Raw genomic sequence first — 227,713 nt, forward strand, 5'->3', positions numbered from 1 at the left:
TGCCGTCGGCACCGCGGACGGCGACCGGCTCGGTCGCGTCGAGGCCGAGCGCGTGCAGGGTCTTCAGTTTGCCGATGAAGTCGTCGCCCAGGCCGTACTTGAAGGTGACCCGGCGGGCGTCCACCCAGCGCGGGACCAGCAGCACTTCCTCGTGCTCGACGTTGACGCACTCGACCGGGCCGATGCCTTCCGGGAAGTCGAAGACCTCGGGCTCGCTGAACGGCTCCGTGGTGAACCATCCGCGCTCCCGCTCGTAGACCACCGGCGGGTTGAGGCACTCCTCGATGGTCGTCCAGATGTTGAAGGACGGCGCGAAGTCGTATCCCTCGACGGTGAGGTTCGCTCCGTCGCGGATGCCGATCTCCTCGATGTCATCGAAGAGTTCGTCGGCGGCGTACCGGGCGAAGACGTCCGAGAGCCCCGGCTCGACCCCCATGCCGACCAGTGCGATCCGGCCCGTCTTCTCCCACGCGTCGGCGCGGGCGAACTGTTCGTCGCCGAGCTTGACCCCGCACTCCCGGTGGGGCAGGTCGGGGTGCGGCCGGGACAGGGACATCGCCATGTCGAGGTAGTGGCTGCGCGAGGCGAGCGAGGCCTCGAACAGTGGCATCACGAAGCGCGGATCGGTGGCGTTGAGCAGGAGGTCGCACCGCTCGTCGGCGAGGAGCGCGGCGACCGCGGTCTCGTCGGAGGCGTCGACGCGGCGTGCGACGAACCGGCCGGCGGCGTCGTCGAGCGCGGCCACGGCGGCCTCGGCGCGGGCGAGGTCGTAGTCGGCGACCACGAAGTGGTCGAAGAAGTCCCGGCGGGCCGCGATCCGGGTGATCGCGGTGCCGACGCCGCCGGCCCCCACGAGCAGAACACGCATGACGAAACCCTCTCTCGGTGCGGGGAGGCGCAGGTCCGCGCCTCCTGGGAGGGGATGAAAGCCGGGCGGGCGGATTAAGGTCAATGGTGTTGGCATAAGGTGCGGGGCGCCGGAGGACGAACCGGCGCGGCGGATTCCGGTGGGGTCCGGCGGTCGCTCGGACGGAGTGCGGGAGGTACGGGATGGCGAAGCAGGTGGTCCCCGAGGGGGCGCGCAGGAGGCGGCGTCCGACCCGGCAGGGCACCGTCCTGTCCGAGCGGCTGATCGTCGAGACGGCCCTGCGGATGTTGCGCGAGCACGGCAGCGACGGGCTGTCCGCCCGTCGCCTCGGCGCCGCCCTCGGCGCGGATCCGAGCACGCTCTACCGCTATTTCCAGGGCATGGACGGGCTCACGCTCGCCATCGGCGAGGAGCTGATCGGCCGGGCCCTGGACGGATGGGCCGCGACCGGCGAGTGGCGGCGCGATCTGCGGGAGCTCGGCCTGCGGATCCACGGCGCCTATCTCGCGCATCCTCAGGCGGCGTTGTTGACGGCCAGCCGTGTGACGGGCCGGCCGCGCGAGATCGCCGCGGACGAGGCCGTCCTCGGCATCCTGCGCACCGTCGGCTTCCCCGACGCCGACGCGGTGCCGATCTACCACGCCTTCATCGACCAGAGCCTGGCCTTCGCGGCCCTCGACGCCGGTTCCCTGGCCCTGAGCGAGACGTCCCGGGCCTCCGACGAGCGGCAGTGGGAGTCGACGTACGCCCGCCTGCCGGCGGAGACGTACCCGCACATCGCGGCGACCGCGCGGCTGCTCTCCGCCCGGATGACCCACAGCGCGTACCCGGTGGCGCTGGACATGCTGCTGACGAGCGCGGAGGCGCGCCTCGCGGCGCTGCGCGCGGACGGTTCGGCTCCCTAGCCGGGGCGCTACGGGGGCGCGGCGGCCGCCGCCTCGCAGGCGGCGGACCGGGGTGCGCGACACCGCCCGACGTGGGCCGGGTGACATTCGACGATCGGTTTCCGGAGTCGCTGCGTACAATGCCGGACATGGCATGCCGCATCAGTGAGCTGGTCATCGACGCCGCCGACCCCGAGCGCCTCGCCGCCTTCTGGAGCGAGGTCCTCGGCTATGTGGAACTCGGCCGGGAAGACGACGGAAGTATCGAAATCGGGCCGCCCGACGCCGGTTTCGGCGGGCCGCAGCCGACCCTCATCCTCAGTCCCAGCAGCGAGCCCCGGCGCGGGAAGCTCCCGCTGCACCTCGACGTGAACCCCACCGACCGTGACCAGGAGGCCGAGTTGGAGCGCTTGCTCGCCCTCGGCGCCAAGCCGGCCGACGTCGGACAGACGGGCGAGGAGAACTGGCACGTCCTGGCCGACCCGGAGGGCAACGAGTTCTGCCTCCTACACCGCAGGCTGCAGCCTCTCTAGCCCGCTGTACGGCGCGGAGGACGGTTGTCGGCGCACGCCCTGCGGGACGGCCGGCGGTCCGAGGCGGACCGGGACGCGAAGGCGGTCGGGTGCCGACCCGGCCGCGTTCCCCGGGGTTCGGTCAGGGCTGCGAGGGCACTCGGTCTCCGTACCGGCTGGGAGCGCGGCGGGCTCCGGTCCACCGACACGACCGCGACGGCGTGCTCTCATCCCCCCGCGGACCGCGAGGAGTTGCCATGAACGTCACCGCAGACTCGGTCAGCCTGTCCTACAAGGGTCTGGACGGCGTTCCGACCTGGGTGCTCCTGATCGTCGTGGTGCTCGTCCTGGTCTGGATGGCGGTCAGCCGGCGGCGACGGGACAAGTCCTGAGCCGTGTCCGCGGCGCCCGTCACCGGGACATGAGGCGCCGATTCCGCGGAGCGGCGTGACCACCCCACCCCTGACTGTCAACCCACATTGACAGGGCCTCCGATGTCAACGTAGATTGACGTCATGACGGAAGCAACGGACCTGGCCGAACGGGCGGGCGACCGCGACCCCCGGGTGGGGCTGCGGGCGGTCGCCGCACTGCGCAGGCTGCTGGAGCAGCTGGAAGCCGTTCAGGTCAGAAGCGCGCGCAATCAGGGCTGGTCGTGGCAGGAGATCGCCGCCGAGCTGGGCGTGAGCCGCCAGGCCGTACACAAGAAGCACGGGAGGTCGTGATGTTCGAACGGTTCACCGAGGACGCCCGGGCCGTCGTGATCGGCGCCAGGGCCTGCTCCACGCGGGCCGCCGCGTCCGAGGTCACCAACGAGCACCTGCTGCTGGCCCTCCTGGACCTCGAGGGAGCGGCGCGGACCGGCTTCGCCTTCCACGCGCTGGGAGTGCTGGACCGGCGGGCCTCGCTGGAGGCCTCCCTCGACGACGCGCGACGGCACGGGGGCATGACCCAGGCCGACCAGAAGGCGCTCGCGGCGCTGGGGATCGACGTGGCCGGTATCGTCGCCCGGGTCGAGCAGACGCACGGAGCCGGCGCGCTCGTCGGCGGCCGCAAGGAGCGGCGCCGGTGGTCCGGCGGGCCCTCCTTCGCCCGCGAGGCGAAGACGACCTTGGAGAAGTCGCTGCGGATCGCGCTGGGCAGGCGGGACCGGTTCATCGGCGCGGAACACATCCTGCTGGCCCTCACCGCGCAGGACGGCGTCGTCGCCGAGGTCCTGGCGGAGCACGGAGCCACCTACGCGGCCCTGGAGCGGGCCATGTTCGGTCAGCCGGAGGCCGGTTCGGCGGCCTGAGGCTTCCCCGCGGGTCGCGGGTCGCGCCCTCCGGGTGCGGCGGGCGGGCCCGGGCTGGGTGCGGCCGTCCCGGGCGGGTCCCCGAGGCGTCCGCTCCCGCCGGCCGGTGCTCGTCGGGGCGTACGGCCGCAGCCGAAAGGGCGTCAGGTACCGTCCCGGCATGGCTACTTCAAGATCAAGACCGGGCCGGCGCGGTGTCGCGCTGCTGGCCGGGCTCGTGTCCGTCGTCTCGCTCCTCGGGGTCGGCGCCGGGGCGCCGGACGCCGTCGCGAGCGGGACCGAGCTGTCCGGCGCCCAGCGGCTCGGGACCCAGCAGGTCCTCTTCCGGTCGGGCACCGCCGGTTACGGCTGCTTCCGGATCCCCACCCTCGTGCGCACGCGCAAGGACACGCTGCTGGCGTTCGCCGAGGCGCGCACCTCCCCCACCTGCGCCGACCGCGGGCCGATCGACATCGTCGTACGCCGCTCCACCAACGACGGGCGGACCTGGAGCCCGATACGCGTGGTCCTGTCCGGGGACGAGAAGGATCCGTACGCGCCGCACGTCCGGGGCAACGGCTCCCCCGTCGTGGACCACGAGACCGGTCATGTCTTCCTGTTCTCCAACTCCGAGAGCCACATCCCCAAGACGGGCGAGTACCGGCGGTCGTGGGTGCAGCGGAGCACCGACGACGGGCTCTCCTTCGAGACGCCGCAGCCCGCCCCACGCCTCCTCTCCGGCGGCAGGGGCTGGTTCGGCACGGGCCCGTCCGCCGGCATCCAGCTGCGCGGGGGCCCGCACCCCGGCCGCCTGGTCGTCGGGGCGTACGAGACCTCCGCGGACGGGAAGGAGCAGCGGATCGGGCTGCTCTACAGCGACGACGGCGGAGGCTCCTGGCAGGCGAGCGCCACCCAGAACTCCCTCCGCAAGGACGCCGCGGGGAACCCGACCGCCAAGCCGGGTGAGCCGGTGGTGGCGGAGCTGCCCGGGGGCAGGGTCTACGTCAGCGCCCGGACGCCGTACGGCGACGTGCGCCGGATGCACGCCATCACCCCGGCCGGCGGGTCGAGCGTCCCGGCGCTCGACTTCACGGCCGGCTGGCAGGGCGCCGACGTCCAGGTGTCGGTCCTGGCGCCCGCCAAGACGTACGAGCAGGACCCGGGCGACTTCCTGCTGATGTCCGCGCCCTCCGACGCGAACGGCAGGCGGCAGGAGATGCGGCTGCAGTACGCGCGGCTGCGGGATCCCGCGCACCCGGTGCCCAGCTGGCAGAACGTGGCCGGCGGACTCGTCAGCGCGAAGCCGGAGGACCGCGCGAGCTACTCCTCCATGGCGGAGCTGTCCTCGGGCGAGATCGGCCTCGTCTACGAAGGCGGCACCGTCTTCTCCGCGCAGTACATCTACTTCAACCGGTTCGCCCCGGACGACAGGAACGTTCCGGCGGCCGCCCGCCTGAACCTCCCGGCGGAGGTTCGGACGCGGGGCACCGCGCTGCCGCATCCCTCCCCCGCCCCCGGCCGGACCACACCGGACGCGAGCCCGGAGGCGAACGACGGTTACCTGTCCGCGAGTGCGGCCCTCGCCGACGGCGCCTCGTTCGGGACGACGCCCGCCGACACCGTCGACTTCGGGCAGGGCCTCCGCCTCGACGGCGCCACCGGCCACGCCGAGCTGCCGTACAGCCGGTCGCTCACCCCCGGCGCGGGCGACGTCACCTACTCCCTGTTCTTCCGCTACGACGCGACGGCCGCCACCGAGCAGCAGGCGCTGCTGTGGGCGTACGGCGTCGGTGCGAACACGCCACAGGTGTGGGTGCGCGCACAGCCCGGAGAGAACCGGATCATGGCACGGGTCGAGGGCGTCAACGGGCATGTGACGGCCGTCGTCCCGGGACCACACGCCGCGCGCCCCGCGTTCGGTGACGGCGCTTGGCACCATCTGACCCTCACCCGGCGCCTCCCGACGCCGACGCAGCCGAAGGAGACCGTCACGCTCCAGGTCGACGACCGGGTCGTCACAAAGGCGTACGAACCGGCCGTCGGGGGCGCTCCGACGCTGGGCGCGCTCGCCGAGGAACCGCTCGACCACCCGCTGGGCGTCCGGCTCGGCGACAAGCCGCCCGTCGACCCGGTCACCGACCTGAACGACGGTTTCACGGGCACGATCGACGAGTTCCGGATGTACCGGACCGCGCTGGAGCAGCCGGAGCGCGAGGCGCTGCGCGGGCCCGGCGCCGCCGGGGTCGCCGAGGACGCGCTGGGCGCGCACCTCGCCTTCCAGGTCGTCGACACCGCCGATCCGGTGGAGCTGAGCGGCCGCCGCGTCCAGGACGATGTCGCCGGACACTGCGCGGACGCCACCATCCTCGGCACCGCCGACCTGGAGACGGAGGCCCCGGCCAGGAATCCCCGGATCGGCAAGGGCGCGCTCGCCTTCTCCAGCACCCTGCCAGGCATGGAGGTGCCGTACGTCCCGGCCGTCGACAACGGCGCGGGCGACTTCACCTTCACCGTCTGGTTCCGGTACGCCGCCACGCGGTCGACCAAGGACGCGGCGCTGATCTGGGCGTACGGACACACGTCGGGGAAGCCAACCGTGTGGGTGCGGGCCAAGCCGGCCACCGACCGGCTGACGGCGCGGGTCGAGACCCCCCAGGGGTCGGTCGCGCTCGATGTGGTGGACACCCAGGCCGCGGGCGAGAGCGACCGGGCCGCGTTCGGCGACGGCCAGTGGCACCTGCTGACCCTGACCCGTCAGAACGACAGGCTCACACTCGGCGTCGACGGCATCGATCCCGCGGCCCCGCAGGCCCGGCTCACGACGAAGGACGGTCCGGCGGGCGCCTTCACCGCCGGGAACCCCTCGCCCGGCGGCCTGCGGATCGGCTCGAAGCCGGACGGCACCGACGTCCTGACCGGCGCCCTCGACGACTTCCGCTTCTACAAGCGGGCGCAGGGCGCGGCCGAGGTCGAGACCATCCGCAAGACGTCCCCGGGCGGGTGGAGCCCGCCGAACGACCCCTCGGTGTGGTGGTCGATGGAGCCTGGCAACACCGAGAACCACCTCGTCATGCGGGCGGCCGCGGACGCGGCCACTCCGGCCACCCCCGATGCCTCGGACCACTGCGGCCATGCCTATGTGCGAGGCGGGGCGGCCTTCGACGCCACCGGAGGAAAGTTCGGCGGCGGCATCCGCTTCGACGGCGTCGACGACGCCGTCGAGCTGCCGTACGGTGCCGGCAAGGCGCTGGGGGCGCGGGACTTCACCCTCGCGACCTGGGTGCGCTACCGGGCCGAGGAGAACACCACGCCGGTGCTGGCCTGGGCGTACGGGTACGGGACCGCCGAACGCCAGTTGTGGATCCGCGCCGTGCCCCGGGAGAACAAGGTCGTCGCCCATGTCCAGACCGACACGGCGACGACGACGCTCGAGGTGCGGGCCCCCGCGGGAACGGTCTTCGGCGACGACACCTGGCGGCATGTGGTCCTGCGCCGCCTGAACGGCGAGCTGACGCTGTCGGTCGACGGGGTGCGCCCGCCGGGAAAGGCCGTGACCGGGTCGGTGACATACGGGGACGCGTTCGCCGTGCGGGGTCTCCAGTTGGGTGCCCGGCCCGACGGCGGGGCGGTCGACCGGTTCACGGGCTCGATGGACGAGTTCCTGCTGGTGCGGCGCGGCGTGTCGGACGACGAGCTGGACGCGATGCGCGGGGAGGGTCACGTGCCCGCCGCCGGGCCGGCCACGGTGGTCCGCCTCCCGTTCGACCAGGTGACGCCGGGCGGCTCGTACGCCCGGATGTAGCGGGAGACGTCGGCCCGCCCCGTACGCCCGGATGCCGCGGAGGGCACCGGGCGGCCGGGGCGGTGACACCGGGGCGGGAGCCGGCCATGGGGGACCCGGCTCCCGCCCCGGGGGTCAGGCCAGGACGTTCAGGGCGCCGGGGCACACCCGGACCGTCACGGGCAGGGTCGCGTCGACCTCGCCGTCCGCGCCGTACGGCAGGGGCCGGTCCGCCTCGATGCGTATCTCCGCGCCGCGCAGGATCTCGACCTCGGGCCGGTGCACGTGGGCGCCGGTCTTCAGCTCGTTCATGGTGGCGAAGAAGTGCCGCTTCGGGGCGGTCTTGATGATCACGACGTCCAGGACCCCGTCGTCCAGGCGGGCGCCGGGAGCGACCTGGCGGCCGAAGCCGTAGTAGCCGGAGTTGGCGGCCACGACGGTGTAGCCGGAGCGCTCGTGCGTCTCCCCGTCGACGGTGATGCGGTACGCGGCCGGCTTCCAGGCGACGACCGCGCGCAGGCCGCCGGCGTAGTAGGAGGCGGCGCCGCGCAGCAGACGGGAGGCGTTGGCGTGGCGGTTGGCGACGGCGTCGACGCCCGCGTACACGCTGCCGAGTACGTGGGTGCCGTGGTGCACGGCGGACCGTACCTCGATGGTGTCGACGGCCCGTGGGGCGCCGTCGAGCAGGAGGTCCGCGAGTGCGGCGGTGTCGGAGGGCAGTCCGAGGGCGCGGGCGAAGTCGTTGCCGCGGCCCGCGGGGACGAGTCCGAAGAGGGTGTCCGTGCCGGAGAGCGCGCCGCCCACCCGCCCGGCCATGCCGTCGCCTCCGACGGCGAGCACGACGCGGCCCTCGGCTCCGGCGGCGTGGGCGAGTTCCTGGGCGTGGTCGAGGCTGCGGCTGTAGACGGTGTCGAGCCGGGCGCCCCTCTCCCGCAGCAGCCGGGCGAGCGGGAGCAGGCCCGCCGTCCCGCTGGAACCCCCAGCGGTGGGGTTGACGATGGCGGTGAAGTGGCGCATCGATCGGCCTCCGGGCGGCGGTGACGGTGGTCAGCGGATGGGGACGAGGACACCGGGGTTGAGGATGCCGGCGGGGTCCACCTCGGCCTTGACGGCCTGGAGCATACGGATGCCGAGCGGGCCGACCTCCTCGAGGTAGGCCTCGCGGTGGTCGGTGCCGACGCCGTGGTGGTGGCTGATCGTGCCGCCGGCCGCCAGGATGGCGTCGTTGGCGGCCCGCTTCACGGGCTCCCAGTGGGCGATCGGGTCGGCGCCCTGGGCGGAGACGACGGTGAAGTAGAGCGAGGCGCCGTTCTCGTACGTGTGCGAGATGTGGCACATCACCAGCGGCGGGGTGCCGGCCTCGGTGAGGGTGGTGGTGAGCGCGGTGCGGACGGCGGTGTAGAGGCCGGGGAGCGCCGACCAGAACGCGGCGGTCTCCAGCGTCTCGGCGAACGCGCCCGCGTCCAGCAGGGCGTCGCGGAGGTAGGGGGCGTTGTAGCGGCCGTGTTCCCAGCGGTCGCCGGGCTCCTCGCCGGCGTACTCGCCGCCGCAGGCCAGCAGGATGTCGCGGGCGGCGGCGCGGCGGGCCCCGGTGTCCTCGGCGGTGCCTTCGTAGCCGACGATCGCCATGCAGCCGGAGGCGGGCGGGGCGTCGGCGGCGCCGATGGCGTCCGGCTGGGCGAGCCCGATGAAGGTCTCGGTCTCGTCGGAGAGCCGCAGGACCGTGGGGCGCGGGCCGTCCTGGGCGAGGCGGCGCAGGGCGGCGGTGCCGGCGTCGAACGAGGGGAACCGCCAGCCCTCATAGATCCGTTCGGCGGGCAGGGGGCGGATCCGGACGGTCACCGAGGTGATGACGCCGAGGGCGCCCTCGGAGCCGAGGATCAGCTGGCGCAGGTCGGGGCCGGCGGCCGAACGGGGGGCGCGGCCGACCCGGAGGGTGCCCTCGGGGGTGGCGACGGTGAGCGCGAGGACCATCTCGTCGAAGCGGCCGTAGCCGGCCGAGGCCTGGCCGCTGGAGCGCGCGGCGGCGAACCCGCCGACGGTCGCCCACTCGAAGGACTGCGGGAAGTGGCCGAGGGTCCAGCCCCGCGCGTTGAGGAGGGCCTCGACCTGCGGGCCGCGCAGGCCGGGCTCCAGGGTGGCGGTGCGGGACACCTCGTCGAGGTCGAGCAGGCGGTCGAGCAGCCTCAGGTCGAGGGCGACGAAGGGCCGCTCGGTGGTGGGCGCAAGGCCGCCGACGACGGAGGTGCCGCCGCCGAACGGCACGGCGGCGAGGCCGTGCGCGGCGCAGGCGGCCAGGACGGCGAGGACCTGGTCGTGGTCGGCGGGCAGCGCGACGGCGGCCGGCAGGGCGTCGGTCTCGCCGGCGCGGATGCGCAGAAGGTCCGGGGTGGACTTGCCCCGGGTGTGACGGACGCGGCTCTCGGCGTCCTCGCGGAGCCGGTCCTCGGCGCCGAGGGCGGTCACGAGCGCCTTGCGGGCGCTGTCGTCCAGGGCCGGGGCGGCCACGTCGATGTCGGCCAGGGCCGGGGGGCCGCTCTCGGCGGGTGTCACGCCGAGCAGGTCCCGCAGGAGGCCGGTCACCGAGTCGGGCAGGGGGGCCGCCTTGGCCGGGTCGCCCCAGCCGCTCCACAACATGTCCACGTTGAGTCGTTCCTCACGGTGTGTTTCCGGGATGGCGCTGACGCTTCCCCGCTCTGGCATTACACTGTGACAGATGACGCCCATTCGTCACAACCACTCGGACACGGATTCCGTCCTCGACGCCGCCCGCGACTGCGTCCTCGCCGTCGGCGTCCGACGCACGACCCTGACCGACGTCGCCCGCCGTGCGGGCGTGTCACGCATGACGCTGTACCGGCGCTGGCCCGACGTCCGCACCCTGGTCGGCGACCTGATGACCCGTGAGTGGATCGGCGTCGCGGCCGGGGCGATGCCGCCCCCGGACGACGGCCGCCCGGCACGCACCCGGATCGTCGAGGGGCTCACCGCGGGCGCCGCCGCGTTCCGCGCGCACCCGCTCTTCCACAAGATCCTCGACGTCGACCCCGAGCTGCTCCTGCCGTACATCCTCGACCGGCGCGGAGCCACCCAGAACGCCCTGCTGGACCTGCTGCGCACCGCGCTCGCCCAGGGCCACGAGGACGGTTCGGTGCGCCCCGTCGGACCGGACCTCCAGGCCCGGTCCCTCCTCCTCGTCGTCCAGTCGTTCACCCTCTCGCTGCGCACCATGGCCGACGAGGACGACCCCGGGCTGGACGAGAGCGCCTTCCTCGGCGAACTGCGCACCCTTCTGGAGAGGACCCTCACCCCGTGAACGCCACCGCCCCCACCGGCAGCCCCGCCCTGACCGGCTCCTCCCTCACCGCCCTGCGGCGCGACCGCGAGCTGGCCGAACTCGCCGACGGCGCCCGCGTCGACGTCCTGGTCGTCGGCCTCGGCGCCACCGGCGCCGGCGTCGCCCTCGACGCGGCCACCCGCGGCCTGAGCGTCGCGGCCGTCGACGCCCACGACCTGGCCTTCGGCACCTCCCGCTGGAGCTCCAAGCTCATCCACGGCGGCCTGCGCTACCTCGCCTCCGGGCAGCTCGACGTCGCCCACGAGAGCGCCGTCGAGCGCGGCGTCCTCATGGAGCGCACCGCGCCGCACCTGGTCCACGCCCAGCCGTTCGTGCTGCCGCTGACCCCGCTGGTCAGCCGGCGTCAGGCCGCCCTCACCCGGGCCGGTCTCCTCGCCGGGGATCTGCTGCGCGCCTCCGCCCGCACCTCACGCACCACGCTGCCCGCGCCCCGCGCGCTGACCGCCGTCGAGACGCGCCACCTGGCCCCGTCCCTGCGGGCGACCGGGCTGCGCGGCGGACTGCTCTCCTGGGACGGGCAGTTGTCCGACGACGCCCGTCTGGTCACCGCCGTCGCCCGTACCGCCGCCGCGCACGGCGCCCGCGTGCTCACCCACACCCGGGCCCTGAGCCTCACCGGCGACGGCGCGCTCGTCCGGGACGAGACGACCGGCCGGGAGCTGCGCATCCACGCCCGGGCGGTGGTCAACGCCACCGGCGTCTGGGCCGGGGGCCTCGTCGGCGACATCCGCCTGCGCCCCTCCCGCGGCACCCATCTCGTGCTGCGCTCGGCCGACCTCGGCCACCTCACCGCCGGCCTGCACATCCCCATCCCCGGCGAGTCCAACCGCTTCGCCCTCGTCCTCCCCCAGCACGACGGGCGCACCTACGTCGGCCTCACCGACGAGCCCCTCGACGGGGATGTGCCCGACGTTCCGGAAGCCCCCGAGACCGACATCGGCTTCCTCCTCGACGTGCTCGGCACGGCTCTGGAGACCTCGATCGACCGCGGTGACGTCATCGGCGCCTTCGCCGGTCTGCGGCCGCTGCTGGACACCGCGCAGGCCGACGGCCGGACGGCCGACATCTCCCGCAAGCACGCCGTGCTGACCTCGCCCGACGGCGTCACCACCATCGTCGGCGGCAAGCTCACCACCTACCGCCGCATGGCGCAGGACGCCCTCGACCAGGCCGTCGCCACCCACGGGCTGCCCGCCGGCGCATGCCGCACCGCGTCCGTACCGCTGGTCGGCGCCACGCATCCCCGGCGCCTCGCCCACCTCGACGCGCCGCAGCGCCTCGTCCAGCGGTACGGCACCGAGGCCCCGGCCCTGCACGCCCTGATGCGACAGCACCCGCACCTGGCGCAGCCCGTCACCCCCGACCACCCGACGACCGTGGCCGAGCTGCACTGGGCCGTGCACCACGAGGGCGCCCTCACCACCTCCGACCTGCTCGACCGCCGCACCCGCATCAACCTCGGCACCGACCACCGCGACGCCGCGGAACGGGCCGCCGAGGAGGCACTCGCCGCCCACGCGGCCGGAGCGGTCCCGGGAGGGCCCGGGGCGTGAGGCGCGGGCACGGGCGCCGGGTGGCCACCGGCAGCGCGCCGTCACGCGCCTGCCGGCTCAGGCGCGCAGGCCGGTGATCTCGCCGACGTGGCGCAGGCTGGGGGCCTGCAGGACGCCGTGGAGGCTCTGGAAGACCTGACGGGCCGCCACCGCGTTCCAGTCCGGGGGCAGGAGTTCGGTGGGCAGGCCCGGGTCCAGATAGGGCAGCCGGCGCCACTGGGTGAGCAGCGGGGCGTAGTGGCAGAAGGCCTCGGCGGGTTCGGGGGGCGCCCCGGCCGTCGCCAGGAGGGCGGCCAGCGGGGCGTGGGCGTCGGTGAAGGCGGCGTACTGCGTCTGGATCGCCGGGAAGTCCCACCAGGAACTCACCGTCCCCGGCAGGTCGCTGAAGGCCGCGTACTCGGCGTGGAACAGATGGACGTAGTCGCTGAGCCCGAGGCGTACGAGCATGCTCCGGGCGTCGTCGAGCAGCCGGCCCGGCGCCAGCCACACGCCCGGGGCGATGTTGCCGAAGCCGAGCCAGGTCAGCCGGGTGCGCAGCTGGTAGCGGTGGGAGCGTTCCGACTCCGGTACGGAGAACACCGCCATGGCCCAGCCGTCGGCCAGGTCGGCGGGTTCCAGGCCGGCGAAGATGCGGCGGTCTCCTTCGTCGAAGACGGGCAGGACGGCGGGGCTGAGGCGGTAGCCGGGGGCGCCCCGGCGTTCCGGTTCGAGGACTCCGCGCTTCTTGAGCCGGGAGATCGCCGAGCGCACCGCCGGGCCGTCCACGTCCAGCTCCGCCATCAGCGTGATCAGGTCCGCGATGGAGATCCAGCCGCCGAGGCGGCGCAGGAACGCGCCGAAGACCGTGTTGATCAACGAACTGGGCCTGCGGGGGCTGTCCGACATGATCGCCTTCCGTTGTCCGCGGTCGCGATCATATCGAGGGCCCCTCCTGCCCCGGGGAGGGTCAGGAGTACGCCGTCGGGCGGGTCAGGCGAGCGGGACGCGCAGCCGTACGGACTTCCCGAACTCGGCCGTTACGACAGCCAGTTCGCCACCGGCTTCGGCCGCCAGCAGCTGGACGAGGAGCAGGCCCCGCCCACCCTCGGCCTCGGGGTCGGCTTCGACGGCCGGCGTAGGGAGCCGTGGCAGGGCGGCCGTACCGTCGGCGACTTCCAGGCGCAGCCAGCCGGCCCCGCAGAAGACGGCGACGCGCATACGGCCGGCGGCGGAGGCGTGCCGGACGACGTTGCCGACGAGTTCGCTGACGGCCAGCAGGAGCGTGTCCACAAGGTCGGCGGTGATCCGCCAGCTCTCCAGGAGGGTGCGGACGCGGGCACGGACCAGCGGAACCGTCGACGCGGTGGGCTCGACGGCCCAGCGGGCGAAGGCCCGGGAGGGCGCGGAGGGGCGGATGCGCGCAGCGGGGAGGGAGGGGCCGTCGGCGCGAGCGGCGACAGGGGGCGCGGCGGGGGTGGCGGCGGTGAGCATGACGTGCTCCCAGAGGAGGTGGGCGACGGCCCCGCCGCTGGCTCGTGTAACCGCTGTCGGAATTTCGAGAGCCGAGGTGCTTGCTGTGGGCGGAAATCCGTCGCTAGAGTTTTGATAACACGTGTAACACGCTAAGCCTCCCCCGGTGTCGCGCGCAAGCATTTCGGACAAAGCGCTACGAAGCCCGGGGTCGACAGAAGGGCCGCAATGACCCGCTCCCTCCCGGCCGAGCCCGGCCCGGCCGACATGCCGTGGCCGCCTCCGCCGTACCAGCACCCGGTGCCGTCCGTGACGGACGAGCACGGCGTCCGCCGCTTCGACGGGGTCACGTACGCCACCACTCCCGGCTACCGTCCCCGGCTGCTCGACGTGCTCGTCCCGGCGGGCGAGGGCCCGTTCCCGGCCGTCGTGTGGATCCACGGCGGCGGCTGGCTGGACGGCGACCGCCGCTATCCCCCGCCGACGGTGCCCGCCGATCTGCTGCGGGGGTCGGTCCTCTCCGCCGGGCTCGCGCTCGTCTCCGTCGACTACCGGCACAGCCTCGAAGCCCCCTTCCCGGCCCAACTGCACGACGTGAAGGCCGCGATCCGCTACGTTCGCCGCTTCGCCGACGCCTTCGGGATCGATCCGGACCGGATGGCCGTCTGGGGCGAGTCGGCCGGAGGGCACCTGGCGGCGCTGGCCGGGCTCGTCGGCCCCGGGAGCCCGGACGCCGAGGCGCTGGAAGGCGCGCACGGGGTGGGGTCGGGCGACACCGGCGTCCGGGCGGTCGTCGACTGGTACGGGGTCTCCGACCTCGTCGCCCTCGCCGGTCACCCCCTCCCCGGCCTGCCTCCCGGCACCGACTTCCCCGATCCGTACGACGCCCTCCTCGGCGGCACCGAGGCGGAGCGCCCGGCGCTCGCCCGGGCGGCGAGCCCCGTCACGTACGCGGACGGACCGACTCCGCCGCCCTTCCTGCTCGTTCACGGGACCCGGGACGGCCTGGTCCCGTTCAGCCAGAGCGAGGCGCTCGCCAAGGCCCTGACCGCCGCGGGCGGCGAGGCGACCCTGCGTCCCGTCGACGGCGCCGACCACATCTTCCTGGGCTGCCCCGACATCCCGGGGATCGTGGCGGAGAGCGTCGCCTTCCTGGCCCGGCACCTGGGCGCGGGGGCCTGACCCTTCGATTCCCTCCGGGTCCGGACCGACCGGCCCCGGCCGTACGTCACCCACCCCAACGACCGCGGGCCTCAGCCCCGCGGTCGCGAGAGGCACCCATGTCCACGCAACCGGCTCCCCCTCCTCCCCCGACCGCGAGACCCACCGGCACGGCGTCCGCGCGCCGCCCCGGGGTGCTCGCGGCCGGACTCCTCCTGCTCACCCTGGCCACGCTGCCCGCCTTCGCGGTCCGTCCGGACCCGGCCGACCCGCCGTTCCAGGCGCTCGACGACCGGTGGCTGACCTGGATGGGCGGCCCGCACGACGGACCGTACGCCGTCCTGGCCGCGGCCCTGAACTGGTTCGGCGGCCCGCTCGGCATCGTCGTCCCGCTCGGTCTGCTCTTCTTTCTGCTCCTGCGCCGGCGCTGGGTGTCGGCCGGCTTCCTGCTCGGCGTCTATCTCGCCGGCAATCTCCTCGTCGTCCAAGGGCTCAAGCACCTGGTGGACCGGCCCCGCCCGGAGAACCCGCTGGTCCGGGTGGACCACGGCTCCTTCCCTTCCGGTCACGTGGCCGGGGCCGCGCTGCTCGTGGTGCTCGTCGGGGCGCTGCTGGTCCCGGCGGCGCGGCGCCGGACCTGGTGGCTCGGGGGCGCGGTCTTCACGCTGGCGATGATGTGGAGCCGTACGTGGCTGCACGCGCACTGGCTCACCGACACGGCGGCCGGCGCGGCCGCCGGCGCGGGCGCGGGGCTGGTGGCGTGGTGGCTCTGCGCCCCCGCGCTCGCCGCTGAAGCCGCGGGCCGCCGCCGCGGGGCCGAGCCGGCGGCCGCGCCGGCCGTGGACGCTCCCGTCGCCCCGGAGGTACCGGAGACGGCGCCGGCCGTCGCCTGACCCGGCGGAGGCGACGGCGGTGACCCCCGGTCCGTACGGATCACGGGTTGGGCCACCACCGTTCCCGCGCGCGGCGGTTGCCCCGCGCAGGGACGGGCCCGCGTCGGAGCGTTCCGGCGCGCGACCGCTCCGCGCAGGGCCCGCTCCGCGCAGCGGCCGAGCCCCTGCGTCCGTGTGCGGAGGGGCCTGCGCGCCTCAGGAGCTCTGACGCTGGACGAGGACGGCCTCCACCGTCGGGAGCCGTGGGGCCGAGCCCGTCTCGACCAGCTCGTGCAGCGCGTCCGCGATCTGCGCCGGCGAGGCGAAGTCCAGGCGGATCGTGGTGAGCGCGGGCTGCTGGAACGCCGAGAGGACCAGGTCGTCGGAGCCCACGATCGCCACCTCGTCGGGGACCGTGACGCCCTCGGCCTGGAGCGCGTGCAGGAGCAGGGCGGCGTACTCGTCGTTGTAGGCGAAGACGGAGTCCAGGCCCAGGCTCGTCCAGCGCCGGGCCAGCGCGGTCGCCGACTCCCGGGTGTAGGCGAGTTCCAGCGGGGTGACGGTGGCCATGTGCCGGGCGGCGACCGACTCGGCTCCGGCGAGGCGCGGCCGGGCGAAGGCGTCGAGGCCGCGCTCGGGGGGCATGACGACGCCGATCCGGGTCCGGCCGCGCGCGATGAGGTGCTCGGCGGCCGTGGCGCCGATGCGGGCGTGGTCGAGGCCGATGGTGTGGACGCCCGGCATGGGCCGGGACGCGAAGGCGAGCAGCCCGCGCACCCCGGCCCGGCGCAGCAGCTCGGCCGCCTGTGCGGTGAGCCGGTCGCCGTCGAGGGCGACGACCGCGGCGGGACGGAGCTCCGCCCAGGCCCGGGCGGCGTCCAGAGGGTCGGCGAAGCGACCGGCGTGAAGGACGGCGGTGTAGCCGTGCCGGTCGAGTTCGCTCTGCAGCTCGTCGACCCAGTCGCTGACGAGCCGGCCGATCGCGGAGATCGACGAGGGCATCAGGACGAGGTTGCTGCGGCCGGCGCGAAGGGAGCGGGCGGCGGCGTGCGGGACGTAGCCCAGCTGCGCGGCCGCGTCGAGGACGCGGACGCGGGTGCCCTCGCTGACCCGGTGCCCCTGGGTGTTGTTCAGGACGAAGGAGACCGTGGCACGCGACACTCCGGCGAGGCGCGCCACGTCGGCGCTGGTGATCGAGGCGGGGACGGGGGTTTCTTCTGCCATGTCGTCCCTCGACGCTCCTTGTGATGGTCGGTCGTGCCGGCGTGCGGGCCTTCTTTCACCACGAGGTTACACGAGTTAGATCACCGGGCGGCGTGCCCACCCTCCCTCCTGCGGGGGAAGACCGGGCGCCGCGCCCCTCGTTCCGCACCAGCCCGGGTGCCCGTGCGGGACGCCAACGCAGGTCACCGAGCGGGGCTCGGCGTACGGAACACCGCGAGCCCTCCCTCGTCGGCGCCCCGCAGGCGGCCGAGGGGGAGGTCGACGAGGGTGCGGTCCGCGTCCCCGGGGAGAGCCATGGGGCTCCTTCCTGGGCCACGCGCCGGGACGCGCCGACCGGATCGTGCACGATTATCGCGTTTATCGACCGTCAGTGAAGCGCCGCACGGAGGGCGGACTCGTCACAGCCAGAGGCTGCCGTCGGCCGTCCGCTCCGCCTCCGTCCTCAGCAGGGGGGCGAAGGCCCGCCACAGCAGGAGGCAGACTCCGGCGCCGGCCAGCGCGCCGGCCAGGGTGTCGCTGAGCCACTGGGCATGCAGCCAGGTGCGACTCCACGCCATGGCGAGGACGTACGCGGCGCCGAACAGCCACCACCAGCGTCGCGCACGCGGCGGACAGAGCACCACCGCCACCACGATCACCAGGGTGACCGCGCTGAAGACCTGCCCGGAGGGGTACGAGCCGTCGTTGACCAGGACCCAGGGGTGCGGCGGCCGGGGGCGGTCGACGAACTGCTTGAGCGGCAGCACCACGACGACGTTGGCGAGGATGGCGGCCGCGGCGACGTACAGCGCCGAGCGCCAACGGCCGTAGACGCAGAGGCCACCGATCAGCATCAACGGCAGGATCAGGCCGATCGGGCCACCGAGCCGGTCGAGGACGGTGGCGAAGGCGGTCGCCGCGCCGGCGCGCGAATCCCCCGTGAAGACCGCCCAACGCTCGTCGGCGCCCTGGAAGAACGGGCGGTTGGTGGTGCGCAGCAGCAGCCCCGTGAGCAGAGCGGCGGCCAGGAGCGCGCTCCCGGAGGCGAGCGCGCGGCGCGGAGGGGCGGCGGGGACGGGGTGGTGGGGAGGACGAGCGGGGCGCGGAGGCACGAGGGCATCGGGCGCATGAGGCATGACGGGGCCTTTCACGGTCTTCACCCGAGGCGGTGGGGGCACGCAGGGGCGAGCGGGCGCGGGGACGTCGCGCCGGCGCGGGGGAAGCGGCGAAGAGGGTGTGCACGAGGGTGGTGCACGAGGTGTGCACGGCCTCGACGACCTGCGGCCGTACCGGCCGAGGCGCGCACCGGGGCCGCCGGGGCCGCCGGGGCCACGGTGCGGCACGGAGTATGGCGGACGCGTGACCGCCGCCACAAGTGCACGCGGGTTTCCGGACACGTTCGCCCTGCTCAGCCCACCCATTTTCCTGGTTACACGTGATCGACGTGGGGTTCTCTCTCCGGTCACGATCTGCGCACCGACCCCGCGCGAGGCCTGGCGGAGGCCGGAAATGGGTGCTACACAGTCTCCAAGCACTGCGGGTGACACGTGTAACAACATCGTGTGCCGCAGTCGTTCGCGGTGGCTTCCGGTGACACCGCCGCCCCCGCGTCCGCTCGTGCGGCGTCTCCCTCATCCGCGTACCACCACCCGCGTACCGGGACAGTGCTCCACCGCTCCGCACCCGACCCCCGACCCGTCCCGTACCCCGCCACCTCCCCGCCCCGTCCCCCGAGGAGTCGTCATGGCCACGAACGAACTCACCGATCCGATCGACCCACCCGCCCCTGAAGCCGCCCCTGAAGCCGCCGCGAAAGCCGCCCAGGAATCCGCCTCGGAAGCCGCCGCGGAGTCCGTTTCGGCGGGCACCGCCGCCGCGAAGGCCGCCGAGGAGGCGGGAGCACCCCGTCAGCGCGGGCTCATGCTCCTCCTGCTGATCGCCAACTCCGCCATGATGGCCGTGTACATGGGCGTCGGCTCCGTCCTCCTGCCCACCCAGGTCGCCGCGATCGCCCCCGACGACAAGGTCGCCGTCCTCGGCCTGATCGGTGGCATCAGCGCCATCTTCGCAACCGCCTTCAACCCGATCGCCGGCGCCCTCTCCGACCGCAGCGGCCGCCGCAATCCCTGGATCCTGGGCGGGGCCTTCGGCGCGTTGATCGCGCTGGCCTTCCTGGGCAGTGTGACCACCGCCCTGCTCGTCGGCATCGGCTGGTGCCTGGTCCAGGCGACGATGAACACCTATCAGGCGGCGGTCACCGCGATCGTGCCCGACCGCGTCCCCGCCGCCCGCCGCGGCACGGCGTCCGCGCTGGTGGGTCTCGGCATGCCGATCGGCGGCACCGTCGGTGTCCTGCTCGCCTCACAGACCGCGACGCAGGTGCGCACCGGCTATCTCGTCTTCGGCGCCATCGTGGCCCTGGCCGCGGTGCTCCTCTCCGTCTTCTGCCGTGACACCGCGCGGGCGGCAACCGTCACCAAGACGCCGAAGGGCGGCCAGATGGCCGCGTTCCTCTCGGCGTTGGCGAACCACGACTTCCGCTGGGCCTTCATCGGCCGCGCACTGATGGTGCTGGGATACTTCGCCGTCGTCGGCTACCAGCTGTACATCCTGGGCGATCACATCACACTCCCCGGCGGGCTGACCCCGCCCGAGGCGATGGCGATCCTGACGCCGGTGTCGATGGTCGCCGTGGCGCTCTCCACCATCGTGGGCGGCCTGCTGTCCGACCGCTGGAACCGCCGCAAGGTCTTCGTCGGCGTCTCGGCCGCGCTGGCCGGGCTGGTGATGGTCGTGCCCGTGGTCAGTCCGACCTGGACCGGCATGCTCGTGTTCAGCGCGCTCAACGGCCTCGCCTTCGGCTGCTTCATGGCGGTCGACACCGCCCTCGTCACCCTGGTCCTGCCCCGAGCGGAGGACGCGGCCCGGGACATGGGCGTCCTCAACATCGCGAACGCCGGCCCCCAGATCATCGCCCCGTTCGTCGCCTCCGCCGTCGTCACCGCCCTGGGCGGGTACACCCCGTTGTTCCTGGTCGGCGGCGCCCTGTCGCTGATCGGCGCGCTCGCCATCCTCCCGATCCGCAGCGTGCGCTGATCCGCCGAGGCCCGTCGGCCGCCCCTGGCGCCGGCAGGGCCCGGCCCACCCCGCTCCGGCGGGTGCGCGTCGAGGGTCGCGCATCCGCCGGGTTCCCGACCGCACGGCACCCGGCCCTCACGCACCGGGGGGCACCACCGCTCCCCCGCGCGCCTGGCGCTCCACCACCCCTCACCGCACCGCCCTCCGTCCCCCCTCCACCTCCCGAGGAGTCTTCTGTGAGACGTACGCGAGTCCTGCCGCCGGCCATGCTGCTCCTGTGCACCGCCACCCTCACCGGCACGGCGCCGGCCGTCGCCTCACCGCAGGCGGCCCCGGCGCCGACGGCGCCTCTGCGGATCCTGCTCACCAACGACGACGGCTACAACGCCCCGGGCATCCGGAAGGCGTTCGAGCGGCTGACCGCTGCCGGGCACGACGTCACGATCGTCGCGCCGCTGACCAACCAGAGCGGTACCGGTACGAAGATCTCGAGCGCCCCCACGATCACGGTGAAGCACCCGGAGCCGAAGGTCTGGGCCGTCGACGGCACCCCCGGCGACTCGGTCGCCTTCGGTCTCTCCGAGGTGTTCGAGGACCGCGCTCCCGACCTGGTCGTGTCGGGCACGAACTTCGGTCCGAACGTCGCCGGTCTGGCCAACCACTCCGGCACGGTCGGCGGCGCGATCGCGGCGGTGGAGGCCGGCGTGCCCGCCATCGCGCTGAGCACGGGCGGGCTCTCCGTGCCCGATCCCGTCGCCACCGTCAACGCCATGGGCCCGACGGTCGACTTCGCCGTCAAGCTCATCGACCGACTGCGGGCACGGGCGAGGTCCGGGCCGCTGCTGCCCAAGGGCGTCGGCCTGAACGTGAACCACCCCGTGGTCGGCTCCGAGGGCAAGGGCACCGCCGCGGGCGTGACCACCACCTTCCAGGACCCGCAGACGCTCCTCAAGGCGGACTTCACCGATGCCGGGGACGGCACCTGGAAGGTCGGCGTGGCGGTGGACCTGCGTCCGCCGGCGCGGGGCGGGGACGTGGAGGCCGTCGCCAAGGGCCGGATCGCCGTCAGCCCGGTGAACGCCGACTGGAACACCGGCCCGGCCGCTCAGGCCGTCACCGCCGCCCTCCTGGCCGGTCTGCGCCCCTGACCACGGCCCTACCCCCCCAGCTGCGTCAGGAGGACGGATGAAGCGGCCCGGACGACGGCCCTCATCGGCAAGGCCCCTGTTCGGTACGGCCTCGCCCTGTTCGCCCTGCTCGCGTCGACACCCTCGGCCGCGGCCGGCCCGTTCCTTCTGGCGGACCCGACCGACCCGTTCGCCGTTGTAGCCGCGGGCCGTCGCCGGGCTCGGGATTTCGGCACCCGCGCCGTCCTGCATCTCGCCCCCGAGAGGCAGGACGGCGTCCGCCGTTTCCGCACGCGCGGCACGGGCCCTCGCCCGGCTACGCGCGGCCCGCTCGGCCGCCGTGGGCGAACAGGGCACCGAGGACGCGGTGGAACCGCGCGTTCATCGCCTCGGCGGTCTGCTCGGGGTGGTGGCGCCACCAGCGGACGACGGAGCCGACCGTTCCGTACCAGAGGTGGGTGAGGAGGTCGGCGTCGAGCGGTTCGACGGCCGGGGATGCGCCGAGCATGTCGGCCACGCCGGCCGCCCCTATGCGGTTGAGTTCCCGTCGGTGGACGGCGGCCGCCGCGTCCAGGTCGCCGTCGGCCGGCACGGTGGTGTCGTAGACCAACTCCCAGTCGTACAGGCGTGCTTCGAGGGCGCGGAAGATGGCCTCCATGGTGCGGGCGGCCCGCGAGAGGTCCGGTGGCCCGTCCTGCGCGGCCGCGACGGCGGTGACGAGGCGGGAGCCCGCGCGGTCGAGGCAGGCCAGATAGAGGCCGTCCTTGGACCCGAAGTACTCGTAGATCATGGGTTTGCTGATCCCGGCCCGCGCCGCCACGGTCGCGGTGGAGCCGCGGGCGTAGCCGTGGTTCCCGAACTCCTCGGCGGCCGCGTCGAGGATGAGCCGTTCGCGGTCCCTGCGCGGCATGCCCTTGGTGCCCGCGCCGCGCTTCGCGCCGGCGCCCCCCGTCGCGCCTGTGCCGCCCGGCGCTCGTCCGGCGGGCGGGGTGCTCGCGTCGCGCGTGTCCTTCTCCTGCTTGCCCATGCCCTCATCCTATGCAATCTTACCCGGAGGTAATTTACCCTTCGTTCAGATCGGTGGTTTCGGACGATGCAGAGCACGACGCGCTCGTGGTGGGGTTGGGGCAGGGTCGAGGACGCGGTGGTGGGCCGGGAGCGGGAGGCGCTCACCCGCAGGGTCGCCGAGCTGCTGCCGGGCGCGGACCTGACCGTGCACGAGGCGCCGCCGGTCGAGTCGTTCGCCATCGCACCCGGCAAGGTCGTGGCTCCCCCGGCGTTGGCACCGCTCGTCTCCGAGAACGCGCGCGACCGGCTGGCACACAGCCACGGGCAGGCGTTCCGCGACGTGGTCCGGGCGTTGCTGGGCCGGCTGCCGCACGTGCCCGACCTCGTCGTCCGCCCCACCTCCGAGGCCGAGGTCGTCCAGGTGCTCGACTGGTGCGGCGACGCCGGCATCGCCGTGATCCCCTTCGGGGGCGGCACGTCGGTCGTCGGCGGGGTCGAGCCGCGCGTGGGCGGCGACTACGCCGGTACGGTCAGCCTGGACCTCACGTCGATGGACCGGGTCCTGGAGGTGGACCGCACCAGCCGGGCCGCGCTGGTCCAGGCCGGGGTGCTCGGTCCGGCCCTGGAGGACCGGCTGCGGCCGGAGGGCTACACCCTGCGGTTCTTCCCGCAGTCCTTCGAGTTCTCCACGCTCGGCGGCTGGCTGGCCACCCGCGCCGGAGGCCACTTCTCGACGGTGCTCACGCATATCGACGACCTCACCGAGTCGCTCCGGGTCGTCACGCCCGCCGGCGTCGTCGAGTCGCGCCGGCTGCCCGCCTCGGGCGCGGGCCCTTCCCCCGACCGGATGTTCCTCGGCTCCGAAGGGTCCCTCGGGGTCATCACCCAGGCGTGGGTACGGCTCCAGGACCGCCCGCGGTGGCGCGCCGGGGCGTCCGTGGCCTTCGCGGACCCGGCCGACGGCGTGCGGGCGGTCCGCGCGCTGTCCCAGTCGGGGCTCCATCCCTCGAACTGCCGTCTCCTGGACCCGGTGGAGGCGTTCGTCAACGCCGGCTCCCCGACGTCCGTGCTGGTGCTCGGCTTCGAGTCCGCGGATCACCCGGTCACCGCCCGGATGGACCGGGCCGTGGAGCTCTGCCGTGACCACGGCGGCTCCCTGTCCGAACCGCCGCGCCACACCGACGCGGCCGGCGGCTCCGCGCACGGCGGGGCCGCGGACACCTGGCGGGCGTCGTTCCTGCGGATGCCGTACCAGCGCGACGCGCTCGCCGCGCAGAGCATGATCGTGGAGACCTTCGAGACGGCCTGCACCTGGGACCGGTTCGACGGCGTGCGGGCGGCCGTCGAGGAGGCGGCCCACGACGCCATGCGGCAGGTCGGCGCCACGGGCGTGGTCACCTGCCGCTTCACCCACGTCTATCCCGATGGACCCGCGCCGTACTTCGGGATCTATGCCACCGGTGTCTGGGGCAGGACGGTGGAGCAGTGGGACGAGATCAAGGCGGCGGTCTCCGACGCCCTGATCACGTCCGGGGCCACCATCACGCACCACCACGCGGTGGGCCGCGACCACCGACCGTGGTACGACCGGCAGCGCCCGGACCTGTTCGCCGCCGCGCTCCGCGCCGGCAAGGCGACCCTGGACCCGGCGGGCATCCTCAACCCCGGCGCCCTCATCGATCCCCTGCGCCCCGCCTGACCCCCCGTCACCCCGTTTGACCGTGAGGTCCCTCAGGGGGTGTTCCGGCCCGGGGCGGGCGGCGCAGTGCCGGCCGGGGGTTCCGCCGCCGTCGCCGCGACCGTCCGGCGAGGGCGGTGGCGATGGCGGTGGCGGACGAGGACGGTGACGGTGGCCGCGAGGAAGACGAGCTGCGTGGCCGTGCGCGGGCCGAGCTCGTCCCACCAGGGCACGTCGCCGCCGGCGGCGTACACATTGGCGGGGAACATCCCGATCAGCATCGCGGTGAGCACGGCGGCCGACGCCCGGGCGGTCCGGGACCACAACAAGGCCAGGGCGCAGCCGAGTTCGGCGATGCCGGTCAGGGTGACGAGGAGGCCCGGCGCGGGCAGGGCGGGCGGCACCATGGCGATCAGTTCGTCGCGCATGCCGACGAAGTGCGCGCCCGCGGTGAGGGTGAACATGGCGGCCAGCCCGCCCCGCAGGGCGACGACCGGCCCGCGGAGGCGGGCGGCCCATGGGACGTGTGTCGCCCCGGCGAGCAGCAGCAGGCCGGTGACGGCGACGAGTGTGACGAGCGGTTCCATGTCGAGGTCTTCCTGCGATGACGAAGGGGCGGCGGTCGGACCCGCGGCGTGGAGGTGCCGACGGGCTCGCCGAGGTGTCGGGGCTCCGCGACCGGTGGGTACGGGGTGGGCGGGAGGGGCGGGCGAGGGGGGCGGGGCCGTACCAGGGGGATCCCCCTCGCCCGCCGGTCAGACGGAGTCGCCGGCCAGGGCCGCGGCCGACCTCCGCACGGTGTCCGGGTCGATGTGCTGGATCTGCACGACGACCCCGTCCGGGTCGGTCACCCGGATGCTGTGGCCGAAGTCCTCCTCGAAGAGCTCGTAGGGGTAGCCGTCGCGTTCGAGACGCTTCGCCACCTCCTCCAGCGGCTCGTCGGTCGTGAAGCCCAGTTCGGTGGCCCCCGGCCGCCGCCCCTTCGAGACGGCGGCGGCGTGGATCCCGACGGCGCCGCCCCCGGCGGCCAGCCGGACCCAGACGGCGGCTCCGGGCTCCTGCCGGAACGTCAGCCCAAGACCGGCGTAGAAGTCCCGGGACGCTTCGACGTCGGCCACGTATCTGATGGGAAGGACGGTCAACATGATCTGCCTTTCTGCGGTGGTCGCCGCCAGCGTCCTGCCCGGTGCTCCCCCGCGCGCTGTACAGTCCCCGGGATGCACGGGATCGGACATCGGAGGGGGACCTGGTGACGCGATCCGTCACGCTCGACGTGCTGGACCGTCGTCTGATCCACGCTCTGCAGATCGACGGGCGGGCCTCGTTCAGCAGGATCGGCGCCGTCCTGGGGGTCCCGGAGCGGACCGCCGCCCGCCGCTACCACCGGCTGCGGTCGGCCCTGGTGGTGCGGGTGGTCGGGCTGGTCGACAGCGGGCGGATCGGGATGCTCGACTGGTTCGTCCGTATCGACTGCGCGCCGGACGCCGCCGACGCGCTGACCGCGGCCCTCGCGCAGCGGGACGACACGTCGTGGATCGCCCCGCTCGCCGGCGGGACGCGGCTGACGTGCATGGTCCGCACCCCCGGCGCCGGATCGGCGGACGGACGCGGACTCTTCGACGATCTGCTCCGGACGCCGGGGATCCGGGACGTCGAGGCCGGCTGCGTGCTGCGTCCGGTCGCCGGGGTCGGCGGCTGGACGGGCCGTACGAGCGCGCTGGACGCGTCCGAACGGGCAGCCCTCCTCGGCTCGGCCGAAGCACCGGCCCTCGGCGACGGGCCAAGCCCCGGCGGCGGAACAGACTCGCGTGAGCCTTCCGGCGGCAGTGAGGCGACCGGCCCGGGTGAGGCTCCCGGCTCCTGGGGTGAGGCGGAGGCGCGGCTGGCGGGCGAACTGGCGCTGGACGGCCGGGCGGAGGTGGCACGGCTGGCCGCCGTCACCGGATGGTCGGCCTCGACCGTGCGCCGCCGCGTGGCCGGCCTGCGGGCCGCCGGGGTGCTGCACTTCGAAGTGGACGTGAGCCCGTCCCACTTCGGTTTCCCGGTGGAGGCGCTGCTGTGGCTGGAGGTGGCGCCGGCCGCGATGGCCGAGGTGACCGAGGCGCTGTCCCGGCACACCGCGGTCGCCTTCGCCGCCGTCACGACGGGCCGGGCGTCGGTCTTCGCCATGGTCCAGTGCCGTGACACGGCCGCCCTCTACGCCTACCTGGCGGGCGACCTGGCGGCGCTGCCGGGCATCGGCCGGGTGGAGACCGCCCTCGTCCAGCGCCGCGCCAAGCGGGCGGGGCCGCTCCTCCTGCCGGCGGCGGAGCGCCCTCGTCGTTCCGTGTCGCCGGCGCGGCGACCGGCCGCCTCCCCACCCGCCCGCGGGAGGTGACGGCCGCGCCGCGACGGCTCCGCGTGGAGTGTCGCGGCGCGGGTCACACGTCTTGGATGCGTCGGAAGGGCCGGTCGGCCTCCAGCTCGAAGGCGAGCTCAAGGAGCGTCCGCTCCTTGCCGGGGCGGCCGGAGAACAGGACGCCGACGGGCAGCCCGTCTTCCGTGGCGCCCGGGGCGGGCAGGGAGAGCGACGGATTGCCGACGACGTTGTTGACCGGCGTGAACGCCACATAGGCGAGGATCCGCTCGATGAGCGTCGCGTAGGGGACGTCCGGTCCGAGGTGGCCGATCGGCGGCGTGGTGTGGGCGAGCACGGGGGTCAGCACGAGGTCGAGCCCGCGGAACGCCGCCGCGTACGCCTGGCTCGTACGCTTCAGCCTCCGCAGCACGCCGGGGGTGCGCCGCCACTCCCGCACGTACGCCTCGCGCAGTCCCCGGCTGAGGCCGTCCATGCGGCGGCGGTCGAAATCGGCGCCGAGGGTGCGGCCGGTGACGCCGAGGAGGAAGGACAGCATGCCCCAGTAGACGAGGAAGTCCTCGGTGAAGCGGGAGTCCAGGTCCAGCTCGACGGGTTCCACGGTGTGCCCGAGCCGTTCGAGCGTCGTGACGGTCTCCGTGACCGCCGCCCGGGTGGCGGCGTCGGTGGGGACGCCGTTCGGGGAGTCGACGAGGAACCCGATGCGCAGCCGTCGCTGCGAGGGCCCTTCGACCAGGCCCAGGGGCGGCAGCTTCGGATTGCGCCAGTGGGTCTCGGCGGCGGCGAGGAAGGCGGCGGTGTCCCGCACGGAGCGGCTGACGATGCCGTCGGTGACGATGTCGAGCGGAAGCTGCCGGCTCTGCGCGTTCGGCACGACCCGACCCCGGGTCGGCTTGAGGCCGACGAGTCCGCAGCAGGCGGCGGGAATGCGGATCGAGCCGCCGCCGTCGTTGGCGTGCGCGATCGGCACCGCTCCGGCGGCGACGAGCGCGGCGCTGCCGCCCGACGAACCACCGGCCGAATAACCGGTGTTCCACGGGTTGCGGACCGGCTCGGCGCCCTCGTACTCCGTCGTCGGGCTGAACCCGAACTCCGGCAGCCGGGTCTTGCCGAGGACGGTGACGCCGCTGCTCAGGAGCTGCCGGGCGAACGGCGCGTGCCGGCGCGCGGCCTTCGGGGTGAAGGCCGCGCTGCCGTGGCCGGTGGGCAGGCCGAGAAAGTCGGTGTTGTCCTTGACGAAGGTCGGCACGCCGGAGAAGACGCCGCCCGCTCCCTGGGCGGGCGCCGGGGCGTCGACGTGGGTCTGGACGGCGTGGAGGCGCTCCTCCACACTCCGCACCCGCTCGGCGGCGTCCCGGGCCGCCTCGGCGGCGCCGACCTCGCCCCGGCGGATCGCCTCGGCGAGACCGACGGCGTCGTGCTCCCCCAGGGCGTCGTCCCGGAAGGCGTGCACCGTGGTCCGTTCCTCGAAAGTCGTCACCGTCTTCTCAGCCCCAGCCGTGTCGATCGTCTCTCGTCACCATGACTTACCCATAGGTAACACGCGGGGACGCGGCCGTTCAGGTGTACGGGTGAACTGCCGATCGGCGTGCCGGACTACTCCGGCTGTGTGGCGATCTGGATGAGGTTGCCGCAGGTGTCGTCGAAGACGGCGGTGGTGACGGGGCCCATCTCCTGAGGCTCCTGGAGGAAGCGCACGCCGAGGCCGCTCAGGCGCTCGTACTCCGCTGTCACGTCGTCGACGGCGAACTGGGCGAGCGGGATGCCGTCCGCGACGAGCGTGTCGCGGTAGATCTTGGCGACCGGGTGGCCGACGGGCTCCAGCAGGAGCTCGGTGCCGCCGGGGTTCTCGGGCGAGACGACGGTCAGCCACCGGTCCTTCTCGCCGATCGGGACGTCGTACTTCTTCACGAAGCCGAGGATCTCGGTGTAGAAGCGCAGGGCCTTGGCCTGGTCGTCGACGAAGACGCTGGTCATATGGATTCTCATGGGGTGCTCTCTTCCGGTCCGGGTACGTCGGTCTTGAGCCACCGCTCGGTGATCCGGCGCAGCGGGGCCGTGTTGAGGTCGTGGAATTTGTAGCGGCCCTCCCGCCTGGTTTCGACGAGCCCGGCGGCCTCCAGCACGGCGAGGTGCTGGGAGATCGCCTGGCGCGAGAGGCCGAGCCGGTGCTTCATGGTCAGTCGCGAGCAGATCTCGAACAGTGTCTGCCCGGACTTCTCGGTCAGCTCGTCGAGGATGGTGCGACGGGTCGGGTCGGCCAGGGCTTTGAACACGTCGTCGGCCACGACTCCACGATAGGCAAACATTCACTTGCCTATCAAGTCGGGAGCGCGGCGCGTCCCGGCCCGTCGCCCTCCGCCTCCCCGCCGCACCGACCGACGCCACGCCCGGATCGGCGGCGTCAGCGGTCGGCGTCGGCCCGCGCCAGGAAGGCGGTGATCGTCGCCACGAACCGCTCCGGGTCGTCGAGCCACGGGAAGTGACCGGCCTTCGGCTGGACGGCCGGCTCCGCGTACGGGAAGAGGGCGACGAGCTCGGCCAGGGCCCGGGGAGGGGCCGCCGGGTCCGCCTCGCCCGCGAGGACCAGCACCGGCGACGCGAGGCGCCCGAGCGCCGCGCGGGTGGCGTCCGGGTCGAAGGCCCCGTCGGAAGCGAAGACCGCCGCGGCCTCGGCGTTCCGCTGCCCGTCCTCGGCGGCCCGATGGGCGGCCGCCGCCGCGTCCCAGCGTCCGTACCAGAACGGTGCGACCGCCTCCCAGGCGTCGGCGGCCGCCCGACCGGCCACGATCGACTCCAGAGCGGCGAACGCGCGCGGGAACCACGGCTCGCCCTCGCGGAGCCGTGCGGCCCGGAGCCGGTCCTCGCCCGTGATCGTCACCCCGGCGGCCATGACGCTCGGCGTGATCAGCAGGAGCCGGTCGACGCGCTCCGGGTGACGGCTCGCGTAGAGCGCCGCCAGGTTCGCGCCGGCCGAATGCGCGAGGACGTCCATCCGGTCGAGCCCGAGGTGGGCGCGCAGGGCTTCCACGTCGTCGACGAGCCGGTCGCAGCGGTACGTCCCCGGGTCCGCCGGCCGCGCGGAACGCCCGGTGCCCCGCAGGTCCGGCATGATCAGCCGACGGTGGGCGGTCAGGCCGCCAAGGTCGCCGAGATAGACGGAGTCCTGCATCGGCCCGCCGGGCAGGCAGAGCAGGGCGGGGCCCTCGCCGCGCACGTGGCAGGCGAGTTCGGTTCCGTCGTACGCGGTGAAGAGTTCCATGCGGGCCAGCCTGGGCGAGGCCGCGCGACCGGCCTATCGTTGAGCCACAGCTACATGACGGGGTGGGATGGCGGTCGGGATCAGGTTCACGGCGGAGGCGGTCGCGAAGGTGCGGTTCGCCCTCTCGCCGCTGGGCGAGACGGTGCTGGCGCTGCGGATCCTCCTGGGCACGGGCGGCCACGCCGTCCATCGGCCGTGGGCGCGCCGGGCGCGTCCGACGCTCGCGGACGAGCGTGACCTGCCGCTGCTGCGAGCGCTCATCGCCGGGCCGATGCCCTCGTTCCTCTTCCCGGTGCCGGCCGAGCGGCTGCCGTCGGCGGAGGCGGAGCTGGAGCGGCTACGGGCGACGGAAGAGGGCTTCTTTCGGCGGGAGTACGGCGCGGTCCTGGGTCTGTCCGCCGAGGAGACCCCCGAACCGGCGGCGGTGCTGCCCCGGCTGGCGGAGGCGCTGCGCCGCTGCCACGACGCGCTGATCGCGCCCCAGTGGGAGCGGATGCGCGCGGTGCTGGAAGCCGACCTCGGCCGGCGGGCGCTCACGCTCGTGGACGGCGGGGTGCAGGCCCTGTTCGCCGAGCTGCACCCGGACATCGCCTGGGACGGCGACCAGTTGGTGGTGCACGGCCGGCGCACCGGACACCCGGCGCACACGGTGGACACCCGCGGGCACGGCCTGGTCCTGCTGCCCAGCGTCTTCAACTGGCCGCACGTGGGCGTCGACAAGGCACCGGTCGCGGCCGCGTCGATCCGCTACCCGGCGGTCGGCGTCGGACTGCTCTGGGAGGCGCCCCCACCGACCCTGGCGGGCCTCGCCCCGGTCCTCGGCCGTACGCGGACGGCTCTGCTCACCGCCCTGGCCGAACCCCTGACGACGCCCGCCCTGGCCGGCCGCCTCGGCATCACCCCGAGCGCGGTCTCCCAGCACCTCGGCGCGCTCCGCGGGGCGGGCCTGGTGTCGACGCAGCGCAGCGGCCGCACCGCCCTCCACCTGCGCACGGAACGGGCGACCCACCTGCTGGGCGGCGGCCCCTGACGGTGCCGGACCGGCCCTCGGCGGGCGCGCCCCGGTGGCAGGACCCGGTGGCGGGGCCCGGTGGCGGGGCCCGGGGTCCGGGTCCCGCCACGGCGGGCTTCGGTCACCGTCAGACGCGCTGCCACAGGGCGGGGACCACGGGCGGTTCCCACCCGGTCCGGGCCTGGTGGCCCTGGAGGCAGCGGTAGCTCGCGCCGCCGTACGTGACGACGGCCCCCGCCGCGTAGACCTTGCCGGCCGCCCAGGTGCCGCCCGGCTCCGGCTCGCCGGGCCCCGGGCCGGGACCGGGATCGGTACCGGTGGTCTTCAGCGTCAGGCCGTAGTTCTGCAGCAGCGGGTTCAGCGGCTGGAAGAAGGTCGTGCCTCCGCTGGAGCAGTTTCCGGATCCGCCGGAGGTCACCCCCTGCGCCTGGCTGCCCGAGATGTACGCGCCGCCGGAGTCGCCGGGCTCGGCGCAGACGGTCGTGCGGGTCACGCCCGAGATGGTGCCCTCGGGGTAGGTGACGCTGGTGTTGTGCTGTTGGATCGTGCCGCAGTGCCAGCCGGTGGTCGACCCCGAGCGGCACACCGACGCGCCGACGGGCTGCAGGACGGACCCGGTGACCTGGGTGTTCGCCCCGCCGGAGCCCTTGACGTACGGCGTGGCGGTCCAGTTGGCGTTGGTGGCGACCCAGGCCATGTCGTTGCCGGGGAAGACGGAGCCCTGGAAGCTGCCCTGGGCGACCTGGTTGTATCCGCTGGTGCTGGTGCCGGCGCGGCCGCAGTGGCCGGCGGTCGCGAAGCCCTGCGTGGTGCCCCGGGTGACGGCGAAGCCGACGGAGCAGCGGCCTCCACCGCCCATGTAGTACGCGTCGCCGCCTCGGATGTCGTACAGCGGGCGGGGTGCGGCGGAGGCACCGACGACCCGTACGAGGTCCCGGCGCACACCGGTGTCCGCGAGGAGGCGCGCGCCGGCTCCGGGCCGGACCTCTTCCATGACCAGGAGGTTGGCGCGGACGTCGACATAGCGGACCGGGGTCGCGGCGGTCGCCGCGCGGTCCAGGGACGCCCTGGCCCGTTCGAGGTCGGCCAGGCCGCGCGTCACGAGCCGGGCTTCGGCCCCGGCCGCCCGTATCGCGGCCGCGTCCGCCGCCCGGGTGGTGGCCACGGTCAGGCGGCCGGCCTCGGCGCCGTCGACCCACGCCCCGGCGAACGCGGTGCCCAGTGCCTGGCGGAGCCCGGCGGCGGTCGCCCCCGCCTCGGCTTCGTTGGCGAGCCGGGCCCGGGCCTGAGCGGGTGTCAGGCCGAGGTCCCGCTCCAGGGCGCGAAGGAGCTCCGGCCGGGCGGAGCCGGCGCCGAGCGCTTCCGCGGCGGACCGGACGCCGGCTTCTTGTCCCTGGCCCGGGGCGGCGGCCCCGGTGTCGTGCGGTCTCGGCGGCGGCGCGGCCGTGGCGGACCCGGCCTGGAGGCCGGCCAGCATCAAGCCGGCGGCGACCAGGGCGGTACACGCCGTGCGCGCGTGTCGTCGGAGCATGGGGATGTCTCCTCGGTCTCGGTGGGGGTTCTGCCGGAACCGTAGGGAGGACGGGAGGCGCGCGGCAGATGCCGTTCCTCCCCTGGCACCGCGTTATGGCTCCGTCGCTCGCCCCGATCCCGAGTCACGCGGGCGCACGTTCCGCGATCGCATCTTCCGTTGCACCGTAGCCAGCGGAATCGGCATGGCCGGTGTTCCTGTGGCACGCCAGCCCCGACTCAGAAGCAGGAGCGCACCGCAGTCTCCCAGGCGCCGGAGCTCCGGTAGTGGTTCCTGTGCCCCGCGGTGAGCACATGGTGCAGTTCGGCGCGGTGCTGGGTGTTCGTCGGCAGGTCCAATTGGTCAAGGAGAGCCAGCGCGGCGACCGGCTCCAGATCGCCGTAGAGGTCGTGGAAGCTCGTCAGAAGGCCCCTGAAGACGGCATGGTGCAGGGCAGGGATCCGCATGGCGGTGCGGTACGTCGGCTCCTTCACGGCCCAGCGCACCGGGCCTGAGCACTCCAGGACACGACGGGCTCGCCGGATCAGGGGTTCCGACCGGTCGGCCACGACGCGCTCGATGTCTCTGCCGAGTACCTCGGCGAAGGCCGTGTCCGAGGTTGTGTGGTCCTCGAACCAGTCCACCCACAGTGAGTAGGTGACGGTCTCGGCGTCCGACTCCGCCTCCAACCGCTGCCGGTAGCCGTTCCACAGCGCGTCGGCCGGCAGGGGGCCTTCCTCACTGTCGTCCGCGATTCGGATCTCATAGGTGACCCAGTATTCGTCGAGGAGGTCCAGCAGTCCGAAGGCCAGCTGAACCTGGTCGGCAGCCCCCACGTCCTCGGCGAACACATCGGCGGCATAGGAGTGCGCCACCTGGCCGGCCGTGAGCACCACGTCCGGTTTCTCGTCGCTCACCCACCCGTCGCGCACCTGAATGACACCCTGATCGGCCAGCCAGCGCCGCGCCGCCTCCCCAGCTCGCTTCTCCACTCGGGAAGTATGACTAGTCCAAGAGGGAGCTACCTGCGCGGTATTCCGTTCTTCCCTCCGGCCGGGGGACACTGCCGCGCCCACAGCGGTCCGTGTGCGTGGCGACCGGATCAGAGCCCGACCGCGTACTACAGGATTCGGCCGTCGACGGTCCCCACGAGCAAATGGTCTCGGGGCACAACGGCAAGCGACAGGGCAACCGTGGGCACGCCATCAACCTCGATATTCGTGCGCCAGAGCAGCGAGCCGTCGTCGGCGTCCAGCGCCGCGAGGGCACCGGAGCTGTAGGCCACGCAGACCGTTTCGCCGTCGGTATGGATGGCAGGGTGATCGGAGCGGTGTTCCCACTGCCGGGCGCCGCTCAGGAATCGTCGAACGACGTAGACGCCACCGGGTTGCGACTCACGTCCAGGGTGCGCGGTGCCGGCGTACACCAGGGACCGTCCGACCTCGACCGCCGGACCGCCGCAATAGTGTTCCGCTGGCTCCCAGGAGTGGGGAAGGAGCCGGCACCGTGTCCCACCGGCTCCCAAGGCGGTGACCCACGTGTCCTGACGCTCGTCCGGATCAGTGGCGACCAAGGCGTACGGGCGCCGGGGCCCCACCTCCACCAGGGTCCCGTCGAGAGCGGCCAGCACCCGGCCGTCCTCCAGCCCCTTGACATCCCATACCCGTCGACGTGCGTACCAGCGTTGACCAGCCGCCGCGGCAAGATCCGCCAGGAGGCGGCGTGCCTCACGACTGTGGTCCAACCGGACAACCGGCTCTGCAGGTGCGGCCAGTTCCTTGGAGGTGATGGCCCCCTGTCCGACGTCGTACCGGTCGGTGCGCGTGACAACGGCTGCATGCCCTTGCTCGTGCGCGAGCGGGTTGCTCGAGTCGTCGCATGGCGCGAGGAGTAGACGCAGTTCCGTCCGGCTGAGCCATTCGACCGTGAGAACTTCCCGCCCGGACGGCAATGCGGACACGATGGTGCCGGCATCCAGGCGGATGAGCAGCAGTTCACCATCCTAAGAGTGACCACCGTCGTAGCGTCCCGTTCCGACAGCCAGCAGGGGCAATGCGGGGTGAAAGGCGAGAGACCGCACGGGGTACTGAGATCGGACCAGTTGCAGGCATCGCAGGCTGTCCCGCTGGTAGATCCCTATGCGGTACCCAGTCCACGTCCAGTCTGCGGTCGGACTGCCGCTCCAGTGGAGATCCCCAAGGTCCCAACCGGCAGCGACCAACAGTGAGTGATCGTCGGCGATGGCCACTTCCGGGTGCCCCAGCTCGGCGAACGGCCCGTTGCCGAGCACGCCTTGGACGCAGGGTCTAACGGTCATGCAAGATCAGCCCCGAACGGCACCCCAAACACAGCGTGTCCGCCGCCCCCGGCGGCATCCTCACCCGCAGGCGCCGCAGGAGGTCTGTGCGCCAGGCGGCCCCGCCCATCGTAGGGATCCGCGCGCGGCCAGGCGATCCGGAACCCATGGTGGGCTGACTCGCGTACGCGTACGTGCGCACAGGTCAGTCTGCCTCACGGGCACGCAGGGCCGGCAGCGGCCCGGCAGCCTGCGCAGAGCCTCGCGGTCGCCGGCCGCCGTCGCGGCACGGCCTTTATCGCTTTTGCAGAGGGTCAGGCCGCCTTGGGTTAGACCGGCGAGCGTCTCCTGCGCGGTAGTGACCGTCGCGTCCGGATGCGGGGCAGATGACAAAGCCCGCACGTGGTCAGGCGAGAGGTGCAGCTCATAGGGCAGGCAGCAGTCAGAGCAGAGGGTCGCGACTAGCGTCCCGCACGCGCAGATCTGATTCAGTCCCCCATCGGGGGTCGCTCCGCAGCAGGCGGCGGAGGCGTGCCGCGTCGTCAACCCGCGGCAGTCGTCCGGGTTCATGACGATATTGCCTTGTGGCCCCTGCGAGACCAGTGGCTGCCCGTCGCTGTTGTAGCGAGTTCCGTGCCGTGGCATCACCGGGCCGGGTACCTCGGCAACGACGAGAGGCGGGCCGTACGGTTCCGTCTCGATCGCGTAGCAGCCGGACGGCACAGTGGCCGGCGACGGCCCCATTTCCTCCGCCTCCCACCAGGCGTAGTCGGGAGCCTCCGGCATCGCCGGCAGACGCTTCAACGGCCCTGTCAGCACAGCGCCGCAGGCAGCGCACGCGAACACGGTCCTCTCCTGCGGGGCCCTCTCGGCCATGGCGGCGTCACGCACGGCAGCCTGCTCGCTGCCCAGTTGGAGACCCGCTCCATCCTGAAGACGCTGATCATCCACTCGAGGAACCGTACTATGTTCTGTCCGGCCGATCTTGGACTGTGGGAGGATGCCATCCATGACTTGCATCCGAAGGGGCCGTGCCGCGTAGAACACCAGCTTCACTTCGGTCGCGGGAACGCGGCTGGGGAAGACCCTGGGTGCGGTATCGCGATGTCCCAGGTTTGTCGGGAGCGGCGAATGCCGCCGTCCGTGTCCTCGAACGGGAGCGATTGTCTCCGGGCATCGTGGCAGTGGCGCTGAGTGTGTGGTCCGTGCGTGTCCACGGCACCAAGCGCCGGTGGAGGCAATGGGAGGCTGAGTTCACCTGTCCGTGCTGCGGTGCGGGGTGGGCCCGGGACAAGCTGCGAGACGCTCTGTACATGCTTCCGTCAGGGGCCGCCGGCGAACTACGGGTGCAGGTGGAGCGCCTGGACATGGTGCTCCTTGGGCGAACGCATCACGAGTCGATGGCAGACCCGGAGTTGGCGTGGTGGCATCGCAGGTGCTGACCGCACCCACGCCTCCCACTGATTTATCGGCTCTTGTATGACTCGCCGGGGGGGATCTGACAGAGGCGGAGTGGCGACGACTGGAGCCGCTTCTGCGACAGGCAATAACCGATGTGGGCGGTGACATGATCATCGCCAGGTGGTCAACGGCATCCTGCCCCACGTACGGACTGGGGTGCAGTAGCGTGACGTGCCTGAACGCTGTAGGCCGTGGAAGACCGTCTACGAACGGCATCGGCGCTGCGCCGACGGAACCTGGGAACGGTTGCTTCAGCGCATGCAGGCCCAGGCCGATGCCGCCGGTGGGATCGACTGTGACGTCTCGGTTGACTCCACCGCAATCCGCGCCCACTAACATGCGGCCGGAGCCCGGAAGGGGCCACCCCCGCCGCGTCAAAAGAGGCGGCGGCCGTGACACACCAGAGCGAGGAATATGATTCGCGCTCCTGGAGGCGCCGGCAGCCACATCACCTGATCGTCGACCGGCACAGCATCCCGCTCACGGTGTCGCTGACCGGTGAGAACCGGCACGATGACACCCAGCTCATGCGGCTACTGGATGCCATTCCCTGCATCCGCGGCCTGCGCGGCCGTCGCCGCCATCGCCCCCGGCCGCTGTTCGCCGACCGCGGCTACGACTTCGACAAGTACCGCCGACTCCTGCGCAGCCGAGGGATTCCCCGAAGATCGCCCGACGCGGCACCCCGCACGGCTCCGGACTGGGCAAGACCCACTGGGTGGTAGAAGGCGCCTTCGCCTGGCCTTACAGGCCAAGCGCCTCCGCAACCGGTACGAGATATGAGCCGACCTGCACCAGGGCCTCCTCGAACTCGCCTGCAGCATCATCTACTTGAGACGGCTCCGTGCCGCAATCTGAAACGATCGGCTAGTCCGATTGTTTGTCGCGTAAGCCCGATCCTGCCTGTCAGGCAGTTCGATTTGGGCGTTAGCCTCGGCGCATGATTCCTGTGCTGCCTCCGAAGGTGATCACGCGCCATCGCGACGGGGCGATCCATGCGTACTTTACGACGACGTCCGAAACACCGGGCACGCTGGAGCCCGTCACGGTGTTCCACCCCCGGCCCGGCGACGAGGTCGTGGAGTCAGCGGTCTGGCCCAATCTGGAGCGCGTCGTGTACACGACGCTGCATAACGTCGTATGCCTCACACGGGCTGGTGACCTGGTGTGGACATCGACCTTCGAACCGCACTCGGATCAGCCCCACGGCCACCGTCCTGGCTGTGCACTGTCGCTGGACGGCCGAAGTGTGTGGGTCTACCGGCCCGATGCGATGGCAGGACGTGGGGGCGGGGACCGGTGGGTCATGTACGAAGCCGACAGCGGGGCGGTGATTGCTTGCAGCGAGCTGGACACAGCAGGGCACGGTGCCGTCCACCACGTGCACCCGGTGGACGGCAGTATCTACCTCGACATCGGTGAGGGCCAGGACGGCTCCGTCACTCTCAGAGCTACGACCGGTACCGGCGGCGAGCCGGAATTCGTGGCCTACCCGTGGGGTGACCGGTGCCTTGTTGACCTTTCGCCGGATGGGGAGCAGTTCATGACTGTCGACCACGGCCAAGCGGATGTTGCCTTCCACCAACACCCCAGCGGAGACGTGCTCTTCACCGTGCCTGTCGAAGCCTTTGGGTACGACCCGGAGGAGACGTTCGTGGAATGGAGCGGCGGCTACCTGACTCCGGACCTGGCCGTTGTCACCTTGGGCGGTGCGGACCAGAACGAGGAGGAGTGGTTCCGGTACCACCTGATCAACGTGCGCACAGGCACGCTCGAGGGCGAGATCGCCGTCGAGACGACCAACCCGTACGAAGTGGTGCCTCTCGGCAACGGCTCCTGGCTCACCGGGGGCCCCGAGGGCAACCCCGTCCGCTGGTCGCGCGTTCCCTTGGCTCCCGCACCGCCGCAACTAAGAGGTTGAAAGGACGGAGTTGCCACTGATCCAGGCAGCGCTGTCGGGCAGAGCACCGTAGTTGTCCATCGGTGCCCACTACGGCGCTCCTTACCTGTTGACGGGCTGATTCCGGTCCTTCGTACGATCGGGAGACCCAGGGGCCTGGGCGGGGGCTTTAGCGCGCTCATGGCGTAGGTGTGGCTTTAGCTGATCGGCCGCCTAGTGCCCCGCGACGAGACGGCCACTCATTGGGTGGAACGAACCAAGATCGCTTCGTAAGGACACGTCGGCGTGGTCGTCTGCAGGGCCCAGTCAACCGATCGACGAGGGAGGCTCGGGTGCCCGAGCTCTGTGCGGGGACGGGCACCGGCAAGGCCTCGCATCGCACGGTGATCGACACGGACGGGACGAAGGTGCTTACGCGCCGGGTGCCCAACAACGAGCCCGAGCCTCTGGGAGCTGGTCTGCGACGTCCTGCCCCAAGAGTCGGTGGCGAAGGCGAAGAAGTCCCGCGGCGAGAGCTCCAGCGGCGACGCGACGGTGCACGAGATGCCGAAGCCGAGGATGGCCTCCCGCAACGCGAGTCTCCTGAGTCAGGGGCGTGTCCTGACGTCGTCGCCCGGGGTTGATCCCTGTGTGGAGACTGACGAGCCGGTGCCCGGCGACTGCCTCGACGAGCCCCACCAGCCCCGCCTGACGCCTAGGAGGCGCGGGCTGCTGTCGGGTACATGAGCCTGCTGGAAACGCTCGACCCACGCCCCTGGGTCAGGTCGCCGGGCAGCTCCCCTCCGACCTGGCCCGCCAGCTCCCCGCCGGGTAGCCGGCAGGTCGCGGGGAGCGGTCAGCGGGGCGGGCTGAATACCTCGACGGCGCCCGGCCCCTCCGCCTGGGGCGGATTGCAGGATCGTTGCCAGACAGGTGAAACGGTCAGTGCTGCCAGTCGGTTTCGCCGCCTGGGCCTGTCAGCACTGGTTCGAGTCCTGAGCCGGTGAGGCTCCAGGACTCGTAGTCAGGGTCTGGATTGCTGCTGAGTCGAGTGCCGTCGTCAAAGTCGATGGACAGGCCGCCGAGCCTCGCGGAACGGCCAGCGTTTCCACAAGATCGGAATCCGCCTCAGAAGAACCGCTCCACCGCACTGTTCACCCTCGCCGCTGAACTGCCCGCCGCCGTCCTCGCCCGGGTACTCGGCGTCCGCATCCAAGTAGCCGTCAATGGCAGAATGCATCAGCCGGCGACTGGACCTCTTACGCCGCCGATGCGCGTCCCGGAGAACCAATGAAGCTACCCATCACCATCCATCAAGCACGGCTCGGATCCACGGAATTCAAGGTCATCCGACCAGCCCAGCCCCTGGTCCACGCCGTGCTCATCGACCACGATCGGCACCTGGACACCTATCTCGGTCAGGACGCCGCCCAGCGAATGGGTGGGCTATGGAAGCTCGCTGCCTCTTCACCGCGCTCGCTGGTCCATCTGCCGATGCGGGGGAATCGTGGCCCCTCCCGCGAGCTGCCAGAAGACAGCACACGGCAGCTTGATCTCGTGCTGCTGCACCACTCGCTCCAGTTCGCCCCCTCACGCTGGAAGGAAATACGAGGACGGCTCGGCCGCGGGCGTCAGCAGACCGTGACGCTGCCCGGCCCAGGGCACACCGACGAAGCCGTGATTGATCACGAGGCACGGCACTACAAGGAGAACCGGGATCTGTTCCACCAGCATCTCCATGCCGAGACCCTGTTCATGACCGGAAGCGCGAAGGTGTTCAAGGACTCCGCCCGGCACTTCTTCGACGTCGCCCGAAACGGCCCCGGATACGTCCCCGTCCATCCGAGCTACCCGCACTTCTGCACCGAGCTCCACTCCAACGACGGCATTCTCGGCAACGCGCGCGAGATCCACATCGAATACTGCGACCAGTGGGACTCATGACTCTGGCCGACAAGGCCCGACGTAGCATCCAGGACGCCTCTGACCAGGCAGGAACCCGCTGGCACTACGCTTTCTGGATCCAGAACGAGCTGACTGGTCGGCGACCTGACCAGCCACCCCGCCGGGGGGCCACAGCTCGCCAGGAGTGGATCGCCGAACTCGGACTTTGGTACGACGAGCCGACCGACCTCGCCGACTGGGATTCAGTCATCGGGCCCCTCGCCGCGCAGATCGAGGCCCGCTTCCACCAGACCTGCTGCCAGCTCGCCCGAGCCCTCCACACGACCGGCGTCATCGCAAGGTCTATCGGCCGAACCGTGCACGGCGTCGCCCGTGAGCAGGCTGGCGTCGGCGGGAAAAGTCACTTCGCGCCGGTCGCACGGCCCGCGCTGCGGGTCAGTGCCTCGCTATGGGCGTCCCGGGCGTGCTGGAGGACGGTGGGGGCCCGGCCGGCCGCGCGGCCTTCGGGGTGCCAGCCCAGCAGGTGGCGCCAGACGAGCGGGGCCCCGGCCAGCGGGCGGGTCACGAGGCCGGGGGTGGCGGGGAAGGTGGCGCGGCAGAGGCCGACGGCGCGGCCGACTTGCACCAGGTGGACGCAGGACGCGGTGTCCGTCTCGTAGACCCGGGCCGGGGTGAAGCCCGCCCGTACGCACGCGGCGGCGAAGCAGTCCCCGAAGCAGCCGTCACCCGGCACGTCGGTCCACGCCTCCCCGGCCAGTTCGGCCAGCGGGAGTTCGGTCCTGCGGGCCAGCGGGTGGGCGGTGGGAAGCATCACGTACACCGGATCGCGCGCGACCTCCGCCCAGGCCAGCCGGTCCGCGTCGAAGGGGCCGCTCTCGCCGCAGACCCCGAGGAGGGCGAAGTCGAGCCGCCCCACGGCCACTCCCCGCGCGATCTCCCGTTCCGACCAGGACGTGTGCGTGCTGACCGACGCCTCGGGCTCGGTCCGCGCGAGCCGGTCGACCAGCCCGCCGAGCAGCGGTCCGTGCGTGCCGCCGAGGCGGTAGCCGTCCGCCCCGTCCCGGGCGAACCGCACCGCCTCCTCCTGCAGTTCGCAGACGGCGGGGAGCACCACCCGGGCCCGGTCGAGCACCAGGTCGCCGAGGGCGGTGGCCCGCACCCCCTCCCGTCCGCGCTCGAACAGCACCCCGCCGAGCGCCCGCTCGATCCGTTTGAGCTGGGCACTGAGCGCGGGCTGCGCCAGGCCGAGCGCGGTGGCGGCGCGGGTGAGACTGCCGGCCTCCGCGATGGCCCGGATCGTCTTGAGGTGCCGCAGCTCCAAATCCATACGCAGAGCTTGACCCCGCTCCCCCCATAGGTCCAGACCAAATGCGCGGTCGGACGATCGGCGTGCAGAGAGCGCGCCTGCCCGGGCGGTGGGATACCGCCGAGGGCGGGGGCGTCAACGCCAGTTGGGGTGTCCCTCGGCGGTGGTGCCGGCGGTCAGCGAGCGCGGTTCGGTGCCGTCCCGGCGGACGGCCCAGATCCAGGGCTGCTCGTAGGGCCCACGGACGAAGGCGAGCCAGGCGCCGTCCGGGGACCACGTCGGGTCCATCTCGTGGACGCCGGTCGCCACCACGGCGCGGTCGCCCGTGCCGTCGGCGGCGACCACGTGGATGTCGCCCTGCGAGCCCTTGCCGTACCGGCCCGCGGTGTAGGCGAACGAGCGCCCGTCGGGCGACCAGACCGGGTCCAGCGCCTGGTGCGGCAGCCGGGTCACCTGCCGGGGGGCGGTGCCCGGGGCGGCCGGATCCACCACGTGGATCTGCCAGTTGCCCTTGCCGGCCTCCAGACAGACGGCGATCCGCTTGCCGTCCGGCGACCAGGCGGGGTCCTCGACGCGCGCGGTTCCGGTGGTCACCTGCTCGGCGGTCCCGGTGGCGAGGTCGATCGTGAACAGCTGCTGGACGCCGTTCGCCTTCCGGAGCACCGCGAGCCGCGTGCCGTCGGGTGACCAGGAGACCCGGCCGCCGGCGATGGACGCGCGCCGCCGCGGCTCGCTGCCGTCGGCGCGCGCCGTCCAGACGGCCTGGCCTTCCGGGGTGATCCGCGTGTAGGCGATGAAGCGCCGGTCCGGGGACCACTGCGGCAGGACCGAGCAGGTGTCGTCGTCGGCGATCAGACGGACGGGCGCGTCGGCCCCCGGGTCGCGGCGGGCGATGACGCCGTGACACGTGCCCGGCCAGCCCGGGGCGGTGTCCTGGCGGATCAGCATCGGCTGCGTGGGGAAGGGGGCGGGGGTCGCGGAGGGGGACGGTCCGCCGGTTCCGGCGCCCTTGTCGCTCCGCCCCGCCTGGCCGTACCAGGGCTGCCAGACCAGTACCCCGGCCGTGGCCAGCGCCACGACCACGCCGACCACGACCGGACCGACCCGGCGCCGACCCGTCCGCCGCTGTCCGGCGGGTCCGTCGACGGTCCGTACGGGCTCGGCCGGCAGAGCGTCGGTCCGCGGAGCCTCGACCCGCACGGACTCGTTCCCGGCCGGTCCGGGAACGGTCCGTTCGGCGACGCTCGAGGCGGAAGCGGTCGGTACGGTAACTGTCGGTGCGGCAGCGCTCCGGCCGGAAGGGGCCATCGCTTTGGGAGCGGGCGCTCCGTGCCCTGTCGGTACGGGTCCGGCCGCTCCGTTCTCCGTCGGTACGGGCTCGGCCGGCTCGGATTCCTGCCGTACGGGCCCCGGCCGTGCCGTCTCCGGACGCGGCGGCCCGGTCCGTACGGGTGCGGCGGCCGCGAGGGAGGCGCGCGGGTCCTGCGGGGCGACCGGCGTCCGCGCATCCTCCGGGGCGGCGGGCGTCCGCGGGTCGACGGGCGCCGGATCGCGCCGGGGCAGCAGCGCCGTGGCCGCGTCCGGGAGCCAGTCGCCGCCGTCCCGGTGCCGGACCGTCAGACGCCGGAGGCAGTCCGTCGGGGTGGGCCGGGCCGCCGGGTCCTTGGACAGGCAGTCGGCGACCAGCTCCCGCAGCGCGTCGGGCACGGCGGTCAGGTCAGGGTCCTCGTGGACGACCTGGTACAGACGGGCCGCGGACGGCCCGTCGCCGAACGGCGAGCCGCCCGCGGCCTGCGCGAGCACCACACCCAGCGCGAAGACGTCGACGGCCGGGGTGACCGTGCCCCGGGTGAGCTGCTCGGGAGAGAGGAAGCCGGGGGTGCCCACCTGGAACCCGGTGCGCGTCAGCGTCGTCCCGTCGAGGGCACGCGCGATGCCGAAGTCGATGACCCGGGGGCCGTCCTCGGCGACGATGATGTTCGCCGGCTTGAGGTCGCGGTGGATCACACCGGCCCGGTGGATCGCCTCCAGGGCCTCGGCGAGCCCGGCGGCCAGGACGGTGAGGGTGTCCTCCGGCAGGGAGCCGACGCGCGCGAGGACGGCGGCCAGCGTGGGGCCCGGCACGAACGCGGTCACCAGCCAGGCCGGGTCGCCCTCGGGATCGGCGTCCACCACCGAGGCCGTGTGGAAGCCGCCCACCCGGCGCGCGGCCGCCACCTCGTCGGCGAACCGGCGCCGGAAGCCGGGTTCGGTGCTCAGCTCGGGCCGTACGACCTTCACGGCCACCGCGCGCCCCGAGGGGGAACGGCCGAGGTAGACCACGCCCATGCCACCCTGGCCGAGCCGGTGGGTCAGCTGGTATCTGCCGTCGCCGACCGAGGTGGGATCCCCCGGTTCCAGTGGCTTCATGCGTATGTCCCCCGTTCCGCCCCCTTCACGAGGGTCAGGCCATTGACTACCCGTCGCGGCGCACGGCAGTCAAGCCGGGGGCCTTCGGCGGGCTCGTGGCCTGCGGCCGGGCTCCCCGGTCGGCGGGGAGCCCAGCGTACGTCCCGCGGGGTCTACCAGATCGCCTCGACCCACTCCGGGTGGTCGATGAACGGGTTCCGGTTGCCCTGGTACGTGGAGTACACGATGTCGTTGCGGCGCTCCTCGAAGGCGCTCGGCGGATCCTGCTCGTTCCACTGCTTCAGGACGGAGAGGCGGCCGTGGTAAGGCACGCTGCCGTTGGTGGTCGAGTCGTTGGGCTCCAGGTCGGCCCAGGCGTCGTCGCCTTCGTAACGGACGGCCATATAGAGGATCATGCGCGCGACGTCGCCCTTGTCGGCGTCGCGCGGCTCGAAGGAGTTGCTGTCGGTGTAGCTGCCGGAGGCGCCGCTGACCGGGCTGCCGCCCCGGTCGAAGTCCTTGTTGCCGCGGACGCCGTTGACCTGCACGTCAGCCGCCCGAAGGTGGTGCAGGTCGGTGCCGGGGCCGGCCGAGGTGCCGAAGCCGCCGTGCGACTGGGCCCAGACGTGCTCGCGGTTCCAGTCGCCCACGTCGCCGCCGTTGAGGGACTTGCTCCGTGAGGTGCCGCTGTACAGCAGGACGACGTTGGCGCTGTTGCGGGGGTCCTGGTCGGTGACCTTCAGCGCGTTCCAGACGGCGTCGTACGAGATCCTGGTCTGGCTGCTGATGATCGTGTGCAGCGAGCTCTTGAGGCTGGTCCCGGTCTTGCCGATCGCGTTCTTGTAGTACGTGCTGTCGTAGGCGGTGGTCGTGGCGCTCGCGGGGGTCGCGGTGACCGAAGGAAGGGTGAGGCCGACGAGGACAGCGGCTATGCCGGCCGTCCACGCCTTCCATCTGCCAATCTGCGCAACGGACATGGGGGGCCCTTTCCCGGGGACTGCACGCAGCGGAACGCCGTGCCGCGGGGACGGCACGGCGCTCTACGCGTGTTGACGTCGTGTCATCGGGAGAGTGGCACGGGGGCGGGGAATCGGGCGTAACGCGGAGAAGGCTTTTCCATGACGTTCTCGCATATACGGCCGCCGGCCCCGCCCGCCCCATGAGCGGGGCGGGGCGGGGCCGGCGGCTCCCCTTGCCGGGGCGGGTTCAGCGGACGCGCAGGGCCGTGACGGTGAAGCGTTCGACCTCGGCGACGTGGCCGCCCGTCGACGCGACGACGGTGAGCACCGAGTCGCGGGCTCCGGAGAAGGAGACCCGCGCGTTCCACGGCTGGTCGGTGCCGCCGCCGGGGGTGCAGCACGGCGAGGTGCCCAAGGGGGCTTCGGACGAGGGCTGCCGCACCTCGACGCGGATGCTCTCGTCCACGCCCGTGATCGTGCCGCCGACGTTCAGCGGGGAGCGCGCGAGCGCGCCGTACGCGGGCACGGTCAGGGAGAAGGTCGTGTCGTCGGTGCCGACGACCTCCCAGGGGGCGTCGGCACCGGTGCCGAACCGCACGAGGTGGATCACGGCCGCGGTGCCGCCCTCCGGGCCGCTGGGCGCGACGCCGATGTGGGCGTGGCGGCCGCTGACCGTACGCGAGGTGACCTTGTCGATATCCGCGAAGCCGAGGTAGTCCCAGGTGAAGCCCAGGGCGGTCGCCTCCGGGTCGCGGTGCCAGGGCTGGTGGCCGCCCGAGCGGTAGGAGCGTTCCCAGGCACGCGCCTGGGCCGGGGTGGCGAACGGCCACATCGGGTGGAGGCCCCGGGTGCCCGGCGGGGGCGTACCGCGCGGCGCGGGGACGGTGGGGCTCTTCGTGGCCGACGCGTCGGCGGACGAGGGGGCCGAGGGTGTCGCGGAGACGGACGGGGGTGGCGCGCTCTCGGAGTGCGCGCTGGGCGCGGGTGCGGCGGTCGTCGCTCTCGAGGCGCTGGGAGATGTCCCGCCGGAACCACCGCACGCGGTGAGCGACAGGCCCAGGGCGGCCGCCGAGGCGAAGAGTCGGAACGGGAGCGAGATGTTCATGAGTGCCCCAGAAGATGGTGGAACCGACCGTCGACCGGTCTGTCCGGCCATCGTGCCACCAGTCCGGCACCCACCACAGGGGTATGCCCGGATTGTCACTCGCGCTCGGTATCTTCCGCCGGCGCGGTGCGGAACGGGCCGCAAGGGTGAAGACACGCCCCGCACCCGTGTGGCACGCTGGCGGCCGTGATCATCCGAGTGAGCGAGGCGCGCGTCCGGCCCGAGCGTTTCGACGCGTTCCACCGCCTGATCGTCTCCGCGGTCCGCGAGTTCCCCGGCCGCTATGCGGGCCTGGTGGACCACGAGGTCCTGCTCGCGCCGCCCGACTCGCTGCTGTACGTCAGCCGTTGGCGCGGCGAGGAGGACCTGGTCGCCTACGCCGGCGAGGACTGGCGGGACCAGCCCGTGGTGCTGCCCGGGGAAGAGGAGTACCTCCTCGCACCGCTGCGGGTCCGGCACTTCACGCGCGACTCCCTGACCTGACTCCCCCGGACCTGACTCCCCCGGCTCGCGCGCCACATGGGCGGCCGGCCCGCCCGGCGGGCCGGCCTCGGTCTCGGCTGCCCGGCGGGCCGCGCGAGGGCTACGACGGTGTGGTGCCCGCCGCTCGCAGGGCTTCCACCGCCCGGGCGAGCCGGGCCTGCCGGCTCTTGGGCGTGACGGCCGTGAGCAGCGGCAGGATCACCTGGTAGCGGCCGGTCCTGTCGAGCGCCTCGAACGCCCGGCCGGCGTCCGGGTCGGCGGCGAGCGCCGCCGCGAGGTCAGGTGGCACCGTGGCCGCACGCTGCGAGGCGTACGCGGCCTCCCACCGGCCGTCCGCCCGGGCCTTGCGTACTTCCGCGAGGCCCGGTTCGCGCATCCGGCCGGCGGCGGTCAGCGCCTCGACCTTCTCGACGTTCACCTGGGACCAGAGGCTGCGGGGCCGGCGGGGCACGTACTTCTGCAGGTAGTGGCGCGTGTCGAGGGACCGGCGTTGACCGGAGATCCAGCCGTAGCACAGGCCGATGTCGACCAACTCGTCAGCGGTGACCGAGGGGATGCCCGAACTCCTCTTCGCCACCTTGATCCACACGCCCTCGTGGCGGCCGTGGTGCTCGGCGAGCCAGCCTTCGAACGCCGCTCCGTCCGCGCAGGCGATGATCTCCACCCCGTCGATGTGGTCCATCTCCTCAGGCTATCCCCGCGCCCTTCGCCGACTCGCCCGTGACCGGGCCCTCGGCGCGGGCGGTCGCCTCCGCAGCCGGTTTCCTCCGTCGTGTCATGCCGACTCCGACGAGGACCACGGCCATGCCGAGGGCGATGCGGAGGCCGAACGGTTCGTCGAGGACGAGCGCGCCGAGGCCGACGGAGACCACGGGCAGCAGATAGCCGACGGTGGCCGCGTCGGTGGCGCCCTCGTCCGCGATGATCCGGTAGGTGAGGTGGAAGGTGACGCCGGTGGCGAAGACTCCCAGGACCACCACCGCGACGAGGACGGTCAGGTCGATGCGCGGCGGTGTCAGGCCCCCGGCGGGCAGGCTCAGCGTGGTGAGCCCGGACGCGGCGAGGAGCTGGGCCGTAGAGAGGGAGAGGGTCGCGTACCCCCTGCCGACGAGGTGCCGTCCCATGTAGGCGAAGGCGAGGGCGTAACCGGCCGCTGCGGCGACGATGGCGAGGGCGCCCCCACTCACGATCCCGTCCTGCTGCCACGGGGCGAAGATGAGCACCACCCCGCCGAACCCGAGCAACAGCCCGACGAGGCGCACCGGGCGGACGCCGCGCTCCGTGCCGATGGCGATGCCGACGAGGAGGGACCACAGCGGGGTGGTCGCGTTGAGGACCCCCGCCACCCCGGAGTCGACGGTCCGCTGGCCGAGGCTGAACATCGCGAACGGGAAGGCGTTGCACCAGAAGGCGGCCACGAGGACCCTGCCCCAGACGGCGCGCTCCCGGGGGAGCCGCTGCCCGGTCTTCAGGCAGAGCACCAGGAGAGTGCCGGTGCCCAACACGCAGCGGGCGAGGGTGACCTGGACCGGGGAGAGGCCTGTCAGGGCCAGTTCGATCCAGAGGAAGGTGGACCCCCAGAGCAGGGCGAGCACCCCCATCCGGACCGTCGCCCACGTCCTGCCCGCACCGTTCACGTTCGCCTCCCGGGTTGCTGCCACGGGAAGGAACGATGCCGTCGACTACACGTAAGCACAATCAAAAGATTCTGCATCATGGTTAAGCTGGTCTACATGCTCGACGTGAGACGGATGCAGGTGCTGAGGGCGGTCGTCACCAGCGGATCGGTGACCGCGGCCGCGGCCCACCTGGGGTACACGCCCTCGGCGGTGAGCCAGCAGGTGGCGGCGCTGGAGAAGGAGGCCGGCATCGCCCTGCTCGAACGCGTGGGGCGGGGCGTGCGACCGACGGCGGCGGGCCGGCTCCTCGCGCAGCGCACGGCGGTCATCAGCGAGAGCCTCGCCGAGGCGGAGACGGCGCTGGCCGATCTGCGCGCCGGACGCACCGGCAGGCTCTCCGTCCGGTACTTCACCTCGGTCGGCCCCACGCTCGTCGCGTCGGCCCTGGCCAGGCTCCGCCGCGAGCACCCGGACGTACGGATCGACCTCCGGCTGATCGATCCCGAGGACCCGCTGGCGGAGGTGGAGCGGGGCGAGGCGGACCTGGCGATCGTCGTCAGGCCCCGGCACGGGGGCCAGGAGGGCGTCCGGCTGGTCCACCTCCTCGACGACGCCTACCTCGCCGCGCTCCCCGCCGGCCATCCGCTCGCCGCGCAGCGCGTCGTCGACCTCGCCGACCTCGCCGGGGAGCCGTGGATCGGCAGCGAACCGCCGGGGCCCTGTCTCGACGTGATGCTGGAGTCGTGCGCCGCGGCGGGTTTCGCCCCCGACTTCGTCGCGAGCAGCGAGGACTACGCCACCGCCCTCGGCTTCGTCGCCGCCGGCCTGGGCGTCGGGCTCGTCCCCCGCCTGGGGGCAGCCGGCCGCCGGACGGGCGTCGCGCTGCGCCGGGTCCGGCGCCCGGAACCGATCCGCACCATCCACGCGGCCGTCCGCGAGGGGACCTTGTCCCAACCGGCCCTGCGCGGACTGCTCGACGCGCTCGAGGAAGCCGCGCGGGACTCCGCACCGGCCGTGTCCTCCTCCGCGTCCGCTCGCCGTTGAGCGGGCCGGACGCCGTGGGAGCGCCGGGTTCGGGGGGCGCCCGGTCAGCAGTCGAACACCGACCAGCAGATGTCGTTGCGCAGCCTCTGGTCGTCGAGGACGAGTTCCCTGATCGCCTCCGGGAGCCGGTCGCGCTGCCACTGGCACTCGAGGCGTCCCGCGGCCTCGCTCTCGTCCTTCGGTGCCGCCGCCCGGACGGCCTTGATCGCGTAGGCGGCCGCGCCGAGTTCGTGCGCGGCGACGTGTGCGACGGCCCCGGCCTGGCCGGCTGCGTACGCGGCGTGCCGTGCGGCGCCCTGCAGAGGTCGCGCCGCCCCCATCGCATGGCCGCCCGCCGCACGGGCCCGCATCATCGTGACCTCGCCACGCACCCAGGCCCGGGCGTGCTCGATCGCCTCGCGCGGTCGGGGGTCCTCCGGCCGGACCGCTTCGAAGAGTCCCAGGACGTGTTCCGCACATGTGGCCGCCCAGAGAGCCAGGAGATGGTGATCGGCGTCGGTGAGGGTCCCGCCACGGCGGATTGTCACGAAGCGGGGATCCCGCACCTTCGGAAGGATCATGACGTGCCCTCACCTCCGCGCGTTTCGGGTGCGCCACCTTACGGCAGGCCGGGCGGCACCTCCCGGGCGAGGGGGGTGTGGTGAGCGGACCCACGGCCGGGCTGTGGTTGGCGGAGGCGCGCGGGGCGCGCGACGCCGTACCGTGGCTGGAGGGCTTCTGTGACGTGCGGGCCGAGGACGACGCCTGGATCACGTTCTGGGTCCGTGAACCCGCCGCGATCGGCCTCGGCGGGCTCGCACACGCCTCGTCCGCACGGTTCCAGCTCGGCCCGGAGACCCTGGAGGACTACCAGGAGCTGGGCTTTCCCGGCCTCGACCGGCCGCCCGTGGCGGAACTGGCCCTGCTCGCCTCCTCCGGGGCGCGGGAGAACCATCTGCTTCTCGGCCGCCTCGCGCTGTTCCTCGCGGAACGCTTCGACGCACTGATCGACTTCGGCGGCCTGCTGGGGTACGGCCATTCCCTCGACGACCTCCCCGCCGAGGAGGAGACCGTGCGCCTGGCCGAGGCCCGGCGTCTCGTCTCGACACTCCCGGGCCGCGTCCGGGAGGTGCCCTACACCACGTACGACGGCGGCCGCTGGTACACCCACGTGGGCGACCGCGCGTTCCTGTCCGCCTGGCTGGAGCATCCCGACTTTCACCTGCTCACCTAGGGCGTGGCGTCACCGTGACAGCGATAGGGATCGTCCGCGATGAAGCGGAGGTAACCGTCTTCGCCTGCTGAGGGGGCCAGTCGACGTTCGCCCCCATGGCGCCCCTTGGACCGGCCAGCCGCCAACGCGTCCATCCGGCGTGTCACACCTGGCAGGCTGGCTTCATGGACACGGAGGCGCTGAGCACAGATGACTACGAGTCGGTACACCGGGCGATCCGAGGTCTGGCGGCGCGGTACGGGAGCGTGACGCTCAACGCCATGATGGAGGCGTGGGAGGCGTTGGCACTCCCGGCGACCGCGGTTGATCGAAGGCGATCCCCTGCCGGAGCTGCCCAGGTCCTGGGCCCTGTGATACGCCTCAAGCGCCACCGGGCCGTGGGACCGAGATGCTCGGCCGGAGAGAAACCCGTACCGCCGCAGGCAGCCATGCCTTTCGCCTCAGGCGGGTGCAGCAGCTCCGCGGGCGGGGCCCGGACCGGGGTGAGCGATGAGGCCGGCAGCAGGGCCGGCCGGCTCCGGAAAAGCACGGCGGGACCGCCCCTTGTCCGGGGCGGTCCCGCCGCTCACAGGATCCGGTCGTCAGCCGATCTCGGCGCCGAAGGTCGCGAGCGCCTCGGTCACCGGCTGGAAGAACGTCTCTCCACCCGAGGAGCAGTCGCCGCTGCCGCCGGAGGTGAGGCCGATCGCCGTGTCGCCGGCGAAGAGCGAGCCGCCGCTGTCGCCGGGCTCGGCGCAGACCGAGGTCTGGATGAGGCCCTCGACGACGTCGCCGTTGCCGTAGTTCACGGTCGCGTCGAGGCCGGTGACCTCACCGTCGTGGACCTGGGTGGTCGAACCGCTGCGCTGCACCTGCATGCCGACCGTGGCGTCGCCCGCCTTGGTGATGGCCTGGGCGCTGCCGTTGTACAGGTTGACCTCGCTCGGGTGCGCGGTGTCGCCGCTGTACTTCACCAGCGCGAAGTCGTTGCCCGGGAACTGGGAGTCGACCATCGAGCCGATGGCCGCGCCGCCCGCCGAGTCCGACCACTCGCTGCCGGTCTCGCCGCAGTGTCCGGCGGTGATGAAGTGCGGCGCGCCGTCCTTCACCACGTTGAAGCCGAGGGAGCAACGGCCCCCGCCGGAGTGGATCGCGTCGCCGCCGGCGGCGAAGGGCTTGAACTCGCCTGCGGTGCGCTTGAGTTCGGCCTTGCCACCGAGGTTCTTCACGACCTCCTGGAGCTTGGTGAGCTTCGCGCCGGTGACCGTACGGTCGGCGGTGACGACGACCTTGTTGGTGACCGGGTCGGTGGCCCAGGCGGTGCCGGGGATGGCCGCCTTCTCGGTCAGCGCCTTCCGGGCTCCGGTCAGCTCGGCGAGGGTGTTCTCGACGACGCGGGCCTTGCCGCCCGCCTCGCGCACGGTCCGCGCGGCGTCCTCGGACACCACGTTCACCACCAGCGCCTTGGTGGCGGCGTCGTAGTAGGCGCCCGCCTCGTCCGTGCCGAGGTCCGCCTTGAGGGAGAGGGCGAGCGTGCCGGCGGCCGGCGCGCTGAGCGCCTTGACGGTGAACTGCTCCGTGGCGTCGGTGGCGTTCGCACTCTGGAACGAGATGCCCGCGATGACCAGTGCGGCGACCGCACCACCCGCGACGGCGGTCTTGCGCCTGGCTATGCGACGGTGCTTCAAAATGACCTCCTGTGGGGGGCCGTGCCCGGACGATGTGGGGTGTCCGGATACGGAGGATGACCCGTCGAACTATTCCGACGCGTCGCAGTCGCACACAAGACCGTCTCCCGTACGCACACCTGACAACACCCCTGCGTTCACAGGTCCTTCACGGACGCGGGCCGTTCGGGCCCGCGCTCGCCGCTCCGACGGCCGCCCCGCGCGGCGAAGCACCCGTCGATCCGCTGGGCGAGGCCGCCGATCGACAGCGCGAGATTCACTCCGACCCGCCCGAGGCGCCGGCCCGGGTCTCCGCCGCCCCTCGGAGATGCTCCGGCGCGCGGGGCCGGCCCGGTCGTGCCGACCGGAGCACGCCGCCGGTCCGTACGACCGCCCCTTGGCCGCTCTCGCGTGAGGTGCGCCACAGCGGGCCCCCGAGCTCCGAGCCTCCCGGCCCCGCTCCACGGTCGCGCGTGCGCCTCAATTCGGTTTCCGGCCGCCGTTGTCCGCGCGCCGTCCGCCCCTCCGGGCGGGCGCATGATCACGTTTCGTCCGCTCACGCCCCTCTTCCGCGCCCCCGGCCCCCTCTGGTAGACGTGGCGAAACCTGTTCGATTACGCCGAAAGCACCGCCATGAACCAGGGCTCCGATCCCGACCACGTCACCTTCACCATCGACCTCACCGCCGAGGAGGCGCGCCGGCGGGCCGAAGTCGTCGCGGCTCTGGGACCCGACTGGGACCCGGTGGCGGTGCTCCGGGGAGAAGAGGCGGCGCACGCCCTGCTCTACTCGGGTCTGGACGCCGAGCAGCGGCGGATCCACGCCATGCTGGTGGCGGCGGGCGTGCTGCCGGGAGAGGAGCCCGGCCGTGCGGCTGCCCATTGACCCCCACGCCGACCGGGCCCGCCGCGCCTGGGTCGCCTGTCCGGGGTGCGACGACGCCCGTGACTGCGCGACCTGCGCGGACCGCCGCAACTGTGCGGACCACTGGCGCTATCTGATCGCCAACAAGGGGCCGAGGGTCCATCTGCAGTGCCCGAACTGCACCCACACATGGACCCTCGACACCGCTCGCGAGCGCCGCCGCGACCGGGGCCCCCAGGGCTGACGCTCCCGGGGGCCGACGCTCAGCAGATCCGCGGCAGCTGCTCGCCGAGCGGCATGTCGACCACCCGCGTACCACCGAGGCCCGTACGCGCCACCACCATGCCCGGGTGCGCCTCGACGGCCTCCCCGATCACGGCCGCCCCGGCTCCCAGCGGATGGGCCCGCATCGCGGCGAGGACGGCGTCGGCGTGCTCACGCGGGACGAAGGCCACGAGCTTTCCCTCGTTCGCGACGTACATCGGGTCGAGGCCGAGCATCGCGCAGGCGCCGGCCACCGGGGCGGGGACGGGGACGGCCCGCTCCTGGACGACGACACCGGCTCCCGACGCGGCCGCGATCTCGTTGAGCGAGGCGGCGAGCCCCCCGCGCGTGGGGTCGCGGAGCACGTGCAGGTCCGGTGTGACGGCGAGCATCGCCTCCACCAGGCCGCCGAGCGGAGCGCAGTCGCTCTCGATCTCGACGCCGAACTCCAGTCCCTCGCGCACGCTCATGATCGCCACGCCGTGGACGCCGATGGGCCCGCTCACGATGACCACGTCGCCGGGGACGACGCGCTGCGGCCGGAGGTCGACACCGGGCGGGACGAGACCGATGCCGGAGGTGTTGATGTACACGCCGTCGCCGTGGCCGGCCTCCACCACCTTCGTGTCGCCCGTCGCCACCTCCACGCCCGCCGCGCGGGCCGCCGCGCCGAGCGCGTTCGCCACCCGGGTCACGACCTCGGTCTCCACCCCTTCCTCCAGAATGAACCCGCAGGACAGGTAGGCCGCGCGGGCGCCGCTCATGGCGAGGTCGTTGACGGTGCCGTTCACGGCCAGGTCGCCGATGCTGCCCCCGGGGAAGAAGAGGGGGCGGACGACGTAGGAGTCGGTGGAGAAGGCCAGCCGGGCGCCCCCGAGTTCGACGGTCGCCGCGTCGGTGGTGACCGAGAGCGCGGGTCCGCCGAAGGCGGGCGCGAAGATCTGCTCGACGAGTTCGGCGGAGAGGGCGCCGCCTCCGCCGTGACCCATCACCACGCGCGGCTGGTCCCGCAGGGGTGCCGGACAGGTCCAGGCGAGCATGTCGGGTGCCTGCTCCGCAGGCGTGACGCGGGTGAGCTCAGACAACGGAACTCCCCTCCAGGGCGGCGGACGTGGCCGGGGCCCGATCCGCGGACGGGGCCGGGGCCTGCCGCGCGGGGGATTTCTGCGCCGGGGCGCCGAGGTCGAGCCGCCGGTACAGGTAGTACGCGGCGCACGCCCCCTCGCTGGAGACCATGGTGGCGCCCAGCGGGGAGCGGGGCGTGCAGGTCGTGCCGAACGCCTCGCACTCGTGGGGCTTCAGCAGCCCCTGCAGGACCTCGCCGCTGCGGCACTCGGCCGGCTCGCGGGTGTCGATCCCCTCGACGGAGAACCGGTGCTCGGCGTCGTACGCCCGGTACCGCTCCGACAGCCGCCAGCCGCTGTCCGGGATGACGCCGATCCCGCGCCACGCGCGGTCGGTGACCTCGAAGACGTCGTCCAGCATCGCCTGCGCGGCCGGGTTCCCCTCGGGCGGCACCGCGCGCGGATAGGCGTTCTCGACGGTGTGCTCCCCCCGCTCCAGTTGGAGCACGGTCCGTCGCACGCCTTCGAGGATGTCCAGCGGCTCGAAACCGGTGACGACGATGGGCACCCGGTGCCGTGCGGCGAGGTCGGGGTACTCCGCCGTCCCCATCACACTGCACACGTGCCCTGCGGCGAGGAACCCCTGGACGCGGCAGTCCGGGGACCTCATGATCGCCTCGATCGCCGGGGGTACGCGTACGTGGGAGACGAGCAGGCTGAAGTTGCGGATGCCGAGCTTGCGCGCCTGGTGGACCGTCATGGCGTTGGGCGGCGCCGTCGTCTCGAAGCCGATGCCGAAGAAGACCACTTCGCGGTCGGGGTTCTGCTCGGCGATCCGCAGCGCGTCGAGCGGGGAGTAGACGACGCGTACGTCGCCGCCCTGTCCGCGGACCTGGAACAGGTCACGGCCGGTGCCGGGGACCCGCAGCATGTCCCCGAAGGAGCAGAAGATCACCCCGGGCCGGGAGGCGATCTCCAGCGCCTTGTCGATCACTTCCAGCGGCGTCACGCACACCGGGCAGCCCGGCCCGTGGATCAACTCCACCTCTGGCGGCAGCAGTTGGTCGATCCCGTGCCGGATGATGGTGTGGGTCTGACCGCCGCAGACCTCCATCAGCGCCCAGGGCCGGGTCACCGTCGCCCGGATCTCGTCGAGCAGCCGCCGGGCCAGCTCGGGGTCCTGGAACTCGTCGATGTACTTCACCGCCGCACCTCTCCGGCCACGCCCTCGGTCGGCGGCCGCTCGTCTCGCGTCACTTCGGCGGCCGATTCCCACGGGTCGCCGAACTCCTCCTGGAGCATGCCGAGGGTCTCGAACAGCTCCAGCGTCCTTCTGGCCGACTCCTCGTCGAGCCGCTGCAGGGCGAACCCGACGTGGACGATGGCGTACTCGCCGGGCTTCAGGTCCGGCAGGTACTCCAGGCACACCTCCTTGACCACGCCTCCGAAGTCGACCGTGGCCATCCGGGTGCCGTCCCGGTCCTCGACGTCCAGCACTTTTCCGGGTACCGCCAGGCACATGGGTGTCTCCTCACTGTCGCTCTCGTCGTGGCGTGCCGGGGACGGCCGCCCGGTCCGTGACACGGGCGGCCACGACGAGCTGGCCGAGCGCCAGACCGCCGTCGTTCGGCGGGATCCGGCGATGGCGCAGCACGGTGAAGCCGTCCTCGCGCAGACCGTGGGCGCAGGCGGAGGAGAGCACCGCGTTGGCGAAGACTCCCCCGCTCAGCGCGACCGTCTCCACACCGGTCTCGCTGCGGGCGGCGGCGCAGACGGTACGGACCAGTCGGGCCACCGCCCGGTGGAAGCGGGCCGCGACGACGGGTGCGGGGGCGCCGTCGAGCACGTCGTCGACCACCGCCGCCAGCAGGGGCGCGGGGTCGGCCGTGAGCGGATCGCCGGCCCGCCCCGGCTCCAGCCGGAAGGCATAGCGTTCGTCCTCCGCCACCGCCGGCGCCCGCAGCGCCGCCGCCTCCAGCTCGATCGCGGCCTGAGCCTCGTATCCGGCGTGGTGGCGGATGCCGGCGAGGGAGGAGACGGCGTCGAAGAGCCGGCCCATGCTGGACGTGGGCACGCAGTTCAGTCCGCGCTCCAACTGCTGCTGCAGCAAGGGAAGTTCATCGGGCGGGCAGGCGCGGGTGCACGGCAGTCCGGGGTCGGGAGCGATCCCCGCGGCCCGCAGATGGGAGAGCGCCATGCGGTAGGGGCGTCGTACGGCCGCGTCGCCGCCGGGCAGGGGGACGTAGGCGAGGTGCGCGAACCGCGCGAACCCGGCGTAGTCGGCGATGAGGAACTCCCCGCCCCACACGGCGCCGTCGAGACCGTGGCCGGTGCCGTCGAAGGCGACACCGATCACCGGCCGGGCGCCGTCGAGACCGTGCTCGGCCATGGCGGAGGCGATGTGCGCGTGGTGGTGCTGCACCGGGACGACGGGCCGCCCGGCCGCCTGCCGCCGGGCCCAGTCGGTGGAGCGGTAGCCGGGGTGGCGGTCCGCGGCCAGCAGCCCGGGGCGTACGCCCGTGACGGACTCCAGCTGCCGCTCGGCGATCACGAGGGCGAGCTGGGTGGAGAGGTCGTCCATGTCGCCGATGTGGGCGGAGAGCCATGCCCGGTGTCCCTCGCCGAGGCAGAAGGTGTTCTTCAGATCGCCTCCGACGGCGAGGGCGGGGGCGACCTCGACGGGCAGGGTGACGGGCAGCGGGGCGTAGCCGCGCGAGCGGCGCAGGGTCAGCTCCTCGCCGTCGCAGACGCGGACGACGGAGTCGTCGCAGGGGACGTGGATGGGGCGGTCGTGCAGCAGCCAGGCGTCCGCCAGACCGGCGAGCCTGGTCAGCGCCTCCGTGTCGTCCGTGACGATCGGTTCGCCCGAGAGGTTGCCGCTGGTCATGACCAGCAGTCGTGGCCCCTCCCGGTCCGGTGCGCCCAGGCCGAGGAGCAGATGGTGCACGGGGGTGTACGGGAGCATGAAGCCGAGGTCCGGGCTGCCCGGCGCCACCGCCGGGGCCGGGGCGGCCCCGGGGCGCGGTGCGGCATCGTCACGGCGCCGCAGCAGGACGACGGGGCGGGCGCTGCCGGAGAGGAGTTCGCGTTCGAGCGGGCCGAGGTGGACGAGGGGCTCCATGTCGGCGAGGTCGGCCGCCATCATCGCGAACGGCTTGTCGCCGCGCGCCTTGCGGCGGCGCAGTTCGGCCACCGCGTCGGCGTTCGTCGCGTCACAGGCCAGGTGGTAGCCCCCCAGGCCCTTGACGGCGAGGATCGCCCCGGCGGCCAGCATCCGGCGCGCGCCGGCGACGGGGTCGGGGTCGCGGTCGTCCGTGTCGGCCCCGGAAGCACGGCCCGAGTCCGCGTCAGCGTCGGGAGCGCTCTCCTGGTCGGCGTCCCGGCTGTCCGGGTTCCCCGGGAGCAGGCGGAGGCGGGGGCCGCAGTGGGGGCAGGCGACCGGCTGGGCGTGGAAGCGGCGGTCCGTCGGGTCGGCGTACTCCCGGGCGCAGTCCCCGCACATCGGGAAGCCGGCCATCGTGGTGTGGGCCCGGTCGTAGGGCAGGCCGGTGACGATGGTGAACCGTGGCCCGCAGTGGGTGCACGTGATGAACGGGTGCAGGTACCGCCGGTCGGCCGGGTCCGCGAGTTCCGCGAGGCAGTCGGCGCAGGTGGCCGTGTCCGGGGGGACGAGGGTGCGGACGGCGCCGCCCTGGAGGGAGGGCACGATGGTGAAGCCGCGGCCGCCGCTCGCGGCCACGTCGGCCGCCTCGACGGATTCCACCCGGGCCAGGGGCGGCGCGTCGGGAGCGAGGCGGGCGCAGAAGGCAGCCACGTCCGCCGGGGCGCCCTCCACCTCCGCGACGACGCCCTCCGCCGTGTTGGTGACGTGGCCCGACAGGCGCAGCCCGGTGGCGAGGGCGTGGACGTAGGGCCGAAAGCCCACACCCTGGACGACACCGCGGACGACCACGCGGCTGCGCCGCGGGGCCGTCTCGGTGGCGTCGGCGGGCCGCGCGGTGGTCACGCGCCGACCTGGGCCATCACCGGGCTGTGGACGGTGTTCCCCTCGGCGGCGGCCAGGGCCCGGTCGAGCAGGACGCCGGCGCCGCGGCCGTCGCGCACCGAGGTGAGGACGACCTCCACCCCGGGGTTGACCTGCTGGACGTGGGCACGGAAGGCCGGCTCGTCGAAGGCGGCGGCCTCGGCCATGTCGGTCTTCGTGACGATCACCAGCTGCGCGAGGCCGAAGGCCGTGGGGTACTTGAGGGGCTTGTCCTCCCCCTCGGTGACGGAGGCGAGCACGACCCGGAGGGACTCGCCGAGGTCGTAGCCGGCGGGGCAGACGAGGTTGCCGACGTTCTCGACGAAGAGCAGCCGGGTGTGTTCGGGCAGCCAGTCGTGCAGGTGCCGGGCGACCATGTCGGCCTCCAGGTGGCACAGGCCGTCGGTGAGGACCTGCTTGACCGGGACGCCCGCGCGGGCGAGCCGGAGGGCGTCGTTCTCCGTGGCCAGGTCGGCGGTGAGCGCGGCGACGCTGACGTCCCGCTCGCGGGCGAGGCGCAGTTCGCTCTCCAGCAGGGCGGTCTTGCCGCTTCCGGGGCTGGAGAGCAGGTTGACGACGGTGGTGCCGCGGGCGGTGAGTTCGGTACGGAGGATCTGCGCCGCGGCCTCGTTCTTGGCGAGGACGGCACGCTGGAGGTCGACGGCTCGGCACATGCTCAGCTCTCCTCGGGGATGGGGCGGCGATCGTGTGCGCGCGCCGTCGCGGGGTCGGCCCAGCGGACCTCGCGGATGCGGAGTTCGCGGCCGGAGACGAGCTCGTCGGCCGCGGCGCCGCAGCCGGGGCAGAGCAGCGTCGGCGGCATGCCGACCGCCCAGTCCTCGGCGCACGGGGCACAGCGCGCGGTGCCCGGGACGGTACGGGTGATCAGCTCGGCGCCCTCGACGACGGTTCCTGCGCAGGCGAGTTCGAAGCAGAAGGCGAGCGCGTCGCCGACGACGCCGGCCAGCTCGCCCACGTCCAGCCGGATGCTGGTGACACCGGAGGCTCCCCGGGACCGCGCGGCCGTCTCGACCTGGTCGACGACGGCCACCGCGACGGACATCTCGTGCATCGGTCTCCGTCCTGGGCGCGCGGGGGCTCTCGGGCGCCATTAGAGGACGGGCGGGCGGGTGCGGCCGGCCCGGCACGCCGGGCCGGGCGGTGGTGTCGTCCGTTCGGTGGAGCACTCGGGGCGGCCGGCCCGGGCGCCCGGCCCGCGAAGCGGCGTGCGGGCCGGGGTGTCCGTCGCCCGGGTGGTGGGGTCAGCGGGCCGGCGGGTTCTCGTGCGACCCGTGCGGGCCGCGAGGTCCTGCGCGGGACCCCGTTCCGTGTGGCACCCGCCCCGCGTCGGCGTCGCCGCCCCGTCGACGTCACGCTCTCCGTGACGCCGGCCGGTGTCGGCGGCGACGCTCCGTTCGGCTCTTCCGGCCGGACGGCGGGGCGGCCGCCCGGGTGCCCGGCCCGCGAAGCCGCGTGCGGGCCGGGGTGCCCATCGCCCGGGTGGTGGGGTCAGCGGGCCGCGAGCAGGACCGCGTCGCCCCAGGCGCCGTACGGAGTCCCCGACGCCCCGCACGTGCCCTCGACCTTCTCGGCGGTCAGCCGCAAGGTCTCCACTCCGGTCAGGTCGATCTCGATGCTCGCCGTGCCGGCCTTGGTGACCCGGACCGTGGTCCGGGTCTTCCCGTCGGCCACGACCACCATCTCGGCCGTGATGTCGTCCGGCGTGTGCGGCTGGAGCCCGGCCTTCGCGATGAGCGCCGAGAACCGGCCGTTCAACGCGTAGGTCACCCCCGCCGGTTCGCCCTCGCAGCCGACCCAGGCCCCGGTGGACCGGGGAAAGGCGTCGCCCGCCAGGACGGCGTCGATGTGCTGCCCGGAGGAGCCGCCCTCGCGGTCGGTCGGCGTGAGATCGAACAGCGGCATGCTGTTCACCACGGCATCGTGGCGCCACCGCACGGAGAGGTCCACGAGTCCGGCCTCGGGGGTGGCGTCGTTCACGAGGAGGTCGCCGGCCTGCAGGGACCATTCGGCCACGCCGAGGAAGTACAGGTAGCGGAGCGCCTTCACGGCCGCCAGCTGGTCCTGTGGCAGCCGCAGGCTGTCGGCGGACTGGTGGATGGCCCGTGACGGGTCCACGCCCCAGGCCTTGACGCCGGTCTCCAGCGACTGCGCCAGGCACTCGCGCAGACCGGAGAGTTCGGCCACGGTGCCGCTCGCGTCGGCGTTCGCCGTGCGGTCGGCGGCCGCCCACACCGACGAGGACGTCTTGCCGAGGCAGTCCACGTGGGCGAGGCCCAGGCTCTTGCCGCCGCCCAGCGGAATGTCACCGCCCGCGGCGAGGAACACCTCCGTCGTCAGCCACGCGGCGAGGGCGGCGGTGTCGCGCCGGGCCCACCCCTGGATGACACCGGCCTGCCGCGCGGGCCGGTCGAAGACGACGGTCGCCGAGCCGCCGCTGATCAGCGGGACACGGTTGCCGGCGCGGACCGCCCCGAACCGCTGGAAGACGCCGGAGACCCCGTCCGTCCACATCGAGGACCGCATGTCGGCGTACGGACGGTCGAAGACGACCGACACCGGATAGCCGCGGTTGTTGGCGATCTCCAGCACCAGCTGGTCGTCCCGCCCGTAGCCGCAGGCGAAGATCTGCGCGTTGTCGTCGGGCACGGTCGTCACGTCCTTGACCCACCCGGGGACCTTCGGCCGCCCCGAGCAGTCCGGCTTGGCTGCGCGGGTCCCGAACAGCCGTCCCGCCTGGTACTCGGCCCAGGAGGCCGCGCCGGCCACGTCGTCGGCGCGGTCGACGATCCAGGTCTTCCAGGAGAAGCCCTCCAGGGTCGCCGTCAGGACCCGCGCCTGTGCGTCGGCCTCGGTCTCGACCGGGTACCACCGCTTCGTCTCCGGGTCGTACGTGACGACCCGCGCCGTGGCCCCCTCGGGCACCGCCGACGGGTCGTACGGCATCGTCAGCGTCACGTCCCCGGACGGCGGCGCGTCCGCGTGCACGTCCCACACCGGTGCGGAGCGGGCGAGCGCGCCCAACTGCTCCACGGGCGCGCCCGACGCCTCGGCGACGGCCACGCGCATGCCGACGGGCAGCGCTCCGCCGGCCACCCGGACACCGAGCCCGCGCGGGCCCTTCAGCGTCAGCCCGTCCGCCGCGACGGTCCCGGACACGGCGGACGCCGACGCCGAGGCCGTGGCGGACGCGGGCTTGTCGCCCGATGTCCCGTCGCCGTCGGCTCCGTTGCCCGGCGAGCAGGCCGCGAGGGCCATGAGCAGACCGAGGACGAGCAGCCTCCGGGTCGTCGTCGACCCACCCCGTCCGCCCCGCGTCGCGGCGGACCTCTTTTCGTACGAGATTCCCGGCAAAGCCCCTCCTTCTGTCCCGAAGGCACGCACCTTGGCACGGAGCGCCGGAGTGGCGGGCGGTCTTGGCGGAATCGCAACACGGCCGGTTCCGGACGGCGCTCCCCTGTCGCCGCATCGGGTCCGGGCGAGCGGCCTCGGGGTGTCACATCCTGCTGATGCGCAGGTAGCGCCGGACGTCGGGCAGGACTCCCCGGACGACGGCGACGACCGCCAGTGCGGCCGTGCCCACGGCGGCGGCGGTGCCGACGACGTTCTTGTTCGTGTGCTTGTGCCTGTGCTTGGTCACGTTCTCTCCCTGGGGGCTTCAGAGGCTTCGGACAGCGGCTTCCTGGCGGACCAGTTCGGTCACCATGCGCACCGCCTCGGGTACCGCGGCGGCGACGCTCGGGCTGAGCCCGATGCCTTCGTCGAGGCAGGCCGGTTCGCAGCCGACGACGAGGATCCGCCGCGGCGGCGCCGCCCCGGTCCCCGCGCACAGCGTGTCGAGCAGGGCCAGGACGGCGTCGGGTGTCATGCGATGGCCGTCGAGCGGTGCGGGGTGCGGGTCGGCGCCGCGGTCCTCGGGCGCCGAGGCGTCGATCAGGTACAGCGTTCCCGGTTCGCCGCCGCGGGCGGTGACGTCGATGAGGACGAGGGTGTCCCAGCCGTCGAGGAGCTGGTAGGCGAGGTGGACGCCGCGGATGCCGACGTCGGCCACGTCGACGAGAGGGGGGAGTTCCTCGCGACCGAGGCGCCGTACGGTCTCGACGCCGAATCCGTCGTCGCCGAGGAAGATGTTGCCGACCCCGGCCACGAGCGTGCGGGCCGGACCGGGTGTGGCGGCGGCCTCCGGGGCGACTCCGGTCACGGGCGCCGCGGCTCCGGGCGCTGATGCACCGGCCGCGCGCTCGCCGCCCGCACCCGCCTCGGGGCCGGTCACCGGTCCTCCGGGGTGGCGACCTCGTCGGGCTGGAAGTAGAGGAAGCGGCCCTGTTCGCGGCGGATGTCGGCGCCGGGGTCGTCCTCCACGGTCACGGCGATGTGGACCCCGCCGTCGACGTCGTGCAGGACGGCCTCGACGAGGGCGGCGCGGCCGTCGAGGAACAGGTCCTGGGCGTCGCTGCGGTGCAGCCGGGGGCGCAGCAGGACCCGGCTGCCGGCGCGGACGGGGCGGCCGTCGACGAGGACGTGGTCGCGTCCCGGATCGACGCCGGTGTCGCCGCCCGGGTCCCACCAGGGGGTGTCCGGCCGGAGGACGTCCGGGGCAGGCTCCCGCGCCCCGGTGACCTCGCGCAGGCTCCGTACCGCTCCGTGCAGGCGCTCCAGGACCTCGGGCGGCATGGTGTCCGCGAGGTCGATGACGGCGGCGGCGCGGGCGTCGGTGCCCCGGGCCTCGCGCTTCTCCTCGTCCGTGAGGGCCGCGGTGCGCAGGGCGAGGATCTCGTCGATCTCGGTGGCGTCGTAGAGGGCGCCGGGGCTCTCCGGGGCGATGGCCGGGTGGTCGTCGAGGATGATCGGGGAGGAGAGCATCAGGTCGCCGCGGCCCGGCTCGCCGGCCAGGACGGGCCAGGTGTGGAGGTTGCGGCAGGCCGCGACGGCGCCCTTGGCCCACTCCGGCGGATCGGTCATGGACAGGAACGATCCGCCGTCGAGGCGGAGCAGCGTGTGCGTGGCGACCAGGGAGTAGGGCAGCGCCGCGTGCCGGTCAGCGCCCGGTTCGGCGGTCCAGGTGCTGGTGTTCTCCACCGTGACCGTCAGGCGCTGGACGCGGTACGGGCCGTCGAGGTCGGCCGCCGAGATCCGCAGGGTGCCGCTGATCTCCTCACGGCGGCGCAGCATCCGGCCGATGACGCGTCCGTCGGTGTCGGTGACCTCTTCCACCTCTTCGGCGGCCGGGCGGGTGAAGGGCAGGGAGGTGCCGTCGCCCGCGAGTTCACCGACGGGGACGACGAGGGCGACCCGTTCCTCGACGCCTTCGTCCCAGGCGACCAGGACCCGGTCGGTGAGCCGGAGTTCGCCGGTGGGGGCGAAGGTGCCGTCCGGGCGGAGCTCCTCGACGGTGCGTCGTTGCGCGCGCAGGAAGCGGACCTCCACGGCGAGTTCGGCGCCGGTCCTGGGCTCCATCAGGCACTCGGTGTGCTGGAAGTCGTGCTCCTCTGCGGCGGCGCTCCACGTCGGCGGCACCAGGACGCCGAACTGCCAGCGGAGCCGGTTCTTCGCGGCCGACGCGCGGTACGGGTAGAGCACGTACCCCTCGAAGAGGACGGCGTCGGCGACGTGCCGGGCGACGGCGAACCGTGCCTCGGTGCCGGGGTTGAAGGCGACGGTCGTCATGGTGTCCTCTCCCCCGCCTCTTCGAGCAGGGTCTCGACGGTCGCCTGCCAGGACGGCAGGGCCCGCCGTGACCGGTAGGCGAGCAGGGCGTCCATGGTGTCGGCCGGGAGCCGGAGCCAGCCGCAGCCGGGGAAGTGCTGGTCGATCATCTCCCGCCAGGTCTTCACCGGCATCCGGTGGGAGACCTCCTTGTCCCAGGGCACGGGCTCGACCTGGAAGCCGCCGGCGCCGGTGAAGGCGGTGCCGGAGAAGAGCAGGAGGAGGGGGACGTCGCCGTCGGAGAGCGACCGGAGGTAGCGGGACGCGGCGATGTCGGTGTCGTAGGTGCAGGGCACGACGAGGTCGGTCTCGATCTCCCCGGTGAAGCCGGGAACCATCACGGAGACCTGGGCGAACTGGACCGGGTTGAGGCTGCTGCCCCAGCGGGAGCGTTCGCCGAAGAGGTCGCCGAGGGCGGCGGCCTCGGTGTCGTCGTAGCCCCGCCGGGCGGGTTCGATGCGGATCTGGCAGCGCAGGGCGAGGGCGTGGACGCGGGCCCCGCCGGAGGCGGTGATCCGGAGTCGGAAGACGAGCGTGGGGCCGGCCGCGTACGGGTCGGCGCGGACGTCGGTGCAGCCGAAGGAGAACTCGGTCACGGCCGGCCTTCCCGCGGTGCGCGTGCCAGGCCGCGTACGTGGGTGAAGAGGGCGTCGAGGTCGGCCCGCGCCTCCGCCCCGCCGTCGAAGCCCTGCCAGAGCAGTCGCATGCGGCCCACCAGTTCGTAGCAGAGATCGATGGGCACGAGGAAGCACTCGGTGCGGCCGTCGTGGCGGCGCAGCAGCAGGGCCTCCACGTCGGGTTCGAGCAGCGCGGCGAGCCGGGTGGCGTCGAGGACGCGCCGCCAGGACTCTTCCTCCAGTTCGCTCTCGGTGGCTCCGGCGGGGCTCGGGTAGAGCGCCACGGGCCGGTCGAGGGCGGAGTTGCGGAAGAAGAACGCGACCGAGACGGGGATGCGCAGGGACTCCCACGCCCGGTCGTCGATCCGGTGTTCCGGGTCGCTCAGGTGCCGGTCGGGGACCGCCCGGAAGCGTCCCCGGTCGGTGCCCGAGCGGTCCATGAGCTGCGAGCACGGGCCGCACGCGCAGACCATGGCCCGCCGGTCGATGTCGACGAGGTGGCGGTGCCGCTCGCCGGCGAGCGGCACCCCGCACAGTTCGCAGCGTTCCTCGCGGGGCGGGCGCGGGGTGGTGAACCGGCGCAGGCCCGTGGGCCGGGGCTCGCTGATCCGGCCGGTCAAGGCGCCGGTCGCGGAGCCGGTCACGAGGCCGTGGCCGGGGAGCGGCCGTCCGCGCCGGTGAGCGGCGGACGGGTGCCGATCTGGAGCAGCGCCGGTTCGCGCGGGGCGGCGGGCTCCAGCTCTACGCCGGTCACCTCCGGGGCGAAGCAGGCGAGGGCGTCCACGGCCGCCTGGCGGACGGACTCCTGGGTGCCGGAGCACCCGCAGCCGCCGGACGAGGCGGCCGGGCGCAGCCGCAGCACTCCGGTCGCCGCGTCGAAGCCGGTGTTCTCCACGGGCTGCGGCAGTCCGGAGAGGGCCCGGTCGATGCGGTCCTGCACGGACTCGGGGTTCAGGCCGTGCAGGTTGAGCAGGCTCGCGACGAGTTCGTCGGCGACCAGCGTGCGGAGCGGGTCGGCGGGCGGCCGGGCGGCGGGACGGCCCAGGAGGTCGACGACGCGGGCGAGCCCGCTGCCGTAGAACTCCATGAGGACGCGCACGACGTCCTCGGCCGCCGCGCAGGCGTCGGCGTCGCCGGTCCGCGCGAGGCGGTCCAGGACCTCCTCGACCCGTCGGCCCGCCTCTTCGGCGGTGGTCGCGCTCATCCGGCCAGCCCGCTCAGGCCGGTGGGGACGTGCATCTGCTTCACGGTCCTGCCGTTGCCGGTGTACATGTGGACGCCGCACGGCAGGCAGGGGTCGAAGCTGCGCACGGCGCGCATGATGTCGATGCCCTTGAAGTTCTCGGGGGTGTTCTCCTCGAAGATCGGGGTGTTCTGCACGGCGTCCTCGTACGGGCCGGGGGTGCCGAAGGTGTCCCGGGTGGAGGCGTTCCACGGCGTGGGCGGGTACGGGTGGTAGTTGGCGATCTTGCCGTCCCGGATGACCATGTGGTGGGAGAGGACGCCCCGGACGGCCTCGGTGAAGCCGACGCCGATGGACTCGTCGGGGACCTCGAACTTCTCCCACGTCTGGGTGCGTCCGGCGCGGACCTCCTCCAGCCCCTTCTCGGCGCAGTGCAGGGCGACGGCCGCCGCGTACGCCTGGAAGTAGGTCCGGGCGCGGTTGCGCTCCAGGGCGTTGCTCCACTGCGGGATCTTCCACTCGAAGGTGGTCTCCGGCTTGGTCATCGTGCGGGGCAGGTTGATGACGACGCTGTGTCCGGTGGCCTTGACGTAGCCGATGTCGACGAGGCCGGAGAGGGCGGTGGACCAGAGGCGGGCGATGGGGCCGCCGCCGGTGTCCAGGGCCAGGTGGTCCTTGCCGTCGAACCAGCGCGGGGACATCACCCAGCTGTACTTGTCGTCGAAGTTCCGCTTCTGCGGGGCCGGGATGGTGTGCTGGTTCCACGGGTGGCGCGGGTCGACGGGGTTGCCGAGCGGGTCGTGGGTGACGAATTGCTCCTGGCCCTGCCAGTCCTCGTAGTACGAGCTGCCGAGCAGGATGCGGATGCCGAGGTTGATCTCGGTGAGGTCGTTGGTCACGAGCTTGCCGTCGACGACGACGCCGGGAGTGACGAACATCCGCCGGCCCCAATCGGTCATGTTGGCGTAGGTGAAGTCGCAGTGCTCGGGGTCGTTGAGCGCGCCCCAGCAGCCGAGCAGCACCCGGCGGCGGCCGACCTCCTCGTAGCCGGGCAGCGCTTCGTAGAAGAAGTCGAAGAGGTCGTCGTGGAGGGGGACGACCCGCTTCATGAACTCCACGTAGCGCATGAGACGGCTCATGTAGTCGGTGAAGAGCTGCACCGACGCGATGGTGCCGACACCGCCCGGGTAGAGCGTGGAGGGGTGGACGTGCCGTCCCTCCATCAGGCAGAACATCTCGCGGGTGTAGCGGCTGACCTGGAGCGCCTCGCGGTAGAACTCACCCTCGAGGGGGTTGAGGGAGCGCATGATGTCGGCGATGGTGCGGTAGCCGTGGTCGGCGGCGTGCGGGGCCTCGGTGCGCTCGGCGAGCTCCAGGACCCCGGGGTTGGTCTCGCGGACCATCTTCTCGCAGTAGTCGACCCCTACCAGGTTCTCCTGGAAGATGTTGTGGTCGAACATGTACTCCGCCGACTCGCCGAGGTTGATGATCCACTCGGCGAGGTGCGGGGGCTTCACGCCGTACGCCATGTTCTGCGCGTACACGGAGCAGGTGGCGTGGTTGTCACCGCAGATGCCGCAGATGCGGCTGGTGATGAAGTGCGCGTCGCGGGGGTCCTTGCCCCGCATGAAGACGCTGTAGCCGCGGAAGACGGAGGACGTGCTGTAGCACTCCGCGACGCGCTTCTGCTTGAAATCGATCTTGGTGTGGATGCCGAGACTGCCCACGATCCGGGTGATGGGGTCCCACGCCATCTCCACAAGGCCGGAGCCGTCACCCGTCGTCTTCGCCGGAGATGCCATGGTCGTCGTGATGCCCTTCGTGAGCTCTTCGATCGCGCGAACAGCGGTGTGGATGGGGGGTGTGCGGGGTGGTGCGTTGGCGAGCGGGGGCCGCGACGGCTACCAGGGCGGCCGGTAGCCGGTGGTGATGCGCTCGCCGGTGTGCCGCCACTTCGGCTCCTTGTCCACGGTCCTGGCCGTGATGGTCCGCAGGCGGCGGATGACGGAGCCGTACACTCCGCTGGCGGTGCTGGAGACCTTGCCGCCGGGAGGCTCGTCCATGAACGGCATGAACTTGTCCGGGAAGCCGGGCATGGTGCAGGCGATGCAGATGCCGCCGACGTTGGGGCAGCCGCCGATGCCGTTCATCCAGCCGCGCTTGGGGACGTTGCACTTGACGACCGGCCCCCAGCAGCCCAGCTTGACCAGGCACTTGGGCGAGTCGTACGTCGTGGCGAACTGGCCCTGCTCGTAGTAGCCGGCCCGGTCGCAGCCCTCGTGGACGGTCGCCCCGAACAGCCAGGTGGGACGGAGCTTGTCGTCCAGCGGGATCATCGGCGCGGAGCCGACGGCCTGGTAGAGCAGGTAGGTCAGGGTCTCCGCGAAGTTGTCCGGCTGGATGGGACAGCCGGGGACGCACACGATCGGGATGCCGGCGTGCGACTTCCAGTCCCAGCCGAGATAGTCCGGTACGCCCATGGCGCCGGTCGGGTTGCCGGCCATCGCGTGGATGCCGCCGTAGGTGGCGCAGGTGCCGATGGCGACCACCGCGAGCGCCTTGGGCGCCAGTCGGTCGATCCACTCGCTGGTGGTGATGGGCTGACCGGTCTCCGGGTTGTCGCCGAAGCCGCACCAGTACCCCTCCTGCTTGATGGCCTCGTTCGGGATCGACCCCTCGACGACGAGCACGAACGGGTCGATCTCGCCCCGTTCGCCCTTGAAGAACCACTCGATGAAGGTGTCCGCGCCGCCGACCGGGCCGCACTCGAAGTCGATCAGCGGCCAGTGGACCGCGATCCTGGGGAGTCCCGGCAGCCCGGCCAGGGCGATCTCCTCGATGCTGGGCTGCATGGCGGCCGTCAGGGCCACCGAGTCGCCGTCACAGCTCAGACCCGCGTTGATCCAGAGGATGTGGATCGGTTTCTCTTCGCTGCCCGGAGCGGCGCCCTGTTCCTCGACCGGGGCCGGCGTTGCTGCACTCATGAGTCGCCTCCTGAGGAGGGATGGGGCGGGGCCGCCTGTCGCGGGCCCACGTCTTGCTTAACAGTCGGCCGGGAGGCCCGCGCCCGCACCTGGGCCGTCCGGGGACGGCGTGCGCGGAGCCTCCTTCCGGGCGAAGGCCCGGCGCAGTGCGTGGTAGGGCGCGGCGGGATCGTCGAAGATCGCCCGCATGCGGGCGAGTTCCCGCTCGCGGTGGGACGCAAGGGGGGTGTGGGCTTCCCGGCGCTCGTGTTCGGCCTTCTTCGCCGCGACGCGGGCCGGGAGACCGGGACGGGATGCCAGGTGGGCGGCCAACCGGGTGACCTCGGCGGTGAACTCCCCGGGCGGGCAGGCGACGACCCGGTCCACGAGGCCCATGTCGAGCGAGGCCCGCGCGGAGACGGGCCGGGCCTCGTCGGTGAGCCGTGCGGCCAGCGCCGGGCCCACTCTGCGGGGCAAGGTGTACGTCCAGTACTCCGACCCGTACAGGCCCATGCGGCGGTAGTGCGGGTTGAGCACCGTGCCCGAGCGGCACCAGACCTCGTCGGCGGCGAGGGCGAGCATCACCCCGCCGGCCGCGGCGTTGCCGCCGATCGCGCTGACGACCAGCCGGTCGGAGGTGGTGAGGACCGCCTCGACCAGGTCGTTCATGGCGTTGATGTTGGCCCAGGACTCGGCGGCCGGATCGGCGGCGGCCTCGATGACGTGGAGGTGGATGCCGTTGGAGAAGAAGTCGCGCTGCCCGCCGAGGACGAGGACGGAGGTGGGGCGGGTGCGGGCCGTCCGGTAGGCGTCGAGGAGCCGGCGGCACTGGTCGGTGCTCATCGCCCCGCCGGGGAACGCGAAGGACAGGACGCCGACGGGGCCCTCCTCCCGGTACCGGATGTCGGACCAGCTCCGCCCGGCCGGACGGCCGGGCTCGGGGAGCGTCGCGGGCTCCGTGAGGTCGGGGAGCTCGGGCAGCCGGTCCCCGAGGGCCAGGGTGGCGGGGAGCTTGCAGGCGCGCGGCCGGCCGGCGCCGGTGCGGGCCCGGAGCTCGGGGATCCACACCGCGCCGTCGGCCGTGGCCCGGCAGACCGCGCCCGCCCGGGTGGCGAGCAGTTCGCCGGGCCGGCCGCGCAGACGGTCCTCGGCGTGGCCGCCGTGCAGGAACCACTCGGCGCCGAGCAGGACGTCACGGACGCCGGGCTGGGAGTCGGCGGCCCGCAGGATCCGCAGCACGGTCGCGGTGGTGTCCTCCTCCCACACGATCCGGCGCTGTTCCTGGCGGAGCACGGGACGCGCCCGGACCGCGCCGGTCTGCGGACGCGGTACGGCCCCGGCCGCGACCCGGTCGACGGCGAGGAGCACGGCGGAGACGGCGGCGTCGGACAGTTCGTTGCGGTACAGATCGCTCTTGCCCACCTCGGGGACGCGGAAGGCGGCGGATGCCCAGACGTCGCCGGCGTCCATCTCCTCGTCGGCCTGGAGGACGGTGACGCCCCACTCGGCCGCGCCGTCCTGGACCGCCCGGTCCAGGGAGGACGCGCCGCGGTCCCCCACCGGGCCCGGGTGCACGATCAGGCAGCGGTGCGCCGTCCACACGTCCCGGGGCACGACGGCCTTCAGCATCGGGGCGACGACCAGGTCGGGGGCGTGGCGGGCGACGGCGTCGCGCAGGGCGGGGCCGTCCGGCGTGACCTCCACGGGGACGGTGTGCCCGCGGTCGCGCAGCTCGACCAGGACACGCTGGGTGAGGCTGTTGAAGCTGCTGGCGACGAGCAGAACGCGCATGGCGGCCCTTCCGGGTGGGGGCGGCCGTGACGGCCCCGAGGGACGGTGGGGCACCCGACCGCCAGCGATCCTCGGGCACCGGGAGCCTCGGACGAGGGCGACGCAGCCGGGCCTCACCCGTTCGAGGCATCCGTCCGACCGATTGGCGGGGCGCCCCGCCGGACGGGGAGGCCGCCCGCCGCCGGTGTGGGCGGGACGGTACGGGCGGTGCCGGCGAGGGACGGGGGGCCGTCGACGTGCCGTGGGGTACGGCCCGTGGAAAAATCGGATACCTACGGGTATGCGCAGGCGTACCTCCCGCACGGACAGGCAGGTCGGTCGATGGCCGAGAAACCGAAGTCATCCGGGCCCTCGCGCGGCGGATCGAAGCGCGACGGCATGGCCGGCCAGCACGGCTGGTCCCCCGACGTCGACGAGACCCGGCAGCAGGACAACCCGAGCGCCGCGCGTTCCTTCCACCCCGAGAAGCACGCGCCCTCGCGCGGCAAGGGCCGGAAGGCCTCCGAGGAGGAGACCCAGGATGTTCCCGGCGACACCGTCCACAGCGACACCGCGCGCGGCGAGAAGCGGGGCGGCTCGGAGAAGGGCATGCACGACACGGGCCGCAAGGGCCGGTCGCAGCGCCCCTCCGGTACGAAGAAGGACTCCGCGTTCACCGGCGTGGACGCCGACGACGACGACGCCTCCGGCCCCCGCCCCGGCTGAGGCCGTCACCCCCTCCGATGGTCCCGTACGGGCGGTCCGCGGCGGCCGCTCGTACGGGTGGTGCCACCGGCGGGCCGTACGCGCGAGCGACATGATCACCCGTACGTGAATTCCTCCCCTCCGCCTCCCCGCTGACGCCGATCCTGGGGGCACGGCGGCCGACCGGCGCCGCCTTGAGGCATGCGGTGCTGGGGGAACGGGATGACACAGGGAACGGGCCGACGCGCGGGCTTGGACGAGCAGGCCGTGTTGCTTGCGGCCGGACTGGCCGATCTGGCGGTGAGCACGCTCGGCACGGCCCTCGGCACGGTCCGGGGGCTGCTGCGCCGCTCGGACGCCGCGGAGCTTGCCGCGGAGGCCGAACACGATCTCGTAGCACGGGGCCGCCTGGTCCTCGACCGGTACGCGTCCGCGCCCCCGGCCCATCTGGAGGTCCTCGCCCGGCACGCCCTGGCCCGCCGGGCCGCCGCCGCGGCCCCGGCGTGGCAGGCCGCCGACGATGTCTGAGCGGTGGGAGGCGGCCGCCTTCAAGAACCGCGTCGACGACGTGCTGCACGACTTCGTCGCCCGTGAAGCGGAGCAACTGGCCGCCGTCGACGGGGCATTGGACCCGGTGGCCGAGCAGCTGGAGGCCGCGGTCACGGAGGGCAAACGACTGCGGGCCGCCTTCTGTTACTGGGGATGGCGTGCGGCGGGGCAGCCGGACAGCGAGGCGCTGCTGCGGGCGGCCGCCTCGATCGAGCTGGTGCACGCCGCGGCGGTGGTCCACGACGACCTGATCGACGACAGTCCGCTGCGGCACGGCCGGCCCACGGCGCACATCGCCCTGCGCGACGCCGTCCCCCGCAACCCGCGCGCCGGCGCCGCCGCCCGCTCGCTGGCGATGCTGGTCGGGAACCTGCTGATGTCGCTGGCAGGCCAGTTGTTCGCCACCAGCGGTCTGCCCGCCGCGTATCTGGCCCGGGCCCGCCCACTGTGGTCGGTCCTGGCCCGGGAGCTGATCGCCGGCGAGTGCCTGGAGATCCTGCGGACGGGCGCCGACCCGGACACCACGGCATCGCTGAAGGTGATCCGGTACAAGACCGCGAAGTACACCGTCGAGCAGCCCCTGCTGATCGGGGGCGCCCTGGCCGGCGCCGGTGAGCGGCTGCGCGCGGGCTACTCCGCGTTCGGGCTGCCCCTCGGCGAGGCGTTCCAGTTGCGGGACGACCTGCTCGGCCTGTTCGGGGATCCCGACCGCACCGGCAAGGACAACGCCGACGACCTGCGCGGCCACCGGCCCACGGCGCTGCTGGCGGAGACCTGGCGCACCGCCGACGGCGAGGAGCGGGAGCGGTTGCGCGCCCTCCTCGGCCGTCGGGAGCTGGACGCGGACGGTCTGGAGGCGGTCCGCGCGCTGATGCGCCGGCTGAAGGCCCCGGGCCGTATCGAAGTCATGATCGCCGTTCGGGTCGAGGAGGCCCTGAGCGCGTTGCACGCCATGAACGCGCCCGCGCACGCCACGGCCGCCCTCTCCGCGCTGGCGCAGGCGGCGGCGGTCCGGCTGTCCTGAACGGCCCGGCCACCGGCCCGCCCACATGCCTGCTTTGACGGCCTGTCACATCAGAAGGAGCCCTTGCCATGACCCGTACCGAGGCCTCGATGGACGCCCTGCGGCAGGACGGTGACGAACTCGCCGACGCGACCGTCGCCGCCCTCTTCGAGCGCGGGGAGGTCGGCGCGTTCAACACCCTGATGCGCTTCGTCTCCACCGCCGGCGCTCCCCTGCCGGACGGACTGCCCGAGGTCGCCCGGGAGTACCTCCACGCCACCAGCCTCCCGCCGGCCTGGGTCGACTGGGGGGAGATGGAGAGGGCACGGCTGTTCTTCATCGACAACAACGTGCACATCTCCACCGCGTTGTCCTTCGCCTCCATGCCCGCGTGCTACGTCGTCCCGCACGTGGCGAAGCTGCTGTCGACCACGCACGGGCTGCAGTACCCCTCCAAGCGGATGGCGGAGACCGGGCAGTTCACCGTCTATCTGATGCAGCCCGGCGCCTTCGAGGCGGGCAGCCGCTTCATCCCCGCCGCCCAGAAGGTCCGCCTGCTGCACGCGGCCATCCGCCACCACCTCATCCGGGAGAACCGCTGGGACACCGCGCGGCTCGGGACGCCGATCTGTCAGGAGGACATGATCGGCGGGCAGATGTTCTTCTCCCTGCTGGTCCTGGACAGCCTGCACCGCCTGGGCATCCACATGTCGACGGAGGGCGCGGAGGCGTACTACTACGCCTGGCGGGTGGTCGGCGCCATGCTCGGTGTCGACCAGGACGCCGTGCCCACGACCCTGGAGGACGCCCGCTCGTTCCTCGATCGGTACATGGTCCGGCACATGGGGCCGTCCGAGGAGGGGGCGCACCTGACGCGGCAACTCGTCGACCTCTACGAGGAGGTGGTGCCCGGGACCTTCTTCGATCCGATCGTCTCCGCGCTCATCCGCCACCTCGTCGGGGACACGTGTGCCGACTGGCTCGACGTGGCCCGCACACCCTGGGACACGGTCGTCAAGGCGGTGCCCCACCTCCTCGGCGTCCTGGAGACCATCGAGGACCGCTCCCCCCTCGGAGCGTGGGCGCTGGACCGCCTCGGCCATCTCACCACCGTCCTCGAACTGTCGTCCCTCACCCGGGGGCGGGTCATGCACTACGCCATTCCCGAACAGCTCAAGAAGGACTTCGGCGTCTCCGGCGCGGTGCCCCGCACCCACCGGTGGGCTCCGCCCGCCGCCACCGTCCCCCGCTGACGGCGCTCCGGAGCACGGCGGTCCGGAGCACGCTCGGGGACGGCGACCCGGGGCGGCGGTCTCAGGGGCGCCGGGCGGCCCACACCGTGCGCTCGGTGCGCACCCGCAGATCGTCGCGGCGCAGGAGGCTGTGCGGTCCTTCGGTGTCGAGCAGCCGGTCGTAGGCGGCCAGGTCCTCGGCCGTCAGGGCGTCGGCGACGCCCCCGCGCATACGTCGCAGGCCGGCGAGGGCGTAACGGCCGACCGTGTCCGCGGCGGACGGGCCGAGGTCCACGCGGAGGACGCGCTCCTGCTCGACGGTGAAACCGGCCCGGACCAGCGCGGCTCCCCAGTCGGCGCCCCGGTGGGGAAGGCGTTCGGCGTGGTGGCGGTCGAGGGCGGCGTGGCAACGCTCCTCGAGGCCGGGAGCGTCCTCGGGGGCGTTCTCGGGCAGGAAGCGGGGGAAGCCGGCGAGTTCGACGACGGCGAACAGCCCGCCGGGCGCCAGCAGGCCGTGGACCCGGCGCAGGGTGTCGTCGGGTGCGGCCATGTGGTGCAGGGAGGCCGACGCCCAGACGAGTTCCGGTGTGCCGAGGTCGGGCCACACGGCCGCGTCGAGGTCGGCCCGGACGAGGCGCAGCCGCTCGGCCGCCCCGGCGGCGGCCGCCTTCTCGCGCAGGCGGTCCAGGTGGACGGCCGAGGAGTCGACGGCGGTCAGCTCCGCCCCGGGGAAGTGCGCGAGGAGGGCGAGCGCGCCGGCGCCGGTCCCGCTGCCCAGGTCGACGATGTGGCGGGGGCCGGTGTGTACGGGCAGTTCGGCGATGAGGGACGCGGTGTGCGCGGCGAGCACCTCCGCGTCCAGGTCGAGGATCTCCGTCTGATCGTGGTCCTGGCCGCGGTCGGTGTCGGTGTCGGGGTGGTGGTGTGCCGGGCCGTGGCCGGAGCCGTGGGCCGAGGGGGCGGGGTGCGCCGAAGGAGGGGTCATGCCGTCACGCTAGGCGGCCGTCCGCCGGGGAACCCATGGGGTGGCGGAACGCGCAAGACGATGATCCGATTCCTTGCCGGACGCGCAAGCCGTCAGTTCGTCGGACGGTTCGGCTTCCCGTTGCCGTCGCCGCCCTGGTGGCCACGGCGGGCGTCGCGGTCGAAGATGCCGAGGACGTCGCAGGGTCCGCCTTCGGCGCCGATCGCGTGCGGGAGCATCGTGGGGAACTCCGCCGCCTGGTCGGTCTCCACCCTGATGCGCCGGTTGCCCAGGAGCAGGATCGCGGTGCCGGAGAGGACGACCAGCCACTCGCGGCCGGGGTGGGCGCGCATGCGGGACGGGTTGTCGGGCGGCGGGTCGGTCACGCGCTGCCGTACGACGGTCATACCGGGCTCCGCCTTGATGGGCCAGCGCTTCGACCCGCGGGCGGCGTCGATCATCGGGTGGGAGACGACATCGTCGGTGGCCGTCTCGACGAGCTGGTCCAGTGAGGTGTCCAGGGCACGCGCGAGGGTCACGAGCTGGTCCAGGGCCAGTCGGCGCCTCCCGTTCTCGATCCGGCTGAGCGTGGACTGGCTGAGCCTGGCCCGGGACGCCAGCTCCTCCAGGGACCAGCCCTGCGCCATGCGCAGGGCACGGATGCGGGTGCGTACCAGGCTGTCCAGCTCGCCGTCCTCTTGCGTCATGAGCAGCACCGTATGCCGCGCCGGCAAGACGCGCACGCGCGGGGCGTGCCGGGTCGGGCCGTCCGAGCGCCCGGTGGCGGTCCGCCGGGCAGGGGTCCGCTCCGGCGGGCGGTGGGAGGCGTATGGCCCCGCGTATGTGCGAAGGAACGCGGGGCCACGCGCGCGACCGCACCCGGTCCGTTCCGACGGAGGTGCCGGCCACCGTACGGGCCGGTCGGACCGACGGCCCGTCAGCCGACGGCGTACGGGGAACGGCCGGCGGGATACGGGGGCCAGCCGGCGGGGTACGTCGGCCGCGAGGTCCTCCGGCTCACCGCGGCCCGGGCTCCGGCTCGCCCCAGCCGCGGAGTTCGCCGTCGTCGGCGAGCCGGCCCGTCAGCCGGACCGGGCCGTCCGCGGTGGTGGGCACCACCAGCAACGGCCCCCGTCCGGTGGCGGACACGGCGCCCCGGGCGGTGACCGCGGTCAGGCGGCGGCTGCCGGCCGCGAGGTAGTAGCGCGTTCCCGACGGAGCCGTCCAGTACGTGCCGGCGAGCAGGTGCTGGCCGAACCGGCCGCAGGCTGCGGTGTCCGGTGGCGAGGGCGTCGGGCCCGGCACCGGCCGGGTGGTTCCGGTGGGTGCCTCCAGGGCCACCGCCACGCGGGCGCGGCCCGCCCAGTCCTCCGCGCGGGTGCACGTCCACGTGGCCCGGCCGGCGTTCCCCGGGAGGGGCTGTACGGCGAACTCCCAGCGGTTCACGGCGCGTACGCCCGCGCCCCTCAGGCCCGGCAGCGCGCAGGCCGAGCGGGCCCAGGCGGCGAGACCGGCAGCGGAGGTGGCCTCGCGCGGCTGGCGGGCGAGCGTCCCGGAGCCGGGTGGCGGGGTCCAGGTCAGATGGGCGGGGACGAGTTCCCCGAGGTCGGCGAGGAGGAAGGAGTGGTCCTCGACGATCCGCCGGGAGGAGCGCAGGTCCAGCACGGGGACGCGGGCGCAGTCCCCCGGCACGTGGGCGACGGGGTCGGTGACGCCGTCCCCGTCGACGGCCAGCGGCGAGCCCGGGCCGGTGGGCCGGCGGAGGTCCCGTGCGGCGCTGTGGTCGATCCAGGGCGCGAGGAGGTAGCGGGCCTTGCCGGGTGTCCGGCCCACGACGACGGCCGCGCCGGCCGTGACACCGGTGTCGTCGGCGAGGGCCAGGTCGACGAGGGCGGTGCCGCCTCCGGTGAGCGGCTCGGCGTAGCGGACGAGGCGGCGGCCGTCGTGGAGGAGCACGACGGCCGCGTCGTCGACCGTCCCGGCGAAGAGCAACTGGGCGGGGGCCGTGGGCGGGGCGAGGGGGGTTCCGGGCGTGTGGGTGAGTCGCGGGGCGGCCCGGTCGCCGGCGGCGCGCGGGAGCGCGGCCCGGGCCCAGGCGTCGAGGGCGCGGGACAGCAGGGCCGTGTCGCCGGTCCGCGCGCCACGGGCGGGCCAGACGGTGAGGTCGACGCGTGCGGTGTCGGCCCACAGCTGCCCGGGGGCGCGCACGAGGCGGGCGGGGTCGACCGCGAGGGCGAGGGAGGCCGGGGCGGTGCTCTCGCGCGCGGCGTCCTCGGGGCGGGACGTGAGCACGGCGGTCGCGGTGGCGATGAGCAGCAACGCGGCTACGCAGGCGGCGAGTTGTCGCCGGTGCCGGCGGCGCAGCAGGTCGGTGGGGCGGGTCTGGACGGTGCAGGCGTCGAACTCGGCTCCCTGGAGGAGCGACGCGGCGGCGGCGCCCGCCGTGTCGGCGAGGCGTTCGGCGGCCCGGAGGGCGGCGGCCGGGTCGCTCGCCCCCGCGGTGGTCAGCAGTCCGGCGGCGGCCCGGGCGGGGAGCCCTTCCAGGACGCGCAGCCCGAAGGCGGCGCGGATCTCCGGGGAGACGACCGCCAGCTCGCGCTCCAGGGCGAGTTCGCCGTCGTCGCCGGCCGCGGGGAAGAGGCGCAGCCCGAGGACCAGGGGAAGCAGGGGCCGGGAGGGGAGGCGCGAGGGGCGCCCGGCGGCGCGCAACGCGCCGGACACCACCCGCTCGCGCAGCCAGGAGAGCGCCGGATCCTCCTCGCCGCGCTGGGCGGGGAGCGTCGGCCCCTGGCGTGAACGGGCTGCTCCCGAGAGGGACTTCTGCACCAGGGCGTGCGCGGCGCGCACTCGGCGATGCCGGCCGAGTGCGGGCGGGAGGATCAGGTGGGCGAGCCGGACGAGCCGCGGATAGTGCTCGACGAGGGCCGCTTCGGCGACGTTCCTCGGGGGGCGGGTGGGCGCGGAGACCGCGGCGGATATGGCGGTGCGGTGGGAGGTGTCGTACGACTGCATGCCCTGCCCAACGAGGGGGCGGTGCCCCCGGTCACCTCGGACGGGTGACCGGGGGCGCCGCCCGGCACGCGCTCCCGCGCTCCGTGCGCCGGGCTGGGCTGCGGGTGCACGCCGGGCGGAGCGGTTGCGTCGGTCGCGTCTCAGTAGGTGAAGGCCAGGCCGTGGGTGCGGGCGATGTGCCCGGTGACGTGCCCGGCGTGGATCACGACCGGGTTGCCCCAGGTGTGCCTGGCCGTGCGGGGCGCCGACTGGTGGCGCCAGTCGCCTTCGCCGAGTGGGGAGACGTTCGCTATGACGACGTTGCGCGACTACGGGTACGAGCGCTCCCCGGCCCCCACCGTGAACGTCACCTCCGTCCCGGGGATGTCCCGGTACGGGCCCGCCCTCGGAGTCATCCGGTAGCCGAACGGGCCCGTGGGGGCGACCGGCGGCGGCCCCGGACATCCGACGATGTCCGGGGCCGCCTTCCTGCCGGGCCGGCGCGGTCAGCCGACGTTGTTCCCGTCACCTCCTTCCCCGACCTCACCGTGTCCCGCTCCTCCGTCGTCGGCCCCTCCGTCGCCGACGCCTTCGCCCTGACCGGCCCCGCCGTCACCGGCGCCGTCGCCCGCACCGTCCTCGGCACCGCCGTCACCGACCCCACCGTCGGCACCTTCCTCGGCCCCGCCGTCGGCGCCCTCCTCGGCACCGCCTTCACCGGCACCGCCGTCAGCCCCGTCCCCGGCTCCGCCTTCACCGGCACCGCCGTCGCCCGCGCCGATCTGGGCGCCGACGGCGCTCAGGGCAGTGGTCACCGGCTGGAAGAACGTCTCGCCGCCCGAGGTGCAGTTGCCGCTGCCACCGGAGGTGAGGCCGATGGCGTCCCCCTCCCTCGTGAACAGGGCTCCTCCGCTGTCCCCGGGCTCGGCGCAGACGTTGGTCTGGATGAGCCCCGACACCGTCCCCTCCGGGTAGTTGACGGTGGCGTCGAGGCCGGTCACCTGGCCGTCCCGTAGACCGGTCGTGCTGCCCATGCGGAAGACCTGCTGGCCGACCGCCGCCTCCGACGCCCGGGCGATCTCCACGATGTTCTCGCCCACGTCCACGGCGCTCGGGGCGTCGGTGTTCGGGTCGTCGTACGTCACCAGGGCGAAGTCGCCTTCGCCGGGGAAGACGGCTTCCTGCACGGTCCCGATCGGGTCGCCGTTCTGCTGTTCCGACCACTGCTCGACGGCGACGCCGCAGTGACCGGCTGTGAGGAAGCCGGGCCGGCCGTCCTGGGTGGTGACGTTGAAGCCGAGCGAGCAGCGCGAGCCGCCGCCGAAGATGGCGTCGCCGCCCTCGATGAAGGGCTTGAACTCGCCCTTGGACTTCTGGATGCGGGCGACGCCGTCGCCCAGCGCGCGGACCGCTCCCTCGACCTCGTCCCACCGCTCCCCCGTGACCGTGCGGTCGGCGGTGACGATCACCTGGTTCGTGCGCGGGTCGACGGCCCAGGCGGTGCCGGGGACGGTCGCCTTGGCGCGCAGGGAGTCCATCGCGGAGGCGAGGGCCGGGAGGCTGTTCTCGACGCGGCGCGCGACGGCGCCGGCCTTCCGGACCTCGGCGTCGACCTTGTCGCCGTCGCCCACGACATTGACGACGAGCTGCTGCCTGCCCGCGTCGTAGTAGGCGCCGCCGTAGGAGTCGCCGAGTTGCTTGCCCAGCCGCTGCAGGAGTTCCGTGGCCGAAGCGGCGCTCATCTTTCTCGGCGAGCCCGCCTGCTCCCCCGCGCCGTCCTGCGAGGCATTGGCCTGCGGCAGCAGGATCGCCGCGGCGACGATGCCCACCGCCCCGGCGCCCGCGAGTATGGCCTTCCGCTTGGGTATTCGCCTGTGACTCAACTCTTCGCCTCCAGCATGGTTCCGGACTGAGGTCGCCGCGAGGGCGACCGGGGGACGCGTCCGGCCTTTCATACGGGCTGCGGAAGAGATCCGTTCAGCACCTCCGCGAGGAACTGCCGGGAGGGCCTGTCGGCACGGAGCGCCGGGCGGGCTTCCCGGCGTCAGCTGGGGCGGGGGCCCGGGCGCTCCGTCGCACGCGTCCGCGGCGTCGCCGTCCCGTCCGTCCCGTCTGTCACGTCTGTCGCGGGAGTGGTGTGTGTCGTGGATGTGGCGGGCGTGGCGTGCGTCTGCCAGTCGAGGATCTGGACCGCCGCTCCGGCGCCTTCGAGGCCGCGGCAGTGGGCGTGGTGGCGGCGGGCGATGCCGTCGAGGTCGAGGTGGCGGCCGAAGGCGGGGTGGGCGGAGAGGCGGCGGGCGTAGGACCAAAGGTGCGGGTGATCGGCGATGCGGTGGACGGCGGCGGCGTCCAGGTGCCAGCGGTGGACGGTGTCCAGACCGACCAGCGTGACCCACAACTGCACGTCGGCGGCCGTGAGTTCCTCGCCGAGCGCGTAGGGCCGGCAGGCGAGCCGGCGCTCCAGCGCGCCCAGCGTGCGCAGCAGACGGGCGACGGCCCTCCCCCGCGCGTCCGGGTCCGTGCCGGGTTCTCCGGCGCGCTGGGCGGCTGCCTTGACGCCCTGTTCGCAGAGTTGGTCCAGGGCCCGTGTCTCGGCCTCCGCGCCCGGGGGGTAGAGGACGGGGCGGTCGGGTCCGAGGTCGCCGAAGCGCCGGGCCAGATCGCGCAGGATGTCGGGAATGTGGGTGCTGACGATCCGGCCCGTCCAGTCGTCGCCGAGCACCGGGGCCGTGGCCGCGCCGGGGTAGTGGTGGGCGCTCGCCTCGTACAGCGGGCGTAGTGCGGAGTGTTCGCCGTCCGCTCCGTCGGGGACGGCGGGCAGCAGCGTCACGGGCAGTTCGCCGTCGAGCCCCAGCAGGCTGTGGGTGACGGCGATGCGGAGACAGTGGGGGCAGGACAGGGAGAGGTGGAGGCGGTAACGGCGCGGCGCGGCGTAGTGACCGCTGCGGGCGTCGCAGCCGATCCTGCCCCGGAAGGAGGGCGGGGAGGGGAAGGACGGCACGGCTGTCAGGGGCGTGGCGGACATGAGTCTGACTCCCGGGTCCGGTGACTGGTGCTCAGGGATGATCTGGGCGACGGAGGACGGGCGGTGTACGCCCGCGCGGGGAGGACGGGCGGTGTACGCCCGTCCCCGCCGGCTCAGCCCGAAGGGCTCGCCGCGCTGCAGACACGCAGCAGATCGATGTGGCGGCGGGAGGTCAGAAGCGGGGTCGCGGGGGGAGCCGGCGGGAGCGACGGCCGACCCGAGCGGATCGCTCGGTCGGTGGCCGGCTCCGGACGCCCCATCATTTCCTACCTATTCGCCAGGGATACTGCTTCGGAGTGTCGAACGACGGCCCCGGCGCGTCAAGAGGGCCTTCGGACATCCCCTTTGCCGTCTCACATGGTGGAGGGTGCGGCGGACGGACGGCGGGGACGGCAGCGTACGGACGCACGGCCGCCGACCGGGGCGGCGGCGCGCGTTCACCTGCGCTGCCACTCGTCGGCCAGCAGTGCGTAGGACCGCACGCGGTCGGCGTGGCCGTGGGTGATGGTGGTGATCAGCAACTCGTCGGCTCCGGTGGCCTCCTGGAGCCGTTCCAGCTGGTCGGCGACGTGTGCGGGGCTGCCGACGAACTGTGTGTCGACCCGGTCGGCGACGAGCGCCCGGTCCGCCTCGGTCCAGGGGTGGGCGCGGGCCTCCTCGGGTGTCGGGTAGGGGATGGCGCCCTCGGCCGTACGGATGCTGCGGACCCAGGGGGCGTAGCCGGTGGCGAGTTCGCGTGCGGTCGCGTCGTCCTCGGCGACGACGACGTCGGCGGAGACGCTGACGTAGGGCTTGTCGAGGACGTCGGAGGGCTGGAAGGCGGCGCGGTACCCCTCCGCGGCCTCCAGGACCGAGGCAGGGCTGACGTGGTAGTTCGCGGCGAAGCGCAGGCCGTTGCGGCCCGCGGCCTCGGCACTCTGGCCGCCGCTGCTGCCCAGGATCCACACCTGGAGGTCGGCGCCCTCGCCGGGGACGGCGTGCGCCTCGATGCCGTCCGCCGAACGGTAGGTTCCGGCGAGCAGGGCGAGGATGTCGTCGATCTGCTCGCCGTAGTCCTGCGCTTCGGCGTGGGGCTGCTGGAGCAGTCTCCGCTGGAGCGCGACGCGGGGCGACCCGATGAGGTGCTCGAAGGAGAACGGGGGCGGTATCAGCAGCCCGTTCGGCGTGCGGCCGTCGACGACGGGCGTCACGGTCCGGGTCCGGGCCTGCGACGGGGCGGGGTGCGGCGGTGCGGGGGTGGCGGGTGGCGTGCTCGGCCGGCCGGCCGAGCGGCCGAGCCCCAGGTCGAGGCGGCCGGGGTGCAGCGCGTCGATCAGGCCGAACTCCTCGACGGTGGACAGCGCGGTGCGGTGGCCGAGCTGTACCGCGCCGGAGCCGAGGCGGATCGTCGAGGTCGCGGAGGCCGTCAGGGCGAGGACGACGGCGGGCGAGGCGCCCGCGACGCCGGGGTTGAGGTGGTGCTCGGCGAACCAGTAGCGGGCGTAGCCGTACTGCTCGGTCCGCCGGGCCAGGTCGATGGAGTTGCGCAGCGCCTCCGCGGCGGTGGAGCCGGACGAGACGGGCACGAGGTCGAGGACGCCGAGGGGGATGCCGGACATGGGGTGGGGTGCTCCTCAGTGGTCGGTGCGCGCGGACAGGGCCCGGGCCGGGCCATCGGGTACGGGGTCGCCTCGGGGGGTGACGTACGGCACGAGGTTGTGGCCGCCGGCGGCGTCGGCCCGCACGAGGTCGTCGAGGGCCCGGGAGACGGCGGCCGGGGAGCCGACGAGGGACCGGCGGGTCGTGGCCTCGCCCGCCGGGTCGCCGGTCCACCCGGCGAGGCGGAGCGCGGCGGAGGGCGAGGAGGTGGAGGACGGCGGTCCCGGCGGGCGGCGGCTCCTGCGCTCAGCCGGTGGCCGCGAGCAGGGGCGTACGGGGAACGCCGCCGAGCGCGGCGGAGAACCGGTCGACGACCTGCGCCAGCGCTTCGGCCGTGCCCGAGGCGACGAGCAGGGTGCCGTCGTCGCCGACCGCGATGTCCTTGTCGAGCGTGAACCACCCCGGGGTGATGTGGGCGGCCCCCATCGAGGCCAGGACCGGACGCAGGGCGTAATCGATGGCGAGGACGTGGGCCGTGGTGCCGCCGGTGGCGAGGGGCAGGACCGTCTTGCCTTCGAGGGCGTACTGCGGGAGGAGGTCGAGCAGGGATTTCAGCAGGCCGGAGTAGGCGGCTTTGTAGACGGGCGTGCCGATCACGACGCCGTCCGCGCGGGCGAAGAGCGCGGCGGCCTCCGCTATCGCCGGATGGGCGAAGTCGGCTCCCAGCAGGGCCTCGGCGGGGAGGGTGCGCACGTCCAGGGGGATGACGTCGTGGCCTTGGTCCGCGAGCCGGGCATCGAGATGACGCAGGAGGCGGGCGGTGCGGGAGGTGGCGGAGGGGCTTCCTGACACGGAGAGAACGGTGGCCATGAGGAGTCCTTGGGTTGCTGGGCTTGCGGAAGCGAAGGGCGTCGTTGCGGGAGGGGCGGGGCCGGGCGGCGGCCGGTGCGCTCCGGCCACTGCCCGGGAGGGGCTGCGCGCCGGGCGATGTGCTCCGACCGCCGCCCGAGAGGGGCTGCGCGCCGGGCGATGGGGTCCGGCCGCCGCCCGGGAGGGGGCTGCGCGCCGGACGATGGGCTCCGGCCACTGCCCGGGAGGGGCTACTTGCCGTTCTTGGGCAGGCCGGGCGGGTTGATCTCCGACTTCTCCACGGCCTCGGCGGAGAGCCCCCAGCGCTGCAGCACCTTCGCGTACGTGCCGTTGCGGATGACCTCGTCGAGCGCGGCGGCGAGCGGCTTCGCCAGCCCGCTGTCCTTCTTGGTGGTGGCCGCGATCAGGCCCTGGAGGGTGGCGCCCGCGCCGGAGTGGGTGCCGACGATCTCGGTCTTCCCGCCGGCGGCGACGTGGTAGGCGGCGGTCGGGTTGGGGCCGAGGTAGAGGTCGATGCGGCCGGACTGGAGCGCGAGGTAGGTGTCGCTGACGTTCTGGTAGTACGTGATGTCCACCGGCTCGCGGCCGGCCTTCTCGTTCTCCTTGCTCCACTCGACCAGCAGCTTCTCCTGGTTGGTGCCGGTGTCCACGGCGACGGTCCTGCCCGCCACGTCCGCGGGCCCGGTGATCTTCAGGCCGCTGCCCTTCTTCGCCTCGAAGGCCAGGTCGTCCTTGCGGTAGGTGGCGAAGTCGTACTTCTCCTTGCGCTCCTCGGTGACGGTGATGTTGCTGAATCCGACGTCGTACTTGGCGCTGTCGAGGCCGACGAAGACGTTCTCCCAGGAGACGGTGTTGAGGTGCGGCTCGAGGCCGAGGACGTCGGCGACCAGACGGGCGAGGTCGGGCTCGACGCCGATGACGGTCTTGTTGTCGGTGGCGCGGAAGGTCAGGGGCGCCGTCGAACCGGAGGAGCCGGCGATCTCGAGCGTCCCTCTCTCGCGGATCTTCTCGGGGACCTGGGCGGCGATGGACTCGACCTTGCCGGTGGTGATCCGCTTCTGGTCCGGGCTCAGATCGATCTTCGTACGGGCACCCGACGCGGCCGCCACTTCGGTCGTACCGCCGTCCGAGGGGTTGGAGCAGGCGGCGAGGACCAGTCCGGCGGCGAGTCCGAGCGCGGCCGCGGTCGTGCGACGGGTGAGAGTCGTGCGACGGGTGAGAGAGGTGGACACGGTGGGTCTCCTTGCGTGAGCGGGTGGCACGGTGCGACGGGCGTACGGGGCGAGACGCCCGTGAGGGGTCGTCCATGAGGTGCGGGGACGCCGAGGGGCGCGTCAGAGGACCTTGGAGAGGAAGGCGCGGGTGCGGTCGTGACGCGGGGCGTCCAGGACGGCGGCGGGCGGGCCCTGCTCGACGACGACACCCTCGTCCATGAAGACCACGGTGTCGGCGACCTCGCGGGCGAAACCGATCTCATGGGTCACGACGATCATCGTGGTCCCGGAGCGGGCCAAGTCCTTGATCACGTCGAGGACTTCGCCGACCAGCTCCGGGTCGAGCGCCGAGGTCGGCTCGTCGAAGAGCAGCACCTTCGGTTCCACGGCGAGAGCGCGCGCGATCGCCACGCGCTGCTGCTGCCCGCCCGACAATTGCCGGGGGTAGGTGCCCGCCTTGTCGGCGAGGCCGACCCGCTCCAGCAGACGGCCCGCCGCCTCGACCGCCTCCTTGCGCGGGCGGCGCAGGGCGGATACGGGGGCTTCGACGAGGTTCTCCAGCACGGTGAGATGCGGGAAGAGGTTGAAGTTCTGGAAGACGAACCCGATGTGGGTGCGCTGCTTCAGGACCTCCTTCTCCTTCAGTTCGTGCAGCTTGTCGCCGGAGCGGCGGTAGCCGATGAGTTCGCCGTCGACGCTGATCCAGCCGCGGTTCACCTTCTCCAGGTGATTGATGGTGCGCAGCAGGGTGGACTTCCCCGAGCCGGACGGGCCGAGGACGACGGTGACCTCTCCGGCGCGGACCTGCAGGTCCACCCCGCGCAGCACCTCCAAGGGGCCGAAGCTCTTGTGGACTCCGCGGACGTCCACCATCACGTCGCTCATCGGGCTTCTCCGAGGGTCTTGAGGGGGACGACGGGCCGGTCGTGGCGCGCCGCCGCCGCGCGGACGTTCCGTGCGAAGCGCCGGGCGCGCTGGAGCGGGGTGGGCGGCGGGGTGCGGTCGGCGCCCCGGGCGAAGCGGCGCTCGACGTAGTACTGCGCGATGGAGAGGAGCGAGGTCAGGAGGACGTACCAGGCGGTGGCGACCAGGAGCAGCGGGATCACCCTGCCGTTGCGGCCGTAGATCACCTGGACTTGGTAGAACAGCTCCCCGATCGCCATGACGTAGACCACCGACGTGCCCTTGAGGAGGCCGATGATCTCGTTGCCGGCCGTCGGGAGGATGGCCCGCATGGCCTGCGGGAGCACGATCCGGCGGATCTGCCGCAACCGCGGGATGCCGAGGGAGGCGGCGGCCTCCAGCTGTCCGGGGTCGACCGAGATGACGCCGCCGCGCACGATCTCTGCGGCGTATGCGGCCTGGTGCAGCGAGAGGCCGATGAGGGCGGCGCCGATCGTGCCGATCAGGCTGTTGCTGTCGACGGACCAGAACACCGGCCCGAAGGGGATGCCGACGCCGAGCCGTTCGTACAGGGCGCTCAGATTGAACCAGAACACCAGCTGAACGATCATCGGGATGGACCGGAAGATCCAGATGTACGACCAGGCCACCGTCTGGAGCACCGGGCTGTGGGAGAGCCGCATGAAGGCCAGGACGGTGCCGAGGAGGAAGCCGAGGACGGTGGCGTAGGCGGTGAGCTGGAGGGTCGTTCCGACGGCCTGGACGATGGTCTCGGACAGGAAGTACGCGCCGAAGACGGACCACTCCCAGACGGGGTTGGTGGCCAGTCCGTGCGCGAACTGCACGACGAGCACGGTGACGACGGCGGCGACGGCCCAGCGGCCGTAGTGGCGGGCCGGGACGACCCCGAGCCCGTCCGGCAGACCGCGCTCCGCGGGTGCCTTGCGACGCGGGGCGGTGGACGCTCGTTCCGGTACGCGTTCTTCGGGGGCCTTGCGACGCGGGGCGGCGGGCGCCCCTGCCTCGCGTTCGGGTGCGGCCGGGGGGCCGAGGTCCTTCTCGAAGGGCAGGGGGCCGATGGTCTCGGGGTCGGCGTCCGTGTCGAACAGCGGGGTGTAACCGGTGGCCAGGTAGAGGCCGCGCGCCTCGGGCTGGCGGGGGCCGGTGGTGAGATAGATCCGCCGGTAGCCCCGGTCGGCCGCCTCCCGCTCCAGTTCGGCCACGACCCGGCGGGCCAGGCCGCGTCTGCGGTGGGCGGAGTGCGTCCAGATCCGCTTCAGCTCCGCGGTGGTGTCGTCGTACCGGCGGAAGGCGCCGCCCGCGACCGGGGCACCGCCCTCCAGCAGCAGGAGCAGGACGCCGCCATGGGACGGGGCGAACTCCTCGTCGGGATAGCGGGCGAGTTCGGTGTGGGCGTCCTGACCGTAACGGGCCGCGTACTCCTCCCCCAGCTCACGCAGCAGCGGCTGGACGCGCGGGTCGGCGACCGGGACCTGGACGACGGTCAGGCCGGGGGCGTCGGGCACCGAGGTCATCGTCGGACCGCCACGCGCCGCTCGGAGCCGGACTCCGGCACGCCCGCCGCGTCCCGCCCGGCGCCGGGGGCCGTGGCGGAGCCTGCGCCGACGAGTCCGCGGCCGGCCTCCCCGCCGGCCTCAGCCTCCGCCTTCGCCGCACGCTCGGCGTCGCGCTTGGCGACCTCCTCACGGACGATCGGGATGACGTACCGCCCGAAGTCGATGGCGTCGTCGAGCAGGTCGTAACCGCGGGCGGAGAGAATGTCGACGCCCAGGTCGTAGTAGTCGAGCAGGGCCTGGGCGACCGTTTCCGGGGTTCCCACCAGGGCGTTGGAGTTGCCCGCGCCGCCGGTGGCGGCGGCGGTCGGCGTCCACAGGGCCCGGTCGTAGCGCTCACCCGCCTCCGCGATGGCGACCAGCCGCTGCGAACCGGTGTTCTCCGGCGCCCCGGTGCGGTGGTGGCGTACGAGTCCCTGCTCGCGGCGGGCCCGGATGGTGCCGACCGTGCGGTGGGCCTTCTCCCAGGCCAACTCCTCGGTCGGGGCGATGATCGGGCGGAACGCCACCTGGATGCGGGGCGCTTCGGGGCGGCCCGCGGCCTTCGCCGCGGCCTTCACGGTCTCGATCTGCTCGGCGGTCCTCGCCAGTGGTTCGCCCCACAGGCAGTAGATGTCGGCCTCGGCTCCGCCGGCCGCGTACGCCGCCGGAGACGAGCCGCCGAAGGAGACCCGCGGCCGGGGCTGCTGGACGGGGAAGACATCGCTGACGAAATCGTGGAAGCGGTAGTGCTCGCCCTCGTGGTCGAAGGGCTCGTGGGTGGTCCAGATCCTCTTGACGATCCCGATGTACTCGCGGGTGCGGGTGTAGCGCTCGTCCTTGGTGAGCGTGTCGCCCTCGCGGCCCTGCTCGTGGTCGTTGCCGCCGGTGATGAAGTGGACCGTCAGTCTGCCGTCGCTGATCCGGTCGAGGGTGGCGAACGTCTTGGCGGCGAAGGTCGGGTACGAGACGTTGGGCCGGTGGGCGAGCAGGATCTGCAAGGTGTCGAGCCTGCTCGCGATGAAGGCGGCGGCCGGCGCCGGGTCGGGCGAGCCGGAGCCGTACGCGAACAGCACCCGGTCCCAGCCGTGTTCCTCGTGGGCCCGGGCGAGCCGGAGGGTGTACTGCTTGTCGAACGCGTCACCGGAGCGAGCGGTCGTTTCCGACCCGTCATGGGTGGCGGCGATGCCGAGGAACTCCACAGGCATGGGAGATGACCTTTCCTCAAGTCTTCGGGTGCTGAGGGGCGATGGGCCCGGCGGAGCTCGGGCGGGGGCGGGACAGGCGGACGCCGGGGGCCGGCCGAGCGCGGCGGGGCCGGGCACGGCGGCGGTCCGCGGCGCGGCGGGCCGGAGCCTGAGCGCGACACGGGAGGGGGCGGGGACGCCGGGCGGCAGCGGCCCGGGCGGAACGGGGGTACGGCTGCGTGTCCACGCTCGCGGAACCGTTCCGTGCCCGGGTTCAGGGCGTACGGGAGTGGTGCTACGAGGGGAGGGCTCGGCCCATCACGCGGGCGCCGAGGGAGAGGAGCGGCCGGTCAGACGGCCCGCTGCCGAGTCAGGCGCAACACGCCGCGGACCACACCCGACCGAAGTCGATGTGGCCACGGGTGACCAAGCGCTGCTCAGCAATCATGCGAACACTTGAGCATTACTCGCGCTTCTCGTCAACCGTTGCCCGGATGCCGGACCGACGTCGACCCGGCCCTTTCCGCGCCTGATCGCCGACGCGTGGCCAGTGCTGCGCGTGCCACTGGGAAAGGGGCCAACCCCTCTGCACAAAGCGCTTGTTGACCTTCCCAAACCGACGCCTTCGACCTCCCTTGTCTCACTCTTCGAGAAGCAATTGTCCATCATACGAACACCCTCTTGGGGTGAAGGCTTCCTTCTGCCACGATCCCTAGCAACCCGGTAGGAGAACTAGGGATTGGGGGAGGTGGCCATGGCACCGCTCGACCGCGCACATCCGGCGCCGCCTCTTCTGGCCTCGCGTCGTCACATCGACCTCGGCCGCGCGTCCAGCGCCCTCTGTCCGCCTCACTGACGTTCCGGTCCCGCCCCGCCCTTCGGCCGTGCCGACGCGAGGCTCCGCCGGCGCTGCACGTACCGCTTCGGCCGCGCACCTTCCGGTTCCGCGCCGCCTGCTCCTCCCGCGCGTTCCTCCGACGATCCGCGTGCCCGCACCGGTGCCGTCGTCCGTCCGCCCCTTCACCGCTCACCCCCGATCGCCCGCCGATCGCCCATCCGTTGAGAGGACACCTCCGTGTCTGCCGCAAGACCGCTCGCCACCGTGCGTACCCTCACCGCCCTCGCCGCGCTCCCCCTTCTGCTGACCGCGTGCGGCTACGGCTCCGAGGGCGCCGACGACACCACGCAGCCCAAGATCGCGGCGGACGCCAAGAAGCTGTCCGTCGAAGAGGTGCGGATCGGCTACTTCCCCAACCTCACGCACGCCACGGCCCTGGTGGGCATCCAGGAGGGCATTCTCCAGAAGGAGCTGGGCGGTACCGCCATCAAGGCGTCGACGTTCAACGCCGGCCCCTCCGAGATCGAGGCGCTCAACGCCGACTCGATCGACATCGGCTTCATCGGCCCCTCCCCCGCGATCAACGGCTACACCAAGTCCCACGGCAAGAACCTGCGCATCGTCGGCGGCTCGGCCTCCGGCGGCGTGAAGCTCGTCGTCAACCCCGAGAAGATCAAGACCCTGGACGACCTCAAGGGCAAGAGGATCGCCACCCCGCAGCTCGGCAACACACAGGACGTGGCCTTCCTCAACTGGATCTCCGAGAAGGGCTGGAAGGTCGACGCCCAGAGCGGCAAGGGCGACGTCTCCGTGGTCCGCACGGACAACAAGGTCACCCCCAACGCCTACACCTCAGGCTCCATCGACGGCGCCTGGGTGCCCGAGCCGACCGCCTCCAAGCTCGTCACCGAAGGCGCGAAGGTGCTGCTCGACGAGTCGACGCTGTGGCCCGACAAGAAGTTCGTGATCACGAACATCATCGTGTCCCAGAAGTTCCTCACCGAGCACCCGGACGTCGTCGAGGCGGTCCTGCGCGGCTCGGTGAAGACCAACGCGTGGATCAACGCCAACCCGGACAAGGCCAAGGTCTCGGCGAACGCCAAGCTCAAGGACCTCACCGGCAAGCCCCTCGGCGCCGAGGTCATCGACGCCGCCTGGCCCTCGATCCAGTTCATCAACGACCCGCTCGCCGCGACGCTCCAGGCCCAGGCCGACCACGCGGTGAAGGCCGGACTCCTCAAGAAGCCCGACCTGAACGGCATCTACGACCTGAAGCCGCTCAACAAGATCCTGAAGGCCGAGGGCCGGCCCGAGGTCGCCGACGCCGGCCTCGGCGTCAAGTAACCGGACAGGAACAGCAGTTCGAACCGGCGCGCCGCCCGGGCCCCTTCCAAGGGCCCCCGGGCGGCGCGCCCGGCCGCACCCCGGAACGGTCGGTTGCCGGACAATGACGATCAGCCGCCGCCCGTGCGGCTACGGCCTGCCCGCACCTGGCGGAGCCGAGGCCGTCGGTGTCCACTGGGGGAACACATGCGCATAGGGGTCTATCTCGCCCACCCGGGCCCGGGCAGCTTCAACCACGCCCTGTTCGACGCCGTCGTGGAGGAGCTGCGCGGAAGGGGCGCCGAGGTGACGGCGCACGACCTCTACGCCGAAGGGTTCGCACCGCTGATCTCCGCCGATGAGACGGAGACCGTCGAGTCGGCGGAGGGCTCCCATGACGCCCAGGTGGCGCGGCACCAGGCGGAGCTGGCCGCGCTGGACGGCCTGGTGTTCGTGCACCCGAACTGGTGGGGAATGCCGCCCGCCGTTCTCACGGGCTGGGTCCAGCGCGTCCTCGCGCCGGGGGTCGCGTACAAACTGCAGACGGCGGAAGGCGAACCGGCCGGGCTGCTGAAGGCCGGGCGCGCCCTGGTGCTGAACACCTCCGACACCCCCGCCGAGCGGGAGGAGCGCGAGTTCGGCGACCCGCTGCAGAGCATCTGGGCGGCGTGCGTCCTGCCGTACGTGGGCGTAACGGACGTCCGCCGGATCGTCTTCCGGACCGTCACGGGCTCGGCCCCGGAGGAACGCGCGGCCTGGCTGGCCGAAGCCCGCGAACAGGCGGCGGCGCTGCTCGGGTAACCCGCGGGGCGGCCCTCGGCGTTTCGGCCAACTCCCCACCCAGGCACGGTCCCTGTCCGGCAAGGGTCCATGTATCGCGCACCCTCGCCGGCTCGCTTCCCCCGGCGGATCACACCCCGACCGAAACACGTGTGTTCGAACATCGGGGAGCTGTCGTTGACCTCCACACCAGCCTGACGGCTCGCTTCCGGAGGTCCCATGCGCCCCTTGCCCACCCGCCCCGTGCCCGCATCCTCTCCCCCTCCCGCCCTGCCCGGGGCCATCCCGCCCGCCGCCCCTTCCGTGGCTCCCGCCCGGGGCTCCGCTCGTCGGGATGCGCGGGGGACGGCATGAGCGACCCCACTCCGGCGAACGCCCCCGACGACACCGTCCCCGCGCCGCGCACCGCGCCGCTCCCCCTGCCTCCCCCTCCCCGGACCCTGCCGACCGGCTCCGGGCAAGGGGACATCGCCGAGGAGATGGAGGAGGCGTACTGGTCCGTCCACGACGGCGCGGCCGCCGACGCGACGGTTCGCCAGGTCCTCGCCCGGCTGCCACGCATCACCGCGCAGATCGGCCAGCTCGCCTGGCGGGCCGACCGGCGCGCGACGGCGGGGGTCGTCGTGTGCCAGCTGGGTTCGGCGGCGATGAGCGCCTTCGGGCTGATCGCCGGTGTCGCGGTGCTGCGGGAGCTGTTCGCGCAGGGCCCGACTCCCGACCGGGTGCGGGGCGCCGTCCCGCAGATCCTCCTCGTCGTCGGGTTCCTCGCCGCGCGGGCGCTGCTGGAGGCGGCGGTCGCGGTGGCGCAGGCGCGGATCACCCCGAAGATCCGGACCGCGCTGGAGAGCGAGTTCTTCCGGCTGACCGCACACGTACGCCTGGAGGTAGTGGAGGACGCCAACTGGCACGACGAGGTCTACCGCGCCAACGACCGCGGCCTGTTCTACGCCCGGCAGATCGTCGGCCAAGTCGTCTCCCTCGCCTCCGCGGTCCTCAGCCTGGCCGGCACCGCCGGCGTCCTCGGCATCCTGCACCCCGCTCTGCTGCCCCTCCTCCTGCTCTCGGTCCTGCCCGTGGGCCTGGCGGCCGTGCGCAGCGCGCGGTCCCGGTTCCACTCCTTCAAACGGTGGAACGCCCTGCAGCGCCGGGTCCGCGTCTTCTCCTGGCTCCTCCTCGACCAGGACGCGGCCGCCGAACTCCGCTCCGACACGGCGCAGGGCGCGCTCCTCGACGAGCACCGGCGCCTCATCACCCGTATCGCCGAGGAGGACACGCGGCTGGGCGTGCGGGCGGCCCTGCTCAACCTGGGCGGGCGCGGCGTCGGGGGTCTGGGCACCGGGGTCACCTACGCCGCGCTCGCCGCCATGCTGGTCTCGGACTGGCTGCCCCTGGCGGCCGGCGCGGGGGCGGTGCTCGCCATCCAAGCCGGGCAGACCTCGCTGACCCGGCTCGTCGAGTACGCGCACCTCGTGTACGAGCACGCCCTGTGGGTCGACGACCTGCTGGCCGTCCAGGAACGCTGCCGCGGCCTCCAGCTCCGTACCGCCGAAGCCCAGGCGCCGGACCGGGTGCGGACCATCACCCTGGAGGATGTCTCCTTCACCTACGCCGGGAAGGACACCCCCGCGCTGAGCGGGGTGTCCCTCACGCTCCACGCCGGCGAGACCGTCGCCTTCGTCGGCCTCAACGGCTCGGGCAAGAGCACCTGCGCGAAGGTCCTCGCCGGTCTGCACGACGTCCAGCAGGGCCGCATGTGCTGGGACGGCGTGGACGTACGCGACCTGGACGCGCAGTCCCTGCAACGGCGGGTCGCCTGTGTCCTCCAGGACCCCGTCCACTTCCCGTTCAGCGCGCTGGCCAACGTGACCGTGTCGACCGGCAGTCTGACCGAGGCGGACCCGGCGCACGTCCTGGCGGCGGTACGGGCGGCGGGCGCCGATCAGGTCATCAAGGCGCTTCCCGGGCAATGGGAGGCGCTGCTGTCCAAGCGCTTCCGTGGCGGGCAGGAGCTCTCCGGCGGCCAGTGGGCCAAGATCGCCGTCGCCCGCGGACTCTACAAGCGCGCCGCCCTGCTCCTGCTCGACGAGCCGACCGCGAGCATGGACCCGCCCTCCGAGCACGCCGTCTACGAGGCGGTGCTGCGCGGTCGGCTGCGCGAGGACCAGATCACCGTCCTCATCTCGCACCGGCTGGCCAGCGTCGTCGACTGCGACCGCATCCACGTCTTCGACTCCGGCCGGATCGTCGAGTCGGGCACCCACGCCGAACTGATGGCGCTGGGCGGCGACTACGCCGACATGTTCACCCTCCAGGCCGCCGCCTACCAGCCCCGGAACGCGGCGCATGCCGAAGGGGCGGCGCCCTGACCGCCGGAGCGCACGCACAGCCGGCCCTCGGTCCGCGGTCGTCCCCCGGGCCAAGGGCCGGGCGCCCTCGACGGCCGACCGGAGCGGTCGACCGCCGGGCGTCCCTCATCGGTTCAGATAGTCCTGGCGCAGGGCGTTCAGGATGTCGGCGGCCTCGGGCAGCTCCGCCTTGCGGCAGCGCGCCGCCGCCGTCGTGAGACGGGCGATGGCCTCCTTCAAGCGGCCGAGGCCGTTGCCCTCGATCAGCGCGGCGATCCGGACCGCTTCCGCGCGCGGCACCTCGCCCTGCTCCCCGCCCTGCTCGTGGGCGGCGATGGCGGCCTCCGCCTCGGCGAGGGCCTCGGGGAACCGCTCGGCCTCGGCCAGGACACGGGCGCGGCGGTAGTGCACGCTGCCGCTCTCGTACCAGGGGACGAAGCCCTCGGTGTCCTCCGGGACCGCGGCCCGGACGGCGTCGGCCTGCTTCAGGTGGTCCAGGGCCGCGTCGAGGCCGTCCGCTCCCCGGGACAGCATGGTGAGACGTGCGAACTCGCACATCATCTGCGTGATCAGGGGGGCGTTCGGTGCCTCGGCGTGGGACGCGACGGCGCGGTCGTACGCCGTGCCCGCCGCGTCCCAGCGGTCCGCCATGGCCAGTGCGGTGGCCGCCTCGGCCGCGACCAGGGTGTGGATCACCCCGTCGTCCTGCCACCCGGCGACGGTGTCCGCGAGGCGCAGGAACTCCTCGGCTGCCGGAAGGTACTCCTCCAGTTCCCGCAGGCCCCGCGCCAGCGTCAGCCGCGTCTGGGCCAGGAGCCGCTCGTCGAGGCCGGCCGAGGCCTCGTCGGCGAGGACGGACTCCAGTACGGCGACGGCGTCGGCCTGCTGCCCGGTGCGCGCCAGGACGTCGGCGAGCTGGAGCCGCATGTCGGTGGCCTCCTCGTGCGCCCCGGCCTGGTCGAAGCGCGCGGCGGCCTCCGAGAGATGGCGTACGGCGCCGCCCGCGTCCCCGAGGTGCGAGGCGGCGTGGCCGAGCAGCCCGTACGTCGGAGCCAGCGGGAACTCGGTGTCGTCGTAGCGGACGGCGTCGGCGAGGGACCGGTGCAGCAGCTCCGCCGCCTCCGCCGGCTCGTTCCTGGACATCAGGATCTGGGCGAGCAGGGCGCGCGGGCGCGACCCGCGCCAGGGGCGGTCGGAGGCCTCGATGTCCTCGAGCGCCGCCCGCAGCTCGGCCTCGGCGGTCTGGACGTCACCGCGCCGGCCCGCCAGGTCGGCCAGGAACTGCCGGGCGTTGGCGATCTGGTGCGGTACGGACAGGCGCTCCGCCTCGCGGTGGAGCATGCGGGCCTGCTCCTCGAGCCGTTCGACGGCGGCGTCGGCCGGCTCGGGAAGCTGCCGTACGGCTTCCTGGTAGGCGGCGAAGGTGCAGGAGTACAGCACGGCGAGGTACTCCCGTACCCGCTCCGCCGCCCTCTCGGTCGTGGACTCGGCCTCCGACTTCCCCGGGTTCTCGCCGGTGAGGGGTGCCTCGGCCGCAAGGCGTTCCGCCGCGCGCAGCGCCTCATCGATGCCGGCCCGGATCGCGTCCGACGCGCCGCCCTCGGTGGGCCCGTCCGCCTCCGGGGTTCCGTCGGCGTCCCGCGCGCTCTCGTCGGGGGCCGCTTCCCAGGCGAAGGCGCGGGTGCGGGCGGAGAGGGCGTGCCAGGGAAGGCCGGCCTGTTCGAACAGGTCGGCGGCCCGCTTCAGTTCGGCGATGCTCTCCGCGTCGACGTCCTCCAGGGAGAGGAGGTAGGCGCGGTGCTCCGCCAGCTCCGCGTGGAGGACATCCTCGGCGCCGAGCCGGTCGTCGTGCGGCGTGTTGTCGTCTGCGAGCCGGTCGGCGACACGGCTCCAGAGCCGGCTGCTGCCGGGGTGTCCCTGCGCCGACAGGCGGCGTGCCTCCCGCACCAGGGAGACGAAATCCTCCGGTACGTCGGGCCCGGCGGTCGCGGCCGCGGGGCCGGTCCGCTCCCCTACCCCGGCACCGTTCGTGGCGGTGGCGGCGGGAAGCCGGGTGACGGAGGTCCGCAGTCCGAGCGGCAGCGGCTCGTCGAGCAGCGGGAGCCGGTCCAGGCGGGTCCGTCGGTGGTCCCCGACGGCCGTCGTGCCGTTGCGGGCGTCGAACGCGGCGGCGAGCCGGTCCGCTTCGGTCCGCACGTGGGCGAGGAGCGCGCCGGCCGTCCAGTTCCGTCCTGGCGGCCCGGCGACCGCGGTGTCGGTGTGCCCGTCCGCGAGGAGCCGGGCGAGCAGCACCTCGACGCCGGTGAGGAAGCCCAGCCGGGCCAGCGGGGCGCCGGTGGCCTCGAAGAGCGGACGGTTCTCCGCCAGGATCTCCAGTCCGCGGCCCTCGTTGCGGGACAGGGCGCAGAACTCCAGGTGCAGACCGACCTCTTCCTGCATGCCCGTGTTGCCGCGGACCCGGCGGTAACCGGTGAGGTGGTGGGAGCGTGCCTCGTCCCACCGGGCCCGGTCCTCGCGGCCGAGGCGCAGCAGCGGCAGCAGGGCGCGTGCCTGGGTCATCTGCGGTTCCTCGGTGCAGCCCATCGCCCCGTCGAGGACCGGACGCCAGCTGTCGAGCGCGGCGGCGTCGTCGCCCGACACCACCTGGTGCCAGGCGAGGTGCCGGGTCTCGCAGGCCTCGCAGTCGCTCAGTTCGGTGCGGGGCCGGGTGGCCCACAGGTCGTAGGCGTCGGCGGTGCCGACGCCGGTGTGCGCGGCCACGTGGTAGCGCATCGCCGCGACGGGCTGCATGCCGTGCCCGGCCTTCTCGTAGCGGGTGCGCATCTGGTCGATCCAGCCGTGGAGGGTAGCCAGGGGGACCTCGGGCACCTGCAGCAGGGACGTCGTCACCCACTTGAAGCGCCAGAAGACCTGGTGGGCCTCCCACTGGCTGAAGGCCTCGGGGGCGGTGTCCCACAGTTTGAGCAGGCGGGCGAAGGTGACGGGCGACTTGCGGTGCTCGCCGGTGAACTCGTACGCCGACATCAGCTCCAGCAGGGCGGTGACGAGGACGTCGTTCTGGTCGAAGGGCTCGGCGGCCTCGACGAGTTCCTCGGCGGTGATGGTGCGCTGCAGGCCGTGCGGGCGTTCGTTGTTCTCGCGCAGCGCCTCGACGACGGCCTCGGGAGTGTCCAGCATCTACAGTTCCTTCCGGGGTCCGGAGCCGTCGGCGGCCGTGCCGGTGTGGTGCATGGCGTGGGTGAGCAGGCCGATGAAGGCCCGGTTGAGCAGGGCGCTCTCGCCGGCCCGGAGCGGGCGGCGGCTGAGCAGCAGGGCCTGGCCGTAGAGGGCCTCGGCGGTGGTGACGGCGAGGCCGCGTTCGGTAATCGTGATCGCCTGGCGGACCAGCGGGTTGAGATGGTTGAGGACGAGCTGGGCGCGCGGGGTCTCGTGGCGCAGGGAGCCGAGGATGTCGGCCCAGAGGCCGTCGCTGTCGGCGGCCATGCTCGACCTCGTCCGCTCGTGGCGGGCCTCCCGGTTGTCGAGGAGGAGCGCGGGGGCGGTGACGGGCTGGAAGTCGCGCAGGACGACGTCGCAGTCGTGGACGCCGATCGTCTCGCGGGCGACGGCGAGGAAGGCGGCCGCGCGGAGTTCGGCGGTCGGGTCGACGGCGTCGAGGTGGGCGGTGACGGTGGCGGGGTCGAGGTCGGTGACGGTCGTGCCGGGGCGGATCTCGGGGAGCCGCAGGACGAGGTCGCGGTCGTAGGTGTAGCCGCCGTTGACGACGCCCAGTCCGGCGGCCGCGGCGATGGGGGCGACCTGGCGGAACTCCTCGACGCTGCGCGTGACCAGCAGGGTCGGGTGCGTCCGCGCGAACTCCTCCAGGGTGACGTTGCCGTCGGTGGTCTCGAACGGCAGCCACGGCAGGACGATGCGCAGCAGTTCGTCGTCGTAGCGGGCGAGCGCCTTGACGGCGAGGTGGTGCGTGTCGATGAAGCGGTGCAGCAGGGACGGGTCGCTGGCGGCGAGCCCGGTGAGCCAGTCCCGGATCCGCTCGCCGAGGGCGTCCCGTACGGCGGACAGGGTGCCGTCCTCGTACAGCGACTCCCGGGACGCGGTCGGCCGCAGACTGGTGGTGTCGACGACGCAGCGGACGAAGAACGCCCAGTCGGGGAGGAGTTCGGGGGCCTGGTCGGTGAGCAGCATGCCCTTGAGGTGCACCCGGTGCCCGGCGCGCTGGGCGGGGCTCACGGCGGTGGGGAGGACGTAGGCGACGCCGCGCAGGCCGGCCGCCGGGAGGTCCAGCTCGATGGTGTCGAGCGGGGTGAAGTCGAAGAGGCCGCGGCAGTACGCGGTCATCGCCTCGCGGCGGGCCAGCGGTGAGCGGTGGTTCTGCTCCCACGGGGGCGTCTCGTTCACCCGGTGGGTCTCGCCGCGGGGGCCGACGACGGTGACCTCGTGGCGGAGCAGGCCGCCGTAGTGCCGGGCGAGGGAGACGACCCGCTCCGGGCTCGTCCACTCGGCGTTGTCGGCGCGCGGGACGAGGCGGACGGTGGTGCCCGGCTCGGGCATGGCCGAAGCGGGCAGGGTGCGGATCGTGTACCGGCCGTCGGAGTGGCCGCGCCATTCGACGGTGGGCGCCGCCGGGTCGGCGGCGGAGCGGCTGAGGACGGTGATCTCGTCGGCCACGACGAAGCAGGCGAGCAGGCCGATGCCGAACTGGCCGATGAACTCGCCGCGGGCGGACTCGAGTCCGGCGCCGTCCAGGGCGCCTTCGGCGGTCCGCTTGGAGCTGCGGCCGATGGTGGCGAGGAACCGGTGGACGTCGGCCTCGGTCAGCCCGATGCCGGTGTCCGTGACGGTGAGGGTGTCGCCGGTGCGGACGGTGATGGTGGCGGGCGCGCCGGGGGTGGCCGCCTGCCGTGCGGTGATGGCGTCGACGGCGTTCTGCAGCAGCTCGCGGAGGTAGACGCGGGGGCTGGAGTAGAGGTGGTGGGAGAGCAGGTCGACCAGGCCGCGCAAGTCGACCTGGAAGGAGTGCGTGGTCTCGGAGTGAGGCACCTGACGGAGTCTTTCGGTGGGCGCGCGAGCGGTGTGAGGGGCGCGGGCGCGGGGACGGACGGAAGCGGTACGCGGGCGTGCGCGGGCGGTCGGTGGTCCGGACGTACGGGGCCGGACCGACGGGCGGCGGGCTACGGGGCCGGAGGGGGCGAAGGAGCCGGCCGTGACGACGAGGGCGCCGTGGTCACCTCCACGGCCGGCGGCATCGGCCGGTCGGCCGTGCCGGGCCGCGGGCGCACCTGACCGTGGCGGGCGTGGCGCGGCGGTGCGCCGCCGTGGCCGGGAGGCGTCGGAGCGCGAGCGCCCCGGTGGTCGTCGGGGCCTGGCTCAGCGTCCGACCGTCGAACGCTGCCTCCGGTAGGCCGCGGCGGGATCGGCCCCGTTGATGTAGTACCAGGGGAACTCGGAGACGCGGCCCTCGGTCACCTCGAAGCACTCCCGGGCAGCTTCGCGGTCCCCGGCGAGGGAGAAGGCCATGGCGAAGGTGTTGAAGACCTGGTTCCACAGTCCTCGGCGGACGAAGTCCGGATGCCGGATGGAGTGGTCGGCGGCTTCCCGCAGCGACCGTCGCACCTCGGCCCGGCGCATGTAGGCGGCGTCCGGCCCGTCGTCGAGGGAGAGCCACTGTTCGAGGTGGGCGATGGCGACGAGCTGGCCGAGGAGCGTGCCGCCCGGAGCGCCGAAGGCGGACTCCCGTGCGAAGGCGTGCATCTCCTCGTGCGATCCGCCCCACTTGTCACACACCTGCTGGAGCTGCTGCTGGTGGGCTCCCAGGTGGTGCGGGTCGCGCCGCACCGTCGCCTCGAACCGGCGGCGGGCGACGACGGGACCGACTTCCAGTCCGCGGCCGGCGGTCTGCAGGGAGTACCAGGGCGAGGTCCACCGCGGCTCGCGCTCGGCCGCTTCGTACAGCCACTGCTCGGCGAGGCGCAACCGGGTGTGGAACAGGTCGAACTGTGCGCGTGAGACGTCCTTCGCGCGGGCCCCCGTGCGGGCCTCCCACCCCCAGCTGACGTGGCGTACACCCGCCACGAGCCGGGGCAGCGCCGCATCGGGTTCCGCTTCGAGGACCTTCACGATCCAGCGTTCCACCCCGGCGGTGTCGCCGACCGCCCACAGCAGCTCGGTCCGGTCCTCGCTCTCGGGGCGCGCTTCGAGCACGTCCCGGACCGCCGGCCAGTCCCCCGCCTCGGCGGCGGCGCGTACGCGTCGCACGTCGGGATCGCCGGAGTCCCGCTGCACCTGTGCGACGGGCCGTCCCGTCCATCTCCCCAGCGTGAGCCCCCAATCACGGAGCAACGCCATGTCCCCACCCCTTGTCATGTTCGAACGGGGAGGTCGAAGATCACCCCACCCCGTGGGTGTAGTGACTATCATGCGCGACCGACAATCGCACACCCGTATTACTCCGGTGACCGGGGCGTTCGTCGCGTCCGGGGACCTGAGAGGATCGGCGGACCGTGTGACCGACCCAGGGGTGGAAACCATGACCGTTCTCGTGCTGCTCGGCGTCCTGGTGCTCGCCGTGGGCGGATGCGTCTGCGTGGTGTGGGCGGAACGCGGTGGGCCCCGGTGGGTCCGTGCCGTGGCCGCCCTCACGCTCGGCGCGGGGCGACTGCTGCGCCACGCCGACAAGAACCGGCGCCACGGACTCGGCGGCGGACACGGCACCGGCGGTTCGAGCGGCGACTGACGAACCGCCGCACCTCGGGGCGGGTCCGGTCCCGCCCCGGGACGGGCCGGGTACGGGAGGACGGCCGGGGATGACCTCGTTCGGCCGGGGCGGTTCCGGGCCGGGCGTCACGGGGGCGCGGGCGAAGAGCGGCGCAGGTGGTCCAGGCGGCGGATGACGGGGGTGGCGGCCGCGCCGTGGAGGACCACGGAGAGCAGGACGGCGAAGGCGACCACCGCCCAGAGCTGCCGTGCCTCGTCGGTCACGAGGGCCGTGCCGTGGCCGAGCGCGTACGCGAGGTAGAACAGCGAGCCGATGCCGCGGATGCCGAAGAAGGCGGTGACCACCTTCTCCTTGGGTCCCGCGGCGGCCCCGATCAGGCCGAGCAGGCCCGCGGCCGGCCGGACGACGAGGACGAGGAGGACGGCGACGAGGGCCCCCTGCCAGGTGAGGGCCGGCAGGCCCTCGGTGACGAGGAACCCGCCGAGGAGGAAGAGCAGGCAGACGGTCAGCAGGCGTTCGATCTGTTCCGTGAACTCGTGGAGCACCTGGTGGTAGCCGTGGCTGCGCTCGGCCGCGCGGAGGGTGCAGGCGGTCACGAAGACGGCGAGGAAGCCGTAGCCGTGGAGCAGTTCGGCCGCTCCGTACGCCAGGAACGTGGCGCCCAGGGCGACGAACCCCTCCATGTGCTCCGACAGCCGCAACGCGTTCGTCCGCGCGCGGAAGAACATCCGGCCGAGCAGCCGGCCGGCGACGAGGCCCACCGCCACTCCGACCGCGATCTTGAGGAGGACGTCGACGAGCAGCCATCGCCCGATCCACTCCGCCGACCAGTCGCCGCCGGCCGCCGCGGCGAGGGCGAGCGCGGCCAGGACGAAGGGAAAGGCCAGTCCGTCGTTCAGCCCGGCCTCGGCGGTGAGGGAGAACCGGACCTCGTCCTCGTCGTTCTCCGCGTCCGTGGGCTCGCCGACCCTCACCTCCGCCGCCAGGACGGGATCGGTCGGTGCGAGGACCGCGGCGATGAGCAGGGCGAGCGCGGGGGGCCAGTCGAGCAGGAGCGCGGCGAGCAGCGCCGTCCCGGCGATCGTCAGGGGCAGGCTGAGGCCGAGCAGGCGCCATGGACCGGCCCACGCGCGGCGGCCGAAGGGCCGGTTGAGTGCGAGGCCGGCTCCCATCAGCGACACGATCACGCACAGTTCGGTGGCGTGCTCGACCCAGAGCCGGTCCCGTACCGGATCGACCGTCGGCACGGGCAGCGGCAGCGCCGCCACCAACGCGCCGGCGGCGAGGAAGACGATCGGCATGGACAGGGGCCGTTTGAAGACGAGCCTCGGGACCACGGCGGCACCGAGCGCTCCCAAGCCCATCGCGAGGTAGACGGCGTCGGAGAGGATCACCCCGCCCATCCTGTCCGAAAGGTTCCCGTTCATGCGTGCGACCGGAGCCGAGCCCCGCGAGGTGGGCCGGGGACGGGGCCGCGGTTCCGCCGTCCGGCGGTCCGGCGGGTCACTTCTTCGGGTCGTGGCCCCAGTTCATGAGGGAGTACCGCCACCGGGTGTCGGTGACATCGCCGCTCGGGCGCTGCTTGAGATGGCGGTGGACGTAACCGGTGACCTTGCGCATGTGCGCCAGGTCGTCGTCGCTGAGGTCCGCCTTTTTGGTGTGGAGGAGTTCGACGATGCGGCGGCCGGAGGCGTGGCCCACGCTCTCGCCGCCGTCGCTCTGCCCGACGCTCTGGGACTCGTCGGTCGCCAGCCACTTCTCCAGACTGCCGGCGGTCATGTTGACCGCCTCCCCGAAGGCGGAGACGATCTCGTCCCGGTCGTCGTCCCGCTGCTCCGGGGCCATCAGGAGCTCTTGCCCTTCTTGCGCAGGGCGCCGGGCTTGTGCACGGCGGAGCGTCCGGACTTGTCGCTCTCCACCTCGTACTGCGGCTCCTCCTTCGAGGCGTCGACGGTCCGGCCCGCCGCCTCGGTGCGGCCGGTGATCTTCTTCTTGACCTTGCCCGGCACGGTCTGACCGTGGCTCTTCCACGACACCTTGTCCCCCTTGCCCAGGTCGTCCTTCTTCGTCATCGCGCTCTCCTTCCGGGGCCGCCGACGACCGGCGGCGATCGGCCGTTCCCAGAGGCCAGGGTGCTCCCGTACGGCTCGGTCCGCATGCGAGGCGTACGGGAGCGGGGCCTGGTCGAGCGGTCCCTCCCCCGCCGGGGAGCGCGTACCGGCCCTCCGGGGGGTACGGACCGGTGCGTACCGGCCGGCTGCGCCGCTCGGGCGACCCGCCCCGTGCCAGCTGTACGAACGCGCTCGGGCCGGCCGTGGCGGCGCGCGGGTGTCAGCCGTTCAGGGAGTTCATCAGCTCGGGCGCGTAGCGATCGCCGGCGGCGATGCCGCGCGGGGCGACCGCCTCGATGGCCGCGATGTCCCCGGCGGTGATCGTCACCTCGGTGGCGGCGGCGTTCTCCTCCAGGAGGCGGCGGCGCTTGGTGCCGGGGATCGGGACCGCTCCCTGGTGCAGCACCCAGGCGAGCGCGAGCTGGGAGGGGGTGACCCCCTTCTCGTCGGCGATGCGGCGCACCTGGTCGACCACGGCGAGGTTGCGGGCGAAGTTCTCGCCCTGGAAGCGCGGGTCGGTCCGGCGGAAGTCGTCGGCGGCGAAGTCGTCGGGCGTGGTGATCGCGCCCGAGAGGAAGCCGCGGCCCAGCGGGGAGTACGCCACGAGGCCGATGCCGAGCTCTTCCAGCGCGGCCCGGACGCCGTCGCCCTCGACGCCCCGCTCGAAGAGGGAGTACTCGCTCTGCACGGCAGTGAGGGGGTGCACGGCGTGGGCCCGCCGGATGGTGGCCGCCGCGGCCTCGCTCAGGCCGAGGTAGCGGACCTTGCCCGCGGTGACGAGCTCCGCCATGGCGCCCACGGTCTCCTCGATGGGGACGTCCGGGTCGACGCGGTGCAGGTAGTACAGGTCGATGTGGTCGGTGCCCAGGTGCCGCAGCGAGCGGTCGGCGGAGCGGTGGACGTACTCCGGCGTGCCGTTCCGGCCGATCATCTCGCCGGCGTCCGTGAACTCGATGCCCGTCTTGGTCGCGACGACCGCCTTCTCCCGGCGGCCGGCCAGCGCCTTGCCGAGAAGTCGCTCGTTGAGGAACGGGCCGTAGCTCTCGGCGGTGTCCAGCAGGGTGATCCCGAGCTCCAGGGCCCGGTCGATCGTGGCGAGGGCCTCGGTCTCGTCGGTGGCTCCGTAGAAGGCGCTCATGCCCATGCAGCCGAGCCCTTCCGCGCCGACCGTCAGACCCTGGGTGCCCAGTGCGCGCTCTTGCATGTCGTCCACTCCGCTTCGTATGTAACTAACTGGATAGTTCGAGCATGCCCCGCCCTCGCCGACTTGTCAATAACTAGATAGTTACTTGGTAGAGTGATCGGCATGGCACGGGATTCCCACGCGACCAAGGCCCGGCTCCTCGACGCGGCTCTGACCGAGTTCGCCACCCACGGCATCGCCGGGGCGCGCGTCGACCGCATCGCCGAGGCCGCCGACGCGAACAAACGGCTCATCTACGTGTACTTCGGCAACAAGGAACAGCTCTTCGACCATGTCATGGAGCGGGCTCTGGCGGCGGGGGCCGAGTCGGTGCCCTTCGACGTCGAGGACCTGCCCGGGTACGCCGGCGCGATCTTCGACCTCCTCAGCGGCCGGCCGGAGCTGATGCGGCTGGTCCTCTGGAAGCAGCTGGAGCGTCCGGCGGCCACGCCGGCGCAGCAGGAGGCGTACGCCGCCAAGGCGCGCGCGCTGGCCGCCGCCCAGCAGGCCGGCCGGGTCGACCCGGCCTTCGAGCCCACCGACATCCTGACCATGGTCCTGGCCCTGTCGCAGGCCTGGTTCGCGGCCGCGGGCGGCCCCGCGACCGAGCCCGACGGCTCCGCCTGGGACGCGCGGCGCAGGTCGGCGCACCGCGCGGCGGTCGTCGAAGCGGTCGGCCGCCTCACCGCTCCCCCGGCGCCGCCCGGCAGCTGACCGGGACCGCCCGTACCGCGCCGCCCCGTACGGGTCGAACCGCGGTGACGGCCCGCGGTCGACGGCCGACCGCATGGTCGCGCCCGGCCGTCGGCCGTCACCGCCGGAGGCTGAGCACGAGGTCCCGGGGCAGGCCGTGGGTGTCGTGGAGGTAGTGGAAGTCCTCCTCGTCCAGCGGGCCGCGGAACCGCGGCCGGCCGAGGACCTGCCGTCCCCGTTCCAGGAGCCGGGTGAACCGGCGCTCCTCTTCCAGGAGCGTCCGACGCACGTGCGTCGGATCCCCCTCCTGGCGGAAGCGGTCCAGGGTGTGCCGGATCGGTTCGAGCGGCAGGTCTCCGAGACTCCGCGTCGGGTCGTCCCGCCACAGCACGGTGAGCACCCGTCGCACGAGACGGCGCAGCACGTACCCCCTGCCGGTGGGGGCCGGACGCACCCCGTCGCCGATCACCACGACGGCCGAGCGGAGATGGTCGCAGACCACCCGATGCGAGGGTTCGTCCAGCGGCCACAGGGACGTGAGGGCGGTGCGCCACGGGGCGAAGACCTCGCTCTCGTACACCGACGACGTGCCCTGCAGGAGCGAGGCCAGGCGTTCGAGGCCGAGTCCGGTGTCGACGTTGCGCTGGGGCAGCGGTACGAGGGAACCGTCGGCGAGTCGGCGGTGGCGCATCATCACGTGGTTCCACACCTCCACCCAGCGGTCGTCCCCGGTGGGCGTCGAGTGGGGCGGGGGCGGCGTGTCGCCGCTCCACAGGAAGATCTCCGAGTCGGGTCCGCAGGGGCCGGTCGGCCCGTTGGACCACCAGTTGTCCTCCACGGTGAGCTCGACGGGGATTCCGCGGTCCTGCCACAGTTCGAGTGAGGCGGTGTCCGGTCCCGTCCGCTCGTCCCCGCCGAAGACCGTGGCGTGCAGCAGCCCGGGATCGATGCCCAGCCCTTCCGTGAGCAGGCCGTGGGCCCAGTCGAGACTTCGCGGCCCTTCGTAGTCGCCGAGCGACCAGGTGCCGAGCATCTCGAAGACCGTGAGGTGGGTGGGGTCGCCCACCTCCTCCAGGTCCGTCGTCCGCAGACAGCGCTGTACGTTGACCAGCCGCCTGCCCAAGGGGTGAGGCCGGCCTTCGAAGTGGGGCGTGAGCGGATGCATGCCGGAGGTGGTGAACAGCACGGGATCGCCGGGCGGGGGCAGCAGCGTCGAGCCGGTGATCCGGTGGTGGCCGCGCTCCTCGAAGTACTCGACGAACGTGCGGACGATCTGGTCCGTCTGCATGGGGTTGCTCCTTCGCTTCGGGGCGGGGAGGCGCCGGGAAACGGTGCGGAGCGGAAGTCGTCGGAGCGGAGCGGAATCGCCACGCGACCACCGGCGGACCGTTTTCCGGTCGCCGGTGGAGAGGGAACGTCAGGCGGCGGCCGGCGAGCTGGTCGCTCGCGCGGTCGCGGTGATGGTTCGGCCGATGACGTTCATACGAACGAGGCTAGCGGGTCCGGCCTCCCCGGGCACCCGAATTCCGGCGCGGCCGGCGGGGCAGTCGGCCCGGGCGGCGCATCCCCATCGGGGGGAGTCGGGCAGCGAAGCGCCTGCACGCGGGGCGGGCGAGCCAGGGTCGGTCGTCGAAGCCCCCTCACGCGGCGGGCGGCGGGCCAGGCCTCGGGCATCGAATCCCCTTCGCGCGCGGCGGGCCGGGGCTGGCAGGGTGTCCGTCATGAGTCCCGCGCGCCCCGAACCGACCCGTCACCAGGACAATGGCACGTGGCTCGTCCAGTTCACCGACCGCGTGCTCGTGGTCTGCCCGCGGTGCGGCGGCCGCGCGCTCGTCGCGCCCCTGCCGCACCTCGCGCCGCCGAAGTACTTCAGCGCCCTGCTGTTCCGGCGCCGCCGCCTCACCTGCACCGGCTGCGGCGCGGTCGCCGAGTGGACGGCCGGACAGCGGGGCCGCGGCCTGGTGGGGGCGGTGCCGGGCGGGACAGAAGACCCGTTCTTCCGGCGTCCGTTGTGGCTGCAGACCCGCTGCGCGGGGCGGATCCTGTGGGCCTACGACGCACGGCACGTCGACGCCCTCACCGACTATGTGGGCGCCCGGCTGCGCGAGCGGCACGCCTCCCCGACGATGGCGATGTTCGCCCGGCTGCCCGGCTGGATGAAGTCGGCGGCACGCCGTGACGAGGTCCTGGCCGGCCTGGCCTCCCTCCGCGCCCTCGCCGACCGCTCCTCCCCCGCCGACCGCCCGGCGATCGCCCACGAACGCGGCGACCGCCCCCGCCACCACGGCAGCCTGTTCTTCGGCGACCCCTCCTAGGCCGTCTCCGGAAAGCCCCCCCGGCGCCCGCCGCCTGTCCCCCCGGCCCGTAGGCCGTCCCCTCCGCCCCGCCCGGGAGTTCGGGTGTCACCGGTACCGCCTACGATGACCGCCCATGAGTACGAGTGAGGACGGCAGACCACTGGTCGACGGGCGGTTCCAGTTGATCTCCCGGCTGGGCAGCGGCGGCATGGGGACCGTCTGGCGAGCGCGCGATGTCGCCCTGCACCGCGATGTCGCCCTGAAGGAAGTCCGTCCGCCCGATCCGGCGGTCGAGGAGGCCAACCCGGGACTCGCCGCGCAGATGCGCGAGCGTGCCGTCCGTGAGGCCCGTGCGCTGGCGCGTCTCTCCAATCCGCACGTGGTGACGATCCACCACATCGTCGAGCCGTCCGACGGCGCGCATCCGTGGATCGTGATGGAGCTCGTCGAGGGCCGGTCGGTGTACGAGCGGCTGGCCGAGGGGCCGATGCCCGTCCCCGAGGTCGTCACGCTCGGCCGGCAGGTCCTCTCCGCCCTGCGCTCCGCGCACTCCGCCGGGATCCAGCACCGCGACGTGAAGCCGGCCAACGTCCTCCTCCGTACCGACGGCAGCGCCGTCCTCACGGACTTCGGCATCGCGGTCCTCAGCGAGTCGACGTCGCGGCTCACCTCCACCGGCGACCTGATCGGCTCGCCCGAGTTCATCGCTCCCGAGCGGGTGCGGGGCGAGGAGGGGAACCCGGCCTCCGACCTGTGGTCGCTGGGCATGCTGCTGTACGTCGCGGCCGAGGGCCATCACCCGCTACGCCGCTCCACCAGTCTGGCGACGGTGGTCGCCGTCCTGGACGACCCGATCCCCCCGCCGGTGCGGTCCGGCGCCCTGGGACCCGTACTCGATCGCCTGCTGGTCCGCGATCCCGCCCAGCGCCCGGACGCCGCGGAGTTGGACCGGCTCCTGGCGGAGGCCGAGTCCGGGACCGGTAGCGAAGCACGGCAGTCCGGGAGTGTGCCCCCGGCCGAGACTCCCCCGGGGCCTCCGGGCACGCCCACCCCCGCCGGCCCCTTCGGCTCCCCGTACGCCCACCCCGCCTACGCCGCCTCCGCGCCCCAGTCCTGGGGCACACCGACCGCCCCCTCCTCCGTCGCCGCGCCCGCCGACGGCTTCGGCCGCCCCCTGCCTTTCCCCACCGCCTCGCCCTCCCCAGCGGCGCGGTCCGGCCGACGCGGCGCCGTGATCGCCGTCTCCCTCGCGCTGGCGACCGCCGCCGTGATCATCGGCGCCGTGAAGCTGATCCCGGACGGCGGCGCCGGTTCCGGCGCGAAGGGCGGCGCGACGCCCAGCCGGTCGAGCACGGAGACGGGCCGGGCGGCGACTGCCGGGAGCGGGTCCGCAGGCGGCGGCGCCGACGCGGACTCCGACACCGCGGCGCCCCGGGGCAGCCTCCTCACCCCGGCCAACACGCGTGCCGTCATCGAGGCGTTCCGCGAGGCCGGCGGCAGCACCACGATGAAGGAGCTGACGATCTACGAGGAGTACGCCCTCGCGGGCATCATGACCAAGCCCGGGGCGAAGACGTACGACGCGTACGAGTACCGCAACGGCGTCGCCCGCAAGACCGGCCCCGGCGGCACGATCGGCGCGACGGACGAGCAGCCCTTCGACGTCTCCACCCTGCCGTGGGACACGCTTCCGACGCTGATCAAGCGGGGAGAGCGCGATCTGAAGGTCGAGAACCCGACCATGCGCTACGTCATCGCCGACCGCTGGACCTTCAACGACGACCGCCCGACGCTGCGCTTCTACCTCATCAACGAGTACAACGCGGTCGGTTACCTGGCCGCCGACACCGCCGGCAAGGTCGTGTCGAGCCACCCGGCCTCCTGATCACCGGCGCGTGCCGGCCCCGGGTCGCCCGGGGCCGGGACGCGCCGGGTCGCTCAGGGCCTGTCGTTCAGTTCGGCGACGATCGACGCCGGGGTGTGGCCACTGGTGTCCGACACCTTGTGGAAGTCCACGGAGACGAAGTTCGGGTCACGGCCTCCGGCCGCCGGACGGCACTGTTGCGCGATGCGGTCCCGCAGCTTGGAGCCGTTGTCCAGGACCGCGTTGATCAGGGTCGGGACATTGCGCTGGTGGCTCATCGTGAACAGGCGCCGGAAGCCGGGCTCCTGGCGGTTCAGCGGCACGTCGGGCCAGCGGGTGACGCAGGAGACGTCGTTGCCCAGGTCGCCGAGGCTCCAGAAATTGCTCACGGTCCATGAGCGGTCGTACATCACGCCGAGGTGCTCGCGGTCGCCCTCGCTGGAGAAGATCAGCAGGCGCTTTCCGCTCGCGACGAGATCGGTCATCTTGGGCCAGCCCTGCTGCCTGACGTTCCACTCGTCCGGCTTGAAGAGCAGCGGTGACAGGCCCCGCACCTTTTCGAGGGACCGGCCGAGCCGGTCGGCGCTGACGTAGTCCTCGAGGAAGAGGGAGACGACTTCCTGGGGGTGGGCGTTCAGGAAGTCGACGACGGTCTGCACCGTGCCGTGGAAGGACTGGCGGGGCAGGGCGTACGTGACGCCGGCGAAGGTCTTGCACTCGCCGTGGCAGAGGTAGACGTCGCTGGGGTAGCAGTCGCTGCCGAAGCTGATGACGCACAGCCAGGTGCTGCGCTCGTACCAGTGCGTGTCCAGGCTCAGCCCGCGCACACCGTTGTCCAGCTGGTGGCGCACCGACTCGGACTGTGCCACCGACGTCCAGCGGGAGTCCTCGTAGTTGGCGAAGGCATTGTGCGTGGCCAGGAAGGACACCTCGTCGAGGCGCCGGTCGCCCCAGCGTGCCCGGGCCCCCTCCACCGCGCCCGCCGGGACGGCGGCGCCGATGACGGTTCCGGCGTTCCCGGTGCCGGGACCGGGCGGGGCCGCGGAGGCCACACCACCCACCGTACCGAGGAGCGCCACCAGCAGGAGGACCACGAGGGAGCGCCGGCCGGAGCGGCGCATACGGGCGGCGCGGGCGTTCCCCGGGCCGGGGTGAGGCGCGCGGGAACGACGGCCGCTCACGCTTGATCGAAGCGTGCTCATGTCAATCATGTCGCGGAGAGTAGCGCGTCGATCGGTGATTCGTCCCCCTCCGCGCACTTTCCACCGGAACCGGCAGTGGCCCAGGAGGATTTCGGGTACACCCCGTCAACGCGGCAGCCCTTGACCTTCCCCCGCCCGCGCGCCACGCCGGGCCGACGGTCTCCGCTCAGAAAGTGGCTACCGACTGGTAGCCCTTTCGTCGCCTACCGTCCAGTATTGGCCGCGAGCATGTCAACCACCCACACCGGTCGACTACTTGGGAGACCCCCATGCCCGCCACCCCCCTCCGCAGACGCGTCACCGCCGGCGCCACCGCGTCCGTCGCCGTGACCGCCCTCCTCGTCCTCGGCCCGGCGCCCACCGCCTCCGCCGCCGAGACGCACACGACCGTTTCGTCGGCCGCCCTCGGCGGCGTGGACTACGGCACCTGGCGCCGTGACGTGGCGGCCGTCGTCGCCGAGGCCCGCCCGTACATCGAGGCGCGCTCCGAGGACGCCGACGAGGAGAAGCAGGCGATCGTCCTCGACATCGACAACTCCTCGCTGGAGACGGACTTCCACCCCTTCTGGGAGCTGCCCACCCCGGCCATCCCGGACGTCCGCACCCTGGTCCGCGACGCCCACGACCGCGGGGTGGCGGTCTTCTTCGTCACCGCCCGTCCGGGGATCATCTACTCCCTCACGGACTGGAACCTGAAGCAGGCCGGATACCCGGTGAACGGGCTGTACGTGCGCTCCCTGCCCGACCTCTTCGGGCAGGTCAGCACGTACAAGACGGCGAAGCGCGCGGAGATCGAGGCCAAGGGCTACACGATCATCGCCAACATCGGGAACAACACGTCCGACCTCGTCGGCGGCCACGCCGAGCGCACCTTCAAGCTGCCGGACTACGGCGGCAAGCTCTCCTGACGCCCACGGCTCAGGGTGCGGGGCGCCGAGGCCATCGGCGCCCCGCACCGGGCGGCGGAGCCGCACGGCTCACGCCGCTTCGGTGACCGGCACCCCCTGCGGCTCGGTCACGCGCCCGGGACGGCGGAGTCCGCGTCCCGCCATACGACAGCCCACACAGTCCGCGTGGCCCTGCGCGGCCGTCCGGTCCTTCGCGCGCCACGCCTGTCCGGCGGGCGGACGCGGGCCGCTCGCCTTGCCCCAGCCGCTCAGGTGGAGCGCCCAGGTGACGAGGGCGGCGAGGGCGACCACGCCGAGCCCGAGCCAGACGCCCGGCACCCACGCGGCCGTCACCGCGACGCCGGAGACGGTGAACCCGACGACGGCGAGGCAGGTCCCCGTCCATCCGGCGACGGTATGACCGAGGTCGTGGTCGCCGTGCATGCCGCTCATAGATCTCCTCAAGCCGACTCTGTCTGTATCTTCACCACGGAAGCAGGATCTTTTATCTCACGAGCTAAGTAACTTAGATGCTAAGGAGAATATCCGTGAAGGGCAAGCCGCGCCCCGAGGCGACACCGCAGGAGGCGCTGGACGCCATGGACCGGATGGTCTCGCTCGCTCTCGTCTCCCAGCACGACATCGCGCAGCGGCTGGGCCTCAACGTGACCGACCTGACCTGTCTCGGGCACATCATCGGCGCCGGGGACCAGCACCTGAACGCGGGCGATCTGGCCGAGCGGGCCAACATCACGACCGGCGCCGTCACGGGCGTGCTCAACCGCCTCGAACGCGCGGGGTACGTGCACCGGCAGCCCCACCCGGACGACCGCCGCCGCGTCCGCGTCGTACTCGACGCCTCGGCGGCCGAGCGGGTCTTCCGCGTGTACGGCCCGCACTACGAGCGGCTGGGCGCCCTCTTCGCCGACTACACCCCCGCCGAGACCGCGGTCCTGACCGACTGGTTCGTCCGCGCGCGGGCCGCGATGCAGCTGTCCCTCGACGAGATCAGAGCACAGTGACCAAGGGCCGACCGTGTCGAATCCAGGGCCGTCCGAAGGGCCGGAGAGGCACCTTCCGTTGTGCCGGGGACGGAGCGGGTAAGGGCAACTGATCACACCCGCGGGAGAAGAAGAGGGGCCGTTCCGCTCATGCGCATCGATCTGACAGGACGTACCGCGCTGGTCACCGGATCCACCCAGGGCATCGGCGCCGCCATCGCCACCGGCCTCGCCCGGGCCGGGGCCCGGGTCGGGGTCAACGGGCGGACGCGGGAGCGCGTGGAAGAGGCGGTGGAGGCCATCCATCGCACCGCCCAGGGGCCCCAGCCGGTCGCGGTGGTCGCCGACGTGACGACCGAGGACGGCGCGCGCCTGGCCGCCGAGGCCCTGCCGCAGGTGGACATCCTGGTGAACAGCCTCGGCATCTTCGGACCGGCCGACCCCCTCGACATCAGCGACGACGAGTGGCGCCGCTACTTCGAGGTCAACGTCCTGGCCGCGGTGCGGCTGATCCGCCGGTACCTCCCCGGCATGAGCGAGCGCGGGTGGGGCCGGATCCAGAACATCGCCAGCGACTCGGCGGTGGTCATCCCGGCCGAGATGATCCACTACGGGATGTCGAAGACCGCGCTCCTGGCCGTCACGCGCGGCTTCGCCAAGCAGGCGGCCGGCACGGGCGTCACCGTCAACTCGGTCATCGCGGGCCCGACGCACACCGGCGGGGTCGAGGACTTCGTGTACGAACTGGTCGACCGGAGCCTGCCGTGGGACGAGGCGCAGCGCGCCTTCATGCGCGAGCACCGGCCGCAGTCGTTGCTCCAGCGGCTGATCGAGCCCGAGGAGATCGCCCACATGGTCGTCTACCTCGCCTCCGACCAGGCGTCCGCCACGACCGGCGGCGCGCTGCGGGTGGACGGCGGGTACGTGGACTCGATCCTGCCCTGAGCGGGACACGGCCGTCCGGACGGGGATGTGTGCCACCTGCGGGTGAAGCCCGCGCCGAAGATCGGCGCGGGCGCGGTGCGTGCGGCGACACTTGGCCGCAGCACCCGATGAGCGCATCGTCAGGGAAGGCGGACGTCATGCCGAACGGCACTGTTCTCCTGCCGCAGGTCTGACACGCGTGCGGAGGAGGCGTGTTCGTCCAGCAGTCGTTCAGGGGGGCCCATGGCAGCACCGCGCGCGTCCCGTACCCGGTCGCGTCTCCGGTACGGGTTCGACAATCTCATGGCCTACGGCACTCCCGCGCTCATCGGCTGGCTCTCGCTGGTGTGCCTGGCGATCGTCGTCCCGACGAGTGTGGTCCTCGTCTGGGCGGACCGCGCCGCGCCGCCCACCTTCTCCGGCCGCCTGGCGGCCGTGTGGCAGAACGTCGGCCGCACGCTGCGGCTGGGCGGCGAAGTCGGGCCTCCGCTCTACGTCCTGACGTCCGTGCTGCTGGCGCTCGTGACCCTGCTGTTCGTGTCGGCGCTGGTCGGTCTGATCACCACGGGCCTCAGCGAGCGCCTCCTCGCCCTGCGGCTGGGCCGGTCGGTGGTGCTGGAGGAGCGGCACACGGTGCTGCTCGGCTGGTCCGACCAGGTGTTCCCGGTGGTCACGGAGCTGGTGGCGGCCAACGCCAACCGACGTCGGGCGGCGGTCGCCGTCCTCGCCGACAAGGACAAGGCCGAGATGGACGCCGAGATCGCCGGCCATGTCCCGGACAGCGGGACCACGCGTGTCATCTGTCGCAGCGGCCCCACCACCGACCCGACGGTCGTCGCGCTGGTGAGCCCGGACACGGCGAGGGCGGTCCTGGTGCTGCCGCCCGGCGGACGGAACGGCGATGCCCACGTCGTCAAGACGCTCCTCGCCCTCGACGCGATCGGTCCGGGCTCCGCGGACCGCGTCGTCGTCGCGGCGGTACGGGATCCCCGGCACCACCCGGCCGCCACCCTCGCGGCAGGCCGGCACGGGCACGTCCTCAGCATCGACGACATCGTCGCCCGGCTGCTCGTCCAGACCTCCCGCCAGCCCGGGCTCTCCCTCGTCTACCAGGAGCTGCTCGACTTCGCGGGCGCAGAGTTCTACGTCGTACCGGCGGGCGCGCTCGCCGGTCGCCCCTTCGGCGAGGCGCTCGCCGCCTTCGCCACCTCCTCGGTGGTGGGCCTCGTCCACGCCGACGGGGGCATCGGCCTCAACCCGCATCCGGACACCCGGATCACCGAGGGTGACCGCCTCATCGTCATCACCGAGGACGACGACACCGCTCGGCTCCCGGACGGCGCCGTCCCGTCCCAGGCCGTGCCGGCCTCCCGCACCGCCCCGGGCGCCGCCGTCATCCCCGAGGCCCGAGCCGGGGCGGAAGGCGACATGCGGGCCGGCAGTGGCGTGGGGGCCGGAGGCGACGTGCAGTCGGGGGGCGCAGCCGAGGACGGTGCCCTGCGGCCGGTCGGCGTCGCCGCGCCCACCAAGGCCCCCGCCCCGACCGCGCCCGTCGCCCACCAGGCCCCTGCGGCTCCCGTCCCACCAGTCTCACCCGCCGCATCCGTCGACGAGGCCGCCGTCGTCACGGTACGGGCCCGTGCCCGGGCGGCCGAGCGGTTGCTGCTCCTCGGCTGGAACCGCCGGGCCCCGCTGATCATCGAACAGCTCGACCAGTACGTACGTCCCGGATCCACCCTCGACGTCGTGGCCCTCGGCGACGAGGCCACGCTCCGGGGGGTGGGCGCCGCCGGCGGACAGCTCACGCGTCTGCTGGTGCGTCACCACGGCGGCGATATCACCGAGCAGGCGACGCTGGCCGCGCTGGACGTCCCGTCGTACGACAGCGTCATGGTCATCGGGGACGAGAGCGGGCCCGCGACGGAGGAGGCGGAGACGGACGACCGGACGCTGGTGACGCTGCTGCACCTGCGGGCGATCGAGGAGTCCGCCCGGCGGGAGCTGCCCGTCATCACGGAGATGACCGACGACCGCAACCGCGTGCTCGCGCCGGTGCGGGAGGGTGCCGACTTCATCGTCAGCGGGCGGCTGATCAGCCTGCTGATGACACAGATCGCGGAGAACCGGCATCTGGCGGCCCTCTTCGACGAGTTGTTCAGCGCGGACGGCAGCGAGATCCACCTCAAGCCCGCCACGGACTACGTCCTGGCGGACCGGGAGGTCACCTTCGCCACCGTCGTCGAATCCGCGCGCCGTCGACACGAATGCGCCATCGGATACCGCCTGCGCGCCGAGGCCTCGACCGGGCCGGCCTACGGCGTCCGGGTCAACCCGGACAAGCGGGAGAGCGTGCGGTTCGGGCCGGACGACTGCGTGATCGTCATCGCGGAAAGCTGACCGCCGCTCCCGCACGCCTCCGCCCCTCCCGAGAACCGCGCGGGAGGGGCGGAGGCGCGAAGAGGCGGCGGGGCTTTTCTCAGGGCGTACGAATGGGCGCTTGCCGGGGGTCAGGTGCAGGGGGTGCGTACGCCGCCGGTCTCGTCGCCCTTCAGGTAGATACCGCTGACGTAGCCGACCCCGCCGGCGTTCAGGGGCAGTCGTACCCACTTGTCGTTGGTGACGCCCTCGGCGGTGACCTTCTGCCCGACGACCCAGCAGTGTGCCGGGTAGGACTGATTCGGGTACACCTTGCTGACGGCGTTGCAGGTGGTGGAGGCACAGGACCGGACGTTCGCCTCGGCCCACGCCGTCACCGTCGTGTCGCCCCCACCGCCACCGTCCGGCATGAACGTCACGTCCACCCAGTCGTTGTCCGACATGCCGAGGCCGTCCCAGAAGGTGCCGTCGGCGACATCGATGCCCGCGGGGTTGGCGACCCGGCGGCCGAACTCGTCGAGCCCGCCGTTGTAGCCGTTGAGGTAGGCCGCCTGGGACTCGGGGGTGCCCTGCGGCAGGTCGCGCCACATCTCCCGTTGCGACGACGGGTTCCAGTAGTCGTCCTTGGTGTTCCACGGGCCGACGTCCCACACGGGCGCGGTCTCGCAGCGGCCCTTGTAGCACAGCCGCACCTGGTATTCGTTCCCGCCGTTGCTCGCCAGCATGCGGCGCGAGGGCAGGGCCACGAAGTGGTCGCGCGGCTTGATCACGTGGCCGTTGGCGGTGGTGTGGCCGACCAGGCCCTCGCGGGTGGCGAACAGCCGGAAGGTGGGGCCGGAGGCGGCCGCCGCCTTGCCGTTCTCCGGGGCCTGCTGGGGCGCGGGCTGCTCGGCGGCGGCGCGGACGGTGACGGCGGACACGGTCGGCGCCTGACCGCCCGGGACGCCGAGGAGCGTGAGCCGGACCTGGAGCAGGGTGACCGCCCGGGGCAGCCGTACCGCACCGGCGCGGTCCGTGGCTCTCCACTGCGTCCACGCGTCGGGGCGGTCGCCGCCGCGCACCTCCGTCAGCACCTGGGTGCCGACGGGGACGTGCGCCGAGGTCTGCACGGTGAACGCCGTCAGCGGGCCGCCGAGGTCGGTGCCGGGGGAGGTGTAGACGGCGTGGGAGTGTGCGGGGGCCGACGCGGTGCGGCGCGTGCCGTCCTCGACGGTGATCCCGCCCTGACGGCGGGCGATGTTGCTCCCGTCGGCCTTCGGCGCGGCCAGGTCGATGCGCCAGCTGCCGTGCGCCTTCCCGGCGCCCGCGCGGCCCGGCGCTCCGTGGGAGACGCCGGCCGGCTGCCCGTCGGCCGTCCTTCCGTCGGCCAAGGGCCGGACGGCGCCCTGGGTACCCTCCGCGGCGACCGCGGCGGGAGCCGTCAGGCCCACCACGAAGAGCAGCAGACAGAGGATTCGTGTCCACCGGGGCGTCGTACGCCTCCGGGAACGCGCGGATACGACATGCACGGGATTCCCCCTTGATGACTACGGAACGAGAGCCGGCGAAGCGGCCGTTCCAGGGTTTACCGCAGGCTCCCGGCGGAGTCATTCCGCAAACTTACGGATGCCCTCCCGGTCCCCGGCGCGTCTAGGGTCCGTGGCGTCCGGCCGGGCGCCCCGCAACGGGCGGGGGCCGCCGCACCGGATCCCGCGGCTCGTCACGAGCCGGTACTCCAGGGAGGAACCTCACGTGCGACTTGGTCTGCGCGGCATGAATCCGCGGGCGGCGCTGCTGGCCGCGGCGGCCCTGCTGCTGCCCCTGGCGGTGGCCGCACCCGGCCACGCGGCGACGAAGAGCCCCGCCGGCGCCACCGCCTACGCCGGCTCCTGCCCGTCCGCGGGCGTGGTCACCCAGGGCTACAGCGGCAGCCACGACGGTGTCGACATCGCGAGCTCACTCGGCACCCCGATCCACGCCGTCGGCCCCGGCGAGGTCATCAACTCCGGCCCCGCACAGGGCTACGGCCAGTGGATCCGCATCCTGCACCCGGACGGCACCGTCACCGAGTACGGCCACATGTACCAGCGTGACGTGTCCGTCGGCCAACAGGTGTCCGCGGGGCAGCGCATCGCGCTCATGGGCTCGGAGGGCGACTCCACCGGCGTCCACCTGCACCTGCGGGTGCGCGTCGGGACCTCCACCTCGGTCCGCGGCATCGACCCGGTCCCCTACCTGCGCGACCGCGGGGTGGGGCTGCCGTGCACGCCCGGTGGTGGCGGCGGCGGCGGTTCCTCGGTGACGGCGTGGGCCGAGGCGAACGTCCGGTCCTGTGCCTCCACCACCTGCAACGCCGTCAGCAAGGTGTACCCGAACCAGTCCTACCCGGCACACTGCTGGATCGTCGGGCAGAAGGTCACCGCCGAGGGCGTCACCAACGACAAGTGGGTACGACTGCCCCTGAACGCCGGCGGGGTCGGCTACGTCAGCGGCATCTACCTGAAGGGCGACGAGACCGGCGGCGTACGCACCCCCTGCACCTGACACGACACCCGCACCGCCGGGCATCGGGCGCCGCCGGGTCACGGTGACCGTGACCCGGCGGCGCCCGCACGCGTACGCCCGCGCCCGGATCCGGCCGGTCCCGCACGGCCCGGTGGGGCCGGACGGGGCCGGTTTCTGACCGCCGTCAGGCCGCCGGGCAGGCCGGGACCGTCGGGCGGCTCTCGGTCCGTACCTCGGGGAGCCAGGCCGTCGCCGGCGTGGCCGCCGGCTTCTGCTCCGCCGTCGGCAGCCGGACCCGGTACCACCGGGACGACTTGGTGCCGACCTCGTCGGTGACGGGGATGCCGTGCGCCAGAGCGCACTCGACGGTGAGCACGTCCCCGTGCCACACCCGGGTCCGTACGACGTTGTCCATGACGTACGGCGCCGTGGGGTCGATGGCCAGGCCCAGGCTGCACAGCGGGTCCCGGTCCGTGCGCTCCCGGCACGCTTCGTCCACGTTGAACACCGTCAGCCGGGTGGGCGGAGCCGCCCGCCGCGGGTCGCCCTCGGCGCCGCCCCACTGCCACCAGGCGATGCCGGCCGCGCCGCCCAGGGCGACCACGGCGCTGACGGCCAGCGCCGCGCCCCGCTTGCCGCCCCGCTGTGCGGCGGCGGGCGGGCCGCCTCCGCGCCCGGCGGCCCGGATGCGTTCCAGCAGACTCGCCGCGGTGTGCGCCGACCGCTCGGCGTGCCCCGGGAGCAGACAGTCGGACGCCATGGCCCGCCAGAACTCGGGCACCGCCACATGGAGCCGCAGCGGCGCCCTGCCCTCGGCGTACTCCTGGACGGCTGCCCCCCGGGAGTTCGGGGTGGCCCCCGGGAAGGGCGAGGTGCCACCGGTGAACACCTGGTGGATCATCACGCCGAACGCCCACACGTCGGCGCTGGGCCGTACCTGCACGCCGCGTTCGCCCAAGGGCGCCCGCCAGCGCTCGGGCGGCAGATAGTCCGGGGAACCCAGCGGCGGGATGTAGCCGTGGGTCCCGCGCGTCCCCTCCAGTTCGACGGTGAGGCCGAAGTCGGAGAGCCGCACCGCACCGTCGGCCATGACCAGGACGTTGTCCGGTTTCAGGTCCCCGTGCACCCAGCCCAGTTCGTGCAGATGGGCCAGCCCCTCGCAGATCTCGGACAGCACGCGCTCCGCCTCGGCCAGCGGCTTGCCGTCCGCCGCGTCCAGGAGGTCCTGGAGGCTGCTCTCGGCCCGCTCCATGACGAGCACCACGGCGCCGTCGAGCCCGGGCAGGTCGGGTTCGTCGAGCACGGCGGAGTCCAGCAGCCGCATCAGGCGGGGGTGCTGCGCCCGGCGGCCGAACTCGATCTCGCGCCGGGCGGTCTCCGCCAACCGCGCGGCCTGGCGGGGGGCCAGCCCCGAGGTGGGCAGGAACTTCAGCGCGACGAGCCGCCCCGCCTCGGGAACCTCCTCGGGAACCGCCTCGGGAACCTCGTCGGGAGACTCGTCGGGCTCCTCCGCCTCTCCTGCCTCCCGGTCCCCTCCCGTGGCCTCCCCCGACCCGGTGTCACGGCCTTCGTAGACGTGTCCCCAGCCGCCGTCGGCGATCGGCCGGAGCACCTCCCAGCGGCCCACGCGATAGCCGCGCGGTACCCGCCCGACCGTCTCGCCGGTCCCGTCGTACTCCTCCACCGCCGTGCTCACCCTCCGCTTCCGGTCCGCACCGGCTCCTGGAGCGCGACGCTCGGGGCCCGGGGCGGCAGCAGCCTCAGATGCTCCTCGCGGACCAGGCCGAAGCGGAGGGCGACGCCGACCACGGCCTCGCGCTTGCCGGTGCGCCGCACACCGCGTCCGGGGAGGGCGTCCTGCGGGCCGTGCACCCGCAGCTTCTCCTCGGCCAGGTACTGGATGTGGGCGCTGACCGCCCTCGGCGTCAGCCGCGTCAGCGCCGGGTGGTTCCTGATCCGCTCGACGACCTGCGGGGTGGTGGGGACGTGGACGGCCGACTCGTCGCGCAGCCGCGGTTCGCAGAGGGCGACCAGGACGAGGAAGTACGTGGCGGTCTCGTCCAGGGAGTAGGCGGTGAGGGTTCCGGTGCCCCATCTGCCGCCGGGATCGGCCGCGTCGAGGTAGACGTGGTCGGGGGCGAACACCTGGAAGCTGACCGTGGAGCCCCGGGTGGGCAGCACGACGCGCGCGAACTCGAAGGGGATCGGCGCGCCCGACCGGCGCGGCGGCACCCTGAGGTACTCCCCCGCCCCTTCGGGGTTCTCCACCAGATAGCTCTGTGTGGTGGAGAAGTTGGTGAGTTGCCAGTGGTCGTCGGTCACCCGGATCTCGCCGGCGAGCCGGGAGACGGCCGGGTCCGGCAGGCGTAGTTCGACCGGGTGGGAGGCCGTGCCGCGGCCGAAGCGCGCGGCCTCACCGGGCCCCAGTCTCAAGGTGGTGGTGGGCTCCGTGCGTTCTTCGGACGGCAGGTGGATCAGTATGCCGCTCATCGACGTTCTTCCTTCCCCGTTTCGGCCCGTCATCGGCCGGCGGGCATCGTAACGCGGTGGGGAAGGGGTGCGCGGGGCGTTCTCGGTCTTGCTCGACAACGTTGGCATGTGTGTCCGGGAGCACCGCGGAGGGCCCCGTGCGAGGTCGTTCCCGACGGGGCCCCGCGCTGCTCATCCGGCGTGCCCGGCCTGCGCTTTCAGGAGGAGCACACCTGGACGCCGGGGAGTTGGCTGCCGGGCGAGGTGATGTAGATGTTGGTGATGTAGCCGCCGTACTGCGGAAGGTACGCCCACCAGGTGTTGGTGTACGGCGGGATGGTGACCTGCTGTCCCGTCTTCTGGCAGCCGACCAGGACTTCCACGCCGGCCGGCAGGGTCGTCAGCGGGGTTCCTGCGGTGGTGGGCTGCGGGCGCACGTTCACGCCCGTGCCCCAGGTGCCGAACCAGGCCCCGGCCGGGTGGACGGCGCCGGGCACGTCGAGGGAGCGGGTGAGCCGGTTCACCGTGGTGTACGCGGTGCCGTAGGGGGTGCCGTCGGGGTGCAGGGTGAACACGGCCACGATGGTGCGGTCACCTGCGCCCACGGTGCCCGTGGTGTGCAGCGCCTCGCGGGTCAGGTCCACGGCGGCGCCGGCGCGCGGCGCGGGCTGTGCGGCGGCCCGCGGGGCGGGGGGCGTGGTCGTGGTGGTGGCCCCGGTCAGTCCGGCAACGGTGCTCGGGGGCTTGGGGGTGCAGCCGCCGGAGGCTCCGAATCCGGACCAGCCCTGTTTGACCGCCCACGGCCGTACGAAGGAGCCCGCGATGCCGAAGTGCTGGTCGAAGCCGTCGGTGCCGCAGCGCGTCGACTGCCGCAGGTTGCCCATCATGTAGTCGCGCACGGGCGCCGGGGCGGTCTCCAGGATGTACCGGTAGATCCGTACGGTGTCGGCGGCCGAGGTCGCGACGTAACCCCAGTAGTCCTCCATCCCGGACGGCGGGTTGGTGGTGGCGGTGAGGCCGAGCTGCGTCACCGTCCGCTGGATGATGGCCGTTCTTCCGCCGAGGCTCCAGTAGGAGCCGGCCGCTCCGTCGTCGCTGCTGCGCAGCATCGCGTCGAGTCGGGTCCGGTCGGGGCCGGACAGGTCGCGCGGATCGCGGGTGCGCAGGAAGTCCAGGGCGATCAGGAGTTTGACCACCGAGGCCGAGCGGAACTGCCCGTTCTCGTTGTGCCGCTCGCTGAAGGTGCCGGTCGTCCGGTCGAAGACCGCGACGCCCGCGGTCACGTCGGCGGGGACGTCCACGCTCGCCGAGCGGGTCGGCGCGGACGGGGTCGCGGACGGCGCGGCGAGGGCCTGGGGTGCCCCGGTCAGGCCGAGGGCCGTGGCGGCCAGGGCGAGGACGGCGGCGCCGGCGACACCGAGTCGCCGCAGCCGTGCCGGAGGTCCGGAGCGGTGGGTGGTCGGACTGTTCACGGTCGGGTTCCCCCTCGGGGTCGGTCCGCCTCGGCAGCGGCCGCGGCGGTCTCGCTGCGGATGTCGGCGGCCGGGCGGTGCCGGCACCTGCGGGGGCCCGCTGGCGGGGCCGGGTGCGGGCCGGGGCCCGGGCGGCCGACGTCAGGACGCTACGGACCTCCCGGGCGGTGCGGTATCCGGAAGTTGACGGGGCGACCGTGCGGGTGGGCGCGTGTTACGGGCGTCCCGCGGTGGCGCGAGGTGGCTGCCGGCGGATCGCCGACGATGGCGCCGCCGGGGTTCGACAGAGGAGTTCGACGGAGGGGACGTGGCGGAGGAAAACCGCCCACCGTGGCACGGTTCCGTCGCCGTGTCTATATGCAGCGTTACCGGTGTTCTCCGGCTTCACCGCTCAGCAGACTCTGTCCCGTTGCCATCGGCATGGACCACCAACGAGGGAGAAGTCACGTGTCTGTTCTCAAGCGCGCCGCAGGAATCGGAGCGTCCGTCGCCGTCCTCGCCCTGCTGCCCGGGACGTCGACCGCTTCGGCGGCGACCACCGCCGACCCCGTCAACACCTTCATGAACCAGGAGACCGGTCGCTGTATCGACCACACCAACGAGGGCGGTCTGCGCGCCTTCCAGTGCAACGGCACCGCCGCCCAGAAGTGGTCCGTGAAGACGTGGGGTGACGGCACCCGGCGGCTCCAGAACGTGCTGACCGGCAAGTGCATCGACGACAGCAACGTGGGCTTCCGCGTCCTGGACTGCAACGACGGTGTGTTCCAGAGCTGGTTCGTCCGCAAGTGGAACGACGGCACCATCGAGTTCAAGAACCAGGGCAGCACGCGCTGCATGGACGACACGGTCGCCGGTGGTTTCCGTACCTGGACCTGCAACGCCTCCCGGGCCCAGAGCTGGCTCTGATACCTCCCCGCAACAGCACGCATGCGCCCGCCGGTCGGACCGGCGGGCGCATGCGTGCTGTCCCCCGTCACAGCCGGAGGGCACGACCCCCGTCCCGGCCGCGGCCGCGCGGCCCGTCGGCCGGGACCTCGAAGACGAGCGCGAGCCCGTCGCGCTCGTTCCCCCGCTCGCCGACTCGCGTGAACCCGAAGCCCGCGAGGGTGGCCAGGGAGGCGGTGTTGTCGGAACGGACGGTGGCCCGCACGGTCCTGACACCGGGTTCGGCCGCGGCCCTGTCGAGCAGCGCCGCCAGCATGGCGCGGGCGTACCCCTGGCGGCGATACCGCGGCACGACGGTGTAGCCGACCTCGACCACACCCTCCTCGTCCGGTGGTCCATGGAACCCCGCGTCGCCGACGACGGTGCCGTCCGGCTCGGACAGCGCGGCCCGGGTGAGCCAGGGCGCGACGGACGGGTCCTCGGCCAACTGCTCGGCGCGGTAGCGGAAGATGTCGCGGGCCCGGTCGCCGACGAAGTGTTCGTCCAGGGCGACACCGGCCTCGGCGCTGCCGCCGGCGAGATCACCGTCGGCCAGCGCCCGCAGGGCTCTGGCGCCGAGCGGGACGAAGCGGACGCGTCGGGGTGTAGAGGGGCGTTCGTTGTCCATCGCGGAGATGCTCGCCCGGTGGCCGGGCGCTGTCCACCGCTTTACGCCCTCGTCGGCCGGGGTGCGCGGGGCTAAGCCCCCCGGGCCGGGTTCCGCACCCGCCCTCCGTGCCGTCCCGAGCCGGCCCCGTCCGCATACGGCCGATCGCATGGCCGGATGTCGTCGGTCGCTCGGTTAAACACCCGACCGAGCAAGATCACTGCATGTGAGGAATGCTCACGGCCTGCTGGGCCAGACGTGGGCACCGGCCGTTACTGTTCCCAGAGTTCTGGACGGATTCCCGGATGTTCATCCGATTTCTCGTCTTTCACCGATTGGCGTGCGTCTGCGCCGATCGCTCCCCCCTGTGAAGGAGTGCTCGCCCGATGACCGTGGAAACCACGACGGACACGCACACGGAGGCACAACGGGACGCGCCGCCACGGCAGTCCAGCCTCAGTACGGCGGCCGCGCGCAAGCTCGCCACCACGACCAAGTCGGCTCCGCAGATGCAGGAGATCACCTCCCGGTGGCTGCTGCGGATGCTTCCCTGGGTGGAGACCAAGGGCGGCGCCTACCGGGTGAACCGGCGGCTGAGCTACACCGTCGGCGACGGACGCATCGAGTTCGTCCAGGACGGCGGCGACGTCCGGGTGATTCCGCGGGAGCTCGGCGAACTCGCCCTGCTGCGCGGCTTCGACGACGACGAGGTGCTCACCGGGCTCGCCGGGCGGTGCGCGCAGCGGGACTTCCGGGCCGGCGAGGTGCTGGTCGAGCGCGGGACGCCGTCCGAGCAGATCCATCTGATCGCCCACGGGCGGATCAACCAGACCTCCGTCGGAAAGTACGGCGACGAGGTCACCGTCGCGGTGCTCGCGGACGGCGAGCAGTTCGGCGAGAACGCCCTCCTGGACGCCGATGCCAGGTGGGACTACACCGCCACCGCCGAGACCGCCGGCACCCTCCTCACCCTGTCCCGGGCCGACTTCGCCGCCGTCGTGGCCGCGGCGCCGGCGCTTCAGGAGCACCTCCGGCACTTCACCTCGCTGCCCGCCCAGCGGCAGAACCGGCATGGCGAGGCCGAGATCGCCATGTCGGCCGGCCACACCGGCGAGGTCGAGCTGCCCGGCGCCTTCGTGGACTACGAACTCCGCCCCCGCGAGTACGAACTGTCGGTCGCGCAGACCATCCTGCGCGTCCACAGCAGGGTCACCGACCTCTACAACGGGCCGATGGACCAGACCGAGGAGCAGCTCAGGCTCACCATCGAGGCGCTGCGCGAGCGCCAGGAGCACGAGCTGATCAACAACCGGGAGTTCGGTCTCCTGCACAACGCCGACTTCAAGCAGCGGATCCAGCCGCACTCCGGCCCTCCCACCCCGGACGACCTCGACGAACTGCTCTGCCGTCGTCGTGGCACCAAGCTGCTGCTCGCCCACCCCAGGACCATCGCGGCGATCGGCCGCGAGCTGAACGCCCGCGGGCTCTACCCCGACCACGTCGACCTCGGCGGTCAGTCGGTCCCGGCCTGGCGCGGTGTCCCGATCCTGCCGTGCAACAAGATCCCCATCAGCAAGGAGAACACCAGCTCCATCCTCGCGATGCGCACCGGCGAGGACAACCAGGGCGTCATCGGTCTGCACCAGACCGGCCTGCCGGACGAGTACGAACCCGGTCTGTCGGTGCGCTTCATGGGCATCAACGAGCAGGCGATCATCTCGTACCTGGTCACTACCTACTACTCCGCCGCCGTCCTCGTTCCCAACGCCCTCGGCGTCCTGGAGAACGTGCAGATCGCCCGTCGGCGCGACTGACCCTCCCGCTCCCCCTCCCCCGACCGGCCCGTGCCGGCGAGCGCCCGGGATCCGGGCCGTTCACCCACCTCATCGAGGAGTTCCGGATGCCCGATCCTGGGCCTTCCCCTCTGCAGTCGAGCGTGCCCGCCGCCGCGGCCCGCTTCGGGGCCCACACCTTCGGCCTCGCCCACGCGCTCGGCGCCGCCCACGCGCCGGCCGTCGGGACCGAACCCATGCCGGCGACCCCGCCCGCGAGCGACGCGCTGCCGCTGCCCGGGCGGGAAGGACCCGCCCGGGGGCGGGTCCCGCTCGGGCCGAGCGGACTGGGCACGGCCGGCCTGCGCCTCGCCCCGCGCGAGGCCCCGCCGGCGCCCCCCGCGGAACCGGCACCCGCGGAGGCCGCGGAAGGAACCCCGATCCCCGGGCTCTACCACCACCCGGTGCCGGAACCCGACCCCGCACGGGTGGAGGAGGTCAGCCGGCGGATCAGGGACTGGGCGGTCGACGAGGTCCAGGCGGTGCCGCCGGAGTGGGAGGACCAGTTCGACGGGTTCTCCGTCGGCCGCTACATGGTCGCCTGCCACCCCGACGCCCCGACGGTCGACCACCTGATGATCGCCACCCGGCTGATGGTCGCCGAGAACGCCGTCGACGACTGCTACTGCGAGGACCACGGCGGGTCGCCCATCGGTCTCGGCAGCCGGCTCCTGCTGGCGCACACGGCGCTCGACCCGCTGCACACCACCGAGGAGTACGCGCCGGAGTGGACCGAGTCCCTCCAGGCGGACGCGCCCCGGCGGGCGTACCGCTCGGCGATGGAGTACTTCGTCCGGCAGGCGACGGCCTCCCAGGCGGACCGTTTCCGGCACGACATGGCCCGGCTGCACATGGGGTACCTCGCCGAGGCCGCCTGGGCCGAGACGGATCACGTCCCCGAGGTGTGGGAGTACCTGGCGATGCGCCAGTTCAACAACTTCCGCCCCTGCCCCACCATCACCGACACCGTGGGCGGTTACGAGCTGCCGGCCGACCTGCACGCCCAGCCCGCCCTGCAGCGCGTCATCGCCCTCGCCGGCAACGCGACGACGATCGTCAACGACCTGTACTCGTACACCAAAGAGCTCGCCAGTCCCGGCACGCACCTCAATCTGCCAGTCGTGATCGCCGCCCGGGAGAACCGCTCCGACCGGGACGCCTATCTGAAGGCGGTCGAGGTCCACAACGACCTCATGCACGGCTTCGAGACCGAGGCCGCCGTCCTCGCCGCCGCGTGCCCGGTCCCGAGCCTGCAGCGCTTCCTGCGCGGCGTGGCCGCGTGGGTCGACGGCAACCACCACTGGCACCAGACCAACACCTATCGCTACAGCCTGCCCGACTTCTGGTAGAGAAGGACTTACCCGTGACCAGCACCCAGTTCAACACCTCCACCGGCACCTCCGCGTTCATCCCGGCGCCGGCGTCCCCCTACCAGGGGGACATCGCCCGGTACTGGAACCAGGAGGCCAGGCCCGTCAACCTGCGTCTCGGGGACGTGGACGGGCTCTACCACCACCACTACGGCATCGGCGACGTCGACCACGCGGCCCTCGGGAGCAGCGACGACGCCGAGTACGAGAAGCGGCTGATCGCCGAGCTGCACCGCCTGGAGTCGGCGCAGACCGACATCCTCCTGGACCACCTCGGCGCCGTCGGGGACGGCGACACGCTCGTGGACGCCGGCTGCGGCCGGGGCGGTTCGATGGTCATGGCCCACCAGCGGTTCGGCTGCACGGTCGAGGGCGTCACCCTCTCGACCACCCAGGCCGAGTTCGCCAACCGGCGCGCCCGTGAACTCGGCATCGAGGACCACGTACAGGCCCGCGTGTGCAACATGCTCGACACGCCGTTCGAGACCGGCCTGGCCGCCGCCTCGTGGAACAACGAGTCGAGCATGTACGTCGATCTGCACGACCTGTTCGCCGAGCACTCCCGCGTCCTCAAGGTCGGCGGGCGGTACGTCACCATCACCGGCTGCTGGAACCCCCGCTACGGCCAGCCGTCGAAGTGGGTCTCCCAGATCAACGCGCACTTCGAGTGCAACATCCACTCCCGCCGGGAGTACCTCCGCGCCATGGCCGACAACCGTCTGGTGCCGCAGGCCGTCATCGACCTGACGCCCGAGACCCTCCCCTACTGGGAGCTGCGGGCCACGTCGTCGCTGGTCACCGGCATCGAGGAGGCGTTCATCAACTCGTACAGGGACGGTTCCTTCCAGTACGTCCTCATCGCGGCCGATCGCGTCTGACCGACCGCGTGAGACCGACCGCCGCCTGGTCGCGGAGCCTGCCCGTCAGGTCCGCAGCCAGGCGGCGGTGTCCGTGGGGAGCGTGCCGTCCGGGTGCAGTGGGCCGCTGGTCAGCAGGACCTCCGTGTGCGGCGGGAGCCCGACCGGCCCGGGCGCGAGGTTGACCACGCACACCAGTCGGTCCGTGCGGGCGAAGGCCAGGACGCCGTCGGCGGCGGGGAGCCAGCGCAGCGGTCCGTCGCCGAACCCGGGGGTCTCGCGGCGCAGCCGGAGTGCCGAGCGGTAGAGGGTGAGCATGGAGTCGGCGTCGAGGCTCTGGCGGTCCGCCGCGTACTCCCGCCAGTCCTCGGGCTGCGGCAGCCAGGGTTCCGATCGCGATCCGAAGCCGGCGTACGGGGCGTCGGCGGCCCAGGGCAGCGGGACGCGGCAGCCGTCGCGGCCGGGGTCGGTGCCTCCGGAGCGGAAGTGCATGGGGTCTTGGATGCGGTCGAGGGGGATGTCCGCCTCGGGCAGGCCCAGCTCCTCGCCCTGGTAGAGGTAGACCGACCCGGGGAGGGCCAGGGTCAGCAGGGCGGCGGCGCGGGCTCGCCGGGTGCCGAGCCCGAGGTCGGTGGGGGTCCCGAAGGCCTTCGTGGCGAAGTCGAACGCGGTGTCGTGGCGGCCGTAGCGGGTCACCGTCCGCGTCACGTCGTGGTTGCACAGCACCCAGGTCGCCGGCGCCCCGACGGGGGCGTGCTCCGCCAGGGTGTCGTCGATGGCGCGGCGCAGCCGGTCGGGGTCCCAGGGGCAGGCGAGGAAGGAGAAGTTGAAGGCGGTGTGCAGTTCGTCGGGGCGGAGGTAGCGGGCGAAGCGTTCGGAGTCCGGGAGCCACACCTCGCCGACGAAGACGGCTCCGTACTCGTCGGCGATCGCGCGCCAGGAGCGGTAGATGTCGTGGAGTTCGTCGCGGTCGATGTACGGGTGGGGGTCGACGCCCTCCTCGAAGTCGGCGAGCGCCGGGTCCTTGGCGAGCAGGGCCGCGGAGTCGATGCGTACGCCCGCGATCCCGCGCTCGAACCAGAAGCGCAGGACGTCCTCGTGTTCCTGGCGGACGGCGGGGTGCGCCCAGTTGAGGTCGGGCTGTTCGGGGGCGAAGAGGTGGAGGTACCACTCGCCGTCCGGGACGCGGGTCCAGGTGCGGCCGGCGAACTGGGAGGGCCAGTCGTTGGGCGGGAGTTCGCCGTTCTCGCCCTGGCCGGGGCGGAAGTGGAAGAGGGCCCGCTCGGGGCTGCCCGGCCCGGCCGCCAGGGCGGCCCGGAACCAGGCGTGCCGGTCGGAGACGTGATTGGGGACGATGTCGATGAGGGTGCGGATGCCGAGTTCACGGGCTTCGGCGATCAGCTTCTCCGCTTCGCCGAGGGTGCCGAAGGCGGGGTCGATGGTGCGGTAGTCGGCGACGTCGTAGCCGCCGTCGACGAGGGGCGAGAGGTACCAGGGGGTGAACCAGAGCGCGTCGACGCCGAGTTCGGCGAGGTAGGGCAGTCGGGTCCGGACGCCCGCGAGGTCCCCGGTGCCGTCGCCGTCGCCGTCGGCGAAGCTGCGTGGGTACACCTGGTAGATGGCGGCGTCGCGCCACCAGTCGTCGGTGCGGGGCGAGTGAGGGGCTGCCACGTGAGGTCCTTTCGGGCAGGGTGGGGCTTCGCCGCCGGACCGGTGGGCGGGGCGTCGTCGGTCGGTCCGGCGGCGAAGGCTTGTGGAGGGTGCGCGGGGCCGGTGCGGGTGGCCCCGGATCGGAGCGCGTAGGAGCGGGCCCGGGCGAAGGGGCCGGGCGGTGGTCCGCTGTCAGCCCTTGAGTCCGCCGGCGGTGAGTCCGCTCATGATGTTGCGCTGGAAGACCAGGAAGATGAGCAGCGTCGGCAGGGAGGCGATCGTGAGCGCGGCGATCAGCACGTTCACGGGGACGCCGTTGGAGAGGGAGTAGATGCCGACGTTGAGGGTCTGTTTGGCGGGGTCGGGCAGGGTGAGCATGGGCCAGAGGAAGTCCTTCCAGACGCCGACGACGGCGAAGATGGACACCACGCCCAGGATGGGCCGCGAGATGGGCAGCACGATGGACCAGAGCACCCGCATCGGGGTGGCGCCGTCCATCGAGGCGGCGTCGAGGAGCTCCTTCGGGATCGAGTCGAAGAAGCGTTTGAGCAGGAAGATGTTGAAGGCGTTGGTGACCGAGGGCAGCCAGATCGCCCAGGGGCTGTTGAGCAGGTTGCGTTCCACGAGGGGCACGTCGAGCACGGTGAGGTACTGCGGGACGACCAGGACCGTCGCCGGGATCATCAGCGTCGCCAGCATCATGCCGAGGATGGCCTTGCCGAGGACCGGACGGAGCTTGGAAAGGGAGTAGGCCGCCGCCACGTCCAGGACGAGCTGGAAGGCGAGGGCGCCGAAGGCGTAGTACAGCGTGTTGAAGAGCAGGCTCGCGAGGTCCATGACCTCCCAGGCGCGGGTGTAGTTCTCCGGTGCGAAGGAGCCGGGCACCAGCGTCGGCGGGGTCTGGACGACCTCCTGGGGGTCCTTGAATCCACTGGACACCATCCAGTAGAGCGGGCCGAGGAAGAGCAGGGTGAATCCGCCGACGACCAGGGTGAAGGTCACCCAGTACAGGGCCTTGCCGCGGGGTCGGGCGAGCTGGGCCGGTGAGATGAGGGTGCGTGTGGACATGGTGGTCTCCCCTGCCTACTCGTCCTCGGCGCGGCTCAGCTTCACGTACGCCGCCGAGAATCCGGCGAGGAGTACGAGCAGGAGCAGGCCGAGCGCGGCGGCGGCTCCGTAGTCGTTGAAGTTGAAGGCGTACTGGTAGATGAGGTAGACGACCGTGGTCGTGGAGCCCTCCGGGCCGGCGCCGCCGGTGAGCAGGAACGGTTCGACGAAGACCTGCATCGTCGCGATGACCTGCATGAGGAGCATCAGCGAGAGGATGAGCCGCGTCTGCGGGATGGTGACGTGCCAGATCTTGCGCAGCAGGCCGGCGCCGTCGAGTTCGGCCGCTTCGTAGAGTTCCCCGGGGATGCCCTGGAGCGCGGCGAGGTAGATGAGGGCGGCGCCTCCCATGTTCATCCAGGTCGAGGCGATGACGACGGCGAGCATGGAGATGTCGGGGTCCTGGAGCCACTGCTGTTCGGGCAGGTGCAGGAAGCGGAACAGCTCGTTGAGCAGGCCGTAGCCGGGGTCGTAGAGGTACTTGAAGAGGAGCACCGCGGCGACGGGGGGCAGCATCACCGGCAGGTAGACGAGCAGCCGGAGGTAGCCCTGGCCGTGGTGGAACTCGTTGATGACGAGGGCGACGACGAAGGGGACGGCGAAGCCGAAGACCAGGGCCAGGACGGTGAAGAGGAGGGTGTTGCGCCAGGCCTGCCAGAAGGCGGGGTCGTTGACGACGGTGGCGAGGTTGTCGAGGCCGGCCCAGGTGGTCTGTCCGCCTTCGGTCTTCTGGAAGGCGAGCACGAACTCCCTGACCATCGGGTACCAGGAGAACAGTGCGAAGCAGAGGACCGCGCCGATGAGGAAGCCGTGGGCGGTGAGGTTGCGCCGCAGGCTCTTGGCGAAGCGGCCGCCGGCCGGCCGCGGGCCGGGTGCGCTAGGCGGTGCGGGGCGGGGGGCGTCCGCCTTGCTCGGGGTCAGACTGGGGGCCGACATCGTCGCTCCTTGGTGCTGGTCTGCCGGTTGCGGTCCCGCGGGCGCTGCCACGGGCGGTCGGGGTGGGCGCCGGTACGGGGGCGGGCGCGGTGCTCGCGGCGGGGGCGGGTGCTCGGTCACCGCCCCCGCGCGGTCCCGTTACGGGTGGGCCAGGACCTGGTTGACCTGGGCTTCGGCGGTGGCGAGGAGCTTGTCGACATCGGCGTCCTTGTTGGTGAGGATGCCGGACATCACGTTGTCGAGGACCTTGTAGACCTCCTGGGCCTTCGGCGGCTCCGCCTTTCCGGCCACGGGGTTGTCCATGTAGGCCTTGAAGTTGGCGACCGGCATGGTGGCGTGGGTGACGCGGGCGGCGTCGTCGGTGGCCTTGGATCCGTTCAGCCAGAAGTTGGGCTGCGGGACGCCGACGGGCAGGCCGTCCTTCTTGCTGCGGGCCCAGTCGAACTGGCCCTTGCCCACGGAGAGGTTCTTGAAGTTGAGCCAGGCGATCGCGGCCTTGATCTTGTCGCCGGAGATCCCCTTCTTGATCATGTAGTCGTTGCCGCCGGCGAGGGTGGCCCGCTCGCCGGGTATCGGGCCCATGCCGAAGTTCTCGTACTTCGCGCCGAGCTGCTGGACCATGTACGCGATGTCGTCGGGTGCGGCAAGGAACATGCCGAGCTTGTCGGTGGCGATCTGCTTCTGCAGGTCGCCCCACTTGAGCAGCTGGGTCCTGCCCATGCTGTCGTCCTCCCAGCGCATGGCGTGGAGGTTCCTGGCGACCTGCTTGCCGAGGTCGGTGTTGAAGGCGGCCTTCTTGCCGCTCGCGTCGACGACGTCGCCGCCGACGCTGTACATCTGGGCGGTGAAGTGCCAGCCGCCGGTGTTGCCGGCGCTGTACTCGCCGAAGCCGGCGATGCCCTGGCCCAGGCCGGCGATCTTCTTGGCGGCCGTGCGGACCTCGTCCCAGGTGCGCGGCGGGGCGTCCGGGTCGAGGCCCGCCTGCTGGAAGAGCTTGCGGTTGATGAGGAGGCCCATCCGGTAGTTGCTGGTGGGCAGGCCGTAGAGCTTGCCGTCCTGCTTGAGCGAGGCGAGGACGTCGGGGTCGATGTCCTTCAGCAGCGGCACCGTCTTGTCGTTGACGTAGGCGGTGATGTCGGCGGCGCCGTCGTTGTCGAGGACCTGGGGCAGGTCGGTGAAGTAGGTGTAGAAGACGTCCGGCTGCGACTTGGCCTTGAGCATCGCGGTGAAGCGCGGCGGCTCCAGGCACTGGCCGGGGGTGGAGCGGCCTTCGATGGTGATGTTCGGGTAGGTCTTGTTGAAGGTGGCGACGTCCTCCTTCCACTGTCTGAGCTCGGCGGCCTTCGCCGTGGGCGGCATGCAGTCGATGGTGAGGGTCACCTTGGTCTGCGGGTCGAGCGGGGCGGCGGGGTCGGACGACCCGGCGCCTTCGGAACCACCGTCGCCGTCGGTGTCGCTGCTGCTCGTGCCGCAGGCGGCGAGCGCGGTGAGCGTGAGGGCGGAGACGAGGGTGACCGCGCTGGCGCGGCGGGTGCGGCGGAACCGAGCACTTCTCATGGGTGGTCCCCTTCGGGCCAAGGACGTGGAGTTCACCCCACCGCCGGTGCGTTGTGGGGCGCGGCACACTCAACCACCGCCGACAAGTGAACGCAAGATCTCGCGCCAATTTCGTAATTGTTTGACAGACAAGCGCAGGGAATCGGGATCACGCGGCGGTCCCCGACCCCCGCCCGGACATGGAGACGGCACGCCCGGAGCTGCGAACGGGCGTGTGCGGGCGTGCGGGAGGGCGCGGGGCCGCTCGGGGCAGGCCGGGGACGTCGAGGGCCCGTGGGGGCAAGCGGGCGCTCGGGGACCGCAAGGGACCGGCGCACGGCACGCAAACGACTTGCGTGCCGTGCGCCGGCCGGGCCTCGCGGGGGGGCTCACCCCGCGCGAGCGGTCAGGGGTTGACGTTGATCTTGAAGGTGGACGTGGTGTTACGGATGTCCACCGCGTTGCCGCTCAGCTTCAGGCCGTTGAAGGTCACCTCCCCCACGGCCGGCCCCTGCCCGGACTCCGGCATCTCGTTGGCCCAGAGACCGAAGCCCGACTTCGCGTCGAAGGCGTCCCCGCTCTTGCGCGCCCCCGTGATGGAGACGTCGGTGAAGACGGTGTCCTTGATGGGGAACTGCGGCTGTCCGCCGACGTAGTTCGTCTGGAACATCACTCCGCTGTACGTCGGGTCGACGATGTCGACGTGGTTGACCCTGATCCCCTGGAAGACCTTGGAGGCGGAGAACACCCAGATGCCGGGGAAGGTCTGCGAACCCCAGAAGTGTCCGCCGGCCCGGACGATCGAGATGTTCTCGAAGACCGTGGGATCGGTGCCGAAGCCGTTCATCGGGTAGCCGAAGTCCAGCGAGGAGATGGTGATGCCGGAGTAGACCAGCGTGTCCGCGATGTGGATGTTGCGGAAGGTGTTGTGGTAGCCGCCGTAGACGGCGACACCCGCGGCGCGCCAGGTGAGCGTCGACGTCAGGTTCTCGTAGACGTTGTTCTTCATCTCCGCGCCGCCCGCGTCGATGGCGGAGAAGAGCGCGAAGCTGTCGTCGCCGGTGGCCCGGGCGTCGTTGTTGGTCACCAGGTTGTCCGTCGACCCGTTGGTCATGTTGATGCCGTCGGCGAACATGTTGCGGATCCGCGAGTTCTTGATGGTGATCCGGTCGGTGTTGGCGCCCCAGTACAGGCACACCATGTGTTCGTTCCAGATGTCGTCGATCACGATGTCGGTGACGTTGGCGAAGTCGAACACCTTGCCCGGGCCGTCGATCCGCGAGGTGTAGTTGCCGAAGTACGCGAAGCCCTTGAAGAGCGAGCCCTTCGCCGCCGCCTCGGCCCGGAAGCCGATGTCGGTGTTGTCCTGCGCGGCGGGGGCGTGGAACGTCGTGTACCAGGGGCCGGCGCCGACGACCTTCACGGCCTTGCCGTACACCTGGAACTTGCTCGACGTCTGGTAGTCGCCCGGGGGCAGATAGACGCCGACGAGGGTGCCCGTGGTGTCCATCCGCACCTTGTCGAGCGCGTTCTGGACGTCCTGGTGGCCGAAGCCGGCCGGGACGGTGTACGTCGCCGGGTCGGGGTTGGCGACCGGGGCGACCTGCTCCAGGTTGACGAAGTCGATCGCGTACGGCCGGCTGTTCGCGGCGTCCTTCTGCAACCGGATCCTGCTGCCGGCCCGTACGGTCTCGCCGAGCAGCATGTGCGCCTCGTCGTAGATGTGCCGCGGGGCGCCCGCTCCCGGGGAGTTGCCGGGCGCGGTCTCGGCGCCGTACAGCCAGGCGTACTTCGAGGTCACCGGGAGCGCCTTCTTGAACACCCCGTCGACGTAGACGTTGATCGTGGAGTCGATGCCGCCACCGCCCGGGGCGTCGGGCAGCGAGACCCGGGCGACCAGGGTGTTGGTGTCGGCGCGGGTGGTGAACTCGACGTACTCGCCCGTCGCGTCCAGGTGCACGGCCTTGCGTCCCGAGGCCTCGCCGGCGATGTCACCGACGGTCCGGTTCGGGCCGACGACCTGCGCTCCTCCCCCGGCGGTCCCGTCCTCGGCCTCGTACATGTCGTACGGCATGTTCGCGCCGCGGCCGACGAAGAGCGGCTGGGTGGAGGTGTTGTTGGCGCGCTTGACCGGCAGTTCGTTGGCGTCGTCGGCGAGGACGACCTTCACGGTGTACGAGCCGTTGGCGGCGGTCCAGGTGCCGAGGCTCACCTCCGCCGTGGCTCCGGCCGCGAGGGCTCCGTTGTGCGCACCGGTCAGCGTCTTGACCGTGGCGCCCTGGGAGTCGACCAGGGTGAGCGTGACGCCGTGGCCGCCGGATGCGGTCGCGACGGTGCCCTGGTTCTTCACGGCCACCTTGAAGGTGACGGCGTCCCCGGCCGCGGGGCTGGACGGCGAGGTCGTCACGGAGGACGTGACCAGGTCGGAGCTGGAGACCGGCCGGACGACGAGGGCGGTGGGGCTGGTGTAGGTGTTGTTGGACTCGTTCTGCTCGATGATCGCGTTCGCCTCGTCGACGACCGCGCTCAGCTGGTAGGACCCGGCGGCCCGCACGCCGAGGGAGGCGCTGACCGTGGTCTGCGCACCGGCGGCGAGGGCGCCGACCTGGGCGGTGGCGACCTTCGTGCCGCCCAGGCGCAGCGCGACGGCGCCGGCCGGCGCGGCGGCGGGGCCGCTGTTGCGGACGGTCGCGCTCACCGTGATCGGGTCCGATTCGACCGGGGACGCGGGCGAGGCGGTGAGACCGGTGACCTCGAGGTCCGGATTGGGTGCCGGGACGCCGATGACCTGGAGTTCGGCGAGCTGGCCGGCCGAGGAGCCGGAATTGGCGGTGAACCGCAGCTGGACGTCGGCGATCCGGGCGGAGAGCGGGATCGTGACGGTGTTGCCGCCGGACGGGTCGAAGGTGTAGCTCTTCGCCGCGACGAGTCCGCCGAAGCCGGAGGCGCTCTGCTCGCGGCCCAGCACCTCGATCGTCTGGCTGCGGGTGGCCCAGGCCGCGTCGGGGTTGAGCTTGAGGACGAGCCGGCCGACGTCGGCGTTGGAGCCGAGCTTCACGGTGAGGGTCTGCGGGTAGCTGCCGCCCGCGCCTTCCCAGTACGTCGCGACGTTGTTGTCGTTGGCGTTGGCCGCGGCGTAGGTGTGCACCGTGGAGGAGGCGGCGATCTCCTTGCCGACCGCGAGGTTGGAGCCCGGGCCGCCGGTGCCGTCGCGGGTCACGGCGTTGCTGTTCGCCGACTGGTTGCCCGCCGCGTCCTTGGCGCGCACGTGGTAGGTGACGGTGGCGGAGGCCGGCTGGGTGTCGGTGTACGTGGTGACGTTGCCGGCCACGCTGCCCCGGAGGGTGTTGTCGGCGTAGACGTCGTAGCCGCTGACGCCGACGTTGTCCGAGGAGGCGGTCCAGGCCAGCCTGATCTGCCCGGCGGCCGGTTCGGTGAGCGCCAGGTTCGCGGGCGCCGTCGGGGCCTGGGTGTCCCCGGTGTCACCGGTGCGGGTCACGCTGTTGCTGTCGGCGGACTGGTTGCCCGCCGCGTCCTTGGCGCGCACGCGGTAGGTGACGGTCTGGTTCGCCGGCCGGGTGTCGGTGAAGGTGGTGACGCCCGCGCCGACGCTGGTCAGCAGGGCGCCGTTGGCGTAGACGTCGTAGCCGGTCACGCCGACATTGTCGGTGGCGGCGTTCCAGGTGAGCCGGATCCGGTCGGTGGCGGGCTGGGTGAGGGCGAGGTTCGCGGGCACCGACGGGGCCTGCGTGTCGCCGGTCTGCGGGCCGTAGACCTCCAGCTCGGAGAGTTGTCCGGCGGCCTGGACGCTGTTCGCGGTGACCAGGACGCGCACGTACCGGGTGGTGGTCGCGTCGAAGGCGAGCGTCGCGGCGTGCCCGCCGGCGGCGTCGAAGGTGTACGCCCGGGAGGCGGTCAGGTCGGTGAAGGCGGTGCCGTCGGTGCTGCCCTGGACCTTCAGGGTCTGGCTGCGGGGCTCCCAGGCGGAGGGCAGACGCAGGACGACCCGGTCGACGCGGACGGCGGAGCCGAGGTCGGCCTGGAGCCACTGCGGGAGGGCGTTGTTGGCGCTCTCCCAGTACGTGGCCCGGTTGCCGTCGTTGGCGTTGCCCGCCGCGTACACCTGGGTGTGGCTGCTCGCGGTCAGCGTGCGGCCGCTCGCGAGGTTGCCGGAGGAGGCGTCGGCGGCGTGCACCTCCAGCTCGGAGAGCTGGGCCGCCTGCCAGCCGGTGTTGGCGGTGATGTGGACGCGGACGAACCGCGCCTGAGTGGCGGGGAAGCCCACGGTGACCGTGTTGGCCGCGCCCGGGCTGAAGGTGTAGGTGGCGGAGTTCTTCAGGGTGGCGAAGCTCGTGCCGTCGGCGCTGCCCTGGACGGAGAGCGTCTGCTGACGGCTCTCCCAGCCGGCGGGCAGCTTCAGGACCACCTCGTCCACGCGGGTCGTGGTCCCCAGGTCGGCCTGCACCCACTGGGGCAGACCGGTGCCGGCGCTCTGCCAGTACGAGGCCTGGTTGCCGTCGGTGATGTTTCCGGCGCCGTACTCGGCCACGGCGCTGGCGGCCGCCGCCGGGTCTCCGAGGGCGATGTTGGGTCCGCCCGCGGCCTCGGCGGTCACCAGCGGACCGCCCACTGCCAGGAGGCTGGTCGCGACCACGGCGCTCAGGAAGCGTGGTCTCCAGTCGGAGATGCTCATCTGTCCTCTCAGTCCTCGTTCTCGGCCTCGCGCCCGACCGGCGGCGAGGCACGGCTCAGGGGCGGCGGCCCCGTCGGGACGGGGCCGCCGCACGGGGTGGGGCGGGTCAGTTCCTGGTGACGACGAACTGCGAGCCGGGCTCGATGAGGACGTCGCCCTCGGCCGAGTCGGTGATGGTCACGTTCGTCAGCGTGGCGCTGCCTCGCGCCCCGCTCATCGCGAGGACGCCGGAGCCGTTGTTCGACTTGTCGATCCGAACGTTGCTGATCTTCACGTTCGGCATCTCGCCGCCACCCGTCTTGAACTGGATGCCGTCGTACGTCGAGTCGAGGATGTCGGTGTCCCGGATGGTGACGCCCGGGATGGGCTGCCCTTGCGCGAAGAGCGTGATGGCGCCGAACTCCTGGTCCTCGTTCCAGAACGCGCCGCCGGTGCGGTGGAGGGCGTTGTTGGCGATCAGGGTCTGGCCGGAGAAGGGCAGCGGGTCGTGGTCCGTGGCCAGCATGATGCCCGGGTAGTTCATGGTGTCCGAGATGACGTTGTTCTCGATCGTGTTCCCGAAGCCGCCGTAGACGGCGATCCCGTTGGCGCGCCAGGGCAGCTGGATGGTGTTGTTGCGGAAGTGGTTATTGGATCCGATGTCCACCGAGGTGTCCTTGACGTACTTGCTGGCCCAGACGGCCAGCGCGTCGTCGCCGGTGTTGCGGAAGGAGGAGTTGTAGACGGTCGAGTTGCGGGTGCCGTTGGCGAAGTTGATGCCGTCGGCGTACGTGTTGCGGATCCGCATCCCACTGAACTCCAGGCCGTCGCCGGGGCCCCAGAGCTCGGGGATGTTGGCGTAGTCGCGGCCGGCCCAGACGCCGACGTTGGCGTGCTCGATCCACACGTTGCTGATCTTGGTGCCCTTGCCGAAGCGTCCGTTGAGGCCGACGCCCCCCTCGGCGTTGCCGTCACCGCCGCGGATCTGACCCGAGCCGAAGATGGCGATGTCGGAGATCTGCGTGTTGTGGTCGATGTCGAAGCCGAAGTTGCCCTCGTGGGGGTGGTTGATGCCGCCGGCCTGGTGCGGCGGGGTCAGGGTGGAGAGCTGGGAGTGCCACATGCCCGCGCCCCGGATGGTCACGTCACGGATGCCGACCTGGTTGAACTGGCCCCGGTTGAGTGGGTCGTCGGTCAGGATCTTCTGCTCCTGGCGCCACTGCCCGGCGGGGATCCACACGCAGGGGATCTGACCGTTCTGGTCGGCGGTCACGGCGCGCTGGAGGGCGTCCGTGTCGTCGATGCCGTCGTTGGGGACGGCACCGTACTCGGTGATGGAGACGCAGTCGGCCGGCTTGGCGGCCGGGGGCGCGACCTGCTCCAGGTCGATCAGGTCGATGACGTAGAAGGCCGCCGAGTCGCCCGCATCGCGCTGGAGCCGGAACTTCGTGCCCACCGGGTAGGTCTGCGTCAGCAGCGCGTGCGACTCGTCGAAGAGCCGCCGTGCGTCACCGCCGGGCCGGTTGGTGAGGCCCTCGGGGTCGTCGGTGGTGCCGTAGAGCCAGCTGTGCTTGGACGACAGGGTCAGTTTGCGGACGAAGGTGCCGTTCGCGTAGAGGCTGATCGTGGCTTCCGCCCCGCCGCCGGCGGCGGAGTCGGGGACGGAGTTGCGCACCACGATCGAGTTGGACGGGTTAGTCGAGGTGAACTCGACGTACTGTCCCTGGGAGTTGAGGCGCACCGACTTGCGGCCGGAGGACTCGGTGGCGAAGTTCGTGTGGCCGAAGGTCCGCTTCTGGTCGGCGGTGAGCAGGGTGCCCTCGTAGCGGGCGTCCTCCGCCTCGTACTCGCTGTACGGCACGGCGGCGCCGCGTCCGACCACGAGGGAGCGGGTGAAGACGTTGTTGGTCTCGTCGGTCTCGGTGACGGTCCCGGTGGCGTCGGCCGTCGCGGTGAGGGTGGCCCCGCCGCTCGTGGCCGTCCAGGTGCCGGAGATCGCGACGGTGGCCGTCTGGCCGGCGGCGATGGCGCCGGTGGTGCCGTTCAGCGTGGTGGTTCCGGCGGTCAGCCGGGTCACCGTGCCGGCCGGGGCGCCGGTGGTGCCGCGGTTGTCGACCGCGACGGTGAAGGTGACGGCGGAGCCGACGGCGGGGCTGGACGGGTTGGTGGTGATGGCCGTGACCCGCAGGTCGGGACCGGGGCTCTGGCCGACGACGAGCTTGGCCGCCGCCGTCCGGCTGTTGTTGCTGTTGTCCTGCTCCGCGACGGTGTCGGTCGGGTCGGCCACCGCCGAGACGGTGTACGAGCCCATGGGCCGCTTGCCCACCGTGACCGGGACGGTCGCCGAAGCTCCGGCGGCGAGTGCGGGAACCGCGGCCGAGCCGGCGACGGCGCCCTCCAGGCTGACCTGGACCGTGGTCGCGGCGGCGGCCGCGGTGCCGGCGTTGCGGACGGTCGCGTTGACGGTCACGGCGTCCGTCTCGGACGGGGAGGAGGGGGTCCACGTCAGATCGGTGACGGTGAGGTCGGGGTTGGGCGCGGCCGCGCCGACGACCTGGAACTCCGCGACCTGGGCGCCGGGGGCGCCGGTGTTGGAGAAGAACGTGAGCCGGACGTCGGCGTACCGGCCGGTGACCGGGATGGTGACGGTGTTCTGCCCGGACGACGGGCTGAAGGCGTAGTCGGCGCGCGCCTTGAGGGAGGTGAAGCCGGAGGCCGACTGCTCCCGTCCGAGGACCTGGAGCGACTGGGTGCGCGGACCCCAGGCCTGGTCGGGGTTGAGTTTGACGACGACGGCCGCGACATCGGCGTTGGCGCCGAGCTTCACGGTGAGGCTGGAGGGGAATCCGGCCGATTCCCAGTAGCTGGCGACGCTGTCGTCGTTGGCGTTCGCGGCGATGTACGTCTGTGTCGTGGAGGTGGCCTCGATGGGCTTGTTGCGGGCGAGGTTCGATCCGTTGACCGGGGGCTCGACCGGGCCTCCGTCGTCCGCTCCGTACACCTCCAGTTCGGACAGTTGCGCCGCGTTCCAGCCCGTGTTGGCGCCGACCTGGACGCGGACGTACCGGACGGTGGTGGCGGTGAAGCCGACGCCGACGGTGTTGGCGGCGGCCGGGTCGAAGGCGCGGGCCCCCGACGCGGAGAGGGTGCTGAAGCTGCTGCCGTCGGTGCTGCCCTGGATGCTGAGGGTCTGACGGCGCGCCTCCCACCCGGTGGGCAGCTTGAGGGCGACGCGGTCGGCGCGGACGCTGCCGCCGAGGTCGACCTGGACCCATTGGGGGAACGAGCCCTGCGGGCCTTCCCAGTACGACTGCTGGCTTCCGTCGGTGACGTTGCCGGCCGGGTAGGCGCCGTGCGCGCCGCCGGCCGTGGCGGACTTGCCGAGCGCCAGATTGGGGCCCGCCGCCTGCGCGGAGACGGGCGCGGCGGGGGCGGACGGGGGCGCCGCATGGGCGGCGACGGGCAGCAGCCCGACCGCGACCAAGCCGGCTGTCACCGCGCCGGCGAGCAGCCGCCGGCCCTGGTGTGTGCCTCTCATGAATGGCCTCTTGTTCCGTGATCCGCGCGGGCGGCCGTGGCTCGCGGCCCGGCCTCCGTCGGCGTGCCGGTCGACGGAGGGCAGGGCGACGAGGCACACGTACCGGTGCGCCGAGTGGACGATGACAGGGAACTCTCGCCAGGTACTGACAGGGTGAGGGCGAGGAAATGACAGCGGTTATCCAGAACTTTTGAGTTATTCGGTCAATGTTTTGCGCTGTCAGGGTGACAGGTTTCTACCAGGTGACCACTTTGTCAACGGGCGTGACCAAGGGGGGAGTTACGTGGCGCACACAGGAGCCGGCCCGGAAGCGCGCCGGTAGGCGCGTCGGTGCAGGTCACGGGGCAGGCGCGGCGGCGCGGGGGCGAGGAGCGGCCCGGCGGGCAGGCGGAACGCCGCGCGCCCGCCCTGCGTACGAACCGCGTCCGCGGGAGGGCGGGGCGGGTACGGGGGGCGGGCGCGCGGGTCGGTTCGGAGGCGGGGCAGGCGGGTTATGCGAGGGGCGGCTGGGCCGTCGAGCCGCGGACGACGAGCTCCGGTTCGAACAGAAGCTCGCCCGAGTGGGTCTGGGATCCCTGGATCTGGGCGCAGAGCAGCTCCACCGCGGCCCGGCCCATCGCCTCGATGGGCTGGCGGACGGTGGACAGGGGCGGCTCGGTGCAGTTCATGAAGGCGGAGTCGTCGAAGCCGACGACCGAGACATCGGAGGGAACGCCGAGGCCGCGGCGGCGCGCGGCCCTGATCGCGCCGAGGGCCAGCGGGTCGCTCGCGCACACGATGCCGGTCACACCGCGCTCCCAGAGTCGCGCGGCGGCCGCCTGTCCGCCCTCCAGGGAGAACATCGACCGCTCGACGAACTCCTCGGACAGCTTCCGGCCGGCGGCCTTCGACGCGGCGCGGGCGGCTTCCAGCTTGCGGCGGGACGGGACGTGGTCGGCGGGGCCGAGGACCAGGCCGATCCGCTCGTGGCCGAGCGAGGCGAGGTGGCGCCACGCCTGTTCGACGGCGACGGCGTCGTCGCAGGAGACGCAGGGGAAGTCGAGGCCCTCGATGGGGGCGTTGATCAGGACGACGGGGATCTTGCGCTCGGCGAGCTGGCGGTAGTGGTCGTGCGGGGCGTCGGCCTGGGCGAAGAGTCCACCGGCGAAGACGACCCCGGAGACCTGCTGCTGGAGCAGCAGCTCCACGTAGTCGGCCTCCGAGACGCCGCCCTTGGTCTGCGTGCACAGCACGGGGGTCAGCCCCTGCTGGGCCAGCGCGCCGCCGATCACCTCCGCGAACGCGGGAAAGATCGGGTTCTGCAACTCGGGCAGGACCAGCCCGACCAGACGCGCGCGCTCGCCGCGCAGCTGGGTGGGCCGCTCGTACCCCAGCACGTCCAGGGCGGTCAGCACGGACTGCCGGGTCGCGTCGGAGACACCCGGCTTGCCATTGAGCACCCGGCTGACCGTGGCCTCGCTGACCCCCACCTTCTTGGCCACCTGAGCAAGTCGTCGCGTCATACACGCAAGCGTAGCGCAAGCCCCGCAAGAATTTTGCGGCCGTGTGAGCATCGGCATGATCCGATCACCGCCACATGAGTACGCGTACTCATGTGCGGAAACGTCGGCGGCGGCAGACTTCCGGATCTATGACGGATCGTCAAGGAGTGCGCATGACGCGGTGGAAGAAGGCTCTGGCAACGACGGCTCTGATGGTCGTCGGGCTGACGGGCACGGGGACGGGGCCGGCGGTGGCGTTGGCCGACGTCCTGCTGCCCCACCCCGGCCCCGGAAGGTCTGGTGTGGGTGCCGGAGAGGACCGGAGACGGCGGCGTCGTCTCGGCCGGCGCGTGGGACGGTCTGCCGACGGTCCTCACGGTGGCGTGCGAGGGCGGGGGCGACGTCCGCGTGACCATGGAGTCCCAGGGCACGGAGGTCGCCGCGTTCTCCGTCGACTGCCCCGCCGGCACGGCGGGAACGGGCTCGGTGACCATGGACGCGGGCGTGGTCCGGTCGGGATCCTTCGCGATCGGCGTGGACGCGTCGACGGAGGACGTCCGGTGGGCCCTGACGGTGACCCAGCCGGAGTAGCTCCGCCCGCGGACACCCCGGCCGTCACCCACGCGGCCGGGGACCGGGTCGTCACGCGCCTCCGTCATGCCCGGGCACGGGGCGGCCGGGCCGAGGGGCGCGGGGGCTCGGCTTCCCGGGGAGGGGAGGCCGTGGTGTACGAAGGCTCTGTGAACGAACAGATCGAGGCCTCCACCGTCCGCGTGTTCATAGCGCTCGCCCCGCCCGACGAGGCGAAGGACGAACTGGCGCGGGCGCTGCGGCCCGCCTACGACGCGTACCCGGGCATGCGGTGGAACCGCATCGAGGACTGGCACATCACCCTGGCGTTCCTCGGCGAGCTGCCGGTGAGCGCCGTCCCGGACCTGCGGGCGCCGCTGGCGCGCCTCGCGGCGGGGCGTCCGCCGCTGCGGCTGGCCCTGCGGGGCGCCGGGTGCTTCGACGAGCGCGTGCTGTGGAGCGGCGTCGACGGAGACCTCGAAGGGCTCCACCTGCTGGCCACCGAGGTCCGTGCCGCAGTCAGGGAGTGCGGGATCCCGTTCGAGGAACGGCCGCTGCGGCCCCATCTGACGCTCGCCCGGGCCCGTCGCGACGACTCGACGAGCGTGGTGGAGGCCGCTTCCGGACTCGCCGCCTTCGAGGGCCGTCCCTGGCCCGCCGAGCGGCTGCATCTGGTCGGCAGCAACTACGGCCGGGGGCCGGGGCCGATCCGCTACCGCGACATCGACGCCTGGCCCTTCGGCGCTCCGGCCCGCGAGACCGAGGGCGACGGGAAGCCGTGCCGCACCCGCACCACGACCTGACCCGACCGGCCCGCTCCGGGCACGGAGATACGGCCGCGGCTCCCGTGGTTCACCACGGGAGCCCCGGCCGTACCGGCGGCGGTGAGGCCGCCGTCATGTGGCGAGCAGTCGCTCGGTCACCTCGCGGTACGTACGCAGGGTGAGCCGGAGCCGTTCGGTGTCCACGCCTCCCTCACCCGAGGCGCCCTTGCCCTGCCAGCCCTCCCGGAGCGCGGCGCGGCGGTCCTGGAGGGAGGCGATGAGCTGCTTCTCCACCTCGTCCAGGACCTCCGCCGCCTCGGCGACGGCGTCGTGCGGCGAGTCGACGAACCCGGCGAGCGCGTGGTGCATGCGCCGGCCGAGCCGGTCCCGGTCGGTGCCGTCGAGCAGCGGCTCGGGCGCCGCACCGCCCTGCCCCTGACCGTGGGCCCGATCCGAGCCCTGCGCGAGACCGCCGTCAGCGGCCGGGCCGGTACCGTAACCGGAGTCCGTCCCCGGGGCGGTGCCCGGACCGTGACCGGCGCCGGGACCCTGGCCCGGGTCGGTGCCCGGCCCGGCACCCGGGGCGCGGTCCGTGTCGCGACCGGAGCCCGAGGCGGTGCCCGGGACGAAACCGAGGCCGGAACCCGGGCCCGTGCCCGCGCCGGAGGCGCGGCCGGCGCCCCTGCCCGGCTCCTTGCGCGTCGACACACCGGAGGCGTGGTGTGCGCCGTTCCCCGGATGGGCACCGCGCCCGTCACCACCCCGCTCGCCGGGCCCGGGAGCCGGGCCGGCGTGCGCGAGCGGGTCCGTCGTGGTTCGTCCGCGCGGCGCGGCGGGGGCCACGGCGGGGGTCGGCTGAGGACTCCCGTCGTTCCGGCCCGTGGCGCCGGGTTCGTCGGACGGTGCGGCGGACAGAGGGGACTGGGCGAGCGGTGTCGCCGGGGCTCCGGCGGCGCCCGGGACCGGCGGTGTGGGCGGCGGCGGAGGCGGCGGGGCCGCTGCTTCGTGCCGGGGGTCGGCTCCAGTCCGGTCGTCCGTCCACTGGTCCCGGTTCTCGCGTGCCATCAGGCACCACTTCCCTTCGGCTTGAGCAGGTGACCGCGGCTGTGCGCGGTCGTCCGGTGCGGGCGGGCCGACACGCCGGCCGAGGGTCCGGCCGTCGTCAGGTCGTCGAAGAGGGCACGCGCGTGGAGCAGGGCCTTGCGCAGTTCGTCGGTGGACGCGGACTCGGTGTGCGCGGCCCGGCGGGCCGTGCGCAGCCCCTCCACGTGACGCGGGTGGTGCACCGACAGGGCGTCGAGCTGGTCGTCGTGGCGGTCACCGGCCGGGAAGCCCCGGGTCGCGGCGATCCGCGAGAGGAGCTGGACGGCGTCGGTGACGGCCTGCCGAGGGGCGTCGACGAAGCGTTCCTGGAGGGTGGTCCACTGAGCGGTGTACTGCTCGCGGGCGGCGGGTTCCAGGGGCAACGGCCGGATGTGGCCGTGGCGTTCGACCCGGTCGAGCAGGTCGTGATGGGCCGCCTCGGTGTCGCCGCCGTGGCGTTCGAGGGTGCGGTCGTACTCGGGGCCGAAGCGCCGCTTGAGGGAGCGCTTGCCGCTCCCCGGCCCCGTGCGGGCCCGGAGGGCGAGACCGGCCACCAGCAGCACCGCGGCGACCGCCGCGATGATGAGGACAATGGTCAGGGTCGACATGGTTGCCTTCCTGGATCGTGACTCCTGGCTGGCTGTTCGTCACTGCTTGCAGAGCGCTCTGCCGGTTCGGCTTGCCGCATATCGAGGGGTCAAACCCGAAGCGGCCCGGCCCTCTCCGGGAAGGGGCCGGGCGTGCGGGATCCACGACCCTGGCCGGATACCCTCACCAGGCGCGCGGTGTCGGGAGCCGCCGGAACTCGGCGCTCACCGAGGCGATCCGGCTGCCCCCGGGCGGGAGCCGGCGCGACCGAACGGGCGGAACGAGAGGGACAACGGTGGACGGCGAGGCGAAGGCGATGGCACGGGCGGAGAAGGCCCTGGCCGCTCTGCGGGCGAACGGTGCGGTGCGTTCAGCCGACCCCTTCACCTCCGACGCACTCGACGCGTGGCCGATCCCCGTCCCCGCGGCGGTCCGCCGGGTACTCCTGGAGACCGGGGGCATCGCCACCGGGCCCGCCGCGGACGGGTCCGCGGGCGGCGACACGTACCGCTTCGGGCCGGAAGCCCGCCTCGCCCCGCGGGCGTTCCGAGGCGGCTACTGGACCCTCGGCGAGCGTCGCGCCGACCACCTCGGGGTGCTCGTGGGGGTCGACGGGGCGGACCGCGACGACTGGGGGCCGGTGCTGGCGGCGTCGTTCGGCGAGGACGGTGACGTGTGGGTGCTGGCCCCGACCTTCACGGACTGGCTGGCCGGGCTCGTCGACCCGACTCCCCCTCCCGCCACCGCGACGAGCGGGGGCCACGACGGCGGCGGCACGGCGTGCGTGACCGCGGTGCCCAGCGTGGCGGTGGCCGAGGGTCCCGACGCCGAACTCGCCGCGCTCGTCGGCCGCGGGGACCAGCTGACGGACGTGGTGGACCTGGCCGCGGTGCCCGACTACCCGTGCCGGGTGCGCTGGGAGCCGTACTACTCCCTGGAGTTCGAGACCGCGGACACCGGCGGCAGCGAGGTCGAGGCGGCCTTCTCCGGAGGCGGCCGCCTGCTGCTGATCCGCAGCGTGGTCAGCGGCGACTTCCTGGGCCGGCCCGTCCGCCGGCACACCGTGCCGTCCGACGCGCCGGCCCGCGCGATCGCCGAACTGCGTGCGCTGGCCGAGGAGTTCCCGGAGCGGGTGGAGCTGGAGCCCGGCTGCCCGGACGCCGAGAGGGGCGCCTGGCCCGTCACCGTGCCGGCGGATCTCCGGGAGGTGTTCCGGGAGATCGGCGCGGTCCGCGTCAGCGGTCTGCCGGACCTGATCCTGCTGCCCGGCGCCAAGGAGCACGAGGTCACGCCGGAGACGCACGCCATGCTCGGCGGCGACGGGACGTACTGGCCGCTCGCCCGGGTCGACTACGGCCCCTACGCGGCGCTGGCACAGATCCGGATCGACCCCGACACGGGAGCGTGGGGGTGTGCGGTGTCGGTGATGTCCACGCCGGGGACGCTGCGCGAGTTCCCCGATCTCACCCTGATCGCCGAGTCCCTGCCCGACCTGCTGCTGACCTATGCGCGGCTCGCCAGGGAAGCCGCGGCGCGTGAGCGCTCGGGCGGGACGTGGCGGCCGGAGGCCCCTTGGCTGTTCCCCAACACCGGGGAGGCGTGGCCCCGCCCGGTGCCGGTCGAGGAGTGGGCCGGGTCGGCCGATCCGCTGCTGGCGGCCGCGTCGGCGCTTCCGCCGGGCACGCACGCCGTGGACCTGCGCGGGGTGCCGGTGCCGGCGGACGTCTCCTTCCACCGGGCGGAGAGCTGGCCCTACCGGCACCCGCTGAAACGGCTCACGTTCCCGGGCGCGGGCACGCTGGTGGTGGCCGAACTCGAAGAGCGCCCGTGAGGAGAGGGCTTCCCGAGGACGGGTGAAGGCCGTGCCCCTCCCCGTCACTTGACGGAGCCCGCCATCACCCCCTGGACGAAGTGCCGCTGGAAGGCGAAGAAGACCACGACCGGGACGATCAGGGAGAGGAACGCGCCCGGCGCCAGCACATCGATGTTGCTGCCGAACTGCCGTACCTGCGACTGGAGTTCCACGGTCAGCGGCTGGGAGGAGCTGTCCGCGAACAGCAGCGCCACCAGCATGTCGTTCCAGACCCAGAGGAACTGGAAGATCGCCAGGCTCGCGAGGGCGGGCCGTCCGACCGGCAGGACGAGCCGGGTGAAGATGCGCCACTCGCTGCCCCCGTCCATCCGGGCGGCCTCCAGCATCTCGCGCGGGATGTCGGCGAAATAGTTGCGCAGCAGGAAGATCGCGAACGGCAGTCCGTAGGCGACGTGGAAGAGCACCACGCCGGGGATCGTGCCGAACAGGCCCAGCTGACCGAAGAGTTTGGCGACGGGCAGCAGGCCCACCTGGACGGGCACCACCAGGAGCGCGACGACCAGCAGGAAGATCCAGTCGCGGCCGGGGAACTCCAGCCAGGCGAAGGCGTATCCGGCGAGTGCGGCGAGGACGACGACGAGCACGGTCGTCGGCACGGAGATGAGCACCGTGTTCCAGAAGGCGCGGGTGAGGCCCGCGTTGGCCAGGACGGCCGTGTAGTTGTCGAAGGACAGCTGACCGGGTGCGGCCAGCGCGGTCCACCAGCCGCTCGACGCGCTGTCGTCGGGCGAGCGCAGCGAGGAGAGCAGCAGTCCGGCGACGGGGGTGACCCAGATCAGGCCGACGACCGCGAGGAACGCCTGGACCAGCCCGTTGCCGAGCCAGCGGCGGAGCCGGCCGCCCGGGGCCCGGCGCGGCGCCGTCCGCGGAGGTGTGCCGAGGCCGGACGGCGGGGCGGGGCGCTTCGACGGGGCCGGGGTGACGGTCGCGCTCATGACTGGCTCCTGCGGAAGCGGCGGACGTTGAAGACCATGGCGGGGATCACCAACAGCAGGAGCAGGACGCCGAGGGCGCTGCCGAGTCCCTGGTTGTTGCCGCCGCCGAAGGAGACGAGCCACATCTGGGTGGCGAGGACGGTGGCGTCCTCCTGCACCGGCCCGGGGGCGATGATGTAGATGAGGTCGAAGACCTTCATCACGTTGATCACCAGGGTGACGAAGACGACCGTGAGGACGGGTGCCAGCAGGGGGACGGTGATCTTGCGGAACACCTGCCATTCGCTCGCCCCGTCCATCCGGGCGGCCTCCAGCGCGTCCCGTGGGAGGGAGGAGAGACCGGCGCCGATGAGGACCATGGCGAAACCGGTCCAGATCCACAGGTACGCGCCGATGATCGCCGGGGTGACGAGGGCGGGACCGAGCCAGGAGACGCCTTCGTAGGGCGGCGCGAAGTTCGCCGCGGTCAGCCGCACGGTGTACGTGTCCCGCGCGTCGAGGCCGGTGAGGCGGTACGAACCGTCCGGCGCCGTCGTCGCCGTGGCGGCCGTCCTCCCGTCCCGTACGGCCTCCACCGTCAGGCCCGGCAGGCCGCGTTCGGCCGGGTCGACGACGCCGGGCCGGCCCCCGCCGCCGGGGGTGAAGTCGAGGAAGACGGCGCCGCGGACCTCGTCCGCGGCGGCCTTCGCGGGCGCCGCGGGCCGTGCGTCGGCCGGTACGTCCTTGGGGGGCACGCCCACCAGTCCGAGGTCGAGGGTGCCGCCAGGGGAGACGGCGGCGGTCGTGCGGTACGACCCGTCCGGGGCCTTCGCGACGCCCTGCCCTTCGCGCACCCGGGCGCTGGGGTAGGAGGCGGTGTCGGTGAAGGCGTCGTGCACGCCCACCACGGCCGCGTTGAGGACGCCCTTGTCGGGGTCCTCCTCGTAGGCGAGCCGGAAGATGATGCCCGCGGCGAGGAAGGAGACGGCCATCGGCATGAAGAGCAGCAGCTTGAAGGCGGTGGCCCAGCGAACCTTCTCCACCAGCACGGCGAGGATCAGCCCCAGGCCGGTGAGCAGGGTGGGGGCGACGACGACCCAGAGGGCGCTGTTGCGGATCGCGGTCAGCGTGGCCGGGTCGCGGAGCATCTCGGTGTAGTTCTCGCCGCCGACGAACCGGCTGCCGGAGGCGTCGAAGAAGCTGCGGCCGACGGAGAAGAGGACGGGGTAGACGACCAGCGCGCCGAGGAGCAGCAGCGCCGGCAGGACGAAGGCGACGGCGACGGTCCGCCGGCGGCGCTGGGCGCGCCGCCGGGGACTCGCGGCCCCCACGGGTGGGGTGAGGGTGGTCATGTCCGTCAGCCCTTGTAGGCCTTGGCCGCGGCGGCTTCGAGCGCGGCCGCGGTCGCCGCCGGGTCGGAGGGGTCGCGCAGGAAGTCCTGGAGCAGCTTCCACTCCCCCACGCCCTTGGTGCCGCCGAAGGAGGCCGGGGCCTGGTCCGACATGTCGAAGCGCACCGAGTCCCCGGCGTCGATCAGCGACTTGGCGGTCTCGCGGAGGGTGTCGTCGCCGTAGGAGGAGAGGTCCAGCTTCTTGTTGGGAGAGAGGAATCCGCCGGCCTCGGCCCAGACGGCGGCGGCCTCGGGGGTGGCGAGGTACTCGAGGAAGGCGGTCGCCGCCTTCTGGTTCTTGCCGTCGGCCAGGACGACGGCGGCGTCACCGCCGCTGACGACGGGGGCCTTGCCGCCCGTGACGGCGGGGAAGGGGAAGAACGTGGCGTCCTGGCCGATCTTCCGGCCGAACTGGTCCTTGGCGATGCCGGCGACGAAGTCGCCCTCGTACACCATGCCCGCCTCGGGGTCGGGGCCGAAGACCTTCTCGACGGAGCCGGGGAAGTCGGTGCCGAGCGCGCCCTTCTGGCCGCCGGCCAACAGCTTCGGGTCGGAGAACAGCGTGCCGAGGGTGGTGAGGGCCTTGACGACGGACGGGTCGGTCCAGCTGATCTCGTGCCGGGCGAGCCGGTCGTACTTCTCGGGGCCCGCCTGGGAGAGGTAGACGTTCTCGAACCAGTCGGTGAGGGTCCAGCCGTCCTCGCCGGCGACCGCGAAGGCGGGCAGGCCGGAGTCGGAGACCGCCTGGGCGCTCCGGAGCATCTCCTCGTACGTCTTCGGCGGCTTGACGCCCGCCTGTTCGAACGCCTCGGGGCTGTACCAGACGGTCGACTTGTGGGCCGCCTTGAAGTACAGGCCGTAGAGCTTGCCGTCGACGGAGCCGTACTCCTTCCAGACGGGGGCGTAGTTGGTGTCGACGGCCTTCGCGGTGGGCGCGGAGAGCGGCTTGAGCCAGTTCTTCTCGGCGAACTGCCGGAGGACGCCGACCTGCGGGACCATCACGACGTCGGGGGCGTTGCCGCCCTCGATCTTGCTGCCGACGACGGTGGAGACGTTGTCGCCGGTCGAGGTGAAGCGGGTCGCGGCGCCGGTCTTCTCGGTGAAGGCGTCGAGCACCTTCTGGAAGTTCTTCTGCTCGGCGCCGGACCAGACGCCGGCCACGTTCAGGGTCTGGCCTGCGAGTTCCTTGCCGCCGCCGCCCGCGCTGACCGGGCCGCCGCCGCAGGCGGTCGCCCCCAGCGCCAGGGTGAGGGCGGAGCAGCACGCCATCGCCGTGCGTCGTCGTATGGTCATGGTCATACCTCCGAGGTGGTGTGGTCGCCGATCCACCAGGCGGCGGTGGATCCGGGCAGGACGCCGTCCGGGCAGGGGCCGCTGGACAGCAGGGGGGCGCCGGAGACGGGTGCGGGCACCGGCGCTCCGGTGAAGTTGACGGCGCAGACGAGGCCTTCGCCGCGCACGAAGGCGAGGACGCCGGGGGGCGCCTCCAGCCAGCGCAGCGTGCCTTCGCCCAACTGCGGCAGGCCGCTGCGCAGTTGCAGACCGTCGCGGTAGAGGTGCCAGAAGGATCGGGTGTCGGCGAGGGCTCGGTCGGTGGCGTGTGCGGCGAACCAGCCGGGCTGCGGCAGCCACGGTTTGGCGCTCTCGGCGCCGGTGCTGAAGCCGAACGGCGAGGCGTGCCCGGACCAGGGCAGCGGGACGCGGCAGCCGTCGCGGATCCGGGCCCGGCTGCCGGTGCGCCGGAAGATGGGGTCGGTGAGGACCTCGTCCGGGAGGTCGACGACCTCCGGGAGGCCGAGCTCCTCGCCCTGGTAGATGTAGGCGGCGCCGGGGAGCGCCAGCATGAGCAGGGCGGCGGCGCGCGCCCGGGCGGCGCCCAGGCCGCTGCCCTCGGTGCCGGATTCGCCGTAGCGGGTGACGGTACGGACCTGGTCGTGGTTGTTGAGGACCCAGGTGACGGTGGACCCCGTGCCGGCGATGTCGCGCATGGCCTCGTCGATCACGGCGCGGAAGGCTTCGGCGTCCCAGGGGGCGCCGAGGAGGTCGAAGAAGAAGGCCTGGTGCAGTTCGTCGGGGCGTACGTAGGCGGCCTGCTCCCTGGCGTTCGGGACGGAGACCTCGCCGACGAGGAGCCGCTCGCGTCCGTCGCGGGCGGTGTACTCCTCGCAGACCGACCGCCAGTGCCGCCAGACGTCGTGCACCTCGGGCTGGTTCCAGGCGAGCGGGTTGACCGAGTCGCGGGTCCGGGCGTCGGCCTCCGGGTCGGAGGAGTCCGGGAGACCGGGGTGCTTGAAGAGGCCGGCGGCGACGTCGATGCGGAAGCCGTCCACGCCCCGGTCCAGCCAGAAGCGCAGGACGTGCTCGAAGTGGGCGCCCACCTCGGGGTTGCGCCAGTTCAGGTCGGGCTGCTCGGGGGTGAACATGTGGAGGTACCACGGGCCGGGGGTGCCGTCCGCCTCGGTGATCCGGCTCCAGGCGGGGCCGCCGAACATGGCGTGCCAGTTGTTGGGCGGCTCGTCGCCGCCCGGGCCCCGGCCCTCGGCGAAGTGGAACCGGGCGCGGGCCGCGCTGCCGGGGCCGGCGGCGAGCGCCTCGCGGAACCAGGCGTGCTCGCTGGAGCAGTGGTTGGGGACGATGTCCAGCAGGACCTTGATGCCGAGCCGGTGCGCGTCGGCGACGAGGCGGCCGAACTCCTCCAGGTCGCCGTAGACGGGGTCGACGTCGCAGTAGTCGGCGACGTCGTAGCCGTGGTCGGCCTGCGGCGACGGGTAGAAGGGGCTCAGCCAGATGCCGTCGACGCCGAGCTTCTTCAGGTACGGGAATCCGGCGCGGACCCCGGCGAGGTCGCCGATGCCGTCACCGGTGCTGTCCAGGAAGCTGCGGACGTAGACCTGGTAGATCACCGCGTCGCGCCACCAGGGGTGGACGGGGTGGTGTGCGAGGCGCTGCGCGAGGCCGTCGCCGGCGGGAGCTGTGAGCATCACCCGTTGACCTGTTTCTTCGTGAAGGGGTGCGCGCCATCCAGAGCGAATAGCGGTTATGCATGCATGTTAGGTAGGGGTGACGAGAGGGTGTCAACGACTGTGCGGAAACCGGCGGCATTTGCGTTTTATGTACGGGTTTGAACCACGCACTTGACGGCAAAGGTGTGCCAGGGAGATACCTAACAGGTAACTAGAGCGTCACGAGCCTGACCACGGGGCCCGTGGGCGCCCGGACCTCGACCGCGGCCGCGCGGAGGCGGCAGGCGGGGCGGTCAGCGGCGGTGGGCGATGGCCGCGAGTTCCCCGGCGAGCCGCCGTACGGCCGCCTCGGGCGTCTGGTGCTGGGCCATGGCGTCGTGCACGACGGCCTGGACGGCCAGCGTGACCTGTTCGTACCGCGGGCTCTTGGGGCGTGGCTCCGCGGCGAGCACGCTGGCGCGGAGCGCCGGCAGGTAGGGGAAGCGCCGCACCAGCTCCGGGTCCCGGTACAGCGCGGCGCGCACCGGCGGGAGCGCGCCCTCGGTCAGCACCCGGCGCTGCACGGGCTCGCTCGTGAGGTACGCGATGAGGTCGCGCGCCGACTCGGGGTGCCGCGCCTGGCTGCTCACCGCCAGGTTCGACCCGCCCAGCACGCTGGTGCCCGGTCCGTCCGGGCCGGGCAGCGGCACGGCGCCGAACCTCCCCGCCACCGCGGAGTCCGGCCCCGAGGCGCCGGCGTAGGCGTAGGGCCAGTTGCGCAGGAAGAGCAGCCGGCCGTCCTGGAACGCCCGCCGGGACTCCTCCTCCGTGTACGTCAGCGCCTCGCGGGGGATCCAGCCGTCGCGGACGCCCCGGGCGAGGAATCCGATGCCTTCGCGGGCGGCCGCCGACTCCACCGTGACCCGCTCGCCCTCGTCGCCGAGGATGGTGCCGCCCGCGGAGTAGACGGCCTCGGCGGCGTTGACGGTGAGGCCTTCGTAGGGGAGGAACTGCCCGGCGTATCCGCCGAGGCCGTGCCGGGGCGCGAGCGTGCGCGCCTGGCGCTCCAGCTCGGCCCAGGTCCGCGGCGGCCGTTCGCCCTCGCGGGCGAGCACGTCCTTGCGGTAGAAGAGCATCCCGGCGTTGGTGACGTACGGGACGGCGTACAGCTTGCCGTCGTACGTCGCCGTGTCCACGACCGGTCGCAGGAAGCCGTCGAGCGGGAGCCGTGCCCGGTCCACCGGGGCGATCCAGCCGGCGGCGGCGAACTCCGTGGTCCAGGCCACGTCGATGTTGAGGACGTCGAAGCGGCCCGCGCCCGATCGGAGATCGGTGATCATCTGGGCCCGGGTCTCGTCCGCCGCGTCGGGCAGCTCGACCAGGGTGACCCGTTCGTCCGGGTGTGCCCGGTTCCATCCGTCGAGTACACGGCCGAGATAGCCGGTGAGGTCACCGGCCGTGGCCAGGGTCATCGGGCCCCGCCCGCCCCCGCGCTCCCCGGCCGCCGGGCCGGCGCCGGAGGTCACGTAACCGGTCAGGACGATCATGACGACCAGGAGACCCCTACCCGCGGCACGCATCCACCGCATAGGTTCCTCCCTGTACACCGGCGCAGGACCTCGGCGTCCCGCGTCTCGGGCATGTATACCCGTTAGGCATGGGCGATACTAGAGCCCACATCACATCGGGAGCCGGGAGCCGGCGGAGGAGGAGAGCACGCGTGCGCCTTCCGCTCCTCGCTCTCCTGGCGCGCGGACCCGCCCACGGCTACGAGCTCAAGCAGGACCTTGAGCAACTGCTGGGCGCCGCGTACCCTCCCACCAACGTCGGCCAGATCTATGTGACGCTGGGCCGGCTGGAGAAGTCCGGCCTCATCGAGGGCGAGGAGATCGCCCAGGAGAGCCGGCCCAACAAGAAGATCTACCGCCTCACCGATGCCGGGCAGGAAGCACTCCGCGCCTGGTTCGAGGAGACGGCCGACGAACCGAGGGTCCGGGACGAGTTCTTCATGAAGCTCGCCCTCGCCCCGAGGACCGGCCTCGCCGACCAGATCGCCCTCATCAACAAACAGCGACGCGAGTATCTGAACACCATGCGCAACCTGTCCAAGCTGGCCGCGACCGAAGACCGGGACAACCGCATAGCCCACCTGCTGATCGAAGGCGCCATGCTGCATCTGCAGGCCGACCTCGACTGGCTGGAGCGCTGCCAGGAGGAACTGGAGGACCTGCGGTGACGGACCCCTCCGCGCCGTCCGCCCCGTCGGCGGGAGCCGCCGGGCCCGAGGCCCCCGGCTCCGCCGTGCCGCTGCTGCGCGCGGAGGGGCTGACCAAGACCCACCACGGCGAGGGCGCCCCCGCCCATGCCGTGCGCGGCGTCGACCTCACCGTGCGGCAGGGCGAGTTCGTCGCCGTCACCGGCCCCTCGGGCGCCGGGAAGTCCACCCTGCTGCACCTCCTCGGCGGTCTCCAGCGGCCCGACAGCGGCTCCCTGTGGCTCGACGGGGAGCGCACCGACGGCTACAGCGAGGCCCGGTGGGCCGTCGAACGGCGACGCCGCATCGGCATCGTCTTCCAGTTCTTCAACCTCGTCTCCAACCTCACCGTCGCCGACAACGTCGAGCTGCCCGCCCTGCTGGCCGGTGCCTCCGCCCGGCAGGCCCGCGCCGAGCGCGAGACGCTCCTCGCCGATCTCGGCCTGGACGGCAAGGCCCGCAGCATGCCCGGCGAACTGTCCGGCGGGGAACAGCAGCGCGTCGCGCTCGCCCGCGCCCTCGTCAACCATCCGCGGCTGCTCCTGGCCGACGAGCCGGCCGGCAGCCTCGACAGCAAGGGCACCCGCGAGGTGATGCGGCTGCTGACCCGCTTCCACCAGCGCGGCCAGAGCATCGTCCTCGTCACGCACGACGCGCGGCTCGCCAGCGCCGCGGACCGGGTGATCAGCTTCTTCGACGGCCGCATAGCCGACGACGCCGAGCTGGGCTCGACGCCGCCGCGCGGCACCGGCCTGTCCGGCGTACTCGCGCTGAACGAACTGAAGGACTGACCGTGCGGGCCATGCTGCGCTGGGCGCACGCCGATCTGCGGACGCACCGGGGCGAGGCGCTGTTCCTCGTCGCGGCCACCGCCGGCATCGTCGCCTCGCTGCTGCTCGCGACCGCCCTCTTCGGGTACGCCACCAACCCCTGGCAGCGGGTCTTCACCCAGTCGCACGGCGCGCACGTCTGGATCCACACCGGCCCCGCCGCCGACACCGGCCGGCTCGCCGCACTCGACGGGGTCGCCGCCGTCTCCGGCCCGTACCGTACGGCCACCACCACGCTCGCCTCGCGCGGCGCCCGCGCGGGCGCCGAACTCCGGGCGACCCCCGCCGACCCGCCCGGGAACGGCCGTCCCGGGGACGACCGGCGCCCGGACGGAACGCCCGCCGGTGACGAGCCGTCGACGGGCCGCCCACTGGTGACGTCCGGCCGCTGGCTCGACCCGGCCACCCCCGACGGCGTGGTCCTGGAAGCCGGTCTCGCCCGCGCCCTGTGGGCCGAACCGGGCGACCGCCTCACCCTCCCCGGGCGCACGGTCACCGTCCTCGGCGTCGCCGACACCGCCGAACGCCGCTACCGCGCCGGGGAGCGGCCCGGCACGGTGTGGGCGCTCCCCGGTGCCGTACCGCGGGACCGGACCGGCGGCCAGGTCGTCGGACTCCGGCTGGACGCCCCGGAGGACACCGACTACGCGGTCCAGCGCGTGGTCACCACGCTCGGCGCGGGCGCCGTCACCGACGTCTCCACCTGGCAGCAGGCCCGCGCCGAGGCACAGGGCGACACCCGGCTCCTCGGCCAGGTCCTCGGGCTCTTCGGCGTGGGCGCGCTCGTCGCCGCGGCGCTGGCGGTGTTCGGGGCGATCAGCACCCGTGTCCGCGGGCACCTCCGGGACATCTCCGTCCTCAAGGCCGTCGGCTTCACCCCCGGCCAGGTCGTCCGGATCTTCCTCGCCCAGCACCTGGCGTTCGCCGTCCTCGGCGCCGCCCTCGCCGTGCTGCTCGTCCGGAGCGCGGGCGGCCGGCTGCCGGGACGGCTCGGCGACGCGGTCGAGGTCTGGCAAGGACTCCCGGGCCACCTTCCGGCGCTGCTGCTCGTCCCCGTCGCGGCCGTGCTGTTCATCGGCGCGGCCACCTCCCTGGCCGCCTGGCGCGCGGGCCGCGTCCCGCCCGTACCGGTGCTGCCCTCCGCCGCGCCGGGCCGGAGACCATCGCGCCCGGCCGCCGCGCTCGGAGGCGTCCTGTCGATCAGGCCGGATCAGGGAGCGGTGCCGGACGCCGCGACCCCGGCAGGATCGGCACGCCACCCCCGAGGGCTCTCCCGCGCGGCCAGGAAGGCGCTCGGGCTGGGCGTCCCGCCCGCGCTCGTCCTCGGCTGGCACCACGCCTTCGGGCGCGGGCGCCGCGCCCCGGCCACCATCGTCCGGCTCGCCCTGCCGCTGCTGCTGATCACCGTCGCGCTCGGTGCGTGGACGACCATCGAACGCTTCGACAGCCGGCCCGAGCAGCTCGGCCTGGCCGCCGCGCTCACCGCCCGCCCGGACGCGACCCTCACCGACCGCCAGGCGACCGCCCTCCTGGAGAGCGACCCGGACGTCGTCACCGCCCATCCCGGCCTGGAGGTCGCGGCCCTGGTCCCCGGGCAGACGGGCACCATCGCGCTGCGCGGCCTCGGCACCCGGGCGGAGCCCTACCCGTACTCGCTGGCCGAGGGCCGCCCGGCCCGCGGCCCCGACGAGGCCGTCGCCGGCCAGGGGCTGCTCGACCTCCTCGACGCGCGGGTCGGCGACTGGGTGCGGCTGACCGTCGGCGGCCATCCGCAGGTCCTGCACCTCGTCGGCCGGAGCATCGAACCCGAGAACGGCGGCCGGGTGATCTCGACCTCGCTCGACACCCTGCGCGAGAACGACCCGTCGCTGCGTCCCACGACGTACCAGCTCCAACTGCGCCCGGGGGCGGATCCGCGCGCGGTCCGCGATCACCTGGCCGAGGCCTCGCGGGGGCGGCTCGACCTCCGCGAGGTCACCAGCCCCGCCGACCACCTCGCCGCGCTGCGCGGTGTCGCCGTCGGTCTGATCGCCGTGCTGGCGCTGATCGGGCTCACGGAGCTGTCCACGACGATCGGCGGCAGCGTGCGGGACGGCGGGCGCGATCTGCTGGCGTTGAAGGCCATCGGCCTGTCCCCGCGCCAGATCACCACGGTCACCGTCACGGCCGTCGGCTGCACCGCCCTGGCCGCCGCCCTCGTCGGTACGGCCCTCGGGGTCCCCTTCGCCCACTGGCTGATCGACCACGAGGCGTCGGCCCTCGGCGTCGGGGCCGGCATCGCGCACGCGCCGCCGTTCCTCCAGCTCCTGGCCCTCGCCCTCGCGGCTGTCGCGGGCGCGGTCGCCCTCGCCGTGCTGCCCGCCGCCCGTGCCACCCGCCACCGCCTGGCCGACACCCTCAGCGCCGTCGCCTGACCGTCGCCCGGGCGGCCCGCGGGTCTCGTGGCGGACGGAAGCGAGGCGGCTCCCGCATTCCATGCGGGAGCCGCCTCGCGGGTCTACCGGACGTCAGACGGGGCTCGGGCCGCCGCCGAAGGGCCCGCCGGTGCGGTAGTACACGGCGACCTCCTCGCGGTACTGCTGATCCGCGAGGTGCTTGTCGGAGTGGAACTCCGGCGAGTCCTTGATCTGATCCTTGGTCAGGTCGAGGTGGACGGTGTGCCCCTCCAGGTCGATGCGGGTCACCGCGCTCGCCGGGATCAGCACCTCCTTGCCGAAGATCCACACCCCGGTGTCGACCACCAGATAGGCGTCACCGACCTCGTCGGAGTGCTTGTCGACCTTGCCGATGTGCCCGTCGGTCGCCTCGACCCTCCAGCCGGACAGGTCCGTGCCCACCAGGTGGCCGAAAGCCTCGCCGTAGCTCCACACGTTCTCCGCCATGCCGATCACTCCTCCGTTCAGGGACGTTCCGTGGAGGCCGGCCGTCGAGGACCGCCTCCAGCGGGGGCCGCGGAGGTGTCCCCGCCGCGGCCTCAGGGAGACCGCCTGCCCCGCGGACGGGCGCGCACACCCGTGGTCCGGCAGAGGCCGCGGCGCGCGGACCGTCCTCACCACCCCGCCCCGCGTTCCCGGGCCGGTCCCTCAGTGGCGGGTCACCTCGGCGATCCAGCGTTCCAGCGCCTCCAGGTCGGCGGGCGAGGCGTACTCCTTGGCGTACTGGAGCACGATGTCGTAGAGCGCGCCCTCCAGGTGCTGGTGCTCCTCGAAGCGGCGGATGACGGCGCGGGAGAACTCGCCGACGGAGCTGTCGCCGCGCTCCTCGGCCTTGGCCGCGGCGTCGTGGAAGGCGGCCGCGACGAGCAGATGCGCGGTGGCCTCGTCCCCGGGGGTCACCGCCGGACCTCCCCAGCGGGGCGGCCAGGGGCCTCGACCGACTCGCTCATGGCAGACGCTGCCCCTCCCCTGCTGGATTGGCTCTTCAGTGAAGCCATATCCGGAAGACGACCGAGTCATGCCGTCGGCACGGCACGGATCCGGCGGGCAGGGCCGTACGTCCGGCTCAGTCCCCGCGGCGGTCGGCCGATTCCCGGTGGCGGAAGGTGCGCAGGGCGCGACGGAGCGGGCTGTGCGCTTCGACGAGCGCCGGGTCGGTGTCGGCGAGGAGGACGAGGGTTCCGTCGGCGAGCCGGACGACGAGGGTGCCGGGATCCGGCTCGGGCAGTGCGGGGCGTGGCATGACGAGAGTTCCGGGCCGCCCGGGGGGCCGGATGCGGGGCGGGGCGAACAACGGGCGTCGCACATGCGTCCGATACAGCGAGGTGGGGCGTCGGGCGCACGATGTCCGACGCGCCGAGCCGGGTCCCCCGCGCTCCCGTCCGGAAGGCCGGGCGGGCCGACGGGCCGGCTCGCCCGTCACCTTCCGCCGTCGTGGCGCCGCCGCGACGACAGCAGCCACAGGCCGGCCCCGGCGAGGACGGCTCCGGCCGCCAGGGCCGCCGCGCCCAGGACGAAGCGGTCGTTCCCCGATGCCGCCGCGAGGTCGGCGCCGCTGCCGGCGGCGGACGTCGTCGCGCCCCGGACGCCATGGCAGGTGCCGCCGCGGACCATGTCCAGGTGCATGGTCACGACCGGCCGTGCGACGCGGGCGGCGGCGACGGCCCGGGCGTTGTCGCCCCGGGCGATCTGCGCGTCGATGAGGGCGAGCGCCTCGGTCTGCGCTTCGGCCCGGTCGGCGAGCCAGGCGGTGTCGTACGCGGTCGTCCGCGCCGGACCCCGTACGTCTTCGGGCTCGCGTGCGGGCGCGGGGGCGGCGGGTCCCGGCAGGGTGACGCCGAGCTCACGGGCCAGGGCGCTCAGGCCCGCGTCCAGCCGGGTGTGATCGCGTACGAGCGCCGCTCCGACCGCCTTGACGCAGGGAGTGGCCGCGTTCCTCGCCGCGTCCCGGCCGGCGGCAATCTCGGCGAGGCCTACCTGGTGTCCCTTCCGCACGAACGCGGTGTCCTGGTCGCCGGCGGGCGACGCGGTGGCGGGGGGCGCGCAGAGGGCGCCGGTGACGGTGAGGAGCAGAGCGGTCGTCACGAGCCGCGTCCGTGGGGGCCGAAGGGTCCGCGCTATCCGCATGGGTACGTCCTTTCGCCTCCGGGTCTGCCGGCGGCATGACGGGAGGGTGCCTTCCGGCACCCCGTCCCTCATGTGTCCCGCTCCGACACGCCGGCTTTCGCTGTGGAGGCCCGGTTTCACCGCAACGGGTGACCGCCGTTCCGACCGCGGAGGGCGGCGCGGGGCGGGCGCGGGGGCCTCAGGGGCGGGTGGCCGCGTCGGTCTCGGCGTACAGCGTGAAGACCTGGTCGAGTCCGACGATGCGGAGGATGCGCAGTGTGTTGGCCGGTACGGCGGCGAGGGCCATCTCCGCTTGGGCTGCCAGGGCGTGGTTGCGGGCGGCGATGAGCGCGGTGATGCCGCTGGAGTCGCAGAACTCCATGGCGGTGAGGTCCAGGACCAGGCGCTGCCCCGGTCGGAGGACGAGGGCGGTGACCTGTCGTCTCAGTTCGCCGGCGCTGGCGTAGTCCAGCTCGCCGCTGATCTCCAGTACGGGACCGGTCGCGGCGTCGCGGGAGGTGATCTTGAGATCGCTCATGAGGGGTTCTTCGTCGCAGGGCCGGGGGCCGGATGGGTCGGGCGGGGTATGCCGAGGGCGAGCAGCGCGGTGTCGTCGTCGAGGCCCTCGCCGAAGCTGTCGAGCAGGCCGGTGAGCGCCTCCACGAGGGCGTGCGCGGAGTGTCCTGCATGGCCGGTGGCGAAGGAGCGCAGGGCCTCGTCTCCGTAGAGGTGGGCGCGGCCCGTGCCGGTACGGGCTTCGGTGAGGCCGTCGGTGTACAGCAGGAGGGTGTCGCCGGGGCCGAGGGTGGTGGTGGCCGAGGTGAAGTGCGGCTGGGCGACGATGCCGACGAGCAGGCCTCCGGGCGTGCGCAGGAAGTCGCAGTCGCCGTTCGCGCGCAGGACGAGCGCGGGGGGATGGCCGCCGGAGGCGAGGTGGACGGTGGCTATGCCGCTCGCGGGGTCGGGTTCGAGGATGCCGAAGATGGCGGTGCAGTAGCGCGGGTCGCCGCCGCTGTACCTCTCGTGGAGGACGGTGTTGAGGGTGGTGAGGACGGCGATGGGGTCGGGGGTGTGGAGGGCCGCGGCGCGCAGGGTGTAGCGGGTCAGGGAGGTGACCGCGGCGGCCTCGGGTCCCTTGCCGCAGACGTCGCCGAGGAAGAACGCCCAGCGTGTGCCGTCGATGGCGAAGATGTCGTAGAAGTCGCCGCCGAGCCGGTCCGGTGAGGCCGTGTGGTAGTAGGCGGCGGCTTCGACCCCGGGCACGGCCGGCAGGGCGTGCGGGAGGAGGGACTGCTGGAGCACGGCGAGCGCGTCCTGGAGCCTGGCCCGGTCCGCCTCGGCCTGCGTGACCGCCTGTTCGGCGGCCTTGCGGGCCCGGAGCAGCTCTTCCTCGTAGGCGCGGCGGTCGCGGCCGTCGAAGACGGTGGTGCGGATCAGCAGCGGTTCGCCGGAGCCGGCGTGCTTGACCGCGGAGGAGAGGAGCACCGGCATCCGCCCGCCGCCCGTCTGCTTGATCTCCAGGGCGACGCCGTGGAGCGTGCCCTGCATCCGCAGCAGCGGCGCGAAGTGCGTCTCGTGGTACAGCTTCCCGCCCACGGTCAGCAGGTCGGCGAACCTCATCCGGCCCACCACCGCCTCGCGGTCGAGGCCGAGCCAGTCCAGCAGGGTGGTGTTGATCTTGACGATGGTGCCGTCCATCAGGGTGGACAGCTGGCCGCAGGGGGCGCTCTCGTAGAGCTCGTCGGCGCTGTCCTCGAGCAGGGCGGCGAAGGCCGCGTCGCCCGCCTGTTCGCCACGGGCGTCGTAGGGGCCTGGGCCCTGCCCGACGGGGCACATCATCGTAGGTCGGCGAGGAAGGCGAGGATCGCCTCGTTGGTCGCCTCCGGCGCCGACATGTGCGGGCAGTGGCCGGTGGCGTCCAAGGTGACCAGACGGGAGCCGGGGATCGCCCGGTGGACGTAGGCGCCGACCTCGGGCGGGGCGATGACGTCCTGGACGCAGTCGAGGACCAGGGTGGGCACGGCGACCGTCTTGAGGTCGTCGCGGGAGTCCGACAGGAAGGTCGTACGGGCGAAGACGCGGGCCATGTCGGGGTCGGTGGCGCAGAAGCTGTTGGTGAGCTCCTCGCCCAGCTCGGGGCGGTCCGGGTTGCCCATGATCACCGGCGCCATGGCGGAGGACCAGCCGAGGTAGTTCGACTCCAGCGATCCGAGCAGCTCGTCGATGTCCTCGGCGGTGAAGCCGCCGCGGTAGTCGGTGTCGTCGATGTACCGCGGGGAGGGGGCGACCATGACGAGCGCGCCGATCCGCTCCGGCGCCGCGGCGGCGGCCAGGACCCCGATCATGGCGCTGACCGAGTGCCCGATGAACGTCGCTCCGCGCAGGTCCAGCGCCTCGCACACGTCCACGACGTCCTGGGCGTAGCCGTCCAGGGTGGCGTAGCGCTCCGCCGAGAAGGCGGACAGGTCGGACCGTCCGGCGCCGACGTAGTCGAAGAGCACGACGCGATGGTCGGCCGCGAGGGCGGGCACGTTCGCCCGCCACATGTTCTGATCGCACCCGAACCCGTGCGCCAGCACCACCACCGGGCCCTGGGGGTTGCCCGTGACCGTGACGTTGTTCCTGCGCAAGATGTCCATGGCAGCCATCCTGCCAGTCTCCCGGCGACGGGAGCGCACTGGTGTGTCCCGTGTGCTTCCGCCCGGGGCCGGGTGGCACCGCCCTCGCACTGCCCGTGCCCGCCCCTCGACGCCCCTCGACGCCCTTGGAGACACGACGCATGCGCCGGATCGCGCTCCGTACGCTCCGTTCCGCCTTCGTCATCATGTGCGGCCTGGCGGCGGTGGCGCCCGCCTTACCCGCCGTCGAACGGCCCGGCCCGCCGGCGGCCTCCTCCCGGGCGGGCGGGCCGGTCGGCATCCGTGCGATGACGTACAACATCCACGCCGGGGCAGGGGACGACGGGAGGCTCGACCTGGAGCGCACCGCCGTCACGATCGAGGCCGCCGGTCCCGACGTGGTCTCCCTGCAGGAGGTCGACGTCCACTGGGGTGAGCGGAGCGCCTGGCAGGACCAGGCGGCGCTGCTGGCCGAGCGCCTGGACATGCGGGTGTTCTTCGGGCGCATCTACGACCTTCCCGGGGTCACACCGCAGGCCCCCCGACGGCGGTTCGGCATCGCGCTCCTGAGCCGGCTCCCCGTCCTCGCCGCCGAGAACCACGAGCTGACCCGGCTCTCCACCCAGCAGCGGAACCCCGTGCACGCGCCGGCACCGGGCTTCCCGGAGATCACGGTCGGTCTCCGGGGCACGCGCCTGCACGTCTACGGCACTCACCTCGACTACCGCGCCGACCCGTCCGTCCGCACCCTGCAGATCGCCGACACCCTGCGGATCCTCGGAGAGGACGGCGCCGAGCCCCAGCTGCTGCTCGGCGACTTCAACGCCGAGCCCACAGCGCCCGAACTGGCCCCGCTGTGGGGCCGCATGACCGACGCCTGCGCGGTCGCCGGCCCCTGCGGACCGACCTACCCGGCGCGGGATCCGAGGAAGTACCTCGACTACGTGACCGTCTCCGCCGGGATCGGGGTCCGGCGCGCCGAGGTCCTCGACACGTCCGCGTCGGACCACCGCCCGGTCGTCGCCGACCTGACGGTCCCGCGGACGGCGCCGGGCGCCCGGCTCTGACCGCCTCGGGACCGGGCGCGCTCGGCCCGGCCCGGTCACCCGGGCGACGGCGAGGGCACCGTCTCGGCCGGGCCGGCCCCGGCGGCGTGCCGGTTCGGGGCGGGAAACCGGACGACGACCGGCCCGGCGAGGATCCCGGGGCCGGAGGCCGGGGCCTGTATAGGGTCGTTTCCGTACGCGCGGAGACAAGGAGCGTTGCCGTGACTGGTCAGCCCATCCCGGTCGTCATCGACTGCGACACGGGCGTCGACGACGCCCTGGCCCTGCTGTTCGCCGTACGCCACCCCGGGCTCGATGTGCGGGCGGTGACCTGCGTGGCCGGGAACACCGACCTGGACGGCGTCGTCCGCAACACGCTGACCGTGCTGGAGCAGGCCGGGGCAGGGGACATCCCGGTCGCGCGGGGCGCCGAGCGTCCGCTGGTCGAGCCGGTGCGGACGGCCCGGCACGTGCACGGGCAGGACGGGATGGGCGACCTCCGGCTGCCCGCGCCGACCCGCAGGCCGGTCGACGTGGACGCGGTCACCCTGCTGCGGCGGGAGATCCTGGCCTCACCGCGTCCGGTGACGCTCATCCCCACGGCGCCGCTGACCAACATCGCGCTGCTCCTGCGCACCCACCCGGAGGTGGTGCGGAACATCGAGCGGATCGTGTTCATGGGCGGCGCGGTGGCGACCGGGAACGCCACCCCGGTCGCGGAGTTCAACGTGTGGCACGACCCGGAGGCGGCCGCGATCCTGCTCACGGCCGGGGTGCCGATCACCATGTACGGGCTGGACGTGTTCCAGCAGGTGCTCGTCCCCGCCGCCGACGTCCGACGGCTGCGGGCGAGCGCCGAGCCGCGCCTGCGTCTTGCCGGTGAACTCCTCGCCCACCGCGACCCGGCGACCTCCGGCGACCCCACCCCCACCGGCGGACTCGGTGACGCGGGCGCCGTCTGCGCGGTCGTCGACCCGGCGGGGATCACAACGGAGCCCCTCCCGGTCGAGGTCGCCCTGGCCCCGGGCCCGACCCGGGGCCAGACGATCGTCGACCGCCGTCCCCGCCCGGGCGAGTCCGAGATCCACGAGGGGTTCCGCGAACAGACGCTGGTGGACGTGGCGTTGGGCGTGGACGTGGAGCGGTACGTGAGTTTGTGGCTGACGACGGTGGAGAAGCCCTGAGGCGCGCTAGGCCGCGGAGTGATGCCGGCCGGTGCCCGCCCCTGCCCCGAATCGCCCGCCTGGACCTGGGGGGCTCGGGGTGGTGACAGGGGCGCGGTTGGGGTTCTAGCCTTCGGCGCTCGGCGAAGGTGGAGCACGGGGCCGGCGAGGATGCCGTAGCGGGTGCCACCCCCTACGCGATGTCCGGCAGCGGTCTGCTCACCGGCCGAGGGGTGAGGTCCGTCCGCCGCGGCGGAGGGGCCCAGATGAAGGCTTGCGCGATCTCGTCTTGCAGAGGTTCCTCCTGCCAGGTGTCAGTGATGTCGGTCCAGGACCGGATGGTGGCCCTGCGTGCTCCCTGTGGAGAGTCCCGGTCATAGAAGAGGTCGAACCGGTAGACACGTCCATCGTCGGCGATGACCCTTCCGAACTCGTGGTCGCCTCCGTCTGGGAAGAGATCGACGAGCACGGTGCTCGCCGGGTCGAGCCCCTGTTCCCTGAGCAGGTGTCGAAGACGAACCCAGAGGTCAAACGAACTCGTCCGCAGCAGGTGTGTGCAGTGATCGTGAACAGCGAGGGACATGAGGCAATCCTCCGACACGCACGTCCCAAACCGCCAGGTCGGGTGAATCCATCAGGGCCTGGTCGGTGTTCGGTCCAGACCCCGATGGACGCGGGCCGGGGACAGGGGGCCGGCACGGGCGGAGCCGGAACCGTGGGGAAGCAGAGGGGGCCGGCTCCAGTAGATGATCGACCGAGGGTGGAGTTACCGGAGCGGTCCTCGCTCGTCCATGTACACAGTGGGCTCCGACAGGAACACATCGGCGTCCACGGGGCCGTAGGCGATGTTGAAGGTGTCCATCCAGTACGACCAGTCCCGTACCCCTGCCGCGCTGCTGAAACGGTAGTTGAGCTGCCAGCGGACCCACTGTCCGGGTGCCAGGCGAACAGCCGGAGGCCGTCGCGGCCGCGGGGGTATGGCGAACAAGGGCTGCACTCGGGGAAGCACCCGCAGTCGGCCGTCGGCTTCACGCAGCTGGACATCGACCTTGCGCAGGTCTTCCTGCACGCCACAGGGCGCGAAGCCGTCTCCCTCACGCATGCGGACCACGTGCGCGACCCGGGGCGGCAAAGCCGGGACCGGGAAGCCGACCGGAGCCGCGTTCCTGCGGGCGGCAGCCTCTCCGCCCCGGGACTGCTTCGTCCAGGACGTACGTATCCACTGAACGGTGATTTCCACGGCCACCCCTGCTATCCCGACGAAAGCCCCCATTCTAGGTACAGCTCGACCTTGGGGCGTTCCTCCAGCGGCCGACCGCTCGCGGCACTGGCCGTGCCCGCTTCTTCGAACGAGGCCACCGAGCCGGAAGCCACCCAGCGCTCACACCCACACCCAACCAGATACGTGAACGTCCGGCGCGAGACATTGACGACACTGGTCCAGACCTCTAAGTTTCCGGGTCAGCCACACACTCAGTGTTCATACATGTGAAGAAGGAGCTTCTGTGCTTCTCTCTCAGCACCCCCCACACCCCCTCCGCCGCCGAGCCTCCCTCATAGCCGTGCCCGCGCTGCTCCTAACCCTGCTCGTCACCCTCGGCGGCGCCCCCTCCGGTCGCGCCGAGGCCGCGCCCGTGACGTTCGTCCATCCCGGAGTGCTCGTCTCCCGGGGGCAGTTGGACTTCACGCGGGAACAGGTCCAGGCCGGTGCCCAGCCGTGGAAGGGCGCGTTCGACCGGATGATGGGCAGCGCGTACGCCTCGCTGACGCGGGTGCCGAAGCCGAGGGCCGTCGTCGAGTGCGGCTCGTACTCCAACCCCAACCACGGCTGCACCGACGAGCGTCAGGACGCCCTCGCCGCGTACACGCTCTCCCTCGCCTGGTATGTCACCCGGGACGAGCGGTACGCCCGGAAGGCGGTCGAGATCATGGATGCCTGGTCCGGCACCATCCGGGATCACACCAACTCCAACGCCCCGCTGCAGACCGGCTGGGCCGGGTCCACCTGGCCGCGGGCCGCCGAGATCATCCGTTACACCTCCACGGCCTGGGCTCCCGACCGGGTCGAGCGATTCAAGACCATGCTGCGCACCGTGTACCTGCCGGAGGTGGCGGGCGGCTCCCACTCCAACGGCAACTGGGAGCTCAGCATGACCGAGGCCGCGATCGGCATCGCCGTCTTCCTGGAGGACCGCACCGCCTACGACAAGGCCGTGTCGAAGTTCCGCGGCCGGGTGCCGGCCTACCTCTACCTCCGGAGCGACGGCGCTCTGCCGAGGACCGCGCCGGGCAGCGGCCTGGACACCCGGGACGAGATCGTCCGCTACTGGCAGGGGCAGACCACCTTCGTCGACGGGTTGAGCCAGGAGACCTGTCGAGATCTCACCCACACCGGTTACGGCCTCTCCGCCATCTCCCACATCGCCGAGACCAGCCGCATCCAGGGCCAGGACCTCTACCCCGAGATCGCCGACCGGCTGCGGCACGCACTGGGCCTGCACGCGACGTACGAGCTCGGCGAGCCCGTCCCCGGGTCGCTCTGCGGCGGCACCCTCAAGGACCATCTCGGTCCCGTCACCGAAGTCGGGTACAACGCACTGAGCGGCCGGATGGGGTACGCCATGACCAACACCGGGACGCTGACCGAGCGCAAGCGTCCGGCCGGCACCGACAACCTCTTCGTGGCGTGGGAGACCCTCACCCACGCGGGGAACCCGCGCTGAGGAGTCCGCCCTGAGCAGTCCGCCCTGAGGGCCCCGGAGCCGACGCGTCCGGCTCCGGGGCACCCGGCCCTCCCGGGGTCCCCGTCAGTCGCCCGGGAAGTGACAGGCCACCTCGCGGGAGGCGGCGATCCGCAGGACCGGCCGCTCCGTCCGGCAGATCTCCGCCGCCTTCGGGCAGCGCGGATGGAAGGCGCAGCCCGGCGGCGGGGCGGCCGGGCTCGGCGGGTCCCCGAGCAGCACGATCCGCTCCCGCCGCCGCTCGGCGGCCGGGTCGGGCAGCGGTACGGCCGACAACAGCGCCCGGGTGTAGGGGTGCTGCGGGTCCGCGTACAGGGCGCGCTTCTCCCCGATCTCGACGATCCGGCCGAGGTACATCACGGCGACCCGGTCGCTCACCCGCTTGACGACGGACAGGTCGTGCGCGATGAAGACGTACGCGAGCCCCAGTTCGGCGCGCAGCCGCTCCATCAGGTTGACGATCTGGGCCTGGACGGAGACGTCGAGGGCGGAGACCGGTTCGTCCGCCACGATCAGCCGGGGGCCGGTCGCGAGCGAGCGGGCGATGCCGATGCGCTGGGCCTGACCGCCGGAGAACTCGTGCGGATAGCGGTCGATGTGCTCGGGGAGCAGCCCGACCAGCTCCATCAGCTCGGCCGCCCTGCGGCGGGCGTCCCGCGCGGGCCTGCCCTGCACCAGCAGCGGGTCGGAGATGATCCGGGCCACCGTCTGGCGGGGGTTGAGGGAGGAGTGCGGGTCCTGGAACACCATCTGGAGGCGGCCGCGCAGCGGGCGCAGTGCCCGCGCGGAGAGCCGGCCTATGTCCTGCCCTTCGAACGTGACGTCGCCCGCGGTGGGTCGGAGCAGCCGGACCAGCATCCGGCCCGTGGTGGACTTGCCGCAGCCCGACTCCCCGACCAGGCCGAGGGTCTCCCCCGCCGCGAGGTCGAAGGAGACCCCGTCGACCGCGCGCACGGGCGCCCCCCGGCGCCCGGTCGCCGACCGCCGGCCGGGAAACGTCATGGTGAGGTCGCGTACGGACAGCAGCGTGTCGCCGCCACCGGCCGCGCCTCGGTCGGTGGCCGGATCCGTGCCGGTGGCGGGACCGGGGCCCCGGATGGGCCGGTTCACCGGGGTCAGGGGGGTCATCGGACCACCTCCGGGTGTGTGCGGTCGCCGGCGAAGTGGCAGGCCACGTGCCGGCCGGGCTGTTCCCCGTACGGCTCCCACGACGGTCGCAGGTCCCCGCAGGGCGCGGCGGCCTTCGGGCAGCGGGGGGCGAAGGCGCAGCCCGTGGCGGGGGCGAGGAGGGAGGGCGGGGCGCCGGGGATGGCCCGCAGGGGCTCGTCGTCGGCGTCGTCGAGCCGGGGCAGCGAGTCGAGCAGGCCCCGGGTGTAGGGGTGTGCGGGGGTGGCGAACAGGGCGTCGGCGGCGGCCTGTTCGGCGGCTCGTCCGCCGTACATCACCAGCACCTCGTGGGCGACGCGGGCGACCACTCCGAGGTCGTGGGTGATCATGACGACGCCGAGGCCGCGCTCCTGCTGGAGGCGGGCGATGAGCTCCAGGATCTGCGCCTGCACGGTCACGTCCAGGGCGGTGGTGGGTTCGTCGGCGATCAGCAGCTCGGGTTCGCAGGCCAGCGCCATGGCGATCATCGCGCGCTGGCGCATGCCGCCGGAGAACTGGTGCGGGTACTCCCCCGCCCTGCGGGACGGTTCCGGGATGCCGACCTCGCCCAGCATCTCGACGGCCCGCCGGCGCGCGGCGCCCCGGCCGGTACGGAAATGGACCCGGTGGTGTTCGGCGATCTGTTCGCCGACGGTGTAGTAGGGGTGGAGGCTGGAGAGGGGGTCCTGGAAGATCATGGCCATCCTCCGGCCGCGCAGCCGGGAGAGTTCCCTCTCCGGCAGGCCGGTGAGTTCGCGTCCGGCGAGGGTGATGGAGCCGGTGACCTCGGCGCCCCCGTGCAGCCCCATGACGGCGAGGGAGGTGACCGACTTCCCGGAGCCCGACTCCCCGACGATGCCGAGGGTGCGCCCGGCCTCGACGGTGAAGCCGAGCGAGTCGACGGCCCGTACGGTGCCGCGCGGGGTGGTGAAGGTGACGCCCAGGTCTCGTACGCGGAGCAGAGCGGGCTCGTGGTGTGGTGCGGCCATCAGTACCTCACCCTCGGGTCGACGACGGCGTACAGGAGGTCGACCGCGAGGTTCGCGACGACGATGAAGAAGGCGGCGAGGAGGGTGACGCCGAGGACGACCGGCTGGTCGGAGCTGACCAGCGCGCCGTAGAACAGCCTCCCGATGCCGGGGAGTCCGAAGATGGACTCGGTGATGACGGCGCCGGCGAGCAGCCCGCCGAGGTCCATGCCGAAGAGGGTCAGGATCGGTGTCATGCCGGAGCGCAGGCCGTGCTTGACGACGACGGTCCGTTCGGGCAGGCCTTTGGCGCGGGCGGTGCGGATGTACGGCTCCGCCATCGCCTCGATCATGGAGCCGCGGCTCTGGCGGGCGTACATGGCGGCGTACAGCAGGGCGAGCGCGGTCCAGGGCAGCAGCAGGTTGCCGGCCCAGGCGAGCGGGTCGGCGCTGAACGCCTGGTAGGTGGGGTAGGGCAGCAGGCCCGCCACGCGGATCAGTCCGTAGATGAGCAGGACCGAGGTGAAGTAGACCGGCAGGGAGGCCGCGGCGACGGCGCCGACCATGAGCACCTTGTCGGTGACGGTGTCCTTGCGCAGGGCCGCGGTGACCCCGGCGCCGAGGCCGAGGGCGAGCCACAGAACGGCGGCGCCGACGGCGAGCGAGGCGGAGACCGGCAGGCGGTCCATCAGCAGGTCCCATACGGGCAGGGAGTTCTCGTAGGAGTAGCCCAGGCAGGGGAAGTCGCAGGGGACGGCGTAGGGCCCGCTGCCCAGGGTGCGGCCGGTGAAGATGCCGGTCAGGAAGTCGAGGAACTGGCGCCACACCGGCTGGTCCAGGCCCAGATACGTCCGTACGTCGGCCAGGCGCTCGGCGCTGCACGTCTTGCCGCAGGCGGCCGCGGCCGGGTCGGAGGGCAGGACGTAGAAGATCACGAAGGTGACGGCGGCGATGGCGAGGAGGACGCCCGTGAGGGCGAGCAGCCGGCGCAGGAGGTAGAGGATCACGTGCGGCCGCCCCTCGGGTCGAGGATGTCGCGGAGGGCGTCTCCGAGGAGGGTGAAGGCGAGCACGGCGAGGAAGAGGAAGGTGCTCGGGATGAGGAAGTACAGGGGGTCGGTCTCGTAGAAGGCGACCGACTCGGCGATCATCTGGCCCCAGGAGGGTGTCGGTGGGCGGACGCCCACGCCGAGGTAGCTGAGGGCGGCCTCGGTGCTGATCATGCCGGGGATCAGCAGGGTGGTGTACGCGATGACCGGGCCGGAGACGCCTGGCAGGATGTCGCGGGTCAGGATCCGCCAGGGGCCGGCGCCGCTGACGCGCGCGGCGTCGACGTACTCCCGGTGTCGCAGGGAGAGGGTCTGGCCGCGGACCACCCGGGCGATGCCGGGCCAGCCGAAGAGGCCGATGACGGTGGTCATGAGGACGATGCGGTTGACGTCCTTGGCGACCGAGAGCATCGCGATCATGAAGATGAGGGAGGGGAAGGACATGGTGAGGTCCATCAGCCGGGAGAGGACCGCGTCGGTGCGGCCGCCGAAGTAGCCGGCGGCGATCCCGGCGGCGGTGCCGGCGAGCACGACGATCGCGGTGGCGGCGAAGGCGATGAGGAGGGAGACCTGTGCGCCGTGCACGACACGGGCGAACAGGTCGCGGCCGGTGACGGGTTCGACGCCGAGCCAGTGGTCGGTGCTGATCCCGCCGAGGGGGCCGAGCGGGAGGCCGCCGAGGTAGGGGTCGACGGCGGTCTTGTCGTACTCCTCGGGGGACCAGCCGCCGAGCGCGGAGAGCCAGGGCGCGGTGAGGGCCATGAAGACGAAGAGGAGGACGACGCAGAGGCTGACGCTGACGGCGGGTCTGCGGCGCAGTGCGCGCCGCGCGAGCTGCCAGGGGCTGCTGCCCGGGGGGAGGCTCGTCGTCCCGGGCTCCGCCGCGGGTGCGGCGGGCGGGGGCGGGGGCTGGGTGGCGGTCATGGGTGGTCTGCCTGTCCCTGCTCAGCCCTGGCTCTTCGCGGGGTCCTTGAGACCGACGGTGGCGTAGTCGATGGTGCCGGTCCAGACGGGGTGGCCGAACGCGCCCGCGATGTTGGGGCCGACGAGCAGCGGCTTGCGCTCCAGAAGGACGGGGATGGACGGGGACTTCCGCATGAGGGCGGCGTCGAGGTCGATCCAGGCCTGACGGGCCTGACGGGCGTCGGTCATGGCGTTGATCTCGTCGATCCGCTTGCTGGTGGCCGCGTCGCGGAACTGGCTGTAGTTGCCCTGGTTGCCCTTGTCCTTGATGGTGCGTCCGTCGAAGACGAAGGGGATCCAGGTGGCGCCGGAGGGGTAGTCGGGGCACCAGCCGGCGAGGGTCATGTCGGGGGTGGTGGAGAGGTCGCCGATGACGTCGTAGTAGGCGCCGGGGTCGATGGTGTCGATGACGACCTGGACGCCGGCGCGGGCGAGGCCCTGCTGGACGGCTTCGGCCTTGCCCTTGTCGCCGGTGGAGACGGCGAGTGAGACCTTGAGGGTCGGCTTGCCCGCGGCCTTGAGGAGTTCCCGGGCCTTGGCGGGGTCGCCGGCGGGGGCGATCTTCAGGGTGTCGGCCTGCTTGCCGCCGGTGAGGGCGGGGGGCAGGTAGGCGGTGGCGACCTCGTTGAGGGCCGGGCCGCCGCCGGCGGTGATGACGGCTTCCTTGTCGAGGGCGTACTGCATGGCCTCGCGGACCCGGGGGTCGTCGAAGGGGGCGCGGGAGTTGTTCAGGTGGAGCATCTCGGTGCAGCCCTGGGACTCGGCGAGGAGGCGTGCCTTGACTCCCGGCCGGGGCAGCACCTTGGGGGCGCTCTCGGGTCGCATGTCGCTGTACTGGACGGCGGAGGCGTCGGCTCCCTCGCCGGCGATGATCCGGTCGTCGATTTGGCTGCCCTTGAGGCCCATGACGACTACGAACCTGTCGGGGTACGCCTTTCTGACGGGGTCGGTGGTGGCGTCCCAGTGCGTGTTGCGGACGAGGACGAGCTTCTTGTCGCGGTCGTACGACTCGATCTTGTACGGGCCCGAGGAGAAGGGCCGGGCGTCGTACTGCGTGCCCTTCTCCCGGGCGGGCGGGACGGGCGCGAAGGTGGGGAGGGTGGCGGTGGCCGAGAACTCGGCGACGGGGCGCTTGAGTTCGAAGATCAGGGTGCGGTCGTCGGGCGTCTTCACGGAGTCGAGGTGCTTGCCCTGGAGGGGGCCTTTGTAGCCGTCGGTCCGGGCGAGGTACTGGGCGGCGTAGTCGGGTCCGCCGGTGAGGTCGGGGGCGAAGGAGCGCTCGACGTTGTACTTGATGTCCTGGGCCCTCACGGGCGATCCGTCCTCGTACTTCACGCCCTCCTTGAGGGTGAAGGTCCAGGTGCGGCCGCCGTTGGAGGGGGTGCCGAGGTCGGTGGCGAGGTCGGGGACCAGTTCGGAGCCGGCCTTGCCGGGCGCGGCCTTGAAGGTGACGAGGGTGCGGTAGAGGAGCCGGGTGCCGAAGTCCATGGTCGGCATGACCCAGTTGCGGGCGGGGTCGAGGTGGGCGAAGTCCTGGTTCGAGAGGACCGTGAGGGTGCCGCCCCTGGCCGGTGTGCCGCCGAGGACCTTCCCGTCGTTGCCGGCGGCGGGGTTGGCGCCGCGTCCGCCGGAGCCCTGCTGGGGGTCGGAGCAGCCCGCGGCGCCGAGTGCGAGAGCGACCACCAGTGCGGTGGCGAGGGCGAGGGGGGTGCGCTTGGTCATGGGTCACTCCAGGGAAGGGCCGTGCTCTGGGATGTGACCGGTAACATAGTAATGTGAAATTGTACTGACAACCCTTCGGTGCGACCGTTATCCAGCCGTGTCGAAGTACGGCGCGCAAGCGGGGAGTTGACACGTGCGGCGCTTCCTTCGGCCGCCTATCCTTGCGGCCATGACTGCCCAACTCCCGGATCCCTCTTCGCGCCCTGCCCCGTCAGGTGAGTTGCGCGCCTCGCACGACGAACGGGACGCGGCGGTGGAGCGGTTGCGCGATGCGGCGGCCGAGGGGCGCATCGACCTCGGCGAGCTGGACGCGCGCGTGGAGCGGGCGCTGACGTCCAGGACGCACGCCGAACTGGACGCCCTGACAGCCGACTTGCCGAGCTCCGAGTCCTCGGCGAGCCCACTGCCGCTCGTGCTCAAGGGCGGCGTGTTCGGCGCGTCCCGGGGCCCCGGGCGGTGGGACGTTCCCGGGCACGTGACCGCTCACGGAGGGGTGGGGGGTGTGACGCTGGACTTCACCCGCGTGGAGTGCCGTCTCACCGAGGTCACGGTGGAGGCGTACGGGGAGACGTCCGGCGTCACGATCGTCATCCCCGACTCCTGGGCCGCCGACACCGGCGGCATGGACCCCGGCGTCGGCGGCCTCACGGACACCACCACGCCCGACCGGCTCCCCGGGACTCCGCTGATCCGGCTCACCGGGACCGGCGGCGCGGGAGGAGTGGTCATCCGCCACCCCAACCACCGGGAACGGCGCAAGCTGCACGGCAACCCGGCGCGGGGCAGGGAGTGACGAACGGGGCTCAGAGCCCCGCGCCGAGGCCGCCCTGGGGGCGGCCCACCGGTTCGTCGCGGCCCTGGGCCCACAGGGAACGGACGTGGCCGAGGTGGCGGAGCATGCAGGCCTCCGCGGCCTCCGCGTCGCCGCTGAGCATCAGGTCGAGGAGTTCGAGGTGCTCCTCCGCCGAGGAGACGAGCTTGCCGGCCTCGTCCAGGCCGGTCAGGCCGTAGAGGCGGGAGCGCTTGCGCAGGTCGCCGACGGTCTCGACCAGACGGTCGTTGCCCGCGAGGGCCAGCAGGGAGAGGTGGAAGCGGCGGTCCGCCTCCAGATAGCCGATGAGGTCGTGCTCGCGGGCGCTGGTGACGATCTCCTCCGCGATGGGGCGCAGCGCCTCCAGTCGCGCGGCGTCGGCGATCTTCGTGACCCGGCCGATGGTGGGCACCTCGATCATCGTGCGCAGTTCGGTGTACTGGTCCAGATCGCGTTCGCTGACCTCGGTGATCCGGAAGCCCTTGTTGCGGACGGGCTCGACCAGGCCCTCGCGGGCGAGGTCGAGCATCGCCTCGCGCACCGGCGTGGCCGAGACGCCGAGTTCGCCGGCGAGACCGGGAGCGGAGTAGACGCGGCCGGGGCGCAGTTCACCCGCTATGAGCGCGGCGCGGAGGGCGTGGCCGACCTGGTCGCGCAGCCGTTCCTGGGCCTTGATGAGACTGTGCTGCTTCAGGTCACCCATTGTTTTTTCCTCCGAGCCTCGCAGAGGAACAGCGTACAATGTCACGTTACGCATCCGGCACCGGTGTTGAGCCTCCTCTCCACGACGCGAGACCGGGGCCGAGGGCGTCTCCCGGGTCGCGGACGAAGAGGTGCTCGCCGGTGCGGTGGGCCGCGCCGGTGACCTCCGTGACGAGGCCCCCGGAGGCGGCCACGGCCCGCCCGGTGAAGACCGTGCCGCTCACCGACTCGTGCACCAGGTCGTCTCCTGGGGCGAGCCGTCCCTCCTCCGTCAGCAGGGCCAGCCGGGCCGAGGTCCCGGTGGCGCAGGGCGAGCGGGTGACCTGTCCGCCGGAGAGCAGGGTGACACTGCGCTGACGCGGGCCGAAGGGGGTGTCGGGCAGCTCCTCGTAGAGGATGACGCCGTACAGGCCCGAGAGCAGCGGCCCGTCGGGGTGCCAGGTTCCCGGATGGGTCGCCAGCGCGGCCCGTATCTCCCGACCGGCGCGGACCAGCGCGGGCAGCGCGTCCGGGGAGACCCCGAGGCCCAGGTCCCGTGCGCGTACGGCGGCGTAGCAGGCTCCGGCGTGGGCGAGGTCCGCCTCCGCGAGGCCGAGGGTGGTGGCCACCGGCACCTTGCGGGCGGTCACCCGCGCCGGTGCGGTGCGGAGGGTGACCCCGGTGGTGCGGCCGCGGGTGCGGTGCACGGTGGTGGCCACCCGCCCCGCGGGCGTGTCGATCCGTACCCGCGCGTCTCCGTCGTCCGGGGTGGCGACCCGGCCCGTGTCCACGGCCCACGCGCCGAGCGCCATCGCGCCGTGGCCGCAGGCGGTGGCGTAGCCGTCCTTGTGCCAGAACAGCGCGCCGAGGTGGGCCCCATCGTCGTCCGGTGGGACGACGAAGCCGCCGAACATCCCGGGGTGGCCGCGGGGTTCGCGCACGAGCAGTCGCCGCACGTCATCCAGCGGGCCCGGGCGGGGCAACGGACCGGAGCCGCCGGGTCCGACGGCGGTGGCGCAGCGTTCGGCGACGGTGTCGCCCGGCACGGGAGGCAGACCGCCGCGGGCGCCGTCGACGATCCGGAAGGGGTCGCCCGCGGTGTGGTAGTCGACCGTGCGGACGCCGGTCGCCGCGGAGGGCACCCGGCTCGCGCGGAGGGGAGGCGTCGCGGGTCTCACAGGAGGAAGCCTCCGGGGAAGGGGTCGGTCGGATCGAGGAAGTACTGGGCGGTGCCGGTGAGCCAGGCCCGCCCGGTGACCGTCGGCACGACGGCGGGGAGGCCGCCGACGGTGGTCCGCTCGACCAGCCGGCCGGTGAACCGCGTGCCGATGAAGGACTCGTTGACGAAGTCGGTGTCGAGGTCCAGCAGGCCGCGGGCGTGCAGCTGCGCCATGCGGGCGCTGGTGCCCGTGCCGCAGGGCGAGCGGTCGAACCAGCCCGGGTGGATCGCCATGGCGTGCCGTGAGTGGCGGGCGTCGGAGCCGGGGGCGGCGAGGTAGACGTGTTTGACGCCGGCGATCGACGGGTTCTCGGGGTGGACGGGCCGGTCGACCGAGGCGTTGACGGCGTCCATGACGGCGAGGCCCGCGGCGAGCAGGTCGTCCTTGCGGGCGCGGTCGAAGGGCAGCCCGAGCGCGTCGAGTTCGACGAAGGCGTAGAAGTTGCCGCCGTAGGCGAGGTCGTAGGTGACCGTGCCGTATCCGGGGACGTCCGCCTTCAGGTCGAGTCCGGCGCAGAAAGCGGGGACGTTGGTGAGGGTGACGGCGGTGGCCGCCCCGTCCTCCACACGGACGTCGACGCTCACGAGTCCGGCGGGGGTGTCGAGCCGGACGGTGGTGACCGGCTCGACGACGGGAACCATGCCGGTCTCCACGAGGACGGTGGCCACCCCGATGGTGCCGTGTCCGCACATGGGGAGGAGCCCGGAGACCTCGATGTAGAGCACGCCGAAGTCGGCGTCGGGCCGGGTGGGCGGCTGGAGGACGGCGCCGCTCATGGCGGAGTGGCCGCGCGGCTCGTACATGAGCAGGGTCCGGACGGCGTCCATGTGCGCGAGGAAGTGGAGCCGTTTGTCGGCCATGGTGGCGCCGGGGATCACCCCGACTCCCCCGGTGATCACCCGGGTCGGCATGCCCTCGGTGTGCGAGTCGACGGCGTGGTAGATGTGACGCGTGCGCATGGGTGGCCCCTCCGGGTCGGTTAGTGGTGCCCCTCGGCGAGGGCCTTCTCGGTCGCGGCGCGGACGGCGGCCTCGGTCTCCCCGGTGAGGGGGAAGCGGGGCGGGCGGGTGGCGCCCCCGGTGCGGCCGGCGAGGTCCATGGACACCTTGATGGCCTGGACGAACTCGGTCTTGGAGTCCCAGCGGAGCAGGGAGTGCAGGGACTTGTAGAGCGGGAGCGCGGTGGCGAGGTCTCCGGCGACGGCCGCGTGGTAGAGGGTGGCGCAGGAGCGCGGCAGCGCGTTGGGGTAGCCGGCGATCCAGCCGACCGCGCCGGCGAGGGCGAGTTCCAGCAGGACGTCGTCGGCGCCGATGAGGAGGTCGAGGCCCGGGGCGAGTTCGGCGATCTCGTAGGCGCGGCGGACGTCTCCGCTGAACTCCTTGACGGCGACGACGGATCCTTCGGCGTGGAGCCGGGCGAGCAGCGGCGGGGTGAGGTCGACCTTGGTGTCGAGGGGGTTGTTGTAGGCGACGACGGGCAGCCCGGCGCGGGCGACCTCGGCGTAATGGGCGCGTACGGCGGGCTCGTCGGCGCGGTAGGCGTTGGGCGGCAGCAGGAGGACGGACCCGGCTCCGGCCTCGGCGGCCTGGTCGGCCCAGCGGCGGGCCTCGGCGCTGCCGTAGGCGGCGACGCCGGGCATGACGCGGTCGCCGTCTCCGCCGGCCGCGTCGACGGCCGTGCGGACGACGCGGGCTCGTTCCTCGTCGGTAAGGGTCTGGTACTCGCCGAGGGAGCCGTTGGGGACCACGCCGTCGCAGCCGTTGGCGATCAGCCAGGCCACGTGTTCGGCGTAGGCGTCGTAGTCGATGGACAGGTCCGCACGCATCGGGAGGGCGGTGGCGACCATGATTCCGTGCCAGGGGCGGCTGCGGGGTGCGGGGCCGCCGGGGGCCGCGAGCGGGCCGGGTCCGGTCGTGGTGCCGGGGGCGGGGTCGGGGGTCGAGGGGTGCGCGGGGGTGTGCGCCTGGGTCATCAAGAACTCCCTTGAGTGGTGTGTGACATTTTACTAGGAGGCAGGTGGCGGCCCGCAAGGGCCTGAGACGGCGAATCAGCCCTCGACGGAGGGCAGTTCGGCGAGGTGGCGCAGCGGGACCGGGCAGGAGAGGGGACGCCGGTCGGCGACGGGCGCGTCGCCGACGAGGTCCGCGACGGCGGGCCCGCACATGCGTCCCTGGCACCAGCCCATACCGGCGCGGGTGAGGAGTTTGACGGTACGGGCGTCCCGCGCGCCGAGTGCGGTGACCGCCTCGCGGATCCGGCAGGCCGGCACCTCCTCGCAGCGGCACACCTCGGTGTCGTCGCGCAGCCACTCCCGCCAGCCGGAGCCGGGGCGGTGGGCGGCGGCCATGGCGTCCGCGAAGGCGCGCAGCCGCCGACGGAGGCGCAGCAGGGCGGCGGGGGCGGACGTACCGGCAATCGCGTGCGCCGCGATCTCGCCCTCGACGAGGGCCAGTCGGGCTCCCCCGACGCCGCCGGTCTCTCCGGCGGCCCAGATGCCGGGGACGGACGTACGCTGCCGGGCGTCCACCTCCAGGGCGACGGTCCCGTCGGCGCCCGGCCTTGTGGCACAGCCGAGGCCGGTGGCCAGCTCCAGCTGGGGGACGAGCCCGTGGCCGACGGCGAGCGCGTCGCAGGGGATCGTGCGGGCCGTGCCGGGCAGAGGGCGCCAGTCCCGGTCGAGACGGGCGACCGTGACCGCCTCGACGCGGTCGGTGCCGTGGGCCTCGACGACGGCGTGCCGAGTGAGGAGGCGGATGCCGTGGCGGAGCAGGGCGCCGCCGAACACGGCGCCCTCGGCGAGCTTGCCGGGGTTGCGGAGCAGGTCGGGCGCGCGGCCGACGTAACCGGTGTAGGCGGCGGCCTCGACGACGGCGGGCACGCGGGCCCCGGCGGCGGCGAGCGAGCCGGCGACGGCGAGCAGCAGCGGCCCGCTTCCGGCGACGACGACCCGCCGGCCCGGCAGGACGAGGCCGCTCTTGAGCATGGCCTGCGCTCCGCCGGCCCCGACCACTCCGGGAAGCGTCCAGCCGGGGAAGGGCAGTTGCCGCTCGTAGGCCCCGGTGGCCAGCAGCACGGCCCGGGCGCGCACGGCGGCGGCCGTCTCGTCCGCCCCCGCGACGGCCCGCAGCGCCCAGTACCCGTCCGTCGCGGACCCTTCCCGTACCACCGTCCAGACGTGGTGGGCCGGGAGGTAGGTGATGCGGCCCGCCGCCTCGTGCGCGCGGAAGGCGGCCTCCCGGGCGGCGAACGCCGCCCAGTCGTGGTGCAACGCCTCGGGCCGCTCCGCGCCGAGACCCGGCGCGGGCCGGCGGTAGTACTGCCCGCCGACCCGCTCGCCCGCGTCCAGAACGGTCACGCGCAGCCCGAACCGGGCGGCGATGACGGCAGCGGCCATCCCGGCGGGCCCGGCACCGACGACGGCGAGATCGACGAGGGGGAGGCGGGGGGCGTCAGCCCGTGACCCGCCCGTCGGCCCGGCGTCCGCCGAGGCCGCCGGGGGGCGTCCCGGCTCAGACCGCGAGTTCGGCATGGCCGGTTCCCTTCTGGGTCGTGACGGTGTCGCCGGGGCGGGCGGGGACGAGGCAGGCACGTTGGTTCGGGCGGTCGTTGACGGTGACGAGGCAGTCGTGGCACACGCCGATGCCGCAGAAGACACCGCGCGGGGCGGCTCCTTCGCGGGTGGTGCGCCAGGTGAGGACGCCGGCGTTCCAGAGGACGGCGGCGATGGACTGGCCCGCCTGGGCGGTCAGTTCGCGGCCGTCGAACCGGAGGACGTACGTGGCCTCCGGCGCTCCCCCGACCAGGCCGCGCGGCGACCGTGACCGCCGGGACCACCGGGAGCTGCGCCGGGGCGCGGCGGCATCGGGAGCGGGGTCGGTCATCGGCCGGTCTCCTTCGGGGTGCGGGCGAGGGCGGGGCGGGCGGGCGGGGCCGGCGGCGCGCCCCGGCCGGCTCCGGTCATCGGGGCGTCTCCGGGAAGCGGTCGGGGCGGAAGGGCGCCGGGTCGACGGCCGGTCGGGTCTCCGTCAGGGCGGCCGCGACGAGGTGTCCCGTGGCCGGGGCCAGGCCGATGCCCGCCCCTTCGTGGCCGCAGGCGTGCAGCAGTCCCGGGACGCGGGGGTCGGGACCGATCGCCGGGAGGTGGTCCGGCAGGTAGGGGCGGAAGCCGTGGTAGGCGCGCAGGACGCGCACGTCCGCCAGGACCGGGAAGAGTTCGGCCGCCTGGGTGGCGAGGCGGCGCAGAGCCTCCGTCGACAGACCGCGGTCGAAGCCCACCCGCTCGCGGGTCGCCCCGATCAGCACCGGCCCGGAGGGCGTTCCCTCGACCACGGCCGAGGACTGCAGGGCGGCGGAGCCGCTGGCGACGTCCGCGATGTAGTCGGCGGCGTACACCTTGTGCCGCACCACCCGTGGCAGCGGCTCCGTCACCAGGACGAAGCCGCGGCGCGGGAGTACGGGCAGACTCACGCCGGCGAGCTCCGCGACGCGCCCGCCCCAGGTCCCCGCGGCGTTCACCACCCGGGGGGCGTGGAGTTCCGTTCCCGCTCCGGTGCGGACACCGCGTACGGCGCCGTCCTTCAGGAGGATCGCGGTCACCTCCTCGCCCAGGTGCAGCGCGGCTCCGGAGGCGGCGAGCAGGCGGGCGGCGGCCCGGGCGGGCTGGACCTGCGCGTCCTGCGGGTAGTGGAAGGCGCCCGCGAGGCCCGGGGCGAGGTGCGGTTCGAGGTGGTGCAGCGCGTCGGCCGGCACCTCCACCGCTTCGACCCCGGCCCCGCGCTGGCCGTCCGCGAAGACGCGGAGCGCCTTGAGGGCCGCCTCGTCGGGGGTGACGACGAGCCCGCCTTTGGGCTCGTACTCGAACTGCCCCGGCAGCGCGGCGGCGAGGTCCCGCCACAGGCCGGCCGAGAACAGCGCGAGTTCCAGCTCGGGGCCCGCCTCCTTGTCGGAGACGAGGAGGTTCCCCTCGCCGGCGCCGGTGGTGCCGCCCGCGACGGGGCCGCGGTCGACGACGGCCACGGAGAGGCCCGAGCGGGCCGCGTAGTACGCACAGGCGGCGCCGACGACGCCGGCACCGATCACGATCACGTCCACGGCAGTAAGATGTCACATTCTTCAGGGGGCGACTAGAACGCCGGGGGCCGGGGCGTTCCGGACCGGTCGGGGAGGACCGGCCCGGAGCGCCCCTGCGGGGCTCGGCGGCGGAAGGCGGCCCGGAGCCGAGCGCGGGCTTCGGCCGGGCGCCGCTTCGGACGCGGGACTCAGCTGCGCAGCGGTCCCTCGCATGCGTAAGCGGACGTTCCCGCCACGCGGTTGCTCCAGATCTCCACCGGTCCGAAGGAGCAGTTCATGTCGGCCAGGTTGTTGGAGACCGCGCCCGCCCGGTCCAGCAGGAAGTAGTCGACCGTCTCGGACATGTCCTTGAAGTTCTGGTCGTCGCTGCGCCAGTTCTTCAGGTTCGCGGTGATCCGGCCGGTGCAGGTGAAGCGGCGCTTGCCCGGGTCGCCGTTGTCGACGCAGACGGGCGTGTTCTGCGTGGCGCTCGTGAAGGAGGCCTTCACGTCGGCGAGAGCCGCGTCGCGGAGCCGGTCGTTCGGCGTGTAGCCGGTGTTGGGGACGAACAGGTCGTCGACCTTGGCGATCTGGGCGTTCAGGAAGCGGTCGTAGCCGCGCTGCGTGTAGGTGTCGGCACCGAGCCGGTGGCGCCAGGCGTCGTAGGCGGCGACGTCGTTGTTGCGCAGGTGGGTGTACATCTCGCGGAGCGCCGAGGGCTTCTCGGTCCAGAGGTACTCGAAGAAGGTTCCGGCGTAGCTGTAGAAGCGGAAGCCGTCGCCTTCGTAGGTGGCGTTCAGGATCTGCTCGACGGTCATCCGGGGGCCGCCGCCGGCCGTGTCGGCGATGATGCTCTTGACCAGGGACTTGCGCACGGCGATGCCGTTGTCGCGGGTGGCTCCGTCGAAGAACTCGGCGGTGCCCTCGTCCATCGCGGTGGTCCGGTCCCCTTCGTACCACGGGCCCTCGCCGAAGAAGCCGGGCACGGCGAACCGGCCGTTGAGGTAGTGCGTGTACTCGTGGCGGAAGAGCTCTTCGAGGGTGAGCGAGGAGTCCTGCGGGACGCGGCGCTGGTACGTGTAGAAGGTGGCGCCGTTCTCGATGTAGATGCCGCCGTTGTTCGTGTCGTAGCCGGTCAGGATCGGGTGGTAGTTCTCGTAGTCGGCGCGGGAGGCGTACAGCACGATGGTGAGGGTGGTGTTGGGGTCGCCGGCGAGCGGCCGGTCGGTGCCCAGGACGCGGTGGAACTGTGCCTTGACCTGCTTGCTCGCGTAGTAGAGCTGGTCGACGGTGGCCCGGTCCAGGCCGGTGCGGACCTTGATGGCGCCGTTGTCGTAGGTGAACGTGTTCGGGAAGATCCGCTTCTCGATGTCCTCCTTGCACACGCCGTACGGTCCGCAGGCCTCGTAGAAGTTGAGCCAGGTGACGAGCTTGGCCCAGGGCTGGCTGCCGTCGCCGAAGGTGGCCCGGGTGGTCGGCAGCAGGGCGCCGAGGTCGGCGACGATCCGGTCCCGGAGTGCGGCGACCTGGCCGAAGCGGCCGTACTCCCCGAGGGCGTCGCGGACGACCCAGGCGTTGGCGGTGTCCTTGAGGTGGGCGTAGCCGGCGAAGGCCTTGAAGACGGCGCGGTAGTCGGCGTCAGCGGTCACGGCCGCGTGGAAGGCGGTGTCGTTGTTGCCGGGGTAGACGCCGAGGTAGTTGACGGAGAGCGCGGCGAGCGCGGCGCCCGCCCAGGCCGGGTCGTGGTGGGTGGCCGGGTGGGCCGGGTCCATGGTGGCCAGGACCCGCTTGATCAGACCGGTCTGGTGGGCGCGCAGCCCGGGGGCGCTGCCCGCGTAGAGCGCCTCGCGCAGGGTGCGGGCGTTGGCGGGGGTGACGTCGAAGGTGCGGGCTGCGGCGGCGAGGTCGGTGATGGCGCGGCGCATGGCGTCGACGGTCGGGGCGTCGGTGATGTCGATCTCGGAGCGGCTGTGGTCGTGGTAGGCCACGGCGTGCAGGTAGGTGAACATCTCCTCCAGATGGGAGGAGTTGCGGCCGTCGTGGGCGGCGGCCAGGGCGGATATCCGGCGGGAGACGGCCTGGACGTGGGCGTCGGACATCACGGGGGTCAGGCGGGCGTCCCAGGTCCAGATCAGTCCGCGCAGGCAGCCGTCGGCGAGGACGGCGGGGTCGCCGAGGAAGTCGGCGAACTGCTCCGGGGTGAGGCGGGTGATCCCGTCGAGGGTGCAGGGGACGCCGGCGGCCGTCCGGTCCGTGGCGGCGGCGAGGGCCGGTCTCTTCTCCGTACGCGGTGACGGCGCCGCGGCCGTGCCGGTGGCGGCTCCGGGGACGCGGCCGTCGGTGGCGTGGTCGCCGGGGGCATCGGCGGGCGTCGGGGTCTTCGCCCGCGCCGAGGCGATGCGGTCGACCTCGTCGAAGGGGTTCGCGCCGGGGGCTCCGGAGGTGAACGTGCCCGATGCCGCGGCGGGGGCAGCGCTCGCCGGAGTCGTGGCGGCGGGGGCGGCGCTCGCGGAAGTCGTGGCGGCGGCGGGGGCCGGGGCGCGGTCGGTGGAGAGGGTCCACGCCTGGCCCGCGGTGGCGAGCAGGGTCACCGCCACGGCGGTGGCGAGGAGGGACGTACGCGCAGCTCTGTGCTGGGACACCAAGGACTCCTGAAGGGAGGGGAGGTGGGGGATGTGGTGTGCGAGGCGGTGGGGCGGGAGGCCACAACCGCCGTCGTACGTACGGCGTTTGACGGGGATGAACGTGCCGCGGTGTGAGCTGTAACATAGTAATGTGAAATTGCACTGACAAGCCCTGTGCGCCTACCAGTTCGCTTCTTCCCGAGGAGCCCCGTGACCGACGCCTCTCCGCGCCTGCACACCGGCAGCCACGACCCGCAGGTCTCCCCCGGCCTCTCCCGCCTGATGGGCGGCGGCTGGTCCCCCACGCCCCTGCCCGCCTCGGCCCGCGTCGAGGCGTACGACGTCACGCCGGCCCGACGCGCCCTGCTCTCCGCGCGCTTCCCCGGCGAACGGCTGATCGTCCCGGCCGGGGAGCTAAAGGTACGTTCCCACGACTGCGACCACCGCTTCCGGCCGCACAGCGCCTACGCCTGGCTGACCGGCCTGACCGGCGAGGACCAGGCCGGACACGTCCTGGTCATGGAACCGGAGGGCCCGCACGGACACGAGCCGGTGCTGTACCTGCGCCCCCGATCTCGGCGCGCCGAGGGCGACGACGCGTTCTACCGCGACCGCCGCTACGGCGAGTTCTGGGTCGGCCGGCGCCCCGAACTCGCGGAGGCGGAGCGGCTGACCGGCCTGCGCTGCGCGCCCCTGGAGACGCTCGGCTCGCCGCCCGGCCGCAGGGCCACGGAGGACGCCGAACTGGATGCCGCTCTCTCGGAGTTGCGCCTCGTCAAGGATCCCTGGGAGGTCGACCAGCTCCAGCTCGCGGTCGACCACACCACCGCCGGCTTCGAGGACGTCGTCCGGGCGCTGCCGCACGCGCTGGCACACCGGCGCGGCGAGCGGTGGATCGAGGGGGTGTTCGGCCTGCGCGCGCGAGCCGAGGGCAACGGCACGGGGTACGAGACCATCGCCGCGTCCGGCGCCCACGCGTGTGTCCTGCACTGGATACGCAACGACGGGCGGCTCGACCGGAACGAGCTGCTGCTGTTGGACGCCGGCGTGGAGACCGACACCCTCTACACCGCGGACATCACCCGTACCCTCCCGCTGTCGGGGCGGTTCTCGCCCGTCCAGCGGCAGGTGTACGAACTGGTCCTGGCGGCCCAGGAGGCCGGCATGGCGGCCCTGCGTCCGGGGGCCGCCTTCCGGGACTTCCACCGGGCCGCGATGCGGGTGATCGCGGAGGGGCTGGCCGAGTGGGGCGTCCTCAAGAACGCCGAAGGCGACCTGCACCGGCGGTACACGCTGTGCGGCAGCGGGCACATGCTCGGGCTCGACGTCCACGACTGCGCGAAGGCACGGACGGAGACGTATCCGGACGGCCTACTGACGGAGGGGCAGGTCCTCACGGTCGAACCGGGCCTGTACCTCCAGCCGGACGACGAGACCCTGCCGGCGGAGCTGCGCGGCATCGGTGTCCGTATCGAGGACGACCTTGTCGTGACGGCGACGGGCGCCCGCCTGATGTCGGGCGCGCTGCCGCGCACGGTGGCGGGCATCGAGGAGTGGATGGGGAACCTGCTGGAGGGGTGACCGGACATACGACCGGCGGGGGCCGGGCCGGGGGGCCGAGGGCGGGCCGGCGGACCGCGAGGGGCGGGCGTCCTCTTACGGGCGGGCGGCCCACCCCGGCACCGTCGGCAGGACCTTCTCCGCGACCCGGGTCAGTACGGCGTCGCTGGGCACCCCGCCGTCCGAGCGCCACAGGGCCACCTCGAAGGAGCCGCCGCTGTCCCGGGCGTCCTGGGCGACGGTGAGGACGCCGACCGGGAGGCCGGGGCCGCTGTCGGCGTCGCTGCCGTCGAGGCGGAAGGTGATCCTCATGGTGTGGTCCCAGAAGAGGACCGCCGGGCGACCCAGGACCGTGCGCTCCTGCGCGCCCTGCCCCAGCCCGCCGACGGAACCGGCCACCGGCGCACCGTCGTAGGTGGCTGCCAGCGTCACGGTGTACGTCTCGAACTCGACGCGGGCCGACGGGTGGGCGATCGCGTCGGTGCCGAGGAAGTCGAAGGACTCGTCGGCGCCTTCGGCGCTCTTCGCGGTCTCCCCCGGGACGCCGAGCAGCGCGGCGAGATCGGGACGGTGCAGCGCCTCGCACAGCCGCGCCCCGGTCAGGGGCCGCGGCGCCTTCCCCTGAACCTCCGCCTCCGCCTTGCCCGTCTTCCGCGCCACCGCCCCGCTCGTCCCGTCCGCCGTCTTCCCGGGCTCCTCGTCCGGGCACGTCGCGGGCCGTGCGGCAGGAGTGCCCGCGGTCGACGAGGCCCACATGTCCTGGAGGACGAGGGCGAGGCCCATGACCGCCACCAACGCCACGGCCATCACGGCCTGTCCCCACGCGCCCGCGCCTCTCGGAAGCGCGTCGATGTCCTCGGCCATGTCCCCCACCTGCCGTGATTCCCCGCTGTGTGCCCGGGGACCCTAACCCGTGATCACCAGGTGGACAAGGGAGTTACGGCCGCATCGGGACCCGTACGCCGCCCCTCACCAAGGCCCCCGCACCATGCTCATGGCGACCCGGACCCGCGCCCGCCACGACCCCGGGCCCCCGTCCTGGTCTGCTCCTATGTGTCGGCGATTCGGGCGATTCGTGGGCCGATAAGGTGGCGGCGAGGCGCGGAGTCGCGCCTTCCACGCCGCTACGATGCCACTGACCTGGGGGTTCCCTGTGCCCGCTCCTCGCCTCAGCACGACTCCGCTACCCGGCATCGGGGTCCGCTACGACCTCACCACCCGCGAGCACCGGCGCCTTTCGGTGATCGCCCATCGCGACGGCGCCCGGACGCTCAACGCGCACCGGCAGGACGATCCGGACGAGTGCGCGCTGTCGGTGAAGCTGACCAGCCGTGAGGCCGAGGTCCTCATCGACGCGCTGATGCCCGCGCACCACAGCCCCAATCTGCTGTCCACCACCGACCTGGGACTGGTGGCGGAACGCACGGAGCTCTCCTCCACCTCCCACTGGAACGGGCGGGTCCTGGGCGAGACCCGCATACGGACGGAGACCGGCGCGTCGATCGTGGCCATCCTGCGCCGCTCCGGGGCGATACCGTCACCCGCCCCGGACTTCCGTCTGGCGGGCGGGGACACCCTGATCGTCATCGGCACCCGCGAGGGCGTCGACGCGGCGGCCGCGATCCTGGGGCGGGAGTGACGGCATGCACTCCTCCGCTGTCTTCCTGATCGAGTTCGGCGCCATCATCCTCGGCCTCGGGCTGCTGGGGCGTTTCGCCGCCCGTTTCCAGTTCTCGCCGATACCGCTCTATCTGCTGGCCGGCCTCGCGTTCGGCGAGGGCGGTCTGCTGCCCTTGGGGACGAGCGAGGAGTTCGTCGCGATCGGCGCCGAAATCGGCGTCATCCTGCTGCTGTTGATGCTCGGCCTCGAATACACGGCGAGCGACCTGGTCTCCAACCTCAAGACGCAGTACCCGGCCGGGCTGGTCGACGCCGCCCTCAACGCCCTGCCCGGCGCCGCGATGGCCCTGCTCCTCGGCTGGGGGCCGGTGGCAGCCGTCGTCCTCGCGGGCGTCACCTGGATATCGTCCTCGGGCGTCATCGCCAAGGTGATGGGGGACCTCGGCCGCCTGGGCAACCGCGAGACCCCGGTCATCCTCAGCATCCTGGTCCTCGAGGACCTCGCGATGGCCGTCTACCTCCCCATCATCACCGCCCTGCTCGCCGGTGTGAGCCTCGCCGCCGGAAGCCTCACCCTCGCCATCGCGCTCGGTGTGGCGGGCCTCGTCCTCTTCCTCGCCGTCCGCTACGGCCGGCTCATCTCCCGCTTCGTCTCCAGCGACGACCCGGAGAAGCTGCTCCTCGTCGTCCTGGGCCTGACCTTGCTGGTCGCGGGCATCGCCCAGCAGCTCCAGGTCTCCGCCGCCGTCGGCGCCTTCCTCGTCGGCATCGCCCTCTCCGGCGAGGTCGCCGAGGGCGCGCACAACCTGCTGAGCCCGCTGCGGGACCTGTTCGCCGCGGTGTTCTTCGTCTTCTTCGGCCTGCACACCGATCCCGCGAGCATTCCCCCGGTCATCCTCCCGGCGCTGGCCCTCGCCGTGGTCACGGCCGGCACGAAGATCGCCACCGGCCACTGGGCCGCGCGGCGCGCGGGGATCTCCGCCAAGGGGCGCTGGCGGGCGGGCGGCACGCTGGTGGCCCGGGGCGAGTTCTCCATCGTGATCGCGGGGCTCGCCGTCACGGCGGGCATCGAGCCCGCGCTCGGCCCGCTCGCCACGGCGTACGTCCTCGTCCTGGTCATCCTCGGCCCGCTCACCGCCCGGTACACCGAACCGGTCGCCACCTACCTCACCGGGCGCCGGCGCACGAAGACAGCGGCGGACCCATCCGGACCCGCGCCGTCGACGGAGGGCCAGGACCCGGCGACCCGCCCGGATCCCGACCCGGCCGCCGGCTCCGCCCGGGTCGAGGAGTGGGAGCCCGTGGACGATTCCGGCTCCGTCGGCCGGTCCTGAGCGGCGGGCGCCCGCTTCGGCGAGCGGCGACCGGGTGCCCGAGCGGCTCGGCGATCGAGCGGTTGCGTGCTCACGGCCCGGAACCGCGGACATCGGTCCAGCGGTTCCGGGCCGTGGCGCTGCCAGGGCTCGCCGGCCTGAGGGTCAGCGCAGGACGGACGAGAAGTTGTCGAGCTGGATCCAGGTGACCTTGTTGGTCGCCTGCGGCCCGAAGACCGTGAGGACGCCCTGGGTGTTGGCCTCGACGCGGAGCGCGTTGATGCCCTGGCTGTTGTTGCGGGGGCAGACGCCCCGGGTCAGCTTCGGCGGGCGGATCGTCTCGGGCAGCGTGCCCAGCTGGGCGTCCGCGGTGAACGAGCAGGTGACCGTGCCCCGCAGCTGGAGGAACTCGGTGCCCGCGAGAGTTATGACCCGGGCCTGGAGCGGTGCGGCGGCCTCCGGCACCACACCGGGCGCCGGAACGACGGCCGTCCAGTCGACCAGGAGCCGGCACCCGTCCGACCCGTCGACCGCGGCGGCGGGCGCGGCGGTCAGCAGCGGGGCCGCGACGGCTGCGGCGGGGGCGGCCAGAGCCGCGCCGAGCAGGGAACGGCGGCTGGGAGTAGGGCGGTTCATGCGCGATCCTCCGGATCGGGTAGGGCGGGGCAGCGGCGGGGAGCGGGGCGGCGGACCGTGACGGCCCGGGCCCCGGCACGGGGCGGCGTCATCGCCAGGCGACCGAGACGCCGTCGAGATCGATCCAGGTGACGGCGTTGTCGCCAGTGGCGCCGTACGCCCAGAGCGCGCCGTGGACGTCCGCCTCGATCCGGCAGACGCAGCGGCCGTAGTAGTTGTTGCGCGGCACGTTCTGGCGGACCGGACGGGTGGGTCGCAGCCGGTGCGGCAGGGTGGCGACCCTGCTGTCCGCGGTCAGGCCGGGAGAACACGTCAGGGTGCCGCGCATCTGGAGGTAGGCGGTCCCGGCGATCGCGATCAGCCGCCCGCGCGGGCGCTCGGCGCCCGGGGTGACGCCCGCTTCCAGGGCGAGGTCCTCCCAGTCCGACAGCACCTGGATCCCGTCCACGGCGGGCTTCGTCGGATACCAGCCGATCGTGACGTCGCGCGCGAACTCGCTGCCGGGCGTGGTGTTGCTGAATCCGAAGAGCAGCCGGGTCTCCCGCGTCGCCGGGTCGACCTCGACGGCCAGCCCCTCGGGCTCCCGCCGCGTGAGGCCGTCGGCGCCGGTGACGACCTGCCGGTCGAGCCTGAGCCCCGTCGTCCACGAGTAGGACGTGAGGAAGGTGATGCCCGGGAACTCGCTGGGTACGGTCGGGTCCTCGCCCTTGTCGTACGGCGCCCACTGGTAGACGTACAGGACGTCCCCGAGGCTCGCGAAGCCCTGGAAGGTGAGCTTCGGCTCCAGCGGGTACGGCGAGGGCACGGCGGGGGTGACGTCCTCCCCGTCGGGCACGACGAACGTCGGGCCGGCCGGCGTCCAGTCGCCGGTGGCGGCACCGGCCGTGGCGTACCGGGTGAAGTGCCGGTCGCCGCCCTTGTGGTACATCACCGTCAGCAGGCCGTGCACCGGGTCGGTCGAGGGGCCGGTGCCGGAGGTGCTGCCGGGAGCGGTGAACTTCCGCTCCGCCGGGATGGTGGCGCCGTCGAGTACCTCCCCGTCGGCGAACCGGAACCGCGTGATCGCCTTGCCGAAGGTGGTGCCGCCGCCGGTGACGTGGAGCGGCCCGACCTCCGTCCAGACGTAGCTGTCGGCGCCGACCGGCTCCACGCCCATGGCGAGGCCGTGGCCGAAGCCCTTCAGCTGCATCGCCCCCGTGCGCACGCCGGTCCGCCGGTCGATGCGGTTGAGGTACATGTTGCCGGCCGGGGCCGTGGCCGAGCTCTCGACCTGGAGCACGAAGACGTGCCCGTTGACGGTGTCCGTCGCGATCGCCTGCGGCGCCGGGTTCTTCACCAGGTCGACGGTCTGGATCAGTCTGCCGGTCGGACCGGACAGATCGATGCCGTTGGTGTCTGTGTAAGCCATGTTCCCTCCCCTGGGTCCTCCCCGGACCCATGCCCGTCATGATCACACGCGTGTGCGAGTCGAGGGTCCGGGGGGCGCGGCCGCGAAGGGGAGACATCCCGAGGCAGGGGCGGGATCAGGCGTTACGGGGCGGGCTGTACGAGGTCAGGCGGTGCGGGATCAGGCGGTGCGGGTGAGCCGCCACACGTTGTCCACCCGCGTGCCCCGGCGGCCGTCGGGCGCGGTGAGGGCGCGTTCCACGCCCTCCAGCGTGTCCACCCGCCAGGGGTGCGGCAGGGCGAGCGCCGCGAGGACGCCGTCGAGGGTGGGGAACTCCGCGTCGAACGGGTACTCGTGCTTCTCCATCCAGGACGGCCACGCGGCGTGCATGGCGATGAGGAGCGTGCCGCCCGGGGCGACCGCGGCGGCGGCCGACCTGAGCACCCCGTCCTGGTCGAGCGGAACGGGCGACTGCAGGAACTGGGCGCTCACCAGGTCGAAGCCGCCCTCGGGGAAGGTCACTCCGAGGTCGTGCCGCTCGAAGGCGGTCCGGTCGGCGCAGCCGGCCTCCGCCACGTGGGCGGCCGCCCGTTCCAGGGCGGTCGCGGAGATGTCCACGCCGGTCACCCGCCACCCCCGCGAGGCCAGCCACAGGACGTCGCCGCCCTCGCCACAGCCCAGGTCCAGGGCCGTGCCCGGTGTCAGATCGGCGGCCTCCCGCACGAGGAGCGGGTTCGGTTCGCCGCTCCAGACACGGTCGCTCGTGCGGTAGCGCTCTTCCCAGAACTCGGCGGGATCGGTGGGCTTCGGGGTCGGCATCGAGGCTCCTTCGGGACGACTGCGCGGCGCCGGCGGCACCTGGGTCCAGACTCGCCACGGCCCCCCGGCGCGTCAAAGATGCTTGCCGTTTCGGCAACAAGGCGGCGCGGGACCGAGAGGGCGTCCTTTTGCGCCGGAGGCGCGGAACCGTAGGATCACCTGGTCATCACCGCGACGGGAGACAGGAAGCCGGTGCGAAACCGGCACGGTCCCGCCACTGTGACCGGGGAGTGCACCCGTCGAGACGCCACTGCGCGCACCGCGTGGGAAGGCTGGGGTGTACGCCGATCCGGGAGTCAGGAAACTGGCCTGTCGCGGGCCCGATCCGAGGAGCGCGGACTCCCCAGGAGGCTTTTCGTGTACCCCAGTACGTCCCGCATGCCCCGCACGCGCAGCATGCCCCGTCGCCGCCCCGTGCGCGCCGCCGCCCTGGCCCTCGCCCTGTCGGGGGTCCTGCTCACCGGCTGCGGCGCCTCCCCTCAGAGCGGCACCGCCCGGGAGGGCGGCGGCGCGAAGCCCGGTGCGTCCGCCGAGGGTTTCCCCCTCACCGTCGAGAACTGCGGCACGCGCACCACGTACGACAAGCCGCCCTCCCGGGTGGTGACCATCCATCAGCACCCGGCCGAGCTGATGCTGGCCCTCGGTCTGAAGGACCGGATCGTCGGCACGGCCTTCCCCGACTCGGCCGTACTGCCCGCCTTCCGCGAGGACTTCGCGGCGATCCCGGAGCTGGCGAAGAAGGAACCGTCCTTCGAGTCGGTCCTCAACGCGGAACCGGACTTCGTGTACGGCGGCTACGCCAGCGCGTTCGCCGAGAAGGAGGGCCGCTCCCGCAAGGCGTTCGCCGACGCCGGGATCGACACCTACCTCAACCGCGAGTACTGCGGGAAGAAGAAGGTGGCGATGACGGACACGTACGACGAGATCCGCGCCATCGGCTCCCTCTTCGGCGTCGAGGAGCGTGCCGACGCGCTGGTGGCCGACCTTCAGGGGCGCGTGGCAAAGACCGCGGCGACGGTGAAGGGGGCTCCCGCCCTCCCCGTCTTCGTGTACGACAGCGGCGACAAGTCGGCGTTCACCGCCGGAGGCAAGAGCCTCGGCACCGAGGTCATCCGCCTCGCCGGCGGCACCAACGTCTTCGCCGACCTCGACGACGTCTTCGGCGACGTCTCGTGGGAGCAGGTCGTCGCCCGTAAGCCGGAGGTCATCGCCATCTACGACTACGCGGGTGCGGGGAACGTCGAACAGAAGAAGAAGTTCCTGCTGGCGCAGCCGGCCCTCGCCGACGTGCCGGCCGTGAAGAACAAGCGCTTCGTGGTGCTGCCGCTGACGGCGACGCTGGTCGGTGTCCGCGCGCCGTACGCGGTCGAGGACCTCGCCCGCGGGCTGCACCCCGAGCGCTTCCGGTGACGGCACCGGCGAAAGCCGTGTCCGCCGCTCCCCCCGCCGGCTCCTCCGCCCGTCCGGCGGGCGCCGCCCGCGCGGCCGGTCCGGGCCGCCGCGCCTTCGCCCTCACCCTGGTCGTCCTCGGCGTGCTGCTCCTGGCGTCGATGACGGCGGGCATGGCCATCGGCTCGGTGCCGGTGCCCCCCGGCCAGGTGTGGGGCATCGTGACGCACGCCCTGACCGGAGACGGTTCCGAGCCCGCCTGGTCGCAGGCGCGGGAGACGATCGTGCTCGACGTGCGGGCGCCGCGGGTGCTGCTGGGCGCGGTGACGGGCGCCGGGCTCGCGGTGGTGGGCGCCGCGATGCAGGCGTTGGTACGCAACCCGCTCGCGGAGCCGTACCTGCTGGGCGTCTCCTCGGGCGCCTCCCTGGGCGCCGTCGCGGTGATCGTCTTCGGGGTGAGCCTCTTCGGGCCGGTGTCCCTGTCGGTCGCCGCGTTCGCCGGCGCCCTGCTGACGCTGCTGCTCGTCTACACGACGGCCCGGTCCGGCGGCCGCATCACCTCGGTGCGGCTGGTGCTGTCGGGCGTGGCGTTCGCCTCCGTCCTCACGGCGGTCATGGACGTCCTGCTGCTGACCAGCGACCGGGGCAACGAGGCCCGGGCGGTCCTTGCCTGGACCCTCGGGGGCCTCGGCGGTGTCCAGTGGGCCACCCTGTGGCTGCCCGGCGCGGCGCTCGCGCTCGGCGTCGCGGTCCTGCTGACCCGGGCCCGTTCGCTCAATCTGCTGCTCGCCGGCGAGGAGGCGGCCTCGACGATGGGGCTCGACGTCGCCCGGTTCCGGGCCCGGACCTTCGTCCTGCTCTCGCTGGTCACCGGCGTTCTGGTGGCGGCCGCCGGGCCGATCGGGTTCGTGGGGCTGATGATGCCGCACACCGTGCGGCTCTTCGTCGGCGGCGACCACCGCCGGGTGCTGCCGACGGCCGCGCTGGGCGGGGCGGTGTTCCTGATCTGGGCCGACATCGCGGCGCGTACGGTCGCCGCACCCATGGAGATCCCGGTCGGGGTCCTCACGGCGCTGTGCGGGGGGCCGTTCTTCCTGTGGCTGATGCGGCGGGACGCCCGGCGCACGGCCGACCGGGGAGCGGCATGACGGCCACCGAACTCACCGTCGAGGGCGTCACGCTCACGGCGGGCGCGCACCGGCTCGTCCGGGACGTCTCCCTGACCGCCCGGTCCGGTGAGGTGATCGGCCTCGTCGGGCCCAACGGCAGCGGCAAGTCCAGCCTTCTGCGGGCCGTCTACCGCGTGCTGCGTCCCCGGGCGGGCAGCGTCCGGGTGGACGGCGCCGACGTGTGGTCCGTGCCGGTCCGCCGGCTCGCCCGCACGCTGGCCGCCGTGGTGCAGGAGACGGGCGCGGACTTCGACCTGACCGTGCGGGACGTGGTCGCGATGGGACGCACCCCGCACAAGCGGCTCTTCGACGGCGACACCGGCGAGGACACGCTGATCATCGAGTCCGCGCTGGCGTGGGTGGACGCCGAGGCGCTGGCCGACCGTCCCTTCGACCACCTGTCGGGCGGCGAACGCCAGCGTGTGCTCATCGCCCGCGCGCTGGCCCAGCAGCCCGCCCTGCTGGTCCTCGACGAGCCGACCAACCACCTGGACGTCCGGCACCAGTTGGACGTCCTGGGTCTGGTGCGCCGGCTGCCGGCCACGGTCCTGGTCGCCCTCCACGACCTGAACCTCGCCGCCTTCTACTGCGACCGCCTCTACGTCCTGCGCGACGGCGAGGTCGTGGTCACCGGCCCGCCCGGTGAGGTGCTCACGCCCGCCCTGCTGCGGGAGGTGTACGGGGTGACGGCGGAGGTCGCCGTCCACCCGCGTACGGGCGCGCCCCAGGTGACCTTCCTGCCGGGCGAACCCACGGGCGCCGCCGCCCGCGAGAGCGTGGGGCGCACCCCCTAGAGACGCGGTCCGGCCCGCCTCCGCCGGGAGGCGGGGGCGGGCCGGAGACGGTCCACGGGTGCCGGCGGTGGTGCCGGCGGGCTACTCCCGGTCGGTGGCGCGGCGACGCCACCAGACCAGCGCGCCTCCCACGGCCGCGAGTGCGGCGGCGAGTCCGGCGATCAGGCCGACGGGGGCGCCGGAGCCGGTGTCGGCGAGGTCACCGTCCGGGTCCTGCGGTGCGGCGGTGCCGCCGGTGCCCGGGGTCGACGGAGCCGGAGCGGACGGTTCCTCGGTCGGCGTGCCGGGATCGCTCGGGGTCGGCGTGGGCGTCGGGGTCGGGTCCTCGCCGCCTCCGCCGGAGGCCTTGGCCGCGGTGTTCCCGCCGAGGAACAGCGTCTCCTCGCTCTCGGCGTCGTCCGTCATCGTCGCGAGGGACGTCCTCGTCGTCCGCGGCAGATGCTTGTGCCTGGCTTGGAAGCGGATCGGGGTGACGTTCTGCTTCGGCGCCTTGGAGAAGTCGACGCCGCCGACGCCCTGCTGGTAGACCTTGCCGCCGTAGGCGAGTTCGAACCACTCGATGCCCTCGGTCAGGGTCTTCTTGTAGCGGTTGTAGACGTCCATCTTGGACCAGTCGGCGTTCTCGCCGCGCAGCGGCCACTTGGCCACGTCGTTGCTGTCGATGATCTTCCGGTAGTCGGTGGGCCGCTGCGCGTCCTGCTGACGGATCCACTCGGCGGCCACCCGGGAGGCGTAGACGCGGCGCAGGTCGGCGTATTTCGGGTCGTTGTTGACCCGCCGTTCGACCTCGCTCATGACCACACGGTTGACGGTGGCCTGGGCCGCCTTCTGCTCGGCCTTGGTCAGGTCGCACTTCTGGGCGCCGGGCGGAGTCCACTTGGTCTCCTGCCACTCGGCCTTGGCGGCGAGCGGGGCGTCCAGGATGTAGATGCCGCCGTCCTGCTCGCGGACCTGGGCGGGCTTCGGTTCGATCCACATCCGGGTGTACGGGAAGCACGGCACGCCTTCGCGGCGCGGCGCGGTGTCCCAGTACTGCCGGGCCTCGGGGCGCTTCTCGGGGTTGAGCGCGGCGGCGAAGTCGTGCTTCATGATCAGGTCGGCCTCCAGCAGGACGCGACCGGCGTCCGTGGCGGCGAACGCGTCGTCCATGACCCGCTCGGGCTCGTCCGGGTTGAGGTTGACCCAGAACTTCTCCGGCGTCAGGGCGAGCCAGGTGAAGAAACTGTCGGAGACGAGCTGTGCCTTCTCCTTGCCGCCGTAGCCGGGGGCGGCGTCCTCGTCCGTCTTCTTCGCGGAGAACGAGTAGTCGAGGCCCTGACCCTTGACGGGCTTGCCGACGTACCGCAGTTCGAGGGTGGTGAAGTCGACGCCGCCGGGCCCGCGGACGCGTCCCTGCGCGGCGCCGAGCTGCCTGGCCCGTTCGATCTGCCGGCGGGCGTCCTCGGGGGTCGGCGCGGAGCGGTTGATCTGGTCGTTCCCGCCGCCCCGGGAGCCGGTCTGCCGGCCGGGGGCAGGGTTCATGTACGGGTCGTAGAGGCTGAACCGGCCGGGGGTGTAGCGGGCGCGGTAGGTGGAGCGGTGTTCGTAGCGCTGGATGCGCGGCTTGCCGTCCTGGCCGTTGCCCACCTCCCTGGACAGCTTGTCGTACATCCTCCGGGTCTCGGGAGACTGCTCCTGCCCGAAGACCGGCCGCAGCTTGGCCTTGGGGTCCTCCTTCAGGACCGCCTTGTCCTTGGGCCGTTGGCCGCCTTCGTGGTTGCCGCCGGACTTGATCTCGACGCGGTCACCGGTCTTGTAGTTGACGGCGTCGTAGCGGCGGTAGCGCTTGTTGCCGTCCTTGTCGGTGTACTCGACGTCCTCTTCGCAGTACCAGTCGGGTCCGGTCAGACCGAGGTCCTTGACGACCTTCTTGTGGAAGGCGCGCCCCCGGGCGCCTCGGGCGGCCATCTCCAGGTACGACTCCTTGAGCCAGGCGTCGAAGGTGCCGTACTTGTTCGTGCCGCCGGCTCCGTCGAGGAAGCGCTTGTAGGAGGCCCAGACCTTGCGCGGGTCTCCCTCCTTGTAGCCCTCGGGGCCGTGCTCGAGCGCGTCGAGGACCTTCTTCTGCTCCGCGGGTGTGCCGGGGAGGATCACTCCGTCCATGGCCTGGCGCTGGGAGTCGAAGAAGTACTCGTCCCAGTCGGCCTCGGGCCGGATGTCCTTGTCCCACGGGATCTCGTCGACCGGGGTGGGCTCGACGTCCTGGAGGTCGAACAGGTCCTGGCAGAGTTCCTGCTTCTTCTTCCCCGGCGGGTTCGGCGCGGCGTCCGCGACGCTCTGGAGGCCGGGCAGTCCGGTGAGGGACATGACGCCGGCGCAGGCCAGGGCGACCGCCATGCGGGCCACGGCGCGCAAGCGCCGCGGGCGGGTCGGATGGGTCACGTGGTTCTCCTGGGGGGAGCCCAGAAAGGGAGTCGTCAGCGCGCGGTGTCAGGGGCCCCCGTTTGGTCATTGACACCGCCACGACAAACACCCTAGGGCGCCGTGGCGGGGTCAACTTGGCTGTGCTGTAAGGGGATAGTGTGAGAGTCATGGCCGACACCGACCCGTGGATCCGCCCGCCCGACCACCGCGTCTGGGGCTCCGGTGATGCCACCATCACCCTCGTGCTGCCCCCCTTCCCCGACCGCTCCGAGGGCTTCCCGGCGCACGACCCGGCGGCGGCCCGCAGATTCGCGGAGGACTTCGGGACGATCGACGCGGTCCTCGAAGAGCTGACCCCGCTGTCGCCGGTCGACCCGGTGGTCCTGGAGACGCGCACGGACCTGGACGTGGTCAGGGTCGGCTGCTGGGGCAACGTGATCGCGCTCGCCGATCCGGCGCTCGCCGACAACGGCGACGCCCATCCCGTACGGGAACAGGTCCGCGCCCTCGCCGAGCGGTACCCCGGCGCCCGGATCGTCGGGTCGGCGCACGTCGACACCGGGGAGACGCACGCCGAGGACGCCGTCGTCGTCCCCGGCGCGCCGGCGCTGCACTCCGCGGGCTGGTCCGGCGAGGAGCCGTGGACGCTCACCGGGGACGTGTGGGCGGTCCTGGACGCCCTCGGCATCACGCCCGAGGCGGTGGAGGAGGAGGACGTCGAGATCGACGAGGACCCCCGCTTCACCGAATGGGAGGGCGTGAGCCGTCTGGCCCAGGGGCCGTGCCGGCCGTGGGGGCGCAAGGAGTTGCGGATGTCGGTGTTCCGGGTCCGGCACACGGAGGCCGCGACCCGCCGGATGGAGGAGATCTGGCTGCCGGAGGGGTGAGCGGGGCCTGCCGCGACCCCGCTCCGTCCGCTCAGCGCGCGGTGAAGGTGATCCGCCCCGGGCGCGAGGGCGTGGCCGGGGCGGCGGGGGACGTGGTCGCTTCGAGGTGGGCGACCAGCGCCGCGAGGTCGGTGGTCTCCCCGCCCTCACGGGTGGTGATCTCCGCGAAGACGGTGAAGCCGTTGCCGCCGTCCGCGAGGAGCTCGTCGAGCACGACCTTGTAGACGGCTTCCGGGGTCACCGGCCGGCCGTGGATTCGCACGGTGTCCGCGAGCAGCCGGTCCCCGCCGGAGCGGCTCATGTCGACCGCGTAGGTGAGCTCCTTCGACAGCTGGAGGAAGCGCGGGCTCGCCGCGTTCTCGCCGGTGAACTGCTGGCGCAGCGCCGTGACCAGCCGCGCGCCGGTCACCGGCAGGACGTGGAGGGGGGTCTCGAAGGGGTGGACCTGGTGGGCGTCGGCGTAGGTGACGACGCCCCCGTCGTGGTACACGAGGTCGGCGCGCATGGCGTCGGGGTTCAGCAGGGCCAGGTCCGCCCCGTACCGCCGGCCGGCCGCGGCCTGGCCGTCGGCGATGAGGCTGCCCAGCGGGGTCTCCGGACGGGTCGAGCCCCGGCCCGGCAGATCGTCCGAGATGTGGCCGACGACGCGGCCCGCCACGTCCTCGGAACGGGTCCGCCAGGTCTCGGACAGCGGGGCCGTCCGGGCCGGCCCTCCGGTGGGGACGGCCGGGCCGCGAGGGGCGATACGGCCGAACGGCTCGGCGACCGGGGAGAGAACGCCCTGCGGGACGTCAAGGGCGAGGAGGGGGACCGGGGTACGGGAGTCCGGGGCGGGGCCCGGCTGGCCGGCGCCGGGCCGCGCGGCGGCGGCCGGGGCGAGGAGCAGCGACAGGACGGCGAGCGCGGACGCGCCGCGCCACAGTGAGGCGTTGATCATGCCGGCCGTTGTAGGTGCGGCCGCCTCGCTCGCGCGACCTGCCACACGGGTTCCGCGCGGATCGGCACGAAACGTCACCCCAAAAACGATCAGCCGGATCGCCCGAATGGTCGCCGGCCCGGCCCGGGAAGCGATCGCCGGACCGCCGCCGGGGCCGGGCTGCCGGTCCGCTCAGCCGGCCTCGGGGGGACGGACGGCCCCGATGCCCCCGATCAGCGTGTCGAGGCCGCGCTTGATGCGGTCCACCTCCCAACCGCGTTCGGTGCGCTGGAAGTCGAAGAGGCCCGGCGTGAACGCCATGAGGAGGAGGTCGGCGAGGTAGTCGGCGTCCGCCGCGGGGGCGAGTTCCGTGATCAGGCCGGCGATCTGTTCGTGGTGGCGGCGGAACGGGGCGCTGCGGTAGCGCCCGGCCGGGCCGCTCGATTCCGCCAGGAGGAGCAGCTCGCGGTTGTCGTCCACGAGTTCGGCGAGGCCGTGCAGGAAGACGCGCAACCGGTCGTACGCCGTGGGGGCGTCGCTCGCGCAGTGCCGGGCGAAGGACTCCTGGAAGCGGGTCTCGTTGTCCTCGATCAGTGCGTAGACGAGGCCCGCCCGGTTGCGGAAGCGCCGGTAGACGGTGCCGACCCCGACCCCGGCCTCCTTGGCGACCGCGTCCAGGGACAGGTCGGCGAAGCCGTCCGTCGCGAGACGGCGGCGAGCGGCCTCCAGGATGCGGAGACGGTTGCGGGCGGCGTCGGCGCGCTCGGCTGGGGCGGTCATGCGGAGCAGCGTAGCGGACGGAGCGGAGAGCTCTCCGGTTACCCCTTGAGAATCGGAGAGGTCTCCGCTTAGAGTGAGCGCCACACCGAACCGGAGACCTCTCCGGTTGAGGTGGAAGCCACCCCTCGTCCCGTCTCGGCTCGTTCACCAGGAGATGCCCGTCATGACCACCTCCACCTCCACCTCCACCTCCGCCTCCCCCGCGCCCGTCCTCGACGGCCAGTTGATCGGCATCACCTACCACGCGATCGCCGCCGTGCGGGACCGGCTCCTCGCGGACTCCGGCCTGACCTTCCATCAGTCCGTGGCGCTCAAGGCCGTCTCCGACGGGCTCGACCGCGCCGGGGCCGTCGACCGCCTGACCGCGACGCTGAAGATCGGCGCGTCGGAGGTTCCCGCCCTGCTCGACGCGCTCGACGAGGCCGGACTGATCGACGGCGCCCGCCTGTCCCTCACGGAGGAGGGGGCCCGGCTCCACCGCGGGTTCACGGACGCCGTGGCCGGGCCGGCCGAGCGGCTGTACGGCGACCTTCCGGTGGCCGATCGGGAGATCGCGGCCCGCGCGCTCGCCCATGTCACCGCCCGCGCGAACGCCGAGCTCGCCACCGCGCGGTGACCTCCACGCGTCGGCGGGTCGGCGGCCGCGGCCTCAGCGGCTCACGACCGTCTCCTTCTCCAGCCGCGAGAGCTTGTCCGGGTTCCGTACGGCGTAGAACCCGCTGATGAGGCCGTCGTCGATCCGCACCGCCACGACGCTGTCGATCTCCCCGTCGAGCCGCATGATCAGGCCGGGGCCGCCGTTGAGCTGTACCGGCTCGAACGTCACCGCGCCGTCGAGCCGTTCCACGCCCGCGGCCAGGAGGCGGGCGACCTTGTCGCTGCCCACGACCGGCCGGGGCACGGCCTGCTTGACGCCGCCGCCGTCGCCCATGAGGACGACGTCGGGGGCGAGGACGTCGAGCAGGCCCTGCAGGTCGCCCGTCTCGATCGCGCGCCGGAAGGCGCCGAGCGCGGCCCGGGCCTCGGCCGGGGAGGTGACGCCGCGCGGACGGCGGGCGACCACGTGACTCCGGGCCCGGTGGGCGATCTGGCGCACGGCGGCCGGGGCCTTGTCGACCGCCTCCGCGATCTCGTCGTACCCCAGGTCGAAGACCTCGCGCAGCACGAAGACGGCCCGCTCGGTCGGCGTGAGCGTCTCCAGGACAAGCATCATCGCCATCGACACGCTGTCCGCCAGCTCGACGTCCTCCGCCACGTCGGGCGTGGTCAGCAGCGGCTCGGGCAGCCACGGGCCGACGTAGGACTCCTTGCGGCGGCTGAGCGTCCGCATGCGGGTCAGCGCCTGGCGGGTGGTGATCCGCACCAGATACGCGCGTTCGTTGCGCACCGTGCCGAGGTCGACGTCGGACCAGCGCAGCCAGGTCTCCTGGAGGACGTCCTCCGCGTCGGCGGCCGAGCCCAGCATCTCGTAGGCCACCGTGAAGAGGAGGTTGCGATGGGTGACGAACACCTCGGTGGCGGTATCCGGGCGGGGGTCCTCGCTCCTGACCATGGGTGGCTCCTGTCTCTCCGCGCTCGGCTGTGTCACCCCTAGGACACCGGTCCCCCCGGTTCTGTGACATCGGGCAGCGGGCAGCGGGCATCGAGCATCGAGCCTCGGGCATCGAGGGCGGCACCCCCGCCGGCGCCCGGTCCTCGTCAGCTCAGTTTGAAGAAGAGCGTGTCCTGCGTGTACCAGTCGACCCTCTTCGTGGCCGTCTCCCACTCGCCGTGCTCGAACTCGAGCTTCTCGATCAGCTCCTGGACGTCGTACCGGAAGTCGGGGTCCATCCGGTCCAGGACCGCGCGGTAGGCGTCGGCGGCGGCCTTGGTCTTCGCCAGGGGCAGATGGCCGATGGCGGGATAGCCGTCCACCGAGCACGGGAGGTACGGGAACTCGTCGGGCGGCCCGCCGTAGAGGTACCCGTGGGGCAGGAGGTCGGCGGGCACGCCGAGACGGCGCATCTCGTCGTCGACGAGGCCGAAGAACGTGGAGGGCTTGGAGTAGGTGCCCAGCTGGTAGGGGTCGGAGGCGTTCTGGTCGATGATGTGCTGCAGGGCCGCGTGGTAGGCGTTGCCCGCGCACTCCGCGTCCGAGTCGGTACGACCGGCGAGGAGGTGATCGAGGGCGTCGGGGACGGACAGGCCCCAGTCGACCCCTTCACGGTCGAGGGATTCCTGGTGGGCCCTGGCGTGGCGGCGGATGCTGTCGAGGATGCGCGACTGGTCCGGCGTGAGCTTGCCGTCGCTGCCCAGGAAGGCCAGGACGTCGGCCTTGTCGGCGGTGGAGTACGCGATGTTGTGACTCATGATCACATGATGCCAAGGGGCACGGACAATGCCTCGAACGGGTGCTCAGAGGGCGTGGAGTTGACGGCCCGTACGAGTTCTCGACATCTCCCTTGCCCAAACCTCACACCTTCGGGGCGTGATCACGGTATGCGGGGTAACCGGAGCAGGATGCGCCGTCGTCCCCGGGCGGCATCCCCCGACGCTGGAGCCCCCCATGCCCGAAGCCGGTTCGCCCGTTCCGCCGCCCTCCCGTGAGATCAAGTGGAAGGCGACCGCCCATCTGATCGCCGAGTCCTGCCGCCTCCCTCTCAAGGCCACCGTCCGCTACCACTCGCGTTCCCCCTATACCGTCCGGCTCACCCTTCACACCCCAACGGGTGACGTGGTGTGGAACCTTGACCGCGACATGCTCCTCGCCGGCACCGAGACCCCCACCGGCATCGGCGAGGTGCACATCCGTCCCGCCCCCTACGACCAGATCGTGCTGCGCCTGGGCGCTCCCTCCGCCGCCGCCCTGATCGGCTTCGAACGCCGGCAGCTGCTGCGCTGGTTGAGCACCTCGTACGCCTTCGTGCCGGCCGGGACCGAGAGCGACCACATCGACTGGCAGCCCTTCCTCGACGTCCTCGCCGGATGAACCCCACGCTCCGGGGCCCAGGGGCCGGGCCCCGGAGCCGAGCCCCCGAACCAGGCCGGCCCTCTCCCACCACCCCGCGTGATCCCTTAGCTCAAGAGAACCTCTGAAGGTTATGAAGGTTTCCTTCCAGAGGGGACGGCGCGCGCGGTGATCCGTAAATCTGTCTGCCGTACGAACTGACGTGGCACAGACAAGATGTGGGAGGGATTGTGCCCAACAGACCCCCGTGGTCGAGTACGCGCAGATCGACCAGGCAGAGGCTCCGCCTCGTCGCAGGTGCGGTCGCCGCCGTCCTGGCCGCCGAGACGGCCGTGGTCGTCGCCACCACCGGCCAGGCCGTCGCTCTCGGTTCTCCGCGGACCACCGCCCCCGCGGCCGGCTTAGCCGCCGCCCCGACAGGACCCGCCGAGGCCCGGGACGAGGCCTCCGCCCGGCTGATGGCCCGGCTGCAGAAGCGCCGGATCGAGGTCCTCTCGGCACGCACCGAGACCTCGGCGACGTACGTGCTGCCGGACGGACAGATGCAGACGGCCGTCTACGCGGCTCCGGTCCGCGTCAAGCGCGGCGACACCTGGCAGGACATCGACACCACGCTGACGGACACCGGTGCCGACCTGAAGCCCCTGACCGCGACGGCGGACGTCGCCGTCTCCGACGGCGGCGACACCGCGCTCGCCTCCGTGACCCGCAGCGGGCGCGGCTTCGCGATGGGCTGGGAGGAGAAACTGCCCGCGCCGAAGCTGAAGGGGGACACCGCCGCCTACGACCTCGGCGGCGGCGAGACCCTGAGCGTCACCGCGCTCCCGCAGGGCTTCTCCCAGAACGTCCACCTGGCCAAGGCGCCCACGGGTCCGGCGACGTACCGGATCCCCGTCCAGGCGAAGGGCCTGAAGCTCTCCAAGGCCCCCAGCGGACGGCTCCTGCTCAAGGACCCCGCGGGCAAGCTGGTCGCCGAGGCCCCCGCGCCCATGATGTGGGACTCCTCCAAGGACCCGCGCTCGGGCGAGTCCCGGCACCTGGCGAAGGTGCCGGTGACGATCGAGACGGCGAAGGACGGGAAGCAGACCCTCGTCCTGACGCCCGACCCGGCGTACTTCGCGAAGGACCTGACCTACCCCGTCACGGTCGACCCGACCTCCACCCTGACCGCCTCCACCGACACCTGGGTGGCCACCAACTTCCCGGATTCCCAGGTGTCCTCGCCCGAGCTGAAGTCGGGCACGTACGACGGCGGTACGACGAAGGCCCGCGCCTATCTGAAGTTCGACGTGTCGGCCCTCAAGGGCAAGCGCGTCAACGACACCAATCTGGGCCTCTACTCGTACTACGCGTCCACCTGCCAGACCACCGGTTCCGGCACCCAGGTGCGGCGCGTCACCGGTGGCTGGGACTCCTCCGCGATCACCTGGGGCGCCCAGCCGGCGACGACCGACGCCGGCGCGGTCACCAGCACCGCCGCGAAGGGCTACAACTCCAGCTGCCCGGCCGGCACCGTCGACTTCGACATCGACGCGATCGTGCAGGCGTGGGCCGACGGGCAGCCCAACCACGGGCTGCAGGTCCGCGGCACCGACGAGAGCGACTCCCTGACCTGGCGGCGCTTCCGCTCGGCGAACCACGCCGGCGGCGACCACGCCCAGGAGCCGCACCTGACGGTCACCTACGACTCCTTCCCGGGCACGCCGACCGCCTCGGCGATATCGCCGTCCGCGGTCAACGCCTACAACGGCATCCGGTACGTGACCTCGCTGACCCCGACCCTGTCCGCGAAGGTCACCGACCCCGACGGCGCCACGGTCCGGGCCCAGTTCGAGATCACCCCGGACCCAGCGTACAACGAGACGACGTACACCTACACCGGCACCAGCGCCGCCGTGGCGTCCGGATCGAACGCGACCCTGACGATCCCCACGGCCGACAAGCTGCCCTCGGGGCCGAAGCTGCGCTACCGCGTGCGCGGTTACGACGGGACGTTCTACGGCCCGTGGAGCGCGTACCAGCGGTTCGGCGTGAACACCGGGAAGCCGGCCGCGCCCACCATCAGCTGCGGGACGTACGACAAGGACACCTGGACCGCCCGAGCGAGCGGCCCGGTCACCTGCACCCTGGACACCGCGGCCACCGACGGCCAGGGCTTCCTCTGGGGTCTGGACGACGCCAACCTGCCGAACCGCGTGGACGACACCGTCGACGGCACCGGCGGCGACCCGCTGACCGTCACCGTCGACCCGGCCGACGGCTGGCACACCCTGCGCGCCAAGACCGTCGACTCCGGCGGCAACCTCTCCCCCGACGTCACCGCCTACGCCTTCGGCGTGGGCGCGGACGGCGCCGCCCTCCTCTCCCCGGCCGACGGTGACGACACGGCGCGCCGCATCGCCCTGCAGGCCAAGGGCAAGAGCGAGTACACCGGTGTGACGTACCAGTACCGGCGCGGCGAGACCGACGCCTGGAAGACCGTGCCGGCCGCCCAGGTCACCACGGCCTCCGGCGGGGCCGTCAGCTGGCCCGCTCAGGTCACCTCGGGCACCGCCCCTCCGCTGGTGTGGGACGCGGCGACCTCCCTGGCCGAGGACGGCGTCCTCGAACTGCGAGCGGTCTTCCACGCGGGCACCTCCGCGTACCACTCCCAGGTCGTCGAGGTCACCCTCGACCGGCAGGCGGGCAACGCGCCGAGCCTGGAGGTCGGCCCCGGTGCCGTCAACGCCCAGACCGGCGACTTCACCTACGGCGACACCGACGCGGAGGCCTTCGGGCTCTCCGTCGAGCGTTCGCTCTCCTCGCGCCGTCCGGTGGCCCAGGACGTCCAGGAGGGCCAGGCCGGCATCTTCGGCCCCAACTGGTCCTCCGGCGTGAGCGCCGAGGAGGCGGGCACCGACTGGACGGTGGTGCGCAGGACCTCGGCCACCTCGGTCGAGATCCTGGACGCCGAAGGCGTCGCCACCGCCTTCACCGCGACCAGCGGCGGCGGCTGGAAGGCCGAGTCGGGCTCCGAGGACCTGACCCTCGCGGGCTCCCTGACCGGCACGTTCACGCTGAAGGACACCAGCGGCACGGTGAGCGTCTTCCGCAAGGTCGACGCCGCGGCGGCCTCCTGGACGCTGGCGACCACCGCCCTGTCGGTGGACGACTCGACCACCACCGTCGTCTCCGAGAAGGTCGCGGCCGGCGGCACGGTCCAGTCCCGCCCCAAGTATCTGATCGGCGCCACCCCGGCGGTCGACGTGGCCACCTGCCAGGCGACGCCCGCCACCGCCGGCTGCCGCGTCCTGGAGTACGTGTACGCGTCCTCCACCACGGCCACGGCGACCGCGTTCGGCTCGTACACCGGGCAGGTCGCGCAGATCAGGCTGTGGGCCACCTCGCCCGGCGCGGGCGCGGCCACGGCCGAGACCGTCGCGCAGTACGCGTACGACGCCTCCGGGCGCCTGCGCGAGGTCTGGGACCCGCGGACCAGCCCCGTCCTGAAGACCGCGTACGGCTACGACGGCGCGGGCCGGCTCACCACGCTCACCGAGCCCGGCGAGCTGCCGTGGACCCTGACGTACGGCAAGGCCGGCACCGCCGTCACGGCGGGCGAGGGCATGCTCCTGTCCGCGGCGCGGCCGACCCTGAAGCAGGGCAGCGCCACCGAGACCGACGGCGGCAAGGCCGTCACCACGGTCGTCTACCAGGTGCCGGTGTCCGGCGCGAACGCGCCGCACCAGATGAACGCGGCCGCGGTCGCCGTCTGGGGCCAGAGCGACGCCCCGGTCGAGGCCACCGCCGTCTTCCCCGCGGACCAGGTCCCCGCCTCCCACGTCGGCACCTCCCTGACCGCGGACGCGTACCGGCGGGCGACGATCGTGTACGCCGACGCGTCGGGCCGTGAGGTCAACACCGCCCATCCGGGCGGCCACATCGACGCCGTCGACTACAACCAGTACGGCTCCGAGGAGCGCTCCCTGACCGCCGGCAACCGGGCCCTCGCGCTCGGCGCCACCGACGCGGCCAAGGCGGAGCTGACCCGGCTCGGCATCATCGACGCGACCGCCGCCGAGCGCGCCGAGCAGCTCTCCACCCGGACCGTGTACAGCGCGGACGGGCGCCGCGAGACCGAGGAGTACGGTCCGCTGCACCTGGTCACCCTGGAGCGCCCTCTGGCCGGGGGCACCTCCGAGGGGACGCTGCCCGCGGGCAGCGAGGTCCCGGCGCGCACCCACACCGTCAACACCTACGACGAGGGCCGGCCCGCCGACGCGGCGGTGCAGGACCTGGTGACCACCGCGGTCACCGGCGCGGCCGTGCAGGGGTACGCCACCGACGCCGACCGCCGCACCACGGCGACCGGTTACGACTGGGCCTCCGGCCGGCCGACGCGCAGCGTCGTCGACCCGGGCGGCCTGGCGATCACCACGACCACGGCGTACGACGACGCGGGCCGCAAGACCCGGGAGACGTCGGGCCGTTCGCAGGGCACCGACGCGCTGACCACCCTGACCGAGTACTGGTCGGCGACCGGCACCGGCACCTGCGCGGGCAAGCCCGCCTGGGCCGGTCTGGTGTGCCGCACCCGCCCGGCCGGGGCGATCACCGGCGGCGGCTCCCACCCGGCGGAACTGGCCACCAAGACCTACGGCTACGACCGTTGGGGCACGGTCGCCACGGTCGACGAGACCGCCGGCGGCGTCACCCGCACCACCACGATCACCACCGACGCGGCGGGCCGACAGACCCGGTCCACGGTCACCGGCGGCACGGGGACCGCGCTGCCGGAGGCCACGACCGTCTACCACCCGCAGACGGGCGAGGTCGCCTCGCAGAGCGCCGCCGGTGCCACCGTGGCGTACGGCTACGACGCGCTCGGCCGCCGGATCAGCACCACCGACGGCAGCGGCAACACCGTCACCACGGCATACGACTCCCTCGACCGGCCGGTCCGGGTCACCGACTCGGCGCCGTCCACCACCACCTACTCCTACGACACCGCGGTGGAACCGCGCGGTCTGGCCACGAAGGTGACCGACTCGGTCGCCGGGGCCTTCGCCGGTACCTACGACGCGGACGGCGAACTCGCCACCGAGACGCTGCCCGGCGCGATCGCCCTGACCGTGGACCGCGACCCGGCGGGCAACACCACCGCCCGCCGGTACGCGTCCGCGGACGGCACGGCCCTGCTCTCCGATACCACCCGGCACACCGCGCACGGGCAGCAGGCCGGGCACGATCAGTCCGGCGGCACCGCCACCGGCACCGGGTACGCCTATGACGCGGCGGGCCGGCTGGTGACCGCGAAGGACACCGCGGACGCCCAGTGCACCCGCAGGTCCTACACGTTCGACGCCAACAGCAACCGCACCGGCCTGACCACGGCCGACTGCTCCGAGGGAGGGACCGGCTCCACCAGCGTCTCGCACACGTACGACAGCGCCGACCGGATCGTCGACGCCGGCTACGCCTACGACGCGTTCGGCCGCACCACCGCCACCCCGGCCGGTGCCCGGCTGACGTACTACGCCAACGACCTCGTCCACAGCGAGACCGTCGGCGACCGCCGCCAGACCTGGAACCTCGACGCCACCGGCCGCCTGGCCGCGTGGACGGTGGAGGCCAAGGGCACCGACGGCACCTGGACCCGGACCGAGTCCAAGACGCATCACTACGGCACCGGGGACAACCCGACCTGGACCGCCGAGGACGCCCAGGGCAGCACCGTCACCCGCTATGTCAACGGCCTCAGCGGGCAGTTGACCGCGACGACGGACAAGACCGGCGGGCTCGTCCTGCAGCTGCTCAACCTGCACGGCGACGTCTCCGTCCAGCTTCCGGCGGACACCGCCCAGGCGCCCGTGGTGCTGCGCACCGACGAGTACGGCAACCCCACCGGGGGCGCGGCCGCCGCGCGCTACGGCTGGGTCGGCGGCCACCAGCGCTCCTCGGAGACGCTGAGCGGCTCCACGCTGATGGGCGTCCGCCTCTACTCCCCGGCCACCGGCCGCTTCCTGCAGGCCGACCCGGTCCCGGGCGGCTCGCTCAGCGCCTACGCGTACCCGGGCGATCCGGTGAACTCGCAGGACCTGGACGGCCAGCGCTGGAAGAAGAAGAAGGTCTGGAACGTCAAGAAGAAGAAGGCCAAGAAGCTGGCCCGGTCCCTCAAGGCGGGCGCGCGTCTGGTGTCGGCCTTCGGCCGGATCGGCCTGACCATGCCGGCGTTCTGGGCCAAGATCGCGGGCCTCGCGCTGGAGGCCATCGGCGGTGCCATGCGGTGGTTCGCCACCGAGATCCAGCTCAAGAACGCGATGCCCAAGAGCAAGGGCGTCAAGATCACGATCGGGATCTGGAAGAAATCCGGGTTCTGGTCCTGGGTGATGTACCCGAAGATCAAGGTCAACCGCTGGAAGAAGTAGCGGTGTGAGGGGAGGGAGCCCGGCCGCGGCGACGCGGTGGGGTTCCCTCCCCGCTCTTCGGTCCCGCACGGAGCGATGGGGCTGCTCGCTCCCCGCTCGGTGCCCCCGCGCGACCTCCCGTCGCGTGGCTCTCCTTCGTACGACCGGCTTCGGCCGGCCTCCCGGAAGCGAGGACGTCTCAGTGATCGTGTTCCAGGCCGCCCTTCTCCTGCTCCTCGCCGCCCAGGCCGTCCTGGTCGTGCGGCACGGCCGTAGCCGGTGGCTCGAGTCGGCCGTCGGCGCCGGGTTCGTCCTGGCCTTCCTCCTCCTGCCGGCCCCCGATGACCTGCCGCTGCTCGAGACCGCGCTCCGCGTGTACGTCGCCGTCGGCATCGCCCCGCTCGTGGAGACGGCCCTCCGCAAGGCCGGCACGAAGCGCAAGACCCTCGACGACACCCGCTCCCCCCGCTTCTGGGTGGCCGCGGTGGCCTGCGTCCTGCTCGCCGCGCTGGTGGCGCGCGTCCCGCTGTAGCGGACACCCCCTAAGGGGGCGGCAGGGGCTGTTCGGCCCAGATCGTCTTGCCGGTGGCGGTGTAGCGGGTGCCCCAGTGCTGGGTCATCTGCGCGATGAGGAACAGACCCCGCCCGCCCTCGTCGTCGTTGCCGGCGCGGCGCAGGTGGGGCGAGGTGTGGCCGGTGTCGGAGACCTCGCAGATCAGGGTGCGGTCGCGGATCAGCCGGAGCTGGACGGGGCCCGAGGCGTAGCGGATGGCGTTGGTGACCAGCTCGCTGACGACCAGTTCGGTGGTGAACGAGAGTTCGCCGTCCAGGCCCCACGCGTCGACCTGTCCGGTGGCCAGGGCGCGGGCCCGGCCCACCACCGCGGGTTCGTCGGACAGGTCCCAGGCGGCGACCTCGTGGCTGTCCAGGACCCGGGTGCGGACGAGGAGGATCGCGGCGTCGTCGTCGACCGGTCCCGGCAGCAGCGTGTCGACGATCCGCTCGCACAGGTCGTCCAGCGGCGGCGGGCCCCCGGCGGGGGAGGGCGGGCGCTCGGCGAGGACACCGTGCAGGGCCTCGAGTTCGGCGTCGCGGTCCCGGCCCCTGCCCTGGACGAGCCCGTCGGTGTACAGGGCGATGACGCTGCCCTCGGGGAGGGTGTGGTCGGCGCTCTCGAACGGCAGACCGCCGAGGCCCAGCGGCGGCCCGGCGGGCAGGTCGAGCTGGGTGACGGCCCCCGTGACGGGGTCGACGACGGAGGGCAGCGGATGGCCCGCCCGGGCCATGCTGCACTTCCCGGTGACCGGGTCGTACACGGCGTACAGGCAGGTCACGCCCAGGGCCGCGTCGTCGGTCTCGGCCTCGACCGAGGCCTGTTCGTGGGCGTCGTGGGTGATGAGCTCGTCGAGGCGGGTGAGGAGTTCGTCGGGCGGCAGGTCGAGCCGGGCGAGCGCGCGCACGCTGGTACGGATGCGGCCCATGGTGGCGGCGGCGCGTACGCCGTGGCCGACGACGTCGCCGACGACCAACCCGACGCGGGTGCCCGACAGGGCGATGACGTCGTACCAGTCGCCGCCCACTCCGGCGCCGGTGTCGGCCGGCAGGTAGCGGTGGGCGACGTCGACGCCGGTGAGCCGGGGCAGGTGCCGGGGCAGCAGGCTGCGCTGGAGGGTGAGGGCGGCGGCGTGCTCCCGGGTGAAGCGGCGGGCGTTGTCGATGCTGACGGCCGCCCGGGCGACCAGTTCCTCGGCCACGATCAGATCCCCGGTCTCGAACGCGTCGGGGTGGCTGTCGCGGCTGAACGTGACGACGCCGAGCGGCGCGGCCTCGGTCAGCAGCGGTACGGCCAGCCGCGAGTGCGTGCCGCCCGCCCGCGCCGACCGTTCGAGGACGGGGCTCTCGTCGGCGAGGCAGCGGGCCTGGAGCGAGTCGGCCGCGTGCACGATCGTCCGGAACCGGCCGGGCGGACCGGGTGAGCCGGACGGCCCGGGGGGACCGGGTGAGCCTTCCCAGACGCGGACGACCCGCTTGGCGTTCGCCGTCCCCGGCACCGGCTGTTCGCCCCTGAGGACGACGTCGATGAGGTCGACGGTGACACTGTCGGAGAACTGCGGGACCGCGACCGTCGCGAGTTCCTGGGCCGTACGGGTCATGTCCAGCGAGGTGCCGACCCGTGCGCCGGCCCGGACGAGGAGGTCCAGACGCTGCTGGGCGAGGTAACGGTCCGTGATGTCCACGGTCTCCTCGCACACGCCCAGGGGGGTGCCGTTCGAGTCCTCGAGCCGGTAGTAGGAACAGGACCAGACGTGGTCGTGCTCGGGGTCGGACGGCGGGCGGCCGCTGTAGTGGAGCTCGATCACGGGATCGCCGGTGTCGAGCACCCGCCGCATCGTCTCCTCCAGCGTGTCCGGGTAGCCCGCGGAGAGGATCTCCCCCTCGGTGACCATCTCGTCCGGGCCGAGTCCGGCGTACTGCGAGTTGCCCATCTCGCGGTAGAGGGCGCGGTTGGTCCAGACGACCAGCAGGTCGAGGTCGTAGATGGCCAGGCCGACGGGCGATTCGGTCGCCAGGCCCCGGAGCATCGACTGGAGCGCCTCCCAGCGTTCCGTCTCGTCCGCGTCCGCCATGAAGAGCAGCCGGGAGGGACCGGCCCCGGTGTGAGAGAGCGGAAGGCTGGCGGTCGCGACCCGGATGTGGTGGCCGTCCCGGTGGCGCATGCGGAACAGCTCGTGCCGGGCCCGCGCCGCGCCGGGCGGCGAGGTGACGGAGCCGTCCCGGCCGGCCCGGTCGGCGACGAAGGTGCGCAGGGGGCGGCCCACCGCCTCCTGCGGAGGGTAGCCGAGCAGCGCGTAGGCAGCCGGTCCCCAGCCCACGATCGTGCCGTCGGCGTCCAGGACGGCAGTCGCCGCTTTCGTCACGTCGAGGGGGCCACGGAAGTCGGCGTCCTCGGCCGCGTACACCGCGCTCATGGCACCTGCCTTCCTGCGTACCCTCATAGTCGGTCGGGGGTTCCCACGGCACAACCGCGCTCGGGCCGCACGGGCGGCGCCCCCGGGCCGGTGCGGCCCCCTCCCGCGGCCCGTCCCGGGCCGCGTGTACCGGCGGTCGACTGGTCCCCCTGACGGGATGGGGGGACGCTGGGAGTACGGGCGCCGGGTGTGAAGGCGCGCCGAACGGAGCGTCCGCCCGGCCGGGAAAGGCCGTCATCATGCGCATGTTGTTGAAGGTGCAGATGGACACCCAGCTCTCCAACGAGGCCATCAAGTCGGGCACGCTGCAGAAGACGATGGAGAAGGCGATGGAGGTGATCCGCCCCGAGGCCGCCTACTTTACGACCGAGAACGGCTCCCGGACGGCGTACCTCTTCTTCGACCTGGCCGACTCCTCGGACATGCCGAGGACCGCGGAGTCCTTCTTCATGGAGCTGGGCGCGAAGATCACGTACACGCCGGTCATGAACCGTGAGGACCTGGGCAAGGGACTGGCCGCCCTGGAGATCCCGCGCTGAGCCGATCGGGCTCCGGCCGACGCGAGACCCCCGCGTCACCCCCGTCACCCGCGTCTCGGCAACCCCCTCCACCCCCTCTGCTCCGTTCGCCTGCCCGAACCGGGAGGGAGCGGGGCCGCCGAGGCGCACTCGTACGCAACGGAAGCGGTCGGGCCTCTCCCGGCACGGTCCCGCCGTCAGTACCGTGGTGACCGTACGAGAGTGAGGAGGCCCCCACCATGAGCGCCCTGCCGCACCAGACGCCGTCGCCGGCGTACGCCAGTCCGTACCGGATCGAGGCGCACGAGGGCCCGCAGACCCTCGCCGAGCTGCGCGCCGCCCTGGCCCTCATCGACTCCGCCGAGCTGACCGCGTTCAACGCCCGGCTGGACGCCGCGCGCTTCGGGCGCGAGCAGACGGCCGTGATCACCGAGGCCCGCCACCTGGTCGCCCTGCGGACCCGGCCCGAGGTGCCGACCGCGGTCCGGGCGTCCCTCGCGGGCGAGACCGACCTCATGCACGTCGACGACCTCTGGGCCGAGCTCGACAAGGGCGCCGCGTGACCCACTGGCACGTGTTGGTGCCCCGACGCCTCTATCCCGAGTTCGCCCACCTCTCCCCCGGCGGTCGCCGTGCCGTGCACGACGCCCTCGCGCTCCTCGCCGCGGATCCGCGGTGCCCGGCATCGACCGCGGAGCCGATCCGGACCCTGGAGCTCCGCCGCATCACCACCGAGCCCGCCGTGGACACCGGCACGACGATCACCATCCTGTACCGCGTCCACGAACCGGAGGACGAGAGACCGGGACGCGTCGAACTGATCTTCATGCTGGCCGGTCCCTGAGCCCCGCGGGGCCGCGGACCCCTCCGGAGTGGCGGCCGGGCGGCACCGTCAGCCGCGCTGGTAGGGCCCCCAGGCGCTCTCCCCCGGAGCCTGCTGCCAGGTCGGCAGCCCCGTGGCCGAGCTGGTGGTGAAGGGGCGCCCCCCGTCGTCCAGGCGGAGGACGCCGTTCCGGCCGCCGCTGCTCCATTCCATCTCCAGGTACCACCGGACGTGCCGGGACCGCGTGTGGGCGGTGATCCTCAGGATCTGGGGGTCGCTCGCCGAGACCGTGTACGGGAAGTCCGATGCCGGAACGAAGCGGTCGCCCCGGTACCCGGCCACCGGGACGGGGCGCGGCCGCGGCGCGTCCAGGTTGACGTCCATGCTCTGCAGGCGCGCCTCCCCTCCGCAACCGACGCCCATCACGTAGGCGTTGCCCGGAAGCGGCTCGGAGACGGCGACCGTGCGCACGTGCAGGGCCTTGAGGATGACGGTCTCGTCGCCGAGCCCCTGGAGTGCCACGTCGATCACCATCTCGCCCCCCGGGACTCCGGAGAGCGAGGTGACCCAGCCCCGCGCGTCCTGCTCGGTCGGCGGCGGCGGCATCTTCCCGGGCTCCCGGTCCACTACGTAGACCTGGCTGCACGGGTCCTTCCAGACGTACGGGTTCACGTCCGCCGCCAGGGGCACGCGCGGCCGCTGCCGGCCGGGGGCGGAGTCGCCGTCGGCTCCCGCGCCGCTTCCGCCCGGCGGGGTACGCGTCGCCCGGCCGGCGTCCGGGGCCGCGGGGGCCGGGGCGGTGCCGGTGGAGGAAGGCGTACCGGCCGTGGGGGCGGAGGCGGACGGGGTACCGAAGGTACGGCCGGGGTTCGTGGGGGCCGTGGGGTTGCCGGCCGGGCCGTGGGCGAGGGGGAGGTCCCGCTCGCCGGGCCAGAGGGCGAAGGCTCCGAGCCCGGCGACGAGGACCGTGGCCACCGCCGCGCCCAGGGGCAGCAGGAGACGGCGCGGCCGCCGGGCCGGGAGGCGCGGACGGGTGCGGTCGGGGGCGACCTCCGGGGCCCGGTCGTCCAGGCCGGATACGGGGGAAGCGTCTGACGCCGTCCCGGGCTCCGGGGCCGGGTCCGGGTCCGGGCGAGGACCCGCTTCCGGGGTCGGGGCGGCCTCGGGGTGCTGGGCGGCCTCGGGGTGCGGCTCGGCTTCCCGGGCCGGGGAGGCCGTCGCGGAGAGCGGCTCCGTACCGGTCGCGTTCTTCGCGCGGCGGCGGGCTTCGTCCGCGACGATCCAGCGACGGTGGAGCCGCAGCAGCTCCTCGCGGCTCGCGCCGCACAGCCGGGCGATCTTCTCCACGGGGGCGAACTCCGTCGGCACGGCGTCGCTGTTGCAGTACCGGTGCACGGTGGACGGGCTCATGTGCGCCTGTCTGGCCAGGCTGCCGTAGCTCAGCCCGGACCGTTCCTTCCACTCCCGCAGAAGGTCCGCGACGCCCTCGCTGTCCATCCCCACCCGACCGGTCCCTTCCCTGGACGCTGCTTCACCGTGCCGTTCGCCATGCCGTTCGCCATGCATTCGTGTTCCAGGCACGCATCCCAGGGATCGTACGTTTCCGCAGGTCAACCCCGTTGCGAACGTTCGGGCTTCCGACATTGTCCCTGTTGGCTGGTGCGAACGCGAAGGCGGCACGCAAGGTGAGTGCAGCGCCGCTCGAACCGGCGCCTCCACTGATCGACCGTCACCACCACGCACCCAACGGGGGAACACCATGCGTACGTTCGACATCCGCCGCACCACCATCGCCGGCGCCCTTCTGGCCGCCGCTCTCACCACCTCCGCCTGCGGAGCTGCGGAGACCGGCAAGACTCCCTCGGCCGGCGCCTCCGGAAAGACCTCCACCGCCACCGTGGCGCCCACCGCCCCGACCTCGCCCGGCCCGTCGGCCTCGGACGGCACGAGCGCGGGCGGCACGGCCACGGGCGGCTCCACGACCCCGGGCTCCGGAACGGGCGGGACCAAGGGGCGGCAGACCTCCGACAGCAGCGGCGGCAAGGGCAGCGCCGGGCAGCAGGGAGGCGGGGCCGAGGCGGTCACCTGCACCGGCGGCACCACCCGGGTCACGGTCAAGCGGCCGGCCCGCCCCATCAACCACCTGCTGCTCACCACCACCAACAGCGGCTCCGCGCCCTGTGACCTCTACGGCGCGCCGCTGCTGCGCTTCGACCAGGAGCAGTCCGCCACCGCGATCGACGAAGCGACCCGCCCGCAGAGCGTGATCCGGCTGGCCCCGGGCGAGTCCGCGTACGCCTCCGTGGTGTTGACGGGCGAGCGCGCAGGCAGCGAGGCCCACGGTCGCACCGCCACGCGGCTCGAGGTGCACTTCGCCGGGCGTGAGACGGCCGGTTCCGTGGGACCGTCCGCCACGCTCGGGCTCCCTTCGGGCACCTACAAGACGGATGACGCCAAGGTCATGTACTGGACGACCAGCTTCGAGGACGCGCTGTCGTACTGACCGCCGCGTACCGTCCGCCGCGAACCGACGGTGCGGCGGGGAGGGTCTCAGCGGCCGAGCCAGCCCCTCAGCATCCTGCTGACGGCCGGCATCGCCACGTACGTCATCAGCACGTTGAAGACACACGCGACGACCGCGCTGCTGAGCACCACCGGCAGCGCGGCCAGTCGCGGCATCAGGAAGTAGCTCCCCAGAAGGGAGATGGGGTAGATCGCCAGGGTGGCGCTGATCGCCATCTTCCACCGCGGGGGCGCCGGGAGGGTCGAGCCCGGCTTGGCGAACCAGGTCTCCATTCCGGTCAGTTCGCGCCGGGCGATCTCGGTGTGGTGGTGTCCCTGGCAGTCGTCGAACCAGGCCGCCCGCTCCGGCGAGTCCTGCCAGGCGCGGCAGGCCGCCGCGTCGCGGAAGCGGTGGACCAGGAACCAGGGGGCGTCGCCGCCGGTGGAGCGGAAGAGGCCGTAGCCGAGATGGCCGGGGAACTTCGCCGCGCTGTCCAGGATGCCCTGCGCCCACCGCTCGAACGGGGCTTCGTACCCGGGCTCCACCCGGCGGGCTATCAGCAGGGTCACCTCGCCGGTGTCGGCGGGGACGGTGGTGTGCTCAAGGCTCACCGCAGTCACTCGTACTCCTCGTGATCGCGCCGCGCCGCCGCCCACTCTACGCGGCCCGGCGGGCGGGGAGCGGCGGGGCACCGTCCCGGTCCTGGGGAGGGGCCGGCGCGCCTGGTCACGGGCTTTCCGTCCGGCCGTTTCCGTCCGGCCGTCTCCGTCCGGTCGCTTCCGGGCGAAACGGGGTGGAGCCGCTGCCGGTCGGGGCGTTAGGTTCTGCGGGCGATCGTTCCTGACCCCGAGCCGCGAAGGCCTCTCCGTGACCTTGATCCGTCCTGCCCGTCCCGACGAGCTTCCCGCCCTGCTGGAGTATCCCGGCGACGCCGAGCGCAACGCGGCGACGCGCGCCTACCTCGCCCAGTTGCTCGACACGGGGTGCACCCGGCCCGAGTGGTGCCTGGTCGCCGAGGACGGTACGGGGCGGGCGGTCGGCAGCGTGGTGCTGTGGACCCTGCCGGGGCAGGAGGTGCCGTACGCGTTCGTCCTGTTCGAGGCGCCTGGCGACGAGCAGGCGACGGGATCGGCTCTTCTGGACGCGGCGGCGGCGCACGCGCGGGCCTGCGGGGCGGAGGAGTTGGAGCATGTGGTCGACTCCCCCGCGCAGGCTCCGCAGTGGCAGCGCGATCCGGAGCGTCGGGGCGAGCTGCTGCGGGGCGCCGGCTTCCGGGTGATCCGGGACGGACGGCGGTTCCGTCGCGGGACCGCCGGTGAGCTGCCGGCCGACGACGCCCGGCTGACGTTCCGCTCCCTCGCCGAGCTCGGCCCCGGGCCGTTCGTCTCCCTCCTGGCGGAGCTGCTGGCCGAGACCGCCGACGCCCGGCTGGCCGCCGACGTCGAACGGTTCGGCGCGCGGCGCGCGGCCGAGCAGCTCTTCGAGGAGACGGCCGAGCTGCGGCACGAGCCGTCGTGGTGGGAGATCGGCTACGACGCCGACGGCAGCCCGGCCGTGATCAGCCTGCCGGCGGAGAACCCGAGTGTCGCCGTGATCGGCTTCGTCGGGGTCGCGCCTGCGCACCGCGGCAAGGGCTACGCCGCCTCGGCCGTGGCGCGCGGCACGCGGATCCTCGCGGCGCACGGCGCCGAGGAGATCCGCGGCGACTGCGACGCGGCCAACACGGCCATGGCGAAGGCCTTCACCCGGGCGGGGTACGAGAACTTCGCCGACCGCCTGGAGTTCAGCCGCGCTCTCTGACCGGCCGGCCGGCGGCCTGCGGACGGGTCGTTCCCGCTGACCGGCCGGCCGGGCGGGAGCCGTTCCCGAAAGCGGAGGCCGGTGCGCAGGGCGGCCTCCGCCCTCGGGGGCCAGGTCAGGCGTAGGTCTCGTACTCGGCGACCTGCGGGGTGCCCGTCGAGCCGGTGATCTCGAAGGTCAGCTTCCTGAGCGAGGTGCGGGGGAAGGTGATCGCTCCCGCTCCCGTGCCGGAGGCCAGGACGGTGCCGGTGTCGCCGTCGAGGAGCCGCCAGGTTCCGATCCGGCCCGCGGAGCCGGAGGCCTCGCGGAGTGCGATCCGGGAGACGGAGGTGGCCGCGGGCCACTTGATCGAGACGGAGCCGGTCGCGCCGGCCGGGGACCAGTAGGTGGCGGAGTCACCGTCACGGACGTTGCCGAAGCTCGTCCCGGCCGCCTTGCTGGAGCCGTCGGCGCCGGCCCCGAGGCTGAGGTTGGTGCCGCCGGGCTGGGTCGGGTCCGGGGTGGTCGGGGACGGGGTGGGGGTGGTCGGGGACGGGGACGGGGTCTGGGGGGAGCAGGAGCCGTCGGACACCCGGAGTCCCTTGCCGGCGCCCGCCGTGCGGCTCACCACGTCCGGTACGCAGGCGGCCGCGTCGAGGGTGTAGGCGTACGGAACGGCGACCGTGGTGGTGGACTGCGGGTTCGGGCCGGCGGGCTTGTTGTCCGTGCCGGGGGCCGACCAGGTCACGTTGTCGAAGACGTTGCCGCTGACCTGCCAGTAGCCGGCGGCGTCGGTGTAGAAGGTGCCGAGGACGTCCTTGGAGTCCTCGAAGTAGTTGTTGTCGACCTTGGCCCGGGCCCCGGCGCGGGAGTTGATGCCGGATTCGTTCAGCCTGGCGTAGTGGTTGTTGTAGAGGTGCGCGATGCCGCCGCGCAGCAGGGGCGCGCGGGAGTCGATGTTCTCGTACAGGTTGTGGTGGTACGTGATGTAGCCGTTGGAGAGGTCGCTCTCGCTGGACCCGATGAGGCCGCCGCGGCCGGAGTTGCGCAGGGTGCTGTAGGACAGGGTCACGTACTGCGTGCCGTCCTTCATGTCGAAGAGGCCGTCGAAGCCCTCGGACTCGCCGCCGGACGCCTCCAGGGTGACGTGGTCGACCCAGACGTTGCGGACATCGCTCTCCATGCCGATGGCGTCGCCGCCGTTGGAGGTGGGCGACCCCGACTTCTTGACGTTCCGGACGGTCACGTTCTGGATGATGACGTTGCGGGACTCCCGGATGTGGATGCCGAGCTGGTCGAAGACGGCCCCGGCGCCCACCCCGACGATCGTGACGTTGCTGATCTGCTTGAGCTCGATCACGCCCGCGGCGGTGGAGCAACTGCTCCCGGACACCTTGGCGGTGTTGCCGTGGTTGATGGTGCCCTCGACCTCGATGACGATCGGGGTGCTGCTCGCGGCCCGGCCGCACAGGGCCGCGTGGATCGCGGTCCCGGTCGTCGCCCGCACCGTCTGCCCTCCCGCGCCGCCGGTGGTGCCACCGTTCTGGGTCGCGTAGCCGGTGGCGCCGCCGGTCACGGCTGCGGATGCCTCGGGCATCACCAGCACCACACCGGCGGCGGCCGCCACGGCCATCGAGGCCAGCGCCGCGTTGAACCGTCGTGCGACGGGTCGTCTCATCCTGATCTCCCCTTCGTCTTCCACGTGTGAGCGTTCGATCAGAAAGCGCTTTCTGCCCGGCGACGATAGGGCGGCGAACGCCGGTCGGCAAGACTCTTGCAGGGGTCTGCGGCAATCGCTTTCTATGTGCGGTGCGCCCTATCTGATGCCATGTCACACGATCGGGGACAGGTCCCTTTCACCCGCGCTTGGGGGGCTGCGGAACCGGGCAGGCGAGGGGCAGCGTCGGCAGAACGACGGCGCACCCGGCGGGCCGCCGGGTGCGGTCGGGCGAAGGCCAGAAGCGGTCCGGTGAACGCCGGGTGCGGTCGGTGCAGGCCGGGTGCGGGCCAGGGAGGTACACGTGACCGTCCCGCCGGGCTGTCACCTGCCGGCGGGACGGGAAGGGAGGCGCCGGGGTACGCGTCATCGGGCGGCGGGCGGCCCGGCGGCGCGCGGGCCGTGTCAGCGGGTCGTCGGAATGCGCGGGTGGGCGGCGTAGCGGCGGCGGCTGCGCAGCATGCCCTCGTCGGAGAGGGTGAACACATCGACGAAGTCGACCTGTTGCGGGGAGAGGCGGCCGATCGCGACGACACAGTCGCCGGAGGCCACGATCCGTTCGATGTGATGGCGGCAGCCCGGGGCCGGGTTCTCCAGCCGCGCGTCCTCGTGGAGGAGTGACGAGAAGCCGTCCAGGTCCCCGGTGTCGAGGTAGTGGTAGGCCAGCCGCACGTGGTCGACTCCGGAGTCGGTGATCAGACTGCTGGGCGGCAGCCGCCTCGCCTGACGACTGTTCATGACACGTCCTTTCGTACGTCCGCCTCCTGCCAGGCGGCGGCAGGTTCCACCGTGCTCCGCCGCCGCAACCCCGCACTATCGCGGGCCTATCACCGCCACGAGATCTCCACACCGTTTACAACTGGGGTGCCCAGCGGCAAAACTGACCTCCGCACACGCGTCTTTCGGGTCGTTTTCGCTGCTTGTCTGTTGGGTTGGGGCGTGTTCCTTGCGGGGAGAAACAGTGGACGTACCGCCCGGCGGGAGACCTTTCGCTCCTGAGACCGTGGCCTTCCGGATCCTCGGACCGCTCCATGTGCACAGTCCGAACGGGCAGGTGCGCATTCCGCCCGGGCGTCAGGAAGTCATCCTGGCCGCCCTCCTGCTGGAGGCGAACCGGGTCGTCAGCACCGACTATCTGGTGGATCTCATCTGGGAGGACGAGCCGCCGGACACCGCCCGGACGCAGGTGCAGATCTGTGTCTCCCGCCTGCGGAAGCTGTTCGGCAAGGAGGAGGTGGCCGCGGCCATCACCACCCGGCCGCCCGGTTACGTCCTCAAGACGGAGGACGGCTCGGTCGACGCGGTCCTGTTCGGCCGGTGGATCGCCGACGCCCGGCTGCGCGGCAAGCAGCCCGGCGGCGCGGCCGAGGCGGTGGAACTGCTGCGGGGCGCGGGCGCCTTGTGGCAGGGGGACTGCCTGAGCGGCATCTCCAGCGAGACGCTGCGCAGCAAGGCCCGGCAGTTGGACGAGGAGCGGTTGACGGCCGCCGAGAACCGGATCGATCTGGAGCTGGAGTTAGGGCGGCACCATCAGCTGGTCGGGGAGATCCAGCTGCTGGTCCACGAGCATCCCCTACGGGAGCGGCTGCGCGGCCGGCTGATGCTGGCGCTGTACCGCTCGGGGCGCCAGGCCGAGGCCCTGGACGTCTACCGCGTCGGCAGACAGCTCCTGGTGGACGAGCTGGGGCTCGAACCGGGCGAGGAGCTGCGGCACCTGGAGTCGGCGATCCTCGCCGGCGAGGTCCCGCCGCCCCGGCTCGCGGGGCCGGGCGCGGCCGGCCGGGCCCGTCCCGCGACGAACCCGGGACCGGGCCCGTCTTCCGACCGGGCCGCCGCCGACGGGACCGGCCCGCGGGAGGGGTCGGCGGGCGCGGGAAGCCGGATCCAGGGCTCCGGCGTCTCGGCACCGGCCGTCGCGGTCGCGGCTCCGGGCTCCGCGGGCGGATTCGCGCGCGGGTCGGGGCCGGGCTTCGTGCTCGGATCCGGGTCGGGGTTTGGGCCGGGATTCGCGCCGGGGCCCGGCTTTATGCTCGGGTCCGGGTCCGGGTCCGGGTCCGGGTCCGGGGACGGGTCGGGTTCCGGATTCGGGTCGGGTTCCGTCGGGTCCGGGCGGGGCGGGGGGCTCGACGCGGCCGACCGTACGGGTGCCGGTGCCGACGTTCGTACGGAAACCGGTACGGGCCACGGCACCGGGGCCGTCGCCGCGCCGACCGGTCATGGCGGCCCGGGTGGGCCGGGCTCCGACGGCGAGGTCGCACGCCTGACCGGCGCTCCCGCGGCTCCCTCCGTACGCGAGCCCGGACGGGATCCCGTAAGAGAGCCCGTAAGAGAGCCCGTACGGGATTCCGTACGGGAGTCGGCCCCGCGTCACTCGGCCACCGGCGTCGCGGCCGGGGCTCCGATACCGGCGTCCCCCGCCGACGTGCCGCGCCAGCTCCCCGCCGACACGGCCGACTTCGTCGGGCACCAGGGGCGGATCGCGGTCATCGAGAAGACGCTCCTGGGCACCGGCGAGCGCCGGGCCGTCGGCCTCGTCGTCATCGTGGGCAAGCCGGGCACCGGCAAGTCCACCCTGGCCACGCACATCGCCCACCAGGCGGGCGAGAAGCACTTCACCGACGGGCAGCTCTACTGCGACCTGCGCGGCACCAGCGGCGCCCCGGCGACCGCGGCCGAGGTCCTCGGCCGGTTCCTCCGCGCCCTCGGCATCCCCGGTCCCGTCATCCCCGACTCCCTGGACGAGCGGGCGGAGATGTACCGCACGCTGCTCGGGTCCCGCCGGGTGCTGGTCGTCCTGGACGACGCCGCGTCCGAGAGCCAGGTCCGTCCCCTGCTGCCGGGCGCCGGGAGCTGCGCGGTGCTGGTCACCAGTCGGGTCCGGATGACCGGGCTGCCCGGCGCGCACCGCGTGGAGCTGGACGTCCTCGGCACGGAAGAGGCCATGGAGCTCCTCGTCCGGGTGATCGGCGAGGAGCGGGTGGAGGGCGAACGAGTCGCGGCCGAGGCGCTCATCCGGACCGTGGGCGGGCTGCCGCTGGCTCTGCGGATCGTCGCGGCCCGGCTGGCGGCCCGTCCGCACTGGACCCTCGCCTCGATGGTGCACCGGCTGGCCAACGAGCGGCACCGGCTGGACGAGTTGACGCACGGCGAGATGACGATGCGGGCGAGCCTGTCGCTGACCCACGACGGGCTGGGCTCCGACGACCGCCGGCTCCTGCGGCTGCTCAGCCTCGCCCGCGGGCCGAGCCTGCCCGGCTGGCTGGCCGGCGCCCTCCTCGACGACCGCCGTCCCTACCCCTCGGACCTGCTGGAACCGCTCGTCGACGTCCAGATGCTGGACGTGGTGGGGATGGAGTCCACCGGAGGGTTCCGGTACCGCTTCCACGAGATCATCCGGGTGTTCGCCCGGGAGCAGCTCACCGCGCACGACGATCCGGCCACTCAGTCGGCGGCGCTGCGGCGGATGATGGGCGGCTGGATGGCGCTGGCCGAAGAGGCCCACCGGCGGATCTACGGCGGCGACTTCACCGTGCTGCACGGTTCGGCGCCGCGCTGGCTCCCGCCCGCGGACCATGTGGACGAGCTGCTCGCCGATCCCCTGGAGTGGCTGGACAGCGAGCACGCGAACCTGGTGCAGGCGGTGGAGCACGCGGCGGCCGAGCAGCTCGACGAGGTGTGCTGGGACCTGACGACCACCCTGGTCACGCTCTTCGAGACGCGCGGCTATCTCGACCACTGGGAGCGCACGCACCAGGTGGCCCTGGGCGCCGCCCGGTCCGCCGGGAACAAGCGGGGCAGCGCCGCCGTCCTGGCGTCGCTGGGCTCGCTCTATCTCAGCCGCAGCCAGCACGAGGAGTCCCGGGCGGCGCTGACCACGGCGCTCGGGCTCTTCACGGAGATCGAGGACCGGCAGGGACTCGCCTTGTGTCATCGCGACCTGGCGTTGCTGGAACGTTTCCGCGGCCGTGAGCACCAGGCCTTGGAGCTGTACGACCGTGCCCTGCGGGATTTCGACCTCGCCGGTGACGTGGTGGGCCGGGCGATCGTGCTCACCCAGAGCGCGCAGATCTGGATGCTGCGGGGGCAGAGTGCGGCGGCGCAGAGCCGGCTGGACGAAGCCCTGGGCATCTACCGGTCGGTCGGGTACACCGGCGGTCAGGCCAGGACCCTGCGCAGAGCGGGGCAGTTGCAGCAGCGGCAGGGCGAACTGAGCCGGGCGGTCGGGACGTTCACGGAGGTCCTCGAGCTGTGCCGGGACAGCGGGGACGTGATCGGGGAAGGGCATCTGCTGCGCGATCTCGGCCTGGCGCACGCCGGAATGGGGCAGACGGCGGCGGCTCGGGACTGTCTCGACCGTGCGCTGACCATCCGGGAGCAGATCATGGACCAGGGCGGAGCGGCCATGGTCCGGCTGGACCTCGCGCGGCTGCTCGAAGCGGACGACGGCCCGGGTGACCGGAGCCGGTCGCGGGACCTGCTGCACAGTGCGGTGCGGGCATTCCAGGACCGCCGGATGGAACCGGAACTCGCGGAGGCGCAGCGGCTGCTGGCTCGCGGCTGAGCGGCGGGGCGGATCAACGGTGGGGCGGTAGGGCCAGTGGGGCGCTAGGGCCGGGTGCGGCGGCTGGGCCGTGGGGGCGCCGGGCCGTGGGGGCGGGTGCGGGCGGTCAGGGGCCGGGCGGGGTGGACCGCCGGCCGGTCAGTCCCAGGGGTTGTTGTCGCTGGAGGGGGTCGGGGTCGGCGTGGTCTGCTGCGTCGAGGAGGAGCCGGTGGTCCCGCCCGTCGGGGTGCCCTCGTCGGCCAGGGCCGCCTGGGCGCCGAGCAGAGCGGCACCCGCGAGGGCGACGGTGACGACGGCGGCGCGGAGGGCGTGGGCGAGAGCCATGGTTTTTCCCTTCGGTAGGGGCGTCCCGCCGGGCTGCGGGGCGTCTCCTTCTTCGTGGGCACCACGCTAGGAACGGCCGGAATCCCCGGACCGGCCCCGCTCCTATCACGCAGCTATCACGCCGCCACGCCGGGCATCCGGGGATAGCCGGGGTGGTGGGTCGACCGCTCCCCCGTGATAGCGGTGCCGCGGCCCGGGTCGACCGCGCGGGGCCGGTGAGCGGCTCGGTGGACGGCAGGGCGATGGGGGCGCGATAGCCGGCTCCCGAGGATGGGACCTGTCACTCCTCACACCCCCCAGGAGCACGCATGAACTCCGCCCTCACGGCCGGTTCCGTCCAGGACACGCAGGTCGGCGCGCTGATACGTGCGCACCGGTTGCGGACAGGCCTGACGCAGCGGGAACTCGCCGACCTGTCGACCATCAGCGTCCGGGCGATCCGCGACCTGGAGCACGGCCGGGCGAGACGGCCCCGCACGGACACCGTGCGGCTGATGGCGGACGCGCTGCGCCTCGGGCCGCGGGCCCGGGCCGCCCTGGAGGAGGCCGCCCAGCTCGGCAGGGCCGTCGGCGTCACCGCGGGCCCCCCGGCGCCGCCGGACGCCCCCCAGCCGCTGCTCGGCCGGAGCACGGAGACGGAGACCCTGGTCCGGGAACTCTCGCCGGACGGCGCCGAGCGGCTCACCCATCTGGTGGGGCTCCCCGGCGTCGGCAAGACCCGCGTGGCGCTGGCGGTGGCCTCGGCGCTGCACGGTTCCGGGATGCCGGTCCTGTGGCACGCCTTTCCCGGTGCGGCCCGCGAGTACGTACCCACCGCTCCGGGGCCCTGGACGGAACTCACCGAGCGGTGGGTGTGCGGGCTGTACGGGGACGAGCCCGGCCGCGACCCGCGTACGGGGGCGGCGGCGGGGCGCCCCGCCGAGGGGCCGGCGGGCCTGGGCGGTGAAGGTCCGGTCATGCTCGGGGAGGGTCCGGTGCTGCTGGTGCTGGACGGGGCGCCGGCCGGAGCGCCGCGGTTCGACCGGCTGACCCGGCTGCTGCACGAGGTGCCGGGGCTGCGCCTTCTGGTGACCTCGGACGAACCCTGGCAGGCCCCTGGCGAGCGGCTGTTCCTGCTGTGCCCCCTGCCCGCGCCCCCCGTCGCCGAGGGCGGCGCGCGCGGTGCCGGGGAGGCGGGCGGCGGGAGCGTGAGCGGTGGCTCCGGGCAGCCCGGGCGGCCGGGGGGACTCGGTGAGGAGCGGGAGCCCGCCGTACGGATGTTCCTGGATCAGGTACGGCGGGTCCGGCCCGGACCGGCGGCCTCGGCCGTCGCCGACAGGGAGCGGGCGGTGCGGATCTGCCGCCTTCTGGACGGGCACCCCGGCGCACTGTCCGCCGCCGCGTCCTGGCTGGTCGTCTCCGATCTGGCGGCGCTGTGCGACACGTTGGAAGCGGACCCGGCGGCGTTCCTGGACCATCTCGGAGGACGGGACGACCGTCTGCGCGCCTCGCTGCGCGACCGCGTCGACCGGTTGCCGGCCGAGCAGCGCGCCCTGCTGACGGCGCTGTGCACCACCACGTCGGCCCAGGGCGTCGGTGCGGGTGCCGGTGCGGGATTCGCCGACGCGGGTGTGGCGCTCCCCGCGCTGGCGGCGCTGACCGGTCGCAGCCTGCCCGAGTGCGGTCGGCTGCTGCGCGAGCTGCTCCTGTCGGGCCTGGTGCGGGCGGCCCACGAGGAGGGCGCCTCCCGTTTCCGGGTGCCCCCGCTCGTACGCGCGCTGCTGCCCGCTGCGGCAGTGTCCGCGCCGCAGGCAACTGCCGCCGTCTGAACTGCTCCTGAAGCACCGGAAGAACTGCCGCCCCGGACCGGGCGGCGCGGATTGGATGGGCGTACGCCGGAAGGGCCGGCCACCCGGCCGGAACCGGCGGCCGGGTTCGGTCACGGCGGCCGGGTTCGGTCACGGCGGCCGGGTTCGGACTCGGCGGCCGGGTTCGGTCCGGGGCCAGGCCCGACTCGGCGGCCGGGCTCGGCCCGGAGCCAGGCTCGGTCCCGGCAACAGCGTCGGGTCCCGGCCGCGTTCCTTCGTACCGCCTCTCGTCGTACCGCCTCTCGTCGTACCGACCTCCGTCGTGCCCACCCCGTCCCCCGAGGAGCGCCCGCATGTCCCCCAAGGCGTCTGTACGGCTGCCCCTGTCGGCGGCCCAGCGCGACATCTGGCTGGCCCACGCGCTGGACCCCTCCGGCCGCCGCTACAACGTCGGCGAGTACCGGGAGATGCGGGGGCCGGTCGATCCGGAGCTGGTCAGGGCCGCCTTCCGGCAACTGGTCGTGGAGACCGACGCCCTGCGGATCCGGGGCATCGGCGCCGACGAGGACGGCCCCTGGCAGGAGCTGCACGCCGAGCCCGGCGACCAGGAGCTGACGCAGGTGGACGTGAGCGGCGCCGACGATCCGGCCGCCGCCGCGCGGGCCTGGATGGAGGCGGAACTGGCCCGGCCCTTCGATCTGGCCTCGGACTGGCTGACCCGCCACGCGCTGGTGAAGGCCGGTGAGGAGCTGTGGTTCTACTTCCACGGCTTCCACCATCTGGTGATCGACGGAGCGGGTCTCGCCCTGCTCGACGCCCGGCTGGTCGAGCTGTACGCGCAGGCCGAGGCCGGGGAGCCGTGGGGCCCGAGCCCCTTCGGCTCGCTCGCCGAGCTGCTGGCCGAGGACGCCGCCTACCGGGCGTCGGAGGACGCCGTGGCGGACCGGGCGTACTGGCGGGAGCGGCTGGCGGGCATGGCACCGTCCCCGCGGATCGGCGGCGGCCGCTCCGAGCCCGTCCCCGAGGGGTCCCTGCCGTTCGTCCGGCGGACGGTGACGCTGCCCGCTCCGTACGCCCAGCGGCTCCGGGAGACCGCCCGCGCCCACCGGGCGCCGTGGACGATGATGGTGATCGCGCTGGTCGCCGCGTATGTGCGACGGGCCTCGGGGAGCGGCGAGGACGAGTTGACGCTCGCCCTGCCGGTGACCGCCCGGACCACCGAACCGGCCCGGCGCACCCCGGGCATGGCGTCCAACATCATCCCGCTGCGGCTGCCGGTGCCGGCCACGGCCACGCTGGCCGATCTGCTGAAGTCCGTCGTCAGCGAGACCCGGCAGGGCCTGCGCCGGCAGCGGACCCGGTTCGAGGAGATGGGCGGCGCAGCGGAGCCCGGCCGGTCGGCCGCCACGCCCGCGCGCACCGAAGGGGCCGGCACGACGGGCAGGCCTTCCGCCTCCCCGCAGGTGAACATCATGGCGTTCGCGCCCGGCATGCGGTTCTTCGGTGTGCCCACCACCCAGCACAATCTGGGGAACGGGCCGGTGGAGGACCTGGCGGTGGCGGTCTACGACCTGGGCCCCGAGGACGGGCTGCGGATCGACTTCGACGCGTCGCCGGAGACCTGCGACACGGCCACGGTGGCCGCGCACCAGGACCGCTTCGTCCGCTTCGTCGGCACCGTACTGGCCACCCCGGAACGCCCCCTGGCCGAGGTGGAGTTGCTGGACCAGGACGAGTCCCGGCAGGTGCTGGGCGAGTGGGCGGGCGTACGGGACGTCGGGGCGGACGACAGGACGCTGACCGAGCGCTTCGAGGAACAGGCCCGGTCACGCCCGGACGCCACGGCGGTGATCTTCGGCGAGGACCGGCTCTCTTACGGCCGGCTCGACGCCCGCGCCAACCAGCTGGCCCACCACCTGCGCGCGACCGCCGGCCTCGGCCGCGGAGACCTGGCCGGCATCCTCCTGGATCGCTCCCCCGACCTGGCCGTCGCCATCCTCGCCGTGCTGAAGACCGGCGCCGGATACGCCCTGCTCGACCCCGAGTTCCCCGACGAACGCCTCACCGGCACCGCCACCGACGCCGGCCTCACCACCCTCGTGACGACCGCCGGGTACGCCGAGCGGGTGTCGGGGCGGTGGTCGACCGTACGCACCGACGCGGAGGGGGTGGAGATCGCCGCGATGCCCGCGTCGGGGCTCGGGGTGGCGCTGACGGTGGACGATCCGGCGTGCGTGATGTTCACGTCCGGATCGACCGGGCGTCCCAAGGGGATTCTCTCCACCCACCGCAACCTCACCTCCACCCTCACCCACCAGACCCACTGCGCCTTCGGCCCCGACGAAGTCTTCCTCCAGTGCTCCCCCGTCTCCTGGGACGCCTTCTCCCTCGAATTCTGGGGCGCCCTCCTCCACGGCGGCACCACCGTCCTCCAACCCGGACAACGACCCGAACCGGCCCTCATCGCCGACCTCGCCCCCCGCCACCGCGTCACGATGCTCCAGCTCTCCTCCAGCCTCTTCAACTACCTCACCGACGAACACCCCGACACCTTCACCACCACCCACACCGTCCACACCGGCGGCGAACCCGCCTCCCCGACGCACATCCGGGCCCTCCAGGACGCCTGGCCGCACATCACCGTGGTAAATGGCTACGGTCCGGCCGAGTCCATGGGGTTCACGACCACCCACACCGTCCCCCGAAGCGGGGGCGAGGTGCCGCCGACCGTCTCCATCGGGCGTCCGCTGGTCAACAAGCAGGCCTACGTCCTCGACGACCACCTCCGACCCGTACCCCCCGGCACCACCGGCGAGCTCTACCTCGCCGGACACGGCATCGCCCACGGCTACCTCGCCCAACCCACCACCACCGCCACCCGCTTCATCCCCCACCCCTACGGACCCCCCGGCACCCGCCTCTACCGCACCGGCGACCACGCCCACTGGGACACCCACGGCAACCTCCACTACACCGGCCGCACCGACACACAGATCAAAATCCGCGGCTTCCGCATCGAACCCACCGAAATCGAAACCCTCCTCACCACCCACCCCCACCTCACCCAAGCCACCGTGACGTACGGGGAAGGGCGGCTGACCGCGTACGTGACGGCCGGGCCGGACGGGCTCGTGCCGGAGCCGGCCGCCGTCCGGACGTGGCTGCGGGAGCGGCTGCCCGACCACATGGTCCCGGCGTTCGTCGTAC

The 227,713-nt window shown here is 73.1% G+C and carries 192 protein-coding genes, 2 pseudogenes and 1 riboswitch (2 of these 195 running past the window's edge); of the genes and pseudogenes, 72 read left to right on the forward strand and 122 right to left on the reverse strand.

Features of this window, described 5'->3' with window-relative positions:
* Positions 1-868, reverse strand: partial view of a saccharopine dehydrogenase C-terminal domain-containing protein gene (locus tag ACFZBD_RS06155; protein WP_391136288.1) — the 5' portion only. 362 nt of this gene lie to the left of the window's left edge; 868 of the gene's 1,230 nt are visible here — the first part of the coding sequence; its start codon is at positions 866-868; the stop codon falls past the left edge of the window.
* A 182-nt stretch (positions 869-1,050) separates the two neighbouring features.
* Here ACFZBD_RS06155 and ACFZBD_RS06160 point away from each other — a divergent pair, with 182 nt between their 5' ends.
* From ACFZBD_RS06160 to ACFZBD_RS06185, 6 genes are all read left to right on the forward strand, one after another.
* The gene (locus ACFZBD_RS06160) at positions 1,051-1,773 is read left to right on the forward strand and encodes a TetR/AcrR family transcriptional regulator C-terminal domain-containing protein (RefSeq protein WP_391136291.1); all 723 of its coding nucleotides are present in this window, start codon (positions 1,051-1,053) and stop codon (positions 1,771-1,773) included.
* 128 nt (positions 1,774-1,901) lie between these two features.
* Positions 1,902-2,285: a VOC family protein gene (locus ACFZBD_RS06165; protein ID WP_391136294.1), complete on the forward strand. Its 384-nt coding sequence runs from the start codon at positions 1,902-1,904 to the stop codon at positions 2,283-2,285.
* Positions 2,286-2,521: 236 nt separating this feature from the next.
* Positions 2,522-2,656 carry a hypothetical protein gene (locus ACFZBD_RS06170; protein ID WP_391136297.1) on the forward strand — a complete coding sequence of 45 codons (135 nt, stop codon included), beginning with the start codon at positions 2,522-2,524 and terminating at the stop codon, positions 2,654-2,656.
* 123 nt (positions 2,657-2,779) lie between these two features.
* The gene (locus tag ACFZBD_RS06175) at positions 2,780-2,989 is read left to right on the forward strand and encodes a helix-turn-helix domain-containing protein (RefSeq protein ID WP_391136300.1); all 210 of its coding nucleotides are present in this window, start codon (positions 2,780-2,782) and stop codon (positions 2,987-2,989) included.
* Complete coding sequence (locus tag ACFZBD_RS06180) at positions 2,989-3,558, forward strand: Clp protease N-terminal domain-containing protein (RefSeq protein ID WP_391138486.1); 570 nt, start codon at positions 2,989-2,991, stop codon at positions 3,556-3,558. The genes ACFZBD_RS06175 and ACFZBD_RS06180 overlap by 1 nt, the downstream gene beginning before the upstream one ends.
* A gap of 160 nt (positions 3,559-3,718) precedes the next feature.
* Positions 3,719-7,339, forward strand: coding sequence for a LamG-like jellyroll fold domain-containing protein (locus tag ACFZBD_RS06185; protein WP_391136303.1), 3,621 nt, complete (start codon positions 3,719-3,721; stop codon positions 7,337-7,339).
* Positions 7,340-7,453: 114 nt separating this feature from the next.
* Here the strand turns inward: ACFZBD_RS06185 and ACFZBD_RS06190 are convergent, their stop codons facing one another.
* The gene (locus ACFZBD_RS06190) at positions 7,454-8,335 is read right to left on the reverse strand and encodes a YegS/Rv2252/BmrU family lipid kinase (protein WP_391136306.1); all 882 of its coding nucleotides are present in this window, start codon (positions 8,333-8,335) and stop codon (positions 7,454-7,456) included.
* A gap of 30 nt (positions 8,336-8,365) precedes the next feature.
* On the reverse strand, positions 8,366-9,961 hold the full coding sequence (locus ACFZBD_RS06195; RefSeq protein WP_391136309.1) for an FAD-linked oxidase C-terminal domain-containing protein: 1,596 nt from the start codon (positions 9,959-9,961) through the stop codon (positions 8,366-8,368).
* A 73-nt stretch (positions 9,962-10,034) separates the two neighbouring features.
* On the opposite strand from ACFZBD_RS06195, the gene ACFZBD_RS06200 reads away from it, so the two are divergent.
* A complete protein-coding gene (locus ACFZBD_RS06200; RefSeq protein WP_391136312.1) occupies positions 10,035-10,634 on the forward strand; it encodes a TetR family transcriptional regulator in 600 nt (199 codons plus the stop codon).
* Positions 10,631-12,229: an FAD-dependent oxidoreductase gene (locus tag ACFZBD_RS06205; protein WP_391136315.1), complete on the forward strand. Its 1,599-nt coding sequence runs from the start codon at positions 10,631-10,633 to the stop codon at positions 12,227-12,229. The genes ACFZBD_RS06200 and ACFZBD_RS06205 overlap by 4 nt, the downstream gene beginning before the upstream one ends.
* A gap of 57 nt (positions 12,230-12,286) precedes the next feature.
* Here ACFZBD_RS06205 and ACFZBD_RS06210 read toward each other — a convergent pair whose 3' ends face one another.
* Together ACFZBD_RS06210 and ACFZBD_RS06215 are read right to left on the reverse strand one after the other, a co-directional pair.
* Positions 12,287-13,114, reverse strand: a complete 828-nt coding sequence (locus ACFZBD_RS06210) for a PaaX family transcriptional regulator C-terminal domain-containing protein (protein ID WP_391136318.1) — start codon at positions 13,112-13,114, stop codon at positions 12,287-12,289.
* Between the two features lie 84 nt (positions 13,115-13,198).
* Positions 13,199-13,699, reverse strand: a complete 501-nt coding sequence (locus ACFZBD_RS06215; RefSeq protein WP_391136321.1) for an ATP-binding protein — start codon at positions 13,697-13,699, stop codon at positions 13,199-13,201.
* 207 nt (positions 13,700-13,906) lie between these two features.
* Here ACFZBD_RS06215 and ACFZBD_RS06220 point away from each other — a divergent pair, with 207 nt between their 5' ends.
* Positions 13,907-14,860 (forward strand): alpha/beta hydrolase fold domain-containing protein, encoded by a 954-nt coding sequence (locus ACFZBD_RS06220; protein ID WP_391136324.1) that lies wholly within the window; start codon positions 13,907-13,909, stop codon positions 14,858-14,860.
* Between the two features lie 98 nt (positions 14,861-14,958).
* Positions 14,959-15,732 carry a phosphatase PAP2 family protein gene (locus tag ACFZBD_RS06225; RefSeq protein ID WP_391136327.1) on the forward strand — a complete coding sequence of 258 codons (774 nt, stop codon included), beginning with the start codon at positions 14,959-14,961 and terminating at the stop codon, positions 15,730-15,732.
* A 195-nt stretch (positions 15,733-15,927) separates the two neighbouring features.
* Here the strand turns inward: ACFZBD_RS06225 and ACFZBD_RS06230 are convergent, their stop codons facing one another.
* Positions 15,928-16,935 carry a substrate-binding domain-containing protein gene (locus ACFZBD_RS06230; RefSeq protein ID WP_391136330.1) on the reverse strand — a complete coding sequence of 336 codons (1,008 nt, stop codon included), beginning with the start codon at positions 16,933-16,935 and terminating at the stop codon, positions 15,928-15,930.
* Positions 16,936-17,333: 398 nt separating this feature from the next.
* A complete protein-coding gene (locus tag ACFZBD_RS06235) occupies positions 17,334-18,050 on the reverse strand; it encodes a phosphatase PAP2 family protein (protein WP_391136333.1) in 717 nt (238 codons plus the stop codon).
* A gap of 607 nt (positions 18,051-18,657) precedes the next feature.
* Here ACFZBD_RS06235 and ACFZBD_RS06240 point away from each other — a divergent pair.
* Complete coding sequence (locus ACFZBD_RS06240) at positions 18,658-20,010, forward strand: MFS transporter (protein WP_391136336.1); 1,353 nt, start codon at positions 18,658-18,660, stop codon at positions 20,008-20,010.
* 218 nt (positions 20,011-20,228) lie between these two features.
* Positions 20,229-21,140 (forward strand): 5'/3'-nucleotidase SurE, encoded by a 912-nt coding sequence (surE, locus tag ACFZBD_RS06245; RefSeq protein ID WP_391136339.1) that lies wholly within the window; start codon positions 20,229-20,231, stop codon positions 21,138-21,140.
* A 295-nt stretch (positions 21,141-21,435) separates the two neighbouring features.
* On the opposite strand, the gene ACFZBD_RS06250 is transcribed toward surE, so the two are convergent.
* The gene (locus tag ACFZBD_RS06250; protein WP_391136342.1) at positions 21,436-22,146 is read right to left on the reverse strand and encodes a TetR family transcriptional regulator; all 711 of its coding nucleotides are present in this window, start codon (positions 22,144-22,146) and stop codon (positions 21,436-21,438) included.
* 66 nt (positions 22,147-22,212) lie between these two features.
* On the opposite strand from ACFZBD_RS06250, the gene ACFZBD_RS06255 reads away from it, so the two are divergent.
* Positions 22,213-23,826, forward strand: coding sequence for an FAD-linked oxidase C-terminal domain-containing protein (locus ACFZBD_RS06255; protein ID WP_391136345.1), 1,614 nt, complete (start codon positions 22,213-22,215; stop codon positions 23,824-23,826).
* 32 nt (positions 23,827-23,858) lie between these two features.
* On the opposite strand, the gene ACFZBD_RS06260 is transcribed toward ACFZBD_RS06255, so the two are convergent.
* Together ACFZBD_RS06260 and ACFZBD_RS06265 are read right to left on the reverse strand one after the other, a co-directional pair.
* Positions 23,859-24,392, reverse strand: coding sequence for a hypothetical protein (locus ACFZBD_RS06260; protein ID WP_391136347.1), 534 nt, complete (start codon positions 24,390-24,392; stop codon positions 23,859-23,861).
* A gap of 168 nt (positions 24,393-24,560) precedes the next feature.
* The gene (locus tag ACFZBD_RS06265) at positions 24,561-24,950 is read right to left on the reverse strand and encodes a VOC family protein (RefSeq protein ID WP_391136350.1); all 390 of its coding nucleotides are present in this window, start codon (positions 24,948-24,950) and stop codon (positions 24,561-24,563) included.
* 104 nt (positions 24,951-25,054) lie between these two features.
* Between ACFZBD_RS06265 and ACFZBD_RS06270 the strand changes: the two genes are divergently transcribed.
* Positions 25,055-26,182, forward strand: coding sequence for an AsnC family transcriptional regulator (locus ACFZBD_RS06270; protein ID WP_391136353.1), 1,128 nt, complete (start codon positions 25,055-25,057; stop codon positions 26,180-26,182).
* Between the two features lie 43 nt (positions 26,183-26,225).
* On the opposite strand, the gene ACFZBD_RS06275 is transcribed toward ACFZBD_RS06270, so the two are convergent.
* The 4 genes from ACFZBD_RS06275 to ACFZBD_RS06290 form a co-directional block, all read right to left on the reverse strand.
* Complete coding sequence (locus tag ACFZBD_RS06275; protein ID WP_391136356.1) at positions 26,226-27,641, reverse strand: amidase; 1,416 nt, start codon at positions 27,639-27,641, stop codon at positions 26,226-26,228.
* Between the two features lie 116 nt (positions 27,642-27,757).
* Complete coding sequence (locus ACFZBD_RS06280; protein WP_391136359.1) at positions 27,758-28,150, reverse strand: VOC family protein; 393 nt, start codon at positions 28,148-28,150, stop codon at positions 27,758-27,760.
* Entirely contained in the window at positions 28,147-28,449 is a 303-nt protein-coding gene (locus ACFZBD_RS06285; protein ID WP_391136362.1) for a metalloregulator ArsR/SmtB family transcription factor, read from the reverse strand. The genes ACFZBD_RS06280 and ACFZBD_RS06285 overlap by 4 nt, the downstream gene beginning before the upstream one ends.
* Positions 28,450-28,565: 116 nt before the next feature.
* On the reverse strand, positions 28,566-29,423 hold the full coding sequence (locus ACFZBD_RS06290; RefSeq protein WP_391136365.1) for an alpha/beta fold hydrolase: 858 nt from the start codon (positions 29,421-29,423) through the stop codon (positions 28,566-28,568).
* A gap of 67 nt (positions 29,424-29,490) precedes the next feature.
* On the opposite strand from ACFZBD_RS06290, the gene ACFZBD_RS06295 reads away from it, so the two are divergent.
* Positions 29,491-30,453, forward strand: coding sequence for a DUF5937 family protein (locus tag ACFZBD_RS06295; RefSeq protein WP_391136368.1), 963 nt, complete (start codon positions 29,491-29,493; stop codon positions 30,451-30,453).
* Positions 30,454-30,562: 109 nt separating this feature from the next.
* Here the strand turns inward: ACFZBD_RS06295 and ACFZBD_RS06300 are convergent, their stop codons facing one another.
* The 3 genes from ACFZBD_RS06300 to ACFZBD_RS06310 form a co-directional block, all read right to left on the reverse strand.
* Positions 30,563-31,966 (reverse strand): carbohydrate-binding protein, encoded by a 1,404-nt coding sequence (locus ACFZBD_RS06300; protein ID WP_391136371.1) that lies wholly within the window; start codon positions 31,964-31,966, stop codon positions 30,563-30,565.
* Positions 31,967-32,184: 218 nt separating this feature from the next.
* A complete protein-coding gene (locus ACFZBD_RS06305) occupies positions 32,185-32,937 on the reverse strand; it encodes a hypothetical protein (RefSeq protein WP_391136374.1) in 753 nt (250 codons plus the stop codon).
* Positions 32,938-33,065: 128 nt separating this feature from the next.
* On the reverse strand, positions 33,066-33,905 hold the full coding sequence (locus ACFZBD_RS06310; RefSeq protein WP_391136377.1) for a PQQ-binding-like beta-propeller repeat protein: 840 nt from the start codon (positions 33,903-33,905) through the stop codon (positions 33,066-33,068).
* Between the two features lie 2,237 nt (positions 33,906-36,142).
* Here ACFZBD_RS06310 and ACFZBD_RS06315 point away from each other — a divergent pair.
* A pseudogene (locus ACFZBD_RS06315) lies at positions 36,143-36,560 on the forward strand (transposase); the annotation flags it as partial.
* Positions 36,561-36,642: 82 nt separating this feature from the next.
* Complete coding sequence (locus ACFZBD_RS06320) at positions 36,643-37,623, forward strand: hypothetical protein (RefSeq protein ID WP_391136380.1); 981 nt, start codon at positions 36,643-36,645, stop codon at positions 37,621-37,623.
* A gap of 900 nt (positions 37,624-38,523) precedes the next feature.
* On the opposite strand, the gene ACFZBD_RS06325 is transcribed toward ACFZBD_RS06320, so the two are convergent.
* Positions 38,524-38,658, reverse strand: a complete 135-nt coding sequence (locus tag ACFZBD_RS06325; RefSeq protein ID WP_391138489.1) for a DUF6188 family protein — start codon at positions 38,656-38,658, stop codon at positions 38,524-38,526.
* 213 nt (positions 38,659-38,871) lie between these two features.
* On the opposite strand from ACFZBD_RS06325, the gene ACFZBD_RS06330 reads away from it, so the two are divergent.
* On the forward strand, positions 38,872-39,525 hold the full coding sequence (locus ACFZBD_RS06330) for a hypothetical protein (RefSeq protein WP_391136382.1): 654 nt from the start codon (positions 38,872-38,874) through the stop codon (positions 39,523-39,525).
* Between the two features lie 203 nt (positions 39,526-39,728).
* Here the strand turns inward: ACFZBD_RS06330 and ACFZBD_RS06335 are convergent, their stop codons facing one another.
* From ACFZBD_RS06335 to ACFZBD_RS06355, 5 genes are all read right to left on the reverse strand, one after another.
* Positions 39,729-39,890 carry a hypothetical protein gene (locus tag ACFZBD_RS06335; RefSeq protein WP_391136385.1) on the reverse strand — a complete coding sequence of 54 codons (162 nt, stop codon included), beginning with the start codon at positions 39,888-39,890 and terminating at the stop codon, positions 39,729-39,731.
* Entirely contained in the window at positions 39,887-40,813 is a 927-nt protein-coding gene (locus ACFZBD_RS06340; RefSeq protein WP_391136387.1) for a LysR substrate-binding domain-containing protein, read from the reverse strand. The genes ACFZBD_RS06335 and ACFZBD_RS06340 overlap by 4 nt, the downstream gene beginning before the upstream one ends.
* A gap of 114 nt (positions 40,814-40,927) precedes the next feature.
* The gene (locus ACFZBD_RS06345) at positions 40,928-43,201 is read right to left on the reverse strand and encodes a protein kinase (RefSeq protein ID WP_391136391.1); all 2,274 of its coding nucleotides are present in this window, start codon (positions 43,199-43,201) and stop codon (positions 40,928-40,930) included.
* Between the two features lie 152 nt (positions 43,202-43,353).
* Positions 43,354-44,157 (reverse strand): endonuclease, encoded by an 804-nt coding sequence (locus tag ACFZBD_RS06350; RefSeq protein WP_391136394.1) that lies wholly within the window; start codon positions 44,155-44,157, stop codon positions 43,354-43,356.
* Positions 44,158-44,386: 229 nt separating this feature from the next.
* Entirely contained in the window at positions 44,387-45,244 is an 858-nt protein-coding gene (locus tag ACFZBD_RS06355) for a hypothetical protein (RefSeq protein ID WP_391136397.1), read from the reverse strand.
* A gap of 186 nt (positions 45,245-45,430) precedes the next feature.
* On the opposite strand from ACFZBD_RS06355, the gene ACFZBD_RS06360 reads away from it, so the two are divergent.
* Positions 45,431-45,727, forward strand: coding sequence for an antibiotic biosynthesis monooxygenase (locus ACFZBD_RS06360; protein WP_391136401.1), 297 nt, complete (start codon positions 45,431-45,433; stop codon positions 45,725-45,727).
* Between the two features lie 100 nt (positions 45,728-45,827).
* On the opposite strand, the gene ACFZBD_RS06365 is transcribed toward ACFZBD_RS06360, so the two are convergent.
* Both ACFZBD_RS06365 and ACFZBD_RS06370 read right to left on the reverse strand, forming a co-directional pair.
* The gene (locus tag ACFZBD_RS06365) at positions 45,828-46,409 is read right to left on the reverse strand and encodes a YdeI/OmpD-associated family protein (RefSeq protein WP_391136404.1); all 582 of its coding nucleotides are present in this window, start codon (positions 46,407-46,409) and stop codon (positions 45,828-45,830) included.
* Positions 46,410-46,413: 4 nt separating this feature from the next.
* Positions 46,414-47,328, reverse strand: a complete 915-nt coding sequence (locus ACFZBD_RS06370) for an EamA family transporter (protein WP_391138491.1) — start codon at positions 47,326-47,328, stop codon at positions 46,414-46,416.
* Between the two features lie 132 nt (positions 47,329-47,460).
* Here ACFZBD_RS06370 and ACFZBD_RS06375 point away from each other — a divergent pair, with 132 nt between their 5' ends.
* The gene (locus ACFZBD_RS06375) at positions 47,461-48,390 is read left to right on the forward strand and encodes a LysR substrate-binding domain-containing protein (protein ID WP_391138493.1); all 930 of its coding nucleotides are present in this window, start codon (positions 47,461-47,463) and stop codon (positions 48,388-48,390) included.
* 44 nt (positions 48,391-48,434) lie between these two features.
* Here the strand turns inward: ACFZBD_RS06375 and ACFZBD_RS06380 are convergent, their stop codons facing one another.
* Complete coding sequence (locus ACFZBD_RS06380) at positions 48,435-48,950, reverse strand: putative immunity protein (protein ID WP_391136407.1); 516 nt, start codon at positions 48,948-48,950, stop codon at positions 48,435-48,437.
* An 80-nt stretch (positions 48,951-49,030) separates the two neighbouring features.
* Here ACFZBD_RS06380 and ACFZBD_RS06385 point away from each other — a divergent pair, with 80 nt between their 5' ends.
* Positions 49,031-49,603, forward strand: coding sequence for a DUF6368 family protein (locus tag ACFZBD_RS06385; RefSeq protein WP_391136410.1), 573 nt, complete (start codon positions 49,031-49,033; stop codon positions 49,601-49,603).
* Positions 49,604-50,184: 581 nt separating this feature from the next.
* On the opposite strand, the gene ACFZBD_RS06390 is transcribed toward ACFZBD_RS06385, so the two are convergent.
* Both ACFZBD_RS06390 and ACFZBD_RS06395 read right to left on the reverse strand, forming a co-directional pair.
* The gene (locus ACFZBD_RS06390; protein ID WP_391136413.1) at positions 50,185-51,270 is read right to left on the reverse strand and encodes an alpha-lytic protease prodomain-containing protein; all 1,086 of its coding nucleotides are present in this window, start codon (positions 51,268-51,270) and stop codon (positions 50,185-50,187) included.
* Between the two features lie 137 nt (positions 51,271-51,407).
* On the reverse strand, positions 51,408-51,530 hold the full coding sequence (locus ACFZBD_RS06395) for a hypothetical protein (protein ID WP_391136416.1): 123 nt from the start codon (positions 51,528-51,530) through the stop codon (positions 51,408-51,410).
* Positions 51,531-51,882: 352 nt separating this feature from the next.
* Here ACFZBD_RS06395 and ACFZBD_RS06400 point away from each other — a divergent pair, with 352 nt between their 5' ends.
* Both ACFZBD_RS06400 and ACFZBD_RS06405 read left to right on the forward strand, forming a co-directional pair.
* Complete coding sequence (locus ACFZBD_RS06400; RefSeq protein ID WP_391136418.1) at positions 51,883-52,134, forward strand: DUF6400 family protein; 252 nt, start codon at positions 51,883-51,885, stop codon at positions 52,132-52,134.
* A complete protein-coding gene (locus ACFZBD_RS06405) occupies positions 52,118-52,357 on the forward strand; it encodes a hypothetical protein (protein WP_391136421.1) in 240 nt (79 codons plus the stop codon). The genes ACFZBD_RS06400 and ACFZBD_RS06405 overlap by 17 nt, the downstream gene beginning before the upstream one ends.
* Before the next feature lie 19 nt (positions 52,358-52,376).
* On the opposite strand, the gene hypE is transcribed toward ACFZBD_RS06405, so the two are convergent.
* From hypE to ACFZBD_RS06485, 16 genes are all read right to left on the reverse strand, one after another.
* Positions 52,377-53,417, reverse strand: a complete 1,041-nt coding sequence (gene hypE / locus ACFZBD_RS06410) for a hydrogenase expression/formation protein HypE (RefSeq protein ID WP_391138495.1) — start codon at positions 53,415-53,417, stop codon at positions 52,377-52,379.
* A gap of 37 nt (positions 53,418-53,454) precedes the next feature.
* A complete protein-coding gene (hypD, locus tag ACFZBD_RS06415) occupies positions 53,455-54,645 on the reverse strand; it encodes a hydrogenase formation protein HypD (RefSeq protein WP_391136424.1) in 1,191 nt (396 codons plus the stop codon).
* A complete protein-coding gene (locus tag ACFZBD_RS06420; protein WP_391136427.1) occupies positions 54,642-54,962 on the reverse strand; it encodes a HypC/HybG/HupF family hydrogenase formation chaperone in 321 nt (106 codons plus the stop codon). The genes hypD and ACFZBD_RS06420 overlap by 4 nt, the downstream gene beginning before the upstream one ends.
* A 10-nt stretch (positions 54,963-54,972) precedes the next feature.
* The gene (gene hypF / locus ACFZBD_RS06425; protein WP_391136430.1) at positions 54,973-57,447 is read right to left on the reverse strand and encodes a carbamoyltransferase HypF; all 2,475 of its coding nucleotides are present in this window, start codon (positions 57,445-57,447) and stop codon (positions 54,973-54,975) included.
* Positions 57,444-58,139, reverse strand: coding sequence for a hydrogenase nickel incorporation protein HypB (hypB, locus tag ACFZBD_RS06430; RefSeq protein ID WP_391136433.1), 696 nt, complete (start codon positions 58,137-58,139; stop codon positions 57,444-57,446). Before hypB ends, hypF begins: the two co-directional genes overlap by 4 nt.
* A gap of 2 nt (positions 58,140-58,141) precedes the next feature.
* A complete protein-coding gene (locus ACFZBD_RS06435) occupies positions 58,142-58,537 on the reverse strand; it encodes a hydrogenase/urease maturation nickel metallochaperone HypA (RefSeq protein ID WP_391136436.1) in 396 nt (131 codons plus the stop codon).
* A 437-nt stretch (positions 58,538-58,974) separates the two neighbouring features.
* Positions 58,975-60,837 (reverse strand): NPCBM/NEW2 domain-containing protein, encoded by a 1,863-nt coding sequence (locus ACFZBD_RS06440; protein WP_391136439.1) that lies wholly within the window; start codon positions 60,835-60,837, stop codon positions 58,975-58,977.
* A 142-nt stretch (positions 60,838-60,979) separates the two neighbouring features.
* The gene (locus ACFZBD_RS06445; RefSeq protein WP_391136442.1) at positions 60,980-61,123 is read right to left on the reverse strand and encodes a DUF6893 family small protein; all 144 of its coding nucleotides are present in this window, start codon (positions 61,121-61,123) and stop codon (positions 60,980-60,982) included.
* Between the two features lie 18 nt (positions 61,124-61,141).
* Complete coding sequence (locus tag ACFZBD_RS06450) at positions 61,142-61,684, reverse strand: hydrogenase maturation protease (RefSeq protein ID WP_391136445.1); 543 nt, start codon at positions 61,682-61,684, stop codon at positions 61,142-61,144.
* Positions 61,685-61,752: 68 nt separating this feature from the next.
* On the reverse strand, positions 61,753-63,150 hold the full coding sequence (locus ACFZBD_RS06455) for a hypothetical protein (protein ID WP_391136448.1): 1,398 nt from the start codon (positions 63,148-63,150) through the stop codon (positions 61,753-61,755).
* A complete protein-coding gene (locus tag ACFZBD_RS06460) occupies positions 63,147-63,785 on the reverse strand; it encodes a DUF6084 family protein (RefSeq protein ID WP_391136451.1) in 639 nt (212 codons plus the stop codon). Before ACFZBD_RS06460 ends, ACFZBD_RS06455 begins: the two co-directional genes overlap by 4 nt.
* Complete coding sequence (locus tag ACFZBD_RS06465) at positions 63,782-64,450, reverse strand: DUF5947 family protein (RefSeq protein WP_391136454.1); 669 nt, start codon at positions 64,448-64,450, stop codon at positions 63,782-63,784. The genes ACFZBD_RS06460 and ACFZBD_RS06465 overlap by 4 nt, the downstream gene beginning before the upstream one ends.
* A complete protein-coding gene (locus ACFZBD_RS06470) occupies positions 64,447-65,010 on the reverse strand; it encodes a hypothetical protein (protein ID WP_391136457.1) in 564 nt (187 codons plus the stop codon). Before ACFZBD_RS06470 ends, ACFZBD_RS06465 begins: the two co-directional genes overlap by 4 nt.
* Positions 65,007-66,791 carry a nickel-dependent hydrogenase large subunit gene (locus ACFZBD_RS06475; protein ID WP_391136460.1) on the reverse strand — a complete coding sequence of 595 codons (1,785 nt, stop codon included), beginning with the start codon at positions 66,789-66,791 and terminating at the stop codon, positions 65,007-65,009. The genes ACFZBD_RS06470 and ACFZBD_RS06475 overlap by 4 nt, the downstream gene beginning before the upstream one ends.
* Before the next feature lie 99 nt (positions 66,792-66,890).
* Positions 66,891-67,973: a hydrogenase expression protein HypE gene (locus tag ACFZBD_RS06480; protein WP_391136463.1), complete on the reverse strand. Its 1,083-nt coding sequence runs from the start codon at positions 67,971-67,973 to the stop codon at positions 66,891-66,893.
* Between the two features lie 57 nt (positions 67,974-68,030).
* Positions 68,031-69,743, reverse strand: a complete 1,713-nt coding sequence (locus tag ACFZBD_RS06485; RefSeq protein ID WP_391136466.1) for an enoyl-CoA hydratase-related protein — start codon at positions 69,741-69,743, stop codon at positions 68,031-68,033.
* A gap of 321 nt (positions 69,744-70,064) precedes the next feature.
* Between ACFZBD_RS06485 and ACFZBD_RS06490 the strand changes: the two genes are divergently transcribed.
* The 4 genes from ACFZBD_RS06490 (at position 70,065) to ACFZBD_RS06505 (ending at position 73,232) form a co-directional block, all read left to right on the forward strand.
* Entirely contained in the window at positions 70,065-70,448 is a 384-nt protein-coding gene (locus tag ACFZBD_RS06490) for a hypothetical protein (protein WP_391136469.1), read from the forward strand.
* Positions 70,449-70,649: 201 nt separating this feature from the next.
* A complete protein-coding gene (locus ACFZBD_RS06495; protein ID WP_391136472.1) occupies positions 70,650-70,955 on the forward strand; it encodes a polyprenyl synthetase in 306 nt (101 codons plus the stop codon).
* The gene (locus ACFZBD_RS06500; RefSeq protein ID WP_391136475.1) at positions 70,948-72,000 is read left to right on the forward strand and encodes a polyprenyl synthetase family protein; all 1,053 of its coding nucleotides are present in this window, start codon (positions 70,948-70,950) and stop codon (positions 71,998-72,000) included. Before ACFZBD_RS06495 ends, ACFZBD_RS06500 begins: the two co-directional genes overlap by 8 nt.
* Positions 72,001-72,068: 68 nt before the next feature.
* On the forward strand, positions 72,069-73,232 hold the full coding sequence (locus ACFZBD_RS06505) for an oxygenase MpaB family protein (RefSeq protein WP_391136478.1): 1,164 nt from the start codon (positions 72,069-72,071) through the stop codon (positions 73,230-73,232).
* 61 nt (positions 73,233-73,293) lie between these two features.
* Here the strand turns inward: ACFZBD_RS06505 and ACFZBD_RS06510 are convergent, their stop codons facing one another.
* The 12 genes and pseudogenes from ACFZBD_RS06510 to ACFZBD_RS06565 form a co-directional block, all read right to left on the reverse strand.
* On the reverse strand, positions 73,294-74,196 hold the full coding sequence (locus ACFZBD_RS06510) for a methyltransferase (protein WP_391136481.1): 903 nt from the start codon (positions 74,194-74,196) through the stop codon (positions 73,294-73,296).
* A 92-nt stretch (positions 74,197-74,288) separates the two neighbouring features.
* Positions 74,289-74,882 carry a helix-turn-helix domain-containing protein gene (locus ACFZBD_RS06515; RefSeq protein WP_391136484.1) on the reverse strand — a complete coding sequence of 198 codons (594 nt, stop codon included), beginning with the start codon at positions 74,880-74,882 and terminating at the stop codon, positions 74,289-74,291.
* Positions 74,883-75,192: 310 nt separating this feature from the next.
* Positions 75,193-77,187 (reverse strand): hypothetical protein, encoded by a 1,995-nt coding sequence (locus tag ACFZBD_RS06520; protein ID WP_391136487.1) that lies wholly within the window; start codon positions 77,185-77,187, stop codon positions 75,193-75,195.
* 485 nt (positions 77,188-77,672) lie between these two features.
* A complete protein-coding gene (locus ACFZBD_RS06525) occupies positions 77,673-79,049 on the reverse strand; it encodes a trypsin-like serine protease (RefSeq protein WP_391136490.1) in 1,377 nt (458 codons plus the stop codon).
* 161 nt (positions 79,050-79,210) lie between these two features.
* Positions 79,211-80,191 (reverse strand): glutathione S-transferase C-terminal domain-containing protein, encoded by a 981-nt coding sequence (locus ACFZBD_RS06530; protein WP_391136493.1) that lies wholly within the window; start codon positions 80,189-80,191, stop codon positions 79,211-79,213.
* A gap of 437 nt (positions 80,192-80,628) precedes the next feature.
* A complete protein-coding gene (locus ACFZBD_RS06535; protein ID WP_391136496.1) occupies positions 80,629-81,789 on the reverse strand; it encodes an LLM class flavin-dependent oxidoreductase in 1,161 nt (386 codons plus the stop codon).
* Positions 81,790-82,075: 286 nt separating this feature from the next.
* Entirely contained in the window at positions 82,076-82,639 is a 564-nt protein-coding gene (gene ssuE, locus ACFZBD_RS06540) for an NADPH-dependent FMN reductase (protein WP_391136499.1), read from the reverse strand.
* Between the two features lie 230 nt (positions 82,640-82,869).
* Positions 82,870-83,871 carry a transporter substrate-binding domain-containing protein gene (locus ACFZBD_RS06545; protein ID WP_391136502.1) on the reverse strand — a complete coding sequence of 334 codons (1,002 nt, stop codon included), beginning with the start codon at positions 83,869-83,871 and terminating at the stop codon, positions 82,870-82,872.
* Between the two features lie 102 nt (positions 83,872-83,973).
* The gene (locus ACFZBD_RS06550) at positions 83,974-84,738 is read right to left on the reverse strand and encodes an ATP-binding cassette domain-containing protein (RefSeq protein WP_391136505.1); all 765 of its coding nucleotides are present in this window, start codon (positions 84,736-84,738) and stop codon (positions 83,974-83,976) included.
* Entirely contained in the window at positions 84,735-85,679 is a 945-nt protein-coding gene (locus ACFZBD_RS06555) for an ABC transporter permease subunit (RefSeq protein ID WP_391138497.1), read from the reverse strand. Before ACFZBD_RS06555 ends, ACFZBD_RS06550 begins: the two co-directional genes overlap by 4 nt.
* Positions 85,680-85,925: 246 nt before the next feature.
* A pseudogene (locus ACFZBD_RS06560) lies at positions 85,926-86,291 on the reverse strand (GNAT family N-acetyltransferase); the annotation flags it as partial.
* On the reverse strand, positions 86,288-87,517 hold the full coding sequence (locus ACFZBD_RS06565; protein WP_391136508.1) for an LLM class flavin-dependent oxidoreductase: 1,230 nt from the start codon (positions 87,515-87,517) through the stop codon (positions 86,288-86,290). The gene ACFZBD_RS06565 and the pseudogene ACFZBD_RS06560, both read right to left, overlap by 4 nt.
* Positions 87,518-88,571: 1,054 nt before the next feature.
* Here ACFZBD_RS06565 and ACFZBD_RS06570 point away from each other — a divergent pair.
* From ACFZBD_RS06570 to ACFZBD_RS06580, 3 genes are all read left to right on the forward strand, one after another.
* Positions 88,572-89,678 (forward strand): aliphatic sulfonate ABC transporter substrate-binding protein, encoded by a 1,107-nt coding sequence (locus ACFZBD_RS06570; protein ID WP_391136512.1) that lies wholly within the window; start codon positions 88,572-88,574, stop codon positions 89,676-89,678.
* A gap of 186 nt (positions 89,679-89,864) precedes the next feature.
* Positions 89,865-90,458: an NAD(P)H-dependent oxidoreductase gene (locus ACFZBD_RS06575; RefSeq protein WP_391136515.1), complete on the forward strand. Its 594-nt coding sequence runs from the start codon at positions 89,865-89,867 to the stop codon at positions 90,456-90,458.
* Between the two features lie 329 nt (positions 90,459-90,787).
* A complete protein-coding gene (locus ACFZBD_RS06580; protein ID WP_391136518.1) occupies positions 90,788-92,803 on the forward strand; it encodes an ATP-binding cassette domain-containing protein in 2,016 nt (671 codons plus the stop codon).
* Between the two features lie 105 nt (positions 92,804-92,908).
* Here the strand turns inward: ACFZBD_RS06580 and ACFZBD_RS06585 are convergent, their stop codons facing one another.
* The 3 genes from ACFZBD_RS06585 to ACFZBD_RS06595 all read right to left on the reverse strand — a co-directional run bounded on the left by ACFZBD_RS06585 (position 92,909) and on the right by ACFZBD_RS06595 (position 99,037).
* On the reverse strand, positions 92,909-95,959 hold the full coding sequence (locus tag ACFZBD_RS06585; RefSeq protein WP_391136521.1) for a hypothetical protein: 3,051 nt from the start codon (positions 95,957-95,959) through the stop codon (positions 92,909-92,911).
* A complete protein-coding gene (locus tag ACFZBD_RS06590) occupies positions 95,960-97,822 on the reverse strand; it encodes an HSP90 family protein (RefSeq protein WP_391136524.1) in 1,863 nt (620 codons plus the stop codon).
* A 327-nt stretch (positions 97,823-98,149) separates the two neighbouring features.
* A complete protein-coding gene (locus ACFZBD_RS06595; RefSeq protein WP_391136527.1) occupies positions 98,150-99,037 on the reverse strand; it encodes a hypothetical protein in 888 nt (295 codons plus the stop codon).
* Between the two features lie 271 nt (positions 99,038-99,308).
* Between ACFZBD_RS06595 and ACFZBD_RS06600 the strand changes: the two genes are divergently transcribed.
* A complete protein-coding gene (locus tag ACFZBD_RS06600) occupies positions 99,309-99,515 on the forward strand; it encodes a hypothetical protein (RefSeq protein ID WP_391136529.1) in 207 nt (68 codons plus the stop codon).
* A 107-nt stretch (positions 99,516-99,622) separates the two neighbouring features.
* Here the strand turns inward: ACFZBD_RS06600 and ACFZBD_RS06605 are convergent, their stop codons facing one another.
* From ACFZBD_RS06605 to ACFZBD_RS06620, 4 genes are all read right to left on the reverse strand, one after another.
* Complete coding sequence (locus ACFZBD_RS06605) at positions 99,623-100,900, reverse strand: cation:proton antiporter (protein WP_391138499.1); 1,278 nt, start codon at positions 100,898-100,900, stop codon at positions 99,623-99,625.
* A gap of 100 nt (positions 100,901-101,000) precedes the next feature.
* The gene (locus ACFZBD_RS06610) at positions 101,001-101,342 is read right to left on the reverse strand and encodes a DUF3140 domain-containing protein (RefSeq protein WP_391136532.1); all 342 of its coding nucleotides are present in this window, start codon (positions 101,340-101,342) and stop codon (positions 101,001-101,003) included.
* On the reverse strand, positions 101,342-101,569 hold the full coding sequence (locus tag ACFZBD_RS06615) for an HVA1 family protein (protein WP_391136535.1): 228 nt from the start codon (positions 101,567-101,569) through the stop codon (positions 101,342-101,344). The genes ACFZBD_RS06610 and ACFZBD_RS06615 overlap by 1 nt, the downstream gene beginning before the upstream one ends.
* A 259-nt stretch (positions 101,570-101,828) precedes the next feature.
* Positions 101,829-102,812: an aldo/keto reductase gene (locus tag ACFZBD_RS06620; RefSeq protein ID WP_391136538.1), complete on the reverse strand. Its 984-nt coding sequence runs from the start codon at positions 102,810-102,812 to the stop codon at positions 101,829-101,831.
* A 102-nt stretch (positions 102,813-102,914) separates the two neighbouring features.
* On the opposite strand from ACFZBD_RS06620, the gene ACFZBD_RS06625 reads away from it, so the two are divergent.
* Positions 102,915-103,505 carry a TetR family transcriptional regulator gene (locus ACFZBD_RS06625; protein WP_391136542.1) on the forward strand — a complete coding sequence of 197 codons (591 nt, stop codon included), beginning with the start codon at positions 102,915-102,917 and terminating at the stop codon, positions 103,503-103,505.
* A 97-nt stretch (positions 103,506-103,602) separates the two neighbouring features.
* Here ACFZBD_RS06625 and ACFZBD_RS06630 read toward each other — a convergent pair whose 3' ends face one another.
* Positions 103,603-104,772, reverse strand: a complete 1,170-nt coding sequence (locus ACFZBD_RS06630) for an alanine--tRNA ligase-related protein (RefSeq protein ID WP_391136546.1) — start codon at positions 104,770-104,772, stop codon at positions 103,603-103,605.
* Positions 104,773-105,205: 433 nt separating this feature from the next.
* Between ACFZBD_RS06630 and ACFZBD_RS06635 the strand changes: the two genes are divergently transcribed.
* Both ACFZBD_RS06635 and ACFZBD_RS06640 read left to right on the forward strand, forming a co-directional pair.
* The gene (locus ACFZBD_RS06635) at positions 105,206-105,799 is read left to right on the forward strand and encodes a hypothetical protein (RefSeq protein WP_391136549.1); all 594 of its coding nucleotides are present in this window, start codon (positions 105,206-105,208) and stop codon (positions 105,797-105,799) included.
* A 115-nt stretch (positions 105,800-105,914) separates the two neighbouring features.
* A complete protein-coding gene (locus ACFZBD_RS06640) occupies positions 105,915-107,666 on the forward strand; it encodes a protein kinase (protein WP_391136552.1) in 1,752 nt (583 codons plus the stop codon).
* Positions 107,667-107,719: 53 nt separating this feature from the next.
* On the opposite strand, the gene ACFZBD_RS06645 is transcribed toward ACFZBD_RS06640, so the two are convergent.
* Positions 107,720-108,826, reverse strand: a complete 1,107-nt coding sequence (locus ACFZBD_RS06645; protein WP_391136555.1) for a PI-PLC domain-containing protein — start codon at positions 108,824-108,826, stop codon at positions 107,720-107,722.
* A gap of 290 nt (positions 108,827-109,116) precedes the next feature.
* On the opposite strand from ACFZBD_RS06645, the gene ACFZBD_RS06650 reads away from it, so the two are divergent.
* On the forward strand, positions 109,117-109,755 hold the full coding sequence (locus ACFZBD_RS06650; protein ID WP_391136558.1) for an HAD family acid phosphatase: 639 nt from the start codon (positions 109,117-109,119) through the stop codon (positions 109,753-109,755).
* A gap of 69 nt (positions 109,756-109,824) precedes the next feature.
* Here ACFZBD_RS06650 and ACFZBD_RS06655 read toward each other — a convergent pair whose 3' ends face one another.
* Complete coding sequence (locus tag ACFZBD_RS06655; protein ID WP_391136561.1) at positions 109,825-110,187, reverse strand: HGxxPAAW family protein; 363 nt, start codon at positions 110,185-110,187, stop codon at positions 109,825-109,827.
* 95 nt (positions 110,188-110,282) lie between these two features.
* Here ACFZBD_RS06655 and ACFZBD_RS06660 point away from each other — a divergent pair, with 95 nt between their 5' ends.
* The 3 genes from ACFZBD_RS06660 to ACFZBD_RS06670 all read left to right on the forward strand — a co-directional run bounded on the left by ACFZBD_RS06660 (position 110,283) and on the right by ACFZBD_RS06670 (position 114,056).
* Complete coding sequence (locus tag ACFZBD_RS06660) at positions 110,283-110,756, forward strand: MarR family transcriptional regulator (RefSeq protein ID WP_391136564.1); 474 nt, start codon at positions 110,283-110,285, stop codon at positions 110,754-110,756.
* A 129-nt stretch (positions 110,757-110,885) separates the two neighbouring features.
* Positions 110,886-111,680 carry an SDR family oxidoreductase gene (locus ACFZBD_RS06665; RefSeq protein WP_391136567.1) on the forward strand — a complete coding sequence of 265 codons (795 nt, stop codon included), beginning with the start codon at positions 110,886-110,888 and terminating at the stop codon, positions 111,678-111,680.
* A 222-nt stretch (positions 111,681-111,902) separates the two neighbouring features.
* Complete coding sequence (locus ACFZBD_RS06670; protein ID WP_391136570.1) at positions 111,903-114,056, forward strand: TrkA C-terminal domain-containing protein; 2,154 nt, start codon at positions 111,903-111,905, stop codon at positions 114,054-114,056.
* Positions 114,057-114,166: 110 nt separating this feature from the next.
* Here ACFZBD_RS06670 and ACFZBD_RS06675 read toward each other — a convergent pair whose 3' ends face one another.
* Positions 114,167-115,543, reverse strand: a complete 1,377-nt coding sequence (locus ACFZBD_RS06675; protein ID WP_391136573.1) for an SH3 domain-containing protein — start codon at positions 115,541-115,543, stop codon at positions 114,167-114,169.
* A 223-nt stretch (positions 115,544-115,766) separates the two neighbouring features.
* On the opposite strand from ACFZBD_RS06675, the gene ACFZBD_RS06680 reads away from it, so the two are divergent.
* Positions 115,767-116,558 (forward strand): peptidoglycan DD-metalloendopeptidase family protein, encoded by a 792-nt coding sequence (locus tag ACFZBD_RS06680; protein ID WP_391136576.1) that lies wholly within the window; start codon positions 115,767-115,769, stop codon positions 116,556-116,558.
* 145 nt (positions 116,559-116,703) lie between these two features.
* On the opposite strand, the gene ACFZBD_RS06685 is transcribed toward ACFZBD_RS06680, so the two are convergent.
* From ACFZBD_RS06685 to ACFZBD_RS06695, 3 genes are all read right to left on the reverse strand, one after another.
* Positions 116,704-118,215, reverse strand: coding sequence for a protein kinase (locus tag ACFZBD_RS06685; RefSeq protein ID WP_391136579.1), 1,512 nt, complete (start codon positions 118,213-118,215; stop codon positions 116,704-116,706).
* The gene (locus ACFZBD_RS06690; protein WP_391136582.1) at positions 118,212-119,009 is read right to left on the reverse strand and encodes a serine/threonine protein kinase; all 798 of its coding nucleotides are present in this window, start codon (positions 119,007-119,009) and stop codon (positions 118,212-118,214) included. The genes ACFZBD_RS06685 and ACFZBD_RS06690 overlap by 4 nt, the downstream gene beginning before the upstream one ends.
* A 197-nt stretch (positions 119,010-119,206) precedes the next feature.
* Complete coding sequence (locus ACFZBD_RS06695) at positions 119,207-120,460, reverse strand: hypothetical protein (protein WP_391136585.1); 1,254 nt, start codon at positions 120,458-120,460, stop codon at positions 119,207-119,209.
* 447 nt (positions 120,461-120,907) lie between these two features.
* On the opposite strand from ACFZBD_RS06695, the gene ACFZBD_RS06700 reads away from it, so the two are divergent.
* Complete coding sequence (locus tag ACFZBD_RS06700) at positions 120,908-121,366, forward strand: RICIN domain-containing protein (protein ID WP_391136588.1); 459 nt, start codon at positions 120,908-120,910, stop codon at positions 121,364-121,366.
* Between the two features lie 67 nt (positions 121,367-121,433).
* On the opposite strand, the gene ACFZBD_RS06705 is transcribed toward ACFZBD_RS06700, so the two are convergent.
* Positions 121,434-122,012, reverse strand: a complete 579-nt coding sequence (locus ACFZBD_RS06705) for a GNAT family N-acetyltransferase (RefSeq protein WP_391136591.1) — start codon at positions 122,010-122,012, stop codon at positions 121,434-121,436.
* A 365-nt stretch (positions 122,013-122,377) separates the two neighbouring features.
* Between ACFZBD_RS06705 and ACFZBD_RS06710 the strand changes: the two genes are divergently transcribed.
* From ACFZBD_RS06710 to ACFZBD_RS06720, 3 genes are all read left to right on the forward strand, one after another.
* Positions 122,378-123,805, forward strand: coding sequence for a family 2B encapsulin nanocompartment shell protein (locus ACFZBD_RS06710; RefSeq protein ID WP_391136594.1), 1,428 nt, complete (start codon positions 122,378-122,380; stop codon positions 123,803-123,805).
* 86 nt (positions 123,806-123,891) lie between these two features.
* Positions 123,892-125,172 (forward strand): family 2 encapsulin nanocompartment cargo protein terpene cyclase, encoded by a 1,281-nt coding sequence (locus ACFZBD_RS06715; RefSeq protein ID WP_391136598.1) that lies wholly within the window; start codon positions 123,892-123,894, stop codon positions 125,170-125,172.
* A 14-nt stretch (positions 125,173-125,186) separates the two neighbouring features.
* On the forward strand, positions 125,187-126,071 hold the full coding sequence (locus ACFZBD_RS06720; protein WP_391136601.1) for a geranyl diphosphate 2-C-methyltransferase: 885 nt from the start codon (positions 125,187-125,189) through the stop codon (positions 126,069-126,071).
* 45 nt (positions 126,072-126,116) lie between these two features.
* Here ACFZBD_RS06720 and ACFZBD_RS06725 read toward each other — a convergent pair whose 3' ends face one another.
* The 7 genes from ACFZBD_RS06725 to ACFZBD_RS06755 form a co-directional block, all read right to left on the reverse strand.
* Positions 126,117-127,721 (reverse strand): alpha-amylase family glycosyl hydrolase, encoded by a 1,605-nt coding sequence (locus ACFZBD_RS06725; RefSeq protein ID WP_391136604.1) that lies wholly within the window; start codon positions 127,719-127,721, stop codon positions 126,117-126,119.
* Positions 127,722-127,892: 171 nt separating this feature from the next.
* Positions 127,893-128,768 carry an ABC transporter permease subunit gene (locus tag ACFZBD_RS06730; RefSeq protein WP_391136607.1) on the reverse strand — a complete coding sequence of 292 codons (876 nt, stop codon included), beginning with the start codon at positions 128,766-128,768 and terminating at the stop codon, positions 127,893-127,895.
* 15 nt (positions 128,769-128,783) lie between these two features.
* The gene (locus tag ACFZBD_RS06735) at positions 128,784-129,743 is read right to left on the reverse strand and encodes an ABC transporter permease subunit (protein WP_391136610.1); all 960 of its coding nucleotides are present in this window, start codon (positions 129,741-129,743) and stop codon (positions 128,784-128,786) included.
* A gap of 138 nt (positions 129,744-129,881) precedes the next feature.
* Positions 129,882-131,300 carry an extracellular solute-binding protein gene (locus ACFZBD_RS06740; RefSeq protein WP_391136613.1) on the reverse strand — a complete coding sequence of 473 codons (1,419 nt, stop codon included), beginning with the start codon at positions 131,298-131,300 and terminating at the stop codon, positions 129,882-129,884.
* Positions 131,301-131,685: 385 nt separating this feature from the next.
* Positions 131,686-135,972: a discoidin domain-containing protein gene (locus ACFZBD_RS06745; protein WP_391136615.1), complete on the reverse strand. Its 4,287-nt coding sequence runs from the start codon at positions 135,970-135,972 to the stop codon at positions 131,686-131,688.
* Positions 135,973-136,078: 106 nt separating this feature from the next.
* Positions 136,079-139,489: a CARDB domain-containing protein gene (locus ACFZBD_RS06750; RefSeq protein ID WP_391136618.1), complete on the reverse strand. Its 3,411-nt coding sequence runs from the start codon at positions 139,487-139,489 to the stop codon at positions 136,079-136,081.
* Between the two features lie 491 nt (positions 139,490-139,980).
* The gene (locus tag ACFZBD_RS06755) at positions 139,981-140,991 is read right to left on the reverse strand and encodes a substrate-binding domain-containing protein (RefSeq protein WP_391136621.1); all 1,011 of its coding nucleotides are present in this window, start codon (positions 140,989-140,991) and stop codon (positions 139,981-139,983) included.
* A 285-nt stretch (positions 140,992-141,276) separates the two neighbouring features.
* Here ACFZBD_RS06755 and ACFZBD_RS06760 point away from each other — a divergent pair, with 285 nt between their 5' ends.
* Together ACFZBD_RS06760 and thpR are read left to right on the forward strand one after the other, a co-directional pair.
* Positions 141,277-141,561 carry a hypothetical protein gene (locus ACFZBD_RS06760; protein ID WP_391136623.1) on the forward strand — a complete coding sequence of 95 codons (285 nt, stop codon included), beginning with the start codon at positions 141,277-141,279 and terminating at the stop codon, positions 141,559-141,561.
* 149 nt (positions 141,562-141,710) lie between these two features.
* A complete protein-coding gene (gene thpR, locus ACFZBD_RS06765) occupies positions 141,711-142,343 on the forward strand; it encodes an RNA 2',3'-cyclic phosphodiesterase (RefSeq protein WP_391136626.1) in 633 nt (210 codons plus the stop codon).
* Between the two features lie 93 nt (positions 142,344-142,436).
* On the opposite strand, the gene ACFZBD_RS06770 is transcribed toward thpR, so the two are convergent.
* Together ACFZBD_RS06770 and ACFZBD_RS06775 are read right to left on the reverse strand one after the other, a co-directional pair.
* Complete coding sequence (locus tag ACFZBD_RS06770) at positions 142,437-143,012, reverse strand: hypothetical protein (protein WP_391136633.1); 576 nt, start codon at positions 143,010-143,012, stop codon at positions 142,437-142,439.
* 356 nt (positions 143,013-143,368) lie between these two features.
* Positions 143,369-143,995 (reverse strand): hypothetical protein, encoded by a 627-nt coding sequence (locus ACFZBD_RS06775; RefSeq protein ID WP_391136636.1) that lies wholly within the window; start codon positions 143,993-143,995, stop codon positions 143,369-143,371.
* A gap of 275 nt (positions 143,996-144,270) precedes the next feature.
* On the opposite strand from ACFZBD_RS06775, the gene ACFZBD_RS06780 reads away from it, so the two are divergent.
* Positions 144,271-145,806 carry a hypothetical protein gene (locus ACFZBD_RS06780; protein ID WP_391136639.1) on the forward strand — a complete coding sequence of 512 codons (1,536 nt, stop codon included), beginning with the start codon at positions 144,271-144,273 and terminating at the stop codon, positions 145,804-145,806.
* Between the two features lie 44 nt (positions 145,807-145,850).
* On the opposite strand, the gene ACFZBD_RS06785 is transcribed toward ACFZBD_RS06780, so the two are convergent.
* From ACFZBD_RS06785 to ACFZBD_RS06805, 5 genes are all read right to left on the reverse strand, one after another.
* Positions 145,851-146,783 carry an ABC transporter permease subunit gene (locus ACFZBD_RS06785; RefSeq protein ID WP_391136642.1) on the reverse strand — a complete coding sequence of 311 codons (933 nt, stop codon included), beginning with the start codon at positions 146,781-146,783 and terminating at the stop codon, positions 145,851-145,853.
* Positions 146,780-148,114, reverse strand: a complete 1,335-nt coding sequence (locus ACFZBD_RS06790; RefSeq protein WP_391136645.1) for an ABC transporter permease subunit — start codon at positions 148,112-148,114, stop codon at positions 146,780-146,782. Before ACFZBD_RS06790 ends, ACFZBD_RS06785 begins: the two co-directional genes overlap by 4 nt.
* Positions 148,115-148,119: 5 nt before the next feature.
* Positions 148,120-149,445, reverse strand: a complete 1,326-nt coding sequence (locus ACFZBD_RS06795; protein WP_391136648.1) for an extracellular solute-binding protein — start codon at positions 149,443-149,445, stop codon at positions 148,120-148,122.
* A 2-nt stretch (positions 149,446-149,447) separates the two neighbouring features.
* A complete protein-coding gene (locus tag ACFZBD_RS06800) occupies positions 149,448-151,133 on the reverse strand; it encodes an alpha-amylase family glycosyl hydrolase (protein ID WP_391136651.1) in 1,686 nt (561 codons plus the stop codon).
* Positions 151,134-151,408: 275 nt separating this feature from the next.
* Positions 151,409-152,683, reverse strand: coding sequence for an extracellular solute-binding protein (locus ACFZBD_RS06805; protein WP_391136654.1), 1,275 nt, complete (start codon positions 152,681-152,683; stop codon positions 151,409-151,411).
* Positions 152,684-152,814: 131 nt separating this feature from the next.
* On the opposite strand from ACFZBD_RS06805, the gene ACFZBD_RS06810 reads away from it, so the two are divergent.
* The 3 genes from ACFZBD_RS06810 (at position 152,815) to ACFZBD_RS06820 (ending at position 156,592) form a co-directional block, all read left to right on the forward strand.
* Complete coding sequence (locus tag ACFZBD_RS06810; protein ID WP_391136657.1) at positions 152,815-153,330, forward strand: helix-turn-helix transcriptional regulator; 516 nt, start codon at positions 152,815-152,817, stop codon at positions 153,328-153,330.
* 65 nt (positions 153,331-153,395) lie between these two features.
* The gene (locus ACFZBD_RS06815; RefSeq protein WP_391138501.1) at positions 153,396-154,139 is read left to right on the forward strand and encodes an ATP-binding cassette domain-containing protein; all 744 of its coding nucleotides are present in this window, start codon (positions 153,396-153,398) and stop codon (positions 154,137-154,139) included.
* Positions 154,140-154,141: 2 nt separating this feature from the next.
* Positions 154,142-156,592: an FtsX-like permease family protein gene (locus ACFZBD_RS06820; RefSeq protein ID WP_391136660.1), complete on the forward strand. Its 2,451-nt coding sequence runs from the start codon at positions 154,142-154,144 to the stop codon at positions 156,590-156,592.
* 93 nt (positions 156,593-156,685) lie between these two features.
* Here the strand turns inward: ACFZBD_RS06820 and ACFZBD_RS06825 are convergent, their stop codons facing one another.
* The 7 genes from ACFZBD_RS06825 to ACFZBD_RS06855 form a co-directional block, all read right to left on the reverse strand.
* Positions 156,686-157,060: a PRC-barrel domain-containing protein gene (locus tag ACFZBD_RS06825; RefSeq protein ID WP_391136663.1), complete on the reverse strand. Its 375-nt coding sequence runs from the start codon at positions 157,058-157,060 to the stop codon at positions 156,686-156,688.
* A gap of 201 nt (positions 157,061-157,261) precedes the next feature.
* Positions 157,262-157,513 carry a hypothetical protein gene (locus ACFZBD_RS06830; RefSeq protein WP_391136666.1) on the reverse strand — a complete coding sequence of 84 codons (252 nt, stop codon included), beginning with the start codon at positions 157,511-157,513 and terminating at the stop codon, positions 157,262-157,264.
* A 166-nt stretch (positions 157,514-157,679) separates the two neighbouring features.
* A complete protein-coding gene (locus ACFZBD_RS06835; protein ID WP_391136668.1) occupies positions 157,680-157,856 on the reverse strand; it encodes a hypothetical protein in 177 nt (58 codons plus the stop codon).
* Between the two features lie 176 nt (positions 157,857-158,032).
* Positions 158,033-158,698, reverse strand: coding sequence for a DUF4142 domain-containing protein (locus tag ACFZBD_RS06840; RefSeq protein ID WP_391136671.1), 666 nt, complete (start codon positions 158,696-158,698; stop codon positions 158,033-158,035).
* Positions 158,699-158,918: 220 nt separating this feature from the next.
* Complete coding sequence (locus ACFZBD_RS06845) at positions 158,919-159,257, reverse strand: anti-sigma factor antagonist (protein WP_391136674.1); 339 nt, start codon at positions 159,255-159,257, stop codon at positions 158,919-158,921.
* Entirely contained in the window at positions 159,254-160,558 is a 1,305-nt protein-coding gene (locus tag ACFZBD_RS06850; protein ID WP_391136677.1) for a SpoIIE family protein phosphatase, read from the reverse strand. Before ACFZBD_RS06850 ends, ACFZBD_RS06845 begins: the two co-directional genes overlap by 4 nt.
* Entirely contained in the window at positions 160,555-161,358 is an 804-nt protein-coding gene (locus tag ACFZBD_RS06855) for an alpha/beta fold hydrolase (RefSeq protein WP_391136680.1), read from the reverse strand. The genes ACFZBD_RS06850 and ACFZBD_RS06855 overlap by 4 nt, the downstream gene beginning before the upstream one ends.
* 140 nt (positions 161,359-161,498) lie before the next feature.
* Here ACFZBD_RS06855 and ACFZBD_RS06860 point away from each other — a divergent pair, with 140 nt between their 5' ends.
* Both ACFZBD_RS06860 and ACFZBD_RS06865 read left to right on the forward strand, forming a co-directional pair.
* On the forward strand, positions 161,499-162,404 hold the full coding sequence (locus ACFZBD_RS06860) for an endonuclease/exonuclease/phosphatase family protein (RefSeq protein WP_391136683.1): 906 nt from the start codon (positions 161,499-161,501) through the stop codon (positions 162,402-162,404).
* A 200-nt stretch (positions 162,405-162,604) separates the two neighbouring features.
* Positions 162,605-163,567, forward strand: coding sequence for a nucleoside hydrolase (locus tag ACFZBD_RS06865; RefSeq protein ID WP_391136686.1), 963 nt, complete (start codon positions 162,605-162,607; stop codon positions 163,565-163,567).
* Between the two features lie 172 nt (positions 163,568-163,739).
* On the opposite strand, the gene ACFZBD_RS06870 is transcribed toward ACFZBD_RS06865, so the two are convergent.
* Positions 163,740-164,129 carry a hypothetical protein gene (locus ACFZBD_RS06870; RefSeq protein ID WP_391136689.1) on the reverse strand — a complete coding sequence of 130 codons (390 nt, stop codon included), beginning with the start codon at positions 164,127-164,129 and terminating at the stop codon, positions 163,740-163,742.
* Positions 164,130-164,312: 183 nt separating this feature from the next.
* Positions 164,313-164,786: a hypothetical protein gene (locus ACFZBD_RS06875; RefSeq protein ID WP_391136691.1), complete on the reverse strand. Its 474-nt coding sequence runs from the start codon at positions 164,784-164,786 to the stop codon at positions 164,313-164,315.
* A gap of 331 nt (positions 164,787-165,117) precedes the next feature.
* On the opposite strand from ACFZBD_RS06875, the gene ACFZBD_RS06880 reads away from it, so the two are divergent.
* The gene (locus ACFZBD_RS06880) at positions 165,118-166,269 is read left to right on the forward strand and encodes an alginate lyase family protein (RefSeq protein WP_391138504.1); all 1,152 of its coding nucleotides are present in this window, start codon (positions 165,118-165,120) and stop codon (positions 166,267-166,269) included.
* A gap of 84 nt (positions 166,270-166,353) precedes the next feature.
* On the opposite strand, the gene ACFZBD_RS06885 is transcribed toward ACFZBD_RS06880, so the two are convergent.
* From ACFZBD_RS06885 to ACFZBD_RS06905, 5 genes are all read right to left on the reverse strand, one after another.
* Positions 166,354-167,289: an oligopeptide/dipeptide ABC transporter ATP-binding protein gene (locus tag ACFZBD_RS06885; protein ID WP_391138506.1), complete on the reverse strand. Its 936-nt coding sequence runs from the start codon at positions 167,287-167,289 to the stop codon at positions 166,354-166,356.
* A gap of 122 nt (positions 167,290-167,411) precedes the next feature.
* Positions 167,412-168,422 carry an oligopeptide/dipeptide ABC transporter ATP-binding protein gene (locus tag ACFZBD_RS06890; RefSeq protein ID WP_391136694.1) on the reverse strand — a complete coding sequence of 337 codons (1,011 nt, stop codon included), beginning with the start codon at positions 168,420-168,422 and terminating at the stop codon, positions 167,412-167,414.
* Entirely contained in the window at positions 168,422-169,408 is a 987-nt protein-coding gene (locus tag ACFZBD_RS06895; RefSeq protein WP_391136698.1) for an ABC transporter permease subunit, read from the reverse strand. The genes ACFZBD_RS06890 and ACFZBD_RS06895 overlap by 1 nt, the downstream gene beginning before the upstream one ends.
* Positions 169,405-170,373 (reverse strand): ABC transporter permease subunit, encoded by a 969-nt coding sequence (locus ACFZBD_RS06900; RefSeq protein ID WP_391136701.1) that lies wholly within the window; start codon positions 170,371-170,373, stop codon positions 169,405-169,407. Before ACFZBD_RS06900 ends, ACFZBD_RS06895 begins: the two co-directional genes overlap by 4 nt.
* A gap of 21 nt (positions 170,374-170,394) precedes the next feature.
* Complete coding sequence (locus tag ACFZBD_RS06905; RefSeq protein ID WP_391136704.1) at positions 170,395-172,134, reverse strand: ABC transporter substrate-binding protein; 1,740 nt, start codon at positions 172,132-172,134, stop codon at positions 170,395-170,397.
* Between the two features lie 169 nt (positions 172,135-172,303).
* Between ACFZBD_RS06905 and ACFZBD_RS06910 the strand changes: the two genes are divergently transcribed.
* Positions 172,304-172,927 (forward strand): DUF1707 domain-containing protein, encoded by a 624-nt coding sequence (locus tag ACFZBD_RS06910; RefSeq protein ID WP_391136707.1) that lies wholly within the window; start codon positions 172,304-172,306, stop codon positions 172,925-172,927.
* Positions 172,928-172,937: 10 nt separating this feature from the next.
* On the opposite strand, the gene ACFZBD_RS06915 is transcribed toward ACFZBD_RS06910, so the two are convergent.
* The 8 genes from ACFZBD_RS06915 to ACFZBD_RS06950 all read right to left on the reverse strand — a co-directional run bounded on the left by ACFZBD_RS06915 (position 172,938) and on the right by ACFZBD_RS06950 (position 182,537).
* Positions 172,938-173,648, reverse strand: a complete 711-nt coding sequence (locus ACFZBD_RS06915; RefSeq protein WP_391136710.1) for an FCD domain-containing protein — start codon at positions 173,646-173,648, stop codon at positions 172,938-172,940.
* A 46-nt stretch (positions 173,649-173,694) separates the two neighbouring features.
* Positions 173,695-174,804, reverse strand: coding sequence for a proline racemase family protein (locus ACFZBD_RS06920; RefSeq protein ID WP_391136713.1), 1,110 nt, complete (start codon positions 174,802-174,804; stop codon positions 173,695-173,697).
* Positions 174,801-175,805: a proline racemase family protein gene (locus tag ACFZBD_RS06925; protein ID WP_391136716.1), complete on the reverse strand. Its 1,005-nt coding sequence runs from the start codon at positions 175,803-175,805 to the stop codon at positions 174,801-174,803. The genes ACFZBD_RS06920 and ACFZBD_RS06925 overlap by 4 nt, the downstream gene beginning before the upstream one ends.
* A gap of 20 nt (positions 175,806-175,825) precedes the next feature.
* The gene (locus ACFZBD_RS06930) at positions 175,826-176,692 is read right to left on the reverse strand and encodes a dihydrodipicolinate synthase family protein (protein ID WP_391138508.1); all 867 of its coding nucleotides are present in this window, start codon (positions 176,690-176,692) and stop codon (positions 175,826-175,828) included.
* Between the two features lie 201 nt (positions 176,693-176,893).
* A complete protein-coding gene (locus tag ACFZBD_RS06935; protein ID WP_391136718.1) occupies positions 176,894-178,240 on the reverse strand; it encodes an FAD-dependent oxidoreductase in 1,347 nt (448 codons plus the stop codon).
* A gap of 115 nt (positions 178,241-178,355) precedes the next feature.
* A complete protein-coding gene (locus ACFZBD_RS06940) occupies positions 178,356-178,727 on the reverse strand; it encodes a 2Fe-2S iron-sulfur cluster-binding protein (protein WP_391136721.1) in 372 nt (123 codons plus the stop codon).
* A 76-nt stretch (positions 178,728-178,803) separates the two neighbouring features.
* Positions 178,804-179,937 (reverse strand): FAD-dependent oxidoreductase, encoded by a 1,134-nt coding sequence (locus ACFZBD_RS06945; protein ID WP_391136724.1) that lies wholly within the window; start codon positions 179,935-179,937, stop codon positions 178,804-178,806.
* Positions 179,938-180,104: 167 nt separating this feature from the next.
* Complete coding sequence (locus ACFZBD_RS06950) at positions 180,105-182,537, reverse strand: collagenase (protein WP_391136727.1); 2,433 nt, start codon at positions 182,535-182,537, stop codon at positions 180,105-180,107.
* A gap of 192 nt (positions 182,538-182,729) precedes the next feature.
* On the opposite strand from ACFZBD_RS06950, the gene ACFZBD_RS06955 reads away from it, so the two are divergent.
* Positions 182,730-184,100 (forward strand): aminopeptidase P N-terminal domain-containing protein, encoded by a 1,371-nt coding sequence (locus ACFZBD_RS06955; protein ID WP_391136730.1) that lies wholly within the window; start codon positions 182,730-182,732, stop codon positions 184,098-184,100.
* 75 nt (positions 184,101-184,175) lie between these two features.
* Here the strand turns inward: ACFZBD_RS06955 and ACFZBD_RS06960 are convergent, their stop codons facing one another.
* Positions 184,176-184,943, reverse strand: a complete 768-nt coding sequence (locus tag ACFZBD_RS06960) for a DUF6215 domain-containing protein (protein WP_391136733.1) — start codon at positions 184,941-184,943, stop codon at positions 184,176-184,178.
* Between the two features lie 289 nt (positions 184,944-185,232).
* Between ACFZBD_RS06960 and ACFZBD_RS06965 the strand changes: the two genes are divergently transcribed.
* Both ACFZBD_RS06965 and ACFZBD_RS06970 read left to right on the forward strand, forming a co-directional pair.
* Positions 185,233-185,718, forward strand: coding sequence for a TrkA C-terminal domain-containing protein (locus ACFZBD_RS06965; protein ID WP_391136736.1), 486 nt, complete (start codon positions 185,233-185,235; stop codon positions 185,716-185,718).
* Positions 185,719-185,722: 4 nt separating this feature from the next.
* Positions 185,723-187,033, forward strand: a complete 1,311-nt coding sequence (locus ACFZBD_RS06970) for a cation:proton antiporter (RefSeq protein ID WP_391136739.1) — start codon at positions 185,723-185,725, stop codon at positions 187,031-187,033.
* A gap of 144 nt (positions 187,034-187,177) precedes the next feature.
* Here ACFZBD_RS06970 and ACFZBD_RS06975 read toward each other — a convergent pair whose 3' ends face one another.
* The 3 genes from ACFZBD_RS06975 to ACFZBD_RS06985 all read right to left on the reverse strand — a co-directional run bounded on the left by ACFZBD_RS06975 (position 187,178) and on the right by ACFZBD_RS06985 (position 189,854).
* A complete protein-coding gene (locus ACFZBD_RS06975; RefSeq protein ID WP_391136742.1) occupies positions 187,178-187,648 on the reverse strand; it encodes a hypothetical protein in 471 nt (156 codons plus the stop codon).
* A gap of 88 nt (positions 187,649-187,736) precedes the next feature.
* A complete protein-coding gene (locus tag ACFZBD_RS06980; RefSeq protein ID WP_391136745.1) occupies positions 187,737-189,056 on the reverse strand; it encodes a hypothetical protein in 1,320 nt (439 codons plus the stop codon).
* A 159-nt stretch (positions 189,057-189,215) separates the two neighbouring features.
* The gene (locus ACFZBD_RS06985) at positions 189,216-189,854 is read right to left on the reverse strand and encodes a methyltransferase domain-containing protein (protein ID WP_391136748.1); all 639 of its coding nucleotides are present in this window, start codon (positions 189,852-189,854) and stop codon (positions 189,216-189,218) included.
* Between the two features lie 143 nt (positions 189,855-189,997).
* Positions 189,998-190,182, forward strand: a riboswitch (cobalamin riboswitch).
* 50 nt (positions 190,183-190,232) lie between these two features.
* On the opposite strand from ACFZBD_RS06985, the gene ACFZBD_RS06990 reads away from it, so the two are divergent.
* Genes ACFZBD_RS06990 through ACFZBD_RS07000 form a run of 3 tightly spaced genes read left to right on the forward strand, consistent with a single transcriptional unit; the run spans position 190,233 to position 193,206 of the window.
* On the forward strand, positions 190,233-191,264 hold the full coding sequence (locus ACFZBD_RS06990; RefSeq protein WP_391138510.1) for an ABC transporter substrate-binding protein: 1,032 nt from the start codon (positions 190,233-190,235) through the stop codon (positions 191,262-191,264).
* A 17-nt stretch (positions 191,265-191,281) separates the two neighbouring features.
* Positions 191,282-192,391: an iron chelate uptake ABC transporter family permease subunit gene (locus ACFZBD_RS06995; protein ID WP_391136751.1), complete on the forward strand. Its 1,110-nt coding sequence runs from the start codon at positions 191,282-191,284 to the stop codon at positions 192,389-192,391.
* Positions 192,388-193,206: an ATP-binding cassette domain-containing protein gene (locus tag ACFZBD_RS07000; RefSeq protein WP_391136754.1), complete on the forward strand. Its 819-nt coding sequence runs from the start codon at positions 192,388-192,390 to the stop codon at positions 193,204-193,206. Before ACFZBD_RS06995 ends, ACFZBD_RS07000 begins: the two co-directional genes overlap by 4 nt.
* A gap of 81 nt (positions 193,207-193,287) precedes the next feature.
* Here the strand turns inward: ACFZBD_RS07000 and ACFZBD_RS07005 are convergent, their stop codons facing one another.
* On the reverse strand, positions 193,288-195,627 hold the full coding sequence (locus tag ACFZBD_RS07005; RefSeq protein ID WP_391136757.1) for a hypothetical protein: 2,340 nt from the start codon (positions 195,625-195,627) through the stop codon (positions 193,288-193,290).
* A 149-nt stretch (positions 195,628-195,776) separates the two neighbouring features.
* Here ACFZBD_RS07005 and ACFZBD_RS07010 point away from each other — a divergent pair, with 149 nt between their 5' ends.
* Positions 195,777-196,496 carry a DUF6333 family protein gene (locus tag ACFZBD_RS07010; RefSeq protein ID WP_391136760.1) on the forward strand — a complete coding sequence of 240 codons (720 nt, stop codon included), beginning with the start codon at positions 195,777-195,779 and terminating at the stop codon, positions 196,494-196,496.
* Positions 196,497-196,527: 31 nt separating this feature from the next.
* Here the strand turns inward: ACFZBD_RS07010 and ACFZBD_RS07015 are convergent, their stop codons facing one another.
* Positions 196,528-197,433, reverse strand: coding sequence for a 5'-nucleotidase C-terminal domain-containing protein (locus ACFZBD_RS07015; protein WP_391136763.1), 906 nt, complete (start codon positions 197,431-197,433; stop codon positions 196,528-196,530).
* A gap of 171 nt (positions 197,434-197,604) precedes the next feature.
* Entirely contained in the window at positions 197,605-198,192 is a 588-nt protein-coding gene (locus tag ACFZBD_RS07020) for a TetR family transcriptional regulator (RefSeq protein WP_391136766.1), read from the reverse strand.
* Positions 198,193-198,355: 163 nt separating this feature from the next.
* Here ACFZBD_RS07020 and ACFZBD_RS07025 point away from each other — a divergent pair, with 163 nt between their 5' ends.
* A complete protein-coding gene (locus ACFZBD_RS07025) occupies positions 198,356-198,808 on the forward strand; it encodes a hypothetical protein (protein WP_391136767.1) in 453 nt (150 codons plus the stop codon).
* A gap of 33 nt (positions 198,809-198,841) precedes the next feature.
* Here the strand turns inward: ACFZBD_RS07025 and ACFZBD_RS07030 are convergent, their stop codons facing one another.
* Positions 198,842-199,744: an RNA polymerase sigma-70 factor gene (locus ACFZBD_RS07030; RefSeq protein WP_391136770.1), complete on the reverse strand. Its 903-nt coding sequence runs from the start codon at positions 199,742-199,744 to the stop codon at positions 198,842-198,844.
* Between the two features lie 146 nt (positions 199,745-199,890).
* Positions 199,891-200,541 carry a hypothetical protein gene (locus ACFZBD_RS07035; RefSeq protein WP_391136773.1) on the reverse strand — a complete coding sequence of 217 codons (651 nt, stop codon included), beginning with the start codon at positions 200,539-200,541 and terminating at the stop codon, positions 199,891-199,893.
* A 196-nt stretch (positions 200,542-200,737) separates the two neighbouring features.
* Here ACFZBD_RS07035 and ACFZBD_RS07040 point away from each other — a divergent pair, with 196 nt between their 5' ends.
* From ACFZBD_RS07040 to ACFZBD_RS07050, 3 genes are all read left to right on the forward strand, one after another.
* On the forward strand, positions 200,738-201,160 hold the full coding sequence (locus tag ACFZBD_RS07040; RefSeq protein ID WP_391136776.1) for an SsgA family sporulation/cell division regulator: 423 nt from the start codon (positions 200,738-200,740) through the stop codon (positions 201,158-201,160).
* A gap of 209 nt (positions 201,161-201,369) precedes the next feature.
* Positions 201,370-207,546 carry a DNRLRE domain-containing protein gene (locus ACFZBD_RS07045; RefSeq protein ID WP_391136779.1) on the forward strand — a complete coding sequence of 2,059 codons (6,177 nt, stop codon included), beginning with the start codon at positions 201,370-201,372 and terminating at the stop codon, positions 207,544-207,546.
* Positions 207,547-207,727: 181 nt separating this feature from the next.
* The gene (locus ACFZBD_RS07050) at positions 207,728-208,057 is read left to right on the forward strand and encodes a hypothetical protein (RefSeq protein ID WP_391136782.1); all 330 of its coding nucleotides are present in this window, start codon (positions 207,728-207,730) and stop codon (positions 208,055-208,057) included.
* A 10-nt stretch (positions 208,058-208,067) separates the two neighbouring features.
* On the opposite strand, the gene ACFZBD_RS07055 is transcribed toward ACFZBD_RS07050, so the two are convergent.
* A complete protein-coding gene (locus tag ACFZBD_RS07055) occupies positions 208,068-210,494 on the reverse strand; it encodes a SpoIIE family protein phosphatase (RefSeq protein ID WP_391136785.1) in 2,427 nt (808 codons plus the stop codon).
* Between the two features lie 239 nt (positions 210,495-210,733).
* Here ACFZBD_RS07055 and ACFZBD_RS07060 point away from each other — a divergent pair, with 239 nt between their 5' ends.
* The 3 genes from ACFZBD_RS07060 to ACFZBD_RS07070 all read left to right on the forward strand — a co-directional run bounded on the left by ACFZBD_RS07060 (position 210,734) and on the right by ACFZBD_RS07070 (position 211,856).
* On the forward strand, positions 210,734-211,033 hold the full coding sequence (locus ACFZBD_RS07060) for a hypothetical protein (protein ID WP_391136789.1): 300 nt from the start codon (positions 210,734-210,736) through the stop codon (positions 211,031-211,033).
* A 218-nt stretch (positions 211,034-211,251) separates the two neighbouring features.
* The gene (locus ACFZBD_RS07065; RefSeq protein WP_391136792.1) at positions 211,252-211,575 is read left to right on the forward strand and encodes a hypothetical protein; all 324 of its coding nucleotides are present in this window, start codon (positions 211,252-211,254) and stop codon (positions 211,573-211,575) included.
* Positions 211,572-211,856: a hypothetical protein gene (locus ACFZBD_RS07070; RefSeq protein WP_391136795.1), complete on the forward strand. Its 285-nt coding sequence runs from the start codon at positions 211,572-211,574 to the stop codon at positions 211,854-211,856. Before ACFZBD_RS07065 ends, ACFZBD_RS07070 begins: the two co-directional genes overlap by 4 nt.
* A gap of 48 nt (positions 211,857-211,904) precedes the next feature.
* On the opposite strand, the gene ACFZBD_RS07075 is transcribed toward ACFZBD_RS07070, so the two are convergent.
* Positions 211,905-213,332 carry a helix-turn-helix domain-containing protein gene (locus ACFZBD_RS07075; RefSeq protein WP_391138512.1) on the reverse strand — a complete coding sequence of 476 codons (1,428 nt, stop codon included), beginning with the start codon at positions 213,330-213,332 and terminating at the stop codon, positions 211,905-211,907.
* Between the two features lie 262 nt (positions 213,333-213,594).
* On the opposite strand from ACFZBD_RS07075, the gene ACFZBD_RS07080 reads away from it, so the two are divergent.
* Complete coding sequence (locus ACFZBD_RS07080) at positions 213,595-214,338, forward strand: DUF4232 domain-containing protein (protein WP_391136797.1); 744 nt, start codon at positions 213,595-213,597, stop codon at positions 214,336-214,338.
* Between the two features lie 47 nt (positions 214,339-214,385).
* On the opposite strand, the gene ACFZBD_RS07085 is transcribed toward ACFZBD_RS07080, so the two are convergent.
* Complete coding sequence (locus ACFZBD_RS07085; RefSeq protein ID WP_391136800.1) at positions 214,386-214,958, reverse strand: antibiotic biosynthesis monooxygenase; 573 nt, start codon at positions 214,956-214,958, stop codon at positions 214,386-214,388.
* Positions 214,959-215,205: 247 nt separating this feature from the next.
* Here ACFZBD_RS07085 and ACFZBD_RS07090 point away from each other — a divergent pair, with 247 nt between their 5' ends.
* Positions 215,206-216,138 (forward strand): GNAT family N-acetyltransferase, encoded by a 933-nt coding sequence (locus ACFZBD_RS07090; RefSeq protein WP_391136803.1) that lies wholly within the window; start codon positions 215,206-215,208, stop codon positions 216,136-216,138.
* Positions 216,139-216,253: 115 nt separating this feature from the next.
* Here the strand turns inward: ACFZBD_RS07090 and ACFZBD_RS07095 are convergent, their stop codons facing one another.
* Both ACFZBD_RS07095 and ACFZBD_RS07100 read right to left on the reverse strand, forming a co-directional pair.
* A complete protein-coding gene (locus ACFZBD_RS07095) occupies positions 216,254-217,795 on the reverse strand; it encodes a polysaccharide lyase family 1 protein (RefSeq protein ID WP_391136806.1) in 1,542 nt (513 codons plus the stop codon).
* A 444-nt stretch (positions 217,796-218,239) separates the two neighbouring features.
* Positions 218,240-218,572 carry a nuclear transport factor 2 family protein gene (locus ACFZBD_RS07100; RefSeq protein ID WP_391136809.1) on the reverse strand — a complete coding sequence of 111 codons (333 nt, stop codon included), beginning with the start codon at positions 218,570-218,572 and terminating at the stop codon, positions 218,240-218,242.
* A gap of 316 nt (positions 218,573-218,888) precedes the next feature.
* On the opposite strand from ACFZBD_RS07100, the gene ACFZBD_RS07105 reads away from it, so the two are divergent.
* Positions 218,889-222,395: a BTAD domain-containing putative transcriptional regulator gene (locus ACFZBD_RS07105; RefSeq protein ID WP_391136812.1), complete on the forward strand. Its 3,507-nt coding sequence runs from the start codon at positions 218,889-218,891 to the stop codon at positions 222,393-222,395.
* A 138-nt stretch (positions 222,396-222,533) separates the two neighbouring features.
* Here the strand turns inward: ACFZBD_RS07105 and ACFZBD_RS07110 are convergent, their stop codons facing one another.
* The gene (locus ACFZBD_RS07110; protein WP_391136815.1) at positions 222,534-222,719 is read right to left on the reverse strand and encodes a hypothetical protein; all 186 of its coding nucleotides are present in this window, start codon (positions 222,717-222,719) and stop codon (positions 222,534-222,536) included.
* 308 nt (positions 222,720-223,027) lie between these two features.
* Between ACFZBD_RS07110 and ACFZBD_RS07115 the strand changes: the two genes are divergently transcribed.
* On the forward strand, positions 223,028-224,527 hold the full coding sequence (locus ACFZBD_RS07115; RefSeq protein WP_391136818.1) for a helix-turn-helix domain-containing protein: 1,500 nt from the start codon (positions 223,028-223,030) through the stop codon (positions 224,525-224,527).
* A 332-nt stretch (positions 224,528-224,859) separates the two neighbouring features.
* Positions 224,860-227,713: the 5' portion of an amino acid adenylation domain-containing protein gene (locus tag ACFZBD_RS07120; protein WP_391136821.1), read on the forward strand. 3,599 nt of this gene lie beyond the right edge of the window; the window shows 2,854 of its 6,453 coding nt (coding positions 1-2,854); it begins with the start codon at positions 224,860-224,862; the stop codon falls past the right edge of the window.

The sequence above is a fragment of the Streptomyces sp. NPDC008121 genome, from assembly GCF_042957155.1.
In the GTDB taxonomy this organism is placed as follows: domain Bacteria; phylum Actinomycetota; class Actinomycetes; order Streptomycetales; family Streptomycetaceae; genus Streptomyces.

What these genes read in the sequence shown, in the direction of transcription:
- ACFZBD_RS06905 (WP_391136704.1), bottom strand. Translation starts at nt 172,134, where the DNA reads ATGACCAAGCGCACCCCCCTCGCCCTCGCCACCGCACTGGTGGTCGCT.
- ACFZBD_RS06615 (WP_391136535.1), bottom strand. Translation starts at nt 101,569, where the DNA reads ATGACGAAGAAGGACGACCTGGGCAAGGGGGACAAGGTGTCGTGGAAG.
- ACFZBD_RS07025 (WP_391136767.1), top strand. Translation starts at nt 198,356, where the DNA reads ATGACCACCTCCACCTCCACCTCCACCTCCGCCTCCCCCGCGCCCGTC.
- ACFZBD_RS06655 (WP_391136561.1), bottom strand. Translation starts at nt 110,187, where the DNA reads ATGAGCGGCATGCACGGCGACCACGACCTCGGTCATACCGTCGCCGGA.
- ACFZBD_RS06885 (WP_391138506.1), bottom strand. Translation starts at nt 167,289, where the DNA reads ATGACGTTTCCCGGCCGGCGGTCGGCGACCGGGCGCCGGGGGGCGCCC.
- ACFZBD_RS06330 (WP_391136382.1), top strand. Translation starts at nt 38,872, where the DNA reads ATGAAGCTACCCATCACCATCCATCAAGCACGGCTCGGATCCACGGAA.
- ACFZBD_RS06295 (WP_391136368.1), top strand. Translation starts at nt 29,491, where the DNA reads ATGGCGGTCGGGATCAGGTTCACGGCGGAGGCGGTCGCGAAGGTGCGG.
- ssuE (WP_391136499.1), bottom strand. Translation starts at nt 82,639, where the DNA reads ATGGCCACCGTTCTCTCCGTGTCAGGAAGCCCCTCCGCCACCTCCCGC.
- ACFZBD_RS06300 (WP_391136371.1), bottom strand. Translation starts at nt 31,966, where the DNA reads ATGCTCCGACGACACGCGCGCACGGCGTGTACCGCCCTGGTCGCCGCC.
- ACFZBD_RS06580 (WP_391136518.1), top strand. Translation starts at nt 90,788, where the DNA reads ATGAGCGACCCCACTCCGGCGAACGCCCCCGACGACACCGTCCCCGCG.
- ACFZBD_RS06180 (WP_391138486.1), top strand. Translation starts at nt 2,989, where the DNA reads ATGTTCGAACGGTTCACCGAGGACGCCCGGGCCGTCGTGATCGGCGCC.
- ACFZBD_RS06625 (WP_391136542.1), top strand. Translation starts at nt 102,915, where the DNA reads ATGGCACGGGATTCCCACGCGACCAAGGCCCGGCTCCTCGACGCGGCT.
- ACFZBD_RS06800 (WP_391136651.1), bottom strand. Translation starts at nt 151,133, where the DNA reads ATGCTCACAGCTCCCGCCGGCGACGGCCTCGCGCAGCGCCTCGCACAC.
- ACFZBD_RS06775 (WP_391136636.1), bottom strand. Translation starts at nt 143,995, where the DNA reads ATGTCGACCCTGACCATTGTCCTCATCATCGCGGCGGTCGCCGCGGTG.
- ACFZBD_RS06480 (WP_391136463.1), bottom strand. Translation starts at nt 67,973, where the DNA reads ATGAGTGCAGCAACGCCGGCCCCGGTCGAGGAACAGGGCGCCGCTCCG.
- ACFZBD_RS07010 (WP_391136760.1), top strand. Translation starts at nt 195,777, where the DNA reads ATGGCCGACACCGACCCGTGGATCCGCCCGCCCGACCACCGCGTCTGG.
- ACFZBD_RS06740 (WP_391136613.1), bottom strand. Translation starts at nt 131,300, where the DNA reads ATGAGAAGTGCTCGGTTCCGCCGCACCCGCCGCGCCAGCGCGGTCACC.
- ACFZBD_RS06855 (WP_391136680.1), bottom strand. Translation starts at nt 161,358, where the DNA reads ATGGACATCTTGCGCAGGAACAACGTCACGGTCACGGGCAACCCCCAG.
- ACFZBD_RS06340 (WP_391136387.1), bottom strand. Translation starts at nt 40,813, where the DNA reads ATGGATTTGGAGCTGCGGCACCTCAAGACGATCCGGGCCATCGCGGAG.
- ACFZBD_RS06805 (WP_391136654.1), bottom strand. Translation starts at nt 152,683, where the DNA reads ATGCGGTGGATGCGTGCCGCGGGTAGGGGTCTCCTGGTCGTCATGATC.
- ACFZBD_RS06600 (WP_391136529.1), top strand. Translation starts at nt 99,309, where the DNA reads ATGACCGTTCTCGTGCTGCTCGGCGTCCTGGTGCTCGCCGTGGGCGGA.
- ACFZBD_RS06925 (WP_391136716.1), bottom strand. Translation starts at nt 175,805, where the DNA reads ATGCGCACGCGTCACATCTACCACGCCGTCGACTCGCACACCGAGGGC.
- ACFZBD_RS06745 (WP_391136615.1), bottom strand. Translation starts at nt 135,972, where the DNA reads ATGAGCATCTCCGACTGGAGACCACGCTTCCTGAGCGCCGTGGTCGCG.
- hypE (WP_391138495.1), bottom strand. Translation starts at nt 53,417, where the DNA reads ATGCTCGCCTGGACCTGTCCGGCACCCCTGCGGGACCAGCCGCGCGTG.
- ACFZBD_RS06530 (WP_391136493.1), bottom strand. Translation starts at nt 80,191, where the DNA reads ATGTCCGCCACGCCCCTGACAGCCGTGCCGTCCTTCCCCTCCCCGCCC.
- ACFZBD_RS07035 (WP_391136773.1), bottom strand. Translation starts at nt 200,541, where the DNA reads ATGAGTCACAACATCGCGTACTCCACCGCCGACAAGGCCGACGTCCTG.
- ACFZBD_RS06505 (WP_391136478.1), top strand. Translation starts at nt 72,069, where the DNA reads ATGACCCGTACCGAGGCCTCGATGGACGCCCTGCGGCAGGACGGTGAC.
- ACFZBD_RS06435 (WP_391136436.1), bottom strand. Translation starts at nt 58,537, where the DNA reads ATGCACGAGATGTCCGTCGCGGTGGCCGTCGTCGACCAGGTCGAGACG.
- ACFZBD_RS07030 (WP_391136770.1), bottom strand. Translation starts at nt 199,744, where the DNA reads ATGGTCAGGAGCGAGGACCCCCGCCCGGATACCGCCACCGAGGTGTTC.
- ACFZBD_RS06630 (WP_391136546.1), bottom strand. Translation starts at nt 104,772, where the DNA reads ATGCAGACGGACCAGATCGTCCGCACGTTCGTCGAGTACTTCGAGGAG.
- ACFZBD_RS06175 (WP_391136300.1), top strand. Translation starts at nt 2,780, where the DNA reads ATGACGGAAGCAACGGACCTGGCCGAACGGGCGGGCGACCGCGACCCC.
- ACFZBD_RS07110 (WP_391136815.1), bottom strand. Translation starts at nt 222,719, where the DNA reads ATGGCTCTCGCCCACGCCCTCCGCGCCGCCGTCGTCACCGTCGCCCTC.
- hypB (WP_391136433.1), bottom strand. Translation starts at nt 58,139, where the DNA reads ATGTGCCGAGCCGTCGACCTCCAGCGTGCCGTCCTCGCCAAGAACGAG.
- ACFZBD_RS06510 (WP_391136481.1), bottom strand. Translation starts at nt 74,196, where the DNA reads ATGACCCCTCCTTCGGCGCACCCCGCCCCCTCGGCCCACGGCTCCGGC.
- ACFZBD_RS06355 (WP_391136397.1), bottom strand. Translation starts at nt 45,244, where the DNA reads ATGAACATCTCGCTCCCGTTCCGACTCTTCGCCTCGGCGGCCGCCCTG.
- ACFZBD_RS06190 (WP_391136306.1), bottom strand. Translation starts at nt 8,335, where the DNA reads ATGCGCCACTTCACCGCCATCGTCAACCCCACCGCTGGGGGTTCCAGC.
- ACFZBD_RS06850 (WP_391136677.1), bottom strand. Translation starts at nt 160,558, where the DNA reads ATGATGTGCCCCGTCGGGCAGGGCCCAGGCCCCTACGACGCCCGTGGC.
- ACFZBD_RS06710 (WP_391136594.1), top strand. Translation starts at nt 122,378, where the DNA reads ATGACCGTGGAAACCACGACGGACACGCACACGGAGGCACAACGGGAC.
- ACFZBD_RS06250 (WP_391136342.1), bottom strand. Translation starts at nt 22,146, where the DNA reads ATGGGCAAGCAGGAGAAGGACACGCGCGACGCGAGCACCCCGCCCGCC.
- ACFZBD_RS06280 (WP_391136359.1), bottom strand. Translation starts at nt 28,150, where the DNA reads ATGAGAATCCATATGACCAGCGTCTTCGTCGACGACCAGGCCAAGGCC.
- ACFZBD_RS06350 (WP_391136394.1), bottom strand. Translation starts at nt 44,157, where the DNA reads ATGTCCGTTGCGCAGATTGGCAGATGGAAGGCGTGGACGGCCGGCATA.
- ACFZBD_RS06860 (WP_391136683.1), top strand. Translation starts at nt 161,499, where the DNA reads ATGCGCCGGATCGCGCTCCGTACGCTCCGTTCCGCCTTCGTCATCATG.
- ACFZBD_RS06160 (WP_391136291.1), top strand. Translation starts at nt 1,051, where the DNA reads ATGGCGAAGCAGGTGGTCCCCGAGGGGGCGCGCAGGAGGCGGCGTCCG.
- ACFZBD_RS06935 (WP_391136718.1), bottom strand. Translation starts at nt 178,240, where the DNA reads ATGGCCGCTGCCGTCATCGCCGCCCGGTTCGGGCTGCGCGTGACCGTT.
- ACFZBD_RS06605 (WP_391138499.1), bottom strand. Translation starts at nt 100,900, where the DNA reads ATGGGCGGGGTGATCCTCTCCGACGCCGTCTACCTCGCGATGGGCTTG.
- ACFZBD_RS07060 (WP_391136789.1), top strand. Translation starts at nt 210,734, where the DNA reads ATGCGCATGTTGTTGAAGGTGCAGATGGACACCCAGCTCTCCAACGAG.
- ACFZBD_RS06255 (WP_391136345.1), top strand. Translation starts at nt 22,213, where the DNA reads ATGCAGAGCACGACGCGCTCGTGGTGGGGTTGGGGCAGGGTCGAGGAC.
- ACFZBD_RS06670 (WP_391136570.1), top strand. Translation starts at nt 111,903, where the DNA reads ATGGCAGCACCGCGCGCGTCCCGTACCCGGTCGCGTCTCCGGTACGGG.
- ACFZBD_RS06400 (WP_391136418.1), top strand. Translation starts at nt 51,883, where the DNA reads ATGAACCAGGGCTCCGATCCCGACCACGTCACCTTCACCATCGACCTC.
- ACFZBD_RS06835 (WP_391136668.1), bottom strand. Translation starts at nt 157,856, where the DNA reads ATGCCACGCCCCGCACTGCCCGAGCCGGATCCCGGCACCCTCGTCGTC.
- ACFZBD_RS06755 (WP_391136621.1), bottom strand. Translation starts at nt 140,991, where the DNA reads ATGACGCGACGACTTGCTCAGGTGGCCAAGAAGGTGGGGGTCAGCGAG.
- ACFZBD_RS06985 (WP_391136748.1), bottom strand. Translation starts at nt 189,854, where the DNA reads ATGCCGACCCCGAAGCCCACCGATCCCGCCGAGTTCTGGGAAGAGCGC.
- ACFZBD_RS06910 (WP_391136707.1), top strand. Translation starts at nt 172,304, where the DNA reads ATGACTGCCCAACTCCCGGATCCCTCTTCGCGCCCTGCCCCGTCAGGT.
- ACFZBD_RS06825 (WP_391136663.1), bottom strand. Translation starts at nt 157,060, where the DNA reads ATGGCGGAGAACGTGTGGAGCTACGGCGAGGCTTTCGGCCACCTGGTG.
- ACFZBD_RS06785 (WP_391136642.1), bottom strand. Translation starts at nt 146,783, where the DNA reads ATGAGCGCGACCGTCACCCCGGCCCCGTCGAAGCGCCCCGCCCCGCCG.
- ACFZBD_RS06230 (WP_391136330.1), bottom strand. Translation starts at nt 16,935, where the DNA reads ATGGCAGAAGAAACCCCCGTCCCCGCCTCGATCACCAGCGCCGACGTG.
- ACFZBD_RS06290 (WP_391136365.1), bottom strand. Translation starts at nt 29,423, where the DNA reads ATGGAACTCTTCACCGCGTACGACGGAACCGAACTCGCCTGCCACGTG.
- ACFZBD_RS06610 (WP_391136532.1), bottom strand. Translation starts at nt 101,342, where the DNA reads ATGGCCCCGGAGCAGCGGGACGACGACCGGGACGAGATCGTCTCCGCC.
- ACFZBD_RS06640 (WP_391136552.1), top strand. Translation starts at nt 105,915, where the DNA reads ATGAGTACGAGTGAGGACGGCAGACCACTGGTCGACGGGCGGTTCCAG.
- ACFZBD_RS07080 (WP_391136797.1), top strand. Translation starts at nt 213,595, where the DNA reads ATGCGTACGTTCGACATCCGCCGCACCACCATCGCCGGCGCCCTTCTG.
- ACFZBD_RS06735 (WP_391136610.1), bottom strand. Translation starts at nt 129,743, where the DNA reads ATGTCGGCCCCCAGTCTGACCCCGAGCAAGGCGGACGCCCCCCGCCCC.
- ACFZBD_RS06970 (WP_391136739.1), top strand. Translation starts at nt 185,723, where the DNA reads ATGCACTCCTCCGCTGTCTTCCTGATCGAGTTCGGCGCCATCATCCTC.
- ACFZBD_RS06170 (WP_391136297.1), top strand. Translation starts at nt 2,522, where the DNA reads ATGAACGTCACCGCAGACTCGGTCAGCCTGTCCTACAAGGGTCTGGAC.
- ACFZBD_RS06890 (WP_391136694.1), bottom strand. Translation starts at nt 168,422, where the DNA reads ATGGCCGCACCACACCACGAGCCCGCTCTGCTCCGCGTACGAGACCTG.
- ACFZBD_RS06225 (WP_391136327.1), top strand. Translation starts at nt 14,959, where the DNA reads ATGTCCACGCAACCGGCTCCCCCTCCTCCCCCGACCGCGAGACCCACC.
- ACFZBD_RS06940 (WP_391136721.1), bottom strand. Translation starts at nt 178,727, where the DNA reads ATGACCGACCCCGCTCCCGATGCCGCCGCGCCCCGGCGCAGCTCCCGG.
- ACFZBD_RS06585 (WP_391136521.1), bottom strand. Translation starts at nt 95,959, where the DNA reads ATGCTGGACACTCCCGAGGCCGTCGTCGAGGCGCTGCGCGAGAACAAC.
- ACFZBD_RS06220 (WP_391136324.1), top strand. Translation starts at nt 13,907, where the DNA reads ATGACCCGCTCCCTCCCGGCCGAGCCCGGCCCGGCCGACATGCCGTGG.
- ACFZBD_RS06535 (WP_391136496.1), bottom strand. Translation starts at nt 81,789, where the DNA reads ATGTCCGGCATCCCCCTCGGCGTCCTCGACCTCGTGCCCGTCTCGTCC.
- ACFZBD_RS06495 (WP_391136472.1), top strand. Translation starts at nt 70,650, where the DNA reads ATGACACAGGGAACGGGCCGACGCGCGGGCTTGGACGAGCAGGCCGTG.
- ACFZBD_RS06550 (WP_391136505.1), bottom strand. Translation starts at nt 84,738, where the DNA reads ATGAGCGACGTGATGGTGGACGTCCGCGGAGTCCACAAGAGCTTCGGC.
- ACFZBD_RS06520 (WP_391136487.1), bottom strand. Translation starts at nt 77,187, where the DNA reads ATGCAGTCGTACGACACCTCCCACCGCACCGCCATATCCGCCGCGGTC.
- ACFZBD_RS06485 (WP_391136466.1), bottom strand. Translation starts at nt 69,743, where the DNA reads ATGCGCGTTCTGCTCGTCGCCAGCAGCTTCAACAGCCTCACCCAGCGT.
- ACFZBD_RS06490 (WP_391136469.1), top strand. Translation starts at nt 70,065, where the DNA reads ATGGCCGAGAAACCGAAGTCATCCGGGCCCTCGCGCGGCGGATCGAAG.
- ACFZBD_RS06455 (WP_391136448.1), bottom strand. Translation starts at nt 63,150, where the DNA reads ATGACGACCGTCGCCTTCAACCCCGGCACCGAGGCACGGTTCGCCGTC.
- ACFZBD_RS06960 (WP_391136733.1), bottom strand. Translation starts at nt 184,943, where the DNA reads ATGGCCGAGGACATCGACGCGCTTCCGAGAGGCGCGGGCGCGTGGGGA.
- ACFZBD_RS06930 (WP_391138508.1), bottom strand. Translation starts at nt 176,692, where the DNA reads ATGGTCGCCACCGCCCTCCCGATGCGTGCGGACCTGTCCATCGACTAC.
- ACFZBD_RS06845 (WP_391136674.1), bottom strand. Translation starts at nt 159,257, where the DNA reads ATGAGCGATCTCAAGATCACCTCCCGCGACGCCGCGACCGGTCCCGTA.
- ACFZBD_RS07000 (WP_391136754.1), top strand. Translation starts at nt 192,388, where the DNA reads ATGACGGCCACCGAACTCACCGTCGAGGGCGTCACGCTCACGGCGGGC.
- ACFZBD_RS06690 (WP_391136582.1), bottom strand. Translation starts at nt 119,009, where the DNA reads ATGAGCGGCATACTGATCCACCTGCCGTCCGAAGAACGCACGGAGCCC.
- ACFZBD_RS06380 (WP_391136407.1), bottom strand. Translation starts at nt 48,950, where the DNA reads ATGATCCTTCCGAAGGTGCGGGATCCCCGCTTCGTGACAATCCGCCGT.
- ACFZBD_RS06240 (WP_391136336.1), top strand. Translation starts at nt 18,658, where the DNA reads ATGGCCACGAACGAACTCACCGATCCGATCGACCCACCCGCCCCTGAA.
- ACFZBD_RS07075 (WP_391138512.1), bottom strand. Translation starts at nt 213,332, where the DNA reads ATGGACAGCGAGGGCGTCGCGGACCTTCTGCGGGAGTGGAAGGAACGG.
- ACFZBD_RS06265 (WP_391136350.1), bottom strand. Translation starts at nt 24,950, where the DNA reads ATGTTGACCGTCCTTCCCATCAGATACGTGGCCGACGTCGAAGCGTCC.
- ACFZBD_RS06750 (WP_391136618.1), bottom strand. Translation starts at nt 139,489, where the DNA reads ATGAGAGGCACACACCAGGGCCGGCGGCTGCTCGCCGGCGCGGTGACA.
- ACFZBD_RS06210 (WP_391136318.1), bottom strand. Translation starts at nt 13,114, where the DNA reads ATGTCGGACAGCCCCCGCAGGCCCAGTTCGTTGATCAACACGGTCTTC.
- ACFZBD_RS06215 (WP_391136321.1), bottom strand. Translation starts at nt 13,699, where the DNA reads ATGCTCACCGCCGCCACCCCCGCCGCGCCCCCTGTCGCCGCTCGCGCC.
- ACFZBD_RS06575 (WP_391136515.1), top strand. Translation starts at nt 89,865, where the DNA reads ATGCGCATAGGGGTCTATCTCGCCCACCCGGGCCCGGGCAGCTTCAAC.
- ACFZBD_RS06975 (WP_391136742.1), bottom strand. Translation starts at nt 187,648, where the DNA reads ATGAACCGCCCTACTCCCAGCCGCCGTTCCCTGCTCGGCGCGGCTCTG.
- ACFZBD_RS07100 (WP_391136809.1), bottom strand. Translation starts at nt 218,572, where the DNA reads ATGAACAGTCGTCAGGCGAGGCGGCTGCCGCCCAGCAGTCTGATCACC.
- ACFZBD_RS06470 (WP_391136457.1), bottom strand. Translation starts at nt 65,010, where the DNA reads ATGAGCGCGACCACCGCCGAAGAGGCGGGCCGACGGGTCGAGGAGGTC.
- ACFZBD_RS06870 (WP_391136689.1), bottom strand. Translation starts at nt 164,129, where the DNA reads ATGTCCCTCGCTGTTCACGATCACTGCACACACCTGCTGCGGACGAGT.
- ACFZBD_RS06165 (WP_391136294.1), top strand. Translation starts at nt 1,902, where the DNA reads ATGGCATGCCGCATCAGTGAGCTGGTCATCGACGCCGCCGACCCCGAG.
- ACFZBD_RS06715 (WP_391136598.1), top strand. Translation starts at nt 123,892, where the DNA reads ATGCCCGATCCTGGGCCTTCCCCTCTGCAGTCGAGCGTGCCCGCCGCC.
- ACFZBD_RS06475 (WP_391136460.1), bottom strand. Translation starts at nt 66,791, where the DNA reads ATGGCATCTCCGGCGAAGACGACGGGTGACGGCTCCGGCCTTGTGGAG.
- ACFZBD_RS06705 (WP_391136591.1), bottom strand. Translation starts at nt 122,012, where the DNA reads ATGGACAACGAACGCCCCTCTACACCCCGACGCGTCCGCTTCGTCCCG.
- ACFZBD_RS06260 (WP_391136347.1), bottom strand. Translation starts at nt 24,392, where the DNA reads ATGGAACCGCTCGTCACACTCGTCGCCGTCACCGGCCTGCTGCTGCTC.
- ACFZBD_RS06200 (WP_391136312.1), top strand. Translation starts at nt 10,035, where the DNA reads ATGACGCCCATTCGTCACAACCACTCGGACACGGATTCCGTCCTCGAC.
- ACFZBD_RS06620 (WP_391136538.1), bottom strand. Translation starts at nt 102,812, where the DNA reads ATGCAAGAGCGCGCACTGGGCACCCAGGGTCTGACGGTCGGCGCGGAA.
- ACFZBD_RS06990 (WP_391138510.1), top strand. Translation starts at nt 190,233, where the DNA reads ATGCCCCGCACGCGCAGCATGCCCCGTCGCCGCCCCGTGCGCGCCGCC.
- ACFZBD_RS07095 (WP_391136806.1), bottom strand. Translation starts at nt 217,795, where the DNA reads ATGAGACGACCCGTCGCACGACGGTTCAACGCGGCGCTGGCCTCGATG.
- ACFZBD_RS06790 (WP_391136645.1), bottom strand. Translation starts at nt 148,114, where the DNA reads ATGACCACCCTCACCCCACCCGTGGGGGCCGCGAGTCCCCGGCGGCGC.
- ACFZBD_RS06365 (WP_391136404.1), bottom strand. Translation starts at nt 46,409, where the DNA reads ATGGACCACATCGACGGGGTGGAGATCATCGCCTGCGCGGACGGAGCG.
- ACFZBD_RS06375 (WP_391138493.1), top strand. Translation starts at nt 47,461, where the DNA reads ATGCTCGACGTGAGACGGATGCAGGTGCTGAGGGCGGTCGTCACCAGC.
- ACFZBD_RS06420 (WP_391136427.1), bottom strand. Translation starts at nt 54,962, where the DNA reads ATGTGCCTGGCGGTACCCGGAAAAGTGCTGGACGTCGAGGACCGGGAC.
- ACFZBD_RS07065 (WP_391136792.1), top strand. Translation starts at nt 211,252, where the DNA reads ATGAGCGCCCTGCCGCACCAGACGCCGTCGCCGGCGTACGCCAGTCCG.
- ACFZBD_RS06370 (WP_391138491.1), bottom strand. Translation starts at nt 47,328, where the DNA reads ATGGGGGTGCTCGCCCTGCTCTGGGGGTCCACCTTCCTCTGGATCGAA.
- ACFZBD_RS06515 (WP_391136484.1), bottom strand. Translation starts at nt 74,882, where the DNA reads ATGACGCAAGAGGACGGCGAGCTGGACAGCCTGGTACGCACCCGCATC.
- ACFZBD_RS06565 (WP_391136508.1), bottom strand. Translation starts at nt 87,517, where the DNA reads ATGCCTGTGGAGTTCCTCGGCATCGCCGCCACCCATGACGGGTCGGAA.
- ACFZBD_RS06235 (WP_391136333.1), bottom strand. Translation starts at nt 18,050, where the DNA reads ATGCCTCATGCGCCCGATGCCCTCGTGCCTCCGCGCCCCGCTCGTCCT.
- ACFZBD_RS06500 (WP_391136475.1), top strand. Translation starts at nt 70,948, where the DNA reads ATGTCTGAGCGGTGGGAGGCGGCCGCCTTCAAGAACCGCGTCGACGAC.
- ACFZBD_RS07055 (WP_391136785.1), bottom strand. Translation starts at nt 210,494, where the DNA reads ATGAGCGCGGTGTACGCGGCCGAGGACGCCGACTTCCGTGGCCCCCTC.
- ACFZBD_RS07015 (WP_391136763.1), bottom strand. Translation starts at nt 197,433, where the DNA reads ATGATCAACGCCTCACTGTGGCGCGGCGCGTCCGCGCTCGCCGTCCTG.
- ACFZBD_RS07115 (WP_391136818.1), top strand. Translation starts at nt 223,028, where the DNA reads ATGAACTCCGCCCTCACGGCCGGTTCCGTCCAGGACACGCAGGTCGGC.
- ACFZBD_RS06320 (WP_391136380.1), top strand. Translation starts at nt 36,643, where the DNA reads ATGATTCCTGTGCTGCCTCCGAAGGTGATCACGCGCCATCGCGACGGG.
- ACFZBD_RS07020 (WP_391136766.1), bottom strand. Translation starts at nt 198,192, where the DNA reads ATGACCGCCCCAGCCGAGCGCGCCGACGCCGCCCGCAACCGTCTCCGC.
- ACFZBD_RS06665 (WP_391136567.1), top strand. Translation starts at nt 110,886, where the DNA reads ATGCGCATCGATCTGACAGGACGTACCGCGCTGGTCACCGGATCCACC.
- ACFZBD_RS06730 (WP_391136607.1), bottom strand. Translation starts at nt 128,768, where the DNA reads ATGTCCACACGCACCCTCATCTCACCGGCCCAGCTCGCCCGACCCCGC.
- ACFZBD_RS06900 (WP_391136701.1), bottom strand. Translation starts at nt 170,373, where the DNA reads ATGACCGCCACCCAGCCCCCGCCCCCGCCCGCCGCACCCGCGGCGGAG.
- ACFZBD_RS06185 (WP_391136303.1), top strand. Translation starts at nt 3,719, where the DNA reads ATGGCTACTTCAAGATCAAGACCGGGCCGGCGCGGTGTCGCGCTGCTG.
- ACFZBD_RS06980 (WP_391136745.1), bottom strand. Translation starts at nt 189,056, where the DNA reads ATGGCTTACACAGACACCAACGGCATCGATCTGTCCGGTCCGACCGGC.
- ACFZBD_RS06795 (WP_391136648.1), bottom strand. Translation starts at nt 149,445, where the DNA reads ATGACCATACGACGACGCACGGCGATGGCGTGCTGCTCCGCCCTCACC.
- ACFZBD_RS06915 (WP_391136710.1), bottom strand. Translation starts at nt 173,648, where the DNA reads ATGGGTGACCTGAAGCAGCACAGTCTCATCAAGGCCCAGGAACGGCTG.
- ACFZBD_RS06635 (WP_391136549.1), top strand. Translation starts at nt 105,206, where the DNA reads ATGAGTCCCGCGCGCCCCGAACCGACCCGTCACCAGGACAATGGCACG.
- ACFZBD_RS07040 (WP_391136776.1), top strand. Translation starts at nt 200,738, where the DNA reads ATGCCCGAAGCCGGTTCGCCCGTTCCGCCGCCCTCCCGTGAGATCAAG.
- ACFZBD_RS06345 (WP_391136391.1), bottom strand. Translation starts at nt 43,201, where the DNA reads ATGAAGCCACTGGAACCGGGGGATCCCACCTCGGTCGGCGACGGCAGA.
- ACFZBD_RS06650 (WP_391136558.1), top strand. Translation starts at nt 109,117, where the DNA reads ATGCCCGCCACCCCCCTCCGCAGACGCGTCACCGCCGGCGCCACCGCG.